190 protein-coding genes and 5 pseudogenes (2 of these 195 only partly in view) are annotated in these 230,686 nt (G+C 43.8%); 103 read left to right on the forward strand and 92 right to left on the reverse strand.

Annotated features, from left to right (window positions below):
• The 7 genes from OCV20_RS16940 to dbpA form a co-directional block, all read left to right on the forward strand.
• Positions 1 to 393, forward strand: partial view of an HlyD family type I secretion periplasmic adaptor subunit gene (locus OCV20_RS16940; protein WP_086774818.1) — the 3' end only. 933 nt of this gene lie to the left of the window's left edge; only the last 393 of its 1,326 coding nucleotides appear in the window; its start codon lies off the left edge, out of view; it ends in the stop codon at positions 391 to 393.
• 34 nt (positions 394 to 427) lie between these two features.
• Entirely contained in the window at positions 428 to 1,741 is a 1,314-nt protein-coding gene (locus OCV20_RS16945; protein ID WP_086774819.1) for a TolC family outer membrane protein, read from the forward strand.
• Positions 1,741 to 2,379 carry an OmpA family protein gene (locus tag OCV20_RS16950; protein WP_017059473.1) on the forward strand — a complete coding sequence of 213 codons (639 nt, stop codon included), beginning with the start codon at positions 1,741 to 1,743 and terminating at the stop codon, positions 2,377 to 2,379. Before OCV20_RS16945 ends, OCV20_RS16950 begins: the two co-directional genes overlap by 1 nt.
• Complete coding sequence (locus OCV20_RS16955; RefSeq protein WP_086774820.1) at positions 2,379 to 3,323, forward strand: PstS family phosphate ABC transporter substrate-binding protein; 945 nt, start codon at positions 2,379 to 2,381, stop codon at positions 3,321 to 3,323. Before OCV20_RS16950 ends, OCV20_RS16955 begins: the two co-directional genes overlap by 1 nt.
• Before the next feature lie 210 nt (positions 3,324 to 3,533).
• A complete protein-coding gene (locus tag OCV20_RS16960) occupies positions 3,534 to 4,121 on the forward strand; it encodes a hypothetical protein (protein ID WP_086774821.1) in 588 nt (195 codons plus the stop codon).
• Between the two features lie 217 nt (positions 4,122 to 4,338).
• Complete coding sequence (locus OCV20_RS16965) at positions 4,339 to 5,247, forward strand: aldo/keto reductase (RefSeq protein WP_086774822.1); 909 nt, start codon at positions 4,339 to 4,341, stop codon at positions 5,245 to 5,247.
• Positions 5,248 to 5,395: 148 nt separating this feature from the next.
• Positions 5,396 to 6,775, forward strand: a complete 1,380-nt coding sequence (gene dbpA, locus OCV20_RS16970) for an ATP-dependent RNA helicase DbpA (protein ID WP_017064348.1) — start codon at positions 5,396 to 5,398, stop codon at positions 6,773 to 6,775.
• 140 nt (positions 6,776 to 6,915) lie between these two features.
• Here the strand turns inward: dbpA and OCV20_RS16975 are convergent, their stop codons facing one another.
• Positions 6,916 to 7,089, reverse strand: coding sequence for a hypothetical protein (locus OCV20_RS16975; RefSeq protein ID WP_017064349.1), 174 nt, complete (start codon positions 7,087 to 7,089; stop codon positions 6,916 to 6,918).
• Between the two features lie 303 nt (positions 7,090 to 7,392).
• Here OCV20_RS16975 and OCV20_RS16980 point away from each other — a divergent pair, with 303 nt between their 5' ends.
• Complete coding sequence (locus OCV20_RS16980; protein ID WP_086774823.1) at positions 7,393 to 8,229, forward strand: DUF6279 family lipoprotein; 837 nt, start codon at positions 7,393 to 7,395, stop codon at positions 8,227 to 8,229.
• Between the two features lie 72 nt (positions 8,230 to 8,301).
• Here the strand turns inward: OCV20_RS16980 and OCV20_RS16985 are convergent, their stop codons facing one another.
• The 3 genes from OCV20_RS16985 to OCV20_RS16995 all read right to left on the reverse strand — a co-directional run bounded on the left by OCV20_RS16985 (position 8,302) and on the right by OCV20_RS16995 (position 10,714).
• A complete protein-coding gene (locus OCV20_RS16985) occupies positions 8,302 to 8,925 on the reverse strand; it encodes a 3'-5' exonuclease (RefSeq protein ID WP_086774824.1) in 624 nt (207 codons plus the stop codon).
• 70 nt (positions 8,926 to 8,995) lie between these two features.
• A complete protein-coding gene (locus tag OCV20_RS16990) occupies positions 8,996 to 9,397 on the reverse strand; it encodes a PPC domain-containing DNA-binding protein (RefSeq protein WP_086774825.1) in 402 nt (133 codons plus the stop codon).
• A 111-nt stretch (positions 9,398 to 9,508) separates the two neighbouring features.
• Positions 9,509 to 10,714, reverse strand: a complete 1,206-nt coding sequence (locus tag OCV20_RS16995) for a DEAD/DEAH box helicase (protein WP_048661141.1) — start codon at positions 10,712 to 10,714, stop codon at positions 9,509 to 9,511.
• 167 nt (positions 10,715 to 10,881) lie between these two features.
• Here OCV20_RS16995 and bluB point away from each other — a divergent pair, with 167 nt between their 5' ends.
• The 3 genes from bluB (at position 10,882) to OCV20_RS17010 (ending at position 15,069) form a co-directional block, all read left to right on the forward strand.
• The gene (gene bluB, locus OCV20_RS17000; RefSeq protein ID WP_050620564.1) at positions 10,882 to 11,553 is read left to right on the forward strand and encodes a 5,6-dimethylbenzimidazole synthase; all 672 of its coding nucleotides are present in this window, start codon (positions 10,882 to 10,884) and stop codon (positions 11,551 to 11,553) included.
• 202 nt (positions 11,554 to 11,755) lie between these two features.
• Positions 11,756 to 13,411: an ABC transporter substrate-binding protein gene (locus tag OCV20_RS17005; protein ID WP_086774826.1), complete on the forward strand. Its 1,656-nt coding sequence runs from the start codon at positions 11,756 to 11,758 to the stop codon at positions 13,409 to 13,411.
• A 197-nt stretch (positions 13,412 to 13,608) separates the two neighbouring features.
• Positions 13,609 to 15,069, forward strand: coding sequence for a hypothetical protein (locus OCV20_RS17010; RefSeq protein WP_086774827.1), 1,461 nt, complete (start codon positions 13,609 to 13,611; stop codon positions 15,067 to 15,069).
• Positions 15,070 to 15,193: 124 nt separating this feature from the next.
• On the opposite strand, the gene OCV20_RS17015 is transcribed toward OCV20_RS17010, so the two are convergent.
• Entirely contained in the window at positions 15,194 to 16,825 is a 1,632-nt protein-coding gene (locus OCV20_RS17015; protein WP_048606003.1) for an NAD(P)/FAD-dependent oxidoreductase, read from the reverse strand.
• 253 nt (positions 16,826 to 17,078) lie between these two features.
• Between OCV20_RS17015 and fdxA the strand changes: the two genes are divergently transcribed.
• Positions 17,079 to 17,402: a ferredoxin FdxA gene (gene fdxA / locus OCV20_RS17020; protein ID WP_017631334.1), complete on the forward strand. Its 324-nt coding sequence runs from the start codon at positions 17,079 to 17,081 to the stop codon at positions 17,400 to 17,402.
• Positions 17,403 to 17,597: 195 nt separating this feature from the next.
• Here fdxA and OCV20_RS17025 read toward each other — a convergent pair whose 3' ends face one another.
• The 3 genes from OCV20_RS17025 to OCV20_RS17035 all read right to left on the reverse strand — a co-directional run bounded on the left by OCV20_RS17025 (position 17,598) and on the right by OCV20_RS17035 (position 20,078).
• Positions 17,598 to 18,332, reverse strand: a complete 735-nt coding sequence (locus tag OCV20_RS17025; protein ID WP_017067486.1) for an RNA methyltransferase — start codon at positions 18,330 to 18,332, stop codon at positions 17,598 to 17,600.
• Between the two features lie 175 nt (positions 18,333 to 18,507).
• A complete protein-coding gene (locus OCV20_RS17030; protein ID WP_238382839.1) occupies positions 18,508 to 19,500 on the reverse strand; it encodes an aldo/keto reductase in 993 nt (330 codons plus the stop codon).
• A gap of 431 nt (positions 19,501 to 19,931) precedes the next feature.
• Entirely contained in the window at positions 19,932 to 20,078 is a 147-nt protein-coding gene (locus OCV20_RS17035; RefSeq protein ID WP_017068404.1) for a hypothetical protein, read from the reverse strand.
• Positions 20,079 to 20,424: 346 nt separating this feature from the next.
• Here OCV20_RS17035 and pepT point away from each other — a divergent pair, with 346 nt between their 5' ends.
• The 3 genes from pepT (at position 20,425) to OCV20_RS17050 (ending at position 23,180) form a co-directional block, all read left to right on the forward strand.
• Complete coding sequence (gene pepT / locus OCV20_RS17040) at positions 20,425 to 21,657, forward strand: peptidase T (protein WP_086774829.1); 1,233 nt, start codon at positions 20,425 to 20,427, stop codon at positions 21,655 to 21,657.
• A gap of 76 nt (positions 21,658 to 21,733) precedes the next feature.
• The gene (locus OCV20_RS17045; RefSeq protein WP_081230873.1) at positions 21,734 to 22,201 is read left to right on the forward strand and encodes a DM13 domain-containing protein; all 468 of its coding nucleotides are present in this window, start codon (positions 21,734 to 21,736) and stop codon (positions 22,199 to 22,201) included.
• Positions 22,202 to 22,337: 136 nt separating this feature from the next.
• Positions 22,338 to 23,180, forward strand: coding sequence for a mechanosensitive ion channel family protein (locus OCV20_RS17050; protein WP_086774830.1), 843 nt, complete (start codon positions 22,338 to 22,340; stop codon positions 23,178 to 23,180).
• 130 nt (positions 23,181 to 23,310) lie between these two features.
• Here the strand turns inward: OCV20_RS17050 and OCV20_RS17055 are convergent, their stop codons facing one another.
• On the reverse strand, positions 23,311 to 23,754 hold the full coding sequence (locus OCV20_RS17055; protein WP_004737813.1) for a dCMP deaminase family protein: 444 nt from the start codon (positions 23,752 to 23,754) through the stop codon (positions 23,311 to 23,313).
• 259 nt (positions 23,755 to 24,013) lie between these two features.
• Here OCV20_RS17055 and OCV20_RS17060 point away from each other — a divergent pair, with 259 nt between their 5' ends.
• The 3 genes from OCV20_RS17060 (at position 24,014) to OCV20_RS17070 (ending at position 29,334) form a co-directional block, all read left to right on the forward strand.
• Complete coding sequence (locus OCV20_RS17060) at positions 24,014 to 25,150, forward strand: efflux RND transporter periplasmic adaptor subunit (protein ID WP_048614803.1); 1,137 nt, start codon at positions 24,014 to 24,016, stop codon at positions 25,148 to 25,150.
• An 11-nt stretch (positions 25,151 to 25,161) separates the two neighbouring features.
• Positions 25,162 to 28,314 (forward strand): efflux RND transporter permease subunit, encoded by a 3,153-nt coding sequence (locus OCV20_RS17065; RefSeq protein ID WP_048610782.1) that lies wholly within the window; start codon positions 25,162 to 25,164, stop codon positions 28,312 to 28,314.
• 333 nt (positions 28,315 to 28,647) lie between these two features.
• Positions 28,648 to 29,334: a MaoC family dehydratase gene (locus OCV20_RS17070; RefSeq protein WP_017059493.1), complete on the forward strand. Its 687-nt coding sequence runs from the start codon at positions 28,648 to 28,650 to the stop codon at positions 29,332 to 29,334.
• Between the two features lie 75 nt (positions 29,335 to 29,409).
• Here OCV20_RS17070 and OCV20_RS17075 read toward each other — a convergent pair whose 3' ends face one another.
• Entirely contained in the window at positions 29,410 to 30,225 is an 816-nt protein-coding gene (locus tag OCV20_RS17075; RefSeq protein WP_086774831.1) for a phosphate ABC transporter substrate-binding protein, read from the reverse strand.
• A gap of 253 nt (positions 30,226 to 30,478) precedes the next feature.
• On the opposite strand from OCV20_RS17075, the gene OCV20_RS17080 reads away from it, so the two are divergent.
• The gene (locus OCV20_RS17080) at positions 30,479 to 30,841 is read left to right on the forward strand and encodes a DUF3024 domain-containing protein (protein WP_086774832.1); all 363 of its coding nucleotides are present in this window, start codon (positions 30,479 to 30,481) and stop codon (positions 30,839 to 30,841) included.
• Positions 30,842 to 31,025: 184 nt separating this feature from the next.
• On the opposite strand, the gene OCV20_RS17085 is transcribed toward OCV20_RS17080, so the two are convergent.
• The gene (locus OCV20_RS17085; protein WP_048614807.1) at positions 31,026 to 31,856 is read right to left on the reverse strand and encodes a helix-turn-helix domain-containing protein; all 831 of its coding nucleotides are present in this window, start codon (positions 31,854 to 31,856) and stop codon (positions 31,026 to 31,028) included.
• A gap of 188 nt (positions 31,857 to 32,044) precedes the next feature.
• Positions 32,045 to 34,051, reverse strand: a complete 2,007-nt coding sequence (gene rnb / locus OCV20_RS17090; protein WP_048614810.1) for an exoribonuclease II — start codon at positions 34,049 to 34,051, stop codon at positions 32,045 to 32,047.
• A gap of 392 nt (positions 34,052 to 34,443) precedes the next feature.
• Between rnb and OCV20_RS17095 the strand changes: the two genes are divergently transcribed.
• From OCV20_RS17095 to OCV20_RS17135, 9 genes are all read left to right on the forward strand, one after another.
• Positions 34,444 to 36,429, forward strand: coding sequence for a DEAD/DEAH box helicase (locus tag OCV20_RS17095; protein WP_048614812.1), 1,986 nt, complete (start codon positions 34,444 to 34,446; stop codon positions 36,427 to 36,429).
• 743 nt (positions 36,430 to 37,172) lie between these two features.
• Positions 37,173 to 38,366: an acetate/propionate family kinase gene (locus OCV20_RS17100; RefSeq protein ID WP_086774833.1), complete on the forward strand. Its 1,194-nt coding sequence runs from the start codon at positions 37,173 to 37,175 to the stop codon at positions 38,364 to 38,366.
• 134 nt (positions 38,367 to 38,500) lie between these two features.
• The gene (locus OCV20_RS17105) at positions 38,501 to 39,814 is read left to right on the forward strand and encodes an IS4 family transposase (protein WP_086775497.1); all 1,314 of its coding nucleotides are present in this window, start codon (positions 38,501 to 38,503) and stop codon (positions 39,812 to 39,814) included.
• A 268-nt stretch (positions 39,815 to 40,082) separates the two neighbouring features.
• Positions 40,083 to 41,297 (forward strand): Lcl C-terminal domain-containing protein, encoded by a 1,215-nt coding sequence (locus OCV20_RS17110; protein WP_086775624.1) that lies wholly within the window; start codon positions 40,083 to 40,085, stop codon positions 41,295 to 41,297.
• A gap of 504 nt (positions 41,298 to 41,801) precedes the next feature.
• On the forward strand, positions 41,802 to 43,565 hold the full coding sequence (locus tag OCV20_RS17115; RefSeq protein ID WP_086775625.1) for a KAP family P-loop NTPase fold protein: 1,764 nt from the start codon (positions 41,802 to 41,804) through the stop codon (positions 43,563 to 43,565).
• A 6-nt stretch (positions 43,566 to 43,571) separates the two neighbouring features.
• Positions 43,572 to 44,429, forward strand: a complete 858-nt coding sequence (locus OCV20_RS17120; RefSeq protein WP_086775626.1) for a hypothetical protein — start codon at positions 43,572 to 43,574, stop codon at positions 44,427 to 44,429.
• Positions 44,422 to 45,756: a Qat anti-phage system QueC-like protein QatC gene (gene qatC, locus OCV20_RS17125; RefSeq protein WP_086775627.1), complete on the forward strand. Its 1,335-nt coding sequence runs from the start codon at positions 44,422 to 44,424 to the stop codon at positions 45,754 to 45,756. Before OCV20_RS17120 ends, qatC begins: the two co-directional genes overlap by 8 nt.
• Positions 45,753 to 46,484, forward strand: coding sequence for a Qat anti-phage system TatD family nuclease QatD (gene qatD / locus OCV20_RS17130; protein WP_033903517.1), 732 nt, complete (start codon positions 45,753 to 45,755; stop codon positions 46,482 to 46,484). The genes qatC and qatD overlap by 4 nt, the downstream gene beginning before the upstream one ends.
• A 361-nt stretch (positions 46,485 to 46,845) precedes the next feature.
• Positions 46,846 to 48,159 carry an IS4 family transposase gene (locus OCV20_RS17135; RefSeq protein WP_086775497.1) on the forward strand — a complete coding sequence of 438 codons (1,314 nt, stop codon included), beginning with the start codon at positions 46,846 to 46,848 and terminating at the stop codon, positions 48,157 to 48,159.
• A 165-nt stretch (positions 48,160 to 48,324) separates the two neighbouring features.
• Here OCV20_RS17135 and OCV20_RS17140 read toward each other — a convergent pair whose 3' ends face one another.
• On the reverse strand, positions 48,325 to 48,540 hold the full coding sequence (locus OCV20_RS17140; RefSeq protein WP_017067490.1) for a hypothetical protein: 216 nt from the start codon (positions 48,538 to 48,540) through the stop codon (positions 48,325 to 48,327).
• Positions 48,541 to 48,710: 170 nt separating this feature from the next.
• Here OCV20_RS17140 and OCV20_RS17145 point away from each other — a divergent pair, with 170 nt between their 5' ends.
• Positions 48,711 to 49,760 (forward strand): cysteine synthase A, encoded by a 1,050-nt coding sequence (locus OCV20_RS17145; protein ID WP_086775091.1) that lies wholly within the window; start codon positions 48,711 to 48,713, stop codon positions 49,758 to 49,760.
• Positions 49,761 to 49,874: 114 nt separating this feature from the next.
• Here the strand turns inward: OCV20_RS17145 and OCV20_RS17150 are convergent, their stop codons facing one another.
• Positions 49,875 to 50,441 carry a helix-turn-helix domain-containing protein gene (locus tag OCV20_RS17150; RefSeq protein ID WP_086775069.1) on the reverse strand — a complete coding sequence of 189 codons (567 nt, stop codon included), beginning with the start codon at positions 50,439 to 50,441 and terminating at the stop codon, positions 49,875 to 49,877.
• A 98-nt stretch (positions 50,442 to 50,539) separates the two neighbouring features.
• On the opposite strand from OCV20_RS17150, the gene OCV20_RS17155 reads away from it, so the two are divergent.
• Entirely contained in the window at positions 50,540 to 51,733 is a 1,194-nt protein-coding gene (locus tag OCV20_RS17155) for a benzoate/H(+) symporter BenE family transporter (protein WP_086775070.1), read from the forward strand.
• 113 nt (positions 51,734 to 51,846) lie between these two features.
• Here the strand turns inward: OCV20_RS17155 and OCV20_RS17160 are convergent, their stop codons facing one another.
• Positions 51,847 to 52,830 (reverse strand): hypothetical protein, encoded by a 984-nt coding sequence (locus tag OCV20_RS17160; protein ID WP_086775071.1) that lies wholly within the window; start codon positions 52,828 to 52,830, stop codon positions 51,847 to 51,849.
• A gap of 432 nt (positions 52,831 to 53,262) precedes the next feature.
• On the opposite strand from OCV20_RS17160, the gene OCV20_RS17165 reads away from it, so the two are divergent.
• Positions 53,263 to 53,649 carry a hypothetical protein gene (locus OCV20_RS17165; RefSeq protein WP_086775072.1) on the forward strand — a complete coding sequence of 129 codons (387 nt, stop codon included), beginning with the start codon at positions 53,263 to 53,265 and terminating at the stop codon, positions 53,647 to 53,649.
• A 148-nt stretch (positions 53,650 to 53,797) separates the two neighbouring features.
• Here OCV20_RS17165 and OCV20_RS17170 read toward each other — a convergent pair whose 3' ends face one another.
• On the reverse strand, positions 53,798 to 54,730 hold the full coding sequence (locus OCV20_RS17170; protein ID WP_086775073.1) for a LysR family transcriptional regulator: 933 nt from the start codon (positions 54,728 to 54,730) through the stop codon (positions 53,798 to 53,800).
• Between the two features lie 268 nt (positions 54,731 to 54,998).
• On the opposite strand from OCV20_RS17170, the gene OCV20_RS17175 reads away from it, so the two are divergent.
• Positions 54,999 to 55,766 (forward strand): glycine betaine ABC transporter substrate-binding protein, encoded by a 768-nt coding sequence (locus tag OCV20_RS17175; RefSeq protein WP_086775092.1) that lies wholly within the window; start codon positions 54,999 to 55,001, stop codon positions 55,764 to 55,766.
• Positions 55,767 to 55,921: 155 nt separating this feature from the next.
• The gene (locus OCV20_RS17180) at positions 55,922 to 56,947 is read left to right on the forward strand and encodes a zinc-binding alcohol dehydrogenase family protein (RefSeq protein ID WP_086775074.1); all 1,026 of its coding nucleotides are present in this window, start codon (positions 55,922 to 55,924) and stop codon (positions 56,945 to 56,947) included.
• A 109-nt stretch (positions 56,948 to 57,056) separates the two neighbouring features.
• On the opposite strand, the gene OCV20_RS17185 is transcribed toward OCV20_RS17180, so the two are convergent.
• The 7 genes from OCV20_RS17185 to OCV20_RS17215 form a co-directional block, all read right to left on the reverse strand.
• Positions 57,057 to 57,692, reverse strand: coding sequence for a CIA30 family protein (locus OCV20_RS17185; protein ID WP_086775075.1), 636 nt, complete (start codon positions 57,690 to 57,692; stop codon positions 57,057 to 57,059).
• Positions 57,693 to 57,739: 47 nt separating this feature from the next.
• Positions 57,740 to 58,006, reverse strand: a complete 267-nt coding sequence (locus tag OCV20_RS17190; RefSeq protein ID WP_017077457.1) for a DUF3081 domain-containing protein — start codon at positions 58,004 to 58,006, stop codon at positions 57,740 to 57,742.
• 261 nt (positions 58,007 to 58,267) lie between these two features.
• Entirely contained in the window at positions 58,268 to 59,470 is a 1,203-nt protein-coding gene (locus OCV20_RS17195; RefSeq protein ID WP_086775076.1) for a type III PLP-dependent enzyme, read from the reverse strand.
• A complete protein-coding gene (locus OCV20_RS17200; RefSeq protein ID WP_086775077.1) occupies positions 59,463 to 61,328 on the reverse strand; it encodes an IucA/IucC family protein in 1,866 nt (621 codons plus the stop codon). The genes OCV20_RS17195 and OCV20_RS17200 overlap by 8 nt, the downstream gene beginning before the upstream one ends.
• Positions 61,300 to 62,517: an MFS transporter gene (locus OCV20_RS17205; RefSeq protein WP_086775078.1), complete on the reverse strand. Its 1,218-nt coding sequence runs from the start codon at positions 62,515 to 62,517 to the stop codon at positions 61,300 to 61,302. Before OCV20_RS17205 ends, OCV20_RS17200 begins: the two co-directional genes overlap by 29 nt.
• Before the next feature lie 6 nt (positions 62,518 to 62,523).
• Positions 62,524 to 64,335, reverse strand: coding sequence for an IucA/IucC family protein (locus OCV20_RS17210; RefSeq protein WP_086775079.1), 1,812 nt, complete (start codon positions 64,333 to 64,335; stop codon positions 62,524 to 62,526).
• Complete coding sequence (locus OCV20_RS17215) at positions 64,332 to 65,543, reverse strand: ATP-grasp domain-containing protein (RefSeq protein ID WP_086775080.1); 1,212 nt, start codon at positions 65,541 to 65,543, stop codon at positions 64,332 to 64,334. The genes OCV20_RS17210 and OCV20_RS17215 overlap by 4 nt, the downstream gene beginning before the upstream one ends.
• Before the next feature lie 239 nt (positions 65,544 to 65,782).
• Between OCV20_RS17215 and OCV20_RS17220 the strand changes: the two genes are divergently transcribed.
• The 6 genes from OCV20_RS17220 to fecE all read left to right on the forward strand — a co-directional run bounded on the left by OCV20_RS17220 (position 65,783) and on the right by fecE (position 73,966).
• Entirely contained in the window at positions 65,783 to 67,819 is a 2,037-nt protein-coding gene (locus OCV20_RS17220; RefSeq protein ID WP_086775081.1) for a TonB-dependent receptor, read from the forward strand.
• 183 nt (positions 67,820 to 68,002) lie between these two features.
• Positions 68,003 to 70,132, forward strand: a complete 2,130-nt coding sequence (locus OCV20_RS17225) for a TonB-dependent receptor family protein (RefSeq protein WP_086775082.1) — start codon at positions 68,003 to 68,005, stop codon at positions 70,130 to 70,132.
• A gap of 87 nt (positions 70,133 to 70,219) precedes the next feature.
• Positions 70,220 to 71,197, forward strand: coding sequence for a Fe(3+) dicitrate ABC transporter substrate-binding protein (locus tag OCV20_RS17230; RefSeq protein ID WP_086775083.1), 978 nt, complete (start codon positions 70,220 to 70,222; stop codon positions 71,195 to 71,197).
• Positions 71,194 to 72,228 (forward strand): FecCD family ABC transporter permease, encoded by a 1,035-nt coding sequence (locus OCV20_RS17235; RefSeq protein ID WP_086775084.1) that lies wholly within the window; start codon positions 71,194 to 71,196, stop codon positions 72,226 to 72,228. The genes OCV20_RS17230 and OCV20_RS17235 overlap by 4 nt, the downstream gene beginning before the upstream one ends.
• Positions 72,228 to 73,199, forward strand: a complete 972-nt coding sequence (locus OCV20_RS17240; protein WP_048614858.1) for an iron chelate uptake ABC transporter family permease subunit — start codon at positions 72,228 to 72,230, stop codon at positions 73,197 to 73,199. The genes OCV20_RS17235 and OCV20_RS17240 overlap by 1 nt, the downstream gene beginning before the upstream one ends.
• A 2-nt stretch (positions 73,200 to 73,201) precedes the next feature.
• Entirely contained in the window at positions 73,202 to 73,966 is a 765-nt protein-coding gene (gene fecE / locus OCV20_RS17245; RefSeq protein WP_048614860.1) for a Fe(3+) dicitrate ABC transporter ATP-binding protein FecE, read from the forward strand.
• A gap of 82 nt (positions 73,967 to 74,048) precedes the next feature.
• Here the strand turns inward: fecE and OCV20_RS17250 are convergent, their stop codons facing one another.
• A complete protein-coding gene (locus OCV20_RS17250) occupies positions 74,049 to 74,669 on the reverse strand; it encodes a heme-binding beta-barrel domain-containing protein (RefSeq protein ID WP_086775085.1) in 621 nt (206 codons plus the stop codon).
• Positions 74,670 to 75,067: 398 nt separating this feature from the next.
• Here OCV20_RS17250 and OCV20_RS17255 point away from each other — a divergent pair, with 398 nt between their 5' ends.
• Complete coding sequence (locus OCV20_RS17255) at positions 75,068 to 75,487, forward strand: VOC family protein (RefSeq protein ID WP_048614864.1); 420 nt, start codon at positions 75,068 to 75,070, stop codon at positions 75,485 to 75,487.
• Positions 75,488 to 75,644: 157 nt separating this feature from the next.
• Here OCV20_RS17255 and OCV20_RS17260 read toward each other — a convergent pair whose 3' ends face one another.
• Positions 75,645 to 76,544: a DMT family transporter gene (locus OCV20_RS17260; protein ID WP_048610851.1), complete on the reverse strand. Its 900-nt coding sequence runs from the start codon at positions 76,542 to 76,544 to the stop codon at positions 75,645 to 75,647.
• 267 nt (positions 76,545 to 76,811) lie between these two features.
• On the opposite strand from OCV20_RS17260, the gene OCV20_RS17265 reads away from it, so the two are divergent.
• Positions 76,812 to 78,212 (forward strand): alpha-amylase family protein, encoded by a 1,401-nt coding sequence (locus OCV20_RS17265; protein WP_086775086.1) that lies wholly within the window; start codon positions 76,812 to 76,814, stop codon positions 78,210 to 78,212.
• A 118-nt stretch (positions 78,213 to 78,330) separates the two neighbouring features.
• On the opposite strand, the gene OCV20_RS17270 is transcribed toward OCV20_RS17265, so the two are convergent.
• On the reverse strand, positions 78,331 to 79,452 hold the full coding sequence (locus tag OCV20_RS17270) for an FAD-dependent monooxygenase (protein WP_086775087.1): 1,122 nt from the start codon (positions 79,450 to 79,452) through the stop codon (positions 78,331 to 78,333).
• Positions 79,453 to 79,585: 133 nt separating this feature from the next.
• Positions 79,586 to 80,539 carry a LysR family transcriptional regulator gene (locus OCV20_RS17275; RefSeq protein ID WP_086775088.1) on the reverse strand — a complete coding sequence of 318 codons (954 nt, stop codon included), beginning with the start codon at positions 80,537 to 80,539 and terminating at the stop codon, positions 79,586 to 79,588.
• 100 nt (positions 80,540 to 80,639) lie between these two features.
• Here OCV20_RS17275 and OCV20_RS17280 point away from each other — a divergent pair, with 100 nt between their 5' ends.
• Positions 80,640 to 81,992 (forward strand): MATE family efflux transporter, encoded by a 1,353-nt coding sequence (locus OCV20_RS17280; protein WP_086775089.1) that lies wholly within the window; start codon positions 80,640 to 80,642, stop codon positions 81,990 to 81,992.
• A 137-nt stretch (positions 81,993 to 82,129) separates the two neighbouring features.
• Here OCV20_RS17280 and OCV20_RS17285 read toward each other — a convergent pair whose 3' ends face one another.
• Positions 82,130 to 82,567, reverse strand: coding sequence for a Spy/CpxP family protein refolding chaperone (locus OCV20_RS17285; RefSeq protein WP_048610860.1), 438 nt, complete (start codon positions 82,565 to 82,567; stop codon positions 82,130 to 82,132).
• A 212-nt stretch (positions 82,568 to 82,779) separates the two neighbouring features.
• Here OCV20_RS17285 and OCV20_RS17290 point away from each other — a divergent pair, with 212 nt between their 5' ends.
• The 5 genes and pseudogenes from OCV20_RS17290 to OCV20_RS17310 all read left to right on the forward strand — a co-directional run.
• Positions 82,780 to 83,025 carry a hypothetical protein gene (locus tag OCV20_RS17290; protein ID WP_086775090.1) on the forward strand — a complete coding sequence of 82 codons (246 nt, stop codon included), beginning with the start codon at positions 82,780 to 82,782 and terminating at the stop codon, positions 83,023 to 83,025.
• Between the two features lie 305 nt (positions 83,026 to 83,330).
• Positions 83,331 to 84,335 (forward strand): response regulator, encoded by a 1,005-nt coding sequence (locus tag OCV20_RS17295; RefSeq protein ID WP_050620532.1) that lies wholly within the window; start codon positions 83,331 to 83,333, stop codon positions 84,333 to 84,335.
• A 1-nt stretch (position 84,336) separates the two neighbouring features.
• Complete coding sequence (locus tag OCV20_RS17300; protein WP_048606084.1) at positions 84,337 to 84,774, forward strand: PAS domain-containing protein; 438 nt, start codon at positions 84,337 to 84,339, stop codon at positions 84,772 to 84,774.
• Between the two features lie 864 nt (positions 84,775 to 85,638).
• Positions 85,639 to 86,682 carry a GMP reductase gene (locus tag OCV20_RS17305; RefSeq protein ID WP_050650856.1) on the forward strand — a complete coding sequence of 348 codons (1,044 nt, stop codon included), beginning with the start codon at positions 85,639 to 85,641 and terminating at the stop codon, positions 86,680 to 86,682.
• A gap of 183 nt (positions 86,683 to 86,865) precedes the next feature.
• A pseudogene (locus tag OCV20_RS17310) lies at positions 86,866 to 87,063 on the forward strand (Tn7 transposase TnsA N-terminal domain-containing protein); the annotation flags it as partial.
• Positions 87,064 to 87,082: 19 nt separating this feature from the next.
• Here the strand turns inward: OCV20_RS17310 and OCV20_RS17315 are convergent.
• Positions 87,083 to 87,334 (reverse strand): hypothetical protein, encoded by a 252-nt coding sequence (locus OCV20_RS17315; protein WP_157896353.1) that lies wholly within the window; start codon positions 87,332 to 87,334, stop codon positions 87,083 to 87,085.
• A gap of 425 nt (positions 87,335 to 87,759) precedes the next feature.
• A complete protein-coding gene (locus OCV20_RS17320) occupies positions 87,760 to 88,680 on the reverse strand; it encodes an IS5 family transposase (RefSeq protein WP_086773621.1) in 921 nt (306 codons plus the stop codon).
• Positions 88,681 to 89,821: 1,141 nt separating this feature from the next.
• Here OCV20_RS17320 and OCV20_RS17325 point away from each other — a divergent pair.
• Positions 89,822 to 90,742: an IS5 family transposase gene (locus OCV20_RS17325; protein WP_086773621.1), complete on the forward strand. Its 921-nt coding sequence runs from the start codon at positions 89,822 to 89,824 to the stop codon at positions 90,740 to 90,742.
• On the opposite strand, the pseudogene OCV20_RS17330 reads toward OCV20_RS17325, so the two are convergent.
• The 5 genes and pseudogenes from OCV20_RS17330 to OCV20_RS17350 form a co-directional block, all read right to left on the reverse strand.
• Positions 90,702 to 91,145, reverse strand: a pseudogene (locus OCV20_RS17330) (hypothetical protein); the annotation flags it as partial. The gene OCV20_RS17325 and the pseudogene OCV20_RS17330 sit on opposite strands and share 41 nt — an antisense overlap.
• Positions 91,146 to 91,199: 54 nt before the next feature.
• A complete protein-coding gene (locus OCV20_RS17335) occupies positions 91,200 to 92,120 on the reverse strand; it encodes an IS5 family transposase (RefSeq protein ID WP_086773621.1) in 921 nt (306 codons plus the stop codon).
• Between the two features lie 586 nt (positions 92,121 to 92,706).
• Entirely contained in the window at positions 92,707 to 93,930 is a 1,224-nt protein-coding gene (locus OCV20_RS17340; protein WP_086775649.1) for a DUF819 family protein, read from the reverse strand.
• Between the two features lie 540 nt (positions 93,931 to 94,470).
• Positions 94,471 to 96,396: a monovalent cation:proton antiporter-2 (CPA2) family protein gene (locus tag OCV20_RS17345; RefSeq protein ID WP_048608770.1), complete on the reverse strand. Its 1,926-nt coding sequence runs from the start codon at positions 96,394 to 96,396 to the stop codon at positions 94,471 to 94,473.
• Complete coding sequence (locus OCV20_RS17350; protein ID WP_046223961.1) at positions 96,396 to 97,013, reverse strand: NAD(P)H-dependent oxidoreductase; 618 nt, start codon at positions 97,011 to 97,013, stop codon at positions 96,396 to 96,398. Before OCV20_RS17350 ends, OCV20_RS17345 begins: the two co-directional genes overlap by 1 nt.
• A 304-nt stretch (positions 97,014 to 97,317) precedes the next feature.
• On the opposite strand from OCV20_RS17350, the gene OCV20_RS17355 reads away from it, so the two are divergent.
• Positions 97,318 to 98,394, forward strand: coding sequence for a threonine aldolase family protein (locus OCV20_RS17355; protein ID WP_086775648.1), 1,077 nt, complete (start codon positions 97,318 to 97,320; stop codon positions 98,392 to 98,394).
• Positions 98,395 to 98,515: 121 nt separating this feature from the next.
• Here OCV20_RS17355 and OCV20_RS17360 read toward each other — a convergent pair whose 3' ends face one another.
• Positions 98,516 to 98,641, reverse strand: coding sequence for a hypothetical protein (locus tag OCV20_RS17360; RefSeq protein WP_017075772.1), 126 nt, complete (start codon positions 98,639 to 98,641; stop codon positions 98,516 to 98,518).
• A gap of 247 nt (positions 98,642 to 98,888) precedes the next feature.
• Between OCV20_RS17360 and OCV20_RS17365 the strand changes: the two genes are divergently transcribed.
• Positions 98,889 to 99,323, forward strand: a complete 435-nt coding sequence (locus tag OCV20_RS17365) for a YccF domain-containing protein (protein ID WP_086775647.1) — start codon at positions 98,889 to 98,891, stop codon at positions 99,321 to 99,323.
• 130 nt (positions 99,324 to 99,453) lie between these two features.
• Here OCV20_RS17365 and OCV20_RS17370 read toward each other — a convergent pair whose 3' ends face one another.
• Positions 99,454 to 100,377, reverse strand: a complete 924-nt coding sequence (locus OCV20_RS17370; RefSeq protein WP_050621668.1) for a hypothetical protein — start codon at positions 100,375 to 100,377, stop codon at positions 99,454 to 99,456.
• Between the two features lie 180 nt (positions 100,378 to 100,557).
• Positions 100,558 to 101,355: pseudogene (locus OCV20_RS17375) on the reverse strand (iron-containing alcohol dehydrogenase); the annotation flags it as partial.
• 577 nt (positions 101,356 to 101,932) lie between these two features.
• On the opposite strand from OCV20_RS17375, the gene OCV20_RS17380 reads away from it, so the two are divergent.
• The 5 genes from OCV20_RS17380 to OCV20_RS17400 all read left to right on the forward strand — a co-directional run bounded on the left by OCV20_RS17380 (position 101,933) and on the right by OCV20_RS17400 (position 106,012).
• Positions 101,933 to 102,316: a hypothetical protein gene (locus OCV20_RS17380; protein ID WP_102484150.1), complete on the forward strand. Its 384-nt coding sequence runs from the start codon at positions 101,933 to 101,935 to the stop codon at positions 102,314 to 102,316.
• Positions 102,297 to 102,686, forward strand: a complete 390-nt coding sequence (locus OCV20_RS17385) for a hypothetical protein (RefSeq protein ID WP_261881467.1) — start codon at positions 102,297 to 102,299, stop codon at positions 102,684 to 102,686. The genes OCV20_RS17380 and OCV20_RS17385 overlap by 20 nt, the downstream gene beginning before the upstream one ends.
• Before the next feature lie 1,196 nt (positions 102,687 to 103,882).
• Complete coding sequence (locus OCV20_RS17390) at positions 103,883 to 104,218, forward strand: hypothetical protein (protein ID WP_261881468.1); 336 nt, start codon at positions 103,883 to 103,885, stop codon at positions 104,216 to 104,218.
• 30 nt (positions 104,219 to 104,248) lie between these two features.
• The gene (locus tag OCV20_RS17395) at positions 104,249 to 105,169 is read left to right on the forward strand and encodes an IS5 family transposase (protein ID WP_086773621.1); all 921 of its coding nucleotides are present in this window, start codon (positions 104,249 to 104,251) and stop codon (positions 105,167 to 105,169) included.
• A gap of 189 nt (positions 105,170 to 105,358) precedes the next feature.
• Positions 105,359 to 106,012: a hypothetical protein gene (locus OCV20_RS17400; RefSeq protein WP_261881469.1), complete on the forward strand. Its 654-nt coding sequence runs from the start codon at positions 105,359 to 105,361 to the stop codon at positions 106,010 to 106,012.
• A 215-nt stretch (positions 106,013 to 106,227) separates the two neighbouring features.
• Here OCV20_RS17400 and OCV20_RS17405 read toward each other — a convergent pair.
• A pseudogene (locus OCV20_RS17405) lies at positions 106,228 to 106,595 on the reverse strand (regulator).
• A gap of 476 nt (positions 106,596 to 107,071) precedes the next feature.
• Here OCV20_RS17405 and OCV20_RS17410 point away from each other — a divergent pair.
• A complete protein-coding gene (locus OCV20_RS17410) occupies positions 107,072 to 107,467 on the forward strand; it encodes a hypothetical protein (protein WP_261881470.1) in 396 nt (131 codons plus the stop codon).
• A gap of 433 nt (positions 107,468 to 107,900) precedes the next feature.
• On the opposite strand, the gene OCV20_RS17415 is transcribed toward OCV20_RS17410, so the two are convergent.
• Positions 107,901 to 108,821, reverse strand: a complete 921-nt coding sequence (locus tag OCV20_RS17415; protein ID WP_086773621.1) for an IS5 family transposase — start codon at positions 108,819 to 108,821, stop codon at positions 107,901 to 107,903.
• A 177-nt stretch (positions 108,822 to 108,998) separates the two neighbouring features.
• Between OCV20_RS17415 and OCV20_RS17420 the strand changes: the two genes are divergently transcribed.
• The 3 genes from OCV20_RS17420 (at position 108,999) to OCV20_RS17430 (ending at position 110,824) form a co-directional block, all read left to right on the forward strand.
• On the forward strand, positions 108,999 to 109,451 hold the full coding sequence (locus OCV20_RS17420) for a hypothetical protein (protein ID WP_241907101.1): 453 nt from the start codon (positions 108,999 to 109,001) through the stop codon (positions 109,449 to 109,451).
• A gap of 152 nt (positions 109,452 to 109,603) precedes the next feature.
• Complete coding sequence (locus tag OCV20_RS17425; protein ID WP_261881471.1) at positions 109,604 to 110,326, forward strand: hypothetical protein; 723 nt, start codon at positions 109,604 to 109,606, stop codon at positions 110,324 to 110,326.
• Positions 110,327 to 110,551: 225 nt separating this feature from the next.
• Positions 110,552 to 110,824 carry a hypothetical protein gene (locus tag OCV20_RS17430; protein ID WP_261881472.1) on the forward strand — a complete coding sequence of 91 codons (273 nt, stop codon included), beginning with the start codon at positions 110,552 to 110,554 and terminating at the stop codon, positions 110,822 to 110,824.
• A gap of 164 nt (positions 110,825 to 110,988) precedes the next feature.
• On the opposite strand, the gene OCV20_RS17435 is transcribed toward OCV20_RS17430, so the two are convergent.
• A complete protein-coding gene (locus OCV20_RS17435) occupies positions 110,989 to 112,344 on the reverse strand; it encodes a hypothetical protein (protein WP_102484159.1) in 1,356 nt (451 codons plus the stop codon).
• A 606-nt stretch (positions 112,345 to 112,950) separates the two neighbouring features.
• Here OCV20_RS17435 and OCV20_RS17440 point away from each other — a divergent pair.
• The 3 genes from OCV20_RS17440 (at position 112,951) to OCV20_RS17455 (ending at position 115,663) form a co-directional block, all read left to right on the forward strand.
• Complete coding sequence (locus OCV20_RS17440; protein WP_261881473.1) at positions 112,951 to 113,775, forward strand: hypothetical protein; 825 nt, start codon at positions 112,951 to 112,953, stop codon at positions 113,773 to 113,775.
• Between the two features lie 241 nt (positions 113,776 to 114,016).
• Entirely contained in the window at positions 114,017 to 114,481 is a 465-nt protein-coding gene (locus tag OCV20_RS17450) for an NIF family HAD-type phosphatase (RefSeq protein ID WP_017074778.1), read from the forward strand.
• Between the two features lie 591 nt (positions 114,482 to 115,072).
• Positions 115,073 to 115,663, forward strand: a complete 591-nt coding sequence (locus OCV20_RS17455; protein ID WP_261881474.1) for a hypothetical protein — start codon at positions 115,073 to 115,075, stop codon at positions 115,661 to 115,663.
• Between the two features lie 393 nt (positions 115,664 to 116,056).
• Here OCV20_RS17455 and OCV20_RS17460 read toward each other — a convergent pair whose 3' ends face one another.
• Positions 116,057 to 118,609, reverse strand: coding sequence for an AAA family ATPase (locus tag OCV20_RS17460; protein ID WP_261881475.1), 2,553 nt, complete (start codon positions 118,607 to 118,609; stop codon positions 116,057 to 116,059).
• Positions 118,610 to 119,206: 597 nt separating this feature from the next.
• Here OCV20_RS17460 and OCV20_RS17465 point away from each other — a divergent pair.
• The 9 genes from OCV20_RS17465 to OCV20_RS17505 all read left to right on the forward strand — a co-directional run bounded on the left by OCV20_RS17465 (position 119,207) and on the right by OCV20_RS17505 (position 128,126).
• Positions 119,207 to 119,698: a hypothetical protein gene (locus tag OCV20_RS17465; protein WP_261881476.1), complete on the forward strand. Its 492-nt coding sequence runs from the start codon at positions 119,207 to 119,209 to the stop codon at positions 119,696 to 119,698.
• A gap of 192 nt (positions 119,699 to 119,890) precedes the next feature.
• Complete coding sequence (locus OCV20_RS17470; RefSeq protein WP_102484164.1) at positions 119,891 to 120,280, forward strand: hypothetical protein; 390 nt, start codon at positions 119,891 to 119,893, stop codon at positions 120,278 to 120,280.
• Between the two features lie 318 nt (positions 120,281 to 120,598).
• Positions 120,599 to 121,672 carry a hypothetical protein gene (locus tag OCV20_RS17475; RefSeq protein ID WP_261881477.1) on the forward strand — a complete coding sequence of 358 codons (1,074 nt, stop codon included), beginning with the start codon at positions 120,599 to 120,601 and terminating at the stop codon, positions 121,670 to 121,672.
• Positions 121,673 to 121,823: 151 nt separating this feature from the next.
• A complete protein-coding gene (locus OCV20_RS17480) occupies positions 121,824 to 122,588 on the forward strand; it encodes a hypothetical protein (protein ID WP_102484166.1) in 765 nt (254 codons plus the stop codon).
• Positions 122,589 to 122,821: 233 nt separating this feature from the next.
• On the forward strand, positions 122,822 to 123,115 hold the full coding sequence (locus OCV20_RS17485; RefSeq protein ID WP_261881478.1) for a hypothetical protein: 294 nt from the start codon (positions 122,822 to 122,824) through the stop codon (positions 123,113 to 123,115).
• The gene (locus OCV20_RS17490) at positions 123,099 to 125,594 is read left to right on the forward strand and encodes a hypothetical protein (RefSeq protein ID WP_261881531.1); all 2,496 of its coding nucleotides are present in this window, start codon (positions 123,099 to 123,101) and stop codon (positions 125,592 to 125,594) included. The genes OCV20_RS17485 and OCV20_RS17490 overlap by 17 nt, the downstream gene beginning before the upstream one ends.
• Positions 125,595 to 125,787: 193 nt before the next feature.
• Positions 125,788 to 126,573, forward strand: a complete 786-nt coding sequence (locus OCV20_RS17495) for a hypothetical protein (protein WP_252735192.1) — start codon at positions 125,788 to 125,790, stop codon at positions 126,571 to 126,573.
• Positions 126,574 to 126,879: 306 nt separating this feature from the next.
• A complete protein-coding gene (locus OCV20_RS17500) occupies positions 126,880 to 127,266 on the forward strand; it encodes a hypothetical protein (RefSeq protein WP_102484170.1) in 387 nt (128 codons plus the stop codon).
• 2 nt (positions 127,267 to 127,268) lie between these two features.
• Positions 127,269 to 128,126: an SEC-C metal-binding domain-containing protein gene (locus OCV20_RS17505; protein WP_102484171.1), complete on the forward strand. Its 858-nt coding sequence runs from the start codon at positions 127,269 to 127,271 to the stop codon at positions 128,124 to 128,126.
• A 488-nt stretch (positions 128,127 to 128,614) separates the two neighbouring features.
• On the opposite strand, the gene OCV20_RS17510 is transcribed toward OCV20_RS17505, so the two are convergent.
• The 6 genes and pseudogenes from OCV20_RS17510 to OCV20_RS17535 all read right to left on the reverse strand — a co-directional run.
• Positions 128,615 to 130,252 (reverse strand): KAP family P-loop NTPase fold protein, encoded by a 1,638-nt coding sequence (locus tag OCV20_RS17510; RefSeq protein WP_102484172.1) that lies wholly within the window; start codon positions 130,250 to 130,252, stop codon positions 128,615 to 128,617.
• A 379-nt stretch (positions 130,253 to 130,631) separates the two neighbouring features.
• Positions 130,632 to 131,078 carry a hypothetical protein gene (locus tag OCV20_RS17515; protein ID WP_102484173.1) on the reverse strand — a complete coding sequence of 149 codons (447 nt, stop codon included), beginning with the start codon at positions 131,076 to 131,078 and terminating at the stop codon, positions 130,632 to 130,634.
• Positions 131,079 to 131,103: 25 nt separating this feature from the next.
• Positions 131,104 to 133,104, reverse strand: a complete 2,001-nt coding sequence (locus tag OCV20_RS17520; protein WP_261881479.1) for a hypothetical protein — start codon at positions 133,102 to 133,104, stop codon at positions 131,104 to 131,106.
• Positions 133,104 to 134,948 (reverse strand): hypothetical protein, encoded by a 1,845-nt coding sequence (locus OCV20_RS17525; RefSeq protein ID WP_261881480.1) that lies wholly within the window; start codon positions 134,946 to 134,948, stop codon positions 133,104 to 133,106. Before OCV20_RS17525 ends, OCV20_RS17520 begins: the two co-directional genes overlap by 1 nt.
• Positions 134,945 to 136,561: a site-specific integrase gene (locus OCV20_RS17530; RefSeq protein WP_102484176.1), complete on the reverse strand. Its 1,617-nt coding sequence runs from the start codon at positions 136,559 to 136,561 to the stop codon at positions 134,945 to 134,947. The genes OCV20_RS17525 and OCV20_RS17530 overlap by 4 nt, the downstream gene beginning before the upstream one ends.
• A 186-nt stretch (positions 136,562 to 136,747) precedes the next feature.
• A pseudogene (locus OCV20_RS17535) lies at positions 136,748 to 137,107 on the reverse strand (iron-containing alcohol dehydrogenase); the annotation flags it as partial.
• Between the two features lie 903 nt (positions 137,108 to 138,010).
• Between OCV20_RS17535 and yjjG the strand changes: the two are divergent.
• Both yjjG and yddG read left to right on the forward strand, forming a co-directional pair.
• On the forward strand, positions 138,011 to 138,685 hold the full coding sequence (gene yjjG, locus OCV20_RS17540; RefSeq protein WP_086775645.1) for a pyrimidine 5'-nucleotidase: 675 nt from the start codon (positions 138,011 to 138,013) through the stop codon (positions 138,683 to 138,685).
• Between the two features lie 254 nt (positions 138,686 to 138,939).
• On the forward strand, positions 138,940 to 139,869 hold the full coding sequence (gene yddG, locus OCV20_RS17545) for an aromatic amino acid DMT transporter YddG (protein ID WP_048608759.1): 930 nt from the start codon (positions 138,940 to 138,942) through the stop codon (positions 139,867 to 139,869).
• A gap of 39 nt (positions 139,870 to 139,908) precedes the next feature.
• Here yddG and OCV20_RS17550 read toward each other — a convergent pair whose 3' ends face one another.
• Positions 139,909 to 140,805: a cation diffusion facilitator family transporter gene (locus OCV20_RS17550; RefSeq protein ID WP_050653601.1), complete on the reverse strand. Its 897-nt coding sequence runs from the start codon at positions 140,803 to 140,805 to the stop codon at positions 139,909 to 139,911.
• 288 nt (positions 140,806 to 141,093) lie between these two features.
• On the opposite strand from OCV20_RS17550, the gene OCV20_RS17555 reads away from it, so the two are divergent.
• Positions 141,094 to 141,444 carry a hypothetical protein gene (locus OCV20_RS17555; protein WP_086775644.1) on the forward strand — a complete coding sequence of 117 codons (351 nt, stop codon included), beginning with the start codon at positions 141,094 to 141,096 and terminating at the stop codon, positions 141,442 to 141,444.
• A gap of 34 nt (positions 141,445 to 141,478) precedes the next feature.
• Here the strand turns inward: OCV20_RS17555 and OCV20_RS17560 are convergent, their stop codons facing one another.
• Entirely contained in the window at positions 141,479 to 142,357 is an 879-nt protein-coding gene (locus tag OCV20_RS17560) for a LysR family transcriptional regulator (protein ID WP_016797108.1), read from the reverse strand.
• A 161-nt stretch (positions 142,358 to 142,518) separates the two neighbouring features.
• Here OCV20_RS17560 and OCV20_RS17565 point away from each other — a divergent pair, with 161 nt between their 5' ends.
• The 3 genes from OCV20_RS17565 (at position 142,519) to OCV20_RS17575 (ending at position 145,957) form a co-directional block, all read left to right on the forward strand.
• Positions 142,519 to 143,118, forward strand: coding sequence for a class I SAM-dependent DNA methyltransferase (locus OCV20_RS17565; RefSeq protein ID WP_017064785.1), 600 nt, complete (start codon positions 142,519 to 142,521; stop codon positions 143,116 to 143,118).
• Positions 143,119 to 143,433: 315 nt separating this feature from the next.
• A complete protein-coding gene (locus OCV20_RS17570; RefSeq protein ID WP_086775643.1) occupies positions 143,434 to 144,999 on the forward strand; it encodes a YjjI family glycine radical enzyme in 1,566 nt (521 codons plus the stop codon).
• Between the two features lie 43 nt (positions 145,000 to 145,042).
• Complete coding sequence (locus OCV20_RS17575) at positions 145,043 to 145,957, forward strand: YjjW family glycine radical enzyme activase (protein ID WP_086775642.1); 915 nt, start codon at positions 145,043 to 145,045, stop codon at positions 145,955 to 145,957.
• Positions 145,958 to 146,031: 74 nt separating this feature from the next.
• On the opposite strand, the gene OCV20_RS17580 is transcribed toward OCV20_RS17575, so the two are convergent.
• From OCV20_RS17580 to yccS, 5 genes are all read right to left on the reverse strand, one after another.
• A complete protein-coding gene (locus OCV20_RS17580) occupies positions 146,032 to 146,943 on the reverse strand; it encodes a LysR family transcriptional regulator (RefSeq protein ID WP_050653604.1) in 912 nt (303 codons plus the stop codon).
• Positions 146,944 to 147,018: 75 nt separating this feature from the next.
• Positions 147,019 to 148,281 (reverse strand): hydroxymethylglutaryl-CoA reductase, encoded by a 1,263-nt coding sequence (locus OCV20_RS17585; RefSeq protein ID WP_086775650.1) that lies wholly within the window; start codon positions 148,279 to 148,281, stop codon positions 147,019 to 147,021.
• 161 nt (positions 148,282 to 148,442) lie between these two features.
• Positions 148,443 to 148,763 carry a hypothetical protein gene (locus OCV20_RS17590; RefSeq protein ID WP_048612972.1) on the reverse strand — a complete coding sequence of 107 codons (321 nt, stop codon included), beginning with the start codon at positions 148,761 to 148,763 and terminating at the stop codon, positions 148,443 to 148,445.
• 121 nt (positions 148,764 to 148,884) lie between these two features.
• The gene (locus OCV20_RS17595) at positions 148,885 to 149,070 is read right to left on the reverse strand and encodes a hypothetical protein (protein WP_029235859.1); all 186 of its coding nucleotides are present in this window, start codon (positions 149,068 to 149,070) and stop codon (positions 148,885 to 148,887) included.
• 332 nt (positions 149,071 to 149,402) lie between these two features.
• Entirely contained in the window at positions 149,403 to 151,586 is a 2,184-nt protein-coding gene (gene yccS / locus OCV20_RS17600) for a YccS family putative transporter (protein WP_061038425.1), read from the reverse strand.
• Positions 151,587 to 151,763: 177 nt separating this feature from the next.
• Between yccS and helD the strand changes: the two genes are divergently transcribed.
• The 3 genes from helD (at position 151,764) to OCV20_RS17615 (ending at position 155,650) form a co-directional block, all read left to right on the forward strand.
• Positions 151,764 to 153,839 carry a DNA helicase IV gene (gene helD / locus OCV20_RS17605; RefSeq protein ID WP_086775641.1) on the forward strand — a complete coding sequence of 692 codons (2,076 nt, stop codon included), beginning with the start codon at positions 151,764 to 151,766 and terminating at the stop codon, positions 153,837 to 153,839.
• An 87-nt stretch (positions 153,840 to 153,926) separates the two neighbouring features.
• A complete protein-coding gene (locus tag OCV20_RS17610; RefSeq protein WP_086775640.1) occupies positions 153,927 to 154,277 on the forward strand; it encodes a VOC family protein in 351 nt (116 codons plus the stop codon).
• Between the two features lie 135 nt (positions 154,278 to 154,412).
• A protein-coding gene (locus tag OCV20_RS17615; protein ID WP_261881422.1) for an IS3 family transposase occupies positions 154,413 to 155,650 on the forward strand; the annotation gives its coding sequence in 2 pieces (ribosomal slippage) (positions 154,413 to 154,785 and positions 154,785 to 155,650; 1,239 coding nt in all).
• Between the two features lie 62 nt (positions 155,651 to 155,712).
• Here the strand turns inward: OCV20_RS17615 and OCV20_RS17620 are convergent.
• Together OCV20_RS17620 and torT are read right to left on the reverse strand one after the other, a co-directional pair.
• The gene (locus OCV20_RS17620) at positions 155,713 to 156,168 is read right to left on the reverse strand and encodes a methylglyoxal synthase (protein WP_017064778.1); all 456 of its coding nucleotides are present in this window, start codon (positions 156,166 to 156,168) and stop codon (positions 155,713 to 155,715) included.
• Between the two features lie 60 nt (positions 156,169 to 156,228).
• Entirely contained in the window at positions 156,229 to 157,257 is a 1,029-nt protein-coding gene (torT, locus tag OCV20_RS17625) for a TMAO reductase system periplasmic protein TorT (RefSeq protein WP_086774764.1), read from the reverse strand.
• A gap of 92 nt (positions 157,258 to 157,349) precedes the next feature.
• Here torT and torS point away from each other — a divergent pair, with 92 nt between their 5' ends.
• Positions 157,350 to 160,361, forward strand: a complete 3,012-nt coding sequence (gene torS, locus OCV20_RS17630) for a TMAO reductase system sensor histidine kinase/response regulator TorS (protein ID WP_086774765.1) — start codon at positions 157,350 to 157,352, stop codon at positions 160,359 to 160,361.
• A 150-nt stretch (positions 160,362 to 160,511) separates the two neighbouring features.
• On the opposite strand, the gene OCV20_RS17635 is transcribed toward torS, so the two are convergent.
• Genes OCV20_RS17635 through OCV20_RS17645 form a run of 3 tightly spaced genes read right to left on the reverse strand, consistent with a single transcriptional unit; the run spans position 160,512 to position 164,552 of the window.
• Positions 160,512 to 162,092, reverse strand: coding sequence for a hydantoinase/oxoprolinase N-terminal domain-containing protein (locus OCV20_RS17635; RefSeq protein WP_086774766.1), 1,581 nt, complete (start codon positions 162,090 to 162,092; stop codon positions 160,512 to 160,514).
• A gap of 4 nt (positions 162,093 to 162,096) precedes the next feature.
• Positions 162,097 to 163,221 carry a DUF917 domain-containing protein gene (locus tag OCV20_RS17640; protein ID WP_086774767.1) on the reverse strand — a complete coding sequence of 375 codons (1,125 nt, stop codon included), beginning with the start codon at positions 163,219 to 163,221 and terminating at the stop codon, positions 162,097 to 162,099.
• 5 nt (positions 163,222 to 163,226) lie between these two features.
• Positions 163,227 to 164,552, reverse strand: coding sequence for a cytosine permease (locus tag OCV20_RS17645; RefSeq protein ID WP_086774768.1), 1,326 nt, complete (start codon positions 164,550 to 164,552; stop codon positions 163,227 to 163,229).
• Positions 164,553 to 164,645: 93 nt separating this feature from the next.
• On the opposite strand from OCV20_RS17645, the gene OCV20_RS17650 reads away from it, so the two are divergent.
• Positions 164,646 to 165,584 (forward strand): LysR family transcriptional regulator, encoded by a 939-nt coding sequence (locus tag OCV20_RS17650; protein ID WP_048616857.1) that lies wholly within the window; start codon positions 164,646 to 164,648, stop codon positions 165,582 to 165,584.
• Positions 165,585 to 165,685: 101 nt separating this feature from the next.
• Here OCV20_RS17650 and OCV20_RS17655 read toward each other — a convergent pair whose 3' ends face one another.
• The 3 genes from OCV20_RS17655 to OCV20_RS17665 form a co-directional block, all read right to left on the reverse strand.
• Entirely contained in the window at positions 165,686 to 168,040 is a 2,355-nt protein-coding gene (locus OCV20_RS17655) for a fatty acid cis/trans isomerase (RefSeq protein ID WP_086774769.1), read from the reverse strand.
• 215 nt (positions 168,041 to 168,255) lie between these two features.
• Complete coding sequence (locus OCV20_RS17660; protein WP_086774770.1) at positions 168,256 to 169,920, reverse strand: VRR-NUC domain-containing protein; 1,665 nt, start codon at positions 169,918 to 169,920, stop codon at positions 168,256 to 168,258.
• A gap of 57 nt (positions 169,921 to 169,977) precedes the next feature.
• Entirely contained in the window at positions 169,978 to 171,216 is a 1,239-nt protein-coding gene (locus OCV20_RS17665) for an L-lactate MFS transporter (protein ID WP_048608721.1), read from the reverse strand.
• Positions 171,217 to 171,810: 594 nt separating this feature from the next.
• On the opposite strand from OCV20_RS17665, the gene OCV20_RS17670 reads away from it, so the two are divergent.
• The gene (locus OCV20_RS17670; protein ID WP_017064770.1) at positions 171,811 to 172,191 is read left to right on the forward strand and encodes a hypothetical protein; all 381 of its coding nucleotides are present in this window, start codon (positions 171,811 to 171,813) and stop codon (positions 172,189 to 172,191) included.
• 180 nt (positions 172,192 to 172,371) lie between these two features.
• Here OCV20_RS17670 and OCV20_RS17675 read toward each other — a convergent pair whose 3' ends face one another.
• Positions 172,372 to 172,716: a YajD family HNH nuclease gene (locus OCV20_RS17675; protein WP_017060876.1), complete on the reverse strand. Its 345-nt coding sequence runs from the start codon at positions 172,714 to 172,716 to the stop codon at positions 172,372 to 172,374.
• 285 nt (positions 172,717 to 173,001) lie between these two features.
• Between OCV20_RS17675 and yghU the strand changes: the two genes are divergently transcribed.
• From yghU to OCV20_RS17690, 3 genes are all read left to right on the forward strand, one after another.
• Positions 173,002 to 173,859 (forward strand): glutathione-dependent disulfide-bond oxidoreductase, encoded by an 858-nt coding sequence (gene yghU / locus OCV20_RS17680; RefSeq protein WP_050633091.1) that lies wholly within the window; start codon positions 173,002 to 173,004, stop codon positions 173,857 to 173,859.
• A 275-nt stretch (positions 173,860 to 174,134) separates the two neighbouring features.
• On the forward strand, positions 174,135 to 178,622 hold the full coding sequence (locus OCV20_RS17685) for an SslE/AcfD family lipoprotein zinc metalloprotease (RefSeq protein ID WP_086774771.1): 4,488 nt from the start codon (positions 174,135 to 174,137) through the stop codon (positions 178,620 to 178,622).
• 204 nt (positions 178,623 to 178,826) lie between these two features.
• Positions 178,827 to 179,150 (forward strand): DOPA 4,5-dioxygenase family protein, encoded by a 324-nt coding sequence (locus tag OCV20_RS17690; protein ID WP_017082518.1) that lies wholly within the window; start codon positions 178,827 to 178,829, stop codon positions 179,148 to 179,150.
• 108 nt (positions 179,151 to 179,258) lie between these two features.
• Here the strand turns inward: OCV20_RS17690 and OCV20_RS17695 are convergent, their stop codons facing one another.
• From OCV20_RS17695 to fruB, 8 genes are all read right to left on the reverse strand, one after another.
• Positions 179,259 to 179,411 carry a hypothetical protein gene (locus OCV20_RS17695; protein WP_009844874.1) on the reverse strand — a complete coding sequence of 51 codons (153 nt, stop codon included), beginning with the start codon at positions 179,409 to 179,411 and terminating at the stop codon, positions 179,259 to 179,261.
• Between the two features lie 87 nt (positions 179,412 to 179,498).
• Positions 179,499 to 180,791, reverse strand: coding sequence for a sensor histidine kinase (locus OCV20_RS17700; protein ID WP_086774772.1), 1,293 nt, complete (start codon positions 180,789 to 180,791; stop codon positions 179,499 to 179,501).
• The gene (locus tag OCV20_RS17705) at positions 180,788 to 181,450 is read right to left on the reverse strand and encodes a response regulator transcription factor (protein WP_086774773.1); all 663 of its coding nucleotides are present in this window, start codon (positions 181,448 to 181,450) and stop codon (positions 180,788 to 180,790) included. Before OCV20_RS17705 ends, OCV20_RS17700 begins: the two co-directional genes overlap by 4 nt.
• An 8-nt stretch (positions 181,451 to 181,458) precedes the next feature.
• Positions 181,459 to 182,370 carry a sterol desaturase family protein gene (locus OCV20_RS17710; protein WP_050646614.1) on the reverse strand — a complete coding sequence of 304 codons (912 nt, stop codon included), beginning with the start codon at positions 182,368 to 182,370 and terminating at the stop codon, positions 181,459 to 181,461.
• An 11-nt stretch (positions 182,371 to 182,381) separates the two neighbouring features.
• Positions 182,382 to 182,957 (reverse strand): hypothetical protein, encoded by a 576-nt coding sequence (locus OCV20_RS17715; protein ID WP_086774774.1) that lies wholly within the window; start codon positions 182,955 to 182,957, stop codon positions 182,382 to 182,384.
• 182 nt (positions 182,958 to 183,139) lie between these two features.
• The gene (gene fruA / locus OCV20_RS17720) at positions 183,140 to 184,882 is read right to left on the reverse strand and encodes a PTS fructose transporter subunit IIBC (RefSeq protein ID WP_086774775.1); all 1,743 of its coding nucleotides are present in this window, start codon (positions 184,880 to 184,882) and stop codon (positions 183,140 to 183,142) included.
• Positions 184,883 to 184,897: 15 nt separating this feature from the next.
• Positions 184,898 to 185,875 (reverse strand): 1-phosphofructokinase, encoded by a 978-nt coding sequence (gene pfkB / locus OCV20_RS17725; RefSeq protein WP_050654006.1) that lies wholly within the window; start codon positions 185,873 to 185,875, stop codon positions 184,898 to 184,900.
• A 9-nt stretch (positions 185,876 to 185,884) separates the two neighbouring features.
• Entirely contained in the window at positions 185,885 to 187,018 is a 1,134-nt protein-coding gene (fruB, locus tag OCV20_RS17730; RefSeq protein WP_086774776.1) for a fused PTS fructose transporter subunit IIA/HPr protein, read from the reverse strand.
• A gap of 385 nt (positions 187,019 to 187,403) precedes the next feature.
• Here fruB and cra point away from each other — a divergent pair, with 385 nt between their 5' ends.
• Positions 187,404 to 188,408 carry a catabolite repressor/activator gene (cra, locus tag OCV20_RS17735; protein WP_050654049.1) on the forward strand — a complete coding sequence of 335 codons (1,005 nt, stop codon included), beginning with the start codon at positions 187,404 to 187,406 and terminating at the stop codon, positions 188,406 to 188,408.
• On the opposite strand, the gene OCV20_RS17740 is transcribed toward cra, so the two are convergent.
• The 4 genes from OCV20_RS17740 to nirB all read right to left on the reverse strand — a co-directional run bounded on the left by OCV20_RS17740 (position 188,405) and on the right by nirB (position 194,970).
• Positions 188,405 to 190,195 (reverse strand): bifunctional protein-serine/threonine kinase/phosphatase, encoded by a 1,791-nt coding sequence (locus OCV20_RS17740; RefSeq protein ID WP_086774777.1) that lies wholly within the window; start codon positions 190,193 to 190,195, stop codon positions 188,405 to 188,407. The two genes, cra and OCV20_RS17740, sit on opposite strands and share 4 nt — an antisense overlap.
• 168 nt (positions 190,196 to 190,363) lie before the next feature.
• Positions 190,364 to 191,833: a NarK family nitrate/nitrite MFS transporter gene (locus OCV20_RS17745; RefSeq protein WP_086774778.1), complete on the reverse strand. Its 1,470-nt coding sequence runs from the start codon at positions 191,831 to 191,833 to the stop codon at positions 190,364 to 190,366.
• A gap of 142 nt (positions 191,834 to 191,975) precedes the next feature.
• A complete protein-coding gene (gene nirD, locus OCV20_RS17750; protein ID WP_012600889.1) occupies positions 191,976 to 192,320 on the reverse strand; it encodes a nitrite reductase small subunit NirD in 345 nt (114 codons plus the stop codon).
• Positions 192,321 to 192,387: 67 nt separating this feature from the next.
• Positions 192,388 to 194,970: a nitrite reductase large subunit NirB gene (gene nirB / locus OCV20_RS17755; RefSeq protein ID WP_086774779.1), complete on the reverse strand. Its 2,583-nt coding sequence runs from the start codon at positions 194,968 to 194,970 to the stop codon at positions 192,388 to 192,390.
• 473 nt (positions 194,971 to 195,443) lie between these two features.
• On the opposite strand from nirB, the gene OCV20_RS17760 reads away from it, so the two are divergent.
• The 5 genes from OCV20_RS17760 to OCV20_RS17785 all read left to right on the forward strand — a co-directional run bounded on the left by OCV20_RS17760 (position 195,444) and on the right by OCV20_RS17785 (position 200,900).
• Positions 195,444 to 198,026: a molybdopterin oxidoreductase family protein gene (locus OCV20_RS17760; protein ID WP_086774781.1), complete on the forward strand. Its 2,583-nt coding sequence runs from the start codon at positions 195,444 to 195,446 to the stop codon at positions 198,024 to 198,026.
• Positions 198,027 to 198,357: 331 nt separating this feature from the next.
• Positions 198,358 to 198,867 carry a hypothetical protein gene (locus OCV20_RS17765; protein WP_086774782.1) on the forward strand — a complete coding sequence of 170 codons (510 nt, stop codon included), beginning with the start codon at positions 198,358 to 198,360 and terminating at the stop codon, positions 198,865 to 198,867.
• Positions 198,868 to 198,938: 71 nt separating this feature from the next.
• Positions 198,939 to 200,119, forward strand: a protein-coding gene (locus tag OCV20_RS17770; RefSeq protein WP_102445278.1) for an IS3-like element ISVisp1 family transposase whose coding sequence is annotated in 2 segments (ribosomal slippage) — positions 198,939 to 199,224 and positions 199,224 to 200,119 — 1,182 coding nt in all. Because the reading frame shifts where the segments join, the coding sequence is not laid out codon by codon here.
• A gap of 215 nt (positions 200,120 to 200,334) precedes the next feature.
• On the forward strand, positions 200,335 to 200,616 hold the full coding sequence (locus tag OCV20_RS17780) for a type II toxin-antitoxin system Phd/YefM family antitoxin (protein ID WP_000086647.1): 282 nt from the start codon (positions 200,335 to 200,337) through the stop codon (positions 200,614 to 200,616).
• On the forward strand, positions 200,613 to 200,900 hold the full coding sequence (locus OCV20_RS17785; protein ID WP_005445239.1) for a type II toxin-antitoxin system RelE/ParE family toxin: 288 nt from the start codon (positions 200,613 to 200,615) through the stop codon (positions 200,898 to 200,900). Before OCV20_RS17780 ends, OCV20_RS17785 begins: the two co-directional genes overlap by 4 nt.
• Before the next feature lie 352 nt (positions 200,901 to 201,252).
• On the opposite strand, the gene OCV20_RS17795 is transcribed toward OCV20_RS17785, so the two are convergent.
• Positions 201,253 to 202,281: an IS110 family RNA-guided transposase gene (locus tag OCV20_RS17795; protein ID WP_086774218.1), complete on the reverse strand. Its 1,029-nt coding sequence runs from the start codon at positions 202,279 to 202,281 to the stop codon at positions 201,253 to 201,255.
• Between the two features lie 98 nt (positions 202,282 to 202,379).
• Between OCV20_RS17795 and OCV20_RS17800 the strand changes: the two genes are divergently transcribed.
• Entirely contained in the window at positions 202,380 to 202,925 is a 546-nt protein-coding gene (locus OCV20_RS17800; protein ID WP_086774219.1) for a hypothetical protein, read from the forward strand.
• 152 nt (positions 202,926 to 203,077) lie between these two features.
• Positions 203,078 to 203,596: a GNAT family N-acetyltransferase gene (locus OCV20_RS17805; RefSeq protein WP_086774220.1), complete on the forward strand. Its 519-nt coding sequence runs from the start codon at positions 203,078 to 203,080 to the stop codon at positions 203,594 to 203,596.
• Between the two features lie 65 nt (positions 203,597 to 203,661).
• Here OCV20_RS17805 and OCV20_RS17810 read toward each other — a convergent pair whose 3' ends face one another.
• Positions 203,662 to 204,060 carry a hypothetical protein gene (locus OCV20_RS17810; protein WP_048613463.1) on the reverse strand — a complete coding sequence of 133 codons (399 nt, stop codon included), beginning with the start codon at positions 204,058 to 204,060 and terminating at the stop codon, positions 203,662 to 203,664.
• A gap of 96 nt (positions 204,061 to 204,156) precedes the next feature.
• Entirely contained in the window at positions 204,157 to 205,728 is a 1,572-nt protein-coding gene (locus OCV20_RS17815; protein ID WP_086774221.1) for an EAL domain-containing protein, read from the reverse strand.
• Positions 205,729 to 206,100: 372 nt separating this feature from the next.
• Here OCV20_RS17815 and OCV20_RS17820 point away from each other — a divergent pair, with 372 nt between their 5' ends.
• Positions 206,101 to 206,523, forward strand: coding sequence for a lysozyme inhibitor LprI family protein (locus OCV20_RS17820; RefSeq protein ID WP_086774222.1), 423 nt, complete (start codon positions 206,101 to 206,103; stop codon positions 206,521 to 206,523).
• 162 nt (positions 206,524 to 206,685) lie between these two features.
• Positions 206,686 to 207,477, forward strand: a complete 792-nt coding sequence (locus OCV20_RS17825; RefSeq protein ID WP_086774223.1) for a carbon-nitrogen hydrolase family protein — start codon at positions 206,686 to 206,688, stop codon at positions 207,475 to 207,477.
• A gap of 102 nt (positions 207,478 to 207,579) precedes the next feature.
• Here OCV20_RS17825 and OCV20_RS17830 read toward each other — a convergent pair whose 3' ends face one another.
• The 8 genes from OCV20_RS17830 to OCV20_RS17865 form a co-directional block, all read right to left on the reverse strand.
• Positions 207,580 to 210,039: a CHASE3 domain-containing protein gene (locus OCV20_RS17830; protein WP_086774224.1), complete on the reverse strand. Its 2,460-nt coding sequence runs from the start codon at positions 210,037 to 210,039 to the stop codon at positions 207,580 to 207,582.
• A gap of 221 nt (positions 210,040 to 210,260) precedes the next feature.
• Positions 210,261 to 211,262, reverse strand: coding sequence for a substrate-binding domain-containing protein (locus OCV20_RS17835; RefSeq protein WP_048613455.1), 1,002 nt, complete (start codon positions 211,260 to 211,262; stop codon positions 210,261 to 210,263).
• Positions 211,263 to 211,414: 152 nt separating this feature from the next.
• Positions 211,415 to 212,359, reverse strand: a complete 945-nt coding sequence (rbsK, locus tag OCV20_RS17840) for a ribokinase (RefSeq protein WP_050633069.1) — start codon at positions 212,357 to 212,359, stop codon at positions 211,415 to 211,417.
• A 205-nt stretch (positions 212,360 to 212,564) separates the two neighbouring features.
• Positions 212,565 to 213,443, reverse strand: coding sequence for a ribose ABC transporter substrate-binding protein RbsB (rbsB, locus tag OCV20_RS17845; RefSeq protein ID WP_017058470.1), 879 nt, complete (start codon positions 213,441 to 213,443; stop codon positions 212,565 to 212,567).
• 126 nt (positions 213,444 to 213,569) lie between these two features.
• Positions 213,570 to 214,556: a ribose ABC transporter permease gene (gene rbsC / locus OCV20_RS17850; protein WP_017082395.1), complete on the reverse strand. Its 987-nt coding sequence runs from the start codon at positions 214,554 to 214,556 to the stop codon at positions 213,570 to 213,572.
• Complete coding sequence (gene rbsA, locus OCV20_RS17855; protein WP_009844906.1) at positions 214,553 to 216,058, reverse strand: ribose ABC transporter ATP-binding protein RbsA; 1,506 nt, start codon at positions 216,056 to 216,058, stop codon at positions 214,553 to 214,555. Before rbsA ends, rbsC begins: the two co-directional genes overlap by 4 nt.
• A 100-nt stretch (positions 216,059 to 216,158) precedes the next feature.
• On the reverse strand, positions 216,159 to 216,578 hold the full coding sequence (rbsD, locus tag OCV20_RS17860) for a D-ribose pyranase (protein WP_086774225.1): 420 nt from the start codon (positions 216,576 to 216,578) through the stop codon (positions 216,159 to 216,161).
• Positions 216,579 to 216,777: 199 nt separating this feature from the next.
• A complete protein-coding gene (locus OCV20_RS17865; protein ID WP_050621624.1) occupies positions 216,778 to 217,092 on the reverse strand; it encodes a winged helix-turn-helix domain-containing protein in 315 nt (104 codons plus the stop codon).
• Positions 217,093 to 217,520: 428 nt separating this feature from the next.
• On the opposite strand from OCV20_RS17865, the gene OCV20_RS17870 reads away from it, so the two are divergent.
• Complete coding sequence (locus tag OCV20_RS17870) at positions 217,521 to 218,117, forward strand: porin family protein (protein ID WP_048610992.1); 597 nt, start codon at positions 217,521 to 217,523, stop codon at positions 218,115 to 218,117.
• 115 nt (positions 218,118 to 218,232) lie between these two features.
• Here the strand turns inward: OCV20_RS17870 and OCV20_RS17875 are convergent, their stop codons facing one another.
• A complete protein-coding gene (locus tag OCV20_RS17875) occupies positions 218,233 to 219,276 on the reverse strand; it encodes an endonuclease/exonuclease/phosphatase family protein (protein WP_059018807.1) in 1,044 nt (347 codons plus the stop codon).
• Between the two features lie 422 nt (positions 219,277 to 219,698).
• Between OCV20_RS17875 and OCV20_RS17880 the strand changes: the two genes are divergently transcribed.
• Genes OCV20_RS17880 through yejF form a run of 4 tightly spaced genes read left to right on the forward strand, consistent with a single transcriptional unit; the run spans position 219,699 to position 225,372 of the window.
• Complete coding sequence (locus tag OCV20_RS17880; protein ID WP_086774226.1) at positions 219,699 to 221,594, forward strand: extracellular solute-binding protein; 1,896 nt, start codon at positions 219,699 to 219,701, stop codon at positions 221,592 to 221,594.
• A 12-nt stretch (positions 221,595 to 221,606) separates the two neighbouring features.
• Positions 221,607 to 222,695: a microcin C ABC transporter permease YejB gene (locus OCV20_RS17885; RefSeq protein ID WP_004730359.1), complete on the forward strand. Its 1,089-nt coding sequence runs from the start codon at positions 221,607 to 221,609 to the stop codon at positions 222,693 to 222,695.
• 31 nt (positions 222,696 to 222,726) lie between these two features.
• A complete protein-coding gene (locus OCV20_RS17890; RefSeq protein WP_048608646.1) occupies positions 222,727 to 223,749 on the forward strand; it encodes an ABC transporter permease in 1,023 nt (340 codons plus the stop codon).
• 9 nt (positions 223,750 to 223,758) lie between these two features.
• Complete coding sequence (yejF, locus tag OCV20_RS17895; protein WP_086774227.1) at positions 223,759 to 225,372, forward strand: microcin C ABC transporter ATP-binding protein YejF; 1,614 nt, start codon at positions 223,759 to 223,761, stop codon at positions 225,370 to 225,372.
• 109 nt (positions 225,373 to 225,481) lie between these two features.
• On the opposite strand, the gene OCV20_RS17900 is transcribed toward yejF, so the two are convergent.
• From OCV20_RS17900 to OCV20_RS17915, 4 genes are read right to left on the reverse strand one after another with little or no spacing between them, the layout of a single operon-like run.
• Positions 225,482 to 226,579: an extracellular solute-binding protein gene (locus OCV20_RS17900; protein WP_086774228.1), complete on the reverse strand. Its 1,098-nt coding sequence runs from the start codon at positions 226,577 to 226,579 to the stop codon at positions 225,482 to 225,484.
• A 15-nt stretch (positions 226,580 to 226,594) separates the two neighbouring features.
• A complete protein-coding gene (locus OCV20_RS17905; protein ID WP_086774229.1) occupies positions 226,595 to 227,440 on the reverse strand; it encodes an ABC transporter permease in 846 nt (281 codons plus the stop codon).
• Positions 227,437 to 228,306, reverse strand: a complete 870-nt coding sequence (locus OCV20_RS17910) for an ABC transporter permease (RefSeq protein ID WP_086774230.1) — start codon at positions 228,304 to 228,306, stop codon at positions 227,437 to 227,439. The genes OCV20_RS17905 and OCV20_RS17910 overlap by 4 nt, the downstream gene beginning before the upstream one ends.
• Positions 228,303 to 229,373 carry an ABC transporter ATP-binding protein gene (locus OCV20_RS17915; protein WP_086774231.1) on the reverse strand — a complete coding sequence of 357 codons (1,071 nt, stop codon included), beginning with the start codon at positions 229,371 to 229,373 and terminating at the stop codon, positions 228,303 to 228,305. Before OCV20_RS17915 ends, OCV20_RS17910 begins: the two co-directional genes overlap by 4 nt.
• Positions 229,374 to 229,613: 240 nt before the next feature.
• Here OCV20_RS17915 and OCV20_RS17920 point away from each other — a divergent pair, with 240 nt between their 5' ends.
• Both OCV20_RS17920 and OCV20_RS17925 read left to right on the forward strand, forming a co-directional pair.
• Positions 229,614 to 230,441 carry a glycerophosphodiester phosphodiesterase gene (locus OCV20_RS17920; protein WP_086774232.1) on the forward strand — a complete coding sequence of 276 codons (828 nt, stop codon included), beginning with the start codon at positions 229,614 to 229,616 and terminating at the stop codon, positions 230,439 to 230,441.
• A 79-nt stretch (positions 230,442 to 230,520) separates the two neighbouring features.
• Positions 230,521 to 230,686 carry the start of an ROK family protein gene (locus OCV20_RS17925; protein WP_086774233.1) on the forward strand. 959 nt of this gene lie beyond the right edge of the window, so only the first 166 of its 1,125 coding nucleotides appear in the window; the start codon lies at positions 230,521 to 230,523; its stop codon lies beyond the right edge, outside the window.

The raw sequence follows: 230,686 nt of genomic DNA on the forward strand, positions 1-230,686 counted from the left end.
GGTGGTGTAGTTCGTCCCGGCGAGCCGATCATTGAGATCATTCCATCAAACAGTGACCTGATTGTTGAAGCGAGAATCTCTCCGCAAGATATTGCGTTTGTTCATAACGGGTTAGGTGCAACAGTGAAATTCACGGCCTACGATTTCGTCATTTATGGCGGACTTAAAGGCGAGGTGATTTACGTGAGTGCCGACGCCTTACAAACGGAAGACGGAAACGCCTATTATCGCGCCCATATTCAGTTAAACGAAGACCAGCAACAAAACTCTGCCTTTAGCATTATCCCAGGGATGCAAGTCGCGGTTGATATATTAACCGGAGAGAAAACAGTATTGAGTTATTGGTTAAAACCTATTTTACGAGCTAAGGAAAACTCACTTCGCGAACGATGAAGTGGGTTAAAGCATAAATATAAAAGGAAGTGTAATGCATTCAAAATTCTTACTCTCTTCTTGCTTGCTAATGAGTGGGCTGTCTCAAGCAGCTTCATTAGAAGAGTCCGTGGCCTTTGCCATCGACTATAGCCCAGAGATATTGGCGCAATACTCCCGATACCAATCGGTGGTCAGAGACGGAGACGCGGCGAGTGGTTTGTATATGCCGCAAGTCAATTTGTACGCGGCGGCGGGTTATGAAGAGACGCGCTACAACAGTGGTAGCAAACTCGACACCGATGATCGAGGTCTAACGAGAACGGAAATTGGCGTTAAAGTATCCCAATTACTATTCGATGGTTTTAAAACCACGTCGAATGTCGATCGACTGACGTTCGAAGCGGAAGCTGAGCGTCTGACTCTGATTTCGCGAGCTGAAAACGTATCGTTAGATGTGGTGAGAAATTACCTCGATATCCTCAAAGCAGAGACGCTACTTGAATTGTCTAAGCGTAACGTAAAAGAACACCAAGAGATCTACCAAGATATCCAAGATAAAAAGAGCAAAGGCCTGAGTAGCAACTCGGATCTGGCTCAGATCTCCGCCCGTGTCGCGACGGCGCAATCTTCATTAATCGCTGCTCAGAATAACCTGTTTGATTTGCAAACTCAGTATCTACGTTTGGTTGGCAAACCTGCGGTGAACTTGGTTTACCCACGTTTTGATTACGCCTTGTTACCAAGCTCTTCTCAAGTCGCCCTACAACAGGCTGTCGACAACCACCCTGAAATCAAAGCCTCTTTGCTTGATATCGATGCGGCTCGTAAAGAGATGCGCCGCGAGAAAGGGGATTACTACCCAGAGCTAAAACTCGAACTTCATGCGAACAAGAATGACAACGTATCTAACCCTCTAGGCGGTGTCGATGAAGACGCTCGACTGATGTTGACGATGGATTATGACCTGTTTAATGGCTTCTCTACCGACTCTAGAGTTGAATCGTCAGCTTGGCGAGTGGAAGAGGCAAGGGCGATCCGATTACGAACAGAGCGTGAGGTTCGAGAGGGTACACAACTGGCTTGGAACGCTTACAAAATGCTTGAGCAGCAAAAATCCTTACTTCAACAGAACGTTGATGCAGCGAAAATTGCAGAGCTTGGCTATATCCAGCAATTCAATGTTGGCAGACGAAGCCTTCTTGATGTACTTGATGCAAAAGTAGAAGTGTTTTTGGCTCGAAGAAATTTCATTAGCACTGAATATGATCAAACGTTAGCGGCTTATCGAGTATTAAATGCGATGGGTATGTTGACGTATGCGTTGAGGATTGAACATCCAGAAGAGTGGCAAGGGGAGAATAAGTAATGAGATATTTTAAACTAGCGCTACTTAGCTCTATCTTGCTAATGGGGTGTGCAGAAACGCCTGATACGACAATGACGCGCCATCAAATTGATGACTTAGCGGATAATGACCGAGATGGTGTGATTAACCAGCGAGATCTATGTGCCGATACGCCAGAAGGTGTAACGGTAGACATTAAAGGGTGTGCCAATTGGAAAATTGTCGAAGATGTTGAAGTATTAAGTGTGGCATTTGATTTTGATAAGTATGACCTTAAACCTGATCATACCGCTGTATTAAATGAGTTGGTGCGTTTACTAGGAGAGCAGCCTGATGCTTCGGTTACCTTGGTCGGAGATACCAGTGCTGAAGGTACAAACGTGTATAACAAAGCATTGGCCAAGAAAAGAACTGGCGTGATTCGAGACGCATTGATTGATAGAGGCATCAATGGTGAGCGAATCTTCGAACAAGAGTTTACTCAGATAACCAGCTTAACTCAGCACCTTCACAAGCGTAAGCGCAGAACGATTGCGGTGATTAAGACAGAAAGCATGGAAGTGAACCCATCTTGGAACATCTTCACTTCAGAAATGCAGCTCGATAGTAATAGCGATGTTGAGTCTAAAACGTCGATTGATCCAGTAGGAGGCCAGTAATGAAATGTCTAGCTAATAAATCGGGCTTGCTGCTTGCTGCTGTACCTGCGTTGTTCTCTGTATCGACATTTGCGAATGACGCTACTGACATTGGTTTGGTCGCGATTGAGCCGAATATGCAGGGGCTTGTAGAAGATCTGCTTAATAGCCAAGAGATCGACTTAGAAATCTTGTTGAGTGACAGCGTCCCAGAACAGATGATCATGCAGCGCTCGCGTGTTGGTATCACTTCCAAAAAGTGGACTGACAAAGAGATGGCAAGGTTTGATATGCGTTACGGTTATAGGCCAACAGAGTTGATGTTCACCGCCGATGTCATAGCGATTCTAGCCAATGAAAATAACCCAGCAACATCAATCACTGTCGCTGAATTAATTGATGTGTTTGGTTGCTCTAACGATCCTAAACATCCCAAATGGTCACCAAGCAGTGATATTCGTAACGGTGAAAGCCTAGATACTCATATGTTGCCCTTTGCCATTGATCACAACCTGAAAGGACATACTACTTTTTCAAGTTGGGTCGAATGTGGAACGGAAGGCGAATATGCCCATACTCAGTTCTTGGCGGATCTGCCTGATCTGATTAATAAGATTGAAGACGAAGATGCAGCTATTGGGTACACCGTTTACTCAGATCAAATCTCAGACGTGAAATGGTTGAGCGTGGTTGATAACTTAGGTGTGAACTACGATCTAAACAAGGAAACGATCCTCTCTGGTCGCTACCCGTTAGCAACGGTTTATTACATGTACTTGAATATTCCAGCGCATCGCAAAGGCTTTACGGAACAAGAGGAGTTCTTTGTTGGGCTTACCTTGTCACAAGATCATCAAGGCGTGTTGAACCAATACGGTTTCATCAGTTTACCGCCAGAAGCTATTCAACGTAACAAAGTGAGATTGTCTCTTGAAGAGCCTGCGATTGAAGGTGGCTATAAGTAATAGGTACGATGTGTTGTAACCGTTGTGGGAGAGTGATATCCTCTCTTTCGTAATGGTTCTCAACGTGACGGATTACGTTATTCGGTGATGAATTTATCTAACGGGCATGTATGCCCGTTTTTTTTCGCCTAAAATTTGCGACTCGAGCGGTTGTTTGTCGATTGGTCACGTATAATGGACACTTCATATAGCGCTAAATAAGCCCAGTCGATGAAAATCTTTCAAGTTCTAATCTTGCATCTAATACTGTTCCTCAATGCTATTTCATTTTCAGCGCAAGCAACCGAAAGCTGGTGGCTAAGAACCGTATTTAACAGCAGCCCAAGTCAACCGAATTCTCAAAACTATATTAACGATATCGAGTTGATGGATTGTGGTGAGATTGAAGGTACTCTGTTGTGCAGTGACTTAACCCAATATTACGATTTGGATGTGTATGTTGAACTGGAGTTGGGCGACTCAAGCGTCGAAACAGTTCGCTTAAACCTGCCATATTCTCACCTAAGTTACACAAAGCTTCAGGCATACCTTCGCCAAGATGGCTTTGCTCTCAGTTCAATTCGTATTGGTGAAGATGAATTCGATGTTGCTGCTCAACTCGAACAAGCTCGAAATGAAGGTGTTGGTTTCGATAAGGTGGATAAACAGCTGGTCGAATTTATCAACGCGCCTCACGGTTCAGCAGAGCAACTGAGTGTGTGGAATGTGCCTAGCTTATCTTCTTCTAGCTCTACTTCTCCTTGGATTCAGTTACAGAGTGATGGTGACAACTTAACGGTTGAACTTAATCGTTTTTAATTGCTCAAATTTATAGATAGTTTCGTTATTTATTAGGCTAAACAAGCCTTTCAGGAGAACGGCTCACGGGCAGACAGCAAGTTATAATTCATTTAAGTGTTCGTTTTTCTGCGGCTCTCACATTTTTAATAAGCGTTTACCTTTGCCATTTGTTATACGTTGAGCCTTCGGTAAAACGAGCTTAGGATACGTTCAGTATTGATAAAGGAGACAACCCATGGTTGCAAGAGTAACGATAGCGCCACAAGGCCCAGAACTTTCTGAGCTGGTGCAAGGATACTGGCGTACATCGGAATGGGGCATGACCCCGCAACAACGCCTGACTTTCCTGAAGCAACATATTGATCTTGGCATCACAACTGTTGATCACGCGGATATTTACGGTAACTACCAATGTGAAAAGTTGTTTGGTGAGGCGTTAGCGCTTGAACCAAGCCTTCGTGATGATATTCAAATCGTCACCAAGTGCGATATCAACCTATGTGGTGACCACACTCCTGAGCGTAAGATCAATCACTATGACACCAGCGCGCAGCATATTTACCAATCAGTAAATAACTCATTAGAGCGCTTAGGTGTTAACGATATCGATGTATTGTTGATTCACCGCCCTGACGTGTTAATGGATGCTGATGAAGTAGCAGAAGCGTTCGCAGAGCTACATAAAGTAGGCAAAGTTAAGCATTTCGGTGTTTCTAACTTTTCACCGCGTCAGTTCGAACTGCTTCAATCTCGACTCGGTAAGCCGTTAGTGACCAACCAAGTTGAAATCAACCCATTGAACTTTGAAGTGGCTCATGATGGCACGCTAGATCAACTGCAGATGAACCGCATTCGCCCGATGGCGTGGTCTTGTCTCGGTGGTGGTAGCATCTTCAGTGGTGATTCAGCGCAAGCAATTCGTGTTCGTGATGAGCTAGAGGCGATTCGTCAAGAAGTGGGTGCAGACAGCATTGATCAAGTGATTTACGCTTGGGTTCGTCGTTTACCATCGAATCCAATTGCAATTATTGGTTCAGGTAAGATTGAGCGTGTGAAGACTGCGGTTGATGCACTGAAAATCGAGCTGACGCGCGAGCAGTGGTATCGAGTATGGGTTGCATCTAAAGGTCACGGTGTGCCATAGAAAGCAATTCGTTTAGAAATCAAAGCCAGCTAAGTAAGCTGGCTTTTTTGTGTTCGCCTAACATGTTTCTTCAAAACTGTGATTAAGGTGGAATAATTTTCAAAAACACTCATAATGCACTCTGTTTTTCACCAGTTGGATATTTCCATTGAGCACTTCAAAATTCTCTTCAATCGCCCTTAAACCAGAGCTTCTAAACACGTTAGATTCTCTTGGTTATACTGAAATGACGCCGATCCAAGCGTTAAGTCTTCCTACTATCCTAAATGGCAAGGACGTTATCGGTCAGGGTAAAACGGGTTCAGGTAAAACAGCTGCTTTCGGTTTAGGCGTGCTGCAGAACCTACGCGTTAAGCGTTTCCGTGTTCAGTCTTTAGTGTTATGTCCGACTCGTGAGCTTGCAGACCAAGTAGCAAAAGAGATTCGTACTCTTGCTCGTGGTATTCACAACATTAAAGTGCTGACACTATGTGGCGGTATGCCAATGGGCCCACAGATTGGTTCACTAGAGCATGGCGCACACATTCTTGTGGGCACACCTGGTCGTATTCTTGATCACCTAGAGAAAGGTCGTATTGATCTGTCTGAGCTGAACACACTTGTGTTAGATGAAGCTGACCGCATGCTAGAAATGGGTTTCCAAGACGCTTTGGATGCAGTGATTGAAGCGGCGCCAAAAGAACGCCAAACTCTATTATTCAGTGCGACTTTCCCTAAACAGATCAAATCTGTTGCAGACCGCATCATGCGCAATCCAGAAATGGTGAAGGTTGAATCAACACACGATCACTCAAGCATCCAACAACACTTCTACAAGTTAGAAGGTTCTGAAGCTCGTGATGACGCTCTAGAGTTGCTGTTACTTCATCACCAACCGGAATCTGCGGTTGTGTTCTGTAACACGAAGAAAGAGGTGCAGAACGTAAACGATGAGCTAAGCCACCGCGGTTTCAGTGTTATCGAACTTCATGGCGACATGGAACAGCGTGAACGTGACCAAGCTTTGGTTCAGTTCTCAAACAAAACCATCTCGATTCTAGTAGCGACAGACGTTGCGGCTCGTGGTCTTGATGTTGATAACCTAGATGCTGTATTCAACTTTGAATTGTCTCGCGACCCTGAAGTTCACGTTCACCGCATTGGTCGTACTGGCCGTGCAGGAAGCAAAGGCGTAGCGATCAGCTTCTTTAGCGAAAAAGAGATGTACCGTGTTGCTCAAATTGATGAGTACATGGACATGCCAATTGAGCCATCTGAACTGCCAGCAAAACCAATTGCTAAGCCGTACTACTCAAACATGGTTACCATCCAGATTGATGGCGGTAAGAAAGCTAAGCTTCGTGCTGGTGATATTCTTGGCGCATTGACGGGCCAAGGCGGCATTGATGGTAAATCAGTAGGTAAGATCAATCTGTTTGCAATGCGTGCTTACGTAGCGGTAGAAAGATCTGTGGCTAAGAAAGCACTGAACAAAATCGAATCAGGTAAAATGAAGGGTCGTCAATTCCGCGCCCGAATCCTGAAGTAATTCGAGACTGAATCCCTTTGCTGCGATATGTCTAATTAACGACATTGCTAATTAATGGCATTGCAGTAAAGGGTGTTCCACAAAATGCCACTCAAGTTTCTTATCTTAGGTTTATCGACCTAGTCCTCTATACCAAAGCATTATTCATCGGGTCTTATCGAATAAAGATCGTTGATATGTTTTCCTTCGCTAAGATACCAAGTCATCGCTTCCTGTCGATTGTGAACCAATATCGTGATCGTGGTTATTGAACCATCATCAAAATAACAAAGTTCATATTCTAAATCGCTTGGATGATCAGGAATAGCGGCCATAGCTTCCCTCCCAAATATCAATCATTTTAAATACGTCAACCCAACTCATTTATAGGGCTCGTATCACGTCAAATGAGTAATAAAATCAAGTTACATCACTGCCATTCATTATTTTTAGTTTAATCATTTGCCTAAATAGCTAGATTAGCAAGTTTGGCTCTCAATTTATCTCAAAGTTTTTACGATCACTGTTTATTAAGGCTACTTTTATACGAGTTGGAATTAGCGTTATAAGAACTAGGCTAACCTTAAAGAGATGAGTTAATCGGTTTGTGGCTTTGTTGAATGTCGTGAGAGGGTAGAATGAGAAAGTGCCGGTGGTTAGTTTTAGTGATCTGTTTTCTATTTACTGGGTGCGGGACAAAGTTCGCCTATAACAATATAGGTTGGTTTGTCGTTAGCTATATAGAAGATTTTGTTTCCCTCTCAAATAGCCAAGAATCCGAGCTTGAAGAGCGATTAGATATATTACAGAAATGGCATAAAGAAACTCAGCTACCTCTGTATATCTCGCAATTAGAAGCGATTCAAAACGTAGATCGGTCGGATATGAATCCCGCTTTTATTGTGGGTCAAAGTGAAGAAACGAAAGAGCATATTCGCTCAATCGTCAATAAGTTCGCTCCAGATATTTACGCCTTGAGTATGCAGCTTAGCCCTGAGCAAGACAGAGAGTTTTTAAAGAACTTTCGTGAAAAGCAGCAAGACTATTATGAAGAAAGGTTGTCGTTGAATGATGTCGACTCGAGAGAGCGATACAGAACTAGAATAGAAGAGCGGGCAGAGCGGTGGTTAGGTTCGGTGTCTAAAGAACAAAAACAGATTATTCTGGCTTGGTCTCAAGAGTGGGTAAACACCAATAATAGCTGGCGACAATATCAAAACAACACCTATCAAGAGCTAACGACGCTGATGGCAAAGAAGAGCGACCTACATATTGCTCAGCCAATTATTATGAAGTTGCTTTTAAACAATGAAGCTTATTATCCTGATGAACTTGAGCAGCAGCTCAACCAAAATATGGAAACATCAGCCAAGTTTTTAGTAGATATCGCCGCGACCAGCAGTAACAAGCAGTGGGCGTATTTTATGAATGAGTTAGAAAGCCTCAAAGGAACGTTGAAGTCATTGCAAGAGTAAGGCGTCCCTTTTAAAGGCTAGCGGTTATTGTCGAGCTAGCCTTTCATCAAACTTTAAGGTGAATTTCGGAACCTAACCCCTGTTACTCATCAGTAGTTTTGGAATCGACCCTTTGGCTGTCTTCGATATTTTCTGCATCAATTGGAAGCTCGGTTGTTGAATACCGTGGTCACTCTGCAGCTCATCGATCATTAACAGCCACAACCTTGCTGTCATTTCAGAATCGGCTAATGCTCTGTGGAAAGTGCCGTCGTTATCTATGCGTTTGAATCGAACTAGGTCGCCCAACTTATGGGTCGGAGCATCTTGGATTAGCCGACGAGCAATCAACATCGAGCATGCAAACTGTCCGTTGTAATCACGTCCAATATCGTCTAATTCTGCGTCGAGAAAGCGTTTATCAAACGATGCATTATGCGCCACAAGCTGACTGTCTTGAATAAAGTCTGCAAACTCACCCATCACTTCACTGCAACTGGCCGCGGTGCTCAGCATTCGGTTAGTAATGCCGGTGTAGCTTTCAATGAAGCCACTCACACGAAACCCTGGATTCATGAGTTGTTGGAAGGTGTCGACGACTTCGCCGTTAACGAGTTTAACTGCACCGATCTCAATCGCTCGATCGCCCATATTGGGTGATAAGCCTGTGGTTTCGAAATCGAGAACGATAACGGAATCTGCGGAGTTTGAAGCCATCGTGTTTCCTAATTGCTGTTTGGTAGTATCGCTTTATATGGGGCGTTTGGTGTTGCTATGGGTAAATCAGTTATTTGCTAGTGCCGATAACAAGCTCAGTGTACCCTGTTGAATCGTCATGCTCTCTGTTGAAGGTCAAAGCATCGTAGCGGTGAACGATCAGTTCAGCCGTGGTTGCGATAATCGTCCCTTCAAGCAAATGCCCACCAATCACATTGCCATTTTCATCAGCAACGGATATATGAACATGCTGGTGGTTTGGGGTTAGCGTCGCCATAAGAGACACAATTTCGAACGGAGCTTGGACTAGCTTGGTGTTGTTCGCATTAGCCAAACGAATATTGAGTTGAGAGACACAACCGACACAAGACGCGATAGAGCCTGCAGAGATGCTGTGTGTGGTCACTAACCTTTGGATCTCAAGCTTTAGGTCTTGCCCGCGGGTTAACCTCGTTGCGATAGGAGTAATCATCTCAATACCTCTGTTTTATCTGTGTATCAAAGAACAAAACGAAGCCACATGGGGCTTCGTTTAAGTAATACGTTGGCTAACACGTTATCGCTGCTAGTTGAGCTTTGATAGTTACTTGCCTTCTTTCTCTTGCTGTTCTCTTTTCTTCTTAGGAACGAAGTTCAGCACTGAAATCGGCACTTCTTTGCGTGGTTCGAAACCTTCCACTACACGACGCTCAATCAGGTGACCAAGACGTTTTTCAATAATGCACAGGTTCTTGAAGTTATCTTTCGATAGGAAAGAGATTGCTTCGCCAGACGCATCAGCACGGCCAGTACGACCAATGCGGTGAACATAATCGTCTGCTGGGAAAGGCATGTCGTAGTTTACTACGCGGCTTAGGTTGTCGATATCGATACCACGAGCAGCAACACCCGTCGCGACTAAGTATTTTAGGCGACCTTTCTTAAAGTCAGCTAAGATCTTTTCACGAATCGCTTGGCTACGTCCACTGTGGAAAGCTTCAGCTTGAATACCACGTTTCTCAAGTTGAGCAACCAACTTAGCCGCGCCATGTTTGGTTTCAATAAAGATAAGCGCTTGATCCCAGTTACCTTCGGTAATCATGTGGCTCAGTAGTGCCGACTTACGGTCTTTATCTACGGTCACTAACCATTGCTCAATGTTCGCTTTAGACGCATCAGTCTTGGCAATCGAAATCTCTTCTGCTTCACTGATTGCACTTTTCGCTAGCGCACGCACTGGTGTTGAAAGCGTTGCTGAGAACAGCAGGTTTTGAATGTCTTGTGGCAGACGCGCGATGATCTTGTTGATGTCTTCAATGAAACCCATGTCTAACATGCGGTCAGCTTCATCTAGAACCAGTACTTCCACTTCATCAAAATGCACTGCGCGCTGACCGTACATGTCGATCAAACGACCTGGTGTTGCCACAAGAATGTCGACACCTTCAATCAAGCGGTCTTTCTGGTGTTGGTAAGATACGCCACCGTACATCGCTAGTGATGTTAGGTTTAGGAACTTCGCGTACTTAGTGATGTTCTGTTCAACCTGAACCGCTAGCTCACGCGTTGGCGTCAGGATAACTGCGCGGATACGTTTTTTACGCTGCGTTTCACCTTTACTTAGCATTTCTAAGATAGGGAGAACAAAGCTCGCAGTTTTACCTGTACCTGTTTGTGCTGCCGCAATAAGGTTCTTACCAGAAAGCACAATCGGAATTGCTTTTTCTTGAATAGAGGTTGGCTTTTCATAGCCTTGTTTTGCAACGGCTTTAACAATAGGTGAGCTTAATCCAAGCTTGGAAAATGGCATAAGTTTCTCGGTATGATTTGGCTAAATAGCGATGGAAAGGTTCAACAATCTTATACAAGGATAAGATTAATGGCGGCATTCTACCATGTTGCTTGTGTACTACTAGCAACATACACACTTTAGTTGGATAATACTGGCTCAATAAGACGACGATAAGACAGGGATGTATGGAAATTACGCCGAATGAACGCGATGCAGTGTATAAAACGATTTTTTCTCGCCGAGATGTTCGTGGTCAGTTTCTTCCTGATGAGATCCCTGAAGATGTGTTGATGCGTGTGTTAACCGCTGCGCACCATGCGCCTAGCGTTGGCTTTATGCAGCCTTGGGATTTTGTCGTTGTCCGTGATATCGAAACCAAGCAACAGATCAAAGCGGGTTTTAATCAGGCTCATGCCGAATCAGCGGAAATGTTCACCGATGAAAAGCAGACGATGTATAAGCGATTAAAGCTTGAAGGTATTGTTGAATCGCCTATCGGAATCTGTGTGACTTGCGACCGAAACCGAACCGGAAAAGTAGTTTTAGGCAGAACCATTAAACAAGAGATGGATCTGTACAGCACCGTGTGTGCGGTTCAAAACTTGTGGCTCGCGGCAAGAGCTGAAAACCTTGGGTTAGGTTGGGTGAGCATTCTCCATGATTCTGTCCTGCGAGACGCACTCGATATCCCGGAAAACATCGATATTGTGGCGTACCTGTGTATTGGCTACGTTGATCACTTCAAAGATAAACCAGAACTTGAAACCATGGGTTGGCTACCAAGAAGAGACGTCAATTCAGCGATTCATGAAGGTAAGTGGAATACAGAGCAAATAGCGAATCCGGTGGAGGATTAATCTCCCACTTATTTTTGCCACTGAATATGCACGATCATTGATTATTTTGTTTGCTAAAAGAGGTGTTTATAAATTAAGTTGGATCTTGATATTATTTATATCAACAGTTTCATAAAGCATATTCCAACTTGAACGAGTAAATAGACCTCCCATTTGGGTTACAGCTATTCTCGTTCCTCTAGACGCTTATTTCGGATATCCATTGAACGACGCTAACTTACGTAGACTTCAGCAGCTTATTGCAAAGTATGAATTAGGTGAAGAGTATCACCTAACGATCGATGATCTAGAACACTCGCTATCGACTTCTCGCAGAAACACTTCGATCATTCTTAAATGCTTATCAGAATATCGCTGGATTTGTTGGATTCCGTCCAAAGGAAGAGGGAAGCTTAGCCAGTTTAGAATTTTGGTCAGCTTTCCCGAAGCATTAGAACAAGTGTTAGCGCTTCAGTTAGAACAAGGGTGCTTTAACGTTATTCCCCGTCTTCTAGAAAGCTATGGTGATGCTGCAATAAAGGCACTGACGCTAGCGACTGAAAAACATAGTCTGTTCAATCAACAACATGACCATTTGCTGATCACTCAATATCCGTGGGTCGATAACCTTGAGCCAGCAAAAACATACCGAACCGCCGAACATCACATCTTAAGAAGTCTCTACAATACGTTACTCGTCCAAGATCATGAGGGAAATCCCCAAGCGAGCCTCGCGCACCATTGGAATATGGAAGGGCGCTTTCTGCATTTTTGGTTGAGACCGAATGTGTTATTCCATGACGGTGAAACTTTAACGGCTAAAGATGTTGCTCAATGTTTGTTGCAGCTAAAAAATATCGAAGGGCCAGTACAGTCTTTATTTGATCAGGTCAGTGATGTTCAAGTTGTGGGTGATAAACAACTGACTATTGAGCTAACACACGCAAACCCAATGTTTCTCTATGCATTGAGTAGTCCTCACGCGTCTATTTACCGCTGCAAGCGTACTTATTTTTCGAGCGGTCGCAGTGCCTATATTGGAACTGGTCCTTTCTCATTAGATGATTGGAGCGAAGAGCGCTTGGTTCTTAAACGTCACCGAGGTTACTTTGCTCAAAATGCCTTGTTAGAACAGATAACGCTCACCGACATAGAAGGTTTGAATGATCACACCCTGAGTTTTAATCAATCTGGTGTCGCTGAAGAAACCACTATCAATGCACTTTCGTATCTTGCGGTTAATCGTAGAGAAAACTCGGGCATAACCCCTGAAGAACTCGACAGGCTAGTATCGTTTATCAAGTCCAGCAGTAAAGAGTTTGATGCTGATATGGTGACGGATGATCTCTCTTTCTCGCCGAGTAAATTAACATGCAGCAACCCCATTCCAATTTTGACGGGCACTGTTGTGTTAACACGACCTAGAATGACGATTCCTTTACTTCAAGAGGAGGCTGACTGGCTGCAACAAACGATTGCAAAGACAGGTGTCATTATTGAAGTTGTTGAGCTTCCCAATATCAGTGACCCTAGCTCCATGAGTGAATCGGCAGACCTGTTATTCATTGAAGAAGTTATCGAACAGCCAGCCGATTATGGCCTTTATGATTGGCTGCTTGCTTCCTCTGGGCTCAGATTCATTTTCAACAATTCAGAGATGAAAGCACATTGCGAGAGAGTTAGAGCTGCTGTGAGTGGCGAGGACCCAATGAGCGAGTTGAAAGAGATTGAAGGTTCGCTTTATCAACAGAAGTTACTTTGTCCGTTATTTCATGGTAAAGAGAAGGTTTTTAACAGTGTTGAGGTTCATGGCGTAGAGATTAACCAAACCGGTTATAGTGACTTTTATAAGCTTTGGATAGCTTCGAGCGAGAAGTAAATAGTCCAATTTTAACCCCATTTCCCCATCTTTTAGTTTCTGTTCAAAATGAAAACATGCACGAATCGGCTATCACCCTTTCGTGTTTCTTTCTAATGCTAATCGCTATTATGGCTGGCTATGACTACCACAGTCATTTCCGGTCATCCCCCCAATGACAACTCCATTTATAATGTATTTCATTAGGATCTAATCGAATGAAACTTAAGCTTATTTCTATCGCACTTATAGCTGGTGGCCTTACGGCTTGTGGCGGAGGAGGCGGTGGTGGCAACACAAGTGCTCCTGCTCCTCAAACGAGAACCTTACAAGGTGTCGCCATTGACGGGTATATTTCCGGGGCGACCGCGTTTTTAGATATCAATTATAATGGCGTATTAGATGAAGGTGAGCCTAGCAGCATCACGGACCATGAGGGCAGCTATGAGCTATCTTTGACTGGCTCTAACTCAGACTGTATGGACTACGCTCCAATCGTAGTGAATGTGCCAGTAGGCGCTATTGATGCGGACAGCCCAAATTCACCGATTACTGAACCTTATCAGTTAATATTTCCGCCAGTCATGACGGTGAGTTCTGAGCAAGAAATTAAGTCGACTACGCCACTTACGACCGTGTTATGGAATCAGATCCAAGCCGACTTGTATAAAGGTGGTTTAAACAGTTGCTCTGCTTTGAAGCAAGCCGTGAACACCCAAAATAGCATTATCCAAAATGTGAAAGAGCATGACTTCCGAATTGCGAACCGATACAACATCGCAGTAGAGGACTTGTATGGTGATTTCGTTAAAGATCAAAACACTGAGCTCTACGAGTTAGCGCAGAAGATGATGCCTGCCATTAAAAAGTCCTATCAAGAGACCAAAGAGATTCAAAAAGAGAACCCGACAGCCCAGCAAGCTTATGTTGACTATTACTGGCAGCATTGGGACTACGCCAAGAAGAACGAAATTAATAAGTGGTATAAAGTTAAAACAGTGATGACTGCGGACAAGCTGATTGTGATTGAACATGAAGTTTCAGCCGACCTGCAGACAGAACTGGCGTTAAGTGAACATTTTGAGCGTAATGGTCAGAAGAAAAATGGCTTAGAGTATGACAAAGAAGCTTCGTTCTCATTGAGTAGTGATGGAACGGAATATTCATGTTCAGTGCAAGAGACCATCAAGCAGCAGGTTCTACCTAACTCATTGACTACGTTTGGTGTGATGAACCGTGGTTGGTCTAAACAATCTGATTGGGAAAGTTGTTCTCGTCAAGACGTTGGTGCGGGCTTTATGCAAACCTTGACGGCAGATCTTGTCGGTGACTACAAAGATCAGTTTACCCAAGTACAAGCGAAATTTAATTTTGAGAATAACGCGCCACATCCAGAGTGGGTTAATCTTGGTGATTCGTTAGATAGTGTTTCGCGCAGCGACTTTGATGCGCTCAACTATCTATCGGTAGATTTTAATGACAACAGTTCATATGGCTCTGACAGCTGGAACCGACATAAGTATGCGTACATTGAAAATACGCCGTTTGATTATACTCAAACGATAACGTCTAGATATTCTCATGGTAACTGGACTAAAGGTTATTATTACCAGAATGGGACAAGTCTATTTGAGTGTTCAGATGATGGTGTGACTTGGTCAAAAGAGACTTGTAAGTAACACTGACGAAGTCGTGACTAAATAATTTTAGATACCTTTATGCAATAAAAAAATCCAGTGTCGACAAGACACTGGATTTTTAGTTTTGGTTAATCGCGATCTAGCTTTGCTTTATCGAAAGCGCTTAAGCGATCTCAATCTTCTCAGCTTGGTTCTGCTCTACCATTGATAGTGCTAGCGCTTCTGCAGCCTTAATGCCGTCGATACCAGCAGACAGGATGCCGCCTGCGTAGCCTGCACCTTCACCAGCGGGGAAGAAGCCCTTAAGGTTGATGCTTTGGAAGTCTTTGCCACGTTTGATGCATACAGGAGAAGACGTACGAGTCTCAACACCGGTTAGTAGGCCGTCTGGCGTAGAGAAACCTTTGATCTTCTTCTCGAACGCTGGGATTGCTTCACGAATCGCTTCGATAGCAAAATCAGGCAGCGCTTTTGAAATATCAGTCAGGTGGATACCCGGCGTGAATGACGGTTGTACTTCACCGATTGCACTCGGATCGCGACCTTTCAAGAAGTCACCGATTTTCTGAGCTGGTGCATCGTAGTTTTCACCACCAAGAACATAAGCGCCGCTTTCTAGTTCACGCTGTAAACGAATACCCGCCAGTGCGTCACCTGGGTAATCACGCTCTGGGTCGATACCTACAACGATTGCGCTGTTTGCGTTACGTTCTGCACGAGAATATTGGCTCATGCCGTTTGTTACTACGCGGCCTTCTTCAGACGTCGCAGCTACTACAGTACCGCCTGGGCACATACAGAAGCTGTATACAGTGCGGCCATTCTTACAGTGGTGAACCAGTTTGTAGTCCGCAGCACCTAGGATTGGGTTGCCTGCGTTCTTACCGAATCGAGCTTCATCGATCATCGATTGCTTGTGTTCGATACGGAAACCAACAGAGAAAGGCTTCGCTTCCATGTAAACGCCACGATCGTACAGCATTTCAAACGTGTCACGAGCACTGTGGCCAACAGCCAATACCACGTGACGAGATTTAATCTCTTCACCGTTAGAAAGCGTTAAGCCAGTGATTTGGCCATCTTCCATATGAACGTCGTCAACACGAGTGCTGAAACGGATTTCACCGCCGAGTTCAATGATAGAAGCGCGCATCTTTTCGATCATGGTAACCAGTTTAAAGGTACCGATGTGCGGCTTACTTACGTATAGAATTTCTTCTGGTGCACCCGCAGCTACGAACTCTTCGATTACCTTACGGCCGTAGTGCTTTGGATCTTTAACTTGGCTGTATAGCTTACCGTCAGAGAAGGTACCTGCGCCGCCTTCACCAAACTGCACGTTTGATTCAGTATTCAGTGTGCGCTTACGCCAGAAACCAAAGGTATCTTTTGTACGTTCACGAACTTCTTTACCACGCTCAACGATGATTGGGTTGAAACCCATTTGAGCAAGCACTAGGCCAGCGAATAGACCACAAGGGCCAAAGCCGATAACCACAGGGCGCTCAGTTTGGTTCTCAACCGCTTTAGCAACAAACTTGTACTCCATATCAGGAGTCACTTTTACGTGCGGGTCGCTAATGAATTGTTCTAACAACTCAGCTTCGTTTTCAACGAGAACGTCAAGCGTGTAGATAAGTAAGATCTTTGATTTCTTACGAGCATCGTAGCCACGTTTAAAGATATTAAAAGAGAGTACCTGATCAGAGTTAATACCAAGTTTCGCTTCAATAGCGTCTTGAATCGCAGACTCTTCATGGTCTAGTGGGAGTTTAATTTCGGTTAAACGTATCATTTCGATGTCTCGTTTTTATAGGTGTCTTAGCTTGATCGTTTCTTAATACAGAGTTTGATGAAAACGCTGATGCTCAAAGAAGCGATAAGCTCACAATGGCGCGCATTTTACGAGAAATTGATTTATCTGTCATACTAATTTGGAAACATGGAGCAAATAGACACGATATTAGAGCCGTATGATGTTGAATTTTGCTTTGGGATGAGTATTATCCCCATTCTTCAATTTTGACTAACTTATAGAGCAGAGCATCATGGCATTTGTCGTAGGCGATAATTGTATTCAATGTAAATACACAGACTGTGTGGCAGTGTGCCCCGCAGATGCGTTCCATGAAGGCCCAAATTTCATGGTAATCAACCCAATCGAATGTATTGATTGTGGCTTGTGTGTACCTGAATGTGATGCTCAAGCAATCTTCCAAGAAGATGAGTTGCCAGAAGATCAAAAGATCTTTATCGAAGTGAACGCAGAACTTGCTGAGATTTGGCCTGTACAAACGGAAGTAAAAGCACCAATGGATGACGCTGAAAAGTGGAATGGTGTGTCTGATAAGTTGGCAATGCTAGAAAAGTAATTCTGTTACTTGAAATAAACCGTCCTCAAAAAAGATCCCCAACTCAGTCGTCCCTCCTTCTTGAGGATGACGGCTGAAGTAAACTTTGCCTCGGTTCTCTTTTTTTACGTCATTCCCTACTGTGAGGGACGAGCAAGATAGGGAATCTTGCTCTTTATATCCGCTAGTTCTGGTTAGCTGTTTCTCTCGAATCGATTAGCTATGCTGACGACGCATGTTGTCGAGAATGATGCCAGTCGCCATTGCCACGTTCAAAGACTCCGCGCCACCGAATGCTGGAATCGTAATCTTATCAGTCACGTATTTAGCCGCGTGTTCACGGATACCGTGAGACTCGCTGCCCATCAACAAAATACCGTTGGCAGTAAACTCAGTCTTATGAACACTTTCGCCTTCTAAAAATGCGCCGTAAACCGGTAGGTTCGCTTGCTCTAAGTAAGCGGGTAAGTCAGTTTGGCTTACGTGTACTCGGCCAAAGCTGCCCATAGTCGCGCTGATCGTTTTAGGGTTGTATGGGTCTGCGCAATCGCTGCTCGCAACGATATGCTTGATGCCATACCAGTCTGCTACACGAATAATCGTACCTAGGTTGCCAGGGTCTGAAACGCCATCAAGCGCAATCATCAGTCCAGTTGCTTCTGGTAGCTCAAACGTTGGGATCTCAACAACCGCAATCGCGGCATTGTTACTGACCAAAGTGCTCGCTTTGGTTAGATCATCCAGCGAGGCTTCAACACAATCAAACTCAATCAGTGAAGCATGATTTTCAGATAAGAAATCAGCGGTAGCGAAGACGTTCTTCACCACTAAGTCACTATTGAACAGCTCAAGAACGTTCTTTTCACCTTGAACTAGAAACAGGCCGTGGGCTTTACGTTGTTTCTTTTGGCCTAAAGCACGAAGGAGTTTTAATTGGTTTTTTGAAATCATGTTTTTATCCTAGATATAAGCCCGCGCATTATAGAGCAAAGGTTAGCGAACCAAAAGCGTGATGACTCAATGCGATCCACATAAAAAGCGAAAGTAACTCACTTAAAAAAGAAAAGCGCACTAAATAGCGCGCTCTTATGGGATTTACTTACCTAAGTTAAGCTGAACTGACAGCCTAATACGGAGCCGGGTAGCGCTTAAAGACTGTGTTGATATCAGTTAGGATCTCTTCTGATAACGGTTTACTGAAAGCGGCTACGTTCTCTTTTAGCTGCTCCATCGTAGTTGCACCAATGATAGTGGAAGTCACCCCATCCACTTGATTACACCAAGCCAATGCCAGTTGGCTCGGAGTGAACCCATGAGCATTCGCCACTTCAACATAGCCTTTAACCGCTTCATTGGCAGATTCAGTATCACGAAAAATGCCTTTACGTTGCATGTAAGTCCAACGGCTGCCTTCCGGTCTTGCGCCATCGATGTACTTTCCACTCAACATGCCAGCAGCTAAAGGTGACCATGGCAGGTAAGCGACATCTTCATGCACACAGTTCTCAATCAGATATGGCCAGTCTTTTGCGTGCAGTAGGCTAAATTCATTTTGAATCGAAACCATACGTGGCAAATTGTGTTTCTCGCTCAGCTTGAGGTATGTGTTAATGCCCCAAGTAGAATCATCTGAAAGCCCGACATGGCGAATTTTACCCGCCTTAATGCAGCTAGCCAGTGCTTGTAGGATTTCCAACATCTCAGCTTCATGCTGCTTTCGGTCAATATCACTGAATCGAATGTGATTTGGGAAATGCTTACCAAAGTGAGGCGTTGTGCGATTTGGCCAATGAAGTTGGTAAAGGTCGATATAGTCTGTTTGTAGGCGTTTTAATGATGCGTCAACGGCTGCGATCACAGCTTCACCGGTTATCGGCCCACCATCTCGAACCCAAGGAAGCCCAGGCCCGGCAATTTTGCTCGCAATGATGAACTCTTGTCGACGCTGTGGGTTACGCGATAACCAGTTACCAATGATCGCTTCTGTTTTTCCGTAGGTATCTGGAGAAGGTGGAACCGCGTACATCTCTGCAGTATCGATAAAGTTAATGCCTTGGCTTAATGCGTATTCGATCTGTTGGTCGGCTTGCTGTTGCGTATTTTGTAGCCCCCAAGTCATGCTGCCAAGACAGATACGGGAAACGGGAATTTGACTACTTCCTAGCTTTGAATATTCCATTGAATTCGGGGTTCCTGTGGTTAGGTTCTCTGGTACTCGCATTATAGTTTTGAAAAGAGGGCGAGTGAGGAATGAAAACGAATATGAATTATTAGCACAAAATGACACGACAAGGTATGGCATCGGGGAGTTTAGTGAGTCATTTCTCAGCGCTGCAAGCTAGTGTGTGCAATGCGTGAAAATACATTCGCGAGAAACTATGAGCCAAACGGTGAGCGAAAATTGAAGAACAACAAGCAATGAGTGAAGGTTTAATGTTCAGCTTTTTGGGAGTGGGGGAGAGGAGAACAGATCAAAAATAAAAAAAGCTCTACAGGATAGAGCGTAGAGCTTTTTTATAGGGGTCTTAATAGTGCTAGATATTCATTGAGTTACGAGGTCGCGTTTGTGTCTAATCCACCCTGGATCTGCGCCTGTCTTAGAGCTTCCTGCCTTTGAACTTCTTTCTCAGTTAATACTGGTTGAAGCGTTTCCTCAGAGGCTTGAGGAGAGAAAATGAAATATTTATTAATCGTCATAACTGTGTCTCCGTGTAACGTATGACAGATTCTGCATCAAGGATAAATTGTGATCATCATCCACTTTGTACTTTTTTTAGGCTGAGAGCGGAGGGCGTAGAATGCGTACAAAGCGATCTCTTATCATCCGTATGCAATGTTGAACTGACGAAACCCTCTGTTTTCAAGTATAGGAAGCGCATCTAATTTCGCACAATAATGATTTAGAGCAATTACATAGATGGTCAGGGGCGTAAGATGAAAAACCTCGCTACTGACTCTGTGTTCGTATTTATTTAACGATGCATCGTATATCGAAAAAATATAAGTCAGTAAATCAATTACTTAATCCATGGTGAGATGAATTATGGAAAAGCTTGTAGAACGTTTTCTGAATTACGTTACTTTTGATACCAAATCCGATCCTTCTAATCAGCAATGCCCAAGTTCACCGGGTCAAATTACCTTTGCTGAAGCCTTAAAGTTAGAATTGGTGGCATTAGACTTAGCTGATGTGTCTTTAGATGACAATGGATACTTGATGGCGAAACTGCCGTCGAATGTCGATTATCCAGTGCCGGCGATTGGCTTTGTGGCACACATGGATACCGCTCCTGACGCATCAGGTGCCAACGTGAAACCGCAAGTGATTAAAGATTACCGAGGTGGAACGATTGAATTAGGTGAAAGTGGCGAGAGTTTGAGCCCAAGCCAATACCCAGACCTTGATTCTTTACATGGTCACGACCTGATTACGACTGACGGCACAACTCTGCTTGGTGCCGACAACAAAGCGGGCATCGCTGAAATCATCAGTGCAATTGCTTACCTGAAAGCGAATCCAGACATCAAACACGGCGACATCTGCATTGGTTTCACGCCGGATGAAGAGATTGGTCGCGGTGCGAACCTGTTTGACGTTGAAAAATTTGGCGCTGAGTGGGCGTACACCATCGATGGTGGTCCAGTAGGGGAGTTGGAATTTGAGAACTTCAATGCCACGAGCGCTGATGTTATCTGTCATGGCGTGAACGTTCACCCGGGCACCGCAAAAGGTAAAATGGTGAACTCGATGAACATTGCAGCGCAATTCCAATTGATGATGCCAGCACAAGAAACACCAGAGTGCACAGAAGGTTATGAAGGTTTTTACCACCTGAAGTCGGCGGAAATGGGTGTGGCTCGCTCTGAACTGGGATACATCATCCGTGATTTTGAACGTGAGGGTGTAGAAGCGCGTAAGGTATTCATGCAGCAGAAAGTGGACGAGCTGAATGAGCGCCTTGAGAAAGGCCGTGTTGAGTTGGTGCTAACCGATAGCTACTTCAACATGAAAGAGATGGTTGAACCGCATCGACATATTATTGAATTAGCGAAGCTGGCGATGATTGAGTGCGATGTTGAGCCAATGATCAAGCCGATCCGAGGTGGTACAGACGGTGCTCGCTTATCTTTCATGGGGCTACCATGTCCGAATATCTTTACTGGCGGTTACAACTTCCACGGTATTCATGAGTTCATTACCATTCAAGGCATGGAGCAAGCGGTAAAAGTGATTGTCGAATTGTCTCAACGTACAGCGACGCATTACCAAAAATAGAACATCAGAGCGGTATATCTCTTTGTATTTTTGAGAGTATTCAATAATACTCTCTTTAAGCATAAGGGAGTACGCGATGAAAAAGTTAGTTTTACTTTGCACCCACTTAGCCGTGGGTGCTTTTGGTTTTGGGCTGGGTGTTTACGCATTACCTATCTTGATTGAGCCTGATTCTCCTTCCTCAAGTTCTGTTGAAGCGATCAGTGAGCAGGCTATCTACACGGGTGAGTTCACTAAAGATCGACAAGATAGTGACTTCTTGCACTGGGGAGAAGGCATAGTTTCAGTGTCTGAAAGTGCGATAGCTTTTGAAGGTGAATTGGCGCCGGGGCCTGATTACAAGGTTTACCTCTCACCTAAGTTCATTGAAACCGAGCAAGCTTTCAATGACAGCAAGAATGAGTTACTGAGAGTCGGAGATGTGAAAACATTCGACCGATTTATGGTTGAGCTTCCCGAAGGTACTGATCTTAATCGATTTAATACCGTTGTGATTTGGTGTGAAACTTTTGGCCAATTTATTACTTCTGCCAAGATAAAATGATAGCCTTAGCTAGGCTAATACCAGAATGTATACGAGCGCTCAGGAGTTGAGCGCTTTTTCATAGAAAGGATATTAGCGGCTTTCTTGTAAAGCTAACCGTTGTAAAGCTAACTGTTGTAATGCTAAGGATTAAGTAATGGAAAAAGTGTGGCAAGTAATTGATTTTCTACTCGCTCATAAGTTTATTTTTAGTGCGTTGATTATCACTATTATTTTAATCATTCGCCGAATCACCTTATCTCAAATCAGAGGTGATGTTGCTTTCCTTAGCGAAGACCAACGTAACTGGATGTCACGAACCAAAAACGGCACATTCGCGATTATTGTTGTGACGTTATTTGTGCTGTGGAAATCCGAAATCAGCGAGTTTGCGCTATCTGTCACGGCCATTGCTGTTGCTATAGTCGTCGCGTCTAAAGAGATCATTTTGTGTTTCACCGGTTCTATTCAACGTGCGAGTTCTCGTTCATTTAGAATCGGCGACTGGATCGAAGTGGGTAAAATCAGCGGTGAGGTGATTGAGCACAATTTGATGGCGACTGTGATTCAAGAAATCGATTTGTATCATGGGCAATATCACTTCACTGGCAAGACAGCCACGCTGCCTAATAGCATGTTCTTCACTTATCCGGTAAAGAACCTCAACTTCATGAAGCGTTATGTTTATCATAACTTTTTTGTGACGGTGAAAGACTTTGTAAACCTATATCCTATGGTACCGGGTCTTATTGTGAAAATTGAAGAGCATTGCGAAGAGTTTATCGATGTTGCCCGCCGTTACAACGGTGTGATCGAAAAGCACGCTGGCGTTGACCTTCCGGGTTCTGAGCCTCACATCCATATCACAAGCAGTTCGACAGGTGAGCAAGAAGTGCACTTTATGATCTTCTGTCCGACCGAAAAAGCGATTCATTTAGAGCAAGATATTCGTAAAGACTTTATGGAAGCGTACGCGGAAGCATTCCCAACGAACGCTTAGTTTGCTCATGAGTTTATAGTGACCAAGCTATAGCCTCTAAATTATAGCTTCCAAACTATAAGTCCAAATAACAGAAAGCCGAGAGCGATAATATCGACTCTCGGCTTTTTTGTTCTTGCTATCTGTTAGCTTAATCTAGGTCAGCGAGTGGTAACCAATCCACTTGTACACCAGCTTGCTCAAACATATCTTGGCTAACTTTAATCTTGTCGCCCCAGCGAGAAAGGAAATCTTCACTTTGCTCTGGGCAATGTACTGCTGAAATACCTGTTTGGATGATTTTTGCTGCACAGTTTGGACAAGGGAAATGCGTCACCCAGATTTCACAGCTGTCCAAATCACGCTTAGCGAATAAAATCGCATTCTCTTCAGCGTGAAGCGTCTTGAGGTACTTCATCTCTCTGTCATCAGTATCCGCACTATCAGACACGCCATGTGGGTAGCCATTAAAACCAACAGAAACAATGCGGTTGTGCTTAGTGATTACGGCGCCGACTTGAGTTGAAGGATCTTTACTCCAAGAACCGACCAATTCCGCCATTTGATAGAAACGTTTAGCCCATTTTGAAATCATGAGAATTCCTTAACAATTAAATGTGAATGCTTATCTGTCTGACAATACATTATGTTAGACAATATCCATAGAGAACAAAAGCTGAGAGATTGATTTACTTAGGAATTGTAGCGTGTTTGTAATCACTTTATAAGCACTTGGTTTCAATTAACATATTGATACACTTTGGCCAGTTATAATTGATATTCCTCGGACAATGGTAACAGAGGTGTTACGTAAATTTTATGCTGTTCAAATACTAATAAGTGACGGTATAACCATGCGTAAAAAGTTGATCCTTACTGCTCTTGCAAGCTCTCTTATTCTTGCTGGGTGTGGGCAAGATGCTCAAAATGCCAAGCAAGCACCTTTACCTCTCGTAGCTGTACAGGATGTTAGCGTTGTTTCTCACCAGCAAAGTAAGTCGTATATCGGTCGTATAGAAGCCGTTGAAGACACGGCTATTACAGCGCAGGTTTCTGGCTACCTACAAAGCCGTCATTTCAATGAAGGCCAAATGGTTGAAAAGGGTCAATTGCTTTACTCGATTGAACCTTCTTCGTTTGAAGCCGAAGTAGCAAGCGCAAAAGCGTCTGTTGCTCAAGCGAACGCGAACCTTAAAAAAGCTGAGCTTGATTTTAATCGTGGTAAAAATCTACTTCCTAAAGGCAGTATCTCTCAATCTGAATTCGATGCATTAACCGCAAACTTGTTAGGTTCTCAAGCACAGCTTGAAGCAAGCCAAGCACAGCTAAATGCTGCGAATGTTCAGCTTTCTCATACCAAAATCATCGCGCCTTTCTCTGGCCGTATTAGCGATACCAAAGTGAGCACGGGTGATCTGGTTTCACCGTCTTCAGGTGTGCTGACGACTTTGGTTAGCCTAGACCCAATCCACGCATCGTTCAGCATCAGTGAGCGTGAGCGTATTGAGCTGGGTATGGACCGCATCGAAGGCGACGGCAGCAGCGACTCTGCAGGTGTTGAAGTTCAAATCATGCTTGAGAATGGTGAAGCGTTCGAACATCTAGGTCAGCTTGACTTCTTGGGCAACCGTATCAACCTCAATACTGGTACGATCGCGATGCGTGCGATTGCAGACAACCCGAATCAGCAACTACTTCCAGGCCAACACGTTCGCGTTGATCTACGTGAAAAACAACCTATTGATGTTGTGACTATTCCTCGTCGCGCAGTGCAGACCGACCTCGAAGGTGACTTCGTGATGGTATTAGTTGAAGGCGAAGCCGAACCCGTTGCTGAGCGCAGAAACATCGAGATGGGTCGCCAGATTGAAGGTGGCGTGATTGTTCATTCTGGATTAGAGAAAAACGACGCGGTCATCACTCAAGGCCTACAGCGTGTACGTAATGGTATGTCTGTTCGTATTCAAGCTTCTGCTGAACAAGCTGAGTAAGGGGACTATTTATGTTAAGTCGTTTCTTTATTCAAAGGCCTAAGTTCGCCCTTGTTATATCCATAATTTTAACGCTGGCGGGTGCGATTTCTCTCGCTATCTTGCCAGTGGCTGAATATCCAAAAATTAGTCCACCGTCGGTTAGTGTTTCGGCATTCTACACGGGCGCAAGTGCTGAAGTGGTGGAACAGGCGATAGCCGACCCCATAGAAACGTCGGTTAACGGCGTAGAAGATATGATCTACATGTCTTCTAAAAGTGCTAACGATGGTTCATACAACCTTAACGTGACCTTTGATGTTGGTACTGATCCAGATATGGCTCAGGTCAACGTTCAGAACCGAGTTGCTCAGATCGAATCGAAGCTTCCACAAGAAGTTCGAATGGTGGGTGTCACCGTTAAGAAGCGTTCTCCGGATCTGTTGATGGTATTGAACTTCTACTCGCCAAACGGTGAGTACAACGACCAATTCCTGATCAACTACGTGAACTTGAACATTAAAGATCAGCTGGCTCGTGTGAAGGGCATCAGTGAAGTTAACGTATTGGGTGGTGGTGAATACGCGATGCGTGTTTGGTTAGATCCTGAGAAAATGGCTAACCTCAATATAACCACCTCTGACGTGAATCGCGCCTTGGCTGAACAGAACGTTCAGGTAGCGGCTGGCCGTATTGGTGCAGCACCTTACGACAACGCACAAGAAGTGCAGTTCAACTTGGTAACCAAAGGCCGACTAGAAACGGCTGATGAGTTTGAAAATGTTGTGCTTCGCGCTAGCCAAGATGGTTCAACGGTTTACTTAAAAGACATCGCACGTGTTGAGCTTGGTAAAAAGTTCTACGACGGCAATGGTAAATATCGTGGTCAAGACGCTTCAATCGTAACGCTGTCACTTCAATCAGACGCTAACGCGCTAGAAAGTGGTAAAGCGGTAATGGCGATGCTGGACAATCTAAGCAAAAACTTCCCTGAAGGCGTTGCTTATGAGGCGAGCTATGACACTACAGTATTCGTTGCTGAGTCTATCAAAGGGGTAGTAAAGACCCTAATCGAAGCTATCTTGCTGGTTATTGCGGTAACGTACTTGTTCTTGGGTAGTGCGCGTGCGACCTTGATTCCTGTAGTTGCGATTCCGGTATCTTTGATTGGTACGTTTGCCATCATGCAGATGACGGGTTTCACCATCAACACGGTAACCCTGTTTGGTTTGATACTAGCGATTGGTATCGTAGTAGATGATGCGATCTTGGTTATCGAGAACGTTGATACCACGATGGCTAAAGACCCAACCATTTCGCCGCGTAAAGCAACGCTCATCGCGATGAAAGAAGTAACGGGTCCGATCATTACTTCTACATTGGTTCTGTTAGCAGTATTCATTCCAGTAGCGATGCTGCCAGGTATCACCGGCATCATGTATCGTCAGTTCGCTCTGACTATCTGTATTGCGGTTGTTATCTCTTCTATTAACGCACTAACGCTATCACCAGCATTGTGTTCATTGGTTCTTAAACAGGGCGGTGGTAACACAGCACGTTGGTACCAAGCGTTTAACCGTGGTCTTGAATCCGTAACCAACAAATACGGTCAAATTGCAGGCTTCCTTGTGAAAAAGGGTGTTCTACTGTTTACCTTCTTTGTTGTGGCACTAGCGGCGGTAACTTACTTCGCGAAAACTACGTCTACGGCATTTGTACCTCAAGAAGATAAAGGCATCTTGCTGGTTAACGTGCAGCTTCCTGACGCGGCATCACTGTCTCGTACAGAAGATGTGACTGAGCAATTGCTAGAGATGGTTGAGCAAGAGCCGGGTGTTGATGGCGTAACACTGGTTAATGGCTATGCATTCATGACGGGCGCTTCTGCTTCGAATGGTGCGTCGCTATTTATCAAACTGCATGATTGGGATATGCGTAACGCACTGGATGGTCAACATTCAGCGCAAGCTATCTCACAACGTATTAACGGTCGAGCAGCAACAGAACTGCCTCAAGCGATTGTATTTGCAATGGGACCTCCAGCAGTACCGGGTATGGGTGCAGCGTCTGGTTTTGAGTTCGTTCTTGAAGATACATTAGGTCGTAGCCGCACTGATCTCGCGATGGTTATGAATGACGTGATTGCTGAGGCCGCAAAACAGCCTGAGATTTCACATACATTCAGTACCTTCCGTGCCAATGTACCGCACTACTATGTCGACATTGACCGTGAGAAAGCGCAGCAACTTGGTATTCCGTTGTCGGAAATCTTCCAAACACTACAAGGTAACCTAGGTTCTCTGTACGTGAATGATTTCACCATGTTTGGTAAGAACTTCCGCGTAACCATGCAAGCTGACAGTGAACACCGTAGCAGCATGGATGACCTACAACGATTCCACGTTCGTTCGTCTAATGGCGAGATGATCCCGTTAAGCACATTGGTGACTTACGACCAGATCTTTGAACCAGATGTAGCATGGCGTTACAACATGTACCGCAGTGCCGTGATTCAAGGTCAACCTGCAGAAGGTTACTCAAGTGGTGATGCGATTGCGGCAATGGAACGCGTAGCTGCAGAAGTATTGCCTCAGGGTTATCAGTACGAATGGACAGGTATGGCTTACCAAGAAGTACTAGCAGGTAACCAAGCGATCTTTGCTTTCGCATTGGCTCTGATCTTCATCTACCTGTTTATGGTGGCTCAATACGAGAGTTGGACAATACCGATTGCGATTATCCTCGTGGTACCTGTCGCAACCTTAGGCTCCTTCTTAGCATTGAATCTGACGGGCACACCGTTGAACCTTTATGCACAGATTGGTTTGGTTCTCTTGATAGCCTTGGCCGCGAAGAACGCAATCTTGATTGTGGAATTCGCGAAAGTTGAGCGTGAAGAGAAAGATGCACCGATTGAAGATGCGGCGGTGAAGGGCGGTACGCTACGTTTCCGTGCTGTGAACATGACGTCTTGGTCGTTCATCTTAGGTATCTTCCCGCTTATCTTCGCTGCGGGCGCAGGTCACGTGAGTCAGAACTCTCTGGGTATTTCACTGATCGGCGGTCTGCTATGTGTATTACTGGCGGGTACGTTCCTAATCCCTGGCTTCTACGCATTCGTGCAACGTAAGCGTGAGAAAGCACACGGTGGTAATACCAAGCTGGTTCCGCTTGATGACGAATAGGGGATTGAGTGTCTTGTAAGATTCGTCTCTTGCAAGACCAACCCTTGGGGAATTAAATCCTTGTAATAACTAAGGCTTAGCATCGCGCTAAGCCTTTTTTATTCCACTTATGAATAAAAACGCCTTTTATATAAACAAATGTTTGTTATGTGATAGAGCTAACACTCTAATTTGGGTTTTGTAATAAAATGATGTTTTATTGGTAAGTGTATGTTTAATATGATTTTAACAAGGTTCAGCTAACGGGTGTATGCTCGAAAACATTTGCACAATAGTGTGAAGTGTTTCAAAATTACGAAGTTATATTGAAATTTTTTGTGCATTGAGGTTCTTATGAAGGTCATTGATTTATTTAAACACCGAGGCGATAGCATGTCTTCGCAACACTCAGAGTTTATGCAATGGATGTCTCCAGCTCTTAGAGATTACTGGGGCGACTTTCTTAATCGTACGCAAAATAGCCATTTCTTTGCGTGGGTTCGTGATCATCACAAACCTGCTGTCAATGAAGATGCACCAGAGATGCCGGTGGAACAGCCGATCGTACTTAAGCCAGAAGCACAACTTGTGTTTGATGAGCTTAATCAACAGATCGGTGAAGTCATCCATACTGGCGACTGGATCAATGTAAGTCAAGACCGTATTAACCAGTTCGGCCTTGTTACTGAAGATATGCAGTGGATCCACACTGAGCCTGAAAAAGCGGAAACAGACTCTCCGTTCAAAACAACCATCGCACATGGTTTTTTAACTTTATCTTTGCTTCCTCGATTGACTGACAGTGTTGACCCCGACAAGTCTCAATTCCCAACAGCGAAGATGGTAGTAAACATTGGTCTTAACCAAGTACGTTTCCCATACCCTGTTAAATCGGGCAGTAACGTTCGTGCTAAAAGTACGTTAACAAAAGTAACGCCAATTAAGAAAGGCCTAGAGATTGAACGTGAAATTCGCGTAGAAATCGAAGGTATTCGTCGTCCTGGCGCTGTGATCGTTTCCGTGATTCAACTTCACTTCTAAACGAACTATATAGATTCCAAAAAAAGAGAGAGCTTAATGCTCTCTCTTTTTTTTCATAAGATAAAACTCACTCACTTATTTAATGCGAGTGTAGCCGTACTCTTCGATAAGGTCTTGCCCTTGCTTTGACTTCACGAACTTGATGAAGTCTTTGCTCTCTTCAGAAACTGAGTCTGTCTTGTGCAATAACAAGAATGGGCGAGCTAATTCGTAGCTGTGGTTAGCAATGTTCTTAGATGTTGGCTCAATGCCTTCAAATGTAATCGCTTTAATCGAACGGTCGATCGAACCAACAGAGATAAAACCAATCGCGTGCGGGTTATGGTTAACAATCGTTTTAACCATGCTGTTGCTGTTTACAACCAAGTTATTTGGGTTGATGTCAGACACTAGACGGTCATTAATGATCTTTGTTAAACCAAGCAAGCTTTCGAAGCTATAGCGTGAACCAGAAGACGCTTCGCGAGTGACAACTGCGATAGGCTGATCTGCGCCGCCCACTGCTTTCCAGTTCGTGATTTTGCCTTTGTAGATATCGAATAGCTGTTCACGAGTAAGGTTGCTTACAGCGTTTGAGCGGTTAGTTACGACAGCTAGGCCGTCAAAGGCAATTGGAAACACCTTCAACTTCTCGTCTTGTTCGCGGTCGGTTAAATAACGCGAGCTCATACCGATATCAGAGACACCTTTATTAACCATGGTAATACCTGCTGTAGAACCAATGCCCTGAACCGCAATATAGTTATCAGGGTGAGTCTTGTTGTACTCCTCAGCTAATACATCCATCACTCGTGATACTGAAGTGGAGCCCGAAATAGTGGTTTCTTGTGCCAAAGCAGCATGAGAAGACAGGGCTAAGGATAAAAGAGAGGCAATCGCGACTCGTAACATAAACAACTCCTAGTTAATAACATTTGTCGCATATGATAGGTTGGTTATATGACACTTTTGTGAAATTCCATACGCTCGATGTATAGCTGTTCACTTGATGAGTCGTAGCTTTCTGAGTTTACGAAAGCAAGATTCGTTTCTGGGAGCAGGACGGGTATTTTGATTGCGCTTGTTCGCTAAAATGTTTGTTGAGTCCTAAGCTAAGTAGAGGAATTCACTACTTAGAAGTTTCTATGAAGTTACAAGGGGTGTTATGTCCGTCATTCATATCGAACTGAATCGTCTTTTAATTGGGGCTGAGAGGCTCTGTACATCTCGAAATCGCAGTTTACCTGTCGAGCTAGGTAAATCCCTATATGAAGAGTGTGAGGGTGGTGTGCTGTTTTCTCAGGCGCATTATCTACTCGACTCATCTCACAGTGACTATACAAACGAGATCGCCTGCGTGACTTTTGATGAGTCGTTATCTTGTTGGTTAGTGATGGTGCCGCTTGAAGGGGATGTCGAAACCGACTCTGTGAATTGGGGGCCTTATCCGTACCTGCCTAAATCAAAGGATCTTGATGCTATCTTGGTTGAGATAGAAAAAGACCCTAAATCGTACTTCTGGTCATAGTCACTCTGGCTTCCCGTTTGCTGGTGGCCTGTTCCTGAAGATAATTAGCTTAAACTCAAAACTCAACCACTGAATCCCAAAACCAAATGACCTCACCTCAAATCCAAGTGGCTTAATATTGAAGCCACTTGGTTTACACCAGTTCACAGCTAAGACGTTTACGTCAATCTATTGCTTTGTTTGTTTAAACTTGCGGCTTTACGCTTTGCAGTTGTGCTTGTGCCACTAGCGATCGGAAGTCTTTTGGGGTTTTGCCGTGATATGTTTTAAAGGCCGTGCTGAAGTGAGCGGCACTTTTAAAACCGGACTCATACGCGATTTGAGTGATCGACTTATCCGATGTTCTTAGCTGAGTGGCTGCATGAGCAATACGTTTTATCTTTAATAGGTTTGAGAACGATAGATCTTCAGCGGATAAGCGACGTTTAAGCGTAGCCGGTGACATTCCCATGTAACTGGCGAGCGTATCCAAAGAGATATTGTTTTCAATGTTTTGCTCGATGTAATGAATGACTCTTTGGGTCACGGTTAACCTTGAAGCTCGAGCAATAATAGCCAATAGAGCAGGGTACTGTTCCACCATCAAAGACAGCAAACTTAAGCCTAATTGAGTGAGTGCGTAGTCATTCTGAGAAGAAGAGTTGGCGAGTGACATGATGAGATCTTTCAACTGACAGAGCTCAGTATCCGTTTGATTGAACTTAATGTACTTGTCTGGGATTCGAGTGGATTCTAAATCGCTGAACTGATTAATGAACTTCTGAAAGATAGCCAAATCAAAATCTAAGCAGGTTGCGCTGAATTCGCCATTTTCAGTGTTAACCGTGATGTCTTTAATCTGACCAGAATTGTAAAGGGTGAAATCTCCGGCTTGCAACGAGGCTTGGGTACCATTGGGTAACACAAAAGAAATGCTGCCTTTCGATACCATAAAGATACCGTTTTTAGAGGCAGGATAACGTTCTCGTCTCCTGGGAATGAAGTTTCTGAACTGAGTAACTGTGATTGATGACATAGTGAGCTTCTTTGACGTTGTAAATTGATTGCTTATTGATTGTTTTTTTTAAGTATTGTTTAAGCATGAGACATTTACAAAAAAGGCGCTAATAATTAGCGCCTTTAGAAGTGAACCTTTGAAGCTTTTGACCTTGAAAGCTTTGACCTTGAAAGCCGTAACCTTGAAAGCTGTAGCTGTTTAAGCCTTTAAGCTTCGGTTTCGTTTGTCGTTTCAGGCTCGCTAGGCAAGTCCGCAAATACTTGAGTAGGTTTTGCTACTAAGTTACGGTTTTCCTGATTAACTTCTGAGAGAACTACTTCTAAAACGTCTCCCAGTTTGTATACCATTTCTTTATCGATAGATACAGTACCCATATCACCGTTGCACTCTATTCTTTCTTTATTATCAAGAATGAGAGATCCAGGGATAAATGCAGCCGCACCATTTTCAAGTAAACGTACACGCATACCTGCACGGTTAATATCGAAAATCTCAGCTTGGAAACGAGTTTCTTCTGCTGGAGCATTGGCTAGAGTGCGAGCATACAACCAATCGCCAACATTACGCTCAGCCATGCCGTGGTGACGGCGGTGCAGAGCAAGTTCATCACCAATGGTTTCATCTGGTGTTTGAATTGGCGCTTTACCTAAGATGTGTGCTTTCAGCATACGGTGGTTAATCATGTCGCCATATTTACGAATTGGAGAAGTCCAAGTTGCGTAAATATCTAAACCCATCGCGTAGTGCGGTGCAGGCTCATTGCTGATCTCGCTGTACGCTTGGAATTTACGAATACGGTTGTCGTAGTAGCTGTTATCTAAAGAGCCTAACCAACGACGTAGAGTAGCAAAACCTTCTAGAGAAACGATTTGCTCTTCAGTGAACGGCGTTTCCGCTTGCGGGTTTACCAGTTCAAGAACGTCAGAGACTTTCTCAGCCTTGAAACCAGAGTGGCAGTTAAACACACCTTGGTTGAAGCTCTCTTTTAGCACTCGGCCCGCACAGATGTTCGCGCTGATCATTGATTCTTCAACCAGCTTGTTTGCGCTACGACGCATGTCAGCATGGATAGCAACAACATCGTTATCTTCGCTAAGTTCAAAGCGGTAGTCAGGGCGGTCTGGGAACACAACAGCGTTTGCTGAGCGCCATGCTGAACGTGCTTGAGCAAATTGGTGAAGATCAGAAACAATGGCAGCAATCTCTTCTGATGGTTGCCATTTCTCTGATGCGCCTGTTTCTAGCCAGTCTGATACGTTGTCGTAAGCAAGACGAGCATGAGATTTGATGTTCGCAGCGAAGAAGTTAATGTCATCACCGATAACGCCATCTTTAGATACCGTTACTGTGCAGCAAAGTGCAGGACGAACTTCGTTCTCGATCAGTGAACATAGGTTGTCAGCAAGATCACGAGGCAACATTGGAATGTTACGACCAGGAAGGTAGATAGTGAAACCGCGCTCGCGAGCCACTTTATCCATCGCATCATCTGGAGAGATGTAAGCCGTTGGATCAGCAATTGCGATAGTCAGTTCAAAATCACCGTTCTCTTTCTTCTTCGCGTAAAGCGCGTCATCCATATCTTTTGTGCTTTCGCCATCGATAGTCACAAAAGGGACGTGCGTCATGTCTACACGTTCAAGATCGGCGTCATCGTTGATTAGCCAGTTGTCGATGCCTTCAGGTTCGCTGTTTGGTAGATCGTTTTGTGCCAGTGTTACCCACCAAGGTGCAATCTTGTCGTCAGCGTCTGTGATTTTCTCAGAGATCTGAGCCAAGAAGCCATTGTCACCTTTTAATGGGTGTTGAACGATATGAGCAACAACCCAGTCACCTTCTTTAAGCGTTTCAGGGTTTAGACCCTTCATTGCTTTCGCTTTAAGTTGCAGTTTTTTGAGCTGCGGGTGATCTGGAACAACGTTCAATCGGCCTTTGAAAAGCTTAACTCGCGCAATAAAGCGAGTAAGACCTTGTTCAACCAATTCCTCAGGCTCAGCTACTTCGCGCTCTTTCTCTGTGCGAATGATGGCAATCACCTTGTCACCGTGCACACATTTCTTCATGTACGGAGGCGGGATAAAGAAGCTTGTTTTGCTATCAACTTCGAGAAAACCAAAACCTTTTTCAGTGGCTTTGATAGTACCTTCCTTTTTAGGGAGGGTTTCTTGGATTTGCTGCTTGAGCTGAGCGAGTAGAGGATTATCTTGAAACATCTTACTTTTATCTAACGAGAACAATTGAGCACACTATAATCATTGCGAGGCTCGATTACTACTTAAAGCCGAAGAGAGCGTAAATTAATTGCCCTCTTATTTAACTCTATCAATTTGGTCGAACTCTATCGCCCTGACGAGATATTCATCAAGTTTTGACGATATGATAGCCAGTATTGATAGAAAACCGAAAAATATGTGATGTATTTCAATTTTTTCTGGCTTTTTTTATGCATTTAGGGAATAATCCGCCTCCCTTAGACGTCCCTAATGGCTTGAAGTGTTTTATTACTGCTTCGTAACTCTGAATGGAATCAGTATCTGATTGGATCAGTATTGGAATTGATAGAGCTCCCGGGACCTTTTGTTTACTTATATATAGTGGGATCCCAATGTCCGAATCTGTAATTCAATTTAATGAATTAGCCCTAAACGATAACATTCTTTCAGCTCTTGATAGCATGGGTTTCGTTTCTCCGACTCCAATCCAAGCAGCAGCTATTCCTCTTCTTCTTGAAGGCCGTGACGCACTAGGTAAAGCACAGACTGGTACTGGTAAAACAGCAGCATTCTCTCTGCCTTTACTTAACAAAATCAACCTGAACCAACACAAACCACAAGCAATCATCATGGCTCCTACTCGTGAGCTAGCGATTCAAGTTGCTGCGGAAATCAAAAACCTTGGCCGTGATATCAAAGGTCTTAAAGTTATTGAAATCTACGGTGGTGCTTCAATTGTTGACCAAATGCGTGCTCTAAGCCGCGGTGCTCACATTGTTGTTGGTACTCCAGGTCGTGTTAAAGACTTACTAACTCGTGACCGTCTACACCTAGATGAAGCACACACATTTGTTCTTGATGAAGCAGATGAAATGCTAAAAATGGGCTTTGTAGATGACGTTACTTGGATCCTAGAGCAAGCTCCAGAATCTGCACAACGTGTACTTTTCTCTGCAACTATGCCTCCAATGGTTAAGACTATTGTTGACCGTTACCTACGTAACCCGGCTAAAGTTGACGTTGCTGGTACTAACCACACAGTTGATAAAGTAGCGCAGAACTTCTGGGTTGTTAAAGGCGTAGAAAAAGACGAAGCAATGTCTCGTCTTCTAGAAACTGAAGAAACTGACGCGTCAATCGTATTCGTACGTACTCGTCAAGACACTGAGCGTCTAGCTGATTGGCTATCTGCACGTGGCTTCAAAGCTGCTGCACTGCACGGTGATATTCCTCAGTCTCTACGTGAGCGTACTGTTGATCACATCAAACAAGGTGTTATCGACATCCTAGTTGCAACTGACGTTGTAGCTCGTGGTCTTGATGTTCCACGTATCACTCACGTATTCAACTACGACATCCCATTCGATGTTGAATCTTACATCCACCGTATTGGTCGTACTGGCCGTGCTGGACGTAAAGGTAAAGCGATCCTACTAGTTCGCACTAACCAAATTCGCATGCTTCGCACAATCGAGCGCGTAACTAAGTCTCAAATGGAAGAAATCCAACTTCCTCTACGTGACCAAGTTGCCGCAGCACGTGTTGCTAAGCTTGGCGCTGAACTTGAAACAGAGAAAGAAAGCAAAGCACTAGAAAACTTTGCAGGTCTTATCTCTACTCTTCAAGAGTCTCTAGAAGTTGATGCTGCTACTCTAGCTGCAATGCTTCTTAAGCGTCAGCAAGGTAAGAGCCCACTATTCTACGTTGGTGAAGACCCAATGATCGCTGCTATTGAGCGTGATAAGAACCGTCGCAAAGAGCGTCGTGAAGATCGTGACAACGGCCGTGACGGTGGTGGTCGCAACTTCAATACTCAAGATTGGGATACTTACCAACTACAAGTTGGCCGTGAGCAAGGCGTTCAGGTTAAAGACATCGTTGGCGCACTAGCGAACGAACTTGGCCTAACTAAAGGTTCTATCGGTGCTATCAAGCTAGACCAAGGTTCTACTTACGTTCAACTGCCAAAAGCGATGAACTCTGAAACTGCTGGTAAGCTAAGCAAACTTCGCATTCGTCAAAAAGAAGCTGGCGCTGTAGTTGTTGATTTCAACGACTTCCGTGAGCCTCGTCGTGGTGGCGGCGGTCGTGATGGCAACCGTGGTGGCAACCGTGGCGGTCGTGATGGTGGCGGCTACCGTGGTAACCGTGAAGGCGGCAACCGCGAAGGTGGTAACCGTGAAGGCGGTCGTGGTGGATACCGTGGCAACCGTGATGGTGCTCGCGATGGTAACTCTGCTGGCGGACGTGATGGCGAACGTCGATTCGACCGTAACCGTGGTGGCGATCACCGTGGTAACTTCCGTGGCGAACGTGGTCATGGTAACGGCAATGGCGCTGGTAACCGTGGTCGTCGTCCAGAGCGCAACGAAGGTTAATCAACCTGTCGCTTAGACGCTTTAGTCTAGACACTGAATTTAAAAGCCGAGCGTAATGCTCGGCTTTTTTGTGCCTGCTATTTGAACTTAAGCTTTGGTTGGCTCGATATTCGTAGCCAGCTTACTTTAATCAAGCTTCGTCCCTGTAACTATGCTTCGTCCATGAAACTAAGCATCGCGCCTAGAACGAATGTTAGTGCTAAAACTTAGCTGTATCGCGTTCTAAGCCTATACTAAAAGAACGTGCTACAAGATACTGAAACCAAGAGTGAAGGCTATCTAAGCGACGTTACAGTGAACCTATTCGTAGAGTTGTGCTCGAAGGCAATCAAAAGAAGATCAGATCACTATTCTCAACTCCAGTTAGCTTTTTGATGCAAGCACTGAGCAATTGAGAAATCGAGCAAAAAGTTATCGGTAATGATAAGCAGACGAAAGGGAAGGGGGGGGTGTTTTCTAAGCGGATTACCTGCATTTGTTCGAGTCGCTCTAATTAACTGAATCAAGTTAAAAATAACGTGAGCACTCGTTTGCGTCACCTGTTCATTAATTTTCTTATTCAACTATTTTTTAATTTCTCTCTCGAAATAAATAATTTGATGACTAAGATCAACTTAATTGTGTTCATTTAGTGATTTTTTCAAAACAAAAGTTGAAAGATTCAAAAATTATTGAATAATGGGCTTAACTAAAATTGAAGTAAACACTTCATCCAATTCGTACTGAAACAGGATCCATATCCAATGTCTAATTCGTTTGTTCTGGTTATTAACTCGGGTAGTTCATCCCTAAAATTTGCTGTAATCGATTCTGTTTCTGGTGAAGCAGTATTAAGTGGCCTAGGGGAGTGTTTTGGTCTTGAAGATGCTCGTATGAGCTGGAAATATCAAGGCGAGAAAACTGAAATTGCCATTCAAGGCGAAGATAACCACCACAAAATTGCCATTGGCAAATTGGTTGGCCTGATGGAAGAGCTAGGCTTCACTGCTGATATCGTGGCTATCGGTCACCGTATCGTTCACGGTGGTGAGAAGTTCACTCAAACCGTTCGTATTACTGAAGAAGTAACGAACGAAATTGAAAGCCTATCTGACCTAGCTCCACTTCATAACCCTGCAGGTGCTGTCGGCATCCGTGCTGCGATTGAAGCTTTCCCTTCTCTACCTCAATTTGCTGTATTTGATACGGCTTTCCACCAAACAATGCCACAACGTGCATTCACTGGTGCAATCGCAAAAGAGCTATACACAGACTTCGGCGTACGTCGTTACGGCTTCCACGGTACGAGCCACTACTTCGTTAGCCGTGAAGCTGCGAAGATGGTTAACAAGCCTATCGAAAAATCTAGCTTCATCTCTGTTCACCTAGGTAACGGCGCATCTGTATGTGCAATCAAAGACGGTAACAGTGTTGATACTTCAATGGGCTTCACACCACTTTCTGGCCTAATGATGGGCACACGTTGTGGTGACCTAGACCCAGGCATCATCGAATACCTACTTAAGAAAGGTTGGTCGCAAGAGCAAGTATTTAATTCTCTAAACAAGGAGTCTGGCTTCCTTGGCGTGTCTGGTCTTACGAGCGATGCTCGTGGCATCTTAGAAGCAATGGAAGAGGGCCATGAAGGCGCTAAGCTTGCGTTTGAGGTGTTTACTTACCGCGTATCAAAATACATTGCTTCTTACCTTGCAACGTTAGACTCTTTAGACGGCATCATCTTCACTGGCGGTATCGGTGAGAACTCTCTACCAATTCGTCGTGAAATCCTAAACAACCTTAAGATTCTTGGTTTCGTTGAAGATGTAGCAGGTAACGAATCTGCTCGCTTTGGTGCTGAAGGCATCATCGCTAAGTCTGAAATGTTAGACGCAGTAGCAATGGTTATCCCAACCAACGAAGAATTCGTGATTGCTCAACAGTCAGTAGAACTTCTGTAATAGAGTGTAAGAAAATCAGATAACGAAAAGCGAGCCCAAGTGGCTTAATGCCGATCAGTTAAGTAAAAAAGACTGGTTGAACGATCCTCCAAGGATGTCAAAATCCGAGTGTTTCTTTAACACTCGGATTTTTTATGTTTCTTAGACAAGCCCTTAATCAAGTCCATAACTTCTCTCCAGAACAGCTCTCAGGGTTATCAGACCTGCTGTCCCCGGAACTCGTCGAACAGTGCCTCCAAGAATCTGGGGTTGCGACTATTCGAAAGCGCAGGTTACCAATGGAAATGATGGTTTGGAGTGTTTTAGGGATGTCCCTTTACCGTCATTTATCGATGGATAAAGTAGTCTCGCAACTTGATATTCTCCTACCGGGTAAGAAGCCATTCGTCGCACCTAGCGCTGTCATACAGGCACGTCACCGACTTGGTTCCGACGTTATGGAAGCCGTGTTCAATCACACTCAACGACTTTGGCACCGCAAGACTCCTCATCCCGATTGGCATGGGTTAACACTTCATGCTGTAGATGGTGTTGTGTGGAGAACACCAGACACTAAAAGTAATGATGAGCATTTTAGTAGAACAGGCAATAAAACAACGATATCTGACTACCCTCAAGTGAGAATGGTCTGCCATATGGAGCTGACCAGTCATTTACTCAACAGCGCTTCATTCGACTCAGTATCTAAAAGTGAAGTCGACCTTACGATCCCGCTTATTGAACAATCTCCCTCAAACAGCTTAACTATTTTTGACCGCGGATTTTACGCCTTGGGCTTACTGCATAAATGGCAAACCAGTGGCGATGAAAAACATTGGCTGCTCCCATTAAGAAAAGGGGCTCAATACACTGTGTTATCGAAGGTAGGCCGAGGACAAGAGCTCGTTGAGCTCAAGCTATCACCTCAAGCTCAAAAGAAGTGGGTTGATGCCCCCAAAACTCTCCAAGCTCGTTTAATCACAAAGACGATTAAAGGAAAAGAAGTCCGACTATTAACGTCAATGATAGACACGATGAAATATCCTGGTGCTGATATCGCCGAACTATATAGCCATCGTTGGGAAATAGAGTTGGGGTATCGTGAGATGAAGCAATACATGCTTCAGAACCAACTTACGTTAAGAAGCAAAAAGCCAGAGTTAGTGAATCAAGAGCTTTGGGGAATGCTGGTTGCTTACAATCTACTGCGGTTCATGATGTGTCAAATGGCCTATCATCAGAAGTCAGTGATGCCTTATCAAATCGGCTTTAAACAGGCTTCATTATTCCTTGTTGGACAGCTTCAATTATTACCAGCGGTCGCACCGGGACGAATCCCAGAAGTAATAAACTACATACTGGATATGTCAGAAAGCTTTGTTTTACCTGAGAGGCGAGAACGAAGTTACCCAAGAGCAGTAAAAAAGAGGCCTTGTCGCTATGCGACAAGGCCTCCAAGAAGACGCTAAACGATGCTTAACTTACAAGCATTAAGCCCAAGTGGCTCGCTTTTTTTGTTTTATATGTTGGTTAAATCATCCCGAACGATGCTTTCTTCGTCTAGTAGATCTTCGAGTCAACGAGGCTAGATCTGGCTTTTTATGCCCCCAAATGCCTGAGGTTTGAGATGTCAGGTTATCTGCAAATCTTACTTACGTTTTAACCCCGCCTTAACCCAGCTAAGATTAAAATAAGATTTTACTGATACATACATCTCAACTACTAAAGGTGCGTTACATGTCAAAAGTTTTCAAAACATCGCTATTAGCTGTGGCCACTCTCTTATTGATTAATCCTTCTTATGCTCAATACAAAGCACAAGCATTGCCTGATACTGGCCAAACAGTTCAGTATGATACCAAAGGAGATCCTTTAACTGCCTCTGAAAGTAGCCTCTTTACTGGTCAAGATGCTTCAGTAAAAAGTAATCCAATGAGGTACCAAGACAATGGTGATGGAACAGTTACAGACTTAAATACAGGATTGATGTGGCAGAAAGCTCATGACACGGCTAAAAGAAACTTAGCAGATTCAGAAGCTGTTGTTGAGGCTATGACCTTGGCTGGGTTTGATGATTGGCGACTACCTACGATTAAAGAGCTCTATTCTCTAGCCAATTTTGACGGTGAGTTATTGAAACCAGAAAGTGGTAAAGATAGCAGCCCCTATATTGATACCGAGTATTTTGACTTTGACTACGATGAACGAGTTCCTTTTGCCGGCGCATTCTGGTCGAGTACGCTTTATATCAAAGGGAACGTACAAAACTTCACCGCTCATGGAGGCCTTCAAGGTGGCTTCGGGTTTAACTTTGCTGATGGTCATATAAAGTCATACGAAACAGGTAACTTCTTTGATGGCACTGCCATTCAAGCGTCAGATAATATGTTTGTACCTGGAAACTATGTTCGAGCTGTGCGCAATACAACGACGCTATATGAGATGGAGTATGTTGATAATCAGGATGGAACAGTTACAGACAAATCGACAAGCTTGATGTGGGCTAAGAGTGATAGTGGTAAACGCATGAACTGGGTTGAGTCTTTGGAATTTGCTCAAAATTCCAATCTTGCTGGATATAATGATTGGCGGCTACCAAACGCAAAAGAACTTCAATCGTTGGTTGATTACGAGAAGAAGAATTTACCCGCTATCAACACAATGTATTTTGAAGTGACCCCAACTCAGTTTAAATCACAACAAGACTCATATTATTTCTGGACGAGCACAACCCAAGGCGACTTTAAACACACTGCTGTATATATCGCTTTTGGTCAGGCATGGAGTAAGAAAAACTCAGACTCTACCGAATACTTTGATTGGCATGGAGCAGGTGCACAACGCAGCGATCCAAAGGTTGGCTCACCATCAGACTATGAACTCGCTTCTGAAATGGCAACAGACTATATCTCGATTGATAACTGGGTTCGCTTGGTTAGAGATGACAACTAATCAAGGGATCTAAGCATAAGAATGTAATTAGTCCTTTTTGACTATGGGCCATACAACCAATAACTTTTCGGCATCAAATCTCATGATGCCGTTTTTATAGAAAACTCTTCAGAATGGTAGGAAACAGCTTTAGTTATAAAAAGAAAGTGGACTGATGGAGACCTTGATTAAGCCAGTTTATAACAACTATACGTTAGCGTTCATAAACTCACTTTTGCCCCAAAATCGTTTAGAGCCAGTACTCTTTAAGAATCAGGCAGTAGGCGTTTGCCCTACTAAAAGTAATCACTTCCCCCGTACAAAACCTAAAAAATTCTATCTGTTCCGTTAGGATTAATGGCCCATAAAATTAATTTATGCAAATAGTTGAATTATCACCGCTTAATCCCCATAAAAGATAAGGACAAAAACGAAAGCTCAAAGGCCACAGAGAACTCTCTGGCATATTGCTTTCACAAAAAGTTTGAACAATCAAAATCAAACTAATGCTGTAATGGAGTGAAAATGTGGTCTGATAAAGAATCCTCACTAGACTTTTTAAATTTTAGTGAGACAGCCGAATCGATTAAGGATCTAATCACTGAAAAGGAGTTGATGCCTATATCTGTTGGCGTTTTCGGTGACTGGGGCGCAGGAAAATCAACAATCTTAGAGCTGACCAAAAAAGCAATTTCTGAAGAGAGCCAAGATTATATTCAAGTACATTTCGATGCTTGGATGTATCAAGGTTATGACGATGCTAAAGCAGCGCTATTAGAGACAATTGCATCGTCCTTGTTAAAGCAAGCAAAAGGCAACGCCAGCTTGAGCAAAAAGGCTAAAGAATTTGCAGGACGTGTTGACATCATTAGATCTTTAGGACTTTTGATGGACGGTGGTGCCGCTTTAGCTGGCGTCCCGACCATGGGCGGTTTTCAGAAGTTGATGGGATTGTTTAGCGGTGGTGAAGATGGCGAACTAGATTTTGGTGATGCTAAGGATGCTGTAGATGGCGCGAAGCAGATAGCTAAAGACAGCAAAGGAATTCTAAAATCTAAAAATGCTTTATCACCCCCCAAGGAAATTAAAGAGTTCCGCAAAGCCTACTCAGACTTGTTGAGTGAATTTGATAAACCGCTCATAGTTTATGTCGATAACTTGGATCGTTGCTCGCCATTCAATGCCATCTCTACGCTGGAAGCTATACGGCTATTTTTGTTTTTACCAAATACAGCATTCGTGATTGCGGCAGACGAAGATATGATTCGCTTAGCTGTTCCGGAATATCATAAGGGTGCTTCACAGCGCCACCAAACAGACTACCTAGATAAATTAATTCAAATCCCAGTACACGTTCCAAGACCTGGTACTCTAGAAATCAGAGCTTACCTGATGATGTTGACAGCTCAAGATCATGCCGTTACGAGTGACCAGCTTGAGGGGCTTAGGGAAAGCCTAGAGCAGTCCCTTCAGCTATCTTGGAAGCAGTCACCCATATCAGTCGATGAGCTTTTGGAGGTTGATAAAGTTCAAGATGTTCAGGGTAAGGACGAACTCAGAAGTAAGTTCATCGTGGCCGAACAACTTGCTCCATTGCTCGCAGAGTCCTCCAATATAAATGGGAACCCTCGAATTGTTAAACGCCTTTTAAATCAGGTAAAAATGAGAAGAAAAACAGCACTTCGTCGTGGTATGCAGCTGGATGAGAAAACCATTACCAAATTGGTAATATTTGAGCGTTGCTTGGGGACTCAAGCAACAAACAAACTGTATCAGTTGATTGATGCAGAGAGTGGTTCCCCAAAGATTCTGACTCAATTAGAAGATCCAGAAATTGAATTCGATGATATGGATTTACCAGAAGAGTGGAAGCTAGATTTAGCCTTTCTTGACAAGTGGTCGAAGCTACCACCGATGTTTGCAAATGTGAACCTGACCCCAGCGGCATACTTAAGTAGAGAGAGTATCCCCATGGGCCTAGTGAATGCAGTCATGTCCGGTGCTGCTCAAAAGCTTGTGAAGGATTTGATGAAACAAACTGAAAGACTAAGCCATACAAACCAAAATGCGATAGCAGCGACCCCAAGAGAAGACTATTTAGCAGTGATGGATGGACTAATTGAAAACTTCAGGACTGTAAGTGATTGGTCAAAAGCTCCCCCAGGCATATATGGCGCGAGACTACTAGCTGTTGAAGAGCCTAAATGTAAAAAGGCGCTGCTAACTTACGTGAAGGGACTGCCAAAGCAAAGGTGGTTGAATGTAATTATCAAGGAATTAGAAAAGTAGGTATAAATGGGTACTTCAGCATCATCAACTGGCCCTAATAACCAGAGCCCACTCATTCCGTCATGGGCTGAACAAAGCCCGCCTGTAACAATTGAGCCCGCTCAAGATACTGGTAGCCCAGACGGGGAAAATCAAGGTGACAAGGAAGTCGACAATGAAAAAGTTCAGCAGGAAATCGGCAAACCATCTGGTACTGCCAATCCTGCAAACCGTTTTGCAGGAGCTAGAAGAGAATTCGGGAATTATGCCAAGACCGGAGGTTCAAGCTCTGATCTAAGACGAGCACTAAAGAGTTATTCTAAAAAAGGCTCTGGTGGTGGAAAAACCACAAGCCGAAGATTGGCTAGTGGGATAACGGCTGGTGCTGGTTTACTTGGTGTGATGCGTGGAGACACTGTTACAGTCAACAACCAAAGCCTTTCCTTAAATGACTTGAAAGGCCTATCCACTGACCAAGCTATTGATAGAATTGCTTCACATTTAGCTCCTGATAATGCTGACTCAGACTCTGTGAGAATTGCCTTAGATTACGCGCTGGAAGAAGCCCTACCTGATACCGAAGATTTCGATCCAAATAGTTTTACTGAAGAAGTTATCCAACAAGCCATCGGCTGTTATTTAACTGACTTGATTTTCCAAGATGTGGTTGAAGGCATGGGCAGGGCTTGGTTCCACGTAGAACCTGCTAGCAAGCACCATAGCATGGAAGTTGAGCTAAGGGAGCTTATCAAGGTAATAGCTCAGGAGCAGCTAGACAAGGTCACTAATGGCAACCCTAGCAATGTCACCAGAAATAACATTACCAAGATTCAAGCTGATGCCATCGCAATGACAGTTGAAGAATGGGAGAGTTTCGATGACTAAATTTTACTTCAATGATAATCCAAACCAACTACCTGAATATTCAGAGTCATGCCACCCAGTTCAACTCTTCCACACTCACGAATATGATGAAAAAAAACACAGCTTAGCTTCCAGAGGGCTACTGCAAACAGTAAGAGACTTGGGAGTTGCTGTTGAACCTAAGGCAATTGATTTGATCACAATAGCTTCCGCTGTTACCGCAGCTGATACTTTTGAGCTAAGAGAAAAGGCAGAGAATGCTTGGTCAAGACAAATGCACCTTCACATCCCAGTAAGTGATCCGAACATATGGGATGCAGAGGGGGCTCAATTGAGCTCAATTTTGAACTTTCTTACTGGCGATCAATGGATGTTCACTTTTGAGCAGACATCAATGGAAATACCTAAACCTAAGATAAGTAAGCTGGCTAAATATAAAGCCAAAACTCTTCTAGGAAAAAATGCTGTTTGCCTATTTTCTGGCGGTCTTGATAGTGCTGTTGGTGCCATTGATATCCTTAATGGAGAGTCAGACTATAAGCCTCTCTTAGTAAGTCACGCCTATCGTGGAGATGGTGCAAAACAAGAACAAATTAAAACTTTGTTATCTTCGCCATTTGCAGAACTCTCCTATTCAATCTCTCCTCACATCACTAAATTTTGTGAAGGCAAAACTGACATAAGTATGCGAGGAAGAAGCTTTAATTTCTTGGCGATGGCCGTATTGGGTATTTCCGCACTAAGAAGTGCTAACAGTGATGCCAGTATTAAAACCATTATCGTTCCTGAAAATGGCTATATCTCTATCAACCCGCCGCTAACTAGAAGGCGAATAGGAAGCCACAGTACGAGAACTACGCATCCGAACTTCTTGCAGAGATTGGAAGAATTGCTGACGCGTATAGGTTTTGACGTCAAATTCGTAAACCCTTATCAGTTTAAAACAAAGGGCGAGATGCTGGCTGAGTGCGTTGACCAAAACGCTATCAAAAAAGCCGTACCGCTAAGCGTTTCATGCAGTCACTGGCACAGAGAGCATATACAATGTGGGCACTGCGTACCTTGTCTAATTAGAAGAGCATCAGTGCATCATGCTGGCTTTGATGATGATGCACCATATAAAACAAAGCGATTGAAAACACTAGTTAAAGAAAAGGGTACAAGAGACGACCTACAAGCTGTTCAAACCGCCATTATCCGGTTGAAGCAAACCAATAGTTACAAATCTTGGTTACGGAAATCTGGTCCCATCCCACTAGATAAGTCTGTACGTAATGCTTTGGAGGCAATGATTAAGCGTGGTTTGATGGAAGTTGAAGTGTTTATAGAGGCAAACAAAACATCATGATGGATTTGCATTGCCACGTTGACCTATACCCCGAGCATGAGAAAGTATTGGATGACATTGAGCGTTCAAATTATTACGTATTATCTGTAACAACAGTGCCTTCAGCCTTCGAAGGCACTGTTAATCTTACAAAAGGACTTAAGCACTGCAAAACTGCTTTGGGGTTACATCCTCAACTAGCTCATTTAAGGAAGAATGAACTACCAGTTTTCGATCGACTTATAGAGAAAACTAAATATATTGGTGAGATCGGACTAGATGGCTCAAAAGGCTGGAGAGAGCATTTTGATGATCAATTACTTGTTTTTAGTCACATTTTAAAAAAATGTGAGTCATTCAATGATAAAATTTTGACCATTCATAGCCTAAATGCAGTTGAAGAAACACTACTTTGTCTCCAAGAGCACCCCAACGCAGGTACGTCAATATTGCACTGGTTCTTGGGAACAAAAAAACAGCTGTTAAAAGCGGTTGAGCTAGGTTGCTATTTCTCTATAGGTCCAGCCATGCTGGCCTCTGCCCGAGGAAAACGAATCGTATCTTGGATACCACGACAAAAAGTGCTGTTGGAGACAGATGGACCGTTTGCAAAAGTCTCAGGGCAAGTATTGTTCCCCTCAGATGTTGATAGAGTAATTCAACACCTTTCTGAGGAATGGGAATTGCCATACTCAGATGTAATTAAACAGTTGAAGAATAATTTACGCATATTGCTTACCGCTAAATAGTGCCCCAAGGTCGAGTTTGATGCCTTTGTGATCATAGGGCGCTTAAATCCTAGATCTGGACATTTCATTAAGTAACTTTGCAATACTAAAATTTATCCGTATAAAGCTAAATTAGTAGATTGTCTAACACTGAATTGTCCAAACCTGTCTTAATAGGTGCGATTATAATAGCTTGCCAACCAACGAAGAACTCGTTTTTGCTCAACAGTTGGTAGAACTATCTGTAATAGAGTCTGAGAAAACCAGATAATGAAAAGCGAGCCCAAGTGGCTTAATGCCGATCAGTTAAGTAAAAAAGACTGGTTGAACGATCCTCCAAGGATGTCAAAATCCGAGTGTTTCTTTAACACTCGGATTTTTTATGTTTCTTAGACAAGCCCTTAATCAAGTCCATAACTTCTCTCCAGAACAGCTCTCAGGGTTATCAGACCTGCTGTCCCCGGAACTCGTCGAACAGTGCCTCCAAGAATCTGGGGTTGCGACTATTCGAAAGCGCAGGTTACCAATGGAAATGATGGTTTGGAGTGTTTTAGGGATGTCCCTTTACCGTCATTTATCGATGGATAAAGTAGTCTCGCAACTTGATATTCTCCTACCGGGTAAGAAGCCATTCGTCGCACCTAGCGCTGTCATACAGGCACGTCACCGACTTGGTTCCGACGTTATGGAAGCCGTGTTCAATCACACTCAACGACTTTGGCACCGCAAGACTCCTCATCCCGATTGGCATGGGTTAACACTTCATGCTGTAGATGGTGTTGTGTGGAGAACACCAGACACTAAAAGTAATGATGAGCATTTTAGTAGAACAGGCAATAAAACAACGATATCTGACTACCCTCAAGTGAGAATGGTCTGCCATATGGAGCTGACCAGTCATTTACTCAACAGCGCTTCATTCGACTCAGTATCTAAAAGTGAAGTCGACCTTACGATCCCGCTTATTGAACAATCTCCCTCAAACAGCTTAACTATTTTTGACCGCGGATTTTACGCCTTGGGCTTACTGCATAAATGGCAAACCAGTGGCGATGAAAAACATTGGCTGCTCCCATTAAGAAAAGGGGCTCAATACACTGTGTTATCGAAGGTAGGCCGAGGACAAGAGCTCGTTGAGCTCAAGCTATCACCTCAAGCTCAAAAGAAGTGGGTTGATGCCCCCAAAACTCTCCAAGCTCGTTTAATCACAAAGACGATTAAAGGAAAAGAAGTCCGACTATTAACGTCAATGATAGACACGATGAAATATCCTGGTGCTGATATCGCCGAACTATATAGCCATCGTTGGGAAATAGAGTTGGGGTATCGTGAGATGAAGCAATACATGCTTCAGAACCAACTTACGTTAAGAAGCAAAAAGCCAGAGTTAGTGAATCAAGAGCTTTGGGGAATGCTGGTTGCTTACAATCTACTGCGGTTCATGATGTGTCAAATGGCCTATCATCAGAAGTCAGTGATGCCTTATCAAATCGGCTTTAAACAGGCTTCATTATTCCTTGTTGGACAGCTTCAATTATTACCAGCGGTCGCACCGGGACGAATCCCAGAAGTAATAAACTACATACTGGATATGTCAGAAAGCTTTGTTTTACCTGAGAGGCGAGAACGAAGTTACCCAAGAGCAGTAAAAAAGAGGCCTTGTCGCTATGCGACAAGGCCTCCAAGAAGACGCTAAACGATGCTTAACTTACAAGCATTAAGCCCAAGTGGCTCGCTTTTTTGTGTCTAGTAAAGATGCGTCTGAACGTTTTAACAGGGGGGTAGCCTATAAGGCGTTCGTCAAACAGTTTTAGAACAGAGCTTCAATTGCGACTCATCGGGTGCTCTGGAAGCGCTAAGGTTATTTCGTCCCTGAGCGGTAGTTTGGATCTGTCCAGCATCGAGGTAACTCTTCCCCTGACATAAACATCAGTTCGGATTTTTTAAACATCTCAGGGTCTTGCTGTTCTTCACCTGCTTGAAACCGACCTTCGATACTGTCTTGAAATAAGTTGGTTAATTTGGTCATTTCAGTTACATCAACGAGGTCACCGCTCTTTTTCTCTTTTAGAAACATTTTTTTGCCCTCAATCTAATCGGTCACCCCTAATTATAATTGTTATTTGGAAAATGAGCGTCTTTTCAATTTCGGCACTTCTTGACTAAGCAGACCCCAGAGCTACGCTTATGATCATCGACAACCCAATCGATGAACACACTTTTCCTCAAAAAATAAATGGAGTCGCGATGTCATCTGCCCATATTGCAAACAATCTCAGTGAACTGATTGGCGATACCGATCTTGTTAGAATCAACAGTCTTTCAGAGATATCAGGTTGTGAGATTCTTATTAAGTGCGAACACCAGAACCCGGGTGGTTCGATTAAAGATAGAGCGGCACTTCAGTTGGTTATGGATGCAATAGAAGCCGGTAAGCTTAAGCCGGGAATGACAATCGTCGAAGGCACTGCTGGTAATACGGGAATAGGCCTTGCTCTAGTCGCTAAATCCCTCGGTTACAAAATGTTGGTGGTAATGCCAAAAGGGCAGGCACAAGAGAAAGAGCGTATGATCTCGCTTTATAACGCTGAACTGTTATTGGTCGACCCTTGTCCTTTTGCAAACCCTGAACACTTTTACCACACGGCTAAACGGATCGGTGTCGAAAATGAAGATTATTGGTGGGCAGATCAGTTCGAAAATCTCAGTAATTATCGAGCGCACTATTTAAATACTGGACCGGAAATATGGCAGCAAACCCAAGGGAATATTGATGCTCTAGTTTCTGTGGTAGGGACTGGTGGAACCATTGCCGGAAACTCACATTATCTATCTGAGCAGAAACCCAATCTCGAAACTTGGTTAGTTGACCCAAATGGGTCTGGCATTTATTCGTTTCTACGTAATGGACACTATCAATCAACGGGAAGTTCGTTCACGGAAGGGATAGGGATCATGCGAACGGTTGAAAATTTCAGGCAGGCAAAAATCAATCGTGCAATCACGCTTCCCGATCAGGATTTGGTGACGATATCCCGAGTTGTTGCGGAGCATGACGGTATTCTTCTAGGGAGCAGTTCGTCATTGAACGTAGCTGGTGCACTATACGCTGCGGCTAGAATGGGGAAAGGGAAAACCATCGTTACATTTAGCTGTGACCTTGCTGAGCGGTCGTATTCGAAGCTGCACAACGAAGCGTTTCTGAAAGAAAAAGAGATACAGCTTAATAAAGAAAACCTTTCTCAACTATGGGCGCGTTATCAAGCAGAAGATGGCAGCATGGTTGTCAACGTATAGTCGCTTTAAGTTAGTAACAGACCAGTGGTCTGCCAGCTCTTTCGTTAGCGCTGAATATCCGTTAGCGCTAAGCATCCGGTTAGAGCTAAACATACATTAGCGCCAAATCCGGCACTATTGCTTGTTATTAGGGTAGTGAATCACATTATGAAATACGGTGTTTCCTTCACCGATATTTTTGTAGGCATGGGTCTGGTTGGCATTGAAGCGAACGGCTTGCCCTGCGCGTAACGTATGCCACTCACCATCAAACATCACGGCCATCTCTCCTGAAATACATAAGATGTGCTCAGTGACGCCAGCGTTATGTGGGGCGGATTCATGCTGGTAATTGGGTGCTAGGGTGAGTTCGAATATTTCAAACCCTAGTGCTTCCTCAAAAGGAAACAACAAACTGACGAAAAAGCCAATGTTGTATTCCTCATGCCTTAGTTCGTTTGCATCTCTGAATAAACTCGTCAGTTCACTGTCTGGGCTAGAAGCGATAAAGCTCGAAAGTGACACCTCGAATCCAGAAGCTATCTGCCAAAGCTTAGCGACTGTCGGGCTGGATTCTCCACGTTCAATTTGTCCTAGCATTGCTTTGCTCACGCCAGTTTCTTTCGCTGTTTTGTCTAAGCTCCAGCCTTTTTCTTGGCGAAGGCGTTTCAAGTTAACACCAACTTTAATTTCTGTTTGCATATTTTCTCTACAAGTTTTTTATAAATAAGTTGTGCGTTATAGCGCACAGTGCTAGGTTTGGTCTATGGACGTTATAACGCACGCAGGAAGAGATTAACATGACTAAGCTAAAATTTTCTCACGTCAGTACCGGCTTTATCGCTGTTTTCATTGGTTATGCGAGCGCCGCGGCGATTATTTTCCAAGCGGCAATGAGTGCTGGAGCAACCGAAGAACAAGTGGCGTCATGGTTTTGGGCGTTGGGAATTGGCATGGGCGTAACCACAATACTGCTCTCGTTTTACTACAAGAAGCCTGTGGTTACAGCGTGGTCGACGCCTGGAGCAGCGTTGTTAATCACATCTCTTGAAGGGCTGACAATGAATCAGGCTGTGGCCGTGTTTTTGTTCAGTTCGATGTTGATCACGTTAGTTGGATTAGCGGGGATATTTGAGAAAGTCCTAAAACAGATCCCAACATCGATTGCCTCTGCGATGCTCGCGGGGATTCTATTGCAATTCGGTTTGGGTTTGTTCACGTCGTTAATGGAAGAGGCACAAGTCGTAGCGGTCATGCTCGCTGTATTTATTCTGGCGAAAGCGCGGTTAGGAAATTTACTGATCCCAAGCATTTTCATCATCGCACTGGTCATGTGTGTGGGGTTTGGCAAACTCGATGCCAGTCAGGTGACTATGGGATTAACGACCCCAGTGTTCATCACGCCCGATTTTGAGTTCTTTTCGTTGTTCAGTGTCGGTATCCCACTGTTTATAGTGACGATGGCTTCACAGAACTTACCGGGATTTGCGGTTCTAAAAGCGAACGGATATCAAGTCGATTCATCGAAGATCATTACCACCACCGGGGTGACAGGTTTGATCTTCGCACCGTTTGGTGGCTTTGCGTATAACCTTGCAGCGATTACGGGCGCTATTTGCATGGGCCCGAATGCGGATAGTAATCCAAAGACACGTTATATGGCGGGGATCTGTATGGGCGGGTTTTATTTGTTAGCTGGCGTGATGGGGATGTCATTTGTGTCGCTGTTTAGCGCCGTGCCCTCCGAGATTGTCATTGCGGTTGCTGGTTTAGCGGTGATGCCTACCTTGATGAATTGCCTTACGATATCAATGGCAGACAGTCATTACCGAGAACCCGCACTGCTTACTTTCTTATTCACAGCTTCTGGCACCAGTTTACTGGGGATCGGCAGTGCATTTTGGGGTTTGTGCATCGGGTTGTTTTGCTGCTGGTTACACAATTATAAAGCTAAGTCACGTGGAGCAAGCAACACTTCGCAAACTTCGTCGTAATCAAACGACCCAAGATTAGGATCAGGTTCGCTGTGAATTAGAAACACCAGCAAGTTGTTTGAGTAGTAAGCCCAGTCATACTCGTGACTGGACTTGCTTACAAAGGAATAAAGCTACTTAACTTCGTATCTCAGTAGCACTTCATTATCGAGAACGACATTTGTCGACCAGATAAAGCTTGCGCCAGCACCACTGAATTTTTCGATAAAGTTCATGTACGCTTTTTTATTGTTCACGCCAATATCGTCTTCTGAATATACCGATGCTTGAGGCCAAGATGTTGAATCGAACTCTTGGTTCATCCAGTTGTTTGGTGTTTCCCAATGAGCGGCGTAGGCATCTTGACCTTGGTCAGTTCCTTCCGTGGTGCAGCTTTCAGAAAGACGTTTCCCGTCCACCTCACTCAAGCAAGTCAGGTCATAAATCGGTGAGGTATAAAAGGTTTGTGCTTGCCATTCTGGTCCTGTCACGGTTCCGTCACTAAAGCTCGCGATAAAGCCACCATCACCAGCGTGGTATGCCTTTCCGCGGTTATCTTCGCTGCCAAGACCTAGGTTTTCTTCCCAATCAATCACTTTCACCGCAATCGTGTAAGGCTTCTTCACCTTAAATTTGACGATGTTTGAGTTAAACGGTGTGAAAGGAACAGTGTCTACCGCGATTAACTTGCCGTTGATATAAAGTTCGAAATAGTTATCGGCAAAAATATAGCCTGTTATTTCTTCTCCGTCTTGATCCACTATAGCTACAGGTACAGAGCTTTGATCGACTTCGGCTAGGCTGCTTGGTGTGGTGTTTGAGCACTCTTCGTAAAGATCAAAGGCTTTTGGCCCTGTCGCAAAGTTGTTCTTGGCTGGAACCGTCCAAACCTTTCCTTCTGAGTCCGTAATTTCCCCGATGCCCGCCACTCGGCTACGTCCGTTTGCACACTCAAAGAGATTCGATTCAACGATGGTCGCCAACCCTTGAGTAATACTCGCTGAGCCTTGGTAATCACTGATGTTGCTGACCGAAGGTGTATCTGATGATGGTGAGCAGCCTGTTGCGAGCAAAGCAACCGATGAAAGGGCAAGGGCTTGATATTTTGTGATGATCATTGATTGGGTATCCGAGACGGGGTGATTTAAATAAGCGTGGTTCAAAATAAGCCAAGTGCAAGTAAGTTAATTGAAAACAAAGCTATTTCAAACAAATCTGAGCTAAGTAGCTAAGTAGCTAAGTAGCTAAGTAGCCAAGTAAGCCGTGAACTCAAAGCTGATAGCTGGAACGACGAAACTAAGCAAGAGCCAAAGCAATTGTGAGGTACCACGCTTATTGTTTGATGAGGCATATATTATCCGTACGAATGTAAACAAACGTAAAGCTGAGTAAGCATGGGTAAAATAGCGCTTTTATCGAATGATCACATCAGCTTGCGCGGAGCTTGCAAAAATACTCAGCCCGAAGCGGTTTCAGGTTGTGATTGAGATAGTATTTTGCTATAAAACGCGCATAATCTCGCTATACAACATTTAAAGAAGAATTTACCTATGACTACCTTTCAATACTACTTTCACCAACTGCCTTGCTTCGACTGTAAAAAAACGACAGTAAGTACTGATCTTGGTTGGTTAACGCCTGCGATGAAAGACGATGCTATCGCACAAGTGACAGCGACACTTGCACAAGGCGAGGTTACTCCTGATCTTTCAGCAGACGTGGTTTGTACGAAAGAAGAAGCTCGCGAGTACTTATTGCTTAACTTCTTTGGTTATTCAGAAGAAGAGCTAGCATGCGTAATTGAAGCGGATGATGAAAAAGAAGTGGCAGACGAAATTGCAGAGCTAGTAGAAGAAGGTAAAGACACTATCACCTTCGAACATGAGATTGCTCTTCAGTGCTGTGCAGACTGCGATGTTGAAGACGAGTCAAACTAAGCTTTTGTATTAAGAGTATTAAACTAAGTACTCTTATTAAGGTTCATCATGAAGCTATGATGTTCTAATGATGAAAGGCGTTAGCGAATTGAAGTTCGCTAACGCCTTTTTTGTCTCTCTGTTTCTTATCTTTAAGCGGCATTCAATTTTAAGATGTTGTGCTTTCTATAATGCCTTGTTTGCTCAGTTGCGAAAGGATCTCTGCGGTCTTCTCTCTGAATAAATCTCTCAGTAGACGCACAGTAGGGGTAATGGATTGGCGACTTGGACACACTAACCACAGCTCGGTAGGGGTCGGCTTAAACTCAGGCATAACTTTAACCACTTCACCTGAAAGCAGATGAGGTGACATGTCTAAACAAGATTTTATTGCCACTCCTTTACCTGCTATACACCAACGTCTTACAAGGTCTGCGTCGTTCGAAGCGCGATTTCCTTTTAGTTTCACTTTATGATCTTGAGTACCGTCGTTAAAGACCCACTCGTCTTGTAACATGTCATGGAGTTGGTAAAGCAACCCATTGTGCTTCGCTAAGTCACTCGGGTGTTTTGGTGTGCCCATTTCAGCCAAGTAGTCAGGAGCTGCACACAATATCCTCGGCACATCGCATATCTTGAAACCATACATGTTGGCATCGGTCGGGGAACCGTAACGCAGCGCCATATCGACGGAATCTCGGTAGAAGTCGATATTGCTATCGCTGATGCTAGTACGAAGCGTCGCCTTTGGGTATTCAAGCAAGAACTCATCAAGCCAAGGAGTGATTAGGTTGCGCCCTAGATCCGATGAAAGCGCAATTCGAATTTCACCATCAAGAATACCGAGCTCTTCGCGCATGTTGAGCTTTGCTTGCTCCAACATCTTTAAGGCTTGTTCGCATTCCGGTAAATAACGTTCGCCTGCTGAAGAGAGCCTTAGGTGGCGCGTGGTTCTTACAAATAACTCCGCACCGAGTGCCGCTTCAACACGTTTTACTGCTGCACTCGCTGTTGCTGTACGCATATCAAGGTTGGTTGCTGCAGCGGTGATACTGCGAAACTCCGCCACTTTCAAAATGACCTGTAAGTCTTCAAGAAGCATGTTATCTACCTGTATTGAATTATGTTCTAAACATGGTGTTGGGATATTTCCCCATCACAATCTGCAAATGGGTTATCTCTACTTATCGCTTCTAAGTTAGCTTCAAACACTTAATTGTCAAAACTAATTTGATAATAATTCAAATATGAGGCTGTTTTTCATTAGTAATTTTCTCACTATCATTTTCCCATATCGACAACGTAGCGCAGTACACATCGTATGGACGAAGCTTACGATCTAGGGGGATAAGATGACTAAGAAAATCACAATGGGTGTAACGGATTTGTCGTTCCACTGTACGACCGCATCATTGGTTGCCAATGTATTGAAATCCATGGGTTTTGAGGTAGAGCGTATTTTCTCTCCACATCAAGAGAACTTTGAAAAGCTGAAAACAGGCCAAGTGGATATGCTTTCTTCGGCGTGGTTGCCATCAAGTCACGGTATATACAAAGCGGGCGTTGAAGAAGTTGAGCCACTTATCGAGCTTGGGCTTCATTATGAACCTTATGCTTTGTGGGGCGTACCAGACTATGTGCCTGAAGCGGCGGTTTCTGAAGTCTCTGATTTATTAAAAGCTGAAGTGATCGAGAAAATGAACTTGACCATCCAAGGCATCAACCCCGGCGCTGGTATCACACGCTTCTCTATCCAAATGATGAAAGACTATGGTCTGAGCGATGCCGGCTACCAGTTCTTTCCTGGCAGTGAAGGCGATTGTTTCAGTGCATTTGAAAGTGCAGTCGCAAATAAAGAGTGGGTGGTAGTGCCACTGTGGAAACCTCAGTTTTTGCACTATCGTTACGATATTCGTGAGCTCAAAGAACCAAAAGTCCTACTCGGAATTGTGGACAGAGCAGTGCTTCTTTTAAGAGATGATAAGAAGCATCTGTTCAGCGAGCAACAGATTCAGAAGTTGGATTCCCTACGCTTCTCAAACGACATCATCGCAGAGCTGGATTACAAAGTTTGCCGTGAAGGTAAACCACAAGATCAAGTCGCACATGATTGGTTGATTGAGAAAGGGATTATTTAACTTCTAAGCCGTTGGTAATGCAGTGAGACGTCTGCGTTACCAAGATAACGGCAACATTATTATCAAAAATTATTTGAGAATTATTCAAATATTAGGCGGTTTATCTAGAGTGAGAATTGACTAAGATTAATTCGTCTAATTCAAGGAGAAGCACCATGTCAGTACCATCAAAAATGAAAGCGATCGGATTTACTCAATCACTTGCGATTACAGAGCAAGACAGTTTATTTGAGTTTGAAACGAGTCTGCCAGAAATAAAAAATAATGACTTGCTGGTAAAAGTGAGCGCGACTTCTATCAATCCTGCTGACGCAAAAATTCGTATTCGTAATGCTAAAGATAAAACTCTTGAGCAGCCAAAAGTGCTGGGCTACGACGCAGTCGGCGAAGTTGTTGGCAAAGGTGGTGACGTTGAAGACTTCGAAGTCGGTGACCGTGTGTACTATGCGGGTGACGTAACACGCATGGGTGCTAACGCAGAATACCAAGCTGTGGACTACCGTATTACCGCTAAATCGCCTAAGAGCCTTTCTGATGAGGCTGCAGCCGTTATGCCACTAGCAACACTTACCGCTTGGGAAGCATTGTTTGACCGCCTGCGAGTTCGTCCTGAAGAGAAAAAGTCTATCCTGATCATTGGTGGAGCGGGCGGTGTTGGTTCAATTACGATTCAACTGGCTAAGCAACTCACCAACCTAAATGTTATCGCGACAGCTTCAAGACCTGAAACGGAGCAGTGGGTAAGGGATATGGGGGCGGATCATGTGGTGAACCACCGTAACCTTGTCGAGTCAGTGCGAAAGCAAGGCATTCAACATGTCGACTACATCTTCAATGTTGCTGATACAAAAGGGCATTGGGATGCGATGGTTGAGTTGATCGCACCGCAAGGCATGATCAGTTCGATTGTTGAATTTGACGGTGGAATTGACTTATCAGCGCTGCAAGGCAAATCAGCAGGCTTTATTTGGGAGCTGATGTTTACACGTTCGTTGTTTAACACCGAAGATATCCAGAAGCAGCAAGACATCCTATTCCAAGCCGCAAATCTGATTGATGCGGGCCGTATTAAAACGACGCTAACCTCGACCCTAAATGGCTTTAGTGTGGATACAATCAAAGATGCACACCAACGTATTGAAAGCAGTGCCTCTATTGGTAAAACTGCCATCAAATACTAATTGCTGATGCTTTAATCCGCCGTTGTTTTGAATCGTTGACGGTTTAAATAGATGAAGCCCCTGATATCTTATTACTAGTCAAAAGTTATCAGGGGCTTATGTTTGCGGTTTAGTCAGATTCTGGTGATGTGATAGGTTGCGATGTTTTGAAGTGAAGCTGTATTAGGTCTAGCTCAAAAGGCGATGCCTGTTTGTCTGCAATCAAAAAGCCGATTTGTTTGATGTCTTGTGCCCTAAGTTCCGGCGCATCGCTCAGTAGCCGACCTCTGAACACCGCTTGAAAATCATCGAAGTGGAACACCTTGCTAAACTGCTCTCCCTTATTGGTATCGAAATCGTGTTTGTATTGAACTCGATTGCCGTCCTTTGAAGTTGTAAACCTCAGTTGGTAGGTGCGACCATCACCAACAAAAACTAGCTCTGCACTATCTATTTCATGGGCTGGTGATTCAATGGAGCGCTTTACAGAACTGAAACCACCATTGTTTTCTAACGATAGCTCGCCCCTAAATCGACTCATATTATCAAGATAAATAAGCTCGCCAGTTGAGATGCCACCCATTACATCGTCGTTGGTCACTGTCCAGTTTTGATACTCACTCGCTTGTGTAAAGTCGATCATGTTTGTCCCTGTTGCATCTGCCTTAAGACTTAACGAATGAAGGCTGAGTAGAAGGAGTAAAGGTGTGGTTAACCTAAGTGGTAACCGCGTTTTACAATGGGTTCCGTTCATCATTTTCTCCACTGCTTCCCCATAGGCTTTGCGTTGTTTACTCAATAGCGATGGATAGTTTATGGAGAGGGTTCAGTTTCAAGCATAGCTAAACATCGCTTGATGAAGTCTTCATAGTTCGAGGTTTTGTCGTATTCGATCTTCAATGAGCCGTGGAACATCAGGGTCACGGTAACGTCTCGGTAGCTCAACCAACAGGTGTAACCATCGTAATCATGCCACGCTACCATCTCGCCCAATTGATATTTGCTATCCAATTGCTTGCCCGAGGAGCGAATGCAATCGAACACTCTGAGAAACTCTAAAATGGTGATTCTGTTGTCCATGTACCACTCCCGCTGCGCAGTCGATGAAAAATGCTAAGTGCTTGTATTTGAATTAACTACGGTTTGGTTCTACATTACGATCACTGTGGGGACTCGAGTACTCAATCGCTGTAGCTCTTTGGTCAAAGGGCTAAGATAAACATAAGAAAGGCGTTAGTAGACCTGAGTTTACTAACGCCTTTTTCATTTAGTGTCTTTAGCTGGCTCTATGGATCTTCAACTCAAACCGTCAGTTAGAAATCATAGAGCACAGCGGGGTGCCTAGAAATAATGAAACACCGGAGGCTCATGCATTAAGAAGTTTTGATGCGAGATGTTCCAAGCATAAGCGCCTGCTAGAGTGAACACCACATAGTCACCGATATCGACCTGCTCGATATGTTGATTTCGTGCCATAACATCTTTTGGCGTGCAAAGTTGTCCAACTAGTGTGGCGGTAGCATGGCTTATCGGATGTGAAATGGTGGGTTGTTGATTACTTTTTACGATAATAAAAGGGTGATCATGGTTTTGTGCAGCCGGTGTACGGAAATGATGTGTTCCACCACGTGCAATCACGAAGTTCTCACCAAGGTTTTGCTTAATATCCAGTACCTCCATCACGTAATAGCCGCACGGTGCCGAGATATAGCGGCCACATTCAAAACGTAGCTTCCAGTCTTGCATATGTTCTTTAGCAATCAAGAACTCCAACTTGTCGCAGAACTCCATCCAAGGAAAGTGTTGCTGCGGGTTTTGGTAATTGATTCCCATCCCTCCACCAAGGTTGATGATCAGCTCATCGAGTGAGAACGTCTTTTGCCACTCTTTGACGACTTGGAAATAACGTTGCATCAAGGCGAGGTGGCGATCGACTTCAAGTTGATGCGACATCAGGTGGAAGTGGAAGCCTTTTAGCTTGATCAAGGGAAAGTCGCGCAGATACATCAAGGCGTTATTGAGTTCACCCTCATCGAGTCCAAATGGAGTGGGTTTTCCACCCATGGCTAACTTGCTAAGTGTGATGTCACCAATGTCTATGTTCATACGCAAGAAGATCGAAGCAGGTCGATTCAACCTCTGAGTTAAAGCACCAATGCGTTGTAACTCAGTGAGGCTTTCGACATGAATCGCATCGACATCGAGTTCAATTGCTTGCTCCAGTTCACTTGGCATTTTCCCCGGCCCACCAAAGATCAGTGGTTTATTGAGTTGTTGCTGGTGGAGGTGTGTAAGCTCTCCGCCTGATGCCGCTTCGAAACCATCAACATAAGGAGCTAAAGTACGTAATATCGGCGCTGAAGGGTTCGCTTTGGCGGCGTAAAATAGATCTACGTTTTTTGGTAATACATGGCGCATCTGCTTGATGTGCTGCTCCAATGCATCGAGGTCATAAAGATAAGCACATAATGGTTGCGTTTGTTGCTTGGCCAATTGCTGTATTTCTTGGTGGATGCTCGCAGGAAGTTGAGGTGAATTAAGCATGGTGAACTCCTTTTGAATGAGTAGGCCAAGGCGCGACTACTTGGGTGTACCCAGACTCTTTATCAGCATTTTTCATCAAACGGGTTGTGAAGTTATTTTTGCTAGGGAAATGACCATCGTTGAGCAACGACATAAGTTCGGGTTGCTGACCATTGATCGACTGCCAGCGGACGATAGCGTCTTTTAAAGTTCCCCATAACGTATTTTCAAGTGCTGAGTTCCCCTCTGCGATAAAGAAAATGGCCTCGCTGATATTGTTTATGAAGGTGCAATAGCCAATACGGTTCCAACCTTGCCCACGGCTGTAGTAAACCGATTGACGAGCACGTTCTGAAAGCTGCTGAAGTGTTTCTGACGGCCAAAATTCGCGCAGTAGCTTGGTGCCTTCTAAGTCTCGAATCCATACACAGCATGGCATGCCTTTTTCAAATCCAATCAATGTATTTTGTAAGTGCGGTTCAAACGCAACCCCATGTTTGAAGTAGTAGTTAAAGACGCCCGGAATCAAACAATGCAGATAGCGCTCAAACCACAGCGTGGCGACATTTTCATATTGGGATTGTGTTGTTTGCGCTTTTTGTTTGAGTTGAGTGGCGATGCAACTGTTCCCGTTTGTGTCGTAAGCAAAGAGCGCACCCGCTAACGTTGGCTGCAAAATATCGGTTTCGCTTAAAGTGAAATTCTCTCGATATAAAATACCAAATGACTCTCGAGCCTTAATAACATCAGCATGTTCTTGTTCAGCCACAGATTCTAGATTCAATGTGGTTGCGTAAGGTTCTGTCATTACCTTGAAGACAGGATTACGTAACTGCTCACTCTCTTTGATGGGGTGCAGAATTGAGGTTAATTGAACGGCACTATCGAGCTCATACCATGCGTTCTTACGTACACAGTTGGTTAAACGTACATTGATGGAGAACTTAGCAAACCAATCCATATCTGGGTGATACAGAGTGCGCACGGATGAGGTGGGTAAGAGTTTTTCTCCACCTAATCCAAGCGGGATGATTTTGCCTTGTTCAATGGCCGTTTTGACCACTGGGTTTTGCAAAAGTGTGTAACTTTCCCAAGGGTGGCAAGGGTAAAGCATGGTAGTTGCTGAATTGTTCTCGTCTGGTGCAAGTTGTTCAAGCATGGTAGTTGGTGAGGTTCGGTTATCTGAACTCAAGACGTCGAGCAACGCAGAATCCACCTTAAACCAATACAGAGGAACTTTCGCTCCAACCTCAGGGGAACACGCTAGCAGATCATCGATACTGACACCTGACCGACTCTTTGGCGTTGGGTGAAAAGTATGTCCCCAAAGTAACGATTGCTCTGATGCGATAAACGCATTGTGATGCTGCGGTGAGCCGTCTGAGTTTAGGAACTGCTCGGTGATCAACAAACTGTTTTCCATTTGCTCGATCAATTCGTGATTGAATGGAATCGTCAGCACTTGTTTTAGGTAACTGAGTAGAAGCGTCAGGGTTTGCGTTGCGTCCAGCTTACACCAAGCTGTGCCGGGCATTTTGACCCAAGGTGTATCGCAGAGCTTCACTTTTCCCAGTTTGCTGGTGTACTCAACAGGTAAAACCGTCAAGCCATTTTTCTGAGGCTGACTTTGGTGAGGTAGGTGAATGGCCACGCGCTGGTGAGCGTTGTAGTTTCTTTTCAAAGTTTGAGGCAGAGAGGCTGAACTGTAGCGCCAATCAACCTGCTTATTGGGTATCGCGTATTCACGTAAGTAACAATTCATCACACCCATGATGGTATTGAGTTGGGCTTTTTCTCGGTTTAGCAGTACTTTTTTACGATTTTGAAGAACTTGGTCTTCAGTGGAATATTCACTTGGAGATAATTGAGTCTTTAACATGTTGATGTCCAAATTTTGGATGGATGATCAGCGCGATAGCAGCAATGCCACTGACCAACATAGAAAGTATGAAAGGAACCTCAAGCCAGTCCAGGCTTGATATGAAAGACGCGCTCAACCCAGCCGCAACGCCACCCCATTTAGACATAGCGTCAAAGCGCGAAAATACTTTTCCGCTTTGTCGTTGATCAATTTGGTTTGCTAACGCTTGATGCAAGCCGTGATAACAGCAAACCATGCCAAGTCCGAAAACGATACGAGCAATAATCAACACTTCTTGATAAGGAGTGAGATGCATTGCGGCACCGAGTGAAAGCAAACCAAAGCCCAGCCATAAAGTACGCTGCGCTTGATTGCGTTCAAGCTGGTGGCGATCAATCCATTCTGAGAACAGATGAACTTTCCCTGCAAAGAGCAGATAAACACCATGTGGGAGGGCATACAAAAACCCAACCCATGCTTGATTCGTCACGCCATATTGCTGCACATAAGGCGAGAAATAGGGGAACGTGACGACCATGGCGAAAGCAAAACTGAACTGCGCGGCAAACACCCAATAAAGAGTATTTAACGAATTGGCTTGGCTGCATTGAGCTTTATTCGATGCTTGATCTTTTATAATTCCCTTAGATCTCGTTAAGTCATCAATGGGTAATGTTAAGGTGATCACTAGCGCGAATAGCGGCAAAGCAGACAGCCACAGATACGCGTTCAACGGGTTGGTTTCCGATAAACTCCAGCCAAGCCCTATCGGAGCAATAATTAACGCCAGACGGGCAGAAAGCTGAGTTTTATTAAGTGACTTACCGAGTGTTTTCGCATCGTTAATTTGGCTGGATAAGTAGCTGTTTGAGGCGGCCATGGTGCCACCAAAGGTTCCTTGAACGATAAGACCAAACACAAACATTGAGAGATTATCGGCTAAGCCGCACAGCGCGAAGCCTGCTGCAAGCCCGAGTTGAGCACGTAGTAGAGAGCGACGTCTGCCATATTTATCGGCAAACTGCCCCCAAAAACGCGCCGTAACGGCCGTGCAAAAGGTGGGTAAAATGAACAGTACCCCCGCCCAGTCCGAAGTAATGTTTGCATCCAGTGTTGGCAATACCATTGGCAAAAACAACGGCATTCCCAAGGCTGCAAACGCGGCGATAAAGTGGCTTAAAAGCACACAATAGATGAGTTTGGTCATAATGGGCTAACTCACGCTCTGCTTGATGTTTTCAAGGTAAGCGTGTTGTGCTTCTTCGCTGGCTAGCAATAAAAAGTTCGGTGCTGACAAGCCATAGAACTTATTGATATCACTGGCGCCAGATGCTTCTTTAGACAACAAACTACCCGAGCTCAAAAGATACTTAGCGTATAGATTGGGTGACTCAAATAACATCTCGTTTGCGAGCTTGGTGTTGTGTCCTTGTTTGTCCAACTGGCTAAGCTGTTGGGAAAGGCTATTGGCTACCATTTCATACAGATAAGCTGACGTTGCGATTCCTTTCGTCGCCATTGCTTCGACAATCGCGGCAATGTCTAACTGCAAAGTAATGGTGGTAAACATCTGACCAAGAGCAAGCTCGCTGTCTACTGTGATGCGTTGGTCTAAAAGATGCTCGCATTTTACGGGTGATTGTTGTTCAAACGTTTGGAAACGCTCTGGCCAAATACGCGCTGCATCGTTGTCTTTCATGGCTAAGGTCATCTTGCCTTGCCCATCGAATGCGATGATGGCGTTTTGTTGGTTAGACTCCAAAGCGATACCGTAACGAATCCACAATGTAAGGTGCACTTTGCATAGCAGATCAACGTAATCTTTAAACCAAGTCAGCGTATCTTGTTGATAATACTGTTCGGCGAGATGTTCCAAGAACAAACGTCCATCAGGCATTGGGCTAGCAAGGGCTGCCACAGGCACCAGTGCTTTGTCTTGGAAGTAGCTCAGCGGGTATTCACGTACAATGTAAGCAAAGGTTTTATCGTCTCCAACATGGCCGCCATGTTTCTCATTACAATGGTAAAGCGTGCCGTGTAAGTCTTGATCTGTTTGCTCTAAGTGTGTCAATAAACGTTCAAACCAATGCCCATCATAGAGTGTGGAGGGTTTGATTAGGCGAATGTTTTTAGTACCTAAAGAGCGCATGATCAGCGGTACCTTGATGTGGATCTGTGGTGCTTGATTCACGACCACAGTGCGCACTGATAAAGTTGGAGTCACCTCAAGGCATGCAACCGGAGCCTCAATAACACCGTCAGGAAGTTCATCAAGACTCCTTAGTGTTAATGGATGTGCGGGGAATAACTCATGGCTAAGAGCAAAGTCGGCGGGCAGACCCACTTGCTCCATCGTTGGCCAACATTCTGGTTGTGGACTGGTCAATGTAACGAGTGACTTTTCGATTGCGAGCCAACGAAGTTCAAAGCTTTGTGCAAATTCTGGCGCGAATTGCTCTAGGTCGTGATCGCTTAAACCGAACTTAGCACGTGCTGTCGGATAGTAGGGGTGGTCAAGATAGGATGCGATTTGATCGGCACGTAATAGCTTTTGCTCCCAACGTTCTAGTTGAGAAATCGGCAGCATGAGTGCTTCCGAGTGCTGGTTGAAGGCGTTATCACACAATCCTTTGTGTTTTTCTGCACATTCGAGTTCTTGCAAATAACCATCTAATAAGGAATGCGAACTTTCGTGAGCACTTGCTTTCAGTAGTTCGATCCAATCTTGATAGTGCTGCTGGGTTTCAACGACACCATTTCTCTCGATGAGCCAACCATCACCTTTCGATCCATCCGGTTGGCCGTATACCCAACGCTGCATGTAATAGCTCGGAGCAACGGGTAAATAGAGTGTAAAGTCTGAACCCGCAAAAATAGCCCAAATTTGATTACGAGGATAAGAAGATAGTTTGAGCACACTCGGGAGTTTAGACTCAAATCGGCTTTGAGAAACTAATCCAAACAAATCTTCACGCAAGCACGTATCGACTAAGCGTTGAGTGAGGTATAACGCGTTTTCATTCATGCTGTTACCTCGTTTGTTGCTGTTAGATTGAAGCGAGAGATTGCCTGTTGTAGAGCGAGTTCTAGTGTTTGACCAGAAGGAGAAACGACCGAAATTCTCGCTAAGTAATCCTTGTTGGAGAAACTTTGTTGGAACGTCTCACCAACCTTTTTAAGCACTTGCTGCTGAATGACAATATCGCCCTCCTGGTGAATGAAAGAGGTTGATGATCCTTCAATCAAACCGCTTTGTTGCGCCACTACATAGTGCACATGGGCACTGCCATCAATACGAAATGTAGGATCAAGTTTGTGACCCAAGTGAAGATTTAAGATGGTATGGAACCAATTCCCGCCACAGAGGTTATCAAGCAAAAATTCTCGTCCATCACCAATACTTCGATAGTTGATCTCGACCAGTACCGGCCCCGAATCTGTGATGATGAATTCGCTATGACAGACACCAAACCCCACCCCAAATGTTTGAAGCTGACGTATACATTCTTCTTGGTAGTGAACGCTGTTAATACCATTCCAACTCGCAGCGGTTTCGATGAAGTAAGGTGGCGCAGAGAGTTCTACATCAAACCCACCAAGTGCGACTAAATTTTCCCCGTCGCCAATGGTTTCGACAGTGATAAGCGGACCTTGTAAAAACGCCTCAACTAAAATGGGAGTAGTAGGGTGCTTTTGCCAAAACGTATCGCAATAGTTATCCAGCTCAGCCGCAGAATCGCAGCGCTGCACGTCTAAACTAGCCACGCCCTCCTTGGGCTTAGCAACGACAGGAAAATCGAAATCGGATACAGGAGCGCTCTCTCGACTTAACAAAACACTCTGAGTATTAGGTAACGATTTTTCGTTGAGAACCTGACGAGTTAAGTATTTGTTTTTCGCCTTGAGCGTCACATTCCAATCTTTAGCTGGTAGGCCAAAGAACTGTGCACAGATTGCGGTTGAGGTTTGTAGGTGGTCGCTGTTGCTGAACACAGCATGAGGTTCTAGATCTTGCTCTGTGATGATTTCGATGAGTTCAAGAGGGTTGAACACATCGCACTCTAGAATTTCATCTGGATTGAAGCGGTCATCTTCATTCGCCAGTTTTAAGTGGTTGAGCTTTTGGTCTGTGACTAAAACGACGTGGTGACCCATCGCTTTTGCTGTCGGCACGAAGCCATGAGTGACTGCGTCATTCACGACATGACTCACGATAATAATCGTAGATTTCATGGGCTTTTCCTAATTTTCTAACGTTGTTGTTACCTACTCACACATGACTTCCAAGCGGTCTCTTTCAAGGTTTAAGGAAAGAGTGTTTTGTTATAGCTTTGTTTTTATTGATTATTTTATCACTACGCTTGTTGCATAAGGGAAACAAATATAGATCATAAAATTTATATTGCAAACACAAATGATATTTGTTTTCATTCGCACTATTGTGATTTTATAAACTAAAACGGAATTAGAAAATGAACATTAGATTGGCCTTGTCCCCGCTCGCTTTGGCAATTGGAGGCGCATTAACCGCAATGACCACTATGTCAAATGTAATGGCAGCAGAAGACGTCGCGGTAGACGAAACCCTGCAAGTTATTGGTCACCAGTACGAAGGTTACGCGGAGCATATGCCGCAGTCGGGTACCAAAACGGATGTTGAATGGTTGGATGTACCGCAGGCAGTATCAGTGGTCACAAAGACGGAAATGCAAGACCGCGGTGCTGTACGTTTGGTGGATGCTCTTGATGGTGTTGCCGGAGTTAACAACACGCTGGGTGAGGGGAGCCGAGACCAATTTGTGATTCGTGGTTTTGATGCTCTCAACGACATGTACCGTGACGGCATGCGTGATGACGGAACGCTTCAATCGTACCGAAGCCTAGCGAATATCGAACGTGTCGAAGTGGTCAAAGGCCCTGCGGGCGCACTTTATGGCCGAGGTTCAGCGGGCGGTATCATTAACTTGGTCACCAAGCGAGCTAACGGAGATAACTTCACTCACGTTAATGGCAGCGTTGGCAGCAACAATCTGTTTGTTGGTCAGGTTGACAGTTCGATGGCGTTTAGTGACAAAGTCAGCGGTCGTATCAACGTGGAAAGTCGACAATCGGATTCTTATGTAGACCACGTCAACTCGAATGACTTCTTTATCGCACCCACCATTCGTGTATTACCAGCGGATGGTCACACGATTGATCTCGATGTCGAATATGCTCACCAGGAGTTGGTGCCATATCGTGGTGTTCCATCAAAGAATGGTAAGCCTGTCGACGTCTCTGAAAGCACGTTTTATGGTGGCACCAACGACTATCAAGAGTCAGACAGCATTCGTGTTGGCGTTAATTATGAATGGCTTTTGAATAGTGAATGGGCATGGACAAACCGCGCAGCATATAACCATATCGAACTTGAGCAAAAGGGTACACGCCAAGGAACGGTAACTGGGAATGAAGTATCTCAGACGGTAAATAACTTCGGTTACGACCCTCGTACCACAACCACAATTCAATCTGAGCTAGTTTGGGAGACCGATTCGAACCAAATGATGATCGGTGCGGATTACAATCAGATCAATATCGACTTAACGCTCGCAAGCGATAAAACCTTACCTTCGAAAGATATCTATAACCCAGTAGCAGGCCCAACACCTGATCCGGGCTTCAAACCTTTCCGTGATAACACGACAACGACGACAGGTGTCTACATTCAAGACGTTTACACCTTTGGTGATCTTTCAGTGATCGGCAATGTGCGTTACGACTCGATGGAGCTTGAACAGCAAAAAGCGGGCTCAGCAAAAGAGAATCTAGACGATGACAAATTGAGCTACCGTGGTGGCTTGGTCTACCGAATCAACAACGATATGTCAGTGTACGCAAGCTTAGCTCGTTCATGGCAATTGCCTTACTCAGGTATCTACATCAACCCTAAATTAGCAGAATTCTTCCACACCGATCTAAAAGAAATTGGCGCAAAAGCTTACCTATTAGATAACGCTTTGATGCTGAATGCCGCGGTCTTCCAAATCGATCAAGAACAACCTGAAACCAATATAGACGGAGACGTTGTTAACAAGATCGAGGCTCGTCACCAAGGTATTGAATTAGAAGCTCGCGGTCAGTTTACCGAGCAGTGGGACATTTCGGTGGGCTATAGCTACCTCGATGCAGAAAACAAAGAGACAGGCAAAAAGCCGAACGATGTGTCTGATCATCTGTTCTCTCTTTGGAGCACTTACCAGTTAGATGACAACTGGCGTTTGGGGGGTGGCGTGAAATACGTAGGTGACCGTTACGCGGGTAATGATGAAGCTGTAGCGTTGGGTGATTACACCACGGTTGACTTGATGGCAGCGTACACCACGGGTCGTCACAAAGTTCAAGCGAATGCTTACAACGTGCTTAATGAGAAATACATTCTGGGTGCAACCAACGGCACGTCTGGTACTAACCAGATCGGTTACGGAGCGCCAGCCGAATTCATGCTCAGCTACGGCTATCAGTTTTAAAAGCTAATTCAGTTCTAGAGTTCGTTCATTTCTAAGAGCTCTTTCTACTCTAAAGACGATTGATTTGTTCACTACAAATGAGTGAACAGTTGGCTTCATTTTGAGGCCGTTTAGCCCATAGGATTAAAGCGCCGAATCGTAAACACGGTCTTTGATCCTAACTTGCCTATTTAGGAGATTTTCATGCCTTACCAGAATTTGGATGGTAAACCCTGTACTCAATCACATCAAAAGTTGCGTCTAAGTGCCCTTGCGATGGCCATCGCTTCAGTGACTTCCATGGGCGCATTTGCCGCGTCTGATCCTCAAACGACAACAATGGAAACGGTTGTCGTGACGGGCAGTTTGATCGGTAATTCAGAGCTTGAGGATGTGAAAGAATATCCGGGAGCTCGTACCGTCCTGACTAATGATCAAATTAAAAAGACCGCAGCACTCTCGATTGATTCGGCATTTCAAAGCGTGCCGGGCATTAAGGTTCAAGACGAAACGGGCACCGGTGTTTTGCCTAACATCTCAGTGCGTGGTTTGAAAGCGAGTCGCAGTGGCCACGCTCAATTCCTCATGGATGGTGTTCCGCTGACACTGGCACCGTATGGTCACACAGGACAATCAATTTTCCCTGCAACGCTGTCGATGCTTGATCGTATTGATATTGTGCGAGGCGGTGCGGCGGTTCAGTACGGACCAAACAACGTCGGTGGTGTGATCAACTTGGTGACCAAGCCTATTCCACAGGAGTGGCAAACGGAAATCAGTAATCGCTTTACTGTATTCGAGGATGGCGATACGCCGCTCAACGACTTTTACCTGCGAACGGGTGGTTGGTTAACCGATACGCTGGCACTTCAAGTCGAGGGGAACTTCTTAAAAGGTGAAAGCTTCCGTGAGCACTCCGACACAGATGTCAAAAACTTCCAGGCGAAGTTGCAGTGGTTACTGAGTGATACTCAAGAGCTACAAGCTTTCGTGCAGCGTTATGATGCAGACACCCAAATGCCCGGTGCTTTATCGCCGGATGATTATGGCAAAGATCGTACTCAGTCGAAGCGCCCATACGATGAATATCAAGGCACTTCAACGCGTTGGAGCCTGAAGTATTTGCATGATTTGAATCTTGCAGATAGCGCGGAATTAGAAATACTGACGTTTGGCCACCGTTCTGAGCGTTTCTTCCAATGGGGCTTTAATAGCGCTGGCGGTCACTGGGCGGACCCGGCATTACCATCAACCGACATTCGTACATCACCACGTGAATTTGCTGTTTATGGTGTTGAACCTAAACTCGCGATGTACTTTGACGGAAATACCGTAACGCAAAACGTGATTGTGGGTGCGCGCTATGTTAACGAAGACATTGACTACAAGCTGACCCAAACACCAATTGCTGGTGGTGCTACAACAACCCCACGTGATTGGCACTTAGATACTGACGCTTTTGCTGGTTACATCAGCAATGAAATCGGCCTGTTCAATGATGTACTGAAAGTTACGCCGGGTATTCGTTACGAATCGATTGATATGACGTTTGATGATCTGGGCACAGCACAGAGCACAGACAACAAAGTGACGGAGTGGCTGCCGGGCTTAACCGTGGCATACCATCTGACTGAACAATGGGTTGGGTACAGTAATGCACAGAAATCTTTGCGTGCACCACAAATTGCTTACATCCGTGGTAAAGGTGAAGAGGGCAGTGAGCTAGCGTGGAACTACGAGTTGGGTGCCCGCTACAACCAAGATTCAACCAGCTTTAACATCGCACTTTACCGCATTGATTTTGAAGATCAGCTGCAATGGCAAAGTGCTACCCAAACTTTCGATAACATTGGTAAAACCCTTCACCAAGGTGTTGAGCTCTCTGGTCGTTATATTCCTCAAGCGATGCAAGCTTTGAGCCTTGGCGCTGGTTATAACTACTTAGATGCAACGTTAGAGGAAGAGGGTGCAAACAAAGGTAATCAACTTCCTTATACGTCTAAACATCAATTTAGTTGGGATGCGACTTACGCCTTCAGCAAGGTAGATACGACTTTATCTGGTTACTACTTTAGCGAATCTTATTCTGACAATGCGAATACAAGTGCCGAAGATGCAACGGGCGCGACAGGTAAAGTGCCTGCCTACATGGTCTGGAACTTTAACCTAGGTTCGGATTTGTATAAGGATGAAAACAGTAAGCTGCGCATGAACCTTGCGGTGAACAACTTGTTTGATGAGGACTATTATTTCCGCGGTATTGATACCAGCCCCGTTGGTCGTTATCCAGCCCCAGGACGTTCTTACACTTTGGACCTGAATTATCAGTTCTAATACGTAATTTATTGAAAGTAATAACGAATAAAAGTCGCCAATACTCTTGGCGGCTTTCACGGTTCTAGCGTTTAAGGAAAATTAAATATGGAAAACAGCTCTCGCCTTTTGTTTTCGAATCAATTTCAGCTGTCGAACGGACTGCTGTCATTTAATAGGCCGTTTTTATTCAGCAGGATAGCGGTAACCTTAGTTTTGCTGGTTTTAAGCTTGTTCTCATTCTCCAGTTCAGCACAACCGAGGGTCATACAAGATGAGCAAGGTCAGTTTGAGATAGCGACTACCCCGCAACGTATTGTGGTGTTGGAGTTCTCATTTGCAGATGCGTTAGCTGCGGTGGGTGTTTCTCCTGTTGGTGTTGCTGATGACAATGATGCTTCGCGATTGATTCCGGCGGTGCGTGAATTGGTTCAACCATGGGAATCGGTTGGCATGCGTTCTCAGCCTAGCCTAGAAGCCATTGCGGTATTAAAGCCCGACCTGATCATTGCTGATGCAGAGCGTCATCGTACTGTCTATCAAGATCTACAACGCATCGCACCAACTCTGCTGCTGAAAAGCCGCGGCGAGACGTATCAAGAGAATTTGGAGTCTGCACTCAAGATTGGCATCGCTCTCGACAAGCAATCGTCAATGGAACAACGTATTCAACAACATCAACACGCCATGGCCGAATTCAAAAGTCATTTCTCGCTCAAACAAACCGTCCAGTTCGCTGTCGTGTCGGATAAAGGTATGTGGTTACATAGCCCAGTGTCTTACGCAGGAGGCGTGTTGACCGCATTAGGCATTGCTAGCCCTATTGTGAAACCAACAGAGAAGGCATATTTACCAACCAGCTTTGAGTTGTTGTTGAAAACCAATCCGGATTGGTTGCTCCTTGGCGCTTACTCTCATCCAAATATTGTTGATGATTGGCAGAAAAATCCGCTATTCAATGTACTAACCTCTGCTAAAAATCAGCAAGTTGTAGAAGTGTCACCGGCACTTTGGTCATTGAATCGAGGCATGTTAGCGGCAGAACAAATGGCGAAAAATTTTGAGCAGATCTTGGACCGATCATGAGTACGATGTCGTTCTCTAAAAGTAAGCGATTCTGGCCAATACTGTCGTGGCGAGTCACGTTATTTACGGCATTCGTGTCGTGTTTGGCACTGTCTGGTTACGCGGCCTCTATGACTGGGTGGTCTAATTTCTCATTAACATTGAGTGACTTGATTCACTACTGGTTTGCGTTTGATGAAAGCAACATGACTCATCAAATATTGGCGACATTAAGAGCCCCAAGAGCTGATGCGGGGCTATTGATTGGTGCGAGTTTGGCCGTCGCTGGGTTATTGATGCAGGGATTAACGCGTAATCCACTCGCGTCTCCGTCGATTCTTGGCATTAACGCTGGCGCAGCCTGTTTTATGGCGTTAGCTGCGATAGGTATACCCGTGATCAGTGAGCTAAACCCAATCCTTAACGCGGTTCTTGGTGCATTGCTGAGCGGCGGTGCTGTGATGCTTCTAGGCGGTTTTTTCTCTGCACGTTCTCATCCGTTACGTTTGGTTCTCGCGGGTATCGCCATTACGGCGTTATTGCTTGGGCTGACACGAGCGGCGCTGATTCTTGCTGACGATATGGCTTATAGCGTCTTGCATTGGCTTACTGGCTCACTGTCTAGTGTGGATGATGATCAATGGCAACAGCTTTGGCCGCCTGTAGTGATTGGTTTGGTGTTGGCAATGAGCCTTGCTCGCAACCTCAACTTGTTGGCACTTGGCGAAGAAGTTGCAGTGGGGTTGGGCAGTAATATCAGGTTTACTCGCTTCGTGAGTGGACTGACGATAGTGTTGCTTGCCGGAGCAAGTGTCGCTATCGCAGGGCCAATTGGCTTTGTTGGATTGTTAGTGCCTCATTTGGTTCGACCTATGGTTGGGCACAATTATCATTTACTGATTCCTATTTCAGCATTGGCAGGCGCAGCATTAGTATCTTGGTCAGATGCGTTGTCGCGAGCGATTGCTTTCCCGACTGAAACACCCGTTGGTGTTATTACTGCTTTGCTCGGAACACCTTGTTTTATTTTGATTGCGACGAGGAGATCTTAATGCATCATCAAACTAAGATAGTTTTGTTATCTGGGATTCTCATATTAGTGGCATCCGCAGGTTTGTTTGTCGGTGCAGCTTCGCTTTCTGTTTCTCAAGTCATCGAACATTTGGTCGCGTTTTCCAGTGACGACTTTGTTATCCATCAGTATCGGCTACCACGTATGTTGCTTGCGATAAGCGTGGGCGCAGGGTTAGGGCTTTCAGGGGTATTAGTGCAAGGCGTGATACGTAATCCGTTAGCATCGCCTGATCTTATGGGTATTAGCGCTGGGGCAGGACTTGCTGCGACAGCGAGTTTAGTCTGGTTTCCTAATACAACGGTCAGTGTGCTTCCTGTGGTGGCGATGTTGGGAGGGGTATTAGCTGCTGGACTGATTGCTGCATTGGCCTGGTGGTCAAGGCCAACACCCGCCAAATTGGCGCTGATTGGTATAGCGGTGAGTGCGTTTCTGGCCAGTTGTATCGACTTCTTGTTGGTCACCAACCCGATAGAGATCAACACGGCCATGGTGTGGCTAACAGGCAGTCTTTGGGGCAGAAATTGGCAGCAAGTCCCGTTTATTTGGAGTGCACTGCTCTTGTTGTTACCCATCGCATTATGGTTGGCGTGGCGATTAGATGTGATGGGGCTTGGTGAGGAAAGTGCAACCACATTGGGCACTAAGCCAAAACAGATTCAAGCTCTCGCTTTATTGGCCGCTGTATTGCTTGCCAGTGTTAGCGTTTCTGTTGCTGGAACGATCAGTTTTGTGGGTTTATTGGCACCTCACTTAGCACGCTTGTTGTTTGGACATAATCATAAATTGTTAATCCCAGCATCTGCACTGGTAGGGGCAATTCTGGTTACCGGCGCTGATGGGTTGGCCAGAGGTCTACAACCACCTATTGAATTGCCAGCAGGCGTTCTCACGTCTGTGATTGGCGCGCCATATTTCATCTTTCTTCTCTATCGCTATCGAGGTTGGTAACCATGCTTAAAACGCAGAATCTTTCCGTCGCGTACGGCAAACAAACGATCATACCGAACCTGTCTGTTTCTATCCCTAAGGGAAAAATCACCGCATTGATAGGACCTAACGGGTGCGGTAAATCTACCTTGTTAAAGACGTTAGTCAGAATTAACAAGTCAGTGGCTGGAGAGGTGTTGTTTGAAGACAAACCGCTATCAAGCTATGGCGATAAAGCGCTCGCTCGTTCGTTGTCACTTCTTCCACAAATCTTGGTCAGCCCGGAAGGGATCACGGTCAGAAAATTAGTCGAATATGGCCGTTCGCCCTATGTCTCTCATTGGGGAAGGTTAGGGCTGGACGACCAAAGGATTGTCGAGCAAGCAATGCGAGATACAGGTGTCCTTGAGTTTGCTGATAAGCCTGTTGAGTCACTGTCTGGTGGCCAGCGTCAAAGAGCATGGATTGCAATGGTAATTGCACAAGATACGGACGTAGTGATGTTGGATGAACCGACCACATACCTTGATATGTCACACCAGGTAGAATTAATGAACCTAATGCAACAGATGAATGCCAAAGGAAAAACGGTGGTTGTTGTGTTGCATGACCTGAACCAAGCCAGTCGTTATTGCGACCATTTAGTGGTTTTGGAAAAAGGGTGCTTAATCGCAGAGGGATCGCCTGATGAGGTGATGACCGAAACGATGCTCAGTAACGTATTTGATCTCAAAGCGAGCGTGTTTCGAGACCCTATTTCAAACACACCAATGTGTGTCGCGATTTAGGAGAATATACTGATTGTCATTTTCTTGAGATTGACTCAATCAACAACGCCTTTCACAGAGCTGCGAAAGGCGTTTTTTAGTTTTACTTCACTTTAACTAGAGTGCTTGAATCTGTATGAGCAAATGCGCTGTCGTAGATCTCTAAGCCTGTTGTTTGAGAGTACGTTAGCGTGTCGTCTGAAATGCTAATATTCATCGTGAAGCCCGTGGTGGTTGCGTTGTCCGTCATGTATTCAGACTCAGCGATGCCACGCTTAGACGCAACTAACGTCATTGTATCGCCAGCAGGGCCTTCTGCGGTGACACATGTGGTGCGAGGTACACAGTAAGAATTGTAGACGATCTGATTTTTTTGATCGTAGATGAAGTAGCCACGTTGATCGTGGAACTTAGAGTCGTCGGCTTTTCTGAATACTTCTTGCTTGTAGTACAGAGCAACCAGATATTGATCGCTGGCGTTGGTTGCATCTGCCGCAACCTCAAATGTCATCACTTCATAAAATGGTGTGACCGCGGGGCCACCTTTGCCCACTTCTGTGCCTTCTTGACCTGGAGAAATATCAACGCCGCCAGTTTCGACTGATTTCCATGTGCCGACTAACTTTGCGAGTGGACCAAAATCCATACCATTGATTGTGCTGTGGTCGGCTACTGCTGGAGCCGAGATTGCTGCTGCGATACCAAGTGCTAATAATTTTTTCACTTTAACTTCCTTTTTATTAATTATCTGACCCCAATAAAAATAAGGTTATTGTGAAACCAGTTTATTAACCCAGATCAGTGTTGTTGGCTAATATGAAATCGAATTGTAACTTGATGTATCAGTCAATAAGGGGATATTAATGTGTGTGTATATTGAGCAAGAAGCAGGTGTTGGGTCGTCTAATCTCAGTGATAAATCTTGGGTTTGCTGACTCTTATGACTGAGTTCAGTCACATTGGAATAGGTCGTCTAAACTTAAAGCTTGTATCGCTGCAAATACGACAATTTGGGCTCTAAAGACGTTCTCGAAATAAATGCAAATTAGTGCTTTACCTCAACTTAACTTGAGGTATTAGGATATGCAACGTTGCTTACGAGAATACTTTAAGGAGAGAAGAATGATCCAACTTGAACATGTGAATTTAGTGGTAAAAGATATCCCAGAAATGCTGGTTTTCTATAAAGCGGCGTTCCCTCATTGGTATGTCCGTGATGAGGGAAAAGGGGAGTGGTCAGGTAAGCCACGTAACTGGCTGCATTTTGGCGACGAGTACCAATACATAGCAATAAGTGATCACGGTGAAGGTGAAAATAGAGATTTGGCAGGGCATTCTGTTGGCCTCGCGCACTTCGCTTATGTGACCAATAATATCGAAAGTGTCACTCAACGGCTTGTTGATGCGGGCTTCCCAATTGCCAAACCCGGTGCCGAAGAACCTTATCGAAAAAACGTCTACTTTGTGGATCCGGCAGGTTTTGAAATAGAGTTTGTTGAGTATTTGAGTGATGATCCCAAGTTACGAAATGCCACAAGTTAGTTACGTAATACGCCGCTTTATTAAAGTTGGTTAGCGCCATGAAAACACGTTAGAGAACATTTATAGAAAAGGGCATTGTGGAATAATCCGCAATGCCCTTTTTCGATCTATTTAATCGCTGATTGGCTAACTGATGTTGAGATCTGTTAGCTGGTGTTTACTTAGCTTTAAACGGCACCAACAGTTGTTTGCCAAACACATTGATTAACGCGCCAGTCACGATTAGACCACCACCTAGGTAAGTCCAAACTGATGGAATCTCGTTGAAGATCCACACACCTAATAGTGCTGAGAATACGATTTGAACATATGAGTAAGCTGAAGCCTTGCCTGCTGCTTGGGTTTGCATCGCTTTGGTTAAACCGTATTGGCCTATTTGTGTGAAAATCCCGACCAGAACCAACATCATGGTTAGGAACAGGCTAGGCCACACAAAGTCGTTCCAGATAAGGGCGGTGGAGATTGGGAGAGCAACCAGAGGGAAGTAGAAGATGATCACTGAGCTGTCTTCCGTTTGGCTAAGCTTTCTCACAATCACATAAGCAATTGAGCTACCAAATGCGCCACATAACGCCACCATAATGCTGAATAGCGGTAACTCGCTGCTCGCGCCGCTGTTCATACTTGGCTGAACCATCACTAATAATCCTGCTAAGCAGAACGCAATGCAGATCATGGTCGACTTTTGGACGCGTTCTTTCAGAAACAGCACGCCAAGTAGGGCGGTAAATACAGGGTGAACGTATTGTAGAATGGTCGCTTCTGCTAATGGCAAAGTGGTCACAGCGTAGTAAACACACATCAAGGCTGCTGTGCCAACTGCGCCTCGAACAAACAACAAAGGTTTGTTATTTCCCCAGATCGAAATGCCTTTTCGCTTAACGTCGATATAACTGATGATCAAAGACACTAAAGCCCTTGCTGCAACAATCTCGAATACAGGTATGCCGTAGTTGCTGATGTATTTCACACACGCTGACATCAGTGCGAATCCAAAAGCAGAGAGGATCATGAACCGAACCCCAACAGGGATCATTGAAAAAGAGAAAGAAGGCATAAAAATATCAATCGGTTGAGGGAACAGGAATCATAACTTAGTTTAGAAGAGCCTACCAAAGTCTTTGTCCTGTTCTGGTCAACTTGATTCAATTAATTCTCATTTCAGATCGATTCGTTTTTATCTCGCATAAGATCGGCTATAGCTCAATTTTATAAAATCAATATCAACAGAAGGTGACGCTAATTCAACTCTGATTTATCGGTCGTTTTAATTGTCTTTCTTAGTCATATCATTCTCGTGAATTTATAATAAGAGATATGTTCTATGAAACCAGTCAATACCCTACTCATATCCGCGCTCGCGCTTTGCTCTTTCAGTTCAGCTACTTATGCAGACACCATCTTGCACGCTTTCAACTGGAAATATTCAGATGTGACAGCCAACGCCAATCAAATTGCTCAAGCCGGTTATAAAAAAGTACTGGTTGCTCCGGCAATGAAATCGAGCGGCAGCCAATGGTGGGCGCGCTACCAACCTCAAGATCTTCGAACCATTGATTCACCTCTCGGCAATAAACAAGATTTGGCCGCAATGATTGCCTCACTTAAAGCCGTGGGCGTTGATGTATACGCTGATGTGGTGCTCAACCATATGGCGAATGAAAGCTGGAAGCGAAGTGACTTGGATTACCCAGGCACCGAAGTGCTAAACGATTATGCGAGCCGTTCAAGCTACTATGCTGACCAGACTCTGTTTGGCAATCTAGCGCAAGGTTTTGTCTCCGCTAACGATTTCCATGCCGCGGGCTGTATTTCAGATTGGAACGACCCTGGTCATGTTCAATATTGGCGTTTGTGCGGGGCTGATGGCGATGTAGGTTTGCCTGATCTCGACCCAAATAACTGGGTGGTTTCACAGCAGCGCTTATATCTGAAAGCATTAAAGGATATGGGCATCAAAGGTTTCCGAATTGATGCGGTGAAGCACATGAGCCAGTATCAAATCGATCAGGTATTCACACCTGAAATTACAGCGAACATGCATGTGTTCGGTGAAGTGATTACCAGCGGTGGAGCAGGGAACAGCGGCTATGAGTCGTTCTTAGCGCCATACTTAAACAACACCAATCACTCTGCGTATGACTTCCCACTGTTTGCGTCGATTCGTGCTGCATTCTCGATGGGCGGTGGCTTGAACCAACTGCATGATCCAAAAGCGTACGGCCAAGCACTCGATGACAACCGTTCGATCACTTTTGCGATCACACATGACATTCCAACCAATGACGGCTTCCGTTATCAAATTATGGACCCACAAGATGAGCAGCTTGCTTACGCTTACATCCTTGGCAAAGATGGTGGCACGCCGTTGATTTACAGTGATGATCTACCGGATTCTGAAGATAAGGATAACGGTCGTTGGGGCAATGTTTGGAATAGCTCGAACATGAAGAATATGCTGAGCTTCCATAACGCGATGCAAGGTAAATCAATGACGATGATTTCGAGCGACCAATGTACTTTGCTGTTTAAGCGTGGCAAAGAAGGCGTTGTAGGAATTAACAAATGTGGCGAAACGCGTGGCGTGACGGTTGATACTTACCAGCATGAGTTCAATTGGCATGTTCAATACAAAGATGTATTAAGCAGCGCGACAGAAACCATTTCTTCTCGCTACCATACGTTCAATCTACCACCACGCAGTGCGCGTATGTTTAAGCTTTAATGTTTGCTCAACAAAGTGAAACATAACGGGTAGATAGCATAAGCCGCAGCATTTGCTGCGGCTTATTGTTGAGTAAACGAGTCGTTTTGAAACTGGCGCGTTTTTACGAACCTAATGTTTAGAAAGGCGAGCGGCTATTCGCGATAGCGAACTGTTGGTAAAGCTCCGCCACTTCGACTGGGTTGAACTCGTCTTTGTATGTCAGTTCACTGAGTCGGTGTGTGATGTTTTGCAGTTCATGCGAACGTTGCTGAGCACGCTGCCGATAGCGTTTGAATGCTTGCTCTGTACCTTCAAAGTTAGAGGCAATACTTTGTGCCAGCACATAAGCGTTCTCGATACCTAAGCTGAAACCGATACCCATGGTCGGCAACACAGCGCAACAGGAATCTCCCAGTAGAACAGCATTGCCGCGATACCAAGTATCAAATGGGGCAACATCGGTGAGTGGAGAAGGCAAGATCTTCGATTCAGGCGTATCTCGAATCATATCCAGTAGATAGCTAGGATAGTGAGAGAACTGCTCTAACACGGTTTGTTTAGACAGCGTTTCACCTTCTTGAACGGCACATGCGGCAAACCAGTATTTACCTTGGGTTTCTCGCTCGTAGGTGTAGGTTACGATTCGAGATTTATCACCCGCAAAAACATAACACTCATCATCGCTGATTTCAGGTGCTTTGAAATCAATCTCACCACGGCAGCAATAGACGTTCGGTTGTCTTAGTGTCACATCAGGCGCGACAAACTTTCTCACTTGAGAGAACACGCCGTCGGCACCGACAATAATATCCGCATCAATGGGTTCGCCGTTGATCAGAATCTGCGGCTCATCGTCGTTTTGAACAACAGTGCAGGTTTGGTTAGTGACGATGCAGTCATCTTCTAGCTCATTTAATAGCAGTTGGTATAAACGGCTGCGATGAAATAAACCAATTGGCGCGTTGGCTTTGCTTGGAGAGTCACTCATATTGAGTGTGTTGATGGGCAACCCTGTGGCCGTTAATGTCGAGATGGTATCGACTTGGTTACATGCAGCTTTGACTTTATCGACACCCACTAATGCTGCAAGAACTTGCATGCCCTCTGGCCACATAATGATGCCAGTACCGTCAGCACGTGGTTGTGCTGCCTTCTCATATATTCGAGCTTTAATACCAAATTTACGCAGTGATAATGCGAGTGCTAAACCATTCAGCCCTGCACCAATAATTGCGACTTTGAGACGTTGTTGTTCCATGACTTTCTCCTAAGAATAAGATGCCAATATCTGTGTACTGGTTCATAGGGCGTAAGATAGGTCATTCGAATCGATAAATAAACGTTATAAATTATAAGGTTAATGCGATTTCTAAAACTGAGATTCCGATCCCCTAATGATCTTGGATGACACCAAACCAATGATTCTGATGAGACAGTACTTTCAGCAACTCGATCTCTTTCGTTGTCTCTTCTCTAAGCCATTCAATAAGGTCGTTGATGATAGGCGTGTGGCTACGCTGGTGGATAAAATAAGTCCAAGCACTGTGTTGGATCTTTGCATTCTTAGGGCAGTACAAGAAGCCTCGTTGGAGATCTTGTTGAACTAACAACAGATCCGTAACTGTAACGCCTTCACCGGATAAACAGGCACTGAGCGCCATATCTAAAGACAAGAAACTGGTATTTCTGACAGGCTTCTTTGGTGGGAATTCAACATCGGACAACCACACTTTCCAATCGTGGTGATCTAAGGTTGGATGCAGCCTTGGCAAGGTTAAGATCGAATCAAGGTCGGTGTCTTTGGTGGTTAGGCTAGTTGAGCAAACCGGTGCCATAAACTCTTCCCGCAAGAAGGTGATGTCTGGTGCTTTGTCATAGCGTTTTTTGAAGCGCGTGTGGAAGATCAGTAGATCATACTCACTACTATTAATCGATTCGTCTTCCTCAATTACAGGAACAATGACGATCTCATGATCTTGATAACGCTCGTTTAATTCCCGAACTTTGGAGATCAATACTCGCGTCGCGAAACTAAGAGTCGCTTTGATCACGATACGCTTCTGTTTCGGCTCACTCCAAGAGGCGATAACGGCTTCGATATTGCCATAGCTTTCTCGCAAAGCGACATACAAATCATGACCTTGTACCGTTAATTCTATGGCTCGATGCTTACGAATAACCAGTGATGCGTTTAACTCATCTTCAAGCTGTTTGATCTGTCGACTGATTGCACTTTGTGTCACATGCAGCTCTTCGGCAGCCAGAGTAAAGCTCATCAGCCTTGCAGCAGCTTCAAACGCTTTTAAGCCATTATGTGAGGATGGCAAGCTAGGATATGGGGTCATAATTCGTTCGCATGAGTTTTTGGAATGTTAGAGTCGCAAATTTATCAATTGAACGCCAGCCTCATCGATCGTATTTTGGGCGAAATTAACTGAGGCGCTCATGAAAAAAATACTCACTCTTGCATTCCCTTTGATCATTTCACAGCTGATCTCTATGGCTTTAGTCCTTACTGATGTTTGGATGATGTCGCGTATCAGTGTGTCAGCCCTTGCGGCTGGTGGCTTAGGAGCCTCTATCTACTTTTTTATCTTCATTATTGCGAGCAGCACTGTAGGTTGTGTCGCGAACTTGATTGCGATCGCTTATGGTCAGCGCGTCGCTCGCCCAGAGTTTGGGAATACACAAATCAGATTGGCGGTGAAAGGCGCAACCATGTTGGCGTTCGTGCTCAGCGTGACCTTAATGGCCAGCTTCTGGTTTGCTCCGTTGGTATTAGAAGCCGCAAAACAGCCGCCAGAAGTGATCACTTTAGCGATGGAATATGTCCATGCTTTGAAGTGGGTGATGTTGCCTTCGCTTATCTTGTTGGTGCTTCGTGGCTTAACCAGTGCGTTTGGCAATGTGCGTTCTATTCTGGTGATGTCTATTATCACCGTAATTCTGAATGTGCCAGTGAGCTACTTTTTAACCTTCCAATTAGACATGGGCTTAACGGGTTTAGGGCTTGGTACGGCTATCGCGGCATTTATCGTGATGGTCGGATACACGGTTTGGGTATTTAAGCGCGACGAGTTTAAGCAGTTCGCCCCTTGGCTAAATACAGAAGAGTACTCCATCAAGCTGATGAGCCCTTTGTTGTTGATGGGTCTACCTATCGGCTTGGCAGCTTTACTTGAGCATGGCCTTATTTACGGTGGCACCTTAATGGCGGGCACGATCAGTATTGCTTCGTTAGCTCTGCACCAAATCCTGCTGCAATGTTTGAGCTTTACTTGGAACTTCAATTTTGGCTTCTCACAAGCTGCGGCGATTTTGGTTGGTCGTGATTTTGGCGCGGGTAACTTCGAAGGGATCAAAAGAACCTCGATTCAAAGCTTCATATTGGTGTCGGTGTTGAGTGTGGCGTTGTCGGCTGTGTTTATCATATGGCCTGAGATGATCGCCTCTATCTTCAAGTTAGACGATGGTACGGGTGCAATGACTTCGCTATTAGCTTCTGTTATCTGGGTAGTGGCGTTGTGCTTTATTGTTGATGCATGGCAACTGCTGGTGATTAACTTGCTTAGAGGGATGAAGATTGTCTCTATGCCAACCGTGATGACTGCAATCGGTTACTGGGTATTTGGCCTACCTGCAGCTTGGTATTTGATGCCAAAATTTGAATTGGCAGGGATTTGGGGCGGAATCGGCGTGGGTTTAGGCGTGACAGGTATTCTATTGCTGATTCATTTAATGGTTGTTCTAAACAAGAGCAGCAAGACACCAGATTTAGATTGTTCAGCTTACTCTTAATTAAGTTAGTTGATAACGAAAAAGCCGTAGTCATCAACGACTGCGGCTTTTGTTTATCTAAATTGATCCTTGGGGGAATGAATCAATATCAGGATGTAGGGAGTACCTATTGGTTATAAGGTAGCTTTATTACCAGACTACTTGCCACCAGAGAGCGCAGATTTCATCATCGTTTTGAATTGCTCTTTTTGTTCTTCAGTTAACACGTTATAGATGTTGTTCTTTAGACGCATTTCTTGCATCACCATCGACTTCTCGGTTGCTTGAACGGTGTCGATGACCTTTTCCATCTCAGCTTCATTGAAATCAGGTTGAGTCACAAGGCTGATCTGTTTCTTCTTAAGCTCTATTGCGCTCTCCATATCAATCTCTGTTCGATCGGATTGATAATCTTCAACAAGAGAGAATACTTCCGCTTGTTGCTCTTCGGTTAGATTCAGAGAAGCAATAACCATTTGCAATGGGCTAAGCGCCGGCTGTGGCGGTTGTTGTGGTGATGAAGCACTCACAAAAGGAGCGGTAACGAGTAGAGCTGAAGCAGTTAATACACAAAGCGACTTTTTCAGTGATTTCATTGAGTTTCTCCTGTTAGTGGAAACATGAGTATAGATGGCGAAGCTGAACTCGATATGAATATGTCGTTCAGTTTAATTCGCCGAGCTCATTGCGTTCATTTAGTTACGCTCGTCTAGACACGGAATGAGTTAGACCTTGGTCTTACAGAAACCGAGCTAAAAGGTGACTAGAATGACTTAAGTCGCTCACCGTTTTATCAAGGAATACACAAATGGAAGTTGGATTGTTCTGGGCTGAAAAAGGAATGCTAGTGCTTGGCGCACTGTTTGTTTTGACGAGCATGATGCAGTACGGAAGACGCAGTAGCGATTGGAAAGGCGTGATTACGATGTTCTACAAGCGTATCCCAATGAGCATAGCCGAATACAAATGGTACCGTCTGGGTATCGCTCTGTTGATATTTGCTGTGATCATACGTTTCGCATTACTGATTCTATGGCCTTCATATCAGTTCTAGTTCTTCACACTATCTCTCTTATCATAGGCACATAAAGCCGATAAATGAATGAGTAACCGAGCCTTAATAAACCCGTTTGTTAAGGCTGCTGTTAAATAAAATAGTGCTATTACTCAACAGTAAGGAGTGGCTATTACCTTTGTAGCATATTGTTTTTCATGAAGAATAATGCGAAATAATAGCTTACCCACCTGTTTCATCATTCTTACTAATAATCTGCACATAAATCCATTCACCCCGTACCTGATACCATAATGTTCTGTTACACTCGTTCGAATTAGCTTTAATTTGTCAGTGGTGCATTTATGTCGTTCCCAGTTCTTATATGTGATGATTCTGCGTTAGCAAGGAAGCAGATGGCTCGGTCACTGCCTAGTTCTCTAAATGCAGATATAACTTTTGCTGTTCATGGGCTTAATGCACTTGAAGAGCTCGCTAAAAACCAGTTCAAATTAATGTTCCTCGACCTCACCATGCCGGAATTAGACGGCTATGGCACATTGGAAGAGATGCAACGTTTAGGTGATACCACGCCTGTTGTCGTTGTTTCTGGTGACATACAACCAAAAGCGCAACAGAAGGTGCTGGATCTCGGCGCCAAAGCGTTTTTGCAAAAGCCGATCGATAAAGAAGCACTAAAAGCTATTTTACGTGAGCATGTCGAGCCGCCAAAACAACCTCAAATTATTACCCCAACCGCTTTAGAACTGCCAATACTTCGCAGACGTGATGTCTATATGGAAGTGGCGAACGTAGCGATAGGCCGTGCAGCTGATGCGCTGGCTCGTCACTTTAATGTGTTTGTTCATCTACCGTTGCCGAACGTCAACATCTTCGAAGTGAGTGAATTGCACATGGCACTTCGCGATCTAGCCGATAACGACCAAGTGTCGGGTGTTTGCCAAGGCTTCAGCGGAGAAGGCATTGCAGGTGAAGCACTAGTTTTGTTGAGTGATTCCAGTGTGAGCGACCTTAAGAAACTCATGAAGGTGCCAACAGAAAGCGAGCAGCTAGAAGAACTAGAGCTGCTGATGGATGTATCGAACATCTTAGTCGGCTCATTCTTGAATGGGTTAGGGGAGCAATCAGAAGTTCGTTTCTTCCAGAGTTCGCCTGTTCTACTAGGGCAACATATCTCGATCGACTCGGTTATCGAAAATACCAGCGGCTCATTTAAAAAGACCATGACGTTCGAAGTCAGCTACAACATAGACGGCACTTCCATCCGTTGTGACCTTCTATTTATGTTTGTTGATGAGTCTTTGCCACTTCTAGACAACAAATTGGCCTACCTAATGGAGGAGTTTTAATATGCTGAATCTTCCTGCTGAATTTGAACAGTTCCACTGGATGGTCGACATGGTTCAAAACGTCGATATGGGGCTGGTGGTTATTAACCGTGATTTTCAGGTACAAGTCTGGAATGGTTTCATGACGCACCATAGTGGTAAGCAATCACATGATGCGATCGGTAAGTCGATCTTTGAACTGTTTCCTGAAATCCCAGAAGAGTGGTTTAGGCTGAAAACCAAGCCCGTCTACGACCTAGGCTGTCGTAGCTTCATTACATGGCAACAAAGGCCTTATCTGTTTAAGTGTCGTAACGTTAGGCCAGTAACCCAACAAGCTGATTTCATGTATCAGAACGTGACGCTAAACCCGATGCGCTCGCCAACAGGGCAAGTGACCTCATTGTTCTTGTCTATTCAAGATGCAACTGCAGAAGCGTTAGTCTCTCAAAAGAACTAGATCGTTCTATTCGCCAAACAACGCTTTCCTATACGCGTATTAGTATCAGTCTAATACGCGAATAAAAATGGCTAAGGTTAACCACCTTAGCCATTTTTTGCTTTCTATTCTTCAAATCTTATCTTTTCCCCCAGTTTTTCACGTCAACCAATCCTCTTTTACTGAGCGATTTGCAAAGTCTTCTAGGTTAAATGAACGAAAGCGCTGTAACGAAACGTGCTTTTGGAACCGTAATGCTCCGGGTTAATAGAAATTGGATTTATAAAGTGCAAGCTGAGAAGGGGCATTTAATGGAGTGTGAAGGTTGAATTATCAAACCCAAGTGAATCTTGGTCTCTAGATTGAGTCGTTTTTACCCTACTTTTCCAAGTGACAGCAAAACAAAAGCGTCACGAGATTACCCAATTTGGTCGAAAACAGATAAAAATTAGAAAAAATCGAATTTATTTAAGAAAAAAGGCATTTTTTTGTTGGAGAAAAGTGTGATTTTTATGTGATTTCGAGTCACTTTCTTCACATATTTGCATTATGAGGGCGATATTGTGTGAAATCTGAAGGAAAACGATTGCGCAATAAACCAACAGAGTTTGCGTGGATGGTTCGCTAAGTTATTAATTAGTAAGAATTTAGTTGGAAAGTGTAGCTGGGGGAGTTTTAGCGGATATGGAATCTTTGAGAGGATAGCATAAAAAAAAGTGAAATATCAGACTTGCTGTTACTAAATCACGACCTATAATGCTGAAAACCGGAGCGTCTGCCAACGCTCCGGTTTTTTTGTGTCCGAAGAAAAGTAAACCCGTCTGCCAACGGTTTTACTACGCATTTCGCGAGAGACACATAATTTTATGAATCAAGGAAAACACCATGCGTATCGAACAAGAACTTAAGTTAGGTTTCAAAGATGTACTCTTCCGTCCGAAGCGTTCTACCCTTAAAAGCCGTTCTCAAGTTGAATTAACCCGCGATTTTACATTCAAGCATAGCGGTCGTCAATGGTCTGGTACTCCAGTAATTGCAGCTAACATGGATTCGGTAGCAAGCTTTGAAATGGCAGCTGCTCTAGCAGAGCACGGTGTTATGACTGCAGTACACAAGCACTACACAGTAGAGCAGTGGGCTGAGTTCGCTAAAACAGCAGACAAGAAAACACTGAACAACGTATTTGTATCAACGGGTACATCTGAAGCTGAGTTTGAGAAAACAAAGCAAATCATGGCGCTTAGCGAAGACTTCGTATTTATCTGTATTGATATCGCTAACGGCTACTCAGAGCACCTAGTTGAGTACGTACAAAAAGTACGTGCTGAATTCCCGACTAAAGTTATCTCTGCTGGTAACGTTGTAACAGGTGACATGGTTGAAGAGCTAATTCTAGCTGGCGCAGACATTGTTAAGGTTGGTATCGGCCCTGGTTCTGTTTGTACTACACGTGTTAAAACAGGCGTAGGTTACCCTCAACTTTCTGCAATCATCGAGTGTGGCGACGCAGCACACGGCCTTGGCGGCATGATCATCGGTGACGGTGGCTGTTCATGTGCGGGTGACGTATCTAAAGCGTTCGGCGGCGGTGCTGACTTCGTAATGCTAGGCGGCATGCTAGCAGGTCACTCTGAGTCAGGCGGCGAAGTTGTAGAGCAAGACGGTAAGCAATTCATGAAGTTCTACGGCATGTCTTCACAGTCGGCTATGGACAAGCACTCAGGTGGTGTTGCTAAGTACCGTGCTGCGGAAGGTAAAACTGTTTTGCTTCCATACCGTGGTTCAGTTCACAACACAATTTCTGACATCCTTGGTGGTGTACGTTCAACTTGTACATACGTAGGCGCAGCAAAGCTTAAAGAGCTAACTAAGCGTACGACTTTCATCCGTGTACAAGAGCAAGAGAACAACGTATTCGGTAAAGAGTAATCTGAACTGATTCAAATAGTTTGTAAAAACAACCATACCTTTAAATGGCTCATAAAGTGTACAATGCTTTAGTAAGTTTACAACAGGTATGGTTGTTTTATTATAAAAAAGCGAATTCTCAGAAACTCTTCTGTAAAAAACATATTCCACTTTGTTAGCCTCAAAACGAACTCCATCCACACTGTGGAGTCTGACCTAGAGTTTGATGTATGCGTCCACTTCGAGTTTTCGCCACAGATTGTCAACTTCGAAGCTCAACCTATCGGTTTTGAATACTTTATTGAGGGTAAGCGACGTAGATATACGCCTGATTTTTTAGTCACCTACAAAGATTCATACCAATCATTCTATGAGATCAAGCCCAAGCACATTGCAGAGAAAGATGAGTTTAAAGAAAAGTTTAGAGCTCAGAAAGAGCAAACATTGGACTGTGGTCAAGATCTGTACGTGTTGAGAGAGGATGGCTTTCAGATATACCCGCTACTCGAAAACCATCAAACTGATTGGCGCTGGCTCTATCAATGGAGACATAACCATTGGTAACTAGAGAGTTTTGCTGTTCTGATGACAAACTACTAAAACTTATAGGGAGAGCAGTGGTTGTAACTGCAACCCCTAACATTTTTAAACTGTCTCTACGACTTATTTCCATTTTCGATACCTCTAGTGTATATGGCTTTTTTCTAATTCGAGATTGAATCAGTCTTAAAGGAAGAAAAATGGCATTTGTGAACTAATTTTGAGATAGATGTCAGGCTAGCTACTTACATGGGAATTTTCGCTGAAATGACCGACAAACCTTAATATAGACCCCACATACGCTTGTACATTGATTATCAATAAATTCGTCTTGGTTGTATGAGTATTTACGCGCTAGGGTACAAATCTTCAATAGTTAGACACAGAAGCGACGAAGGATAAATCTGACACTACTCACTGTTTAATACCATAATCTTTTAACAACTGGTGCAGATAGTATGGGGACCATATTAGACCACAATAGGTGACTCGTAGCCTCCAATGGGCTTTGTTGCGTAATTAAATTTAGAGATAGAGCCAACCCGTTTCGCTTGTTTCTTAGTCAATACGACAAGTTTCAGGCATACCTAACCCAGTAAGCTTGTTCAACGCTTTTATCATCGCGTAAGTTTCACCCACCTGGGCATTGTAATTTCTTAAGCTCAGTTTCCCTCCTAGCAACTGTTTAACTCGATACATCGCTGTTTCTGAGAGTGAACGTTTGTGGTATCCATACCGCTCTTTCCAATACTTATTTGAGTCGTATAATTTCTGGCAACCCACGGCGAAATTTCGAGGGTGACCACGCTCCCAGAAGGCAGCCCCTTCTCTTGGGGGAATAAGCGCAATAGCTCCCTTAATCTTAATAGCAGCGTGACACGCTCTCGTGTCGTAAGCGCCATCACCAGACACCTCAAGGATACTTCGGCGTGTTTGTTTCAGTAAGTTCGGGAGTACTTCTCCATCTGTAACCGTCGATAAACTTAGCTCGGCGGCAATGATCTCATGAGTGTTGGTATCGACTGCAATATGCAGCTTTCGCCAGACTCTACGCTTGCCATCCGTCCCATGTTTTTTGACTTTCCATTCACCTTCGCCATAAACCTTAAGGCCAGTAGCATCAATGGCTAGGTGCTGTATCGCTCCTCTCGTTTTAGTCTTAAATGAAACCTCAACTTGCTTGGCTCTACGACTGATGCAGGTGTAATGCGGACAACTTAACGGTACATGGGCTAACCTAAATATCGAGTCGATAAATCCTTGCAGCGCTCTCAATGGCATAGAAAAAACTCGTTTGACCATGAGTGCTGTCGTGATAGCTAAATCACTGAACCGACGCGGCCTACCGCGCTTATTCTGTTTGCTTTGCGCCCATCCGCTTATTGCTTCTTCATCAATCCAAAAAGTCAGAGAACCACGGTTAATGAGTGATCGGTTGTATTGCTTCCAGTTGGTTGTTTTATAACGAGGCTTAGGCATAGGACTACGAGATAGAGTGGAGGTAGCTGATCAGATCGTAGGTTCTTGATTTAGTTCCATTGAATTACGCAACAAAGCCATATTTTTCTTCATTCATCACTATTTTCTCGTTAGTTTAGCCCCCCTAAATAAAAGTCATTTCATTGCCATACGGCTATTCAGAAATTTCAAATGATTTTTTATTTTGTTCTTATTTATTAGTATGAGTGAGAGGTACTTATGTTAAGGTTAACTATAAGGTAATGCTGATGTAACACTTATTTTTATAACATACAATTAATTATATATGTGCTTCCTAAAAGAAATTACATATATTAAATCTAATTATTTATTTAGATTACTTCGAGTGGCTACCACCATTTGAAGTATAATAAGGTTTCCGGCCTGAAGGGTAGTTCTCTAGTAGAGTTAACGTTTTCTTTTCTCCTGTGTGAATATTTTCACACGTAACGCTACCGTTCACTTTCGACACTTCTTTCTTTTCTATTACTTTAATCACTACATTATATTTTAAATATTTAATTTTGGGCTTCTCGGCATTGCTCAACCACGTAACTTACTGCAATAGCAACACTATCACATGAACTTATCACTTAATTTTTGATGATAATCAAAAGTGCCTAAACTTATTCTTCCTGAGTAATATAAGTAAACAATAATGGATTATACGCAATGACAATCTTTCAAAAAATCACCTTTGTTTTGATACTTTAGATATTAAGTCAAAGGGTCATTTCACTGTTGGAGATAAGTAAGTGTTAATTTAATATACATGGCTTTAAATGAAGCTATTGCTTCTGAGCAATCTCTTTAGATTAAAGACGTCGCATACTTTAGCTTTAATTCCCAGTAGTAGCATTTAGTTGTCTTAAGACAAATGAACAGAGGTTTACTTAATCATTCGATTAGTCTTATTCGTTGAGAAGTCGTCATCTATCTGGTTGTCCCTCGATTTTGATTGCCATTGGAGGGGCTTTGTTGCGTAATTCAATGGAACTAAATCAAGAACCTACGATCTGATCAGCTACCTCCACTCTATCTCGTAGTCCTATGCCTAAGCCTGGCTTTGTTGCGTAATTCAATGGAACTAAATCAAGAACCTACGATCTGATCAGCTACCTCCACTCTATCTCGTAGTCCTATGCCTAAGCCTCGTTATAAAACAACCAACTGGAAGCAATACAACCGATCACTCATTAACCGTGGTTCTCTGACTTTTTGGATTGATGAAGAAGCAATAAGCGGATGGGCGCAAAGCAAACAGAATAAGCGCGGTAGGCCGCGTCGGTTCAGTGATTTAGCTATCACGACAGCACTCATGGTCAAACGAGTTTTTTCTATGCCATTGAGAGCGCTGCAAGGATTTATCGACTCGATATTTAGGTTAGCCCATGTACCGTTAAGTTGTCCGCATTACACCTGCATCAGTCGTAGAGCCAAGCAAGTTGAGGTTTCATTTAAGACTAAAACGAGAGGAGCGATACAGCACCTAGCCATTGATGCTACTGGCCTTAAGGTTTATGGCGAAGGTGAATGGAAAGTCAAAAAACATGGGACGGATGGCAAGCGTAGAGTCTGGCGAAAGCTGCATATTGCAGTCGATACCAACACTCATGAGATCATTGCCGCCGAGCTAAGTTTATCGACGGTTACAGATGGAGAAGTACTCCCGAACTTACTGAAACAAACACGCCGAAGTATCCTTGAGGTGTCTGGTGATGGCGCTTACGACACGAGAGCGTGTCACGCTGCTATTAAGATTAAGGGAGCTATTGCGCTTATTCCCCCAAGAGAAGGGGCTGCCTTCTGGGAGCGTGGTCACCCTCGAAATTTCGCCGTGGGTTGCCAGAAATTATACGACTCAAATAAGTATTGGAAAGAGCGGTATGGATACCACAAACGTTCACTCTCAGAAACAGCGATGTATCGAGTTAAACAGTTGCTAGGAGGGAAACTGAGCTTAAGAAATTACAATGCCCAGGTGGGTGAAACTTACGCGATGATAAAAGCGTTGAACAAGCTTACTGGGTTAGGTATGCCTGAAACTTGTCGTATTGACTAAGAAACAAGCGAAACGGGTTGGCTCTATCTCTAAATTTAATTACGCAACAAAGCCCTTTCTCAAGGTAATAGTTCGCTTCAATGCCAAACTTCCAAGGGCGTCCATTCAGAACCGTTGTTTTGCTAACACTGATATTCAACGGAATTTCCGCCTGATCCTTATTCCAGTCATAGGTGAATGTCGGCGCAGAGCCCACAGTCCAACCTCCTCCTAATATCTCAACCCAAAACACTTGTGTCGATGTCTTGTTGATTCGAGTATCAGAATGGTCGGCTCCGTCTCCAGAAACACCATACAAGTGATTTGGAAACATACCGAAAACTCGCTCGCTACTCGCCTTCCCGACCATAAACTCTGGCCCGACAGCAAATTGATCCGCCGTTAAGTCACTGCTGCCCGTAGGGGCTTTGTTGCGTAATTAAATTTAGAGATAGAGCCAACCCGTTTCGCTTGTTTCTTAGTCAATACGACAAGTTTCAGGCATACCTAACCCAGTAAGCTTGTTCAACGCTTTTATCATCGCGTAAGTTTCACCCACCTGGGCATTGTAATTTCTTAAGCTCAGTTTCCCTCCTAGCAACTGTTTAACTCGATACATCGCTGTTTCTGAGAGTGAACGTTTGTGGTATCCATACCGCTCTTTCCAATACTTATTTGAGTCGTATAATTTCTGGCAACCCACGGCGAAATTTCGAGGGTGACCACGCTCCCAGAAGGCAGCCCCTTCTCTTGGGGGAATAAGCGCAATAGCTCCCTTAATCTTAATAGCAGCGTGACACGCTCTCGTGTCGTAAGCGCCATCACCAGACACCTCAAGGATACTTCGGCGTGTTTGTTTCAGTAAGTTCGGGAGTACTTCTCCATCTGTAACCGTCGATAAACTTAGCTCGGCGGCAATGATCTCATGAGTGTTGGTATCGACTGCAATATGCAGCTTTCGCCAGACTCTACGCTTGCCATCCGTCCCATGTTTTTTGACTTTCCATTCACCTTCGCCATAAACCTTAAGGCCAGTAGCATCAATGGCTAGGTGCTGTATCGCTCCTCTCGTTTTAGTCTTAAATGAAACCTCAACTTGCTTGGCTCTACGACTGATGCAGGTGTAATGCGGACAACTTAACGGTACATGGGCTAACCTAAATATCGAGTCGATAAATCCTTGCAGCGCTCTCAATGGCATAGAAAAAACTCGTTTGACCATGAGTGCTGTCGTGATAGCTAAATCACTGAACCGACGCGGCCTACCGCGCTTATTCTGTTTGCTTTGCGCCCATCCGCTTATTGCTTCTTCATCAATCCAAAAAGTCAGAGAACCACGGTTAATGAGTGATCGGTTGTATTGCTTCCAGTTGGTTGTTTTATAACGAGGCTTAGGCATAGGACTACGAGATAGAGTGGAGGTAGCTGATCAGATCGTAGGTTCTTGATTTAGTTCCATTGAATTACGCAACAAAGCCTCTCTACTCCTAGAGGAAAATGTTCTTTGTGGGAGTGTTCGGTTCTTTGAGATAAGTCATTTGGGATAACTTTATTCTATAACCATTCATATATTTATTGTTATACGGTTTCGGAGTATGGCGACTTTCAATCTTGCAGGACTTGGCTTGTCGCCATACTTTCCTTTTCGTGGGGGGTCTATCTCTAAGTTTCGTTTTCTCTATGAGGGTAGATGCTAAACACATACGGCTTGCTACGCAATATGACAGATGTATGTATAAATTTAACCGATGTTAAATTTCTTTGAATGTTAACAATGCAAAGACAGTAGAAATATAGTAATTAATCGAGTGTGTTTTAGGAAGGAAGTAGAAATAGTTGTTTGGTAAGTTCTAATCATTAAATATAAGTATGAACTTAAGTTTTAATTCCCTGTTTTATTACTTCTGGATAACGCGCATAAAAAATCCGACATTGGCGAACCAATATCGGATTTAAAATTCAACAGATTGTTAGCGCTAGTCGTATTAACCAGCAGCAACCTGCATGATGAGACCACAGATGTAAGCGCCGTATGTACCGAGAGCGTAACCCAATACCGCCATTAGGATACCTACTGGTGCCAATGCTGGGTGGAATGCAGCCGCGACGATAGGTGCCGATGCAGCGCCGCCTACGTTAGCTTGGCTACCTACAGCCATGAAGAACAATGGTGCACGAATTAGCTTCGCCATTACAATCATCAGAAGGGCATGAATAGTTAACCATGTAATACCAATGAAGAAGTAACCTGGGTTGTCTAAGATAGCTGTCACATCCATTTGCATACCGATAGTTGCAACTAGGATGTAGATGAACGCTGAACCGACTTTAGACGCGCCGCTGTGCTCAAGGCTGCGTGTAGATTTGAAGCATGAAGCGACCAGCGCGAACGTTGTCACCATTACGATCAGCCAGAAGAAGCCAGATGTCAGGCTGTATTTCGCAAGTTCCGGCGCATTGGTTGAGATCCATGGTGCAATCATGTCACTGAATAAGTGAGCCAAACCTGTTAAACCGAAGGCAATTGCCGTGATCTTCATGAGGTCGGTTGTGGTTGTTGGGCGCGCGTTCTCTTCTTGGTATTTAGATACCGTCTCTTTTAGCTCTTCAATAGATGAAGTATCCGCTTTTAACCATGCATCAATCTTCTTCTGACGACCTGCCATGATAAGTAACACGGCCATCCAAATGTTCGCACAGATAACATCAACCGTAATCATTGCAGAGAAGAGTTGATCATCAACCTCGAACACTTCTTTCATTGCTGCTTGGTTCGCACCGCCGCCGATCCAAGAACCAGCTACAGTCGTAAGGCCACGCCATACATCGCCAGATACGAGGTCAGGGTTAACTTGGTCGATAATTAAAATCGCCAAAGGGCCACCAATGATGATGCCGACAGTACCCGTTAGGAACATGATGACGGCTTTTGAGCCAAGGCCGAAGATTTTGCGTAAGTCAGCTGAGATGATCAGTAGAACGAGTGCGCTTGGTAATAGGTAACGACTTGCAACAAAGTACAGCTTTGAGTTTGATGCGTCGATGATGCCTAGGCTGTTCAATAGAGAAGGAACAAAGTAACAGAGCAATAGACCCGGAACGAACGAGTAGAATTTTTTCAGTGCGCTATTTTGGCTACTTTCCGTGATAAAAACACCGCCAAGAATAACAGCTAACATGCCCATTATTACAGCATCATTAGTAATCATTATTATATCTCCTTTAAGGTGAGCGCAAAGGTCTCACTTTTTGAATTGCAGGACTATACCGACAACCGTCATTCGTTACAAATTGTAACGATAGACATATTTTGAAATGTTTATGTTAATTTTGATGGTTTGAATTTGTGAATGTCGTGCGTTATTTATTTGATTGGTGAATGGGTTTGTTGGGGCTTTTGCGGCGTATTTCGATATATGCAATGTAATTCAAGCCTTAGCGAGTGGTCGCTATGAATTGGGTGGGTGCTTGAATGGCAGGAATGAGTGCATATACAGCCATGTTTATGGTGTGGTTTATGCAGGGTTGGAATGTTTCAATAATGTAAAAATTGAATCCACTTTTGCTATGTAGTCAGAAATTAAAAATTTTAGCTAGATCACACAAATCTCTCGGATTACGAGTTTCAGCACCTGATACTTATGCTCATTTGACGTTTTGTAGGGGGTAAATGAAAGAAAAAGCGGCTTAAATAGCCGCTTTTGATGGTTGAATTGCATGGTTATCTAGAGCTGAAGTCTAGATGCTGCTTAAGACTCTTCTTCCTCAAAGCCATCTGCATAGCCTTTCGGTGGCGGTGTCCAACCTCGTTCAGATCGAGAGTGCTTGTCTGAACGGTCTTTTTTCATATCTTCTTTCATTGCTTCTTCAAGGTGAATGAAGATTTGTCGGTAGTTGTTGTCGTAGCGCGGGTTCTCTTCCGCTTCAGACCAAGCTTGGTAGAGCTTTTCAGACTTACGGCTTTCAACACGTTGATACGTCGATTTCTGTTGTTCAACGAAGAATGGGTGATGACCCAAAGAACGCAAGGCTTCTGCCCCCATTTCAAGAGCAGAATGGTAGGTCTCTGATTCCACAAAGTCTGCACCTGCTTCTCGTAAGCGATAACTATGACCTCGGTCGAATGCGCGGGCTAAGATTTTCACTTTAGGGTATGTGTGCTTAACGTACTTCACTAACTCAACACTTGAGTCTTGGTTATCGATTGCTACTACTAGCATTGCGGCTTCTTCGATTCCGGCGGTATGCAATAAGTCGTGACGAGTCGCATCACCAAAGTAAGATTTGATATTGATAGAGCGCAGTAAGTCTACTTGGTTCGCTTGGTGATCCAGAACCACCGTATTGACATCGTTCGACACCAACAAGCGGTTAACGATTTGACCGAATCGACCAATGCCCGCAATGATAACGGTGCCTTTTTCTTCGATAGTATCTTCTTCTCGGTCGTTAGATTTTTGTTCGTAACGAGGAAGAATCACTTTATCAAATAGAATGAACAGCCCTGGCGTTAGGAACATTGAAAGTGCCACAACCAGCGACAATGTTTGGACGATGTCAGCAGGTAATACGTGGTTTTGAGCTGAGAAGCTTAGTAGTACGAAACCAAACTCACCGGCTTGCGCCAAGCTCAATGTAAACAGCCAACGGTCACTGTTTTTGATTTTGAAGATCAATGCCAACGTAAATAGCACTAAGGCTTTAAGAAGCATAACGCCAAGAGTTAGGCCAATGATCAAACCAAAGTCGTTGAATAGAACATCAAAGTTGATGCCTGCACCTACGGTGATGAAGAACAAGCCAAGCAGTAGCCCTTTAAACGGGTCGATATTAGACTCAAGCTCGTGGCGGAATTCACTGTTCGCCAATACCACACCCGCAAGGAAGGTACCTAAAGCGGGGGATAGGCCGACTAGGCTCATCAGTGCAGCAATACCAATCACCAACATCAGTGCGGTTGCAGTAAAGATTTCACGCAGACCTGAGCTTGCCACGAAGCGGAACAGTGGACGACTCAAGAAGTGTCCGCCGACCACAACAATCGCAATAGATGCTGTGATCACAAGGCCATAAGCCCAACCGGGTAGGCCAGCAACAAGGCTTAACTCTTCATGATGATCAGAAGCCGAAGCGACCGCGCTTTGTGCAGCTTCGATTAATTCTGGCAAGGCTAATAGAGGGATAAATGCCAACATAGGGATGACGGCAATATCTTGGAACAGTAGGACTGAGAAAGCGTTCTTTCCGCCTTCTGTTTTGGATAGCCCTTTTTCGTTAAAGGTTTGGAGAACAATCGCGGTAGATGACAGTGCGAAGATCAAACCGATAGTCAGCGCAATGGTCCAAGGCTGCCCAAAGAACAGGGCGATACCCATTACAATCGCGGTCGTGCCACCAACTTGCAGGCCACCCAGCCCCATAAGTCGGTTTCTCATTGCCCAAAGCATCTTAGGTTCAAGTTCAAGACCGACCAAGAACAGCATCATAACCACACCAAACTCGGCAAAGTGTTGAATGGTTGTGGTCTCTTCACCCACTAGACCAATGATTGGGCCAATCACAACACCAGCAATGAGGTAACCCAACACAGAACCAAGGCCAAGTCTTTTGGCAATAGGCACGGCAATAACTGCTGCGACTAAGTAGATAAACGCTTGTAGAAAATATCCCGTCATTATTTAACCTCTGCCATTAGTTCTTCTACGTAGTGGTTGAGTTTTTCTGCTTTGCTGGCTTTCTTGATATTGATCTTGCCAGCAACTAACGCCTCTAACAGCACTTTATAGCTATCGACATGCTCTTGAATGCGGTTTTCTTCCAACGCGGTACGCGAGCCAAATAACGCAAAGGGTGCAAGATAGTTCATCCCACATAGAGAAGCGGTTTGTTCGATTGGATGAAGCAGTTCTCGAATAGTGAAATGGTTGTAGCCATCGCTTTGGTAGGCATCTTTTTTACCACCTGCAGTGATGCTACATAACAAGTTTTTGCCCTGTAGTTCATTACCATCGGCGCCGTAGGCGAAGCCGTATTCAAGAACAAGGTCTTGCCATTCTTTAAGAATTGCCGGTGTTGAGTACCAATACAAAGGGAACTGAAAAATGATGATGTCATGGTCTAACAGGCGTTTCTGTTCACGGTCGATGTTGATTTTAAATGTCGGATACTCGGCATAGAGATCGACACAGGTAACACCGTCAACGCGTTTGGCTTGTTCAAATAAGGGTTTGTTTGCTTCAGAACGATGTTGAGAAGGGTGAGCGAATAGCACCAAGACTCGATTTTTCGACATATAGCCCTCTTTGTCCATTAACGAATAATATTTATTGGAATTATAGTTATACAATAATAGAAGAATGGTTGAACAACAACGAATTAGCCCATACTTATTTGTTTAGATACGTGTGCTTTTCTGCGTTTAATTATATAGGACACCAGTCATTTTGTGTCTTTTAGGCGCAAGTAGCCGATGACTGAGTAAAACTAATTATTCACGAATAGTAAAAGCGAATATGGGCATTTTATGTCACCGTTGGTGGGTAACGTAAATAATCCAATAACCCTACATAGAACGATAATGAATAAAGGAAAAAACTATGAGCATGGACTTGCGTCAACAATGTGATTTGTTGCTTTCTGGTCATCTAGAACCGACACCAGCACAAACATTCGCTCAGATGGCTGAATGGTGTGAAACACACAATGTGAGCCATGATAGCTACGGTGATGGCGAATTTATCGAGAGCTTTGAAAACAAGGTCGCAGAGCTGCTTGGTTATGAAGCTGCCGTGTTTGTTATTACAGGTACTATGAACCAACCCACAGCATTAGAAATTGCGTGCCAAGAGAAAAGAAACCCGGTAGTAGCGATGCATGAGTCGAGTCATATCATTCGCCATGAACGCCAAGGGTATCAGCTCCAAAATCGTTTCAACGTGCTTCCAGTCGGCAACGTGTTTCGCACTTGGAATGTTGATGACTTAAAGGCGTGGCCTGATGAGATCGCAGCCGCTCTGTATGAGTTGCCGATGCGCGAAATTGGCGGCCAATTACCAGAATGGGAAGAGCTTGAAGTTATCAAGCAATACTGCAAAGAACAATCGATTCATCTTCATATGGATGGTGCACGTTTGTGGGAGTGCGGCGCGTATTACCAGAAGCCATACAGCGAGATTGCTCAGGGCTTCGATAGTGCTTATGTTTCGCTGTATAAAGGTCTCAATGGCCTTGGTGGTTCGTTATTGTTGGGCGATAAAGCCTTTGTCGCGAAAGCATCGGCGTGGATGAAGCGCCAAGGTGGCAATGTTTATCACCGAACGCCTTATGTGGTTTCAGCAGCAATGCAGTTTGATGAGCGATTAGAACTGATGCCTGCTTTATACGAACGCACCAAACAGGTTTATCAAATACTACAAGATTACCCTCAGTTCACGGTTAACCCGCAGCAACCGCAGGTCAACATGCTTCACCTCTATTTACCTGTGAGCTACGAAGACGGCATTATCGTGAGAGATAACATCGCGAAGAAACACAAGGTTTGGATAGGAAACCCAGCGATCAGCGAACTGCCAAACCAATGTAAAATTGAATGGTATGTAGGTGATAACTTGCTGAATCTGCCTGATCATGAGCTGATCGACATTCTTGATTTTATTAACGAAGAGCTGATTTGATTAACTAAGAGTTAATTTGATTGCGGAAGAGTTGAGTTGATTACAGAAGAATGGACCTAATGGAAATGGATACAGGAAATCGGTCCGGTATCCATTTATGCAGCTAGGATGACAGGCTCTGTTACATATACTGGTTGATGTACACATCGACTAAGAACATGAACACTGGAACCGTGCTGAGAAGTCCGAAGAAGACGATTGGCACCCAGTTTTTGATTTTCTTTTTAGGTTGCTCAGTGTTATTCATAAATTCGGCCTTAAATTCGTTGTTGAGTCTGTTTAGCTTTTTGGTACTAAAAATCTAAGTGTATGGTATCAAATAAATGGGTTTAGCCCTATGTAGATTTAGAGAACCGTGGTGTATATCAATCACATAAAATGTAAGTGATTCATAAACGGTTCATAAAGGTTCAACAATAATGAACCTATTAGAACAAGCATTGCCTTACTCGGCATATCAAATAAACAGCATTCAAAGATTTGGAGAATACAGAATGAAAACAATAGGAAACATCATTTGGTTTCTGTTCGGTGGCGTATTTATGGGACTAGCTTGGTGGTTCTTCGGACTGCTCGCATTCCTAACCATCGTTGGTATTCCATGGGGTAGAGCGTGTTTCGTTATGGGTAACTTCTCATTCTTCCCATTTGGTCAGGAAGCGATTTCGCGTGACGAACTAACCAATGAAATGGACATCGGCACGAGCTCGCTAGGTGTGATTGGTAACGTTATTTGGTTCTTATTTGCGGGGATCTGGCTTGCGATTGGTCACATTATGTCAGCTGTGGCGTGTTTCATTACTATCATCGGTATTCCGTTCGCGATTCAACACCTTAAGCTAGCGGTTATCTCACTGGCGCCAATCGGTAAGACGGTTGTCGATAAACGTGAAGCAGAAGCGGCGCGAGTAAGAAATTACAAAGGTTAAGATTACACTTTCAGCCGGATTGAACTGAAAAGCACATCGCATGATGTGCTTTTTTTGTGCCTCTGTTCTTATCTCTCGATGCTCATATCCTAAACACTAACTATGCGTTGTTGAGCTAGATATTATTGAGCTAGACATTATTGAATAGGACTTCAAGCCGCAGAGTGATGTTGGCTTCTTCGGTGTGTTTCTCATGGGGTTCTCGTTCCCATTGATAACGAGGGATGAGTTCGTAGAACAGCCACTCTTTCCATACGTTTTGTCGGTAGGTAACCGAAACCTGAGCGTATTCGTAATGATTATGAGGCTCATCCGTAGCATTAATCGTGGCGCTATATTGGAGTGCTTGGTCTTGAGCAAGATAATGATACAAGGTTAATCCTGTACCATAGTTCCAACCTTTAAGATCGTCGTTATATCCAGCAAAGCTTGACCATCGAGCCAAGAAATCATCACTCAAAGAAAGATCAAAATCGATGTCAGTGATTTCGCCAGTCTCTTGTTTTTCTTGATATACCCGTTGGGTAAGCCTGAATACCGCATCGGTGGTGAGAGGGTAGGTAAAACGGTAGCGAGCTTCGATACGCGGTCGCAACGTCGCCTTAATATTGAAGCTGCTATAACCCTTAGCATAAGCGTCGTAACGCAGGCCTAACGCACTTTCCAATTCATCGGAATCATTCGGAAAAAAATCCAAGAACTCTTCATCGCTGACTGATTCGTAGATCAACTTTAGGCGTTTACTGACAAAGGGAAGGTGAAGACGCGCATTGAGCTTGGTCGAGTAGTCTAGCTCCCCACCTTCAGAATAAATAAAATCGTTATACCAACGTACAGATGTGCCAGCTCTGGCATCTTCAGTTATTCGGTCATCGACAAAGAAGCTATCGAACCAGAGTGCGGGTTGGCAAAACTTACTGTTCAGGAAATGGTAAGCCTTTTCGACAGGGGCGTCTTCTAACGGCTGACTGTGACACTCATTTTGTTCCTCTGCCTGAACGGAGTATGAAATGAGTGACGCCAATAATGAGGTGCTAGCTATCCTACGACTCAATGGAACCTGTTTGTTATTCTATATATCAATAGTTTGACTATAACCAAGCGATTGCAACAATGCGACTTTTTAGTGATTAGATAGGAGGCAAAGATTTGAAGGGGACAGGACAGATAAAAGAAAACGGACTCAGAAGGTGAGCCCGTTTGTTTTAGCTATAAGAAGTGATTTGTATCTAGGTTACATTGCCGCTTCGAAGATTGCTGAGATCTCTTCGTGAGTTGCTTGTTTAGGGTTAGTGAAACCACAAGCATCTTTCAGTGCGTTGTCAGACAGCGTTGGGATGTCTTCTAGTTTCGCACCAAGTTGCGCGATACCTGTTGGGATGTTCACGTCGTTTGCAAGTTGAACAATCGCGTTGATCGCAGCTTCTGCGCCTTGTTCTGCTGTCATGCCTTCAACATTCACACCCATTGCTTTTGCCACATCACGTAGACGCTCTGGGCAAACTTGCGCGTTGTAGCGTTGAACGTGTGGAAGCAAGATAGCGTTACATACACCGTGTGGAAGGTCGTAGAAACCACCCAGTTGGTGCGCCATTGCGTGAACATAACCAAGAGAAGCGTTGTTGAATGCCATACCCGCCATGAACTGTGCATAAGCCATCTGCTCACGAGCTTCAATGTCTTCGCCGTGCGTTACTGCTGTTCTTAGGTGCGCTTGCACAAGTTCGATTGCTTTAATTGCTACAGCGTCGGTAATTGGCGTTGCTGCGATTGAAACGTAAGCTTCGATTGCGTGCGTTAACGCATCCATACCCGTTGCAGCAGTTAATGATGCAGGTTTAGCAAGCATCAACTCAGGATCGTTTACTGAGATAAGTGGTGTTGTGTGCTTATCAACGATAGCCATCTTAATGTGACGAGCTTCGTCAGTAATAATGCAGAAACGAGTCATTTCAGATGCCGTACCAGCCGTGGTGTTGATAGCGATCAATGGCATCATTGGCTTTTCAGATTGGTCTACGCCTTCGTACACCCTTACACTTTTATTGTTTAAATTGGTGTGAGGCATCAGTTACCATAAGGTTTTCTCAACTTTCACACATTTTAAAGAAAAATCACAAAAAAAGTGAGAATTACAAACTTACGATTCACACCTTTTGGTGCCAACAAGAATAGGTGAGAGTTGGCTCAATGTGAGTTTTTAGGCTTAAAGAACGCTCAACTTGACTAGAAAGGCGTCTTTTGAATCAATATGATAGACTAGTACGCGTATCGATGGACTAGTCCGGACTCAACCTGTCAGTTTCTCAGCCCTTCTGACGCTGCCAGTTAGGTCAAACACAATATTGCCCCATTATTGGATAGACCTTTTACCTTATTAAAAGTTATCCATTCTTCTAATGCTGTTCGTCGTGAATCCCCATGTAGTTTCACGGGTGTCAATTCGACCTAACTATCAGCGTGTTAAGCCATTGTCTTTCATAGCTATAAATACTTATAATGAAACTTCTTGCATTTAAATCTATAACTTAAGTTAAAAGTCAGAACTTACGGTTAGTTTTGTTTGCTCATGTATATATCAATAGTTTCACTTTATTGAGGAATTTAGCTTGGCATATTGTCAGTGTGGTGATTTCGTAGTTCTTGAACATGTTAAGGTTATTGCATTCGAGAGCGAGCCTTTGTTTATAACTCCGAGTCTTGAAGGGTGGAATCCCAACATCCAAATCATGTTTAGCCGTGATAGAAAGAATGAGAAAGGTAGGCTTCTTGAATTTTTTAATCATCACGATACAGCTGTACTTCAGTTTACAAATTGGCATTCATATAGTAAAAAATCTCTTCTTGGACCATACGAACTCGGTGAATCTCCATCTGGAAGTAAAATCTCGGTTTTCATCGTCCATGAATTTATCGATGAAGAACCATTCCCCACCCATAGCATAGAATTACAATTCATGGAGGGTGGCGAAGATGACTTTGAAAACCTCTAGAGATAAGACTCAGCCACAAGGACAGTTTTCTAAGTCTCGTGTATTATTTGAAGAAGAGTATGAAAACCTTTCACATACTAAAATTTCAATATCTGAAGAAAAACTAAGACTCCAACTTATAGAGTATGAAAAGTCCGTAAGGTACAAGTTCTCTTGGGGAGCTCCTTTTGGTATTTTTTTGACTTTGATTACTGCGATTTTGACTACTGATTTCAAAACGTTTCTTTTGTTAGATAAAGCAACATGGGAGGTTTTATACTGGGTAGGAGCTTTGTTAACATTATACTTAACTGGAAAAAACAGATTAAAATCAAAGAATTACAACGTTACAATGGATGTTTTGATAGATCGTATCAAAAACAAACCATAACTGTAGTGGCAGAGTGAATTTGGCCACTTGATTAGAGGTTTGCAATACCTAAAATTATCCGTGAGATGCTAATTTAGGAAGGTCACTGGCACGAAATTGTCCAGAACTTTGCTGGCGTGACGACTTAACTCAGAAATGCCCCTTTCCCACTTAGTGCTTTTACTCATACACATGCTGTTAATGTGCGTTTGCCCTACCAAAACTTATCCATCCCTGTCGTGCTGATCGTTGGGGAACCCTCGTGATGTAATACGGGGTGAAAGTTGAAATTTATAGATCCAATGCTAGCTCCTTGTTTAGTCATTAAGTGACGTGAAAACAAAGAATTGCAGTTTTATTTCGGCGATAACGTCGATAAGTGGGGCAATTTTAAACTGGCGTTGACAGTAGTTCTGACTTTAATGTTGATCAGGATAGCTCAAGATAACGGATGACATGGAGTTAAACTCAGAGATAATCAAGCAGTTCAATCCCAAATAAATAAGTAACTGTGGTTGATTAGAAAGAGTGTGCTAGAAATCATTCATAGATCTGGCCATAAATGCTCGATGGAAACCACCCCAAATGCATAATGGAGGTGGCTCCAAATGCATAATGCGAGCAAATCATACAATATTTAATTATTTAATAAACAAGAGCTTAATCATTAGTTCGCTTCGAAGTTTCATTAAGCTTTCTTTGGTGACTTTTATGAGTAAATACCGCAGTGCTACTAATGCACTGAATACCATCTACGACGCTAATAAAAATTTGGGTGAATTGTCCCGTGGGTTCATGGGGCGTTTACGTTAGAGCGTCGTTTTGCCATTTCAAATCTCCGTGTTGTTAGAGACTTGATTGCGGGGTATGAAACACGAAAATGCTCCAAAGTTGCTTAGACCTTTTATTCATTCGCATCCTGTTCATGAACTTTTGCCCTACTAAAAGTTATCTATTCTTCTAATGCTGTTCGTTGTGAATATCGTGTTGTATCACGGGGGTAAATTCGACCTACCTATAGACACTCACACCCCCGTCTCTAGTTGCAAGCTTGCGCGCTAGATAGGCACAATAAGTAGGCAGAACTGATTTATTATTTGAGATTAAATGGCCTATTTCTAGTTATAAGTATGTGTTGTAAAATGGAGTTTACTTGTAGAATCAGAATACTAGAGACTTGGATAGAAAACTATCTATCTAATCCATAAGGAAAAAGCATGGCGTTTACGAGTAGCAGTTCTGTGGCGAGAGATAAAAAGCCTCTTGGACAAGGTTTATCTTCTCTACATCATACGACACAACGATTGATGAAATTCGAGAAAAAAATTTTTCATGATGAAGATAGCTTTAAGAGGATGCTAAATACCTCTTTATCAGACCCTAGTGACCAATCATTCAAATCTCATGTAGTAACTGCATATACTCAGCTATATCAAACACATACTGAATTGACTGACGAGGAGTCATTAATCAATCGTATGGAAAGAAATGCTCACGTTCGAAAGGCTTTGTTGCGTAATTCAATGGAACTAAATCAAGAACCTACGATCTGATCAGCTACCTCCACTCTATCTCGTAGTCCTATGCCTAAGCCTCGTTATAAAACAACCAACTGGAAGCAATACAACCGATCACTCATTAACCGTGGTTCTCTGACTTTTTGGATTGATGAAGAAGCAATAAGCGGATGGGCGCAAAGCAAACAGAATAAGCGCGGTAGGCCGCGTCGGTTCAGTGATTTAGCTATCACGACAGCACTCATGGTCAAACGAGTTTTTTCTATGCCATTGAGAGCGCTGCAAGGATTTATCGACTCGATATTTAGGTTAGCCCATGTACCGTTAAGTTGTCCGCATTACACCTGCATCAGTCGTAGAGCCAAGCAAGTTGAGGTTTCATTTAAGACTAAAACGAGAGGAGCGATACAGCACCTAGCCATTGATGCTACTGGCCTTAAGGTTTATGGCGAAGGTGAATGGAAAGTCAAAAAACATGGGACGGATGGCAAGCGTAGAGTCTGGCGAAAGCTGCATATTGCAGTCGATACCAACACTCATGAGATCATTGCCGCCGAGCTAAGTTTATCGACGGTTACAGATGGAGAAGTACTCCCGAACTTACTGAAACAAACACGCCGAAGTATCCTTGAGGTGTCTGGTGATGGCGCTTACGACACGAGAGCGTGTCACGCTGCTATTAAGATTAAGGGAGCTATTGCGCTTATTCCCCCAAGAGAAGGGGCTGCCTTCTGGGAGCGTGGTCACCCTCGAAATTTCGCCGTGGGTTGCCAGAAATTATACGACTCAAATAAGTATTGGAAAGAGCGGTATGGATACCACAAACGTTCACTCTCAGAAACAGCGATGTATCGAGTTAAACAGTTGCTAGGAGGGAAACTGAGCTTAAGAAATTACAATGCCCAGGTGGGTGAAACTTACGCGATGATAAAAGCGTTGAACAAGCTTACTGGGTTAGGTATGCCTGAAACTTGTCGTATTGACTAAGAAACAAGCGAAACGGGTTGGCTCTATCTCTAAATTTAATTACGCAACAAAGCCCGTTCGAAATACAATTTTTAGGGGAATAACAACTCTAGTAATAGGCTTCTCTATTATGTTTGTTTATTTCGTAGCTTCTTATTTCTCTATACCTATGCCTTTGATACGTGTGCCATTGTGATGTTGGAGGACAATATGGAAATCATCGCAAAGAAATGTACTTCTATTGTGCTAAGAAGCATCTTTAATTCTCTTTCAGAAGCTCGTCAATTATATATGGAACACAGAGTAAATGAGTTTATATCAACTATTGAAGATCAAGTTGAATATCTAGATGCAGAGAGACAAGCTGAAATTAATATTTTTTTAGGTAAAAAGGATTCCCAGAAGTTTTTGTCGGACTATGCTGCGGCGATTACCAATACTTCAAGTGATATTGTTATAAGAGCGCTAGCTTTACTATTTGTTAGTGATAAACAGTTCGATTTTGATCAGCGCTTAAAATCTCGCTTTATTACATGCTTTGATGGTGTCGATGATTTGAAGGTCGATTTGTTTCTGAGATTATCTAAGCTTACAGAATCGAGCAGGCTGACTATATATCCTTTATATGCTATCGATTGGTTAAATTTTGAAGATCTAGACTTGGGCATAGATATTGATGAATTGTTTTCATATGTAGATGATTTCATTCGAAGAGGTATTTTACTTAGAGACCCAACAACCGAATCAGGCGCCGAGATGTATCAACCAATGGATCATCATTGGTCACTTTCTTTCGGTATTAGCACGACTTTACAACGTTATGCAGTGTTATTAGAAAAGGCGAAATATTTATCAGGAAACTAGTATCAAAGCCCACTATATATAGGTAAGAAGCCGAACCCTCTCGATAAAGGTTCGGCTTCTTTCTCCTTGATATGACCAAAAAGGAGGACTGGATTAATCAAAACAGGACATTTATTTGCTCCAGTCAAAGTCACTTTACCAACAAGAATCACATCATGTTAGTCCACGTAATTTAGATTTTGAACTCCTATCAAGAAAACCATACTTTTCTAGTCCTATTTTTTAAGTTTGGCTATCGTTCTAGCAAGACCAAGTAAGTGCGTTGAAGTCTTAATCTCAAACTCCGATTGAATCCCCAAGAGCGCAATCTTTGCTAGTATTTGTTGTGGCCTCACGACTTGGCCTGTCGGCAGCTCCATACTGTCGTATAACATTTTGAACTTTATCCAGTCTTCACTAATGCTAAGTTCTCTACCTTTGGTCATCTGCATAGCCTTTTGCATTCGGGAGGTATTGGTTTCCCCTCATCCCAACCTGTGACTGTTCTCACAGCTTTAAAACACAGTTCAGCGACCTCTTCCTTCGTCATTTGACACTCTAACTCTCGAAAAATGTAATTCTTACTGTTTTCGCGATACTTCACAGATACCCCCCTAAATACAAGAGGTTGTACTGAACTGATAAGAGTGTGCACCGTTAAGCATAAGCAGGCAAAGTGCGCACTGTACGAAGGCGTACTAATTGGCAAATATGCCTTATAAAAAGTTATTCAATAATTGTTAATGTTAGAATTCTTGAAACACGTTTCTGTCCAGAGGCTTCATAGACCTGAAGTTTTACTCGTGGCACTTTTCTCAAAAAGTGCCAGCTAGCTCAGATCTGCCCCAAACTTTCTTAGCTTCAATTAACTCGTTGTCGAATGTGAAACGCCCTAGATTGATTTAACCAAATCAATGTAACAGAAATTTATGCGGGGACTTTCCGCATTTCCCCGAAATTTCCTCTCGATTCACACAATAGTTTGATATGCCTTGAGGTTCACAGCTAATGACCGCAAGATAGACGGAATGCACCCGGAAAAAATCCGTCTATTAAGTGTTTCACCCATACAAGGAGTTGGTGTTGAAATCGTATGTGGTTAGTGAAAAAGTCTTGAAAAAAGTGATGATTACTCTCTATCATCGTGTCGCTGAACAAGAGAGTGGCGGGGTGCTTGCTCTAAACAGGTATAAGTTTCACGCCTTTGATCGTGACATAGAAGTTCAAGTTCCTGAAGTGGTTGATAGGCAGAGAGCTACACCAAAAGTTAATTATGCAGCTTATATCGTTAGAATGGATGAACTGGGTTACATCAAAAGAGATGGTATGAGTTTCGTGTTTACTGATTCAGGATTTTTATCCGCTAGTAAGTTAGCTTATCCAGTCAGGGCGTTGTTTAAGGCTCATTGGCTGGGGTTGTCTGGCTTAGCTATAGGTATTGCAGCCTTAGTTGTTGCGATCAAGCAGTTACCTTGAGTTGTCACACATGAGTAGATATTGGCATTAGGAGTTATTTTGGGACTATATAAATACATATCTTTTTCAAATTTAAAGCATTTGCTTGATGGAACTATTCGGTTTACGCAGCCCAAAGCGTTTAATGACCCATTTGAGTTGCTTCCCGAAATACATTTAATCGACGATATAAACGGGTTTTCTCTTGATGTTACTGCTCCCCCAAGGGAAGGCTCACCAGCAAGGCTAGCGGATGATTTCGAGTCAAAGAAATGTAATGATATAGCAGCACGTGATGTACTAAACGCAGTCAATGATTTAATTGGTATCTTGTGCCTGTCAAGAAACTCTAACTCATTGCTTATGTGGTCACACTATGCAGATGAGTACAAAGGAGCTGGGCTTTGTTGCGTAATTAAATTTAGAGATAGAGCCAACCCGTTTCGCTTGTTTCTTAGTCAATACGACAAGTTTCAGGCATACCTAACCCAGTAAGCTTGTTCAACGCTTTTATCATCGCGTAAGTTTCACCCACCTGGGCATTGTAATTTCTTAAGCTCAGTTTCCCTCCTAGCAACTGTTTAACTCGATACATCGCTGTTTCTGAGAGTGAACGTTTGTGGTATCCATACCGCTCTTTCCAATACTTATTTGAGTCGTATAATTTCTGGCAACCCACGGCGAAATTTCGAGGGTGACCACGCTCCCAGAAGGCAGCCCCTTCTCTTGGGGGAATAAGCGCAATAGCTCCCTTAATCTTAATAGCAGCGTGACACGCTCTCGTGTCGTAAGCGCCATCACCAGACACCTCAAGGATACTTCGGCGTGTTTGTTTCAGTAAGTTCGGGAGTACTTCTCCATCTGTAACCGTCGATAAACTTAGCTCGGCGGCAATGATCTCATGAGTGTTGGTATCGACTGCAATATGCAGCTTTCGCCAGACTCTACGCTTGCCATCCGTCCCATGTTTTTTGACTTTCCATTCACCTTCGCCATAAACCTTAAGGCCAGTAGCATCAATGGCTAGGTGCTGTATCGCTCCTCTCGTTTTAGTCTTAAATGAAACCTCAACTTGCTTGGCTCTACGACTGATGCAGGTGTAATGCGGACAACTTAACGGTACATGGGCTAACCTAAATATCGAGTCGATAAATCCTTGCAGCGCTCTCAATGGCATAGAAAAAACTCGTTTGACCATGAGTGCTGTCGTGATAGCTAAATCACTGAACCGACGCGGCCTACCGCGCTTATTCTGTTTGCTTTGCGCCCATCCGCTTATTGCTTCTTCATCAATCCAAAAAGTCAGAGAACCACGGTTAATGAGTGATCGGTTGTATTGCTTCCAGTTGGTTGTTTTATAACGAGGCTTAGGCATAGGACTACGAGATAGAGTGGAGGTAGCTGATCAGATCGTAGGTTCTTGATTTAGTTCCATTGAATTACGCAACAAAGCCAAGGAGCTGTCGTCGAATTTGATGAAACACATGAATTCTTTACTGGACTATTCCCCATATCTTACGAAACAAATAGACCTAAAATAGATTTTAGTTTATTGCTAGACAATTCAGAACACATTCGATTATCTGAACTTTGTTATAAGCCTAAAGAGTGGGAATATGAAAATGAAGTACGTATCGCTCGTAACTTAGAGGATTGTAAATCGAATGGGCACTTTAATGGGTTTGATGTACACGTGATGGACATACCATTGGAATGCGTTAAAACAATTACGATGGGTGAAAGAATGCCTATTGAAAACCAAAAATACATACTCGGTAAAATTTACAACACCAACGTAGCACTAGGACTAGCGGCTATCTCAAACTGGGGCTATAACTTTAGACCTGAACAGATCAAGTATGATTGCCCGCTATCTAAAATGCCCCCTCAAATATCCCCTCGAACAGCTCATCTATTCAAAGAACTTAAGGGTGACATTGGTGATATAGCTAGATGGATGATTGAGAAACATCCAATGGCAAGCATGGTAAACAAAACCTTGTGAGTAGTGTGCTAACAAATTTTTCAAACGGACTGCATGCGTTCGGCACTTTTGGTTTGAGGTTAGGAGCGCTTGGCTGCTCAGTCGTAAGCACCACTTATTAAAGCTCTATGTGCATGGTGTTCAATTATGGCTTTTGGAGAAAAAGTGGAAGTATGAAAAGCGTTTGTCGGGAAGTTAAGCTCTATTTTTCATCGAATTGGTTGGTCAATGTAATTGCTGGAATAGCAGTTATCATTATCGTTTTGTTTCAAGCGACGAGCGAGGCATCTGTACCTAAGTATCTAAATGCCGATGTATTAAATTACTACTTTGAAATCTTGGTCAACCTCTCTTTGGGATATTTGGTAAGCGCTATTTTTTACATCTTAGTTGTTTATTATCCAGAGAGAAAAGCGAGAATAGCAGTCAGTGCAAAGACCTCGATTCTGTTTTCTCGTGTGCTTGTACGACTTAGAACAGCAATTGACTCAGTATTGCTAGCTGTAGATGTTCGGTTCGAAGCCTGCGAAGAGTTGCCTAGTAAACTGACTGATGTACTACAAAAGCGTGATCTTATACATTCTCTTAAGCAAAAAAAGTTAGAAGATAGACATTATGGCAAACGCCGCGCACTTGATGACTTGGTTCGTGTTTCTAATGAGTTAGAGAGTTTAATAGATAAACTCGTACCATATATTGGCTATATGGAAATAAATGAACTTGAGCTTTATTCTGTTCTAGAAGACATACTAATTTTCGAATATATAGGGCAGCATGATGAGTTCCCGCCTAAATCTACTTTGCTTGCAGACGAATTTCCCACGATTGTCCAAGCTTATTACGATTGTCAGAAAGTCCTAGGTGTGGATGTAACACTTATTTCGTGGCGAGATTGAGTCCGCACAAACAAATAAGGATTAAGCGCTGCTCATCACTAATCCAGCGCTTAATCCGATTGTTGAACAAGCGCCATGCCATAAGTAAGTTGTTCGATCCTTTTCAGAGGTGACCTCACTTCAATGGTTTCTTCAAGGCGCTTCAAGATACTTTTTCCAATCTGACAAAAGCATCTTAGGGCAACTGCACTAACGCGTTTATGTGCAGAGATGTGATGGCGGGGTATGAAACACGAAAATGCCCCTTTCGAAGTTATCTGGCTTTTACTTCTCAGTTCACAAAATCATCATTTGACTTATTTTTGCTCATGTATGTTTCATATAAGAAGAACTCCTGAAATAAAGGAGGCCAGAAAAAGATATGATGATGCTTGTAGTCATCATAAAGAAATGACAGAGCTTCGCCGAGCTGGAGCTGTGAGTTCTGAAGATTTGAAAGATGTGATAGATGATATGCGTAAAGCAGAAAAAGAACTCAAAGAAGCAAAAAGAAATTAGATTATTGATTCACACTCGTACTGACAGCAACTCTAAGTCGTTATTGTCCTTCATTAGATTTATGGGGTAATAAGCTAAATTGAAATTGCCCCATTGCGTATATTGAATCCAAGTATTTACAAAGTGGCAGATCTCGCCCCCCATGTGACATACATTAGCTAGTACTACTTCTGCAATTTCCATAAGAAATAAAAATCACTATTTTTAGCCACACTGTCGGGTTGTAGTAGTTGGTTGAAATCCGTAGCAGAAGAAGAAAGAGCAGCTGTACCGCCCACAGTTGCAATCAAAGACGCCATATCCGTTGGTATTATTCCCAAGTACGATCCAACTGTGATTATGCCAGCGCCAAAGACAATGTTTTGGCGACCCTTGGATAAGTATTTCTCTTTATGAGCGCGTAGGTTTCGATCAATATTAGCTATTTCAGATCTTACAAGGTCAGCAAAGGCTTCTTCTTGCTCTTTGGCATTCAGTCCTTTAATTGTTCCAAGAAATTGTTTTGTACGCTCTCGGTAGATGTCAAAATACTCTTCATTAGCTTGTCTCAACTCAATAACAGCTTCAGGTGTAGTGTTTTCTGCCACCGTAAGATTATATTTAAATGGATTGGTTAATACTTCTGTGTTGATCGCGTTGACATTGATTTTGTTTAAGATATTGAACTGTAAGTCATCGTTAGTGAGGAGGTTTGTGCCATAAAACTTAGAGTGCCAATTGTGAAAAGTTATATCATCAAGCAGCGGTTCCAGTAGTAACTTCAAGATACCTTCATTACGTATGTCATCTGTGCTTATCTTGTACGGTAATCCTCGCATACGCATATCATCGATATACTTGCCTTTGTTCTCATATATATGAAGATACATCTCACGGTGTTCAATAAGGTTACTAGGCCCTTTTAGGATTAAATGGCCTTTATCAACACCATATTCATCATAACTAGCAGTCACTCTACTCAGAAAATGCTTTTCCAATGCATCGTACAATCGGCTTTCATTTCTATATAATTTGTCTTTGTATGGCTCTAGAACGTTATTAATGTAGTCATGGCAAAATGAATGAGTGCTGTTGGCATATTTAATAATCCCAACCTTGAAATAAGGGCATAAAGCTCGATATATCTTTAGGTTAGCTAGAAGCTCCACTCGAACTTTTGGTATCACACCGGATGATTGGCATATCTTGTAAAGAGACTCAAAAGGGTTTCTTAAGAACACCTCATCTGCATAGAGGGAGGTAAAGCTAAGCATTTGATCAATTTTTAATAACCGACAGTCAATGGAAGCACATGGGGTATCTAATCCACTTAAAGCCGAATTTGCTGTAAATGAGAAAGGACTTTCCTGAGAAGAACCTGTAGAAAAATAATATTTAGTTATCAAAAAAAGAGTTTCGATAAACTCGAATAATAACTCATCATCTGCATTTTCAATGGCTTCTTGCAAGGTAAGTTGCCCCCCTGACCATATATCAATAACATGGTCAAACTCACCGACAAAGTCATCAAAATCGAGCATTTCAAACCTTTATAAATCAGATGATTACAATTATCGTATTCTAGCAGTTGCACTTTGTTGTGCAAGTCTAGAACCTTTTCCATTCCTACACTTATCTGAACAGAGTTCAGTGGTGTAGTGCTTTAACTCTAGTTTGTTATGTCCCAAGACGTGGTGGCACACTTCTAAATCACCTTTGCCCAAAGTCGCCTTGGTTGTGGGTAGGGCAAACTGTCAGGTTAGAACGTAATCCCCTCAAAAAAACTATTAGTTGTATGAGGCATACACGTAACCAAAATTCATAAAAACACACCCCTGCAATAAAACACTTGATCATAACTGATTGATTTAAATAGAAATTCTACCAAAAATACTATTGACAAAAGCATCACTAGAAATGTAAATTATCGAAAATTCGCATATCAAAGAGGATTCCATGCTAGAAATTTTGCAGTTTATTACGAGCGGATTTTGGGTGTTCGTAGGTTGTACGTTGTTTTTCTGCTCGGGAGTTAGGTCCATCGGTTGGGCGTTAAACGCAATGCTGTTGGGGTGGCGAGGGATCAGATCTGATGACGTATTCTAGGTTAAGTTATTTAACGATTGATAGGACAAATAGTGAGACTTATGTATTTAACTGATTTACAAGAGGACGCAAAACTGACTCGACAATATGCTTCAGTACGGCTCGATGACGACTATCCTCAACAAAAAGATTGGCAAATAGCACTACAAAAGTTTTACTTTTCGATCAGCTATGAAGAAAGGCTTGATCTGTTCATAAAACTGAATGAACTCTATAAAAATGAAAAAAACATCGAGGAAATGGGGTTACTACGAAATGTGATAGATCTAAATATCCAATCAACCAGTGACATTGATTATTTCGATAATGAATGTATATATCTTGTCGAACCCTCAAAAAATCAACAAATCGCGAGTCATGCTCTTTACAGACATCTCAGAAACAACAGTTCAGAGAGTTTCCAAAATCATTACCCAGATATCTCGTACGAGTTTAACTGTCAAACATCGATACTGAAAATCAGCCAACCGTTGTTGACAGTCTGTAGTCAGAGGAGAAATCAACTAACTCTCAATCTAGAAGGTTACATCGAAGGAAATTTAGTTCCAAATAACTTTAAATTTCAGATAGTTAACAAGGGAGATGCTTATTTAAAACTGCCTGAATTTTTAACTAGGAGCGCCATTAATTCCACTGCCTTGATTAATGCACTGAGACTAGATCTGAGATCACCTTGTGATACTCACGCAGTATCGGAATTAGCAGGGGCAGATACTGAGATTAAAATGCTAATCCCGATCCATGATAGTAAGAAGAATCATGTTCCAAAACAGATTTTTCCTACTCGAATCTGTGATGTTAGCCTGAGTATCAAAAATCTCGAAAGAATAATTACATCGCTAATACATCGGAAAGAATTTGTTTAATTATTAATCATGAGGAGTAATTTGATGAGAGATGAATTGAATATGTTAATCCCTTTACTAGAAAGTTTCGAGTTGACGAATTCTGCATTTAGAGTAGTAGACCCAAGCTCACTGCCAGCTCATACGCTAGCTGCATTTGATGACTATATGGCAGGCTCAACTGTTCCCCACCCGATCTACGTATACAGCCACGACTACACTAGATTCTGCCTACTAGTACGCAGAGGTGAAATAGTGATAAATGAATAATGCAATTAAAATTATTGCGCTAGATCTTGAGGGTACATTAATCAGCAACGCAATAAGTCAAATTGCACGACCTCATTTGCACTTGTTCCTCGAAGGTTGCAAGGACATTACTGAACGAGTGGTAATGTACACGACAGTTAGTGAATCGCGATTTCGTCAGATAGCACGGCTCCTTGTTTCAGAGGGAGTTGCGCCCGATTGGTTTGCCTCAATGGAGTATGTTGAGTGGTCAAGCCGCAAGAAAAATCTAGCATTTATATGTAATTCGAATGTAGCAAAAACAGTTATCGTCGACGATGTGGAAGAATATATCGAAAAAAACCAGCGAAGCCGATGGGTCAGTATTAAGCAATTCGCAAGCCCATACCCTGATACCGACAGCCAATTGCTAGAGACTCTGGATGTACTGCGATCTTACAACACTGCTGGCTCACAAATACCGAAAAATCAAGGCTGATGGCACAGTGTAGTGGATGATTGATTTTGGACAATCAATAAGAGGGTTTGCACTTCCAATAATGGATAGTATTGTTAATTATCATTCATGGGTGTGAGTACTATCATCTTTTTACCCAAACAGGTGCATAACAAATAGTTTGAATCATGCACTTATTTATCTGAAATAGGACGCAACCAAGGTTTGGTCACCAAACCTTGGTTGCGTGAATTTTCGATTCAGAGCTTATAAATGACCCAAACTTTAGTGGCTTCGTAGATGACATACAATGCCTAGTAGTGCGGCTGTATTTACTCATCAAAATTCGGTAAAGAAAAGTCAATAAAACCTCGCAGTGAAATGACACTTAAATTGTTGTTTATAAATGGATTAAAGATCCTTCAATATACTCGTGTTGGGCATCTGGAGTACCCTCTACCAATGACTCCTAGCACACTTTTGCCCCATTCCTTTTCAGCGTGAAAGTTCACTCACAATCTGTGACTTTAGATTTGCCTTACCTGTTGTTATCTGAAAAAGTGTCGAAGTAACCTTTTTAAAAATTATGCGTCATACTGCGATTGGAAAGGCTGCATGATAGGAGTATGAAAGGTGGCTAAAAGCCGTCTAAAAAGCGTTAAATGGCTGGGAGTTACCTTGCGAAAACTACTTATTGGCATGATGTGTTTGGTTTTAACTTTATCAGCAAACGCTGACTGCGATTCAATGGAGTTTGATTTGATAGGCTCTAAATTGATCGAACATACTGCTCTGGTCAGTGATGCTTCATTGCATCTCAATTATTCCGAGAGAAGCTCTATAGAGGTTCTCGTTAAAGATATACGTCAAATAGTCAGCTCCAATATGTCAGCAAACAAATCATATGTAGCTGAATCAAAGGAAAGCTTGTTACGTGCATTGAAACCAGAACAAATCAATGAAGGTGTTGAATTTGAGGTGTTTCTTAACTCAATTGACGGTTATAGGGATTCACCTGAATTAGTTAAATCACACATGTATGTAGGGCTATTACGTGCGATAGAATGGGCTATCTATCAAGGTAAAAGCGTCGCGTTAGTTGACGGTAAACCAGTACGAGAGAGCGAAATGACCCTTTATCAAAACCATACTGACCCGAGTGTTCGTAAGTTAATATACGCGTATCAGAACGTAACTTTGTATGAAATATGTGGGCAGATTTAGTAGTCATTTAACAAGCGACTAAGATAGATTTCCCTCGCTTGCATTTTTGGTTTGGCTCAAGTTTAGTGTCTACGGTAGTCAAATTATGATTTGCTACAGTAAAATGGGACACCTCACCAAGCGATTTTCCAATACCTGTTGTTATCCGTACTCCCCTAAATTAGGAAAATCGCTAACTCAGAAATGTCCAAGAATTTCTCAGGTTGAATTTATACCCGTGTGAATTTTTACCCGTGGCACTTTCTAGCTCGAAAGTGCCACGAAATGAGTTTATGCACACCAAAAATAACCTTGCTCTGAGCGTAATGTGAACAAATTTTTCTTATGCTTTTTCCTTGCAAGATTAGGGGGATGAAGGTAAGCGAACCTCTTCAACTACCTTCATGACGGGTATTAGTTCTTGCGAGATTTAAACTCAGTGTGCCAGTCAATAACGGCATTAATATCGGTATCTAGCTGCTCAGGTGTGGGTGGCTCTACTGGTGACTCACTTGGCTGGCTATGTTCATGCGCAGAATATTCCCCCATAAGGCGCTCAATAAGATTGCAGTCCTCAATTGTTATCTTCGCTAAGTTACTAATTTTATTTTTTGTTTGGACATCTCTACGATGACGCTGAACTACATCTGCTAGAAACTCAACTTCAACAACTCTTTCAAGTAGAATTCTGAAGTCGCTGCAAATTGATTTCGCCAGAGGTGCATAAACCTCAGTACCATGAGAATCCAATAGCTTTCTTGCTTGAGCTAACCTTTGATTCTTCAGTTCATTTAAAGCCTTAAGTGGTTTTTTCGCAAACAATGGTACAACTCCGTGCTCTCCGCAGCCCCAATGTTCACGCCTTATGTGTACGCATGTAGGATTCCCAAGGTCATTTAAGGCTCCCAATAAACTAATTCTATGTGTGAAAACAATAACTTGCCTATATTCTGATAAATCAACAAGTCGTTTTGCAACACACAACTCATATGACTGATCTAGCGATGATATCGGGTCATCAAAAATAAACGGGGTAGTTTGAGGTTTACCATTAGTATCAGCTAAGAAAGCAGCAAGACTTACTATTCGCTGCTCACCCTCGCTTAAAATGTCATGGGACTTACTGCGGGTGAAGCTTTGGTTCACCCCCATCAAGTGCAGCTTGTGCATCACTTTTCCTTTTGATACACGCGTTTTGGACAACTGAACATTGATTTTCTTTGCACCAAGATTATTTAGTTCATCGTTGAAACGCTTAACATAAGCATCTGTTATTACTTGCTTTGATACTTCACCAGCTTTACGTGTGAACTTTGAGGTACCTAACAATTTGCCCCATTCTTCATATTGCCTGTATTTCTCTAGCCTTTTGACCTCTTGAATGATGGCGTCAATGTAACCTGAAGCCCATTGTTTTGCTTTGTAGTCATTCAGCTCATTGGTTAGTTTCTCTTTGTTGAAAGCAATTACGTCTTTTTGATGGTTCTCTATTTCTTTTGCTAGCACCTCTTTTTTTTCTGATAGCGCCGCAATAAGTGAAGTCTCAAATATGAATCCTTGATTTGGAGTATCAGGGTGCTTAACAAGAGCCTCAGAGACTTTTTCGATTTCTCCCCATATCTTGCTTAAGACAGGGAGCCATTCTTCTTCGACAAGGTTTGAAGCTGCTATTTGAGTCTTTAGGGCATCTTTCGTTGGTATTGATGGTAACTTTTTAACTAGGTTGTCAAAATGTAGCTGCGTAGCTTTAACTTCTTTCTCAAGGCTTCCTTGAATGTGTTCCTCAAAAGACCTAAAACGTTGTTTAGCTGCATCTGAAAGTGGTTGATGGCATAGAACACACTGAGCGTCATTTCCAATATAAGGGGCTTCTCCATCTGGGTATGCTTCTTTCATAGAGTATTCTTTCGCAGCAACCCAAAGAGCTTTCCAAGTTTGACTTCCAATGCCATTCAGCAAGTTCTCATCAGAGAGGGCTTTAGCACCTTGCTCCGCTATTTTTTTTGCTGATTCTAGTTTAGCCTTAGATTCATTAATCTTTTCACAAACTAGCGAACTGACCTTTTCGCTTGCCACTAAAACTGAATTAGTGAGTTCAGTCAGTTGTATTAGCTCCCGTGATTTCTTGTCTTTTAGTTTTGATGGGGCACCTTTTAGACGCTCACTAAGTTCATTGAGTTTGTTTTCGTCATCATTGGTAAAATTGAAAAACTCTCTCAGTGTTACTTCCGGTACGTCTGCTTTAAGCCTGTCGTTTATTGCTCGTATATATTTAGACTGCGTTAGTTCTACTGGAGTGTTGGGTAGAATTTTTACTAATTGAGCTTGCTCTTTATCGAGTAAAGACTTGATTGATGTGGAAACGAACACAAGCTTCTCAAACAGAAGAACATCAATCGGCACATATGACACTTCATTTTCATTATCAAGGTAAAGACCTCCAGTAGAAGAGTCGAAAATATCTGCTGAACTTATCTCAGGGATAGGTAGCGAGTTTGCAACCCAGTCAATTTTTTTCGCGCTAACGCCATCAATACTAATAGCACATTTGCTCACCGCCGGAGGCGCTTTAAAAACATTTGGTTTCAAATCATTGGCATTGTTTTTTCCACATGCCTTTTTGAGGATACGTGTGTAACCTGATTTGCCAGAACCATTATTCCCGTAAACAGCAGTGAGTTTCTGTTCGAAGGTTAAAGGAGAGCGAGGGTTTAGGTCGTCGATACCTTCAACTTCACCAATTGACTTAATCCATATTTGATTGGCGGTGCTTGATTCTTCGTTGAATTGTCCAAAGTCTAATGCCTCGGTGCATGACTGACCTTTTGGAGTTTTTAACAACTCTTTAAACTCTATGATTTTATCTTGTGTGATTTCTTCTTGTTTTAATATGGCCTGAGCCGCCAATTGAACCCAGTAAGGTTGAGTATGTAACCAGTTGATAATGCCTTCTCTCACGCTACCCATTCGCAATACTCCGGTAAACTTTTGATTGATATTCGATAGGGACGATTAAAGCATGCATTCGTAGATGTGAATATGCGACCGTTTTAGTAAGATCTAAAAACCTGATACAGAGCAAATAATTGGGCGGTTAAATCTTTGTTTGCCTACATGTAGTGGATGAGTGATTTTGGCCAATCAATAAGAGGATTTGCAATACCTCAGGTTGTTCGTTAAATGCTGATTTAGCGAAGCCTGTAGCTCATTTATGTCCAGCGGCTTCATAGGTCTGAAGTTTTACTCGTGGCACTTTTCTCAAATAGTGCCACCTAGCTCAGAACTGCCCCTAAACTTCTTAGCCTCAACAAACCAGTCACCTGAAGAGCGCCGCATTAGACCAAATTATCTTAATCTATTAAGCAGCGTCTTATGCGGAGATTATCGGCACTTTGCCCTGAAACTGCCTCTCGTTTCACACAACCGTTTGATATACCTTGAGGTCTGCAATTAGTGATAGCAAGATAGACTAACGCAATCATTCAAGAAACCCACTTATAAAACAGTATTTGTTTATCACAGCCTTGCCAATTCATTGGCATCAATCTGATTTAGGAGCACTAGATGAAATATTTAGGCTTTATTTTGGCATTCTGTATTTGGATTTTTGCTAATGGCTTTTGGGAAATGGCAAAAGCCCCAGAGCATTACAGTTCATGTCAGCAAATAGAGTGGGCACAGAACCACAATAAAAGCACATTCCGCCCTGATGAATCCCTAGCTTTATGGGTGCTACAAAAAATAAAATGTGACAAAGCCTCTAGAAACAATGTCTCCAAGGATATGAGTCAAAACCCTATGGCAATGGCTTATATATGCTGGCAACTGGCGAACCAATCGGGTCGTGAAACTGACTCAGACCTGTTTGCTCAAATGATATCTATGGTCAGAAAAAATCCTGAGTTCAAGCCTGAACTACATATAGAGTTTGTAGGTTATGCAGCACAAGAAGTATTGAAGATGGATTTTGAACAGCGTCAGAGTGTATACAACGCTGGTTGTTCTGTACCATTAAACAATATAAAGAGAGCATCAGAGCAAGGTATGCTGAACTGATAACAGTTGGCATTTTGGTATGGTGGAGTTCAGTGGCTATGATGGATTTTTTTAAGTTCAGCGGTGTGATCTTAACTATCAATATTGGACATTAAGCTATACGAGTTGGACAGCCCGGACACCCTTTCTTCAGACCTTTGAAAGGGAATAGTGCATAACCAATAGATTAAGTAAGATCGGTTGGAGGGATGGATGTTTAATGTATTAAAGAACAGATGGTACACAGCGAAAGTTCAAGCCGAAGTTGGGGCGCAGTTCGAGCAGGAAGTTGATGGTGTACTTAATGTATCGCTAAGGAAGCAACGCTTTATCAATGCTGTTGTTGCTTCTGTACCAGTTGAAAACCTGCAAACGGCTAGAAAGCATGAAGTTAAAATGTTCTACATCGCTTTGATTTCACTTGCGGCTTATCTTGCTGAAGTTATGAAAGAAAACATAGCATCAGATCATGAGATGGAGGCTGCTGTTTGTTTGTGCCTAATAAACAGAATCGAACGTGTTAACTTGGGCTGTGTAAGCGAACACGAGCGCTCAATGGTCTATTCAGCAATGCAGACACTTGAAATGTTTCAGACAAAATAGAAGTCATCGCATTTAAGGTAGCTGTTAACTCAGAAGTGTCCAGAAGGTGCGCCTAGGGGCATGAAACACGAAAATACCCCAAAGTCATTCAGTACTTGATTCCTGACTACTTTCTCATGTCATTTCTTGACCTACTTTACCTAATGTTAGATTATGAACCTAGTTGAAATAATGCGACTATACAGACATGTTCTGTAATTTTTAGCATTAGAAGAATTAATGTATAAAACAGTATCTTACTGATATAGCATCTATAGTTTCTGATAATTTTATAAACACAATTTTTGCTGAAAAGACACTGTATATTCGGAGGGAGTCATGGCGTTAACCGTATTTAGCAAAAAATTAAATTGTGAAGTTGATGCAGTCCAGTATTTTTCTCTACTTGGTCATAATTTGAAAATTGATCCTGAACTAAATTCAGTTACGGATGAAGAGAGAGATATCGTAAAGAATGATGTTATATGTCCATCTTGTGGTGTTGCTAACGCTATAATTGTTTCGGGATCTAGAAATGATAGAAATTACGCTATTCGTCAACCTCATTTTAGATTTGTCGATGGACATGGTAATGAGTCTCATCATGAATATTGTGATTTGAAAACAGTAAAGCCATTCAAAGATATTACGTCATCGTATGAATCGTTTTTTAATCAAAAATCAAAATCACATATTACAAAGTTAATAGGCAATATAATATCTAGTGCTTTAACAAACGAGAGTATCGGTGTTAAGGATATGATAGATTTTAGACAATGGCATTTTAATCTAAAAAAAGAGCATATCGTTAATGTTGAATCTATTTCTGAAAAGTTATTTCCATATAAAGTTTATAAGTGTAGAAAAGATCTTGATATTGATGCTGCTCTATCACCAAAGATTGATTCAACATCAGTAAAAAATAAGTTGATTTTAGACCAGATTGTAGCTGAGGATGAAAAAACTTTAAATAAAATATCACAGCAACCAGATTTTAAAATCAAAGATAGAGAGGTTTTGTCCTTCTTTAAAAAAGGAGAGCGCAAAGTTTTTGATGTCAGAGAATTATCTCACGAGTATATGTTATCAAATATGCTTGGTAACGCTATATTAGATACTTTTCGATGGTCGCTTAAATCACAGAGAGACATCTCATGCATTCAAGCATGCTGTTCACTATTTCTTTTTGTTAATCAATGGAATGTTGATAAATCAATTGATATGTTCAATGATGCGCTAAAAACAAAAGATAAAACTCATACTATAAATGGTAATATAATTGGTCTTAATCCATTTTATAAATATGAATTTTATTCCTCGGTTTTACATATTAATGATGTAGCAAAAGACTTACCAACAAATGATGAGTTACATCGTTTAATCGAATTTAGAGGAGGTGAATTTAAAAAATAACTTGGTTGCAGTGAAAAAATATAACAACATGCACCAGCAGACACTAATGAGTTTGGCGCTTGTGGTTTAAAGTTATCAATGTTCTGATGCAGCAAGCAAAGTGCTGCTGTGCTTGGCGTTATGTGCCCGAATAAGTCAGGGGGCTTCTAGAATGAGCATTCAGGTGAAGTTAGTTCATCTTCGAAAGAAAATTAAAGCAAATAAGAAGAAAGTCATTGACGCAATCATTGCAAATCATTCAGCAGAAATCTGCATTATTTGTGGTTCTCACGAGCAATTTACCAAAGAGCACGTTATACCCCAGTGGGTTTATAATCGCTGTACAAAGCGTACTTTTCAAACAACTACTAACGGCATTTCGCAAACTTACAATAAAACCACGCTGCCAGCATGCAAAGATTGTAATTCAAATCTCCTTGGCTTATTGGAGCGGCATTTAAAACATGAATTTGAAAGAATAGATGTTCGTCATCAAGAGTTTTCTCAGGAAACTTTAGAGCTAGTTATATTGTGGTTAGAGACTTTAGAGTATAAGTTTCAGGTTCTTGACCTTCGGAGAAATTTAAACAAAGTAAAAGGTGCTGATTACATTCCGTATATAGGTAAAATGCCAATTGCTATGTTCCAAGGACCAATGGAAACTAGTCCTGCGAAGGTTTTCTCAAACCTTCGCTCGGCTTTAAACGTTTTAAGCGTTAAATCTAAGGCGGACAGGCTTAACTCTCTTTGTGTAATCCATACCAAAAACGAAGATTTTAATTTCTTTCACTCAACAAATAACTATATTTTCATCGAGTTAGCCGCGTTTAGTATTGCCTTTTTCTATTTCTATAAACAATCATTTAATAATGTTGGCGAAGCAGTAGAGTCTGCTAAGGGCATCGTAAATGAACAGTACGCGGGAAAAGGCACATAACAAACGATCAAGGGATAAACATACTTTTCCTAATCTGACAGAAACGCTTTAGAGCATCAGATCTAAATTGTTTCTGTCCAAGGACGTGCTCACGCCGAATTTGGCAACAGGTGTCGTCTACTCGATGGAATTAATCGCTTGTGAATACCAAAGTGATTGATTTAACCTTTATTCTCTAATCAGGACATATGATATTATGAGTGTGTAATGTCATATCCAAACCCGAGGTCGTAATGGCTGTTCTAAGAATGATGGCTAGAAATATTTCAGCTACAAAACACATCGTCTTTGTTCATGGTCTAGATGGTGATGCTGAAACTACTTGGCAGCCTAGTAACCAAGAGAAAGTTTTTTGGCCTACGTGGCTATGTGAACATCTAGTAGATGTATGTATTTGCTCGGTGGGTTATGAAGCCCTTAAGCTTTCCGTTCTTAATATTGGACTGGGCTTGATGGATAGAGCACAGAATGAGTGTGACATTTTGCTTAGAAAATTTGAAAGAAACGAGGGTGATTTTTTTGATTGATCATCTGAAAATCTGGGTGAGTTCCAAGTCTCGGTTTTGGAAGCTACGAGCATGGATGGGAAAGCTTGGTTTTATTTTCGAGCGCAACGCGTACCACGTGAGCGCTTCTGTCACCAAATCAAAGGCAAACATCCGTATTTTAGGCTCTTTCGCATGGATTGGAGCAAAAAGCCTTTTGGGGGTTCTTTTGTGTCTGGCGACTCTGATTTTTGTTGAGGGTTATATCAGAAGTAATTTGTCTTTAATCCCACCACTCAGTGCAGAAGATAAAAAGTTTAATATCGAACAACTCAGATTATACGCCCAACTGCTCACAACGATATATTCAATCTATTTCGCTACAATTGGAATTATACTGAGTGCCGGCTATACAAAACTTCGCCGGGATATCATACAAATGCTCACCAACGAGCAGGTAGGGAGCGTGTATTCTCGGGTAGTGGTGCTTGCAGCGATATTCTGTTTGACAGCAACGGCCATGCCTATGTTTGGGTGTGAACCCGGCTTGTTCGTTTATATCATCGGTACAGTTTTGACTTTGTTAGGTGCTTTGGCCTTGTTTCCATTGGGCCAGAGGCTATTCAATTTTTTTGATCTCAACTTATTGGTCCGCAGCGAGATACTCCCATACATTGCACGCCACATAGAAGGTGCTGCGAACCGCAAGAACTCAATTTCATTGGCTAACCATCATTCGAAGGCTGCGCGACAGGCTCTGGAGCAGCTCTCATACATTGATGATCGTGTGAAAGCTGACAAAGAGGGTTTGAGAGATAATTTGCCTGCATTGGCCGATGACTATACGGCTTTGCTTCTGCACTACCTACAACGCAAACATACAATAGATCAAGACAGCTATTGGTTTCCAAGACGACACTCGCACAAGCAATGGTTTTTTGCGGGAGACAGCGCAACCTCTATGGCGCTGCAAATGAGTAGTCAGCAGCCGCTGATTGAAGAAAAAGCTAATCACCAATGGCTGGAAAACGAAATCACCACTAAATTGTCAGATCATGTTGAGCTTGCATTCCAAGTCGGTGACTTCGAACTGGCATTGAACCTCATCGGTCGCTTCTCGAACCGTATTTCGGCTTATACAGCACAGTTTCAGTTTGAAGCCGGCATACAAGAGCTCAAAAGGTTCAAAGAAATCATTGAACAGGCTTTCGCTTCATCGAACATGGTTGATGATGAAGTGGCAAAGATTAAGATTGGAATAGCAGACGCATGGGCTGCGTTAGTAAGTAACCTCTGCTTAGAGACACTACGTCGAATGATGACCTTTGAGAAAGAGTTGATACAATTCTTCGAGACAGACGAGTGGACTGAACAATCTCTGCGTAGTCTACCTGCTTTTATGCAGGTAGAGCTCGCCTTCATCGTTGACAGAATTGAGTTTGAACAAGAGATTGAAGGACAGCGCCTATCCAAGCCCAAATACGTCCAACAGTTGGCAGTTCAAAAGCTGTTATTGCACTACGTAAAAGTCTTGCCCACGATATGCGACATCCAACAGGTTTTGATTCCGGATTTTGTGGAGTCACTGACAAAATTTAAAATGCCCGAGGCTGCGACGCAGGTTACCTTAGCTAACTTACATGATCATTGGAAACTACCACGCTGGTTCGATGAACTATCCGAACTCTTGGGCAGGTATCATGAGTATGAGCACTATACTGAAGATCACTACAAACTGCCTGAGATAGACACTGTAGATATGATTCTGAAGCTTGCTTCTGCGCGAGATGATGCGATTACCCGGCTCGGTAGTGGAGTAATGGTTGAACATATCTTCGAACCCAAGCAAAACGATGAATTGCCGGATCATTTTGGACAGATCTACTTCGAATTAGCCGAAGCATGTATAAGTGCGCTTGAACAAAACGATGAAAGTAAGTTGGGTAAAGTTCTACCAATGTTCATGTCTCTTGCATTTCTCGCGGCGGATTCGAAGTTCGTGGACCCATCACTGGATATAAATCAAGAGTTCCGACTTCATCTTATTTCAACCGTGATCAATGATCTGGCGTCAGTCTTAGGCTTTGCCATCCTCTACGGTGCATACTTTAACAATGATAAGTTGTCAGAAATAGCTCTTGCCAAATTCGATACTTGGATAGAGCAGGCTACTGACAAACAACAGTACTTAAAGAGAATGTTGGTCCTTTCAAATCCGCACAGCTTTAGTATGAATGCATCGCCGCGTGGAATGATCCGAATTAACTGGAAAATGTCGCTTGAACATCGCGCGAGACAAGATGGTTTCGGGGATCAAATGGGCATGGTACAAGGGGTACAGCACCCAAATATAATCGTTAGAGAGTTCTTAAGGTCGCTTTCAGATGCGTCTCATCTGTTCTTTGCAAAACAGATTGTTCCGCAACTCGATCCACTTGACTTCGAGATTGACTATAACATTTCCAGTCTTTCTCAAAGGTTGCTTGAAGAAAGTGAAGAGGTTTCGCATGAAGATATATAGAGCCAAGCCTATGTGTCGTTACCACATTTATGACGCACATCTCGGGTTCATTGATCGACTTTTTGTCAAACTCGAACGGGAGAGACCTGACTTGAATCGCAGGATGTTTGATGAGGACTTTGCAAGATTGTTCAGGCCGATTAACCACCGACGCGGTAACCTATTCGAGATCGTATCAAATGACGACGAACTCATGAAAAAGCTACTTGGAAATGTTAAGGCGAAATACGCACCACGTTCGGTTGATGAAACAATACGTGAGTTGGTAGAGGAAATAGCGCAGTCGCTAATTTGGTCCGGAAGAGCATACTATTACCTATTTGATGATACGGTTCAGGAGAAAATACATATAGCTTCATTTAGCTCAGTCGGCGTTGTACATCTATTGGGTAAGTATATTCAATGGGTGCCCAAACGCAGGGAAAGGCACTTGAGTCGGGATAAGGAGGAACTTCCGAGAGAAATACGTTTCTTGGATGCAACTAAAGTAATGCACTTTGACATGCCCGATTCAGTCAAGCGCATACTATCCACACAGAACCGAACTTTAACAGTCCTTGACAAATATAAATATGAGGAGGCCTTTTGCCCCCCTCAGGCTACACATGAAAATCCAAACCCGACAAATCATTTCGATTTTCGACTTTGGAACGATACACAAGATCGCGCCTTATATCGAGCTACGCGGGATACCGGTTGGAACGGTAGAAAATATGACTCATCAAAGCGCTCAGACTTTTTCGATTGTCATCGATTGATCCGGTTTCGGCGAAACCAGTTAAAGCTAAGAGACAACATTCTAGATAAGATCAGTGGTGAACTATCGAGGGTTGGCAAAGGTTACAACGCTGATTTTTCGGTTGAAATATCGGGAAGTGATGAACTGCCTAGCATCGCGCATCTGAATGAATTGGAGGTGAAGCTAGTGCGTGAAGAGGTAGGGTTCAACGAAATTGTTGACTACTGCTACAAGTGCTAAATAACCGGTTCAATTGTGTAGTGGCATAGCTAATTTGGCTACGTGGTCAGAATTAGTGTAGTAGTTCAGGCGATTTTGTATGAGTCATTACAATACCTCGGGTTATCCGTAATATGCTAAATTAGCAAAGTCACTGACACGTTTCTGTCCAGAATATTCGTACGCTGAATTTTTACCCGTGGCACTTTTAAGCACAAAAGTGCCCCAAAGTTTGCCAGCCGCAGATTTGGGACACACTTTTTTTTATGCTACAAAATATCTAATTATTTGTGAGACAATTCACTTCTAGATTTGAGGGATGATTTTATGTACTTAGAAATAAATATTGAAAATGGATCGATAGCATCTGAAGCGGGGTTGTTTTGTAAATGGATTAACCAACATCAGCCATCAATTGAAGTAAAACTCCCTGCTAATCAACCTAAGCTAAAACTTAACGACAGCTCCCTAATTCTGCCACTGGTGACGTTAATCAGTGAACCTGATTTATTAAACTACCTTAACCTAACGGTTGAATATCTCAACTTCAAATTCCGTGGAGATTTGGCGACAGACAAGAATGAAGTTAGTGTCCGCTGCCATATCAAAGATAGTCAGACAGGGACTGAAAAAATTTTTGAATTCAAGGGCCCTGAGTCACTTTATAGAGAAAAGGTTGGCAGCTTTAACTTGAATGAATTCTTTAAGGATTAAAATTGCTTAGTTTGTTTAACGATTGGAACAATAGCATTGACACTGAGTATTATGCTTTAAAGGTTATAAAGCTGATCGATTTGAAATTTTTTGAAGATGCCAGTGACATCGCTGAGCGTGTGATCACCGAACTTGAGTTACTCAAGTGTAATGTGCTTTTAGAAGATAAAAATAAAGTATATATCGAAGCCTGCTTGTTCAGAGTATTAAAAAATATTTCTAGCTTCTGGAGCCTAGTTTTGCAACACCGTTTCTATGACGCATGGTGTAAATTGCAAGACTCTCTTGACGGTTTGAGACTTATAAAGCGTTTTTATTACGGTCAATGTGACTCAGTATCTTTTTTTGAGAAACAACTTTTATCCATTGAACAAATCTACCCATACAAATTATTTTCAAGCATCGGTGCTGTCGTTGAACAATACGAGTGCAGCATATGTGGTAATGATATGGATTCTCTTGATTGCAAACATTTAAAAGGGGAATTGTATGGCGGTGAGTTAGCATACGCTATCATAAGGAACGTCAAAGAGTTAGATCACGTTGCAATCGTTGAAAATCCAAGCGATAAACGTTGTGTGCTAAATCCAGATGATGGGCAGGCAGGAATGGCTGTTTTGAAAAAAATCGTTGGGTATATCATCGAAAACAAGTTAACTCCTTTAGGTTTCACACAAATACTTAAAATTGAATTTGACAAGCCAAATGAAAAATATATCGACTCATCTCCGAACGATCATTGTTTTTGTGGAAGTGGTAAAAAGTTTAAGAAATGTTGTGTAAATAAAAGGACGTTACGCCATGCACACTTTAAGTTAATAGATATCAATTCAAATCCATTGTTGTCTACGAAGAATTAAACGTGAGTATCTGCATCGTAATTGGATGTTGTCTTAAGCACGTTTGGGCACTTACTTATGTTGGCTAAAACAGATATGCCCATTTCTTGTTGGCGAAAGTAAATCACATCAGTCTCACACCGATAATTTTCGTTAGATTTCCTAATGCCAAACATGTGTCGATGACAGAATAAGGACAGGCTGATTAAGAAAAGCATTGTTAGTAGTCCCAGTCAGCCACTGACGTCTTCCATTCTAGTTGAGTACCTTGCACTTCATTGTCAAAGTAAGCCAGTAACGCAGTTTTCAGATGTGCATCACGCCTGTTTGCAAGTACATTCACCCAATCAACAAAGTCACACAGTTTGTAAAAGCAAAACAAGCGTTAAGGCTTGGATAGCCTTCAATATCTTATCGAAAGCTATCGTCGTCTTAGAAGGAAATGACCCTTGCAGACGGGCTGTCAGGTGCAATGTGAAATGCCTTGTCTGACAGCCGGAGAACATGGGTTAAATGTCCAAAGCAGTACTGAGTTCTACGAGGTCTTTGTAGAATGAGTATCTACTTTTCACTCCCTCATACTTCAAACCAAGCGAAACAATATCTCCCTGATGTCTGATGAATATTTCTCTTAGCTTGTCAGGCCCCCTTAGTGGTTCGGACACTTCAGTAGCCGTAGCCTTTAGGTTTTCTTGTGCTCTGGTACAGACAACTCTCGCAAGCTCTGCATCAAAATGATGAGTATGTATCCTCTCAAACAGGGAGCGAATCTCGATGTCGTAGACCGAATTTTGGAAAGATACATAAATCGGATGAACGTCTGAAAATGCGGAATAAGTGTAATCATCAACATCGGCAACGAGCTTCAACGTTACTCCACCCCAGTTAAGTAGTTGATCAAACCTCTCCATTGGCGAGCCTTGGTACTCAAGGTGTTTAGACATCATTGGTACATGCTGAAGCTGATCATAGAGCCTAAAGTGTTTTTCCTTCAAACACATTAAAACAGCCAAATAATAAACATCTAAAGACCTTTCAGAACCTAGGTTATCGACAATGGACACCAGTCTTTCTGTTATTTGAATTGATTCTCTTTCTGATAGTTTTAGTGCGCGATAAATGGTGGAAAGGTTTTCAAAGTGCACGTTAACATCCATAGGTTTTGGCCAGATCCCAATTCCTTTTTGGATCAAAGCGTTCAATGAAAGCTTGTCTAAATCACAATGGACTGACAGTAGTTCTTTCAACGGCATTTTCTTCAGTGCGTATCGTGTATTAAAGAAACGCCCCAGATAGATATCTGCATCAAATCCCTGTCCATAGACTACCTTCACCGCATGCTGAAGCTGCCTTGTATCAGTTGCTACAACAAACACTACGCCTTTAATGTCGAAGATGTGCTTAATGGTCTCCAGCATTTCAACGGCATAGCTAGGGCGACAACGGTCTAATTCATCAATGAAGACAAAGGCTGGATATTGTTTATCCGTAAAACCTTTAACTGCTTCCAACCACTGACTCACACTCTGTTTCAATGCAGAAATGGCTTTCGCCTTGCCTTCATGTTCATCTAACATGTACTGCACAGCTTTAGACGCAGCAGCACTCATGTCCAAAGCATTGCCGTCTTCATCCTTGATGTCTGACTCTGCACTTGCTCCTTCTGCGTCATTCATAACAGCAGCAAAATCAATACCGGTAAACTTCTTAGTCACGCCACCGACTAATGCTGGAGCTAGAGCCTTAAATAGACCGCCAGCTTTGCCAATTACACTGATCGCAGTATTGTCCTCAGCTCTACCAGCTTGCTCTCTCAACTGACTTACCATTGATGAAATCACCGTCATCAGCGGGTCATCTGAATAGTCCTGCTGCCATGCATCAACGTAGACAACAGGATGATGTGCTTTGAGGTCTTCTGCCCAGCGTTTAAGAAAGTACGTCTTACCGCTGCCCCATTCGGAGTTCAGGTTGAGTACGTAATTACGCTTCTTGTCTTCACCGTCTCTGCTCTCGTCATAGCCTTTAGATGCAAGAAAGTTTGATAGGTACTGAGCGTATTTAGCTCGGTTTAGCGTGTCTTTGGGATAGTGAGCACCATCAATATCGACTGGCTGACTCCAATTAATAACTACGTTGCTTGGCATATAAACTCCGATGCATTTTAACTGTCTGTATGGTCTAACTTTTCATCATGAAAATCAATCTGATGCATATAATCCAATGCAATTACTTGATGGCTGTCGTAATCATGGGTACAGCAAGAGTGAAAAACAGGGAAAGACACAGGGAGAAAAAACCACAGAGGGAGAGAGGAAGGGAACTTTGCTGGACAGCTTGTTGCCCACTTTTCCCCATTATAATAACTAATGGATTTTAGTCCTAAATAGCTTCTGTCTAGAAGTGAGTTGCGATACTAGCAGGCCGACTTGCTCGATTTAGTCGTGAAAAACAAGCGAATGTGTGAGATCGAGTATAAGCCATCACACCTAACTCCATTACATACCAACTATGCCACTACAAAGGCTACTTTTTGCGTTCTGCAATTTCATAGACTCGTTCACCAAACTCCTCTTGTAGTTCGTACACTCGAAACATAAGGGATTTATTAAGTGTTTCAAGCTCCTCATTTATAGTTTTAACATCATTTAACTCTTTGCGGTATTTATCCTTGAGTCCTCTTTCTCGTTTGAGTTCCTCTCTGAGTTTATCGACTTCACACTCATCCTCTTTATCAGAATCTTTTGCTTGAGGTGGTTGAGGGGTATCTAACTCTGCGTTGTATTTAGCAATTGCAGGGTTGGCAACATCTTTAATGAAGTCCTTGAACTTATGAATGTAGCTTTGCCCAAGTCCTGCTTCTCGGTTGATTTTATTTAATGTCAGGCGACCTGATGCTTTCACTCTCTCTGGCTTGCCATCTAAAAGGCGAGCCAAAGCTGATTGGAATCTCTCGACTGCTGCTTCGCTCATAACTATTACCTTTGTTAGCTCTAACTCACGCAATGATTTCATCTTTAAACTGCGTATAAGGAATCTCATGCCTAGTAAGTGTCAGCTCTTCAACTTGGATCTTCTGTTTTAATCCAGCCAAAATAGAGCTTTTTAATGGGTCACCTGTATTGAGTGCTGTGAACTTGGCAATCAAGCGATCTCTTTGTTTCGCTATAATTTTTGCACCTTTGTCGGTGACAACTTTGTGTTCACACTCTTTAATTTCGGCTCGGAAAGGTTGGGTGCCACAAACGCGATCACACGATGCGTTAGTGCAGTAAGCGCCACTTGGAAGTTGAATGATATGGAAATTTCCATTTCTTATGTTTTCTTCAATTTCGGCACGAGCCATGATGATACTTTTTCCGCTTTCGAGCGTTTTCATGCGGTCTTGCATAATCTTCTCGCCTCTGACACCGCTCAAATGTTCACTTTTATTAAGGATGTCATCATACTCATCAATCCCAAGATCAATGCCAGCTTCCTTTAGATCCATGAGTACTTCATCGTCCATCAAAATGTCATTCATTTTAGCAAGCACAGCATTGTTAGCGTAGTAGTCTGACATGTTGATGTTTTGGTGTTTGAACTGGAATTTAATCCCCGAAGCAGTGCCAAAGCCATAGCGAACAAAGAACACAGCAAATGTTCGTCTGAAAGCATGAGAACTTAATCCTTCGTATGTGCTGCCAACTTCCAGTTCACCTTCTCTTGTAGGGTTCAGCATATCAAACTCATCAACATCTTCCTGAGTTGCACTATAGCTCAGGCTGTTGACGAATCTTCTCATGTGCTGAGAAATTGAAATCAGATAGTTATCGGAACTTTGTTGTGATGGACTCACTACCAAAAAGGCTGACTCTAGTTGCCTTCTCATGTGTGTAATCTTTTCTGGCGATTCACCTTGCGCTTCTCTTTCATCAACTTTTTTGTGATAGAGCGAGCGTGTTGACTTCATCATGTCAGAAGCTAATTCTAATGCTGTTAACGCAACAGGGTGTGACTGCCATGTGACCGTTTTAGGTTTTGAGTCATTGCCCTTGGTTGTTTGGCCTTCAAGCAGGACAACAGGTTTACCATTTACCATTTTTCGCTTAACGCTTCTTTTATTGAAAGATAAAGCCTCACCAATCCTCACACCAGAAAACCCCTGAACAACTATCAAGCAACTAGTTAATATTTTAGCTAAGCCCCGGCCAGTCAAATCTAACTCAAAATCAGGAATACCATGGGAAATCTTCTTAACAGCCTTTCTGACCCTACTTTCTATGGCACTATCTGTCATACTTAGATTTCTGCGAGTTATTTGAGCGCCAATAAGCCTTTCACCATTTTCAACTCTCTGTCTTATGTCGTAAGCCTCCCCCAAAACCCTTGAAATCTCATGGCGATGCTCATGATAATTCTCGACTATTCGAAGAGCATTGCTCATCAAGTGTTGATACAACTTGTGAGGTATGGCTACATGTTGCCTAGTTGGTTTTGATCTAGCGCACTTCCACACCTCGCCGGCATCAATATACGAAGTCATCTCACCTATTATGGTAAGTTTATTCAGTGCAGTAAGAACGGAATTTAAAGTACTTTTCGAGTGCTCTTTTTTTTTCAGCCTCCGAGTAAATGACTTCCATTTCTTGCGGTCGGACAAATCATTCCATTTTGTACCCTTCAAACAGTCAGCAACCCTCTGTAAGCCAGATTTTAGCTTAAACATACTGGCTACAGACAGAGGCAAGGTTTCCTCTTCTTTTGAGTGGTGATACATATTATATAGGGCATCCTGAATTCCCTTTACATACTCAGGATTGGTCGCTTCAAATCTGATTTTTAAACCTTGGCTTATACCTACCACGTGAGACGTAGAGAAGTCCCACTCTTCCACGTGATAGGGCATATCATCAGAGTCCAGACTATCTAACCCATTAATCAAGAACGCGGTCTTAGACTTTTGGAATGGTATCGCTGGAATAACATCTTTATGTTTTCTTTGCGTATTGCTAATCATTAAAACGCCTCCAATAAATCAACTAGGCTGTATCCATCGCAGTAAAGAGGATGAGGGGCTTCTTTTTGCTTGTCTGATGCTACTGCGTAGTTGTCAGGAGACACCTCGCTAAATCGTTTTAGAATAGATTCTATGGTGCTGTACAACTTATGAAATTTATCTGTAGGCATACTATTAATGGCTGGGTAATCTTTCATTTCTTTCAGCGTGTCGCTAAAGGACATCATCAACCAAATATCCTCAACCTCAGCAACCAATATGTGATACTCACATTCAAAGCAACTCAAAAAGTCCGTACAAGTTACCTCCGCTAACTGTTCAATCCCCATTTTTTCGAGGTTCTTCTTTATCGTGTTGGCAACGCCTTGAGTAGAGTCTTTACAGCGAGTTCCCACGGGTGTTTGTTTGTCATTTGCTCTCTCTTGTTTGCGTAACCTTTTGTAGTCATAGTCGCTAAGGACATCTGCGTGGTTAAATTTCGCCTGATTGGCTGATTCATGAATATCCGTACCATTTTTCACAAAGTCATACATAGCTTCACTTGATGCAGCTAAGCCATTCCTGTGGTCGTTTTCGTTACCGTCTGAATAGCTAGCGTTAATGGTTTGAACAGAGTTGTTGGCAGACATTGACACTTTCCAAACATCTTGCGTCACCTTCATTAGTACGTCGATTTTTGTTTGACGAAGTGCCGATGGAGTAATGTGTGCAAGTCCCATTAAAGCAGTGTAGGTATTGATTTTACGCTGAGGAGAGAGCTGACCTGACTCAATAAATCCATTCGTATCTCCTGATTCGCTGAAATGAGGAAATAACCAATCGGTGCCTTTATCCTTCTGAAGTTTTATCGAAATCTCTAACCATTGATGCAAGAATTCTTGAGCCTTTTTATGGAAGCCAATAGAAGTATCAAGTTTCAGATAGTTGGCACGCGCTTTCTCAAGGTCAAAGTACACCTTACCATTATACTTAGACTCAAACCTAAGATCCTCAAACCGAAGATTTAAAATTGAAGTAGCGTTTTGACCAGTAAAACAGAATGTTAGCATTGCAGCCAATCTAGAAAAGTGATTGTAAAAAGGGCTGAAACCATTAATGCGCTTTGGCTTTAGAGCCAACTTAAAAGATACCTTATTACGACTTTTAAGCTGTTTAGACCAACCATTTCTTTCTGCTGTCTGGTTGAATAACTCTTCATCCCAGAACGGATGCACATCAGGTAATGTTCCGTCATCAACATGCTTCTTAAACTTGCCAAATGCGGAAATGAACAGTCTAACTAGAGGCTTGAATTCTCCAACGGGATCGATACCTTTATGTGAATCGGTCTCCCTCTTAATGCCTTTTATCGATTTTAATTTCTTAGCTTCGACCTCACGATTATTCTTCCTAAGAAAGAAACTCAGCATCTTTTTTACAGCAGCCCATGACGATAGCTTTTGCTCACCTTTCCTGCACCTCTCTTGGTGATAAGTCATGTATGCGTTGTATAAATGAGGATGAAAGTAGTCACCACCAATCGATGTGAAATCGTTAGCATCAAGCCATCGAATATACCTTTTAAGTTCTTCGAAGTGACGTTTTCTAGTGGAGTTGTAGTCTGGGTTAAGAATACGGTACACATCACGAACAAAGTCCTCCCTGCCAGCAAGGATGTAGTCAACACCATTTATTTTTTCCCCTACTTGCGAATAGTTAGGGACATATTTGAAATTAAGCTGTTCAAAGTGAGATGTCCCCCCAACTGCTTTTAATTTCATATCCGTCAAACGGAGTGTCTCAACAGTTGCTTCTGGCTGCCCATAAAAATCATCATCAACAAAAACGGGTTTCCTACGACTCATGTTGATGGAACCTCAAAATCTTTTTGCTCGAAGCCAGCATTATTATCTAGTTCACCATCTTCTATCATTTCTTGAAATACACCGAGATAATCCATGATGTCTTCCCAAATCTCATCGCCAGTAGGTTGATCTTCGGCAATCTGTAAATAGAGCAGGGTGGTTGCAATATCTTCATGACCAAGGAATTCAGATACTATTGATAACGCCTTATCTGAAGTCATTTTCTTTAGCAGCATACGAAAGATAGAGACAGCAAAGGTGGATCGTAGGTTGTGAACAACCGCATCAATATCGTTCAGCAAATTCCTTCCTGCCGTTTTTCTAACCTCATTCCATCGGGTATTGATTTCTTCGAGTTTTTTAAAGAATGGTACCCCTGAGTTGCTAATAAACAGATATTTCTTATTTTCATCAACACTATCAACACCATCAAAGTAAGCTGTGTTACCAGCGTCTCTCTCAGCCTTGCATTTTTTTTTAAATTTCTCTAAGCGTTTTTGGTATCGCGGAGATTGGCTGTAGCTATAAAGCTCAGACATTAAAGAACTAGTAATAATTGTGCGTCGAGATTTATTGTGATAACCACCTTTAGGATCTTTGGCTAGAGAGCCATACTGATCGCCAACACCAAGCCTTAGCATTGTTTTAGTCATATCAGGACGGATGATTTGCCCCAAGTGCAAACTTGCTCCCTCTTCCTTTCTAAGCCCTGTATATCGATAAATTCGGAATAATAAACAGAACTCTTGAGGCAAACTCACCCATTTTTCCTCACGTTTTACGTTCTTAATTACTCTTTTGGTGGTAGTGAGAATCTTCTTTGCTTCTTTCCACTCGGCATTTGTTAGAGATTTTAGATCTCGCCTAGCATTTGGCAAGCTGCCGCCATTGTTTCTCTGTGACTTGGTAAAGTTCAATTTTAGGTCAGTTGACTGCACCTGTTTGAGCCTACGTGCTTTCATATGTGTGCCGCTATTTTCAATGTCGATACTAAATATCTCGAACTCAAATGGCGGGTTGTTGAATTCCATACCTTTTCTGATGTGGTACTTGTAAAAACCAACAACTTCACGCATGTATGCAGAAGCAGTTGTTCTAGCCAACCCTGTACCTTCTATTGCTCTACTCTTTACAGATGCATGATACATGTAAGTGGCTCGTAGGTTCTTCCTAATACTAAACTTGTCCCAAAATGGGCGCGGAGGGTCTGTAAGTGGGTCGTAATCGTCGTTATTGAACTTTCGATCCCATGCAGCTTGAGCATCCAAGATGAAAGAAAAGTAGTGGGTTAGCGCCTTAGAGGATTGCAGAGACTCTTCCTTGTCGTCTTCAATGTGTTTTGAAAGGATATATTGATTTGCGTAGTCCAATGGTTCGTATGAAATTAACTTACCCTTCTTGGCTATAGGGTTGCCGCCATTATCTTTTCCTACGACTACTTTTTGGTAACCAACCATGTTTAAGAAGATTACTTTCTTGATGTGGACATGAGTTTCTTTGTCCTCAGAAAAACTACACTGAGGCTCACCGTTGTCATCGATATAAACTAATGGCTTCCTGTATGTGAAGTCTTTAATTGTTGTTGTTTTAATTTCATAAATAATCTCAGGCATTTATTTTTATCTACCAGCCTATCCCTAACCTGATACATACAATATCACACATTCTCACAAATTAAATACGTATGGTTATGATATTGTATAAAGACAAAAAAAAACCTTGCTTATGTGGCAAGGCTCTCATCTTCTCTCTTTGATAAAATCGTAGGGTTCGCAATTCCTGCTAAAATCGTATGGGTGTTCGTAATCTGCAATCTTGCCGCCGTTAGAAGCAACCAGAGCGATACCTTTTGCACAGTCGTGTGGAGAACCGCCACCTAGAGAAACAACAAAATCACAATCGTTGTCAGTCAGCAATTCTAGACCATCGTTTACGTTAGTGATGGTTGGGTTTGGTTGAGTGCCGTCGAATACAACTGCGTCTACGCCACGCTGGCTAAGAAGGTCTTGTACCTGCTTAACTACGCCAATTTGGTTCAGGATCTTATCAGTAACGATCAGACCTTTTTTAAAGCCTTGAGACTGAATGCTATCAGCAGCATCCTTCAGACAGCCAGAACCCATGAAGTTGATTGTAGGGATGTAAAATGCAGTAGACATTGGAAAACTCCGTTAATTATGATTTTTAATTTCCTACATGGTGTCGGTATTCAAGTGGTCGACCATTGATCTGGAACAACTTTGATTCCGAACTACCACTTTGTGGCTAGTCGTTGTGATAGGGCTCATATAGCAATCGTTTTCATGGTTTTTGGCTGTGTTCTTTGTCAGTAGTGATTAGCGATAAATTGGCTCCACCAAGAGCAGAATGGTGCTCTATAACAATGAAAAATAAGGCTTTTCACTGAAAGTTGCTTTGGTTAGGCTGGTGTTGACGTTTTATCGGAGTCATCACTGCATTCAATTTGAGGATCTTGCGACTCTTCAGAGTCAAGGGTGTCTTCTGGCTCCTCGTCATAGTATTTGACAAGAAAAGGGGTGAGCATGACAGATGACGGTAAAAAGTGCTTCATAATACCTCCCGGTACTTAAGTGTATTTTTAGGGCGTGTTGATTTTTCGAGCTGATTTTTGCAGCGAGTTGCTGGGCATTTATACAAGGCAGAGGCTTTGATGTGTAGCTTGCCTACATGAGAAGCCGTTAACGTAGTAGAAATGACCAGCAAACGCTGCCCGAAGGGTTCGGCTAAAAGCGTTTTACTCTTTGTTGAGGGAAATTTGCTTAGAATGACTAGGCTACTTTCCCTCGCCGCGATTAAAACGCTTTTATCTCGAACAAAACTTAACCACGAAAGGTCAACACGCCCTAGTATGGTATTGGTTTAATATGTGGCAAAATTTGCGATACATCATGACTTGCGACTTGTTTTCTATAAATTATTAGATTTATATACAGGCTCACAAATTTGAGAGTAAAGTGATGCCTCGCCGTTTTAGGCCGCGAGAAGAACAACGAAAAAAACAGTGTAGGCAGTGCTCAACAGCGCGAATAATAGGAAATAAAATGAAGTACGATTGGATATTCTTTGATGCAGACGAAACCTTGTTCCATTTTGATGCTTATCAGGGAATGAAGCTGATGTTTTCTCGTTTTGGTGTGGACTTTAGCGAACAGGATTATTTGGCTTATCAAAAGGTTAATTTGCCGCTTTGGGTCGATTACCAAGATGGTCGCATTACCGCCGACCAACTGAAACACACACGCTTCGAAAGCTGGGCTGAGAAACTAGAGACAACAACGGCTGCTTTAAACAGTGCATTTTTAACGGCGATGGCGGACATCTGTTCTTTATTACCGGGTGCACAAGAGTTGGTGGAGTCTTTAAAAGGCAAGGTGAACATGGGCATCATCACTAACGGTTTTACAGAGCTGCAGTCAATCCGTTTAGAACGCACAGGAATGACGGATTACTTTGAGCACGTGATCATTTCTGAAGAGGTTGGGGTAGCGAAACCGGATGCCGAGATTTTTGAATATGCGCATAAGCTGGTTGGATTGCCATCGAAGCAAAGAATATTGATGGTCGGGGATAACCCACATTCCGATATTCTAGGTGGGTTAGACTTTGGCATCGAAACTTGTTGGTTAAACAGTCAAGAAAAGGCAACGCCAGCCGGTATCAATCCTCACTATCAAGTGAAGTCTTTGGCTGACTTGCAAGCTCTGCTACTGGCTTAGTCAATAGTTAACAACTGACTGCCACTAGCGAATACACAATCACAATCGGTTGATTTCGTTAATCGACCAATGCTTTGTAAATTGATTGGCGTTTCGTTAGTGGATAGATGCTTCGTAAATTGATTAATGCTTCGTAAATTGATAGATGCTTTGTAAATAAATTGTTGATGGCCGAGTACGAAAATGTACTCGGCCAATTATTTTGAACTTGGTTTAACCATAGCGTGACCATCAAAACAGATAAAGGAAAAGGCGTGCTGAAATCTCATCGTTATAGCTGTTACGGTATTATCGCCATTTTACTATGGAGCTGCTTGATTGCTCTGTCTCGTAGTGTCTCAGAACAGCTAGGTCCAATTGGTGGCGCGGCCAGCCTTTATACGGTGAGTTCGCTGTTGTTGGTTTGTGTTATGGGGCTACCTAAGCTTTCACGCTTTTCTAAGTCTTACTTGCTGATTGGCGGCGCCTTGTTCGTTTGTTATGAGATCTTCTTGGCTCTGGCATTGGGAATGGCGAACAGCCGACATCAAGCGATAGAGATGGCGGTAATCAACTACCTATGGCCAGCACTGACGGTGTTATTTGCAGTGCTGCTGAGCGACAAGAAGATTAACTGGCTGGTTTATCCAAGTATCTTCTTGGCATTCTTTGGTGTGGCTTGGAGCATCAGCGGTGACCAAGGTCTCTCTGTCGACCAAATTGCTGCCAACATTGCGACCAACCCTAAAACCTATTCTATGGCGTTTTTTGGTGCGATTATTTGGGCTGTTTACTGCAACTACACCCAGCGTGTCGCGAAAGGGCAGAATGCGATTGTGCTTTTCTTTATCGCTACAGCGATCACTTTGTGGATCAAATACGCATTGAGTGATGAAACCGGCATGGTTATGACAACCAGTGCGGCGATTGATTTAGCATTAGCTGGCGCTTGCATGGGGGCAGGCTACGCACTTTGGAACACGGCGATTCTTGGTGGCAACATGGTGTTTTTGGCAACCATGTCGTACTTTACGCCAATCTTCGCGACGCTGCTTTCCTCGGTGATTTTGGGTTTGTCATTGACCATGACGTTTTGGCAGGGCGTATGTATGGTAACTGTTGGCTCACTGGCTTGCTGGTGGGTAACAAGAGAAAAGCCGACGGCAAAGGCGTCGGCTTCTAAAAAGGTTCAATCTCAGTCGTAATTTGCGTTGATGTTCCAGCGTCATTTGCTAGGTAAAAGCTTAGCTCGCGACATTGAGGTTCAATTGAAGCTCATAAGGCATCTTCGATAGGCGTCGCTTAAGTTGGCGGCGCGTACGTTCAATATCATCGACCGCAATCGCTTGTTGGTCGTTGGTATGAATATCAACATTGATTCGTAATTCTGGACCAACCTTCGTCACACCCATCAGCTCCAAATCTTGCTCTGCTTCTTTGTCTACCGCGACAACGTTCTTATCGACCGCATCACAAATATCTTTGTTTGCCGACATCATAAGCAGTTCGCGCATCGCCTCACGTAACATGTCGAAAGGCACTTTGATGAAGTAGAAAGACATTAGCAACATCATCATTGGATCTGCATACACCGCGTATTCTGCAAGCGGAGAAAAAGTAATTAACCAAGCCGCTACGAAACCCGCGGTTACCGCTACACTCAGTAGCGTATCCATCTGCCACTGTTTAGACTCAGCCTGAATCAGACCTGAAGAAATACGTTTACTCTTATTCGCGATGTACCACCAAGCGTAACCACAACCCAGTACGTTGAAAATACCAAACAGAGTTGCAATAGATGCATCTACTTCACGACCACCCGTCATTAGGGCACCAATCGCAGAGTAAAGTGAATAACCAACCACAAGCAGAATCACAACGGCTTTGATGGCAATCACAATCGGTTCGATAATTGCTCGACCAAACGGGAACTCAGTGTCCGAAGGGCGATTGATGTATTTCGAGGCAGCTAGTGACAATAAAGTTAACAGTAAGCTGATAAGAGAATAGACACCGTCAAATACTATGACCAGAGAGCCAACGAGAAGACCCAACACCAATCCGCCAATTGCGAAGCCTGATGCTAAAAGGGCTGAGAACAATAGCACTCGATTTTCGTTTTGGCTTTTCCTGTCACACATAATATTTTCCAGATGTTTTTGATAACTTCATTGTTCTAATATTGAGCTAACTTTACAAACTTTATCTGATGACGTTTATATGTCTTATTTAAGTCAAATGTATAAATACATTAAATTCAGCGGCTTAAGTTAAATTTAAGGTGTCAATAAAGTTGACGTTGAGTGTTTTTTGGGGATGGTGTGCAACTGAAATAGGATCGTTTATGATTAATAAAACACATTAGTCGTTAAGGTTTTATTGATCTTCTAGATTGAATTGCGACTGCAATGGACAAGGAGTGAATCAATATGAAGTTTGACGATATCAGTGATAATGAGTTGTGGGCGATTGCTAACCCGATCATGGATAATCTGATGGATGGTTCAACTAAGGTTGATCATGAGCAGCACTGTCGAGACTTTACTCAAAGAATGAAAGACATTGTTACGCCGGAATATTTAGAGAAGGTGTGTCACCATTATCAGCACAGTAATGGTTTTTTTACTGAGCGTGAGCCAGTTGCGCTGTTCAGACGTTCAGACTCCATCGCTTTTGTGTGGAAACAAGCTTACACCATCGCCAAAGGTGAGTTTGTCGCCGAAATGGTATTGGTTGAAGAAGACGGACGCTATTTAGTGGATCACGTGATGGTTTTTTAGAGCAAGACTTAAGTATGGAGTAAAAGTCGTCCGTCTAGAAATCAAACAAGTAGTCACTAAGCTGGTCGGCTAACCAATTCATTCCTGGGTGCTCTGCCATGCCAGCTGCGGTAAACATACAGTAGTCTTCTTGCGTTAAGCCGTAGGTGTGTTTGATCACGGCAAGCTCTTGTTCACGCAGTAAATGGCGAATCAATGGCTCTGGCATTACGCCCCACGCCTCTTCACGTAAAATCGTATCCAACATAAAGTCGAAGCTAGAGAAGCCAATGTAACGACGCGAGAAGGGCTCAAGCTCAGGATTATCCTTTTCATTAAGATAAACCATGGTCGCTTGCATCGAATTTCTTAGTACCTCATCAGACACTCGTCGCATCGCACTCAAATCATGCCCTTTCTTACATACAGACATCATTCGAATCTTACCAAGCGGGTTGTAGATAATTCTTGGGTCATCGACGCGTTCGTAATCGACACCAAATGCGAAGTCGACTTGCTGAGTTTCAACTAGGTTAGCTAAGTCACCGCTCGACGCGAGAACGAAGTTGAATGAGGTAGAAGGGTATTTGTTGTTTAATGCGTGAGATAAGTCCTGCCACATTTCATCGGGTAGGGAGTCATCTCGTGCTATCCAAATCTCCGCGTTGAATTCGCCCGAAACATGCAAGCAGGTTTGTTTAATACGCGCGGCTGTCACCAACATGCCTTCGCAATCTTTGTAAATCGCTTTACCCGCTTCTGAAAGCTCAACGTGGTTTCCGCTGCGGACGAACAGCTCGACATCTAACTCTTTTTCCAAGGCTTTGATAGACATGCTGAGTTTGGTTCGGTTGCATTCTAACTGGCGTGCAGCTTCAGAAACTGATCCTAAATCAGCAACGGAACAAAAGGCTTGGACTTGAGAAAGGTTCATTTCATTTCCATATTGAGCGGGGGTCGGTGCATATTATCTGAATATTGTGCTGACTATCTTAGAAATAGTCCATCTTTGCATGATAACTCTATGACGAATTGACTAATTTGGTTTACTCTGGGGAAGTTCCGAACCTACAAGAAGTAAAGATGGAGGCCATGATGGCGAAACAATGGGACGAATACGCCGTTGATTGGGATAAAGATCCCGCGACCGCAGTATTCGCACAGTCCGTATTTGACCAGTTAACACAGCTCGTTGATTTAAACGGAACCCGTGTCCTTGATTTTGGTTGTGGTACAGGACTACTCAGCCAGAAAATATCTCCTTTAGCAAAAGAGATCATCGCACTTGATATCTCTGAAGGGATGATTGAAGAGTTAGATAAGAAAGAGTTACCTAACGTTGAACCGGTAGTTGATATTTTATCGCGCGGACTTGCAGCGCAGCATCCAGCATTCAGAAACCAGTTTGACCTAGTGGTAGCCTCTTCGGTGTGTGGTTTTATCCCGAACCTACAAGACACAGTCAGTCTGATTTACACGCTGCTTGAAAACGACGGCACGTTTGTACACTGGGATTGGTACTTGGAAAGCGACAGTGAAGACTACGGTGTAAGCCAACAGCGCTCAGAAAACGTATTGAGTGCAGCGGGCTTTGCAGTGGTTGAAGTCTCTACACCGTTCTCGATTGACACTCCACAAGGAGAGTTAAAGGTATTAATGGGTGTTGGACGTAAACAAGCGCTTCCAGATCTGTAATCGTGTGTATGCCTTGAGCTAGCATTCAGAATGCTCATTTTAAATACTAAACCCACATTAACGACTCTACCGTCAGTTATGTGGGTTTTCTCGTTTTGGACGCTATTGTTTTAAACAGAGCGAGTTAGCGCTTTCTCATGCCTTCACTATTAACTCTGGTTTCTCTATTTCTCATCTAGCTCATAGAAAACTCAACACCGCTAATTTGCAAATTACTTATTTCCATTTTGGAAATGTAGTCTTGCATACATTTCATTAGTGGAAATATAACGGTGAGATATAAAATAAGCCCATAATAACACTAAGGGTTTAATCATGAGCCACCAATCTGCGTCATCTACTTCTTCACCACTTTCAGAGCAACAACAACGCTTTAGCAATATCATTTCAGATGCCAACCTGTCACCAAAACAGAAGTCGAGCTATCTTGCCTTAGAAGCTGAAGCCAGCCTGCCGTATATGCCGGTAAGCAAAGAAGTAGAGCAAGCCTTACAACAAGGTGTGCTGTGTGACATGTTTGAAGGGCACGCCCCATTTAAGCCGCGCTATGTTCTTCCAGATTATTCTAAATACTTACATCAAGGCTCAGAGTATTTAGAGCTTAGCGCGGCAACCAACTTCGATGAAGCATTGAACATGCTTACCATCCTTTACCACCATGTTCCTTCTGTCACTTCAATCCCGGTTTACCTAGGTCAGTTGGATGATGTGTTGATGCCTTTCGTGGGCGACTTAACGGAAGAGCAGGTATACCAAAAGATTAAACTCTTCTGGATCATGTTGGATCGCACACTGCCAGACGCCTTTATGCATGTGAATATCGGCCCGACAGATAACATTATCTGCCGTACGATTTTACGTGTAGACGCTGAATTGAAGCAGATCGCGCCAAACTTAACCTTTATGTACGATCCAGCTGTGACCCCTGATGATCTACTTCGTCATGCGGCGAGCAACATCTGTGAATGCAGTAAACCACATATTGCAAACTATCCCGCGCATGCCGAGGCTTACGGCGACAAGCGTTTTGGTATTGTGAGCTGCTATAACTCTCTGCCGTTAGCGGGCGGTTCCAACACCTTGGTGCGTATGAACCTTAAGCAAGTGGCGTTGAAGTCTGAGGACAGTGCTGATTTCTTACAACAAGTATTGCCTAACTACAGTGGCATCATGGTCGAACTGATGAACGCACGTAGTCGCTTCTTACATGAAGAGTCTAATTTTTTTGAAGGCTTCCTGACCAAAGAAGGCCTTATCGAAGAAGACCGCTTTGCTCCAATGTTCGGTATTTACGGCATGGCGGAAGCAGTCAATATCTTGATGGAGAAAGAGGGCCAAGCAGGGCGCTATGGTCACGATGAACAGGCGAATCAGCTTGGTCACCGTATCTCCGAAAAACTGGCTGAGATCGTTGAACGCTCTGACGTGAAGTATGGGTTAGAAGGTAAAGCTCTGCTGCATGCTCAAGGCGGTATTAGCTTAGATGAAGATGTGACGCCGGGTGTCCGTATTCCTTATGGTTCCGAACCGGATCCAGTCTCTTACGTTCGTGCTACCGCTGGTCACCATAAGTTCTACACCTCGGGCATCAGTGACATTCTGACCATCGACGAAACAGTGAAATCTAACCCTGAAGCGATGTTCAACTTGTGTAAAGGTGCGATTCAAGCGGGTTACCGTGAATTCACGGCTAATGTGGCATCAAACGATTTGGTTCGTGTGACGGGTTATATGATCAAGCTGTCTGACATTGCTAAATATGACGAACAAGGCTCACGCACCAATACCACCTTCTTAGGTGCTGAAGCTGCGAAGAACACGGGCATATTAGAGCGTAAACCACGCGTGGCGAGTTTAGAGATGTCGCCGACATACGAATAGCTTTAACGTGTGTTTTGAGTTTCGACTACGAACAATGTGAATTATGAAAATTTCTGATCTAACAACTCAAATGGCTAGGGTTAAAAATAATAAGACAGAAAAACAAGCGAAGGTCAGCCGTGTGCTGACCTTTTCTTGTGTTGACGGCCCGGGAAATCGTTTGGTGCTATTTCTTCAGGGCTGCAACTTTGACTGTATTACTTGCCACAACCCACACACAATTAATCACTGTAACCATTGTGGTGACTGCGTTAGCGGCTGTCCAAGCCGTGCTTTAAGCATGGTTGATGGCAAAGTGAAGTGGGACCCAGCAGCTTGTACTAACTGCGATCAGTGCATTGATGTCTGCGACCATAAGTCGAGCCCGAAAATTACCACAATGACGGTCTCAGAGGTTCTGGAACTTGTCAGGCATAATCAGTTTTTCTTGAGTGGCATTACCGTTTCTGGCGGTGAAGCGACCATGCAGTTGCCGTTTATCATAGAACTGTTTCAAGCGATTAAACGTGATCCACAGTTAGCGCATCTCACGTGCTTTATTGATAGTAATGGTTCGCTGTCACTTCAAGGGTGGGACAAGGTGTTGCCTTATCTTGATGGTGCGATGATTGACCTAAAATCATGGCAATCGGAAACACATCAATGGTTAGTGGGCAGAGGTAACCATAGGGTGTTTGAAACCATTAACTACTTAGCAGATAAAGGAAAACTGCACGAAGTTAGGTTGCTGCATATCCCAAATAAAAGCGATCTTGAAGATGAAATTGAACAGGTGGGGCGTTACTTGAAGACTCTACCAAGTGATGTTCGAATTCGACTGAATGCATTTCAACACCATGGTGTCATTGGTGAAGCGTTAGGTTGGCCGAAATGCACCGAACAGCAGATGCAGAGCTTTCACGATAAGCTCTACACCATAGTTCAAAGACCGATGCAAACCCCTGAGGTTTATACCTAGTCTTTAAGTTTCTTAGGCGGCAATTAGGCTTCTAAGAACGTTAAGTTTCTAAAGATATTAAGCCTCTAAAAATATTAAGCTTCTAAAAACAGGTCACACAACCATTTGATCGCTTGATCATTCATGTTGGGTTTATTCCACACCAAGCTATACGCCACCTTACCGTAATCAAAAGGTAAGGGCTTGCTCACTAAGCCCTGAGCTTGTTTAGCATGCTCAGCCCACTGTTTAGAGCAAGTGAATAGGAAAGGCGTGTGGTGACACAATACAGCCGCAGCACCGAAGTCCGCGACCGATATCGCCATTTCTCTTGGTTGGTGGCATTGAACCAAGTTTTGTTCAAAGTAAGGCTGAGACAGTTCGTTATCTAAAATCCCAATGTGCTTGTAATCTAAGTAGCCTTCAATCGTCAGTTCTTGCTGAGCAAGAGGGTGGTCTGCGCCCATCAAACAAACCATCTTGTCTGGAAGAATTGTTTCCCAAACCAGCTCTTTGTTATCGGTCGGCGGCTGAGATATATCATGGGGCAGCAAGATCAAATTGACCTTGCCACTGAGCAAAGCATCGAAGCCAAGTTGTTGTTTCGAATAGATGTTGAGCTTCGCGTTTGGTGCGAGTTCAGTGGTGATTTTACTTATCTTAGAGGCAAATACTTCGAAGGTACTTTCACGCATCGAAAGTGAAAAACTGCCTTGGTACTCTTGAGGGGTAAAACTCTTCTGATGAAGCAGTCCGTTCATGCTTGAAAGAATTGCATGAACGGTGGGCGCTATCTTCAGAGCAAAGGGAGTCGGGATAAGCTTGGTACCATCTCGATAGAAAAGCTCATCATTCAGAATGTCACGCAGCTGAGATAGGGTTTTGCTTACACTCGAAGGGCTGACACAGAGTTGCTCTGAGGTCTGAGTGACGCTGTGGGTGTTCAGCATAATATGCAGCGCAGTGAGGTGCTTAAGGCTCACCCTAGATAAGTGTAAGTAATCCATTTATGACTCACGCATTCAGATTGGCTTGTGATTTTGCATGAACGACAAAACCGAACAAGCCAAATTGGATAAAGGTTATTTACGAGCTAGTTTATGGTGCGCTCGTGAAAAGTGGCCTGCACAAAATGCGCCCACAATCGATAGCTCACCCGCCAAACACAGTGCAGCACAAACTTCAGCTAGGGCTTGTGATTTACCGTTGCCATGCAGCCCAAGTAAATCTAAACAGGCTTTTTGACTTGGCAAGCCGGTACCACCGCCGACAGTCCCCACCATTAAGTTAGGCAGTGTCACGCTAGCGTATAAACCGCCTTCTTTGTTGAGTTCCATACGCGTCATACCAATCGCTGACTCAGCGACACAGGCCGCGTCTTGGCCACAAGCGATATAAAGTGCCGCCAGCGCATTCGCATAATGGGCATTGATACCGATAGTACCACTCAAAGCGCCACCGACTGTGGTCATTTGACCAAACTGGACCATCTTCTCAGGCGTCGTGTGTAGGTACTTCGCGACAAGCTCAGCAGGGATATTAACCTCAGCAGTTACTTTTTTACCACGAACGCTGCGCAAGGTTTGGGTATTGGCTTTCTTATCGCCTGACAAGTTACCATCAAGGAAAGCGTGGTCAGGCTTAACTGGCGTATTTTCAATAATGTACTCAAACACGGCGTTGGTCGCGATGGTCACCATATTCTGACCTGAAGCGTCTCCGGTTAGAAATTCAAACACCAAGTAAACATGGTTACCCTCGATGTTGATATTGATGTCGGTAAGCTTGCCGTGTGATGTTGTTGATTCTGCCAAGATCTTGAATTGGTCATACTGAGTCACAGCCCAAGCCACAAACTGTCCGGCTTCAACTAATCCTTGGAATGCAAAGCCAGGAGTACGTGTTACGCCTTCATTGAGCAACATAGCACTTGCACCACCACAAGCCGTAATTAGCTTAGAACCACGGTTATAAGACGCGACAAGCGCAGCTTCTGTGGTCGCGAGTGGTACTAAGTAATCGCCCGTAGCAAATAGGCCATTAACTCTTAGTGGGCCTGAGACACCGACAGGGACTTTAACTGTGCCAATAAAGTGCTCAATGTTTTTCTCATAAGCTTGGATCTGGCTTTGTGTATGAGGGTCGAGCAGTTCTTGCTGTGAATCTGCATTATCGAGCGCTGTCCAGCGACGAGTGAGATTCTTTTCTGTCAGGTAGGGGCTAGGTGTCAGCCTATTTACTGGCTTTTCAAAATGAGGCTGAAGCTTTTTTTCTAATTCGTCTGCGGAGATGTCGCCTCCTAAAATAGAAACATAGTCACGGCGATGCAGATTTAGTTTTGGCATAAATAGTATGAAGTAAAGTTTGTGCAGCAAATTGGTTTGCGCTGATTCTACCGAGTAATAAACCAGAAACAAGCGCCTGATATAATGAGTTACAGTTTGTGTGGTTGTTGAAGCAAAAAGCAGCGAAGTTTCGCGAAATATAGGCTGTATTTGAGCGAAATTTAGATATGAATGTCGAGAAGGCTACCGATGGCTTCGTTTTGACGATCAACCACACTCGCACCAACGCGGTTATAACTTGCGCTTTGTGTCAGTTTAATCAAGGAATCGGTTGAAGATGAAGCAGGTTCAGGTTCTTTGTCTTTAAAGGAAATGGATTGTTCTGGCTCTATTTGATTAAAGCTGAGATCGCTAGCTTGGAAAGTGTCGTCGGATTCTAGAGCGTGTTTGGAGGCTTGGTTGAGCTCGATTGCGGCTTCTTCAGCCATGTTGGTGGATTGCTGAATAATGGCGTAACCAGATTGAATACCAGATATCGACATATCAGAACCTTTTATTGACGTATGGAATGAGTCTAGGCGGACGATATTTTGAGCGCAATGGTGAACAGATGAAATTTACGGTGAAAATGTGAACTTAAGCTAAAATAGTGATGTCTGTCTATTAACTGAACAGGTCATTTAGCGCGTTTAACTCTTCATCAGTAAGCAAAGAAGGCTTCTCTGTTTCAAGGTTGCCGTCGATCTCACCCTGAAGTGCTTTTAATTGTTGTGGGCTAAGAAGCTGTATTTGCTGCTTAAATGCTTCAAATTGCTGTGTATTCATAGTGTGACCTTTGTTCAAATCCATATGCTCTTTAGAGCATAGCCTACTGATTCAGGAAATCAAACAAGATTAAGTGAATATTAAATGATGTTTGAAGTTTCTTGAAACTAAGACAACTATAAATTCCTGTGGTCGTTTTTTGTCCGAGAAATGTTAGGCAAAGTTAAGGCTTGGTCAATCAAAGTCAGAAAATTCCTACAATGTAAAAACGCCTGCAACCCTTGTGGCACAAGGGTGGGTAAGTAATTGCTCTACCCAATTAGGGGTATGGGTAAAGCAATATATAAATATTTGTGATGATCAAAAGATAAGCAACTGGCGTTATCTTTTTGTTTTTACGGTATTTTGTTTGTTGCTCAAGAAGCTTCCGTTTCAAACGGCTTGTCGATCTTAACCTTAACGGCAAACTTGGTTGCTAAGGTATGCAGTTCTGGAAGCATTCGATAGATCAAATGGAGCTGTTGTAGAACCATTTTGACAGAATTCTCATCTTCTTCTCGCCATTCACTCAAACGTTTATCCAACTCAGGGTCATAAGCGTTTTTCACTTCACAATGCTCTTTATGAGAATAGAGTTGATCATTTAGAGCGTCGAGATGCTCGTGGATTACTCTGTGCGCATCTAGCACCAGTTTGTGTGTCGCCTCATCATCAATACGCGTTCTGTGAGCACCCAGAGCCGAGATATAGCTAAGTAGAGCATGATTGAGTGTTAAGAATCGGAAGCTCTCATCTTCAGAGGTACGGTATTTACCCGGTTCAACCAACATGCTACTGATGGCGGCAGTCAGGTTTGCATCATTATTATGCGCACTACGTCGAGCGATACGATAGTTAAGGCTATCTTTCTTACCAACACGGTATTGGCCGATGATTTGAGCGAGATAGTTCTTATTGGAATCGAGCGCATCCGCCATCACTTTGTGCAGTCGCTTCGATTGCCAATCAGGCAACACATAAATGACAGCAAGTACGGCGAGAGCACAACCAATAAAGGTATCCGCTAACCTTGGCAATACTACCGCGTAGCCTTCACCTAATTGGTTAAAGCAGAAGAGCACAAGCAGTGTGATAAAGCCGGTCGCAAACCCGTAGTTATTGATTCGAAACGCAAAGAACATCACGCCACTGATCACAATGAACACCAATTGGCTCTCTTGTGACGGGAAGAAGGTCAGTAACGGAACTCCGATCAATAAGCCTGCGACCGTGCCAATGACACGCGCCGTCAGTTTTTGACGGGTTGCACTGTAGTTCGGCTGACACACAAACAGCGTCGTCAGTAGAATCCAATAGCCTCGTTCAATATCAAAGCCTTGGATAATCCCGTAGCCTAGCGTCAAAGTGATCGCCATGCGTATCGCGTGGCGGAATAGCATAGAATCGGTGTGCAAGTTAGCTTTGATCTTGTGCCACATTGCCGTCAAAGTATGAGGGTTGGTATCGTCCAATACACCTTCTTCGATCTTCTCTGCATCTGGGTTGCTGATATTCGAGAGCTGTTTTTCAACGGTTGCTAGGTTATTGAATAAGTAATCCAACTGGTTCAGCAGTGATTTCCATTCAGGGTTGTTCTGTTGGTGCAGGTGATTGAGCGAAGACATCAGCTCATCAAGTGCCAGTACAGACTTGTCACCATGCTGGTATTCAGTGCCAACTTTCAATGAGCTCGCCACTTCTTTACAGGCTGTTGCCTGCGCTTCCAGTAGATACTTAAATCGAAACAACACGTCAGAGCGTTCAAAGTGTTTTGCTAGCTCTTGATAACGATAATGGCTTGAGCTTACGCGTTCATGAATATCTTGTGCGATAAAGTAGGTGTTAAGAAATCGGTCACTAGGACCGTCAATGTGTCCGCGCTTAGAGCGGTTGAGTAGCGTCGCTTTACACATGTTAAGTGCATTAACGGTACTCGCATTGAGCTTGGCTTCAATGATTCGGTGTGGTTGGGGAATCAAGTCTGAAACGGGGTAGAAGAGTTCCGCTTTTGAATCGATGTAATTACCGATTTGATCGAATACCGTGGCAAGGTTTTGCTGCACGGGTTGCATTGGCCACACTATCTGCCAAATCATCGACATGAAGTAGTACCAAGCGGCGCCAGTCAACAGTAGAAGTGGTTGAAACCAAAGGTTGGTGCTCTCGTGTGCACCAAGCATGGTATAGATGGCAACTAAGAGAGAGCCAAACGCGATACTCGCGTATTTAGGGCCAATTGCCCCGAGAATGATAAAAGAGAAGGTTGAAACAAAAAGCCCGATCGCGAACAGCCAAGGCGTATCGAAGAGAAGTTCAATAGAGAAAGCCGCAACGGCGAAACAGATAAAGGTCAGCGTGAGTGCTTTCAAGCGTCCGGTAAAGCTGTCATCACTTTCCGCAAGAGCCGCAGCAATAACGCCCAAGATCAAAGGCGTGATCAGTGTGTTTTGTCCATAATACCAAGCAGGCACCACCACACCGAGCAGAGTGATGAGAATTAATATGCTGTAATTTATGGTTTTATTCGCCCAATAGAGGCGTAATTTGGCTGAGAAGTCCACAGTCGCTCACTTGACACACTAAAAACCATAATCCTAACAGAAATCAAGCACAAGAATTTGATACTTATCCATAATTGCCCGTAGGTGGTCATGAAAGCGTCGATAAGATATGAGATATTATTAATTCTCATTGCATCATGATATAAATTCAATATTCCCAATTAAGAGCACACTCCAATGCAGCTAAGCGCTAACAAGACTGCACAGTTTTTTATTCAAAATGAATATCATCAGGTTGAACTTGATGGTCCACGCTTGCTGTTATCTTCAGTAGGCAGTGAAGAGCGTATCCCATTTACTATTTGGAGTGGCAAGATCGCGATAAAGCGCGGATTGTTTTGGGGATCGCTACAATTTTTTGCTAATCAACAAGATGGAACACAGCGCAGTTGGTTAGTACAAGGCTTACCTTGGGATCAATGCCGTCAATTTGCACGCGCCTCAGTTACCGCTTATCAGAAGTGGCACGACACTCAATGTGAACAATTGGCTGAACACGTACCTCAGTGGGAAGCTGAATTAACACGTCTTGAGCAACTACCTGCTTTCCTACCGCATTCTAAGGTCAATACTTGGGTTGATATGGTCAACTCAGGCCTAGAGAGTATGACGATGACGCTAGAAGAGGCCGCGCAGCGCATGCCAAATCGCATCGCAAGAATGCAGCCATGGTTGTCTGAAACCGAGATCAAGCAAGCTGAAAGAAATCAACAATGGCTAGAGACCGAGCGAAAGAACTGGGAAGTGTTGTTTGCGCAATGTGAGTCGTCACCACTGAACTTATCGCAGCAATATGCGGTGTTGATGAATGATGATCACAACCTTATTTTAGCGGGTGCAGGCTCGGGTAAAACCAGCGTTCTAACGGCTCGCGTCGCGTATTTACTGCAAAGCCATCAAGCTCAAGCTGAAGAGTTGTTATTGCTCGCCTTTGGTCGAGAAGCGGCGGAAGAGATGAAACAGCGCCTCGACAGCAAAATTGGTTTATCAGCAGAGAAGGTACAAGTCAGTACTTTCCACCAGTTGGGTTTAAAGATACTGAATCAAGTTGAACCCGAACGCGTGGTTATTTCTCCTTTAGCGCTCGATGACAACCAACGCCAAGCATGGTGCATTGATTGGTTGAAGAAACACTGGATGACACCGACCAACTTTAAACGTTGGCAAAAGCACTTGTCTAAATGGCCAATCGCTTATTTAACCGGAGATGATGAGCTTGGTAGCCATGTTTCAAATCTCAAATTGATCGGTTGGCTTGAAAAGCAGCTTGAACAGTTGAATGCGTCGGGTTTAACGAAAAAAGAAGTACAGCAACAGCTGATTGATCACCGAGACTATACGCGCCTCAACAGCGAGCTTTCACTGTGTTGGCCATGTGTAACCGCGTGGCAAAAGGAATTGAAAGAACAAAATCATATCGACTTCTCAATCATGATCAGTCGAGCGACCCAGTATGTCGAGAAGGGCAAGTTTATCTCGCCTTGGAAGTTCATCATGATCGATGAGTATCAAGATATCTCGCCAGATCGTCTTGCCTTGGTTGAAGCACTTTGTAATCAGTCTAAAGCCGAGCATCAAGCCTCTATTTTTGCAGTAGGCGATGACTGGCAGTCGATTTATCAGTTTGCGGGTGCGGATGTGGATTTGACCACGGGCTTTAAGGATCGCTTTGAAAGCTCGACCATTCATCACCTCGATACGACCTACCGCTTTAACAATCAGCTAGGTGCAGTTGCCAATCGCTTTGTACAAGAAAACCCAATTCAGATTCCGAAAGAACTGAACAGCTTCAAGCAACAGAAGCAGAAGGCGGTGTACAGTGCGCCAAGCAAAGAAGTTGAGAAGATCCTCGACCAATTGAACCGCCAATCTAAAGGCAAAACCAATAAATCGGTGCTGCTACTTGGACGTAATCATTACCACAAGCCAGAGTTGTTGGAAGACTGGAAGAAGATCTTCACCTCCATTGATATCAAGTTCATGACTTGCCACGGCAGTAAAGGTAAAGAGGCGGACTTTGTCATTATTCTTTGTGTTGACGAAGGACAGTTCCCGACCAAGAAGAAACAGCTGCATATTGATGGCGCATTGACTGAATCATCAGACGCTTTCCCTTATGCAGAAGAGCGTCGTCTATTCTATGTAGCAATGACGCGGGCAAAAGAGAAAGTATGGATCACACACAGTGGCGACGGGTCTGGCTTTGTGCAGGAGCTGCATGGTTCTGATTACCCCGTTGTTCGTAAAAAGTGATGTTACTTGACGTGATTGTCTAATATTAGATCTTCAAGCCCTGCCTTAATATCACAAGGCAGACGCATAAAGCATAAGGAATTTGCTATGGAACACGGCTCTATTAACTACATTGAATTTGCTGCGAAAGACATCGCCGCAACTAAGGCGTTTTTCGGCCAAGTGTTTGGTTGGAGCTTTGAAGACTATGGCTCTGAGTATTCTGCTTTTGAAGGCAAAGGCTTAATGGGCGGCTTCTATTTGGCGGATCTGGCGTCGAATACGGATAATGGCGCGGCGCTGATGGTTTTCTATAGCCAAGATCTTGAGCAAACTGAGCGCGATGTGATTGATGCTGGTGGTCAGATAAACCGTGAGATCTTTAGCTTTCCCGGTGGCAGACGTTTCCATTTCAGAGAGCCAAGTGGCAACGAGATGGCAGTGTGGAGTGATAAGTAGATAGACTCACTACACTGTTTATGATTGAACTGTTTAATGCCTGAAAACGAGACATAAAAAAGCCTGCGATAAAATGCAGGCTTTTTAGTCTGTTCTGTCCCGTCCTGAAATGTGTTTACACATTGAGGACGAATTATGACTACTTCAAATAATACCTACGTTAAGCGCACTCAGCGTGATTACACACTAGGCTTTAAATTACAGGTTGTCGCCGCTGTAGAAAGAGGCGACATGACATATAAACAGGCCCAAACCATTTATGGTATCCAAGGCCGCTCAACCGTTTTAACCTGGCTTCGAAAGCACGGGAAGATGAATTGGGCGCAAAATCCAAGGATAAATGTCATGCACCAATCACCTAAGCCTAAAGAATCACCGGCACAGAAAATAAAACGTCTTGAGAAAGAGTTGGAAGACGAAAAAATCAAGAATCTCTTCTTAAATAGAGTGGTTGATATTCTTGATGCTGAGCACGGAACCAGTCTCAGAAAAAAGTATCTAGCCAAGGAGCAAGAAGCCTTCAAAAACAAGAAGGAATAAGTTTAGTTCGAGTATGTAGGCTATGCGGCATAACGAGGCAGAGTGTTTATCAAAGAGAAAAGCGAGCTCATCATCGTCAGTTAGATCTTAAACCGATTAAAAAAATGGTGTTGGATATTAGGCGTTATATGCCTCGGGTTGGTACTAGGAAGCTGTATTTTTTGCTTAAACCCAAACTACAAGAACAAGGTATCAAGTTAGGCCGAGATGCGCTTTTCAACTACTTACGCGCTGAACGATTATTGGTAAGACCTAAGCATAGTTTTACAAAAACGACCAATAGTAGACATTGGATGAAAAAATACCCGAACTTATTAAAGGATTACCAGCCATGTGGTCCAGAGAGTGTGTTGGTGAGCGACATAACCTATGTTCAATCTGATGAAGGAGTTCACTACCTATCATTGGTTACGGATGCGTTTAGTCGAAAAATAATGGGCTATGAGCTGAGCAATGAAATGAAAGCGACGGATGTCGTGAAAGCGCTAGATATGGCTATCAAAGGGCGTCGATATCATCGTTCTTGTATCCATCATTCAGATCGTGGTCTGCAGTATTGCTCAGGTGTATATCAAGATAAATTGAAAACTAGCGGCATAATGCCTTCGATGACAGATGGTTATGACTGCTACCAAAATGCCTTAGCAGAAAGAATAAATGGGATCCTGAAACAAGAGTTCTTACTTGATAGGTGTAAGAATCTTGAGGAACTTAAACAACTAGTAAAAGAGTCTATCAATATCTATAACAATATGAGGCCGCACCTCAGTCTCATGATGAAAACTCCAAATGAGGTGCATGAAAAAAGCCAACAGCTGGCGCTGTTGGCTTAGTAGAAATACTGTCAACGTATTTTAGGACGAGACATTCAGTAGAGATCACAAATAAAGTGAGATTACGTGCGCTCTGCTAGATACGCTTCGTAGTCTGGGATTTCGATGATTACTTCTTCTTCAAGCAGTGAAGAGTTAAACAGGAAGTTAGCGGTAGCGCGGTTAGTTGCCACAGGAATGTTCCAAACACTTGCGATACGAAGCAGTGCTTTTACGTCTGGGTCGTGTGGTACAGCATTAAGTGGATCCCAGAAGAAAATCAGCATATCGATTTTGCCTTCAGAGATAAGCGCGCCAAGTTGTTGGTCACCGCCCATAGGGCCGCTGATCATGCTCTTGATTGCTAAGCCAGTCTCTTTACTCAGCAGAGAACCAGTCGTGCCCGTTGCGTAAAGGAAGTGCTTTTGTAGTTTTTCTTTGTTCTCTTTGACCCATCTTAGTAGCTCAGGTTTGAAGTGGTCATGAGCGACCAAAGCGATATGCTTGTGTGTTGGCATAGTGCGCGTCGTTTTTTGCATGAATGTTCCCTAAATTGTTGTTTCGTTTTTATTGTTTTGAGTTCTTCAGCCAATATAGCACTAAGGATTCACACTGAATACCGGACGAAACTCAGAAGGTGACAATGAGTCGGCGATAATTTGATCTTTGAGTGTTGCTGGTGTCAGCGCCTCGATAATCGGTGCGCTGTGTTGCTCGTAAGGTTGACCGCGTAAGTAACTCGTGGCTTGTTTTACCGACAAGCGACCTTGCTCAACCATTTTATCGGTTGGCGCAAAAAGTACCTTGTTACGAAGTAAACCACGGTAGGTTCCGTGACTTAGGTAACTTGAAATTAACCCAATCTCTTCGGTTTTATCGGCCGCTCGTAGCTCACTGATCGCTGCTTCAATCGCGACGGCACTTCCGACTATATATTGGATATCAGGTTCTTCTATCACCTGTTGTACTAGATTTCTTTGAAGTTCTTTATCGTTATCTGCCCAATAGCTGATCGCAATTTTGATATCACTCGACTTGATCGCATCATAAAACCCCAGTGCTACAGGCTTAGTGCCGCCACTCGCTTGCGGGCCAAGTAATAGGGCGATAGGTGTTTCGCCTGATCCTTTCGGGTGTAGTTTTGACAAAAACTCTCCGACTTGGTAGCCCATTTGGTACCAATCGACACCGACCGTACCTTTCAATACCTTCTGTTGTTCTTCATTGACGGTTAACTCATTCACCGTAGCAAACACAGGCGTCGAGCCAACCCAATCGCTGAGATTGTCATGGTATGCATCGGGTGAAACGGTTCCTAAAATAATGGCATCGGCTCCCCATTGCGTGCAAAGCACCAGTTGCGAGGCTTGTTTGGCCACGTTGGGGTAACCGCCAGCTTCCAATACTCTTAGCTCAACTTGCTGCTTTTCTGCTTCAGAGACCATTCCGTAGTTCACAGACAACCAGTATGAGTCTTTTAGGTGCGGATAAATGGCACAGATTTTCTCTTTTTTCGATGTGGCATCGGCTGGATCTATTGGGCTCAAAGGCTCGCTAGCACTTGCGACAGAGATCACTGAGGCCAGTAGTGTGAGAAGAATTATTGAAGCGAAAGGTCTAGATAGCATGAATTGCCGTTTTATTGGTTTTAGATAAGAAACACTGCAAAATATAGCGTATTCTGCATGGGTAAAGAAGAACGTTTTAAGGTTTAGAGTTTATGTTGTTAGCTTCAGCGAGTATTGGACGCAAGCTGCTGGCCTCATTCTTAGTGATGGCTCTGTTGGTTCTATTGTCTGCATTGATCGGTGTTTCTGGTTTTAGCTTTGTAGCCAAAACGGAAAGAAACGTCGTTGATTCGGCGCTTCCTGCCATGATCGAAGCTCGTCAGGTTTCTGAGTTGAGTAACCGTATTATTTCGTCAGTACAAACGCTTTCTAATGCGAGAAACGAAGCCGAAAGAAAAGAGGCTGGCACCGTACTGTTTGACCAACTTGAGTCACTTCTTCAGCATATCAAAGATCTTGGTGTCGACAGTTTCGATTCTCAGCTCCTCAATAAACTTGAAAACAATGTTCAAAGTGTTATTAACACACTGGCTGAGCTGGGTGTGTCGGTTGAGCGTAAGCTTTGGTTAAGCAAAGAGTTGTCGTCTCGTGTCGAAGAGATGCGCCTATTGGCCGAAGAGCTAGAGCAGTTGACGCGAACACAAGTTTTGAACACGGCTACCATTGCGGTTGCTAACGTCACGCATATCTATGACCTGCTAGAAACCAAAGAAACGGATAAAGCCTACCAAGCCCTAGATGCGCTTGTAGAGGTTGACCTTGATTTGTCTGAGCGCCTTCACGAATTACATTTGCTGGCGTTCAAGATGCTTAACCAAATTGAAGAAACGCAAACCGTTACCAACGTAGAACGTATTCATCAAATCCAATCTGAATTTGAATCCAACCTAAGAATCATGGCGCGCCGCGTTAAAGCGGTCGAAGATCCTACTCGTTCAGCGCAGATGTCTCAGCTTCTAGAAGAGCTCAGAAAACGCCAAGTCGTGTTCGATATTTCACTAGAACAATATGAGAACACCAAAAAGTCAGAGTTTCTGATGCAAAATACGTTGGAGTTGTTCTCTCAGTTGAATACAACGGTTAACCAACTGGTTGATGATTCAAACCGAAGCACCAAAAAAGCGGTTGATGAGCTGACCAGCACGTTGAATTTGGCTCAATGGTCACTGTCTGTGATTTCGGTTATTGGCTTGGTTATCGTCGCATTTATCGTGTGGCGAGTGGTGTATATCTCGGTTGTTAAACGTCTTACTGAATACTCATCGGCCTTGATGTCTATCGCACAAGGTCGCCTGAATATTGATATCTCGGTTAAGGGTAATGATGAGCTGGCTCATATGGGCGAGGCGATCATCACTGCCAGAAACACCGCGCAGGCGCTACAAGTGGTCGCGGTGGGTGAAGCAAAGGCGAAACGCGAACTTGAAGAGCACAAAGAGCACTTAGAAGAGTTGGTTACAGACCGAACTTATCAACTGCAAAAGACCAATGAAAAGCTGAATATCGAGGTAGGGAATCACGCTAAGGCTCGCAACGCCGCAGAACAAGCTAGCCGCGCGAAATCCGCTTTCCTTGCGACGATGAGCCATGAAATACGAACGCCGATGAACGGTGTATTAGGTACTGCAAGATTGCTCAAAGATACAGGACTAGACCCGTTGCAATCCGGCTATGCTGACATCATTAACCGCAGCGGTAAGAATCTACTCGCGATTTTGAATGACGTGTTGGATTACTCAAAGATTGAAGCGGGGCATTTAGAAATACGCACAGCGTCGTTTGACCTTCATCAGATGGTTCAAGATACCTACCAATTGATGGAAGGGCGCGCCGCTGAGAAGAAGCTCAATTTTGATTTCCATATTGAAAGTGACGTGCAACGCTATTGGCGTGGTGACGTAACGCGAATCAGCCAAATCTTGAATAACTTGGTTGGTAATGCGATTAAGTTTACGGAAAGTGGCTCGGTCGATATCTTTATCAGTTTAGATATCGAAGATGAAAATAGAGTGATGTTTGAAGTGTCAGATACCGGTGTCGGAATTGATGCTGGTGAACAAGCTTGTCTGTTTGATGCCTTTACCCAAACCGATAGCGGTCGCAACAAAACCGGTGGCACAGGGCTTGGATTAGCGATCAGTAAAAGCATTATGTTGGCAATGAACGGGGATATTGGCGTTCATTCTGAAGAAGGCGAGGGTAGCCAGTTCTGGTTCTCACTGCCACTTGAAGCCGGTGAGAAGATAGAAACGAAAGTACCGATCATTGAAGCGTGTATTCGAGCGAAGGTACTTCTAATTGAAGACAACCCCGTAAACTGCATCGTTGCTGAAGGCTTTTTGCATAATCTAGGCCACGAGGTTGTGATTGCGACAACCGGACAAGAAGCGAGAGCCATATTCAGTGAGCAAGAGTTCGATATTGCGCTGGTGGACATTAACTTACCGGACTGCGATGGCGTCGAGTTAATTCAACAACTCAAAGACGATGCGCTTCAGCATGAAAGTGAAGAAGACGTAATTCGAAAAGTACCTCCAATGATCGCAGTATCGGCTCACGTGTTTAACGAAGAAGTGGAAAGCTATTTGTCGTCTGGCTTTGATGGCTTCTTGCCTAAGCCGTTAGAGAAAGAGGCACTTGCTCAACTCATTGTGACCCAGCTTGATGGCAAGACTTTGCTACTGCCACAACCTGATCCTAACGATTCTATATGCAGTCAAAACAGCAAGCCTCAACGTAATAAAGGCAACGAGTTGTACTCATCTCAGATGGCGATCGTCGTCTCTGATTTAGCCATCAAAGCTTCGCAAACTGAAGACGAAGGAGAGACTCCTGTGAAATTGATTGATTCCAATGTCATCAAAGGTGACTTGTCCATTCTTGGCTTAGAAAAGATGAAGCAGATTGTGGGACTATTTGAAGAGAGTAGCCGCGTCACTTTAAGTGAAATGGTCGAAGCGAGTGATTCGAACAATGGACGTGAGGTAAAATCTCTCGCTCATAAACTGAAAGGTTCCGCGGGCAGTTTAGGTTTGTTGCAACTTTTCAATGCTTGCCAAGTGATAGAGGCGAGCAGCGATCCATTAGGTGAATACCGAGGCAAAGATAGCGAGTTGTCGAAGTTGGTTCAAGAGTCACTTGAGGCGTTGCAAGAGCAGTTATAAAAACAAACCTTAGGTTGCGACAGAAACGTATCGTGAGCTAGAAACCAAAAGTAACAACATAAAAAGCAGCCAATTTCTTCATTTTCTATGAAAGAATTGGCTGCTTTTTAGTTATAGGATTTGGTTAAATACAATTTTCGTTGATTCACTTTAAATCATCTTGATATGTCCAGCTGCTTTGATCTTAACGTGAACCATATTGCCCTGTAGGTAGCTTAATGGAATCTCGCTTCGTTCAATGATCGCGACATTATCGCTGCATGCGCCAGCTTCAATCGCCAGTTGCTTTGATTGCTCCTCCAAGCCCTTTAAGGTCTCTTCACGTGATGCTGGATCAATCGGTACGATCTTATCGAACTGGCCTGATATCTCACCCAGCGCAACACCAATCGCATTCGCTACTTCAAAGTGTTCAGGGCGAACTACTTGGCTTACACCTTCAAAATGATCTGGGAATAGGGCACTGCCGCCACCAACCATGATTACGGGTACGCTCGCAGCTGACGTCTTCATTTTATCGATGCCTTCTTCAACATCCGTGACCATTTGTTGATAAACCTTGTTTGCTTGTTCGGCCGAAACACCAATCTCATCACTCAATTGATGTTCTGCCTGCCACTGCATTTGTCCTGTTTTGAGTGCAATATCGGTGAGCGTAAGTTCATCACCACCAAAGCTACGCGCCGTTTGCGTTAGAGTGTGACCAACACTCTCAGGGCCTAGCTCTATACGCTGTTGTTCAAAGCGAACTTTGGTACCACCGCCAATGGCTAACGCCAAAATATCAGGCATACGGAAGTTGGTTCTCACTTCGCCGATTTCTACCGCGAGGCTCGATTCTCTTGGGTAACCGTGAGTCAGCACACCGATATCAGACGTAGTGCCGCCCACATCGACCACAATCGCGTCTTTTAACTTAGTTAAGTGACTCGCTCCACGAATCGAGTTTGTTGGCCCACAAGCCACGGTAAGAATCGGGTACATCAATGCGAACTGCTGCGACATCAGTGTTCCGTCGTTCTGACCGAAATAAGGCGTGGTGTGGATTTCATGATTGATGAGTGCATTACAAAAGCCGTCTACGAATCGTTTTGCAGTCCCTTGCAGAGCCGCATTGAGGATAGTGGCGTTCTCGCGTTCTAAAAGCCCTAAGCTGCCCACTTTATGGGATAACGAAAGGTTCACGCCCGGAAGTTCTTGTTGAATCCACTCTGCTGCTTGAAGCTCCTGGTCGCCATTGACGGGAGAGAACACGCCGCAGATAGCAATGGAATCCACTTGGCCTTTCATTTTCTGGCAAAGCTCGCGGATCTCAGACTCTTGAATGTCGGCAATCAACTGGCCGTCATATTCATAGCCGCCGTGTGCTTGGTAGAAGTGCTGACCAAGCAGGTTTTGCCACGCTTCACTCCAACCACAAAGGGGCGGGACGCTATCACCACTGGGAAGCGCTAAGCGAATCATCCCAACTCTGTCTAAGCCTTTTCGTTCAACGATTGCGTTGGTGCATTGAGTCGTGCCAAGCATCGCATGTTTCACTTGCTGACCATCAATGTTTGCTTGGCTTAATAGCGTAGAAATCGCGTTATCAATACCGGTAGAAATGTCGTGTGTGGTTGCGGTTTTCACCTTAGCGATCACATTCAAGTCTGCGTCGAGCAGCACACCGTCGGTATTGGTACCACCTACGTCAATGCCAAGGCGGCAGTAATCAAGCGTAATGTTTGTCATGCGACTACCTCTTCAATGCAGACTTTAGTTGTTCAATGGTTTGATACTCGACTGTGTAGCCAAAGTAACCCGGGCCCGCGACTTCGATGCCTTTGTTAGTGCGCCATTTTGGGTCGCAAGGGTAGGCGATAAGGTCAATGCGCTGCCCGTAACGAAGTTGTTCGGTTGTGATTGGCTTGCCGGTTTCATGATCCAAGATCGAAATAAGATCCGGTGTTGATGCCAGTAGGTTATCTTGGTTCATGTCTGCACGACTTGTGCCTTTGTGCGCGAGAAGTAATTCGTTTTGGAACTGCACAAACACGTTATCGACGCCGGTATCTTCAAACTGAGCCAGCTTTTCAATCACGACACCGCCTGTTGCAAAACCACCATCGGTTTCACGTTGAATATCAACAATCTTGCCACTGATGATGGTATGGCCGCCGACAATGTTTAATACGGCCTGTGTGCCACTTTGATTGTTGTCGTTTGCCAGTCTAATCGCTTCACCAATCTTCATTGCTTGAGTCAGTGTTGCAGGCAGTGCGCTGCGTTTTAGGTTCTTACCGTTCATTGGGTAATCGCACATTGCTGCAGATCCGCCCATCTGTTCGGTAATTGGTCTCGCAAACTTTTCAGACCAAATACCGTCAATTGGGTAAAGTGTGACGACATTGCCACGCTCATCGGCCAATGTGTTTGGTGCAGAAGGGAGACCATCAAGAAAGAAGGTCACCATCTGAGCTTCTGGGAACGCACGTCCCATCGCATCACAATCGATCACAGGAATGTTCTTTTGCGCCGCAACGAGAATCGGAATTAACGAGTTGAAGCCGCCTACTTCGATAGGAAACGTTGCCGCCACTTTGGTGCCGAGCGCTTTTTCCATCGCTTCGAATGCAATCAACATTTGATCTTTCGAATTGAGTTTCTCTACTGCGACGGTTGGTGCGCCAATCATTGAAGAGGGGACAGTCATCCAATCGTCTTGCACGTCTTCTAAAGGAATCATGCGTACAGGGTGTTTTGCCGTTGCAATGGCTACTTTCGCCATCAAGGCACCGCTGTATGGGTCACCGCCGCCGCCAGTTCCTAATACCGTCGCACCAAGCGCGATATCATCAATCATTTGTTCAGTAATAATCACAACTACTATTCCTTATCACTTGAAGGAGAAAGCTTCATTAGGGAGAGGTAAATCACACCAGCGGCAAGAATGCCGTCTAACGCCGAGATGCTGGTGAACGAAAACAGGTTGAAGAATTCTGGTGCGGTACAAGCGCTGAAGGCAGTACCAAATGCCCAAGAAGCCAAGCCTTTAAACATCCAAGCTGGAACTTGTTGGATGTTCTTAAAGCTCATTTTTGTTGAATCTAAAACATAATATTGGACGATGTAGACACCCGCTGCAGGCGCGATGGTTACGCTGAGTAGCATTAAGAAATCAGTAAACTTGTTCACCATGCCGAGTTGAGCAATGCCAATACCGACGATGGTCATGATCACAACCAGAACAGGGCGCGGAATCTTAGGTAGAACCATCGACATGCATAAGCCGCCAGAGGTCAGGTTGCTACTGTTGGTGGTCCATTGTGCGAATACTAGTACGATGATGGCTGCCATGCCTAAACCTAGGGTAAAGAAGACTTCGACTAGGTCGTCGGTGCCGGTCATTTTGGTCAGGATCAACGCGATAAGAATGATGGCACTGTTGCCGACCAGAAATCCGATACCCGCTCCTAGAATCGCATCACGACGTGTTTTGGCGTAGCGAGCAATATCAGGTGCAGCAACCGCAGCCAAAATCCAGATAGACATAACAAAAGAGATGGCTTGGCCAAGCGTCAAAGGATCTTCAATCGATGGCGCTGCGCCACCTTGATAATCAGCGGCCATAAACAAACCGATGGTAATCAGCGTCACCATCAATGGAACAGAATAGGTACTGAGTTTGCCTAAAGCACGAACGCCATAGATAGCCGTCATCATCATTAACACACTGCCGCCAATAAGAGCGGTGAGGTGAGAAATTATGATGTCATATTTCGCCAGTGCATCGACCATGATGAAAGCGAAGAAATCAGCCTGGAATGCGAACCAGCCAACTAATGAGATGCCGTTGATGAAACCAAGAATCTTACCGCCGTTACGACCAAATACTGCGCTGCTCACCAGCGGGGTAGACACACCAGCTTGAAAGCCAATGTTGGCACACAGCATCGCGATGATCGCCAATAAGCCTGAACCAATAAACGTGGCAAGCAGTGCGTCTTCAAAACCAATACCGCTGCTTAGAATCGAGCCGAGAAACAATCCCGAAATATCGATGCCGATAGCCAACCAAATAAGGCTGATAACCCACCAAGATCGTTTGGCCTTCTCGGGTACGGGTTCCAATTCGAAGTCATCTATCTTTTTGTGGCTGTGTGTTGCTTCGGGTTTATTCACGTAAGCTTCTGCCGCCATAGTGCCATCCATGCATTGTTATTCCATAAGTGTGAATAAAGCATACTGATGTATTTATTGTTAATAAATGAATATAATCAGATGTAAACATAACAAAAAACAAATGTGAGTGGCAAAGTGAATTCAAACAATAAGTTAGATAAAAGAGACCTGCGAAGATTAGAGCTTTTTTGTGAAATTGTTGAGCAAGGAGGCATCAATCAGGCGGTCGCAAGCACCGGGATTAGCCAACCTGTGCTCAGTAATCAGCTTATTGCCTTGGAAAAAAGCTTAGAATTAACATTATGCCAACGTGGAAGAAGGGGTTTTAAGCTGACTCATGAAGGTGAGCAAGTGTATAAATATGCGAACCAATTGAAATCGACCTTAACCGACTTCGCTTACAAGTTACGAGGCGTACAGACTGAACTCTCTGGGCACGTGCGAATTGGATGCTTGGATAACACCGTCACATTGCCCTATAACCCACTTCCCAAAGCGATCGAGACGTTTTACCAACGCAGTAACAGTGTAGAGGTGAGTGTTGATGTCGGCGATTTCACCCAGTTGAATGAGAAGTTAGCAAAGAACCAGATTGATATGATGATAGTGGTTCTAGGGTCACATCAAAAATCAGCGTTTCAACATAAATACCCACTGTTTGAAGAGCACAGTTATCTGTATGCGCGTAAGGATCTGGCTGAGAAGATCATGGACAAGGATTTCTCATTGGATGGCTGTCGCATCAACATGGGCGGCTATGCCAAAGATGAGATGTTCCGATTACTGAATATTGAGCAGTACGATTCCGTAAAGCCTTTTGATGGTTGGCATGTTGAGTCGGGTGTGATTCTAACATTGGCGGGTACACACCTGAGTTTCTTGCCTTCTCACTTAATCGACCGTGGCCATTATGACCAAGCCTTAATTCCGCTTCAGCCCGAGAAGTGGAGCCTGAAGAGTCAGTTTTATGTGGTGTTGAAGCAACCTGTAGATTCCCTTTCTCCCGCCGCGCGTGCGTTTTTTGATGAGCTACACCAACCGGAAACATCGGATTCAATATAGAGAATTCGTCGTTTCTTGATAGCACTTAAGATACTTTCCCATATACAAAAAATCCTCTGCCAAGACAGAGGATTTTTGCTTTTATGCTTTATGAGTGAAAACTAACGGTTCTCGAAGCGGTTGTAATCCAACAAGCCAAACTCGATCGGTTGGTCTTGTTGATACCAACGATGAACGCGATCACTGAATGGCCAGAATTCGCTAGAACTGCGTCGTACCGCAAACTTGTCTAACAGCGCCACGTAGTCTTCTTCTGTGTTTAAGTTTTGCAGTGTTTTAACCAGAGTCGGAATCTCGCTCTCGGTTAATGACAGGTAAGCCGCAGGGTAGCTACCGACAACGCCTCGTACGAGGGTTAGGTCATCATTGGCGTAATCGCGGTTACCTTCTTCATTAAACAAGCTAGAAATGTTGCTGTGCGCGTTATTGTGAATCATGGTGAACAGCTGTTCTTCGCCGTTTTCGCCTTCAATCATGATCATCACTAATTGAGGTACATGACGCAGGCCTTCTCCCTTAATCAAGTTCACTTGGTTAAGCAGTGCTTCATTCTTTCTACCAAAACCCGTTTCAACAATCTCAAAGCGATTGTCGAGAACAGGTGCGAGCTTATCTTTGATCATATTAAGCAGTTCACGCTTCGGATCGGCCGTTTTATAAACCACGCTGGTCGGCTGATCAAAAGGAGCTATGTTTCGCTGCAAGTAGTCACTCAGTTGTGCGCTTTGGTTCTGGTACCAGCTAGAGTGTTCAATGTGGCGAACGTCTTTAGGAAGAAGGGTTAAGAAGTTACTCTCACCTTCAAGACGTAAGAAGTCCATGAACATGCGTGTAATCAGTTGGTGGCCAAAGTTACCGTAAACATCGAAGCCTGCAACGAGAAGATAATGAATACGCTCTAGAAGAGCATAATCAAGAATCCACGCAGTCTTAGGTTGCGTGCCAACTAACCCTTGTACAACAGAGGCGCTATCGAAGTGCCTAAAGACGGTGAGAGCAGCATTCGGGTTGATGCCATCGCCATCCCAAATGATGCCAGTGTCTAGGTTTACGCCACTTTCGAACCATTGGTTGGTGAAGTCTGATTTCGCGTTTAGGTATCGCGCTTGTTGCTTCGCGTATCTTACCCAGTTGGTCACAGGTACGGTGTTGCTTTTTAGCTCGCTAGGCAGCTTTAAGTTTTTCTTTTGGCTTGCATAGAAGGCGTTGATTTCCGGAACATCGGCTTTCTCTGGGTCGATGAAGAAAACCCAAAAACGGTCGTTAATTACGTTCAAGGCAAGTTGACCACGACACACAGGTCCTTTGATATAGGCCATGATGGTGTTTTGCGCGTTATCCAACATGAAGTTGAAGCGCGAGTTTACTGGCAGCGCTTCAAATGATGTCATTGGGTTTGCAGAAACATCAATATTGTAACTAGGCAGTTGTTTTACGGTGTAATTGACGTCGACAAACCAGCTATTCCACTTTTGTAGACGCTCTTTATTAAGTGCGAAAGGCATGTGCGTTTTGTCGACGATGGTGCCTTGCTCTGGAATCAGACGATAGTAAACACGGTCCACTTTTGGATCGTCATAAGGGCGGCGAGTCGTGATGCGCTGTACCGCTTCACCTGGTGGTGTTGCAGAGCGAACAACAGTGAAAAAACGCGTTGGTTGAGCTAAATCAGAAAAATAGACGTGAGACAAAAACAGGTGCTCGTAGATATAACGTGCTGAAAGTTGACTCTTATTGTCGCTTTTGTTTAAAAAGCTTTCGTAGACATTAACGAGCTCTTGTTCTGCATCATTCAGCGGAATGTGGTCGTTCATTAACGCGCCATTTTCTAACCAACTCATTAAAGTCGCGTATTCGGTTTTATCTAAGTTCGGCATCCCATAAGGCATCCCCCAAGTTGGGTAATCTCTCTCGTATTGGGCGTACTCTTCAATCGTTGGGCACTGTTGGTCGCGATCGGTCGAAAAGTCGAAACCTTCAAGCTGGGTTTGATCGGGTAGAGGGTGATTCTCTTTCTGGATCAACATACGAGAAACAAGACCAGCATCGAGGTTAGCCGTTGAGTTCTGCATGCGCTCATTGAGGACAGGATGAAAATCCGCATCGCGCCACTCTTGTGTGGTTAACGCATCTTCAAACAAGCGAGTTGGGGCAGATGCCGTTAAGCGGGTGCCTTGATAAACGAGTGCCTTGCTCGCGCCTCGGTCTATACCTTCCACTGAAGACATTTTGAGTTGGCAAGGGGCATCATAACAAGCGTGGCAAACCACGCATCGGTTATCAATGATGGGCTTTACTTCGTCAATGAAGTGCTGTGCTTGAGCCGAAAGAATAGGTGCTTGGCGATCGCGTACTTGTTGTTCACCAAACAGTTCGTCGAAGTTTAAACCCGCGTAGACGGCACAACCTGAGAAGACGCTAACAAAAGCTAAAATGAAGAGTTTTTTCAAATTCATACGTATTAAAATATTAGGCATTTTCTATAATTATATCGAAAATGATTGAAAATGCTCATGTTCTAACAATTTTGTAGACAAGATCTTGATGGGACGAGTAACTTGTCGATGCGCATCACTCGCTTGTGATTCGAAATTGGAGTTTCAAGATAGCTAGATTTAAGCCCCAAGAGCTAAAAGCTAAAAGCCAAAAGCCAACAGTTAAGAGCTAAGACTCACTGATTGACGTAACAAACAGAGAAAGGGACAGACAATCGCTCAAACTCTTTGATCCAGCGCCACTGGTTGTCTTGCAGTTTATCGCCAGGGCCTTTGACTTCAATCCAATGAAATTCATCGCCCTTGAATGCAATCAAATCCGGCATCCCAGTTCTAAATAGCTTTAAATCACTCAATATCACTTTGAAGAGATCGATAACTAAAGCATCTGGAATCGAAGCCAAGCAGTGTTCGATGAGTGCTTTAGGAAAATAATTCCAATGAACAAAGGGGTTCGCGATACCTTGCTTTTCATCGTAAGTATCAAGCAAATGGTTCAGCCCATGTTTGGATATCGTCTGAAACACGGCTTCAACCTGTTCGGCTCGCTTGTCTACGAAATCTGAATGGTACAGATCCAATGGTCGATGTTGGTATCGATTGATAAAGGCGCCTTCAACGTCTGCGAAAATGACATCCCAGAAAGCCAAACCAAACAAGCCACACAGAAAACTGTTTTCAGAAAAGTAGACATCCCAACCTTGGTTCTCAAAATGCTGCTTTACCGCAAGCTCGACTCGCGTTTGGCTGAGGTCTAATTCCAGTTTTAACTCTTTGCAGCTCGGTTTTATGGTTCGTGAAACTTTGTGCCCCTGTTTCCGTAGTAGCCTATCTTCAAGCTTAATGGCGACTTCTAACTCTGACACATCCGATGGATTAGCTTTCATTTGTGTGACAGTGTCACGCATTAAGTCTAGCGTACCTTGCTTATCATAGATGCGCGCAAGTCGCTCTCTGCTCGGAGGAAGTGTAGATTGTCTGAACCAAAAGACAGCTTGGTCGTTTAGGTTTAACCTTTCTAGATCGCGAGCAATATCATTGATCAAACGCGATCGTTTTCTGGCAATGCTTCTGTGTTCTGATTCTTCAGGAATCGCGTTTAAAAGCAGTTCCAGAAAGTCACCGTCTTTGCGACCACCTTCTGAATATAAGCGTTGAATATCGCGCATCTGGAGCAATTGATTGAGTTGATCTCTAGAAGTGAAGAAGCGGCGCTGCTTGCTTAATGGGTAGTTCTCAAAGGTATTGAGCCCAAGGTCGCTTAACACGAACTGGCTTAAGTCTTGATAGGTGTTGGCAAAGAACAGCAATAGTAATACATCGATAACTTGAGATTCGATGACGTAAATACAGTCGAAGGTCAGGTTTTGAAATTGATCGAAAGGTTGTTGATCAAGCAGTAGCAACAGGTCGTCTTTCTTGGCAGTTCTGCGGCTCTTTAGGGCGGGGAATACATTCAACAATTCTGGCTTGGTGAGTAAGTGCAACCCGAGCTGGACCTCATTAATGACGAAGTCATGCTGTTCTTCGGGATGACTCAACCCAATGAAGCCTGAGCTGCTTAGCTCTTGCAGTGCGGTCTTTAGATCTAGAATCTCAACATAGTTGAGTTTATCGCTGCGAAACCAACGGCCTTTACGAGAAAGCAAACGTACCATTAAGCATTGGCTTGAAACGGAAAGACGTTTGTATGCGGACAACCAACGGCATTCATCGTCACTCAGAAGATCGGGGTAGAGCGTTTGAGCGTGTTCAACCAGTCGATTGAAGTTGTCGAGATAATAAGTAGGGGAGAGCTGAACAGTGGTTTCGGTCGTCAATGGAGAAGTCGCTTGATACAAAAAGAGCCTAACCCTAAGGTTAAGCTCTTCAGTAACAAATTCAATCTTTTCTGTTGATTAAGCTTGTGATGCTTTTAGTTCAGCAACTTTAGCTTCAGAGATTGGCTTAGTGATGATTGCTAGAACAATACACACTGCCATCATAACTGCAGAGATTGTGTAAGCTAGGCCGTAACCTTCGCCGTTTGACATTGAGAAGCCAACAACTGCTGCACCGATAGCGCCGCCGATACCCCATGCCGTGTAAAGCACGCCGTAGTTAGTACCGTAGTTTTTCAGACCGTAGAACTCAGCAGTTAGTGTTGGGAATACTGCTAGAAGCGTACCGTAACCAACAGCTGCGATAGCCGTACCAATGATTAGCGTGAATTCAGAGTTGAACGTAGCGAATAGAGCCATGTTCGCGCCTTGAAGGATGAACGCTAGAAGTAGAGTACGTACACCACCGATTTTATCTGCAAGCATACCCGCAGCAACACGGCCGCCTGAGTTGAATACTGCAAGGATAGACGCTAGGTAAACTGCGTTTGGCAGGTTAGCTTGAACGCTAGCAATTGTAGTGATGTTACCGATGATCATTAGACCAACAGATGCAGCGAATGCGTACATGATCCATAGAGAGTAGAACTGAGGAGTCTTCAGCATTACTTTCCAAGTTAGGTCTTCAGTCTTCTTAACCGCTTTAGGAGCTTGGCCTGCTTTTACTTTAGGCTCAGCTGGCGTGTAATCCGCTGGTGGGTTGTTGATTGTTGCTGCTAGAGGTACTGCGATTGCAAGTACACCAACACCAAGAATCATAAAGCTAGTTTGGATACCCATGCTGTCGATTAGCGCAGAAGTTACTGGTGCTAGGTAGATAGCTGCAAGACCGAAGCCTGCTGCGATAAGACCGTTAACCATACCTTTCTTAGAAGAGTGGAACCACTTCATTGCAGATGGAGAAAGACATGCGTAACCGAAGCCGATACCAGCACCTGTCATCACACCGAACGTGATGTTCAGCATCATAGGTGTTGTAGCGAAACCAGAAGCAATCATGCCTAGGCCTGTTAGAGCCGTACCTAGGATAAGGATCTTACGTGGACCCATACGGTCTTGTAGGATGCCCGCAACAAGAAGACAAACAGAGAATGTGATAGTTGCAATAGCGTAAGGTGAAGATGCTTCAGCAGCACTCCAACCAGCTTCAGTTACTAGCGCTTTGTTAAATACACTCCAAGCATACAGGATGCCAAGACAAAGGTTGATACAGAAGCCTGCTAGCAGGATACGTGTTGCTTTATCAATCTTGCTCATTTTTATTCTCAGTTTTGTCATCGGTTAGTGGAGAGCCACTTAACTAAAGACGGGTTATTGTGATTGTTTCTTCAAAATTAGTTTGCGTTTATCAACAGATAGCGCAAAAGAGCGCGGATTATAACCAATAAAAATGTGATTGGAATCTCTTTTTCCATTTTCGGTAAATTAAATTCATTTTGTTAATAAGTTGTTTTTCATTGGTTTTTAAAATGTATTCAACACCTTTCTGTTTTGTTCTTTTTCGCTCTGTTTTCTTATTATTTCAGGGTTTTTGAGGAGATGGTTTTTGAATAGACACGTATTCCGTGCGGATATCACAGAGTTACAAATAATTTTAATTAATTTCTAAGGTTAAATTTGTGTAACAAAATAAATCGAAACAGCGCTTTGTTCATATGAGACAAGGAGTAACGGAGTTTTATTAAAAACAGAATGTTAAGCAATTGTTAAGGATGCTTTTTGTTAGTACTTTTGCTTGCATTTTGTTCGATTGGAGGGGTTGTGTTGTCCGTAAAAAGTGGGAAAATAGTACGCAAACTGAGATTCCAAATTTGAAAGGATGCGTTTCCAACTTATGGTGAGGCGAGTATTATGAAACTGTTTTTAATTTTATTGATGTCAATTTCTGGTGGTGTAGCGGCAGCTGACCATATTCACTCTTTCCTATTCGGCTTCTATGTTGCGGCTCTAGCAGTTGGTAGTTGCTACTGGCTTGCATTCCGCAGTACGCGTTTCCCACAGTTGGCATTAGTGCTGTTGATGTGTGGCTTTTTTGCGAAAATTGCAGTGACTGTTATCGGTGTTTCTTGGGGTATCTCGAACGATATCATTCAATCGCCGTTCATTTTCTCATTGTCATACCTGTTCTTCTTAGTGGTTGTGTCTTACGTTTGGTTTGCATACCGCGATAAATTGACGCTAAAACAACGCGCTAAGAAGGTAGAAGAGTCTCGCAAACAAGCGGCAGCGTAATTCGATTTGATTCTTAAAAAGCCTTCTTCGGAAGGCTTTGTTGATCCTGCCTACCTGAACTCTATTCTTTGGTTATGACGGCAGACAAAAGAAACCCCAGTATGGTGACATACTGGGGTTTCTTGTTATTTATCTATTATCTAGCAGTTACCATCTACCAAAGACTACTCTGAAGGCGTGTTACTTCTTCATCATCTTAGCGAGATCGGCGAACGGGTTGTGTGTCGCTGACTGATGATCATCTAAACTCGCTTTTGCATCCACACCATAACGCTCATGGTCAGTGTATTTTGAATGCTCATGATCGTGACAGTACAGGCACAGTAGCTCCCAGTTGCTGCCATCTTCAGGGTTGTTTGTATGGTCGTGATCCACGTGGTGAACGGTAAGCTCTCGGAGGTTTGAGTAAACAAATTCACGCGCACATTTACCACAAACCCAAGGGTACAGTTTTAGTGCTTTTTCGCGGTAGCCTTTCTCTTGGCGAGCATACGCTGCACTCGAACCTGTGAAATCAGAAGACATTGCCAAATCCTTATCAATTGTAATATCCAGATTTTATCACAGCTTTCTTGAAGCTGTCGGTATGTCGTTCGTAAATCATTGTTAAATGATGCGGGGGATTTTCTGATATTAGACTGAAGTTTGAATACGGACTTATCTTTTACACACACCAACGCTTAAGCGGGTTATGTCTTTCTGGAATAAGCCATGCTTAACAGTTTGAAAATAAATCGTATTCAGGGGTTTTAACCGCAGGCATGTGACCTAATATCAGTTTGTGAGACCCTATATTAATAAGGAAATATCATGTCAGAACAATACACTCCGCCAAAAGTTTGGGTTAACGATACTGCTGGTGGTAACAAGTGGGCAAACATCAATAGTCCTGAATCTGGAGCTCGCTTTGATAAAGAGCTTCCTGTTGGTGACCATGCTTTTCAATTGTATTCTCTTGGCACACCTAACGGTCAAAAAGTCACTATCTTGCTGGAAGAGTTGTTAGCGGCGGGTGTTAAAGAAGCTGAATATGATGCGTACTTGATAAACATCGGTGAGGCTGACCAGTTCTCTTCTGGCTTTGTTGGCGTGAATCCAAATTCTAAAATACCAGCACTTGTCGACAAGTCTGGTGACGAAGACGTTAATGTTTTCGAATCGGCATCTATCTTGATGCATCTAGCAGAAAAATTTGGTCACTTCTTACCAAAAGAAGGGGCAGCAAGAACACAAACCATTAACTGGTTGTTCTGGGCTCAAGGTTCTGCGCCATTCCTAGGTGGTGGTTTTGGTCACTTCTACGCTTACGCGGATGAAAAGCAAGAGTACCCAATTAACCGCTTTGCGATGGAAGCTAAGCGTCAGCTAGATGTGTTAGACAAACAGTTAGCAAATAATGAATTTGTGGCGGGTGACGAGCTAAGCATCGCTGATATCGCGATTTGGCCTTGGTATGGCAACCTTGTGCTAGGCAAAATTTACGATGCAGCCGAATTCCTGCAAGTTGAGTCCTACACCAACGTTGTGCGCTGGGCGAAGCAGCTAGAAGCGCGCGAAGGCTTCCAACGCGGCCGAGTGGTTAATCGTTCATTTGGCGAAGAGTGGGAGCAAGTACCAGAGCGCCATTCTGCAGAAGATATTGACCGAGTTTTAAAGCTTAAGCCTTAGTTTTATTGAACGTGTTTTTGGGCAGATATAACCTATCGCTCTTAACGTTAATGGCTAATTGAAACGCCATATCTCAATCGAGATATGGTGTTTTTTCGTTTTAAGGTAGGGAGAGGTTTTGCAATTGGAATGAGAGTCTCAATTATCTTTTTATTTATCTTATTCAATCGCTTATGAGTAATGGTCTTTGTGGTTAAGACAAAAAACAATAGTCATCGAGATGGAGTAAATCTATAAGATAACGGTCCATTTAAAATTACGACTAACTTCGCTCAATGAAAAAAAATTTAATTGCGTTGGCTATCATATCCGCGGCTCTTTCCGGGTGTAATCACGACTCACTAAGCTATAGTGATGGTCCTGATATGGTTCCTCCAACAGACATTATTCCACCAACGGATATTCCTCCGCCGACAGATATTGTTCCACCAACGGATATCCTTCCGCCGACTGACATTATTCCACCAACAGATATTATTCCCCCAACAACTTACATCGGTTCACTATTGTCGAGCGGGGCGTTTGTTTCTGGAGATGTTTACTGTGACGGTATTCATCTTGAAAACGGAACGTTCAGTGTAAAACAAGGCGTGAGTTTTAGTTGTACCTTGGGTCACCTTACTTTAGGTGGTTTCACGGCTCCTCTCCCTGAAGTCACAGAAAGCACGATTTCAAATGATGCGCTTCATGCGGCATTTGAGTTGACAGAATTACATGGAGACAACGTTACCAAGGTACTCGAATCAATTGATGTTTGTGAGACTGACAGTGCTATCTGTTTAAAAGAGCTGGATGCTTTTGATATTGAGGATGTGTTCTCGCAACTTGATGATCAAGATGCTGTCGATGCGTACTTTTCATCGAAAGAAGAAGAGTCTACCGATGAAGTAGGTAAGGCTCCTAGTTCACACGTAGACACAACTGTTGTTCCTGCGGTTGACCCTAATGCGGACAATAACCTTAACGCTGGTTTTGTTTCTGCAGACGCGGAGTCTACCTATGCTTATAAGCCAAGTGTTGAAGGCAAGGTGTTAACTCGCAGTAAGCTTACAGATGCTAGTGGTACGCCGATTTCTGGGATCAGTTTCTTTTCGGCTAACGCGACGGGCGTGACGGATGAAGAGGGGTTCTTCGAGTACCTGTGGGGCGACAGAATCGTTTTTGGTATTGATACGTTTGAGTTTGGCTCCATTACGGGTAATCAGATTGCTTATAAATTGTCTGATGTGACCAATAATGTGGTTGAGAAAGCAAATATCCAGTCATTACTAGAGCGCTACGCGGTTGATCATGTAAGTTATTATGAGATATCTGAAGAAGTCCAAGATACCTTTTCAAAGTACCCTAACGTTATAAATGAGTTGATCAACCTAACTCTGCCAAATGGGGGGCTGATAGAGGGTACAGACTTCGAACTTCCTAATGAGTTTGTTGGTCAGTTTAGCCAAGGGTTAACGGCAGTCATTGATGGGCAGCTGCGCCAAACGCCTCAGTTTATGGATTATGTTCGTCAACCTGCTGTTTTATCTATGGATTCTGGTCAGTATGTTACAGAGTCTCTGCAGCAAATTTTCCACAACGTCACCACATTCCATGTCTTTAATGACAATGGTAGTTTTTACGGTGCGACAGGGTATACCCGTGGTATGCGAGCTCTGAACATATCGAACAGAGCATTTCCTGTGATGATGCCAAGAACTGATAAAAACCGTGAGCTTTATTTTGGTGAGCAACAGGCTTGGACTCGTGAAGGCAAACCTTACATTGCGGAACATCCCCAAATTGCAATGCAACCCATTCCTTTCGTTTCTGAAGATAACGCCACTTATGGTTTTCCATTCGTTACAGCAGGCGAGATCGGCAAGGGAAAGGTTGTGTTCATGGGGAATGGCTTATATCCAAGTATTCTGTCATGCCCGGAAAACTATTGGGCCAATCGCACATTACATATCGACAGTAACAAACAACTGTGCACAGTTTCGACGTTCGAAAACCTCCAGCATGATGACCACGGCAGCATGAGGTTGTTTTTCTCGAACTTGTTTGAATGGTTCAACAATGGTTCTCCTATTGCGGGGATGAATGCAGTCACCAATATTGACCAAGCTTATTCGGCTTATCACCATTCCACCATGGGTAAGCAGTACACCTTCTTTGTTAGTCCGCAGTATGGCTTTGCATCGGTAGAAAAGCGTGGATCAGGTGAGTTTGATGGATTAGAAGCGACCACTACGCCAATTTTGATTCTTCAGGCATACCCACCTAAGTTGATTCAAGATGGCATGACCAACCAATTCGTTGCTGACTTAGAAAATCCGAACTTAAACCAAGACGATATTACTTCGCTTATTAACTATGTTAATGAAGGTGGCAATATCTTGTTTATGGATGCGATTCAAACGACTAACCCTGAACCTATTGGGCGTTTAGCGGATGCCGCTGGTGTTTCATTAGGTGGTGAGAACGTTACGCCAACGAATCAAGCTTTCTGTGGGAGTTCTTATTACTGCCAAGCGCCATACCCAAATCTTCACGTGAAGAGTGAAAAGGAAATGGTGGTGCTAGAGCGCTTTGAGGATAACCAAGGGAAACCTCCATTCACGGTGAATCAGGATGGTACGGTTGATTGGATCAAAGATGAGTCGAAGATTAAGTTTGAAATTCCAACTTACGAAGTGCAAAAGCTAGACGAAGAAGGCAAAGCTGTTTTTGACGAGTCTGATAAACCAGTCATGGTAACTAAACAAGCACGTATTTTTGTCGAATCTGCTGAGGAGAGAGCTGCGGCCATCAAAGAACTGCAATCTGCATTTGTTGGAACTGATCTTTGTACAAACGATTATGAATATGAATTTAACTGTATTGAGACTCGTTCTGGAGACGGTGTTACTGTTCGTGGTGCTTATCATCGCGCAGACTTTGATCGCTATGAAGTAAGTGAAGCTGTTGTTGGTAGCATGGTTAAAGCGGCGAACTTGGGCACTAACTTTACGGCGCTTTATGACCATGAAATTTACTATAGAACAAAAGGTACTCAAGGTAAGCGCCTGTCTAACAGCGAATTGAATCAAGCGTTTGATAACCTGTCTGTTTGGATGTGGAACGACAACGCATACCGTTTTGAAACAGACGTACAAGATGAGTTGGGATTCAAGAAAGCTGTTCAGTTCCTTAACTGTTATACCGAAGACTTACATCAAACAGACGCAATTGATGTACAGTGTCCTGTTGACCTAAAAGCGTCGTTAGTCGCTAATGGAATGATTCATGGTGAAGGTGAGTTATCGGGGCAGTTGAATCCGAGCTATCCATTAAATTACATGGAGAAACCTCTGACTCGTATCATGTTGGGGCGCTCATTCTGGGATCATGAAATCGTTGTCGATACCACAATGTATCCGGGTCGAACTTCGGGGGCACCTTCGTCAAGTACGGTAATGGTTCAGACCAACGGTAAAGCGGTGACGTATTCGGCAGGAAACAATCAATCGACAGGTCTGTGGGCACCTCAATTACAAGAAGTAACCATTCAAGATGGCGTGGCAGCTACGATTACTGTGATGATGGCGGATGATCTTACAGGTAAGCCGAATCATGAAACCAGTTTGAAGCGCCCTCCGCGTATGCAAACTAACTATGCGTACGACGGTTCGAACTTAACCTTCAAGGTTCCATATGGCGGCCTTATCTACATTCAACCGAAAGAAAAAGAGGCTGGTGAAGTCTCATTCACTATTGATGGCGCCTTAAAAGCGGCTTGGTGGAAAGAGGGAGAGTGGATTAACCCAGTTCAATCGGCAGAGGCGCCTATTGCGGAAATCGATACCGGTTCATTTATTTATACGACCCCAATCAGGAATCTAGAATCCACTGATTTGAACCAATTCGCAACAGATATGAATCGATTCGCTGAAGCTGCAAGTGACTTCTACGGGCGTGATGAGAAACAAAGCACGGGTTTACATCGTAGGTTCACTTATCCAGAACTGAAGGCGTTCCGCCATCGTTTTGTGAATGACGTGCAGATTTCGATTGGTGCGGCTCACTCTGGCTACCCAGTGATGAACTCAAGCTTTAACGCAAATCGGACATACATTCCAACCAACCCTGTGAACGATTGGCTCTTGTGGCATGAGGTGGGTCATAACTTAGCATCAGCTCCTTTCCTAGCGGCTGGTAGTACAGAAGTGACCAATAACCTTCTTGCGTTGTATATGCAGGAGTTAGAGGGTCGCAATGCAAACCCTGAAATGGATCGTATTAAATCGGATATTAAGAAAGCACCTAAATGGCTAGAGCTTAATAATGAACATGCGTGGTCACATGGTGATGCAGGTTTACGATTAGTTATGTTTGGTCAGCTAAAAATCTGGGCAAAATCGAACTTTGCAATTGATGATTGGTATACACGCGGCGCAAGCCAATCTGATGTGTATGGTGAAGATGAAGGCTGGAATATGTTCAAACTTATGCACCGTAAAGCTCGAGGTGATACAGAGGGTGATGCGGTTGAAAACTATTGTAGTGCCAAAGATACTGGGCTAACCGGTGGCGACTTAATGATGGTTTGTAGCTCCTACGTTTCAAACTATGACTTAAGTGATTTCTTTGTTGCTTGGAACGTGGGCGAAACTTCAATGACTAATGCTGATGGCACGAAGTCTTATAGTGGCGGAATTAGCTCTAAAGGTCTTAGTGCGGTTGAACAATTAAAACTAGAGAAACCAAAGAACAGTCCTTTGAATGTTGATTCAATTTACTAACGCTAATTATTGCTAAAGCATTTTATAGCTTAAGAACAAACGCCACACTAAAACTACGTGTGGCGTTTTTGTTGCAATGCTCTAGAAATTTCAGCTAGATCAGTCTTCTACATGATGTTTAATACTTTGGCTGCCATTGGTTGGCTGTCCTTGCTAGAGAAAGCAGGTTAAACTGTTCGCATCATAATTCTAAAGGATGGTGCCATGTACCACGGTCATATCTATTTCCCTCTGCGTTTTGCTGAGCAGGCAGAAACACTGCGTCAGAAAATTTTATCGGAACGTAAAGATGTATTAGAGGTTTTCCCATTAATACAGCGTTTGGTTGGCCCACATAAAATGCCGATGTTTGAGATTCACTTTGCAAACAAAGAGTCGGGTATTGTTGAATGGCTAGAGCAAGAGCGCGGTGATATGTCGGTGCTTATTCACCCTGTGACTGGCGGTGAAGAAACTTTGGATCACACAGTAAGAGCGACATGGCTTGGTCGTGAACTGGGTGTCTTTGAAGAGACGCTAAGTAGCTAATTTAATTCGCGCCCGCCAGTTTGTAGCTAATCAACGTTCTTAACAAACATAGCTGCTGTCGGGTGTATCAAAGCTCATTAATTTTCGAACGATTCCCTTTTTAAATACCTAGCTTCTCCAGCTGTTTCCAAGCAACAAAGATACCGCTACCGACACACCCAATGCGATTAAGATATTAGGTAAGTACAGTCCCCAAATCGCGACACAAACCGCCACGGTTACCACAGCCCACAATAGTGTTTCTAAAATCCAAGTGCCCATAACATAACTCCTAACTTGATTGTGCGACTAGCATAACCAAGCCAAGGTAAACTTTTGGTCACCATCAATTAACCTTTCAGAAAATTGCTACAGCATGACTTTAACGATGAACTCATTGTTGTGAGTTTCATGAGTAAACTGCCAACCTTGGTTCTGACAAACGCGATCGATTAGCTCTAGGCCGATTCCATATGAGGTTTGTTGATCAGAGTCGTTTGCTAGGTTTTCATCTTCCAAACGATTGGTTACCTCAAACTGATGTTCTGTCAGTGTAATTCTGATATCTCCGCTACCACCGTGTTGGAATGCATTTCGGACCAAGTTGGTGAGCACAACCTCGGTTAACTCGCGGGGAAGGGAGTGTTCACCTTGGTCGACCTTGGTGTAGATCTCTACTTCTTTGTTTTTGAGAAGGTAACGTTGGCTTTCGATGATGTTATCGAGCAAAGGTTCTAGCTTGATTTGCTCGTAGTTGGTTTCTATCTCGCTATTGCGGCTCATCCACAGCAGAGTCGTTACCAAGGCTTTCATGCTGGTGGCTGAACGTTGGATTCGTGCTACCGCTCGTTGGCCGCTGTTGGGAATGCTTTCAGACAATCGAACCAGCATATCGCCACTGGCTGAAATGGTGGCAATTGGTGTTCTTAATTCGTGGCTGGCTGCTCTTAAGAAAAAGCTTTCACGCTCGTTGGCTTGACGCTCACCTTGTACGCTCTTAATAAGCTGCGAAGCCAATTTATCGATCTCTTTATACCGAAACTGAGTGAGCCCTCCTGTGTTGTCCACATCTAGAGACTCAGACCATTTTGATAGGATAATAATCGGTTTGGTGACTCGATGTATCAGAAGACGAATGATCAAAAACACCAAGAGTAAAAGGGCACCGATAGCGATGAAGGCATTGTTAATTTGAGCTACAGAATCAGGTGGGTTCAGCTCGAATAGATTCAAGTAGATGGCTTCATCATATTCCGAAATGATGTATAGCGCTTCTTCGCTACCTGATATCGGATGTTTGGCTGCGTAGAGGTACTGGCCTGACTCGCTGTTCGATGAAAGCTCGTAGTGTTCATAAATTGCATCGTTATCAAATGCTTTCCAATCAAAAGCTTGTTGGAATTTAGCGGGCAGTTCCGAATAACTTAGAAAGGCTTGGAACGTTGGGTTTTGGTAGTCTGGCAGTTGCCCTGTTTCGATGTATTGTTGCTCTGCGACTTCCAACTCATATAAGAATCCATATTTTGCCGATTCATTAAGGCCAATATGATAGCTCTGAGACACCATCAAGCTGTAGATGGCTGTGAGTAATACGACGATGCCAAATAAGTAGAGGTAGATGTCACGCTTGATACTGACTCGATTCATGTTCGGGTGCTTCATGATGATTCCTCATGTAAGACAACACCAATGCCATGAACCGTGTGAATTAGCTTTGAGTTAAAGGGTGCATCAACCACTTGGCGAAGCTTAAACAGATGCGCTTTCATGCTATCAGAGCTTGGCATTTCGTCTTCCCATGCTTCTTCAAGCTTGGCTTTGCTCACCACGTTAGGGCTGTTTCGCACTAACATCACGAGCATTCGCCAACATACCGGGGAGAGCTTCAATAGCTTGCCGTCTCTAATGGCTTGGTGCTTGTCTAAGTCCAGCTTGAGGTCTGCCACAGACAACGAAGTTACAGAGCCTTGAGCGCGACGTACTAATGCCATCAACCGTACTTTTAGCTCTTCCATTGCAAAAGGCTTCACTAGATAGTCATCCGAACCTACCTCGAACCCGGCGATTTTGTCTTGTAGCGTGTCTCTCGCAGTCAGCATGAGAATCGGGGTGGTCACGCCTTGCTTCCTAAGAGATTGGCAGACATCGAGCCCGTCCATTTTGGGCATGTTGATGTCCGTTAAGATGATGTCATAACGCCCCTCTAGCGCAAGATTGAGACCCGCACTGCCATTGTAAGCAAAATCGAATTCGAAACCGTCGAGTTCCATATAGTCTGCAATAGCTTCTGCTAAGTCGCTGTCGAGGGCGTTAATGCTCATAAGTGTCCTTACTTTGTTTCTCGTTCTCTTTTCCAAGCCCAGATAGGCGGCTGGATAAGAAGTTGTAATCGGTAGTTCCAATTTGGCGCGTGCCATAGCTGTTGGCACAGTTTAACGTAGCCGTGGAAATATACCTTAAATGGGTTCACAGAGTTGATTCTAGGGAACACGCCGTATCTGACTTCTTCCTCTTCTTTAGCGAAGGTACCGAACATCTTGTCCCAAATAATGAAGATGCCAGCATAGTTCTTATCAAGGTATTGCTTATTGGTCGCATGATGCACTCTGTGGTGTGAAGGCGTATTAAACACGGCTTCAACAGGGCGGGGCAGTCGTTTGACGGTTTCAGTGTGCAGCAGTGTTTGAAACAGTTGAACAAAGGTTTCACACATCAGCACGACAAACGGATTAAAGCCGAGCAGAATTAACGGCAAGTGAAAGAAGAACGGAAAGAACCAATCTAAAGGCCCAAACCTATAAGCAACAGAGATATTAAAGTAAGGCGAGCTATGGTGAACCGAATGGGTTCCCCATGCTAAACCGTTGCTGTGCAAGAACCTGTGTTCCCAGTAATACGCAAGATCGGCCAAGATCAAGCAACCAAGAATTGTCCAACCGGATATTGGCAGTTGAGTTAGGCTGAAATTCTCGTAAGCGTAAACAAACGCGCCCACATAGGCTAACCCGACAAAGAAAACGGTAACCAACAAGAAGAACAAGGTGACTAAGTTGGTCGCGCTGTCACCCAACATGTTCCAGCTGAGCTTTTTCTTAAAGGCATAGCGGATAAGCTCAAAGATAAACAGAGCCAAAGCAAGCAGTAGAAAATTATCATCTACCCAAGTCTCGGTAAGGATGATGCTTGTTTCTGTGAATGTTTGAGAGAGAAAGTTCCCAATGCTATCCAAAGTGAAATCCATAACTTAATCCTTTACTGACCATTCTTATAATAGACGTATAACTCGCTAGAATCTGGCAACCCATGCTGATTCAGTTGATGGTGTTCTATAACCATGTCCACTTCTTTTAATATCGCGATTTCTTCCCAAGCCTGTGCTAATTCTTGTTCAGTATGTTCGCCTTTATTAAGTAGAAGCGTACCTTTGGCTTTGTTTGGAATTTGGATTAAGCGATTGTTTTTGTTTGATGTTGATTGCTGAGTCGGGAAGCCAATGGTGACAGTAGCCGTGCTGAAGTCGGAACTGATGTCCTGATAGATCACGACCACTTTCTGTTGCTGTGCGATCTCCTCATCTTTTGCTTCCAGGCTTTGGTAGAAATCGACCCATAGTTCAGGCACGTCCTCTAAAGGGATAGTCTTGCTCAAACCTCGCAGGTAAGTTGTGTTTGCAGCCGCTAGTGGTTTTACTTCTGATGATTGTTTCTTTGATGACTCAGTTATTGGCTGCGCTGTCGATGCATCCGCAATCGCAGGCTGAATATGTAATAGCCCCCAGACAGCGCCAGTAATGCCGACTGTTGTGAGTAGTGAAGCGAGTAATTTCATGCTCATTCCTTGTGTGTCATTTTTCTTATCAAGGACAGTAAAGGAGTCGAGGTAAACAAAAGGTAACCGTGGAGGATTGTTTTGGTCAGAGAGTATTGGTGATTCATTAAAAAAGGCTCCTCAAATGAGGAGCCTTTGTTTTATCAAGAGTCTCTGTTTGTCATCTAAACAGAGTAGGGGGATTAAGCCTCTGCAGTTGCCTTAGAGTCGCTCATCTTTTTAAGCGCTGCGTAACCAAAGCCTGTTACTGCTGTACCTGCTGCAATCGCCACTAAGTACATAAGAACTGGAGAGATAGCACCAGGAATTAGTAGTACGAACAAGCCGCCGTGTGGAGCCATTAGCTGAGCACCAAACATCATTGATAGAGCGCCAGTTAGTGCGCCACCTGCCATACAAGCTGGGATAACACGCATTGGATCTTTCGCTGCGAATGGGATTGCACCTTCAGAGATGAAACATAGGCCAAGAACGAATGATGCTTTACCCGCTTCACGCTCGCTCGCTTCAAACTTGTCTTTCACTAGGAAAGTCGCAAGGCCCATACCTAGAGCTGGAACCATACCAGCTGCCATGATAGCCGCCATTGGTGCGTAAGTTTGCGAAGCCAATAGACCAACACCAAATGTGTAAGCTGCTTTGTTTACTGGACCACCAAGGTCGAAACACATCATAGCGCCTAGAATCACACCCAGAAGAATCGCGTTAGACGTTCCCATGTTGTTTAGGAAAGTCGTCATTGCGCTCATCACGCTAGAAACAGGGCCACCCACGATGTAAACCATCACAAGACCAGTGAACAAACTCGCGATAAACGGAATGATCAGGATTGGCTTGAGGGCTTCCATGGATTGTGGAAGTTGAACCTTGTCGGCAATGAATTTCGCTGCGTAACCGGCAATGAAACCTGCTGCGATACCACCTAGGAAACCTGCGCCCGTTGAACTAGCCAGCATACCGCCGATTAGACCTGGAGCCAGACCCGGACGGTCAGCAATTGAGAATGCAATGAAACCAGCAAGAACAGGAATCATCAGAGCGAATGCAGAGCCACCACCGATAGTCATCAGTGCAGCGGCCAGCGTGCCTTCTTCTTTAAATGCTTCGATACCGAATACGAAAGAAAGAGCAATGATCAAACCACCTGCAACTACCACTGGAAGCATGTGAGAAACACCCGTCATTAGGTGCTTGTACACGCCTTTCTTCTCGTCAGCAGGTGCTGAATTTGAAGAAGCAGTGTGTTGGTATGGTTTAGCTTCTGCGAATGCTTTTTCCATCTCTTGCTTTGTTTTCTTCAAAGCAGGGCTTGTTGTGGTTTTGTATAGCGCTTTGCCGTTAAAACGATCTAGAGGAACATCGATATCTGCTGCGATGATAACTAGATCAGCGTCTGCGATTTCTTGGTCTGTCAGTTGGTTTTTTGCACCTACAGAGCCGCGAGTTTCTACTTTGATTTGGTGACCTAGGCGTTTGCCTTCAGCTTCAAGCGCTTCAGCGGCCATAAAGGTATGTGCAACACCCGTTGGGCAAGCGGTAATCGCTACGATCTTCTTGCTGCCTGTCGCTGGAGAAGTACCAGTAACTTCCACTGTAGTCTCAACTTGAGAAGCGTCTAATACAGTCGCTTCTGCTACCGCTTTCTCTAGGAATGCTTTTGCATCAGCAGTGCATTCAGAGATAGCCGCTTGGTACACTTTCTTACCGACAAAGCGTGCTTTATCAACGTTTGTGTTGGCTGCGATAACCACAACGTCGCTGCTGTCGATAGCGTCTTGCGATACGGTTGAGTCAGGTAACACGCTTGATTGACATTCAATAGCGGCGTTCCAACCCAGTGCTTTTGTCGCTTGCTCTAACAAGCCTGCTGCGATGATGCTGTTTGCTACGCCACTAGGGCAAGCTGTGATAATGGTAATATTCATAATAAACCTTTTGTCCTATTTGCTTGTGTCTAACTGGCTAGTTGGAGCACTAAGCGACTGTAATTGGATATTTTGTAGTACTGAATCCAGCTCTTGTTGGCTGGTGATGCCCACGCCTACCTGTGAAACTGCTAGAGCAGATAGGGCGGTTGCGAATTTAATAAGTTCTGGTTTTGGCATCTGTTGCATGTGACCCCAACATAGACCAGCAACCAATGTGTCACCTGCGCCTACCGTGCTTACTACTTGCATGCGCGGTGGTTGAGCATGTAACCATTCACCTTGGTTAAGCCACATCACGCCTTCAGCGCCAAGTGATACCACGATGTTCTCGATGCCTTTTTCACTTAGGGCTTGGCCTGCGTGTTGGCATTGGTCACGAGTTGTCAGCTCTGCATTGAACAGCTGAGACAGCTCTTCATCGTTTGGTTTGATCAACCATGGTTGTGCATTGATACCGGCTTTAAGTGCGTCACGGCTGCTATCAAATAGCACCTTCTTACCTAAATCGTGTAACCGTTGCACCCAAGAAGCGCAAAGCTCTGGTGATACGCCTTGTGGCAAGCTGCCTGCAATGACGAAGTAATCGTGCGTTTCAGCAAGTTCTAATAGGGTTTCTTCGAACGCTTTAATCGCGTCAGCATCAACAGGAACACCTGGGAAGTTGATGTCGCTTACTTGGCTTGAGTTCTCAACCAGTTTTACGTTGATACGAGTCGCGCCGTCGACACGGATAAAGCGGTCAGTTGCGCCCATTTGTTCGAACAGTTGGCAGAACGCTTCTTCGTTATTGCGACCAAGGAAACCTGTTACGGTCACTTTCGCGCCAAGCTCTGAAAGTACTTTTGCTACGTTTACGCCTTTGCCCGCTGCGTGCAAAGAGCCTTTGTTTACTAGGCTCACTGAACCAACGTTAAGTGCGTCGATAGCGCCTGTCAGGTCTAGAGCAGGGTTAAGCGTTACGGTAACGGCTTTGATTTGTTTATCAGACATATCGACTCCTTAACCTTCGCCAAGGCCTGAAGCGATAGCTTTGCCAATCGATTCAAGTGCTTGTGCTGCGTCATCACCTTCAGCAACAAACTGAAGTTGGTGGCCGTGTTTAACGCCAAGAGCGATCACTTTCATCAAGCTCTTCGCGTTCACTTCTTTTCCGTCGCCATCTAGGTTTGAAACGCGGATTGTTGATTCGAATTTCTTCGCTTCAGCAACCAGCATTGCACCCGGGCGAGCGTGCAGGCCGTGTGCGTTCTTGATTTTGAATACTGCGCAGTTGTCGTCGTCTTGAGACGCTGTAGAAACCGCTTCACCTTTCAGAAGACCAATCACTTGCGCTGCGTCAGCGGTTAACAATTGTTGCTGTTTACCTTCGAAAACCATCTTACTTAGGTTTGCCAGAATAGATTGGTGCGCGCTGTTACAAGCGGCGAATGCGACCAATGCTTTCACTGGTGTGCCTCCGTATTCACAATGGTTCGCTGTTGAAACGAAAGATACGCCAGTGCGTGTTACGCCTTTATCGCTGCCCAACAACCATAGGCCTTGGCCTAAGTGAGTCGGTGTTTTCGTTACTAGGTCAGCAACGAATGCGTTGTCTGTGCAACCTGTGTTTTTAAGTAGGCCGCCCGCTACAGCAGACATTTGAATCATGTCGCTTGCAGGGAACAGTAGTTGAACCAAAGAAGCGTCTAGGTCGGCTTCTAGCTGAACTTCACCGTTAAGTAGGGCGATGATTTCGTCTTCTGATTTCGCTTGCTTTAATTTCTCTTCAACACCGTCAGCCGCTAGAACTTTGGTCAGTTGCTTAAGAATGCCTAAGTGCTCGTCAGATTTAGCTGCAATACCAATCGCAACGTAAACACGGTTGCCGTCTGCCCAATCAATACCTTCAGGGAAGTGGTGTACCGCAACGCCTGTCTCTTTTACTAGGCCACGAGTATCCGTCGTTCCGTGAGGAATCGCGATGCCGTTACCTAGGAACGTAGAGTTCTGGTTTTCACGGTTCAGCATTCCTTCAACGTAACCAGAGTCAACTAAACCTTTAGCTGTCAGGTCGCCAGCAATGTTTTGGATTGCTTTGAATTTGTCTTCGGCAGTTTGGCCTAGAGTAATGTCAGATTTTGATAATTTAAGCATGGTGCCTCTTTAGCGTATCGCTTGAGAATTTGTGTATCGCTACGATTCAGTCTAGAGCAAGAATTAGTGAACTTTACTCGTTGCTTTGCTCTTTGTTTTACTTTGGCTGAATCGGTTCAGCATTCAGTGTGAAAAAATTCAGCAAAGCCGATTTTGGTTTTCAAAATAGTTTTGCTGCGTGTCGTAATTTCAGTTTCGTTAACAACAAGAAGCTGAATCACGACAAATGACGCTCAATCCATTCAAAAGGATGATTGAAGTCACTTTTCAGATTTTGCTGAATCCTTTCAGCTTTTATACTGAATCGATTCAGCATATAATTCAACTAATCCAAGGATCAGAAGATTGGTTATATGATCCTACGCACAAAATACAGGTCACCCATATGACACTAGATGAGATTGCCAAACTAGCCGGTGTGTCGAAAACCACAGCCAGCTATGTGATTAATGGCAAGGCGCAGAAATACAGAATCAGTGAAAAGACACAGCAGAAAGTAATGGCAGTGGTGGAAGAGTATAACTACCGACCAGACCATGCTGCTTCGTCGCTGCGCGCTGGTAATAGCCGTTCATTTGGTTTGATTATCCCTGATCTGGAAAACAGCAGTTACGCGCGTTTAGCAAAACTGATCGAGCAGAACTCACGTAAAGTGGGCTATCAAATCCTGATTGGTTGCTCAGATGATGACGCTGAAACCGAACGTAAAGTTGCGGAAGCGCTTGTTAGCCGTCGTATCGATGCCTTGCTAGTGGCGAGCTCAATGCCAGACGCCAATGAGTTCTACTTGAAGTTGCAAAACTCAGGCACACCCGTTATTGCGATAGACCGTCCTTTAGATGATGAGCACTTTGCCTGCGTGATCAGTGAAGATTTCGAGGCTGCATTTGAACTGACGCACTCGATTCTTGATGACAGCATTCATAGTGTTGGTTTGATTGGCGCATTGCCTGATCTGAACATTTCACGTGAACGTCAGCTCGGTTTTGAAGCGGCGAATAAAGCACATACTCAACAAACAGGGCTAACCGAAAACAAGCCGATGGTTGTGGGTTATGGTGAACACTTTGATAGAGAATCAGGACGTGAGATTTTTGAGGGCTGGATTGCCAAAGGCACAGTGCCTGATGCAATTGTCACTATGTCTTATACCTTACTAGAAGGTGTGTTGGATGTGATGGTCGAAAAGCCAGAACTGATCAGCCAAGTAAAGCTGGCAACCTTTGGTGATAACCGTTTATTGGATTTCTTACCTTTTAAAGTCCATTCATTGCCACAGCAATTCGAAGTGATTGCAGACAGCGCCTTTGCACTTGCTTTGAACGCGTCAGCTAAACGCTATCAAGCTGGTATTGAGCTAGTGCCAAGAAGCTTAGTGAAGCGAGGCTAACTCGAGCTAAGCAACAACCCCATTTCTACAATGGCAACAATGCCGAGCAACAAGGCCAACACTTTCCAAAACTGGATCGGGTTTCGGTTTATCAAAGGTTGCTTGGCTTTGCTTTTGACCAAGCTTTGGTTTGGTGTGTAAAGGTCTGCCACAAAATTTCCCAACACTTGATGACGTTTGCTTGGCGATTCCGCGCAGGCTTTTTGTAACACCAAATCCACCCAACTCGGTAAGTCCGCTCGTTTCTGAGTGATGGGTTGGTATTCCCATTGATGGTGACGAGATTGCTTAAGCGATTGTGCGGTCATTTCAGAGTAGGGCAATTCACCGGTTAGCATCTCATAGCCAATCACAGCGATAGAGAACAGATCTGAGCTGGTGGTCGCGCTGTTGTGCTTGATGGTCTCGGGTGCAATGTAATTGACCGCGCCTAATGGTGTATCGTCCTTGTCAGTGAGCTCTCCCTCTTCAAGACCTCTCACTAACACCGCACCAAGGTCGATGATTTTCACCTCACCATCACGTTGAATCATGATGTTCTCGGGCTTTAAGTCTCGGTGCACCATGTCTGCACGTTGTAATACTCGAATGCCTTGTGTGATCTTTTCTAGTATGTCGCGCACTTCATTGAGTGATGGTTTTGGGTTGTCGTACATCCATTGTCTTAGCGTGATGCCTTCTACCCATTCGCAGATTTGATATAAGAATTGCGAGTTCTCTGGGGTCGGGTAAACCTTCATGACTCTCTTGTTTTTTAACAGGATCCCCGCCCATTGTTCATTAAAGAAAGCTCTGAGTTGCGAAGGGCTATCGTGATATTGAACGGAAGGGACTTTCAGCACGAACTCGGTTTGTGTCTCTCTCTGCATCACACGATACACATGGCTTCTAGAGCCTGCATACAACACCTCAATCACCATGAAGTTGTCGATACTTTGCCCGAGTTTTAAAGCGGGTGGGATGGCACGTTTAGCCAGCTTTTCATGGAATTCAATCAACGAAGGTTTAGGCAGATGGCTGACTTGCACAATCAAACAGCTCACGTTGTCTGAGCTATTGTGGCTTAAAGCGGTGTTACAGATGGTTTGCGCAGCGTATTCGAAATCTGCTCCGGGTTTGTCGATGTGTTCCTTGAAGGTGTTGGGAGAGACAAACTCGTGCACGCCATCAGATGTCAGGATAAAGCAGTCGTTTTTCTTGAGAGGCAGGGTTTGATAGTCAACGTTGAGTTGGTTATCCATGCCCAAGGCGCGTGTTAGATAATGCTTTTGCCCCATATTTTTACGCGTGTGGTCGCGGGTCAGTTGGCGTAATTCTCCATCTCTGAGTAAGTAGATACGGCTGTCGCCAACGTGGAATATATGTGCGGTGTTCGATTTTAAGATCACGCTGCTGAACGTCGAAACGAGGGCATTGTGGTTCACTTGCTGCGCGGGATGAATATTAGAAACAGACGTGTTGAAGAGCCAAGAATTGAGGGACGTTAAGACCTTTTGCGCCGAACGTTGAATGCTCCAGCTTTGGGGGGTTGCGTAATAGTCGTCGATAAACTGCATCACGCTGGTGTGACTGGCTTTCTGGCCGTGTTCACTACAACTTGCTCCGTCTGCAATGCAGGCAACACTGCCTTTCAACTCTTGCTCTGCGCGAGTTTTAGGGTATTTTACAATGATGGCATCTTGGTTTTCATCACGTACGCCTTGATTCGAATAACCACCAAACTTAAGCGTTAACTGGTTGTTGGATTCTGGCGTGATGACTTGCCCTTGGCTGAACGAAATTGTCATAACTGGTCTTCTTCTTAACTGCTCTTCTTCCCGCTTCCTTGACAGAACATCCTAGGAAGAACAAAAGCCCTAGTGAACATAGAGCCTTTGAACGAAGCACCTAGCATTGATGTATCCGCTAAGGTGCTTCTCCCGATTCAATAATATCAATGCTTCATAGTGCTGAGACTAGTTTGAAACATTAATCAGCGTGACACTGCCATCGTCGTTTACTTCGGCGATTTGACCGTTAGGCTCTTCCATGAACAGTAGAGTCACAAAGCCAAGTACCGCTGTTGCAGCAATCACTAAGAAGAACGTTTGGTAGCTCACGAATGACAACACAGTCAGGTAAACTAACGCACCCACGTTACCGTAAGCACCTGTCATACCTGCAATCTGACCTGTCATACGGCGCTTGATTAGAGGAACCGTTGCGAATACTGCACCTTCACCCGCTTGCACGAAGAAAGAACACGCCATCGCCGCGACAACCGCTAGCCATACAGGCCATGTGCTGTCTACTTGACCCATTGCGAAGTAACCCACAGCAAGACCAATCGTTAGAATAAGCAGTGTTGGTTTACGACCGAATTTATCTGAAATCCAACCACCACCTGGGCGAGACATTAGGTTCATAAAGGCATAAGCCGATGCAACCATACCTGCAAGAACCGGTGTTAATTCAAAGGTTTCAGAGAAGAACAGTGGCAGCATAGAAACCACAGCCAGTTCAGAACCAAATGTCGCGAAGTACAATACGTTAAGTACCGCTACTTGCTTGAACTTGTACTGGTGAATCTCTGGCACTTCTTCTTTGAATACGTTCTTGTTTACTTTCCAAACTTGCGACACTTCGTACACGTAAAGCGCAGCCAAACCTGCATACACAGAGTAAACCGCCATGTCAGACAACATGTTGATGTTGCTTGGTGATAGCTTCCAAGTCAGTAACGCTAAAGCGGCATACATAGGGATCTTCATAATAAGTAGGAAGAAAAAGTCACCCTTTGATGTCACTTCCATCGCTGTAACTTGAGCAGGTTTGAAGTAAGTCGAACCTTTTGGTGTATCTGACACGTTTTTGTAGAAGATAAACGAGAACGCTAAGCTCATAACGCCAGTAATACCAACCGCATAACGCCAGCCGTCTTCACCACCAAACGCTAGAGCGAGAGTTGGAAGTGTGAACGCCGCTGCTGCTGAACCGAAGTTACCCCAGCCGCCGTAAATACCTTCTGCTGTACCCAGTTCGTTGTGCGGGAACCATTCAGACACAAGACGAATACCGACAACGAAACCTGCACCAATGAAGCCCAGTAGGAAACGAGCGATGGCCGCTTGAATGAAAGAGTCTGCCAGAGCAAACATAAAACAAGGGATAGAACAGACCGCGAGTAGCGAAGAGTAGACCAACCTTGGGCCATATCTATCGGTTAGCATGCCTATGGCGACACGCGCCGGAATGGTCAATGCAACGTTGAGGATCAGGAGGGTTTTGATCTCTTCAGTAGAAAGACCAAGCGTGGTTTTTACCATTTGCAGTAGTGGGGCAAAGTTGAACCACACAACAAAGGTAATGAAAAAGGCCATCCAACTTAGGTGTAAGACCTTCATCTTACCCGTAAATGAAAGCAGCGAAAATTTAGTGTTATCCATGGTTTAAATCCTTTAAATCTGGAAAATTACCCGGTTTGTGCATCTGCGTTACTTCCGAACTTCGAACGCTTTAATGTGCATAAACCCTGTGCCGAAATTGCGCACGCCAATAAGCGTTTGCATGATGGTGTCGGCGTTTTAGTTAACTGGCGATAGCAAGTGGTGCGAGAACTTGAACTTGTTCTCCTTGCTTGCGAACTTCAAATTTCACGAGCTTGAGCTCGGGCTGTTCAAGACATTCGCCAGTTTCTAAGTGGTAATGCTGCTTGTATAAGGGTGAGGCCACGTAAGGTTCTCCGCTTAATGAACCAATTATACCACGTGACATCACATTCGCCTTGCCGATAGGGTCGTAATTAGAGAGCCCATAAAGCGTGTCGCTGCGCTTGCAGTAAAAAATAGCCACTTGGTTATCGTCTACTTTGGCGCAAATTCCCCCGTTTGGGGTTAGATCGCTGGTGCTGCATACGGTTGTCCAATTTTCCATGACTTTCTCCTAGTCTAAAATTGAGTTTTTATTTTTTTGTTTATGAACCTGATGAACCTGATGAAATTTATGAAACCTCAGTCACTTCGATTTGGTCTGCTTTAGCGAGCTTTTCATCGCGTTTTGAATTCGAAGCATCACTCAAGCTCGGCTTAGGAAAACGTTGCTCTCGCTCTTTGATGAAAGAGAGGCTAGTGTCCATTTCTTCACTGTTGATGTAGTGCTGGAAGCGCTTCATCTTCTCAGGGTTTTCAATGGTGGTTTTCCATTCACACTGGTATTTCTCGATGTTGAGTGCGATGTCAGCTTCAAGTTCTTCAGCAACATTGAGCTTGTCTTCAATCACGACTTGCTTGAGGTATTCAATGCCGCCTTCGAGGTTCTCCATCCATATCGATGTACGCTGTAGGCGATCTGCGGTACGTGTGTAGAACATCAAAACGCGGTCTATGTATTTAAGGAGTGTGGTTTCGTCTAAATCAGTGGCGAATAGGTCGGCATGGCGAGGGCGCATACCACCGTTACCACAGATGTATAAGTTCCAACCTTTGTCGGTGGCGATAACACCAATGTCTTTCGATTGCGCTTCTGCACATTCACGAGTACAGCCTGAAACCGCAAACTTGATCTTGTGTGGTGAACGTAGGCCTTTGTAGCGGTTCTCAAGTCGAATCGCTAAGCCAACACTGTCGTTGACACCGTATCGACACCAAGTACTACCGACACACGATTTCACGGTACGAACCGATTTACCGTAGGCGTGGCCAGTTTCAAAACCTGCATCAATCAGCTTTTTCCAGATGATTGGCAGTTCGTTAAGTTGTGCGCCAAACAAGTCGACACGCTGACCGCCCGTGATTTTGGTGTAGAGGTCGAACTCTTTAGCGACTTCACCAAGCACGATCAATTTATCTGGAGTGATTTCACCGCCAGCAATACGCGGAACCACTGAGTAAGTGCCGTCTTTTTGCATGTTGCCAAGGTAGATGTCGTTGGTGTCTTGCAGCTCGATATGTTGATCTTCAAGGATGTAATCGTTCCAGTACGAAGCCAGTATCGAACCGACAGCCGGTTTACATACAGTACAACCCAATCCGTTGCCGTGAGAATCTAACAGCTCGTCGAAGGTCTTGATTTTGTTGACGCGGATGATGTCGGTAAGCTCTTGACGAGAATAAGCAAAGTGCTCACAGATATCGTTAGAGACTTCCACACCCAAGTTACTCAGCTCACTATCGAGAACCTGTTTCGCAAGGGCAGAACAACCGCCACAACCTGTCGAGGCGTTAGTGGTTTCTTTCAGTGCAGCCATCGTGGTGCACCCAGCTGAAACGGCCTCTTTAATATCGCCTTTGGTCACATCAAAACATGAACAGATCACAGCGCTATCAGGCAGAGCTTCAACACCCATTGCCGAACCTGAATCATCGGCCACGTTAGGTAAAATCAGCACTGATGGGTTTTCAGGAAGAGGCATGTCATTTTGTTTGATTTGCAGTAGCGAACCGTAGGCTTCTGCATCACCCACTAACACAGCACCAACAATCTTTGTGCCGTCAGCCGAAATGATCAGGCGCTTATAAACTTGTTCAATTTCATCGTTGTAGGTATACGATTGAGCGCCTTCCGTCTTGCCGTGTACTTCACCAATACTGGCCACGTCGACGCCAAGTAGTTTGAGCTTGGTGCTCATGTCTGCGCCAGTGAATGCAGTGTCGTCAGTACCGCCAGAGACAATGTGCGAAGCCGCGATTTTTGCCATCGAATAACCGGGAGCGACTAAGCCGAAGATCTTGTTATCCCAAAGAGCACATTCACCAATCGCGTAGACGTTGTCGATGTTGGTTTGACAGTGATTGTTGATCACAATACCGCCACGCTCGCCAATCTCGACATCAGAGCTTCTTGCCAGCTCATCTTGAGGGCGAATACCGGCAGAGAATACGATCATATCGGTTTCTAAATGGGTGCCATCGGCGAAGTTCATACGGTAGCGCGCATTTTCACCGTCGACTATTTCAGAGGTCGCTTTCTCGGTATGAACTTGCACACCAAGGTCTTCAATCTTTCTGCGCAGTAGGGCACCGCCACCGTCATCTAATTGAACGGCCATTAGGCGAGGCGCGAATTCAACCACATGGGTTTCTAAGCCAAGGTTTTTGACTGCGTTTGCAGCTTCTAAGCCAAGCAAACCACCACCAATCACCACGCCAGATTTGCTGCCTTTGCTTGAAAGCTCGATGGCGTCTAAGTCTTCGATGGTGCGATAAACGTGACAGTGTTCTTGGTCGTTACCGGGAATAGGGGGAACAAAAGGGAAAGAGCCCGTCGCCAAGATTAGCTTGTCGTAACTTTCAACATGACCACTTTCAGTGATGACTTGTTGATTGGCGGTGTCTAGCTTGGCAACCTTCTGGTTCAACAAGTAGTTCACGCCGTTGCTTTGGTAATATTCTTCACTGGTCAATGACAGGTCATCAGCGCTTTTACCATTAAAGTAAGCCGTCAGCTGAACACGGTCGTAGGCTAGCCTTGGTTCTTCACTAAAAGTAATCACATCAAATTCATCACTGTCTGATTGCAGGATATTGTCGATAAATTTGTGTCCAACCATGCCGTTACCAACAACGACGATTTTCTTCTTGCTCATAATCCATTCCTTATTCTCGGCGTCACCATCACTAGCATCTAATTTCTAGTCGTTAGCAGATGAATACCGGGTTGAGATTCCACTCAATTCATAATCATCAAGAAAAACAAAAATGTTTTTTTCTAAGTCTTGGTTTTTAGTGGAGCAAGGAGGGTGCCAGATTACGGTTCGTTCTTTTAAATAAAAATTAACTTATAATTTTCAGTGGTTTAAAAAATATAGGTGGCACGCAATTACCCCTAAAGTGGTATGTAAATTTTTTGTTAGATTTATATAAATGAGCATTTGTGGTGCAACTTTCCGCAAGATGGTGCAAAAATTAAGTTTCTATCTTGGTTAAGTTCTAACTGGTTCGTTGTTGATATTTGTGTTTTTATTAAGTTATTGTTTTTAGATGAAATTATTTGCTATTCATCAGCTGCTATTAAGTGGCGTGTTATTTGCTTGTTTTCAGTTATTACAATTATGGATAATTGAGCGAGAAACGGATGACCGATTCAAACAACGGCTGGATCAAATCGACCTGTGCTTATTGTGGTGTAGGGTGTGGAATAGAAGCGAGACCGACATCGCTAGGAAAACTAGAAGTACGTGGTGATAAAGATCATCCATCAAACTATGGAAAGCTATGTACTAAAGGGATCGCGCTTGGCGACACCGTCACGCCTTTAGGTCGTCTTACACAGCCTGCTCATATTCAGAATGAGCAAAAACAAGAGCTGGACTGGAACAGTGCCACTCAATTGGTCGCAGACAAATTCAATCAAACCATCGAAGAATTTGGGGCCGACTCGGTTGCGTTCTATGTATCTGGTCAGCTGCTTACCGAAGACTATTACGTTGCCAATAAACTGATGAAAGGCTTCATCGGCAGTGGCAACATCGACAGTAATTCTAGGCTATGTATGGCTTCAACTGTGGTCGGGCATAAGCGTGCATTTGGCGCAGACACAGTACCGGTGTGCTACGAAGATCTCGAGCAAGCCGATCTAGTCGTGATTACAGGCTCCAACCTAGCATGGTGTCACCCGGTACTTTTCCAAAGATTAAGAGCCGCGAAACAAGCCAACTCTGCATTGAAAGTGATCGTGATAGATCCGCGTTATACCGACACCTGTGAAATCGCAGACATTCACTTGGCATTGGAATCTGGCTCAGACGTGGCGCTGTTTAACGGCTTATTGGGCTATCTCGACGATAACGACAAGCTAGATGTAGACTACATAGAAAACCACACTCAAGGCTTTACTGAATCGATTCGTTCTGCAACTCAATATCGCTATACCGAATCGGGCTGGGGCGACAAAAGCGTGCCTGAGCTTACAGGGTTAACAGAGCAGCAGCTAAAACAGTTCTACAGTTTGTTTGCATCGAACGAGAAGGTGCTGACCATTTACTCTCAAGGCGTGAACCAATCCACACAGGGGTGTGACAAGGTAAACGCCATTATTAACTGCCATTTAGCCACCGGAAAAATTGGCAAGCCGGGCATGGGACCATTCTCCGTAACGGGCCAGCCGAACGCGATGGGTGGGCGTGAGGTGGGCGGTTTAGCCAATACCTTAGCGGCGCACTTTGAATTTGGTGATCCGCAATCACACCAAACGGTGAGTGAGTTCTGGCAAACCGACAGCTTAGCCACACATGCGGGCTTAAAAGCGATTGACCTGTTTGATGCCATGAATGAAGGTAAAATCAAAGCCGTGTGGATCATGGCGACTAACCCAGTCGTGAGCCTGCCTGATAGCGAAAAGATCAAAGCGGCATTAGAGAAGTGCCCATTTGTGGTGGTGTCTGATTGTATTGCCGATACGGAAACCACTCGCTTGGCCGATGTGGTGCTGCCCGCGCAAGGGTGGAGCGAGAAGTCGGGTACTGTGACCAACTCTGAACGCCGAATCTCACGCCAACGCCGCGTGTTACCAAGCCCTGGGGAAGCCAAGCCCGATTGGTGGATTCTAAAAGAAGTCGCACAAAAAATGGGATTCAAAGAGCAATTCGAGTTCCGCCACGAAGGTGAGATCTTCAAAGAGTATTGCGAGATGACAGCGCTCGGCAATGAAACAGGTAAAGCGCGTGACTTGTGCTTAATTGGACTCACGCAACTGGATGAGAAAGGCTATGGCGAACTCACTCCACAGCAATGGCCAGTGTTAGAGTATCAACCAGAGATCATTGAGCAGCGCATGTTCACCAATGGCGAGTTCTTTACTGAATCAGGCAAAGCGCAGTTTATTGCAGTTGAGCACGACAAACCGATTGCCGATACCAGCCTTGAATTCCCACTTATCATGAACACAGGGCGAATCCGAGACCAATGGCACACCATGAGCCGCACAGGTTTGGCGGCAGGCTTAGGTGAACACACCCCAGAACCGTTTGTTGCGATGCACCCAGATACGGTTGCAGAGCTTGGCTTAGAAGAGTTTGGGCTAGACGCCTTCAATCACGCCACTATTAATCCTGTAGTGAAAGTGCGCAGCGCACAAGGGGAGTGCCAAGCCCGCTTAGTGGTGACCAAAGAGATGCGCCGTGAACAAGTTTTCATGCCTATCCACTGGAACGCACCGACCGCCAAAGACAGCAAACCATGCGACTTGATCTTACCTCATACCGATGCGGCATCTGGTCAGCCAGAATTCAAACACACACCTGTTGTAGTAGAGCCGTGTGGTTATCGCAGTGAAGCCGCCTTGGTCAGCGACAAAGTGATGGACTGCAGTGGCTTTGATTACTGGGTACGCCAAAGAGTGGAGGGCGGTTTTCTGTATCGCATCTCATCATCTAAGAACCCAATGGAACTGGTGATTCAACTGGCCAACACCCTCGATGCCTTACCAGAACCCAACGCGGAAGCGATTAAGTCACTCCATTACCACGGCAATAAATCATTCAAGAACTACGGCTCTGCCAAGCTGGGTCAGTCTGGTGTAAAGCAAGCCTTCGTGGTGAACAGTAAGCTCGACCATCAAAGCATTGAATGGCTGGTGGAGTGCCTAACCCGAGAAGCCGATGAAGAGTTCGAAGCCGAGTTTTTGAGTACTATGGCGAAGTAGTTATTACCTTTCACTCGCCATACCTAAAGCAAAAACGCCGACAATCATGTCGGCGTTTTTGTTTTTGAGAATGAGACTCTTGAGTTATGGCAACTCATAGTCTGAATTGGCTGTTCACTCACATATTGGGGAGTTTTCTGCATTTTGCCGAAACTATATGGAAAATTTCTGCTTTTCGTCATGTTTGATACGAAGATAAGTAGGTAAGATGATGTTATTAAATGGGTTATTAGACAGAGCCTGAACTGTTTAGATTACTAGACAGAATGGTTTCAGGGACAAAATGCAGAATTATTCTGTCTAATATAGCTGTTATGTGCTTGGAGGTTAAATGGTAACGTTCACAGAGAAAGAGTTAGATGCTGTGTTGAATAATGCAGTTGAAACCAATCCTGATTTTTTGAGATGGTTCGTTCATCAGACGAAATTTAGAAGTGGTAGATACAAGTACCTGTGGTCTCGTTCAGACCATCCTTGGGGAACAATTGACTTCGAAAGGCTTGATCCTGCAACTAATGGTACAGTGTACGAAAGGCGTCAATCTGAAACGGATATTCTGGTGGTACTTGAGGGGCAAGATGGTGGCAGGGTCGCTCTCCACATAGAGAACAAATTATCCGACGGGCACTTTACGGAATATCAAGCGGAAATGTATTCGCAAAGAGCTAAACAATGGATGAACAAAGAGAAGTTCAAGAGCTATACAGACTTCCAAACCATCCTAATTGCTCCTCAATTCTTTTATAATAACAACATAGAGAAAGCTAGGTTGTTTGATTGCTATATAAGCCATGAAGATATTGGTACGTATCTGGCGGAGTTCGCTTTAGAACGCACATAACAAACTGCTCAAGAGGGATTCTGTAGTTGACCCGATCTAGTGGACACCTTCAATAGTAATTGGAGGTGTTTATGCCAGCTTATAAATCAGGTAAAAAAACTCAACAATATCTTACGGAATTTAAGGTAACTGCTGTCCGACTTTCGCTTCGAGAAGGAGCTACAGTTAAAAGCGTGGCGCTATCATTAGATATCCACCCTTATATGCTTTCTAAATGGCGAAAGGACTATAGAGAAGGGGTTATTATGGAAGATAAACGTAAGAAAAGGACTCAGATCCCGAGCCAGAAAACTGAGTCTAGTCGGATTGCAGAGCTCGAACGTCAGAATGAACAACTTAAGCTCGAGAATGACTTGCTAAAAAAGTGGCAACGATTCGTTGCCCAAGAAAATCGACAAAATTCCGATTCATAGCCCATTACAAAACGCGTTATTCCATTGTATTGATGTGCCGTTTTCTATCTGTTTCTAAGTCGGGTTACTACGCATGGCTTGATAGAGAACCAAGCCGCTACGATCAAGAAGAGCAGGCTTTGAAGAAGCGTATAATTAAAGTGTTTACCCAGAGTCGAGAGACTTACGGCAGCCCACGAGTTCATGCAGAACTGAGGCGCCAAGGCGTTTTGGTTAGCCGAAAGCGTGTGGCTCGGATCATGAGAGAGCAAGGGCTAAGAGCACGAAGTTATCGCATTTACATGAAAATGGCCAAGCTACATCGGTTCTATCAATCGATTAAGAATATTAAAAAAGATACACCAAAACCAACGGCAGTTAATCAACAATGGTCTGGAGATCTAACGTATATAAAGCAAGGTAAACGTTGGATGTATCTAGCCGTCGTTATCGACCTTTACTCACGTAAAATCGTCGGTTGGTCGCTTGGTAGTAAGAAGAGTACACAGCTAACGATGAGTTCGTTGAGAATGGCGATTAGAAATCGAAAGCCACAAGAGCACCTGTTATTTCATACTGACAGAGGCTCTGAATATCGGGCCCATGAAGTTCAAGCTTTACTATCAAAACATGGAATTGTCCCAAGCATGAATCGTCCAGGTCATTGTACTGATAATGCAGAGGTGGAGTCGTTCTTCCATACGCTTAAAGGTGACATAATTAGGAAAAATAGCTTTAAAAGTGAGAAGCAGCTTAGAGATAAACTTGCTGGTTATATCCAGCATTTTTATAACCGTTATAGACTGCATTCAAGTCTTGGATATCGAACCCCGCATGAATATGAAGTAGCGACGGGTTAAAGAGAATAGGGTGTCCATTTTATCGGGTGAAGATCATTCGCAACGCGTGGCATTTTCACTATGCGTTGAATTTAGTGATTAAGGTGGTTTTCGGCGACATCGGTATTGCGTTGCTCACCCCTTAGCAGGGCGTTATAACACAGAATCAACTTCTTGCTCAAAAGGGGCAGTTGAACTATTATTTGTACGTTATTTTGTACTAACTGGAGTTCAATATGAGTCGTATTCATTTCGATCAAGATATTCAGCCTTTGTCTGAGTTTCGTGCCGGTGTAGCTTCATACATCAAACAAATCAATGAGACTCGTCGTCCATTGGTTATTACGCAACGTGGCAAAGGTGTTGCTGTTGTTCTCGATGTTGCTGAGTATGAAGCAATGCAAGAGAAAATCGAATTACTGGAAGAAATGCGCACAGCAGAAGCTCAGTTAGCTTCTGGTCTCGGTGTTTCCAATGATGATGCGCGTGCTCAAGTACTTGGGCGCATTAAAAAATGAAAGTAGTCTGGTCTCCATTAGCACTTCAGAAACTAGGTGATGCAGCGGAGTTTATTTCTTTGGATAACCCACCTGCAGCAGAGAGGTGGGTAAACGAAGTTTTTGATAAAACTGAACTACTTGGAAGTATGCCTGAAATGGGGCGGTTTGTTCCTGAAATGCCCCACACGAACTATCGCGAAATCATCTTTGGTCACTATCGTATTATCTACAGTTTAAGTCACGAAATCCGCGTACTAACAGTTCGTAATTGTCGTCAAATTTTATCGGAAGATGACGTGTAAAACTGTGTTATAACAAACTGTTTAAGAGTGATTCGCAACGCGTGGCATTTTCACTATGCGTTGCGTTTAGTGTTTAAGGTGGTATGCGGCGGCATCGGTATTGCCTTGCTCACACCTTAACAGGGCTACATGGACTCCCTCTTTTGTCAACAATAGCTCCCGCTGACAACAGTGGATCGGACAGCAGCTCTACATTCGGTGTTTAATCGGATTCGTTCCGTCACCTTGATGATATTCGCTTGATGCCAGCCTCATTCGTTAAACAGTATTTATTACTTCCCAATTAAACAGGTTTAGGCATCTCGGTCTGGTCATATTGTCATCATTTGCTATTGCTTTGACTCGGTGAGTGTTAACCGTTTACATAGTTAATCTTGTACTCTTTTCCCGTTGTTAATAATGCCCATATTATACGAGCGTTCTTTGCTGCTAGGGCGACAGCTGCTCGTTTATAACCTCGTCGTTCAACGAGTTGATTTAACCAAATACTGTTGCGATCGGTTTTCTCTTTACATCGTGCAATAACGGCTCTTGCGCCATGAATAAGTAGAGTGCGAATGTGTTTTTCGCCTCTTTTGCTGATGCGACCAAGATGAACATGACCACCTGTTGAGTATTGTCTTGGAACCAACCCTATCCAAGCAGCGAATTGGCGGCTGGAGCCAAATTGTTTGGCGTCATTGACTGTCGCGACAATGGCACTTGCACTGTGTTCACCGACACCTGGAATATCCATGAGGGTTTTGGCTGATGCCATCTCTCGGATTAAAGCAGAGACTCTGCGATCATAGTGCAGTACTTCTAGGTTAAGGTTTTGAATCTTGTTTGATAGATCTTGAAGTAGCTCTCGAGCGAGTATAGGCAGCCCATTTCCTGCATCTTCAAGGACACTACCAATAGTGTTTTGAGCCGAGTAGCGCCCCTGAGGCATCACAATACCAAATTCGGAAAGCAAACCTCTGAGCTGGTTAATAGTCGCCGTTCTTGTTTTAATTAGCCCCTGTCGAATACGATGCAGGCAAAGCACAGCTTGTTGCTCTTCACTTTTTATAGAGACAAATCGTGTTTTGGGTCTAGATACCGCTTCACAGATGGCCTCCGCGTCATTGGCATCGTTCTTCTCATTTTGTCGATATGGAATAACGAATTTGGACGCCATAATTTTCGGGTTATGACCGAGTTTCAGTAGCTCTCTCGCCCAGTGGTGTGCACCAGAGCACGCCTCCATACCGATGAGGCAGGGCGGTAACTTCGCGAATGTGTCTAAGAGTTTGTTTCTTTTGACAGTTTTGCGTAGAACACACTTGCCATATGCATCAACGCCGTGAATACTGAACACATTCTTGGCGAGGTCAACGCCAATAGTTTGAATGGTGGACATAGTAACCTCCAGTTCTTCAGCGTGTACTAAGTAAGTATGGCACGCAGAGTGTCAGGTAGAGGGAGTCCATATCATTCGTTAAATGGCTAGGAGGCACCATGCGAAAACTACTTATAGGTATGATGTGTTTGGGTTTTACTTTATCAGCAAACGCAGACTGCGATTCAATGAAGTTCGATTTAATAGGTTCTAAATCGATCGAGCATATTGCACCAGACAGTGATGCTTCACTGCATCTCACGTATTCTGACAGAAGTGCTATAGAGGTTCTCGTTAAAGATATACGTCAAATAGTCAGTTCTAATATGTCGGCAAACAAGTCATATGTAGCTGAATCAAAGGAACGGTTGTTACATGCATTAAACCAACAACAATCCAATGAAGGAGTTGAATTCGAGGTGTTTCTTAGTTCAATTGACGGTTATGAAGACTCACCTGAATTAGTTAGAACGCACATGTATGTAGGGCTGCTACGTGCGATAGAGTGGGCAATCTATAAAGGTAAAAGCGTAGCGCTGGTTGATGGTGAATCACTACTCGAGAGTAAAATGACACTCTATCAAAGCGATACTGACCCAAGTGTTCGTAGGTTAATATATGAGTCTCAGAACGTGACTTTGTATGAAATATGTGGGCAGATTTAGTAGCCATTTAACAAACAATTTAAGCAGATTCGCAACGCTTGGTATTTTCAGTTTTAATCGTTGGGCTTTGTGTTTATGGTGGTAATGCTTAGTTTGGTGGTAGCGTTGCTCACTACTTAACGTGGCGTTATACCGAAAGGAGAAAAATTAACATGGAGTTAGTTTCACCGTCACGAGAACTAGAATCAGCTTTTCTGGTTATGTATAGAGATTTTGCTGACAAAGACGTTGATAATTCAGAGTATTACAGTGAATGCGAAACTAGTTTTTCATCTTATGTTCAGCGTCTGAGTGATGAATCAAAGGGTATTAATCTCAGAGAGGGCTATGTTCCATGTAGTCATTTCTGGCTAGTAGATTCTCACGGCAATATTATCGGTGCTATAAGAGTTCGTCATAACATCGAGAATGAGTTTTTGTCGTTGGAAGCAGGTCATATTGGCTATGATATTGCGCCTTCATTTCGCGGTCGAGGCTATGGAAAGCAAATACTTAAACTTGCGCTGATCGAAGCGAAAGCGCTTGGAATAAATCGGGCTTTGGTTACCGCCGATGAAGATAATTATGCCTCACGTAAAGTTATCGAAGCCAATGGGGGAGAGCTTGAAAATATAGTAATGGGCAAGGTCTTTCCTAACCTGTTGGCAAGGTATTGGATTCGCTGCGAGTAGCGGTATAACAAACGTTTAAGAATCAACCCAACCAAACAGGGCGCCATTTACAGGCGCCCTTTGTGTTAGTTGGAAACGCTGTAAGTGTCGTAGTCGCGGAGTAAGAAGATTGCGACACAGGCTGCGAGCATTGGCCAAGAGGCGAAGAACAGTAGGTTGTTGAACGGGTCCATGTATTTTCCAAAAGAGGAAAAGGTTGAGCCTGCGTGCAGAACTAAAATGGCTCCGTAGGTGTATTTTTTCCACATACCTACAACGAATGCGCCTAAAAATCCGAGCTGCGCGACACCCAGAGCCATCATCGCATTGTTCGAGATGTCGATGCCGTAAAAGCCGGACAGTACTTTTGTCGCGTGCTCCGGGACAAGGATCTTATCCAAGCCCCAGAATAAGAAGACGATAAAAATGCCGATTCTCAGCAGTAGTAGGCTAGTTGCCAGTTTAGTTTGAAGTGTCTTTTCCATGATATCCCTTGTGATGCATTCAATGATGCGATGATTTAAATGTTCATCAAAGGAGACCCATAGCCTTCTCGTTTTCTTTCGCAGTTTTTCAGTGGCTTATGTAACAGGAAATGTCTGGTTGGTTTGTTCCTCAACGTTATCGGACTCAAAATGCTGTTGCTTGAGTAAGCTGATAGTCAGGTTTATCGGCATCGGCTTATAAAAATAGAAGCCTTGGATATAGTCGACACCAAGCTTAGATAAGATTTTCACTTGGGATTCGTACTCGACACCTTCGACGATGACTTGCATGCCTAAGGTGCGTGATAGTTGAAGCATGGACTCTAGCAGAGGGAGACCAAAGCTGGATTCGTCGGATATGTTTTTCACGAACACGCGATCAATCTTGAGAATGCTAAACGGGAACTGCCTTACAAAATCTAACCCTGCGTAGCCTGTACCAAAATCATCAATCGCAACTCTTACGCCCATGTTTGATAGCTTGGTTAGGTTGTCTCTAATTTTGACCATGTCGGCATCAGAACATTCACCATCTTCGGTTACTTCGAAAACCACCTGCTTGAGAATCTCAGGGTGTCTTTTAAAGATGCTGATCACCTTGTTAGAGAAGTTACTGTTGGACACAACGTTGCGGCTGATGTTGACGCTGATGTACTTTGAGTCGAACACATCTTGATTGCTTTTCAACGTCATTAATACTTTGCGCAGCACGAAGTAGGTGAGCTCCTCAATCAACCCTAAGCTTTCAGCAAGCGGAATGAAAATAGCAGGGGAGACGTTACCTTCAATTGGGTCGTTCCATCGTAATAACGACTCACAGCCGACGATCTCATTGGTGTTTTGGTTAACGATGGGCTGCATGTGAACATGAAGGTGCTGGTTTTTTAGCGCACTTGAAAGCGAATATTCTAAGCTGCGTTGGCTCTGCTTTTTATGCTTGATGGAAAGGAGAATAATGGTGGTGATTCCGGCCATCAAAAAGCCAAACCATAAATAGCTCAACATGAAGTGAAGATAAAACTGATACCCAATGTATGAGGTGATGGTCAATGGGTAGGTGTTTGATTGTATCCGCACCTTGGCGATTGAGGAGTCAATATCGGTAGGGTGGATATCTCTTTTGATCACTTCAACTTTGGCCTGTATTCCATGGTTGCTAAGATTTGTTTCAACAAGGTCATAGATGAAGTGTGGCGGAATCATCAGGCTCACTCCGGCATCTTCTTTGTTCGAGAAAATGAGCATGATGGACTGAACTTGCGTGATGGCCGAGTTGGAATACGACAGGGTCGTTAAATTCGGATCGTCGTTGAGTCGCTGCCTGATGGCGCTGTATAGGCGAAATGAAACGTCACCATCGGTGGTTGAACAGTAAAATCGGTTCTGTTTATTGAATACCGCTGCTTCTTTTACCCAATCGGCTTCAAAAACGTTTTGTCGAAGCTGTCTAACGATCGCGTCGCAAGACTGTTCAGGTCTAACTTCAGATAAAAAACGGTCGAACCTTGATTGGATCCCTTCTAACCTGGTTTCGACTAACCTTGATGTGTCTTCGGTTAATGTTTGGTAGTGATACGGTGTAAAAGGAATGAGCATTGCCATGGAAAAAAAGAAAGAAATGGCAAAGTAAAATGAAGTCTTGGCAATGTTTTGGTACTTGATATCCATAGTTGGAGAAGCGTTACCGATTTATGTGAGCATTCGATTTAATTTATAAAGTTAACGATTACGTAGCAATATAAATAATTAATATTGTGAATGTAGGCACGAATTATTGATATAAATAATATGTTTTCTAGTTTTACCAGCTAAATCTGAGCGTTATCTCGTTTATTTGAGTTATCGAGGCGTCATTTTTGATGATTCATGCGGATAACAAATGTTTATGTCCTGATAAATTTTATTGTTATTTGGTCTGGCTGAATGAGTTGAATGAGTTGAATGAGTTGAATGAGTTGAATGAGCTGAATATTGAGCCATGTTTAAATTAATAAAGTCACGACACGATTCGTTTTGGTGGTGACAGCATAAGGGATGTTTATGAAAAAACTGATATCAGCACTCATAGCGTTGTGCTTCTCATTCTCTGCGTTGGCCGATGACGGTGTTGTTGATTGCGAGAATGCGATGAATACCATCGAGATCAATCAGTGTGCGGCAATTGAGTTGGAATCTGCACAAGCGGAACTGGATAAATACCTTGCAGCCAGCTTTGAGCACAATGCTTATGATGCTGAGCTGGTGGCATCAATTAAGAAGGCTCAGGAGAGCTGGCAGGTGTACATGACAGCGCATTGTGACTCGGTGTACACCCAATGGCGTGATGGTTCCATTCGAGGGGTTATGGCGCTTTCCTGCAAGACAAGGTTAACCAAGCAGCGCACGCATAAGGTGTGGGCGAATTTCTTAACCTATATGGACAGCACGCCTCCCGTTTTATCAGAGCCTAAATTAGCGCCGTAGGCCGATTTGAAATGCGTACAGGACTGTGCACCTGCTTCAACCTTTGGCGTGCGAATAAGAAAACGATAGGGGATTGCCTTACTCTTTCGTTCTTAGTCTCTAGTTCTTAGTCTCCAGCTTGAAGCATTACAGCTTTAAGTATTACCTAGCAAGGATTCGATTTTGAATAATGTCAGTTTCACCCTTATTCAGCTTGAAGTTGAATACAAGAGCAAACAAAAGAACATTGATTCGGTCTCTGATCTTTTGCAAGCGGAGTCGTCAGTCGGTGATATTACTTTACTGCCTGAACTGTTCACTACTGGGTATATTTTTAACGAGGCTGAAGAAATTCACGAATTGGCTGAAGACTTCGCCGACAGCATTACCATTGACTCATTAACTGAGATGGCAGCGAGGCATCACACCTTGATTGTTGCGGGTATTGCCGAGAAAGATAGCGGCCAATATTACAACAGTGTGGTGGTTGTGGACTCTTCCGGTTTACGACACAAATACAGAAAAATCAGTCAAACCAAATTCGATAAGCAGTATTTCTCGAGAGGGGAGGAACGCCTCACGTTTGAGCACAAAGGCTTGAAGTTTGGTGTCGCGATTTGCTTTGATATTTGGTTCCCAGAGATCATGAGAGCCTATCAGTCGGTCGACGTTATTCTTCACCCTGCCAACTTCGGTGGGCATCACAGCTTTGCTATTGCTCAAGCAAGGGCTTTAGAAGAAGGTTGTCATGTGGTGACGTGTAATCGGGTTGGACAGGATGTGGTTGATTCGTTTACCGCGACTTATTGTGGTGGAAGCAGAGTCTACTCACCCAAAGGGGAGTTAATGATTCAACTCAACGACAAGCAATCGGTAGAAACCGTGAGTATTCAAGATCTCTCGATTGCGCCGCAATACAATGGCGTTGATGTTGAAGATGAGATTCAGCAAATCACCGCTCTCTTAGACCGTTAAACCGTTAAACCGTTAAATCGCTAGAACAGAGACTAGCGCGGTATAAGATCGAAAAACGCAAGGTGATTAAGCCTTGCGTTTTAGTTTGAGAACCAAGCGTTCTTAAGCTTGATCGTTCATTTGATTCAGCTGTTCGACTGAGTGGGCGTTTTTCATCCGCTGAGCTTGATGGATATTGACCATAAGGCGATTGAGCAGTTTTTGCAGTCGTTCAATATCCGGCAGTTGTTGATTTTTGGCTTCGACTTCTAGTTCCAATGCCTGCTTAGAAAGCATGTTAAGACCTAAGTTCAGTGACATGCCTTTAATGGAGTGCAGGGTGCGACAAAGTGGCTCTAATTCTTTCGCTAAATAGTATTCGATGACGCGGTCAACCGACTGTTCGAATTCAATAATGGTTGAGTCGATGAGTAAGCTGAACCCTTCCGTGTCGTCTTTCAGTATGTGTATCACTTCTGAATGGCTGATCTCTTCTTCCGTTAACCTTAACGTTTCAATAGGCTTACGATGAAGCTCGACAATATTTTCATTCTCACTCGAACCTTCGGCTGAGGTTTGTTTCGGTAATCGACTTGAGAACTGTTGTAGGGCGTCGAAGAAACTCTCTTGCTGCAGAGGCTTGGTCAGAATATGGTCGACACCTGCCTGAATAAAGTTGTCATGCGCCTCACGGAATACATCGGCCGTGTAAGCGAATATCAAGGTATCGAGTTTCAGTTTTTCGCGGATGTGATGTGTTGTTTCGACCCCGTTCATTTCAGGCATATGATTGTCCATCAAGATAAGGTCATATTGAGTGGTTTTGAGGCGTTCAATCGCCAATTTTCCGTTCTCCGCATGATCGACATGATGGCCGAGTTTTTCACAGAAGCCTTGTGCAACAATTGCATTAATACGGTTATCTTCCACCAACAGGATACTTAACGAGTCATAACTGAGGGTTTCTGCATCGACTGTATGGGTAGCGATGTCTTTCGCTTTGCTTTCTTGCCATGTGATAGGCAGAGAGACTTGGAATTTTGTACCAAGCCCAACAGCACTGGTTAATGTGATTTCTCCGTTCATGAGGTTGACTAGGTTCTTGACGATTGCGAGGCCAAGCCCTGTTCCGCCAAACTTCCTTGTTGTGGAAGTGTCGGCTTGTTCGAACGAATTGAATACCTGCTCGTGCTTATCTTTCGGAATACCAACCCCGGTGTCTGTTACCGTGAGAATCAGTTGATTGTTGGGGCGATTGAGGTCAGCTTGAATGGACACATGACCTTCTTTGGTGAATTTGGTCGCATTGCCACCCAAGTTGAACATGATTTGACGTAGCCTTGCACAGTCTCCGACGAGTTGGATGTTTTTCGGTATGTTATTTTCGATCAACAGGCGAATGCCTTTTTCATCCGCTAAGGGTTTTAGTGCGCTGCATACAGGCTGCATGACTTGAACAAAGTTAAAGGGAGCCACGTCTAGCTCAAGCTTGTTTTCTTCGACTTTTGAGAAGTCCAGAATGTCGTTGAGTATCGTCATCAAGTGGTGACCAGAATCGAGAATGATGTTGATGTTCTCTTTTGTTTCGGGTTCTTGGGTCTGGCTTGCAATGATTTGAGATATTCCAAGAACGCCGTTCATTGGCGTTCTGATCTCGTGGCTCATGGTAGACAGAAAATCGCCCTTAGCTTTTACTGCGGCTTCAGCTTTGGTTCGTTCGGCGATTAGCTCCTGAGTTTTCGCTCTCATTTCACTGTCATTACTGATCAAATTGGCTGTCATTTTTTGAAAGCTTTGTTTGAGATGAGCGATTTCGTCTTGGGTGTTTATATTCGAACTCAACTCCAGAGTTGCAGCACCTTGATCCAAATGGCCAGCGGCAACTTGGTTAGTGGCCTCAAGTAGGGTGTGTAATCTTCGATTAATACGCTTTGACGCCCACGCAGCAACAAGGAGTGAGATGAACACGGAAAACAGTGTTCCGAGGATTAATATGTAGCTGGTTTGATTGGCTGAGCTCTCCGATTTTTCGACCCTGAGAATAATAAGTTGTTGTTCAATTTCAATGAATTGAGCAATCTCTTGGCGGATCTCATCAATCAATTTTTTTCCGGTTTGCTGCTGAGTGAGGTCGATGACACTTTGTATTTCAGCTTCGCCTTTATTGACAAGGCTGCGTTGATTGATCTCTTTCTCTCCAGACTGTTTCAGCCATGTTTTATGAATATCATCGATTCTATATAGGCGTTCTACTTGAGGTGGGTTATCACTCACTTGATTCGCAAGGGTTTGGAGTTTTTGAGGCCATACATCAAGAGCTAAATGGTAGGGTTCTAAAAAAACAGGATCACCCGTGATCAAGTAACCACGTTCAGCCGTTTCTATGTCGACTGTTAAGCTGAGAAGTTCTTGAGCCCGAGCGATGGCTTTATGTGTGTGTACAACCCAACTATTGTCTTTTACAACCGTTCGGGTGTTTTCATGGACAGAAAAAGCCACGATAAGCATCAAAGCGATAGGAATCAAAAAGCTGACTAATAGCTTTTTCTGTAGGGATATATTGTCAAACCAACCCGCGATCATAAAACAGCGCTCTCCATGTCGTTGTTATTCAATGTTAGTGTAGATGATAATCAGTCGTTAAGTGCGCAAATAGTTGCTGAGTGTGTAAATACATACTTTAGCGTGTAAGTTTCGCATATTAACGGCATTTTAGGGGCGATTAAGCGGCGTTATTATGTTTCAAAGACAAAAAAGCTAGCTCAATAAGCTAGCTTTCAACGGTGTGATGAGTGTGGCGAGTATTAAAGCGCTTTTACGCTGCTTCGTTCAACAAGAGTAGGTTCAAGTTCAACGACTTGCGGATAAGCATCTGGAGTTTGTAATCTGCTCAAAAGCGTATCCACTGCGGCTTTACCTAAACGATGTTTTGGCTGGTGGACAGTGCTTAACGCGGGTGTCATGTACTTCGACAGGTGGATGTCATCGTAGCCAATGATAGACAGATCATTCGGAATCGATGTGCCATCTTGCGCCGCAGCGTGAATCACGCCCATCGCCATCATATCGTTACTGACGAACAAGGCAGACGGCATTTCGCCACGAGTTTTTAATGTTTGGTAAGAGTCAAAACCACCGTCACATTCAAAGTTGGATTCAACAATCCACTTAGGGTTGATCTCTAAATTGGCTTCTTCCATTGCTTGCTTGAAGCCTTGATAACGAGACGAAGCTTGATTGCGGTGCAGTGGGCCTGTGATACAACCAATTTGAGAATGGCCATTATCAATCAGGTGCTTAGTCGCCATGTAGCCACCTTGGTGCGAGTTGTCTTGGATCTTATCGCTCGCAAACAACATAGGGCCCCAGTCCATTACCACAACAGGTAATTCTGGGTAGCGTTCAAATACGTCAATGTGCTCGCCTTCAAGGGTTGAACACATCAGCATTAGGCCATCGACACGCTTCTGCAGCAAGGTATCGATAGAGGATTTCATGCGTTCGCTGTCGCCTTCGGTGTTACACAAGATAAGGTTGTAGCCTTTTTCGTAGCAACGACGTTCGACACCTTTCACCACTTCGCCAAAGAATGGGTTGGTGGATGTGGTCACTAGCATTCCCAAGGTTTTGGTTTGCTTCATTTTCAAGCTGCGAGCCAATGCAGAAGGCGCATAGTTGAGTTCTTTAGCCGCACTGTTAACACGCTCAGCAATCTCTTCACTGACAAAGCGTGATTTGTTGATCACGTGGCTCACGGTAGAAGTCGAAACCTTTGCGAGCCGTGCGATGTCTTTCATTGTTGCCATAAATAATCCTTGTGGGAATAACCTTCCACGTTGGGCGATATTCTGCCTGAAAACAGGGGCTTATGCTTGTTGTTTGTTGTTACCGAATTTGAAGGCTAACATCCGTTAACCACGGTTTAGCTCAGGAGTTAAGCCTTCAAATAGGTATCAAACTAAGCAGACAGTTGCTCTGCCAAAAACGCATCGGTTTCAGCACGGCTTGGAATCGACGTTTGAGCACCAAAGCGTGTCACAGAGATAGCAGCTGCAGCGTGGGCAAATTTAATCGCACGCTCAAGTGGCATATCTTCAAGCAAGCCTGTCACCAACGCGCCGTTAAAGGTGTCACCTGCGGCAGTTGTATCTGTTGCTTCAACACGGAAACCTGCGATTAATTCACCTTCGCTGGCTTCATTGCCTTGACCGCGATGACTCACCCAAACGCCTTTCGCGCCAAGGGTGATCATTACTGTTTCGATGCCTTTAGCATGCAGAGCCAACGCAGCCTGGTGAGCAGATGCATTGTCCGTCACGGTAATACCCGTTAGCACTTCAGCTTCGGTTTCGTTGGGTGTAATCACGTCAACACAAGCAAGCAGTGAATCCGATAATGGACGAGCAGGAGCCGGGTTTAGAATGACTTGCGTGCCACTCTCTTTTGCTACTTTCGCAGCGTATTCAATGCCTTCAATTGGCGTTTCAAGCTGAGTCAGCAAGTATTTAGCGCCGCGAATCTTCTCTAGATGCGGCTCGATTTGATCGCAAGTCAGCTTGTCGTTCGCTTCCGCAGAAAGACAAATGCTGTTTTCGCCGGTTGCTGATACTTGGATCATCGCAATGCCAGTCGGCGTGTTGTCCGCAACGATCACACCGTCGATGTTGATACCATCTTTAGCAAAATCTTGACGAATGTTGACGCCAAATGGGTCGTCACCAACACAGGCGATGAAGCCAATGTCTGCGTTTAATCTTGCTGCCGCTACGGCTTGGTTTGCGCCTTTGCCGCCAGGAATGACCTGATAGTTACCGCCAATCAAGGTTTCACCCGGACGAGGGAACGAAGGAACTTGCAGTACGTGGTCAGCGTTAACGCTACCTAAAACAATCAGTTGAGTCATGATACGAGCCTTATGATATATCGTATTTGAAAATGCATGGGTCTTTCTCATTACGTTAATTCGCATTACGTTGATTGCTAGCCTTGTTAGCGGCTTATGAGAAACAGCGATGCACTATCGGGTTTTTGCTTTTGTCTTGAGCTAATGAGCTAAGCAAAGCAGGGGATAGGGGACCCCTGCTTTATATCGCGTTATCTAGTAATGATTACTTAGCGATGATTTTTAGAGGTACTGGTACGTACTCGTCTACTGTTTCGCCTTTCAGTACTTTGTCTGCCATTTCGATACCTAGAGAACCGATTAGGTCAGGCTGTTGTGCAACCGTTGCGCCAAGTAGGCCGCGGTTAACTGCTGCGATGCCGTCTTCAGTGCCATCAAAGCCAACGATCATCACTTCTTTACCTGAAGCTTGAACTGCGCGAAGAGCACCTAGAGCCATTTCATCGTTTTGAGCGAATACTGCTTGTACATCTGGGTTAGCAGCAAGCAAGTTTTCCATTACGTTCAGACCTTTAGTACGGTCGAAGTCAGCAGGTTGGCTTGCTAGAAGCTCAAGGTCGCTGCCGTTTACTGCGTTCATGAAGCCTTCACCACGTTCACGAGCAGCAGAAGTACCAGCGATACCTTCAAGTTGGATTACTTTCGCTTTTTCGCCCACTTTTTCCATGATGAAGTGGCCTGCCATTTCGCCGCCGATTACGTTATCAGAAGCGATGTGGCTCACTACGTCACCACGGCTTGCACCACGGTCTAGCGTTAGTACAGGGATGTCTGAGCGGTTAGCAATACGAATCGCGTTAGACACAGCGTCTGAATCCGTTGGGTTAATCAGGATTGCTTTAACACCACGAATGGTTAGATCTTCAATGTTCGAAAGCTCTTTGCTTGGGTCGTTTTGAGAATCAAGAACGATAAGCTTGTAGCCTAGCTCTTCCGCTTTCGCTTCTGCGCCATCTTTCATGGTTACGAAGAATGGGTTGTTCAATGTAGACAGAACGATTGCCATTGTATCTTGCGCCTGTGCAGACACAGATACCGTTGTAGAAAGAAGAGCAGCAGAAATAAGAGTCGCTAATTTTTTCATGGTGTAAGTCCTTTGTGTAGGGTGAGCTAGGAGGTGAGTCCTAGCTCGTAGTTACATTATTTATAGATTCTAATATTTTAAGGTAAAACAGGGTGTTACTTGTATTAACCTAGAGTGTGAATAGGTTTATTTGTTTTTGTTGTCGACCAATACCGCCAGAAGAATAACCACTGCTTTTGCAATCATCTGGTAGTAAGAAGATACGTCTAATAGGTTTAGGGCGTTGTTTAGGAAGCCGATAATGAGAGCACCAATCAATGTGCCCATGATGCGACCACGACCGCCGGCTAAGCTTGTTCCGCCTAGAACTACGGCTGCAATGGCGTCTAATTCATAACCCATACCTGCGGTAGGTTGAGCTGAGGACAAACGAGATGCTACGATGATGCCTGCAACCGCTGCTAACAGACCACAGATTGCGTAAACGCCGATTTTTACTTTGTCTACGTCGATGCCTGATAGGCGAGTTGCTGATTCGTTGCCACCTAGAGCGTAAACGTAACGGCCAAAGCGTGTGTGGTTAAGTAGGTACCATACCGCTGCGAATACCACGACCATGATCCATACTGGAACTGGGATGCCCATTGCGTAGCCTGTACCGAACCAAGCGAATGCGTCTGCTGTATCTGTAAAGCCAGTCGAGATAGGACGACCATCGGTGTAAACCATGGTCACGCCGCGCAATAGAGTCATAGTCACAAGCGTTGCGATGAAGGCTTGAACCTTACCCTTGGCGATAATCACGCCACTGATTGCACCTAATGCTGCACCTGCTACAAGAGCGGTTGGCACTGCGATCATCACTGGGATTTCCATGCCAATCATGCTGGCTGCGAATGCACCACAAAGTGCCAGTACAGAGCCAACACTCAAGTCGATACCCGCGGTTAAGATAACTAGAGTCATACCTACAGCGATAATTGCGTTAACCGAGGTTTGGCGCAGAATGTTAAGGATGTTGTCGACAGTAAAGAAGTTCGGGTTTAAGAAAGAAACGACAACAATCAGGAAGATCAAAGCAATCAATGACTTTTGATCAATCAGCCACTCTTTGCTGATTAACGGTTTTTTCTTTGGAGCTTCAGTTGTTTTGCTCATGGTTTTAGTACTCATGCTGCGTCCTCGTTGATCTTTTTACCGACCGCACACGCCAGTAATAATTCTTGGTTTGCTTCTTTAGCATCAAATTCACCGCTTACACGGCCTTCATGCATCACCATGATGCGGTCACTCATTCCTAACACTTCTGGCATTTCAGATGAGACTAAGATGATGCTCATGCCGTCAGCTTTAAATTTATTAATGAGTTGGTAAATCTCTTTCTTAGCACCGACATCGACACCACGCGTTGGCTCATCGAGAATCAGTACTTTTGGTTTGGTCATCAAGCCCTTAGCGATAGCCACTTTCTGTTGGTTACCACCAGAAAGGTTGCCAATAATCTGTTCGCGAGTCGGGGTTTTGATGTTGAATAGCTTGATGAAGTCATCAACTGCAATCACTTCGTCTTTATGTTGGATTTGACCGCTCTTTGTCAGTAGGTCAAGCGAACATAACGACATGTTTTCTTTAACAGAAAGCCCAAGCACTAAGCCATCGCCTTTACGGTCTTCAGAGATGTAAGCAATGCCATTGGCCAAGCCGTCTTTCGGGCTTACAGGGTTGATGGTTTTGTTTTCTAGGTTGATGACGCCGCGTTCACTTGGAAGGGCACCGTAAATCACTTTCATCAGTTCGGTACGACCTGCGCCCATTAGGCCAGATACACCCAGGATTTCACCGCGTTTTAGCGTAAAGCTCACATCGTGAACACCAGAACCCGTCAGGCCAATTACTTCAAGACAAGTTTCACCGTGGCTCTGGCCGATACGTGGATATTGTTCGTCTAGCTTACGACCAACCATCATTTCGATTAGGCCATCTTCGTCGGTGTCTTTTACTTCACACTGACCAATGAACTTACCGTCACGAAGCACGGTGATGTCATCACAAATCTCGAAGATCTCTTTCAAACGGTGAGAGATGTAAACAATGCCACAGCCTTCATCGCGCAGTTCATTAATCACCTTAAACAGAGATTCAGTTTCGGTATCGGTTAGCGCATCGGTTGGTTCATCCATGATGATGACTTTAGATTCAAACGATAGTGCTTTCGCGATCTCTACCATTTGCTGCTCACCAAGGCTCAACTGGCCTAAAGGTGTTTTCGAGCTGTGTTTCACGTTAAGGCGCTTAAGTAGCTTGTCTGCTTCTTGGTACATCTCGTTCCACAAGATGCGACCCATAGTGCCTGTGATTTCACGACCTAAGAAGATGTTCTCGGCGATGGTCAATTCAGGAATTAGATTCAGTTCTTGGTGAATAATACTAATGCCTGCTTGTTGAGAATCACGTGGCCCTTTAAATGCAGCAGGTTTTCCTTGGTAGGCGATAGTGCCGCCGTCCAAGTGATAAATACCTGTAAGCACTTTCATAAGCGTTGATTTACCCGCACCGTTTTCACCCATTAACGCCATTACGCGTCCTGGATAAACGTTGAGGCTTGCCTTATCCAGTGCTTTAACACCAGGGAAGGCTTTCTCAATTGAGCTAAGTTCTAAAATGGCTTGAGTCATGTCGGTTCCTTTACTCGGGGCCAGTTGTATTTGATTGTTCTGTATATGTATTGTTTTTGGTTCAGTGATGACACTGAGCTGTCGTTGCGTTTTGCTTGAGCTAAAAGGTTACGCCAGCTTGGAAAATAACATTTGCGTATGGCGTGCATTCACCAGTGCGAATCACCGCGCGGCTCTCATGCGTGCGCTGTTTGAATTCTTCATGAGTGATGTAAGTAATAGAAAGCGATTTGCCACAACGTGCTTCTTCTGTCTTGATTAAATCAATCAGCGCTGCGTGGTGCTCTGGGCTTACTTTCTCAAACTCTTCTGCAATCACAACGCCTTCGATTTGAGATTCATCCAACATGGTTTTTACCGTTTGCTGAAAGCTTGGGACACCGTGAGTCAAAGCAAGATCAATACGAGTTACGTGGTCTGGAATCGGCAGGCCCGCGTCACAAATCGTGATTTCATCTGTGTGGCCAAGAGTCGCCACTAGGTAAGAGAGTTCAGAGTTTATTAGAGTACTTTTTTTCATATCACGACCTATCGAAAAATAACGCTTGATGGGTTGAGAACAACTCAAGAAAAGCCATCGAAACGTTTCGATAGTGATAATAGTGTCTGATTTATCATTTGCACGTTTGATTGTTTTAGAGTGTGATAACGATCATCGAAACGTTTCGATGGGGCGTTTTTTGGTGATCTTAGTCACCGCCATTGATTGCATAAATCCTTTATGTAGGTTCAATCGATAGCGCATATCCGAACTTACTAATGGTAATGATCTGGACGTTGGATGCTCTTAATCGCGCGAAGACATTGCGTAGGTTATAGACGACGTTAGCAAGAACATGTGGTGACGAGAGTTGTCCGTCCCAACACACATCAACAATATGCTCTCTTGAAATCGGTCTTCCCACATTTTCCAATAACAAGCAGAGCACTGCTAATAGGTGAGGGCGCAAAGTGATTTTGTTTCCTTGCTGGTTGGTAATCGTTCGAGCGTCGATATCAATGATTAAGCCGTTGAAGTCTATTGTGTGGTTCATCGTGTTTTCTGTTCGTCTTATTCTAAATTGTGGAGATTGAGCAAAATTTGCCTGCTGTTGGAGCGGGTAATTATTTAAGTGTGCTAATGGTCGAAGTGGGCGGATTATGCAAAATCACACCACGCTTGAAAGTAAGCCTGCGTAAGCTCATGAGAATAAAATCTAAAAATCAGAGGGTTTGAAAAATAGAGGGAAGGTTATTCTGAATAAATGACAGGGTTTTATTTCTCGCTTATTCAATGATTTATTAGGTTTTTACTGGTTGTGTTGGTTGAAGTTACAAAGTGATTATATTTTTATTTATTTTTTTGTTTTCTGTGAGATTAACCTGCTTGCCAATTCGACGGGGTGTCGGATAACTCTAACAAGATTGTGCAGCACAGGAAGGCGTAACAATCTTGATTTGCATTAAGTAAGGTTAAGCAGTAATGAACAACAAATTTATTCTAAGCATCGCGATGATGTCAGCATTTGCAGCAAACAATGTAATGGCAGCAGACAGTGGATTTTATCTAGGTGGTGCAATTGGTACATCTGGTATTGATGATGGCGGGCTCTATAAAAACACTCAAGCACCAATTACTGTTGATGCTGAAGACGAGACATATAAGATAATTGCTGGATACCAATTTAATCGCATCGTCTCGCTAGAGGCGCAATATACGAATTATGGCGACGTTGTTGCAAAAAATGCATTAAACCAATCTACTTACACTTGGTCTCCAACTGCATTTTCGATCAGTGCTAATCTAGGTTACACGTTTGACAATGGAATTCGCCCTTTTGGCATCATCGGTTTGTCGACGATTGATTTAGACCAGTCGCTGCCGGTGCTTGATGACGATAGTGGTGAGGGTATTCGCTATGGTTTCGGAGTGGAGTACACACCTAAACAGGCTAAAAACGTCAGCTTTAGGTTAGGCTATGAAGCGGATGCATTTGTGATTGAGAGCGATTCAGTTTTTGAAAATGATAAAGATCTCGTGATCGATTCATTCTACCTAGGCGCAATGTATAACTTCTAAGTTTCACACTTTGCTAAACGGTAAATCGGTTTCTAAATGGGGCGTCGGTTGGCTCAACCCGTTTAGCTAAAGTGGAAGGCCGCAGTTTTTGACTGCGGCTTTTTTATGTTTAACTCTAGGCTTCACGAATATGCGCGGTGACAGACACGATGGCATGGTCGGTACTGAATTGGTCGTGTTCAAAACTAGGATTAATCAGGTGATGGTCTAACACTGTGTAGCTAGAGATCTCCATTAAGCTAGACGAGTTCTGACAATCAAACTCGTTCGACATCAAAATGTAGTCCAGTACAGATCCTGAAGCGCCGTAGTAATGGGTTGGCTTACGCTGTTCAAGCAAGTCTTCTTCATGTAGCTGATGGTAAAGATCCCAGCTGTCTTTCAATCGAAAGTGGGATAGCCAATGCTTGCTGTTTTCGTCTCGGTTGATTGAGTAACTCAATAGCCCTTTAAACTCGTCGTTGAATAGAGGCTTATTAAAGTCACCCATCAACACAACAGGTTGATCGGTTTGGTAGCGTTGGTTGGTGATGTATTGATGCAACATCTGAGCTTCTAGACCGCGTTGGACACTGGATAGCCAAGAGCCAAGCTGTTCTTGGTGAAAGCGAGTGAGCGTGTCACTTTGTGGTTTTTCGCCTTGCTGAGCGTTGTCCGCATCGACAGGTTCAACCTTTGGCTCTGTCGGACGTTGTGATTTAAAGTGCACCACATAACAGTCGGTTGAACCTAAATGGGGTAACGTAATCGTCGCGTGAACAGGCGTTCTGTTGAATGAGAATTTGTCGCCAAGGTTGAATGCTGTCAGTAACTTCGAATCTGGCGTAACAGGCTGTACGTTTTCAATCGGGTAACGGGAAGCAATACCAACGACAGGTGAGGTGTATAGGTAATCATCTTCAACGTGTGCAGTATCGACCACAGCAAAGTATGGATAACCTAGGTCGTTCATCAATTGCTCTAAAGACTGCGGGCTAAATATCTCTTGGAAGCCAATCACATCGCAATCTAATGAACGAATCGCTTCAGCCATCCAATGTTGCTTCTTCTGCCATTCTTCGAAGCTGTAGATGTTCTCAAAATCATAATAAGCATTCGGTGGCTCGAGATAGTTCAGAAGGTTGAACGTTGCGAATGTTATTTGGTTTGGTTTGTTCAAAGTGTCATTCCATTTAGACCTAGTCAGCAAGGATACTCCAGTAAAAGTATAGTTTGTTGATTATTTAGAGCTTAAATTTCACTTTAGAAGCGAATCAAAGGAAATCTAAGCCGTGGAGGCTTGTGTCATTTAGGCTAGAGCAATCTTAGTGCTTCTGCTTTAACCCGTACTTTCCAACGCCACCAAGCTGATCAACTTATTCAAAGGAATCACAGGAACCAAAGGAATCAAAGCTAACTGTATCCAATAACTTCGAGCGGTGACGAGTAATTTGTAAATAAACCGTCAGAGATAGAGTGCTGATGGTTTTATTAGTTATTACATGATGTTAGATTTGAACCTATACTTGATTTAACGGCATGCATTCAAAGCCGATAAATCAACTTGAATATAGAATTCATGACATTTGAAGGGAGAGTCAAATGGGAACAGTTTTTCGACGCAAAGCCTCGCAACGCACTCAGTTTTTCAGGTTTAATTTGAAGTCATGTGCAATCATGTTGCCGCTTATTGCTTTACAACCCTTCGTTACTTACGCTTCTGAAACCCAATCAACTCCTGCTGTCACCGTTATTGAAACCACACAACTGGTTGGTTTTGGTGAAGCAAAATATCCAGCCGATTTTACTCACTTCGATTACGTTAATCCTGATGCGCCAAAGCAGGGCAAAGTGACCTATGGCAGCATAGGTACGTACGATAGCTTTAATCGATTCGGTTCTCGCGGCGTTGCTGCAAGTTACACCGGAGAGATTTACGATACCTTGATGTTTTCTCCGAGCGACGAGATTGATGCGTACTATCCATTGATCGCTTCAAAGGTTCGCTACGCCAGTGATTTCACTTGGATGGAAATCGACATCAACCCAAATGCTAAATTCCAAGATGGCGAGCCTATCACTGCGCATGATGTTGCCTTCACTTTTGACAAGTTCTCAACCGAGGGCGTACCTCAGTATCGAGTGTATTACAAAGAGATTAAGTCAGTAAAAGCGGTTTCTGATTTGGTTGTTCGCATTGAAATGAACAGTCCAAACCGCGAAAAACTGTTCAGCTTTGCACAAAGCACTCGTGTATTGCCGAAACATTTCTGGAAAGACAGAAAGCTGTCTGAGCCTCTAAGCGAGCCACCAGTCGGTAGTGGTCCTTATAAGATCATCAGCTACAAATCAGGCCAAAGTGTTACCTATGGTCTAGATGAAAACTACTGGGCAGCAGACTTACCAGTTAACGTTGGCCGTAATAACTTCAAGCAGGTGCAATACGATTACTACCGTGACGACACGGTAATGTTGGAAGCCTTCAAAGCAGGGGAGTTCGATCTTCGAACCGAGAACTCGGCTAAGTTCTGGGCCAACTCTTATACGGGCGCGAACTTCGATAAAGGCTACATCATTAAAGAAGAGATCAACCACGAGAAGCCTGAAACGACACAAGGTTTCGTCTTCAACATTCAGTCTCCTGTGTTCTCTGACCCTAAAGTGCGTGAAGCGTTAACTTACGCGATGGACTTTGAGTGGATGAACAAAAACATGTTCTATGGTCAGTACAAGCGTACTCGCAGCTACTTCCAAAATACCGACTATGAAGCGAAAGGCTTACCAAGCGAAGCGGAAGTCGAGTTGTTGTCTCAATACAAAGATCAGATTCCACCGCGAGTTTTCACCGAAGAATTCCAACCACCCGTCACCGATGGTAGCGGTCGTATTCGTAGCCAAATGCGTACCGCTTTCAAACTATTGAAAGAGGCGGGTTGGGTGCTGAAAGACAAAGTCATGACCAACGAAAAGACCGGCAAACCGATGTCATTTGAGTTGCTGATTTACAGCCCAACTACGGAACGTATCGCAACGCCGGTTCAAAAGAACCTTAAGCGCATGGGTATTGAGATGAAGATCCGTACCATCGATACGACTCAGTACATCAAGCGCTTACGTGATCGTGATTTCGATATGGTTTCGTCGTCATTTTCCGCAAACCCTTATCCTAGCCCGAACTTAATGATCGTTTGGAACTCTAACTACATTGATTCTACTTACAATACTGCAGGTGTTATCGACCCAGTGGTTGACGCGTTAACAGAAGAAATTGCGCGTAACCAACAGCATCCTGAAAAGCTTCTTACACTAGGTCGTTCACTTGACCGTGTATTGCAGTGGAATTTCTACAACATCCCGCAATGGCACGTTGGTGAATATCGCGTAGCAATGTGGGACAAGTTTGAGCGTCCAGATGTATTGCCTAAATACGATTTAGGTATCGATACATGGTGGATTTCAGAAGAGAAGGCGGCTTTGCTTCCTGAAAAACGTCGCTAGGAGTTAGTTAGCATGGCCGCGTATATATTTCGACGTTTATTGTTGGTGATCCCCACGCTGTGGGCGATCATCACCATCAACTTTTTCATCATCCAGATTGCCCCTGGAGGTCCGGTAGAACAAGCCGTTGCTCAATTAGAAGGGCACAACTCTGGCATTATGGAGCGCTTTTCTGGTGGTGGACAAGAAGTTGATTTAAGCGAAAGTGACCAAGCGTCTGCTAGTGGCTATAAAGGCTCACGTGGGCTTGATCCTGAAGTGGTTGAAGAGATCAAAAAGCAATTTGGTTTTGATAAGCCGATCCACGTTCGCTACTTCGACATGTTGAAAAATTACGCGACCTTTAACTTCGGTGAAAGCCTGTTTAAAGGCGGCAACGTTATTGATTTGATCATCGAGCGACTGCCTGTTTCCATCTCCTTGGGGTTATGGAGTACGTTAATCATCTACGTGATCTCGATACCTTTAGGCATCATGAAGGCGATACATCACGGTTCTCGCTTCGATATTTGGTCAAGTGCGGTGGTGATTGTCGGTTATGCGGTGCCGGGCTTCTTGTTTGCGATCATTCTGATTATTTTGTTCGCGAGTGGTAACTACTTCAGTTGGTTCCCATTGCGTGGTCTTGTGTCGAGTAATTTCGACCAGCTCAACTGGTATCAACAAATTGGCGACTACTTCTGGCACTTGGCTTTGCCTATTTTTGCGATGGTTATCGGCGGCTTTGCAACACTCAGCATGCTGACCAAAAACTCCTTCCTTGATGAAATCAATAAGCAATATGTAGTGACCGCGCGAGCAAAAGGTTTGGATGAGAGCAGCATTCTCTACAAGCACGTTTTCCGTAACGCGATGTTGATCATTATTGCCGGCTTCCCGAGCGCATTTATTAGTATTTTCTTCACGGGCTCTATGTTGATTGAAGTGATGTTTTCACTCGAAGGCATTGGTCTGCTTGGCTTTGAGTCGACCATTCAGCGAGATTACCCAGTGGTGTTCAGCTCTCTCTATATCATGACCTTGCTTGGCTTGGTGCTGAGCATTATCTCCGACCTGACGTATACCTGGGTTGATCCTCGAATTGATTTTGAAGCGCGTTAATGGCGAATGAATAAAAAGGTATTGATAATAAATGTTTAACAACCCTTTAGCTGAAGCTCGTTGGTTACGTTTTAAAGCAAACAAGCGTGGTTTTATCTCCCTTTGGATATTTACCATTCTGTTTGGACTGAGCCTGTTCGCTGAGATCATCGCCAACGATAAGCCTTTATTAGTTTCTTATGATAATCAGTGGTTTGTACCTGTCATTAATGAGTATGCCGAGACTGAATTTGGCGGCGAGTTTGAAACAGAAGCCGACTACAAAGACCCGTATGTTATCGAACTCATTGAAGACAGCGGTTACATCGTCTGGCCCATCATTCCGTTTAGTTACGACACGATAAACTTCGATATTTCAGGCGCGGTGCCGTCGGAGCCTGATTCAGTGAACTGGCTAGGAACCGATGATAAAGGGCGAGATGTATTAGCTCGCATCATTTATGGGTTCCGTATTTCTGTCTTATTTGGCTTTATTCTGACGATTGTATCGAGCGTGATTGGTGTGGTTGTTGGGGCGACACAAGGTTACTACGGTGGCTGGGTGGATCTGTTTGGTCAGCGCTTCATTGAAGTTTGGTCAGGGATGCCGACCCTGTTCTTGCTGATTATTTTGTCGAGTTTTATCGAGCCGAACTTCTGGTGGCTGCTCGGAATTATGGTGCTATTCAGTTGGATGAGTTTAGTGGGGATTGTGCGAGCCGAGTTCTTACGCTGTCGAAACTTTGATTACGTAAGAGCCGCGCAAGCGATGGGCGTTGATGACAAACGCATTATGCTTCGTCACATGTTACCCAATGCGATGGTGGCTTCATTAACCATGATGCCGTTTATTTTGTCTGGCTCGGTCACTACGTTAACCTCATTAGATTTCTTAGGCTTTGGTCTTCCTGCGGGTTCGCCTTCATTGGGTGAGCTATTGGCGCAAGGTAAAGCTAATTTGCAAGCGCCTTGGCTTGGCATTTCTGCCTTCGTCGTACTTTCACTGATGCTGACGTTACTGGTCTTCGTGGGTGAAGCGGTGCGTGATGCTTTCGACCCGCATCAACAGAAGTAAGGATAGGTTATGACTTCAAATACAACGCCTGCTTCTCCAGTTTTGACCATCGACAAATTGTCGGTCGGTTTCGGGCGAAAAGATTCGATAGAACAAGTGACTCATGATGTCTCGTTGGAGATATTCAAAGGTGAGACACTGGCGCTGGTGGGGGAGAGTGGCTCAGGTAAATCGGTTACGGCTAATTCAGTATTAAAACTGCTGCCTAAAGGTTCTTCGCATTACTTGAACGGTAAGATTAACTTCTCTGGCACCGATATTCTGAGTTGTTCCGAAAGACAACTGCGCGGGATTCGTGGTGGTCGCATCGGTATGATCTTCCAAGAACCCATGGTGTCGCTTAATCCGCTTCATCGAGTCGGGAAACAGCTTGTTGAAACCCTCGCGATTCACCGTGGTATGCGAACCAATAAAGCGCAAGCCTTAGCGATAGAGTGGCTTTCAAAGGTGGGTATTCGTTATCCAGAGCAAAAGATTTCAGCCTATCCGCACGAGCTATCTGGTGGAGAACGCCAACGCGTGATGATCGCAATGGCATTGATCAACGAACCTGAGCTGCTTATCGCTGACGAACCGACAACCGCATTGGATGTGTCGGTACAAGCGCAGATTTTGGATTTGTTGAAAGACCTGCAACAAGAACTCGGTATGGCGATGCTTTTTATCACTCATGACTTAAGTATCGTTCGTAAGATTGCCGACAGAGTAGCGGTAATGAAAGATGGTCGCTTGGTTGAAAGTAACGACTGTCATACCCTGTTTAACGCACCTGCTCACCCTTACACTCAAAAACTTATTAACTCTGATCCGAAAGGTTTGCCTGTTCCTGTGTCACCCGAAAGCAAACCGCTACTCGATGTAAATCAACTTCGTGTTTGGTTCCCGATCACGGGCGGTTTATTCAAGCGTACCATTTCTCATGTTAAAGCTGTGACCGACATGGAGTTCACTTTGAAGAAAGGGCACTCAATCGGTTTGGTTGGCGAAAGTGGTTCTGGTAAATCGACGACCGGTATGGCGATACTTAAGCTGGTAGATAGTGAAGGGTCAATCACCTACTCGAGTGAACAGCTTCAAGGTTTAGATCGAAAACAGATGCTTCCGTTTAGAAGCCGTATGCAAGTGGTCTTTCAAGACCCGTTTTCTGCGCTAAACCCGAGAATGTCGGTCGCTCAGGTGATTGGCGAAGGTTTGTTAGTGCATCAACAATTGGATGAGCACGAACTCGACCAACGCATCTGTGACGTAATGAGAGAGGTTGACCTCGATCCTGACACTCGTCACCGTTACCCTAATGAGTTTTCTGGCGGTCAAAGGCAGCGTATCGCGATTGCACGTGCTCTGATCCTTAAGCCAGAGTTTATCTTGCTTGATGAGCCAACATCTTCACTCGACAGAACCGTTCAAGCTCAAGTACTGGATTTACTGAAGTCACTTCAAGAAAAGTATGGCCTGACCTATTTGTTTATCAGTCATGATCTGAATGTCGTGAAATCCTTGTGTCATTACACCATCGTCATGAAAGCTGGCGAGGTAATAGAGAAAGGTGACACTGAGACTTTGTTTGGTAATCCGCAGCATGACTACACCAAGCAGTTAGTTTCGCTATCAAATATAAGCTGATTTTATTCATACTTTACGGTGCTTAATAAAAAAGAACGATACTCAACATATCGTTCTTTTTTGTTTTAACTACTGGTGTAAGGCCGAGCATGAGTAGTTAAGATTTAATTTAACGCATCAGTACATTACGAGTGAATTGCTTCTTCAGGTAGGAACTGTACTCAGAGTTAAACGGTTCGGTTGAGTTGTTTCGCATATCTTGTGAGATCAGCGCGTTAGAAGAGTCTGCTTCAGGGTGCTGTGGCGCTGTACCAAACTCTGCGTTTAGTGCCGTTTGTGTTTTTGCTGATGTTAACCAGTTAATGAATACTAGAGATGCAGCTTGATGTTGACTGTTTTTAGCCACTGTTACAAAGTTACCACCGCCTGACATACCAAATTCAGGGATGTAGAACTTGATGCGATCAGTAATCGCGCCACGCTTTTGTAAACCCGCTAGGTGGTCTTCCCATGCCGGTGCAAGTGTAATTTCACCATCGTTGATACGTGTAAGACTGTCTGCGTTAGACGCTGTGATTAGCATATCTTCTTCGTTCGTTTGAAACCAATCCCAAGTTTGTGCCCACGATTTTACGACTTTCTTATCAAGCTTTTCTGTCATGTCGAACTCGCCTGATACGTGACGAATGCTTGACTCGATGAAGCGCTGACCAGCACCTCCACCGTTTGGATCGTTTACACCAAATGCCATTGGGTTGCTTTTGATGTAGCTCTCCATTTCTTCAAAGGTCTGTGGTAAATCAGACTCTTTGATACGGCTAGGATCGTAAGCAAGGCCAGTTTGGTTGCCCCAGAAGGTCACGCCATAACCTTTAGAGTTGATCCCTTCTGCTGTTTGATTCAGCTTTTGAATTTCTGGAAGCTTATTCAAACTTAGAAGAGTGTTTTCTAGTTTGAACGTGTTCAATGCTGTTGGACCAAGAGCCACTACATCCATAGAACCTTCATCACGGCGGCTTTCGGCTTGAAGCTTGTTGCGGTTACCATCGTGAGTGCCTTCAGGGATACGAACTTTAATGCCCGTTTCTTCTTCAAAGCTTTTTACAAACTTACGGAAACCAGGTTGAAGATACCAAACTGAGAAAGTTACTGAGCCTTCTTCTTTCGCTTGAGTTTCAATTTCATCCCACGTCATTGTGTTTACATCGTATGCAAAGCTAGAAAATGCTGTGGTGCTAAGTAGTGCTGCTAGTAGAGTTTTTTTCATTGTATCCTCACGAAATTAAGCTTTACCTGTCGATTGAGACAAGTAGTTTCCTTTCAATAAACGTTCAATTAGTAACATCAGTAGTACATTTGGAATCACAAGGATCAGAGATACAACGGCAGCATCAGGTCTGATAAATGAATAACCCAAAAACGAATATAAGATGGTTGGAACAGTAATGAAATCTGGTGCACCAAGTACGTAGGACATGTTGAATTCCTCAATACTGATCACCAAACAGAAGATTGACGATGCAAGTAAGCTTGGTTTGAGCATAGGCAAGAATGCATGCTTAAAAGTTCCAATCTTACCCGCGCCCATATCTGAACAGGCATCAATCAAATCTTGTGGAATGGCTTTAAAACCTGCCGACAAAATACGAATTGCGTAAGGCAGGGCCAATACTGTATGCGCAATAACAATATTGACGTATGGATCAGTTAGACCTAATTCAAGGAGCATGGCACTGAAAAAGACAGCCAAGATCATTGAAGGCATAACCATCGGCAGCAGTGACACCATTTCAGCAAGCTTTTTGCCACGAAACTCCATGCGACCAAAGGCATAGGCTGTAGGCATTGCTAAAGTGATGGTCAAAATAGCTACCGCTGGCGCAACCGAATAGCTGTTGCGTAGTGCTTCTGGTAGGGAAGTGTTTTCCCACACTTCAACCCAACGTCCAAAAGACAGAACTTGTGGGAATAAGTCTGGGTAACTCCATGGGTGGTTTGGATCGACTAGGGACCAAATAATAGCCATAGCAAATGGCACACCCAGCCAAAGAAAATTCACTAGCGCAAAGAAGCTAATTGAGATCAACATAACCCATTGTGTATTCGTTAAGTTGCGTAGGCGACTCATGATGCTTTCTCCATATCAACAACAACGCTTTTACGTGTAAGAAATGGTTGAGTTAGAAAAGTAAGAACGACAGCGGAGAAGCCTGCGAGAAGCATGATGACCATAGCGATCACTGCTGAGTTCTCCCATTCGTAATATTGGGTTGCGGTAATGTTCATTAACATAGCTAGTGAGTAGCTGCTGCGAGAACCTGCTACGGAAGCAAACGAGAAATCACCAAGTGCGCCAATGAAAATGAGAATAGATGCAGCCTGTAATGCTGGAATTGTTAACGGAAAAATCACCTGACAGAATCTTGCCCAGCGAGTCGCGCCGAGGTCTAGAGCAGCGTCCATTAGGTCACCACGAATGCTGGCAATTGAACCACTGATCAGGATTAGGGCAAACGGTAAGTTTTTCCAAACTTGCAGTACTACAATGCTCCAACCGAACTTGTCGTTAGACATACGCATGGGCTTATCAATAATGCCTAATGCCAATAGTGATTCGTTGAAAATACCGTGGTAAGCAATCACGTTCATTAATAAGAACGCAGCAACAAGTCCTGGGACAAACATAGGAGCACGGAGAACACCGATAATGGCAGGTTTACCCGGGATAGGTTTGTGCAACCAAAGTGCAATAGGGTAGGCCAGCATGACAGCGCCTAATGTACCGAGCACTGAAGTTCTTAGCGAGTAAGCTACTGAGCGCCATAAAATTGGATCGCCTAGAGTCGTTTGCCAGTATTCAAGAGTTGCATTGGTTTCGCCCATTACGCTGAACATACCAAAGCTTTGTGCGACCACCACGTAGAGCGCACTTCCCATGAGTAGGGCAATGGTGCCAACTCCGGGAATTAGCAATAAGTAGGGTTTTAGATTCATGCGTTTACTCCCTCTAGGAAGCGGACGCCAAATTCAGGCAGTTTTACATGAATAGTTTCACCTTTATGAGCAGATACTCGACCATTCAGTTGTAAGCGAACTTTCTGAGGGGTTTCAGTTCCAACCCACCCAAACACATCTAGGTTATTACCTTGGAAAGCTGATGATTCAACTTTAACTTCAAAGCTATTGGGTTCGTCCTTTTTACAAATTGCTGCATCTTCAGGACGCCAGCAAACAAAAACTTCACTAGCTTGTGGTGTTTCTGCTGATTCAACGACAAATTCACCCATGTTACAACTCACGCGATATTGGTTGTCTTCCGAAGTTGATTCCACATAGGCCTTATGGATATTTGCAGCACCGATGAAGTCGGCAACAAAACGGTTAGCTGGGCGATAGTAAATGTCTTCAGGTGTGCCAATCTGTTCTATGTTGCCACCGTTAAGCACGACAATTCGGTCACTCATTGCTAGCGCTTCAGCTTGGTCATGTGTGACATAGATGGATGTTAGGTTGTGCTGGCGTTGCAGTTCTTTAATTTCGAAACGTACACCCTCACGCATTTTTGCATCAAGGTTAGATAAAGGTTCATCAAATAGGATGATGTCAGGGCGAGTCACCATTGCACGAGCTAGAGCGACACGCTGCTGTTGACCACCTGATAATTGCGCTGGCAGTTTGTCTTTGTGTTCAATCAGACCAACCTGAGACAAAATCTCCGCTAAACGGCGTTTTTGTTCGTTCTTGTCGATCTTCTGCTGAACCATACCGAAGCAAATATTGTGAGAAACACTTAAATGTGGAAACAAAGCATAAGATTGAAAACACATTGCTGTTTCACGTTTCTCAGGAGGGATTTGATTCACAACACGGTCGTTCATCAGGATTTCACCTGATGTAGGTGTTTGAAATCCACCAATCATTTTCAGCAATGTTGTTTTACCACAACCACTTGGGCCAAGTAGCGTGACAAACTCTCCTTGTTCTACAGAGAATGAGATCTCTTTTGATGCGTAAAAATCACCATAAGTTTTCGTGACAGAACGAAGTTCCAAAATTGCCATGATTAACCTTTTTTAAAAAGTTTAAATTTCGAGTTAGATTATTTACAGTTTATTTCAGTTTTATTAACGATCGATGTTTTTTACGTAAAAATCATTCGCTGATCACGGAAAGTTTAATAATTATTTGTTTTAAAAGGTTTTTTTATTTTTTGTTTTATGGCTGTTTCATCGTTGACAGTAAATGTAATATATCGCTATTCTAGATTAAACTTTTTCAGGTAGTTTAATTGGTGGTGTTTTATGTTCACTTTTGATGTGGCAACAAAAGGACAGGTTTTAGTAAATAGCCATCGAGGCGATTGCATTCGTTGTCCAGAAAATACCATGCCTGCTTTTATTAGCGCTGTTGAGAGAAATACAAGCTGTATTGAAATTGATATCGCGATGACAGCCGATGAAGAGTTGGTGGTGATTCATGATCCAAGCGTTAACCGTACTTCTAATGGGTGTGGTTATGTTGAGCAAATGACGCTAGTAGAATTAGAAGCGCTTGATTTTGGTGGTTGGTTTGATGAGTCATTTGCAAAGACTTCACTTCCTAAATTTAGTGAAGTGCTTGATTGGGCAATTGAACAAGGCGTTGGACTGGTGGTTGAAGCAAAGCAAAGACGTAATCATCAACGATTTGCTGAGCAGTTCACTGCTTTGGTCGAGCAAACACCTAACGCTCTTGCGCATATCCAATTGCTGGGTTTTGACCATACCTTAGTCAACCTTGTTAAGCAGCGACTGCCAAATATTCAATTGCAAGTTGTAACGCTTGCACGCTACCAAAACCAATTAAACGCAGTACTGGAATCAAATGCGGATGCTGTGTGTGTCGAGTACCCTTATACAACGCGAAGCGTACTCGAAGGTTATAAAAACTCAGGCTTAACCACACGTTTGTATTTGCCAAACAAAGACAAAAATATGAAACCAACTCAATGGTTTAATCAATATTATGGCTACGACGTACATAGTGAGATTATTCAATGGTTGAGCGAAGGCCTCATTGATATGATTAGCCACGACGATATTGATATGTTGAAAGAGTTAGTACACGAAGCCGGTATGGAACCGATTTAAATCCGACTTTTTATTGATGAACCCATCATGCGACACCGCCTAATAAATTGATTTAACCATAAATAGAGAACGACTGAACATGTTAACTCCGATAAAACAATTACAATTAGAATTAACTCCAGGTCAGAAGAAATTACTGGCGGTTTGTCGACAGCATAGCTCGGTTCCACGCGCCAAGATTGTTGAAAAAACAGGTTTGCGTAGTGGCTCTGTAACCAGTATTTCTAAAGAGTTACTGGCAATGA

Source organism: Vibrio coralliirubri, assembly GCF_024347375.1.
Lineage (GTDB): Bacteria > Pseudomonadota > Gammaproteobacteria > Enterobacterales > Vibrionaceae > Vibrio > Vibrio coralliirubri.

Coding starts and splice junctions, on each gene's coding strand:
- OCV20_RS16945 (WP_086774819.1), top strand. CDS start 428: ATGCATTCAAAATTCTTACTCTCTTCTTGCTTGCTAATGAGTGGGCTG.
- OCV20_RS16950 (WP_017059473.1), top strand. CDS start 1,741: ATGAGATATTTTAAACTAGCGCTACTTAGCTCTATCTTGCTAATGGGG.
- OCV20_RS16955 (WP_086774820.1), top strand. CDS start 2,379: ATGAAATGTCTAGCTAATAAATCGGGCTTGCTGCTTGCTGCTGTACCT.
- OCV20_RS16960 (WP_086774821.1), top strand. CDS start 3,534: ATGAAAATCTTTCAAGTTCTAATCTTGCATCTAATACTGTTCCTCAAT.
- OCV20_RS16965 (WP_086774822.1), top strand. CDS start 4,339: ATGGTTGCAAGAGTAACGATAGCGCCACAAGGCCCAGAACTTTCTGAG.
- OCV20_RS16975 (WP_017064349.1), bottom strand. CDS start 7,089: ATGGCCGCTATTCCTGATCATCCAAGCGATTTAGAATATGAACTTTGT.
- OCV20_RS16980 (WP_086774823.1), top strand. CDS start 7,393: ATGAGAAAGTGCCGGTGGTTAGTTTTAGTGATCTGTTTTCTATTTACT.
- OCV20_RS16985 (WP_086774824.1), bottom strand. CDS start 8,925: ATGGCTTCAAACTCCGCAGATTCCGTTATCGTTCTCGATTTCGAAACC.
- OCV20_RS16990 (WP_086774825.1), bottom strand. CDS start 9,397: ATGATTACTCCTATCGCAACGAGGTTAACCCGCGGGCAAGACCTAAAG.
- OCV20_RS16995 (WP_048661141.1), bottom strand. CDS start 10,714: ATGCCATTTTCCAAGCTTGGATTAAGCTCACCTATTGTTAAAGCCGTT.
- bluB (WP_050620564.1), top strand. CDS start 10,882: ATGGAAATTACGCCGAATGAACGCGATGCAGTGTATAAAACGATTTTT.
- OCV20_RS17010 (WP_086774827.1), top strand. CDS start 13,609: ATGAAACTTAAGCTTATTTCTATCGCACTTATAGCTGGTGGCCTTACG.
- OCV20_RS17015 (WP_048606003.1), bottom strand. CDS start 16,825: ATGATACGTTTAACCGAAATTAAACTCCCACTAGACCATGAAGAGTCT.
- fdxA (WP_017631334.1), top strand. CDS start 17,079: ATGGCATTTGTCGTAGGCGATAATTGTATTCAATGTAAATACACAGAC.
- OCV20_RS17025 (WP_017067486.1), bottom strand. CDS start 18,332: ATGATTTCAAAAAACCAATTAAAACTCCTTCGTGCTTTAGGCCAAAAG.
- OCV20_RS17030 (WP_238382839.1), bottom strand. CDS start 19,500: ATGACTTGGGGGCTACAAAATACGCAACAGCAAGCCGACCAACAGATC.
- OCV20_RS17035 (WP_017068404.1), bottom strand. CDS start 20,078: ATGACGATTAATAAATATTTCATTTTCTCTCCTCAAGCCTCTGAGGAA.
- pepT (WP_086774829.1), top strand. CDS start 20,425: ATGGAAAAGCTTGTAGAACGTTTTCTGAATTACGTTACTTTTGATACC.
- OCV20_RS17045 (WP_081230873.1), top strand. CDS start 21,734: ATGAAAAAGTTAGTTTTACTTTGCACCCACTTAGCCGTGGGTGCTTTT.
- OCV20_RS17050 (WP_086774830.1), top strand. CDS start 22,338: ATGGAAAAAGTGTGGCAAGTAATTGATTTTCTACTCGCTCATAAGTTT.
- OCV20_RS17055 (WP_004737813.1), bottom strand. CDS start 23,754: ATGATTTCAAAATGGGCTAAACGTTTCTATCAAATGGCGGAATTGGTC.
- OCV20_RS17060 (WP_048614803.1), top strand. CDS start 24,014: ATGCGTAAAAAGTTGATCCTTACTGCTCTTGCAAGCTCTCTTATTCTT.
- OCV20_RS17065 (WP_048610782.1), top strand. CDS start 25,162: ATGTTAAGTCGTTTCTTTATTCAAAGGCCTAAGTTCGCCCTTGTTATA.
- OCV20_RS17070 (WP_017059493.1), top strand. CDS start 28,648: ATGAAGGTCATTGATTTATTTAAACACCGAGGCGATAGCATGTCTTCG.
- OCV20_RS17075 (WP_086774831.1), bottom strand. CDS start 30,225: ATGTTACGAGTCGCGATTGCCTCTCTTTTATCCTTAGCCCTGTCTTCT.
- OCV20_RS17080 (WP_086774832.1), top strand. CDS start 30,479: ATGTCCGTCATTCATATCGAACTGAATCGTCTTTTAATTGGGGCTGAG.
- OCV20_RS17085 (WP_048614807.1), bottom strand. CDS start 31,856: ATGTCATCAATCACAGTTACTCAGTTCAGAAACTTCATTCCCAGGAGA.
- rnb (WP_048614810.1), bottom strand. CDS start 34,051: ATGTTTCAAGATAATCCTCTACTCGCTCAGCTCAAGCAGCAAATCCAA.
- OCV20_RS17095 (WP_048614812.1), top strand. CDS start 34,444: ATGTCCGAATCTGTAATTCAATTTAATGAATTAGCCCTAAACGATAAC.
- OCV20_RS17100 (WP_086774833.1), top strand. CDS start 37,173: ATGTCTAATTCGTTTGTTCTGGTTATTAACTCGGGTAGTTCATCCCTA.
- OCV20_RS17105 (WP_086775497.1), top strand. CDS start 38,501: ATGTTTCTTAGACAAGCCCTTAATCAAGTCCATAACTTCTCTCCAGAA.
- OCV20_RS17110 (WP_086775624.1), top strand. CDS start 40,083: ATGTCAAAAGTTTTCAAAACATCGCTATTAGCTGTGGCCACTCTCTTA.
- OCV20_RS17115 (WP_086775625.1), top strand. CDS start 41,802: ATGTGGTCTGATAAAGAATCCTCACTAGACTTTTTAAATTTTAGTGAG.
- OCV20_RS17120 (WP_086775626.1), top strand. CDS start 43,572: ATGGGTACTTCAGCATCATCAACTGGCCCTAATAACCAGAGCCCACTC.
- qatC (WP_086775627.1), top strand. CDS start 44,422: ATGACTAAATTTTACTTCAATGATAATCCAAACCAACTACCTGAATAT.
- qatD (WP_033903517.1), top strand. CDS start 45,753: ATGATGGATTTGCATTGCCACGTTGACCTATACCCCGAGCATGAGAAA.
- OCV20_RS17135 (WP_086775497.1), top strand. CDS start 46,846: ATGTTTCTTAGACAAGCCCTTAATCAAGTCCATAACTTCTCTCCAGAA.
- OCV20_RS17140 (WP_017067490.1), bottom strand. CDS start 48,540: ATGTTTCTAAAAGAGAAAAAGAGCGGTGACCTCGTTGATGTAACTGAA.
- OCV20_RS17145 (WP_086775091.1), top strand. CDS start 48,711: ATGTCATCTGCCCATATTGCAAACAATCTCAGTGAACTGATTGGCGAT.
- OCV20_RS17150 (WP_086775069.1), bottom strand. CDS start 50,441: ATGCAAACAGAAATTAAAGTTGGTGTTAACTTGAAACGCCTTCGCCAA.
- OCV20_RS17155 (WP_086775070.1), top strand. CDS start 50,540: ATGACTAAGCTAAAATTTTCTCACGTCAGTACCGGCTTTATCGCTGTT.
- OCV20_RS17160 (WP_086775071.1), bottom strand. CDS start 52,830: ATGATCATCACAAAATATCAAGCCCTTGCCCTTTCATCGGTTGCTTTG.
- OCV20_RS17165 (WP_086775072.1), top strand. CDS start 53,263: ATGACTACCTTTCAATACTACTTTCACCAACTGCCTTGCTTCGACTGT.
- OCV20_RS17170 (WP_086775073.1), bottom strand. CDS start 54,730: ATGCTTCTTGAAGACTTACAGGTCATTTTGAAAGTGGCGGAGTTTCGC.
- OCV20_RS17175 (WP_086775092.1), top strand. CDS start 54,999: ATGGGTGTAACGGATTTGTCGTTCCACTGTACGACCGCATCATTGGTT.
- OCV20_RS17180 (WP_086775074.1), top strand. CDS start 55,922: ATGTCAGTACCATCAAAAATGAAAGCGATCGGATTTACTCAATCACTT.
- OCV20_RS17190 (WP_017077457.1), bottom strand. CDS start 58,006: ATGGACAACAGAATCACCATTTTAGAGTTTCTCAGAGTGTTCGATTGC.
- OCV20_RS17195 (WP_086775076.1), bottom strand. CDS start 59,470: ATGCTTAATTCACCTCAACTTCCTGCGAGCATCCACCAAGAAATACAG.
- OCV20_RS17200 (WP_086775077.1), bottom strand. CDS start 61,328: ATGTTAAAGACTCAATTATCTCCAAGTGAATATTCCACTGAAGACCAA.
- OCV20_RS17205 (WP_086775078.1), bottom strand. CDS start 62,517: ATGACCAAACTCATCTATTGTGTGCTTTTAAGCCACTTTATCGCCGCG.
- OCV20_RS17210 (WP_086775079.1), bottom strand. CDS start 64,335: ATGAATGAAAACGCGTTATACCTCACTCAACGCTTAGTCGATACGTGC.
- OCV20_RS17215 (WP_086775080.1), bottom strand. CDS start 65,543: ATGAAATCTACGATTATTATCGTGAGTCATGTCGTGAATGACGCAGTC.
- OCV20_RS17220 (WP_086775081.1), top strand. CDS start 65,783: ATGAACATTAGATTGGCCTTGTCCCCGCTCGCTTTGGCAATTGGAGGC.
- OCV20_RS17225 (WP_086775082.1), top strand. CDS start 68,003: ATGCCTTACCAGAATTTGGATGGTAAACCCTGTACTCAATCACATCAA.
- OCV20_RS17230 (WP_086775083.1), top strand. CDS start 70,220: ATGGAAAACAGCTCTCGCCTTTTGTTTTCGAATCAATTTCAGCTGTCG.
- OCV20_RS17235 (WP_086775084.1), top strand. CDS start 71,194: ATGAGTACGATGTCGTTCTCTAAAAGTAAGCGATTCTGGCCAATACTG.
- OCV20_RS17240 (WP_048614858.1), top strand. CDS start 72,228: ATGCATCATCAAACTAAGATAGTTTTGTTATCTGGGATTCTCATATTA.
- fecE (WP_048614860.1), top strand. CDS start 73,202: ATGCTTAAAACGCAGAATCTTTCCGTCGCGTACGGCAAACAAACGATC.
- OCV20_RS17255 (WP_048614864.1), top strand. CDS start 75,068: ATGATCCAACTTGAACATGTGAATTTAGTGGTAAAAGATATCCCAGAA.
- OCV20_RS17260 (WP_048610851.1), bottom strand. CDS start 76,544: ATGCCTTCTTTCTCTTTTTCAATGATCCCTGTTGGGGTTCGGTTCATG.
- OCV20_RS17265 (WP_086775086.1), top strand. CDS start 76,812: ATGAAACCAGTCAATACCCTACTCATATCCGCGCTCGCGCTTTGCTCT.
- OCV20_RS17270 (WP_086775087.1), bottom strand. CDS start 79,452: ATGGAACAACAACGTCTCAAAGTCGCAATTATTGGTGCAGGGCTGAAT.
- OCV20_RS17275 (WP_086775088.1), bottom strand. CDS start 80,539: ATGACCCCATATCCTAGCTTGCCATCCTCACATAATGGCTTAAAAGCG.
- OCV20_RS17280 (WP_086775089.1), top strand. CDS start 80,640: ATGAAAAAAATACTCACTCTTGCATTCCCTTTGATCATTTCACAGCTG.
- OCV20_RS17285 (WP_048610860.1), bottom strand. CDS start 82,567: ATGAAATCACTGAAAAAGTCGCTTTGTGTATTAACTGCTTCAGCTCTA.
- OCV20_RS17290 (WP_086775090.1), top strand. CDS start 82,780: ATGGAAGTTGGATTGTTCTGGGCTGAAAAAGGAATGCTAGTGCTTGGC.
- OCV20_RS17295 (WP_050620532.1), top strand. CDS start 83,331: ATGTCGTTCCCAGTTCTTATATGTGATGATTCTGCGTTAGCAAGGAAG.
- OCV20_RS17300 (WP_048606084.1), top strand. CDS start 84,337: ATGCTGAATCTTCCTGCTGAATTTGAACAGTTCCACTGGATGGTCGAC.
- OCV20_RS17305 (WP_050650856.1), top strand. CDS start 85,639: ATGCGTATCGAACAAGAACTTAAGTTAGGTTTCAAAGATGTACTCTTC.
- OCV20_RS17315 (WP_157896353.1), bottom strand. CDS start 87,334: ATGGAAATAAGTCGTAGAGACAGTTTAAAAATGTTAGGGGTTGCAGTT.
- OCV20_RS17320 (WP_086773621.1), bottom strand. CDS start 88,680: ATGCCTAAGCCTCGTTATAAAACAACCAACTGGAAGCAATACAACCGA.
- OCV20_RS17325 (WP_086773621.1), top strand. CDS start 89,822: ATGCCTAAGCCTCGTTATAAAACAACCAACTGGAAGCAATACAACCGA.
- OCV20_RS17335 (WP_086773621.1), bottom strand. CDS start 92,120: ATGCCTAAGCCTCGTTATAAAACAACCAACTGGAAGCAATACAACCGA.
- OCV20_RS17340 (WP_086775649.1), bottom strand. CDS start 93,930: ATGATTACTAATGATGCTGTAATAATGGGCATGTTAGCTGTTATTCTT.
- OCV20_RS17345 (WP_048608770.1), bottom strand. CDS start 96,396: ATGACGGGATATTTTCTACAAGCGTTTATCTACTTAGTCGCAGCAGTT.
- OCV20_RS17350 (WP_046223961.1), bottom strand. CDS start 97,013: ATGTCGAAAAATCGAGTCTTGGTGCTATTCGCTCACCCTTCTCAACAT.
- OCV20_RS17355 (WP_086775648.1), top strand. CDS start 97,318: ATGAGCATGGACTTGCGTCAACAATGTGATTTGTTGCTTTCTGGTCAT.
- OCV20_RS17360 (WP_017075772.1), bottom strand. CDS start 98,641: ATGAATAACACTGAGCAACCTAAAAAGAAAATCAAAAACTGGGTGCCA.
- OCV20_RS17365 (WP_086775647.1), top strand. CDS start 98,889: ATGAAAACAATAGGAAACATCATTTGGTTTCTGTTCGGTGGCGTATTT.
- OCV20_RS17385 (WP_261881467.1), top strand. CDS start 102,297: ATGACTTTGAAAACCTCTAGAGATAAGACTCAGCCACAAGGACAGTTT.
- OCV20_RS17390 (WP_261881468.1), top strand. CDS start 103,883: ATGGCGTTTACGAGTAGCAGTTCTGTGGCGAGAGATAAAAAGCCTCTT.
- OCV20_RS17395 (WP_086773621.1), top strand. CDS start 104,249: ATGCCTAAGCCTCGTTATAAAACAACCAACTGGAAGCAATACAACCGA.
- OCV20_RS17400 (WP_261881469.1), top strand. CDS start 105,359: ATGGAAATCATCGCAAAGAAATGTACTTCTATTGTGCTAAGAAGCATC.
- OCV20_RS17415 (WP_086773621.1), bottom strand. CDS start 108,821: ATGCCTAAGCCTCGTTATAAAACAACCAACTGGAAGCAATACAACCGA.
- OCV20_RS17425 (WP_261881471.1), top strand. CDS start 109,604: ATGAAAAGCGTTTGTCGGGAAGTTAAGCTCTATTTTTCATCGAATTGG.
- OCV20_RS17430 (WP_261881472.1), top strand. CDS start 110,552: ATGAAACACGAAAATGCCCCTTTCGAAGTTATCTGGCTTTTACTTCTC.
- OCV20_RS17435 (WP_102484159.1), bottom strand. CDS start 112,344: ATGCTCGATTTTGATGACTTTGTCGGTGAGTTTGACCATGTTATTGAT.
- OCV20_RS17440 (WP_261881473.1), top strand. CDS start 112,951: ATGTATTTAACTGATTTACAAGAGGACGCAAAACTGACTCGACAATAT.
- OCV20_RS17450 (WP_017074778.1), top strand. CDS start 114,017: ATGAATAATGCAATTAAAATTATTGCGCTAGATCTTGAGGGTACATTA.
- OCV20_RS17460 (WP_261881475.1), bottom strand. CDS start 118,609: ATGGGTAGCGTGAGAGAAGGCATTATCAACTGGTTACATACTCAACCT.
- OCV20_RS17465 (WP_261881476.1), top strand. CDS start 119,207: ATGAAATATTTAGGCTTTATTTTGGCATTCTGTATTTGGATTTTTGCT.
- OCV20_RS17470 (WP_102484164.1), top strand. CDS start 119,891: ATGTTTAATGTATTAAAGAACAGATGGTACACAGCGAAAGTTCAAGCC.
- OCV20_RS17475 (WP_261881477.1), top strand. CDS start 120,599: ATGGCGTTAACCGTATTTAGCAAAAAATTAAATTGTGAAGTTGATGCA.
- OCV20_RS17480 (WP_102484166.1), top strand. CDS start 121,824: ATGAGCATTCAGGTGAAGTTAGTTCATCTTCGAAAGAAAATTAAAGCA.
- OCV20_RS17485 (WP_261881478.1), top strand. CDS start 122,822: ATGGCTGTTCTAAGAATGATGGCTAGAAATATTTCAGCTACAAAACAC.
- OCV20_RS17495 (WP_252735192.1), top strand. CDS start 125,788: ATGAAAAAGCTACTTGGAAATGTTAAGGCGAAATACGCACCACGTTCG.
- OCV20_RS17500 (WP_102484170.1), top strand. CDS start 126,880: ATGTACTTAGAAATAAATATTGAAAATGGATCGATAGCATCTGAAGCG.
- OCV20_RS17510 (WP_102484172.1), bottom strand. CDS start 130,252: ATGCCAAGCAACGTAGTTATTAATTGGAGTCAGCCAGTCGATATTGAT.
- OCV20_RS17515 (WP_102484173.1), bottom strand. CDS start 131,078: ATGAGCGAAGCAGCAGTCGAGAGATTCCAATCAGCTTTGGCTCGCCTT.
- OCV20_RS17520 (WP_261881479.1), bottom strand. CDS start 133,104: ATGATTAGCAATACGCAAAGAAAACATAAAGATGTTATTCCAGCGATA.
- OCV20_RS17525 (WP_261881480.1), bottom strand. CDS start 134,948: ATGAGTCGTAGGAAACCCGTTTTTGTTGATGATGATTTTTATGGGCAG.
- OCV20_RS17530 (WP_102484176.1), bottom strand. CDS start 136,561: ATGCCTGAGATTATTTATGAAATTAAAACAACAACAATTAAAGACTTC.
- yjjG (WP_086775645.1), top strand. CDS start 138,011: ATGAAGTACGATTGGATATTCTTTGATGCAGACGAAACCTTGTTCCAT.
- OCV20_RS17550 (WP_050653601.1), bottom strand. CDS start 140,805: ATGTGTGACAGGAAAAGCCAAAACGAAAATCGAGTGCTATTGTTCTCA.
- OCV20_RS17555 (WP_086775644.1), top strand. CDS start 141,094: ATGAAGTTTGACGATATCAGTGATAATGAGTTGTGGGCGATTGCTAAC.
- OCV20_RS17560 (WP_016797108.1), bottom strand. CDS start 142,357: ATGAACCTTTCTCAAGTCCAAGCCTTTTGTTCCGTTGCTGATTTAGGA.
- OCV20_RS17565 (WP_017064785.1), top strand. CDS start 142,519: ATGGCGAAACAATGGGACGAATACGCCGTTGATTGGGATAAAGATCCC.
- OCV20_RS17570 (WP_086775643.1), top strand. CDS start 143,434: ATGAGCCACCAATCTGCGTCATCTACTTCTTCACCACTTTCAGAGCAA.
- OCV20_RS17575 (WP_086775642.1), top strand. CDS start 145,043: ATGAAAATTTCTGATCTAACAACTCAAATGGCTAGGGTTAAAAATAAT.
- OCV20_RS17580 (WP_050653604.1), bottom strand. CDS start 146,943: ATGGATTACTTACACTTATCTAGGGTGAGCCTTAAGCACCTCACTGCG.
- OCV20_RS17585 (WP_086775650.1), bottom strand. CDS start 148,281: ATGCCAAAACTAAATCTGCATCGCCGTGACTATGTTTCTATTTTAGGA.
- OCV20_RS17590 (WP_048612972.1), bottom strand. CDS start 148,763: ATGTCGATATCTGGTATTCAATCTGGTTACGCCATTATTCAGCAATCC.
- OCV20_RS17595 (WP_029235859.1), bottom strand. CDS start 149,070: ATGGATTTGAACAAAGGTCACACTATGAATACACAGCAATTTGAAGCA.
- helD (WP_086775641.1), top strand. CDS start 151,764: ATGCAGCTAAGCGCTAACAAGACTGCACAGTTTTTTATTCAAAATGAA.
- OCV20_RS17610 (WP_086775640.1), top strand. CDS start 153,927: ATGGAACACGGCTCTATTAACTACATTGAATTTGCTGCGAAAGACATC.
- OCV20_RS17620 (WP_017064778.1), bottom strand. CDS start 156,168: ATGCAAAAAACGACGCGCACTATGCCAACACACAAGCATATCGCTTTG.
- torT (WP_086774764.1), bottom strand. CDS start 157,257: ATGCTATCTAGACCTTTCGCTTCAATAATTCTTCTCACACTACTGGCC.
- torS (WP_086774765.1), top strand. CDS start 157,350: ATGTTGTTAGCTTCAGCGAGTATTGGACGCAAGCTGCTGGCCTCATTC.
- OCV20_RS17635 (WP_086774766.1), bottom strand. CDS start 162,092: ATGACAAACATTACGCTTGATTACTGCCGCCTTGGCATTGACGTAGGT.
- OCV20_RS17645 (WP_086774768.1), bottom strand. CDS start 164,552: ATGGATGGCACTATGGCGGCAGAAGCTTACGTGAATAAACCCGAAGCA.
- OCV20_RS17655 (WP_086774769.1), bottom strand. CDS start 168,040: ATGAATTTGAAAAAACTCTTCATTTTAGCTTTTGTTAGCGTCTTCTCA.
- OCV20_RS17665 (WP_048608721.1), bottom strand. CDS start 171,216: ATGAGCAAGATTGATAAAGCAACACGTATCCTGCTAGCAGGCTTCTGT.
- OCV20_RS17670 (WP_017064770.1), top strand. CDS start 171,811: ATGAAACTGTTTTTAATTTTATTGATGTCAATTTCTGGTGGTGTAGCG.
- OCV20_RS17675 (WP_017060876.1), bottom strand. CDS start 172,716: ATGTCTTCTGATTTCACAGGTTCGAGTGCAGCGTATGCTCGCCAAGAG.
- yghU (WP_050633091.1), top strand. CDS start 173,002: ATGTCAGAACAATACACTCCGCCAAAAGTTTGGGTTAACGATACTGCT.
- OCV20_RS17685 (WP_086774771.1), top strand. CDS start 174,135: ATGAAAAAAAATTTAATTGCGTTGGCTATCATATCCGCGGCTCTTTCC.
- OCV20_RS17690 (WP_017082518.1), top strand. CDS start 178,827: ATGTACCACGGTCATATCTATTTCCCTCTGCGTTTTGCTGAGCAGGCA.
- OCV20_RS17695 (WP_009844874.1), bottom strand. CDS start 179,411: ATGGGCACTTGGATTTTAGAAACACTATTGTGGGCTGTGGTAACCGTG.
- OCV20_RS17700 (WP_086774772.1), bottom strand. CDS start 180,791: ATGAAGCACCCGAACATGAATCGAGTCAGTATCAAGCGTGACATCTAC.
- OCV20_RS17705 (WP_086774773.1), bottom strand. CDS start 181,450: ATGAGCATTAACGCCCTCGACAGCGACTTAGCAGAAGCTATTGCAGAC.
- OCV20_RS17710 (WP_050646614.1), bottom strand. CDS start 182,370: ATGGATTTCACTTTGGATAGCATTGGGAACTTTCTCTCTCAAACATTC.
- OCV20_RS17715 (WP_086774774.1), bottom strand. CDS start 182,957: ATGAAATTACTCGCTTCACTACTCACAACAGTCGGCATTACTGGCGCT.
- fruA (WP_086774775.1), bottom strand. CDS start 184,882: ATGAATATTACCATTATCACAGCTTGCCCTAGTGGCGTAGCAAACAGC.
- pfkB (WP_050654006.1), bottom strand. CDS start 185,875: ATGTCTGATAAACAAATCAAAGCCGTTACCGTAACGCTTAACCCTGCT.
- fruB (WP_086774776.1), bottom strand. CDS start 187,018: ATGCTTAAATTATCAAAATCTGACATTACTCTAGGCCAAACTGCCGAA.
- cra (WP_050654049.1), top strand. CDS start 187,404: ATGACACTAGATGAGATTGCCAAACTAGCCGGTGTGTCGAAAACCACA.
- OCV20_RS17740 (WP_086774777.1), bottom strand. CDS start 190,195: ATGACAATTTCGTTCAGCCAAGGGCAAGTCATCACGCCAGAATCCAAC.
- OCV20_RS17745 (WP_086774778.1), bottom strand. CDS start 191,833: ATGGATAACACTAAATTTTCGCTGCTTTCATTTACGGGTAAGATGAAG.
- nirD (WP_012600889.1), bottom strand. CDS start 192,320: ATGGAAAATTGGACAACCGTATGCAGCACCAGCGATCTAACCCCAAAC.
- nirB (WP_086774779.1), bottom strand. CDS start 194,970: ATGAGCAAGAAGAAAATCGTCGTTGTTGGTAACGGCATGGTTGGACAC.
- OCV20_RS17765 (WP_086774782.1), top strand. CDS start 198,358: ATGGTAACGTTCACAGAGAAAGAGTTAGATGCTGTGTTGAATAATGCA.
- OCV20_RS17780 (WP_000086647.1), top strand. CDS start 200,335: ATGAGTCGTATTCATTTCGATCAAGATATTCAGCCTTTGTCTGAGTTT.
- OCV20_RS17785 (WP_005445239.1), top strand. CDS start 200,613: ATGAAAGTAGTCTGGTCTCCATTAGCACTTCAGAAACTAGGTGATGCA.
- OCV20_RS17795 (WP_086774218.1), bottom strand. CDS start 202,281: ATGTCCACCATTCAAACTATTGGCGTTGACCTCGCCAAGAATGTGTTC.
- OCV20_RS17800 (WP_086774219.1), top strand. CDS start 202,380: ATGCGAAAACTACTTATAGGTATGATGTGTTTGGGTTTTACTTTATCA.
- OCV20_RS17805 (WP_086774220.1), top strand. CDS start 203,078: ATGGAGTTAGTTTCACCGTCACGAGAACTAGAATCAGCTTTTCTGGTT.
- OCV20_RS17810 (WP_048613463.1), bottom strand. CDS start 204,060: ATGGAAAAGACACTTCAAACTAAACTGGCAACTAGCCTACTACTGCTG.
- OCV20_RS17815 (WP_086774221.1), bottom strand. CDS start 205,728: ATGGATATCAAGTACCAAAACATTGCCAAGACTTCATTTTACTTTGCC.
- OCV20_RS17820 (WP_086774222.1), top strand. CDS start 206,101: ATGAAAAAACTGATATCAGCACTCATAGCGTTGTGCTTCTCATTCTCT.
- OCV20_RS17830 (WP_086774224.1), bottom strand. CDS start 210,039: ATGATCGCGGGTTGGTTTGACAATATATCCCTACAGAAAAAGCTATTA.
- OCV20_RS17835 (WP_048613455.1), bottom strand. CDS start 211,262: ATGGCAACAATGAAAGACATCGCACGGCTCGCAAAGGTTTCGACTTCT.
- rbsK (WP_050633069.1), bottom strand. CDS start 212,359: ATGACTCAACTGATTGTTTTAGGTAGCGTTAACGCTGACCACGTACTG.
- rbsB (WP_017058470.1), bottom strand. CDS start 213,443: ATGAAAAAATTAGCGACTCTTATTTCTGCTGCTCTTCTTTCTACAACG.
- rbsC (WP_017082395.1), bottom strand. CDS start 214,556: ATGAGTACTAAAACCATGAGCAAAACAACTGAAGCTCCAAAGAAAAAA.
- rbsA (WP_009844906.1), bottom strand. CDS start 216,058: ATGACTCAAGCCATTTTAGAACTTAGCTCAATTGAGAAAGCCTTCCCT.
- rbsD (WP_086774225.1), bottom strand. CDS start 216,578: ATGAAAAAAAGTACTCTAATAAACTCTGAACTCTCTTACCTAGTGGCG.
- OCV20_RS17865 (WP_050621624.1), bottom strand. CDS start 217,092: ATGAACCACACAATAGACTTCAACGGCTTAATCATTGATATCGACGCT.
- OCV20_RS17870 (WP_048610992.1), top strand. CDS start 217,521: ATGAACAACAAATTTATTCTAAGCATCGCGATGATGTCAGCATTTGCA.
- OCV20_RS17880 (WP_086774226.1), top strand. CDS start 219,699: ATGGGAACAGTTTTTCGACGCAAAGCCTCGCAACGCACTCAGTTTTTC.
- OCV20_RS17885 (WP_004730359.1), top strand. CDS start 221,607: ATGGCCGCGTATATATTTCGACGTTTATTGTTGGTGATCCCCACGCTG.
- OCV20_RS17890 (WP_048608646.1), top strand. CDS start 222,727: ATGTTTAACAACCCTTTAGCTGAAGCTCGTTGGTTACGTTTTAAAGCA.
- yejF (WP_086774227.1), top strand. CDS start 223,759: ATGACTTCAAATACAACGCCTGCTTCTCCAGTTTTGACCATCGACAAA.
- OCV20_RS17900 (WP_086774228.1), bottom strand. CDS start 226,579: ATGAAAAAAACTCTACTAGCAGCACTACTTAGCACCACAGCATTTTCT.
- OCV20_RS17905 (WP_086774229.1), bottom strand. CDS start 227,440: ATGAGTCGCCTACGCAACTTAACGAATACACAATGGGTTATGTTGATC.
- OCV20_RS17910 (WP_086774230.1), bottom strand. CDS start 228,306: ATGAATCTAAAACCCTACTTATTGCTAATTCCCGGAGTTGGCACCATT.
- OCV20_RS17915 (WP_086774231.1), bottom strand. CDS start 229,373: ATGGCAATTTTGGAACTTCGTTCTGTCACGAAAACTTATGGTGATTTT.
- OCV20_RS17920 (WP_086774232.1), top strand. CDS start 229,614: ATGTTCACTTTTGATGTGGCAACAAAAGGACAGGTTTTAGTAAATAGC.